Here is a 230686-nt window from a genome sequence, read left to right on the forward strand (position 1 = left end):
ATATCAATAATTTGGTTGTAACGCTCGTTGTTGGTAATGAATCCCATGTTATAGTTATTCCTTACTTCTTCAACTTCAGCAGAAGCTTGTTCCAATAGCGCTTGTTTCTCAACAGGAATGTTTACATCTTGTAAATTAAATGATAAACCTCCTCTGAATGCCATTTGGAAACCTAATTCTTTGATATCATCTAGGAATCTTGCTGCGCGGGACATACCGGTAATTTTCACTACGTGACCAATGATATCTCTAAGAGATTTCTTAGTCAATAGTTCATTGATGTAACCAACTTCTGCCGGAACCATTTGATTAAATAGTACACGACCTACAGTTGTTTCCAACAATTTATTAACGATTGTTCCATCTTCCAATTTCACATTTACCTTCACTTTGATAAACGCGTGAAGATCAATTCTCTTCTCATTGTAAGCAATGATTACTTCTTCAGGAGAATAGAATGAGAAATCTTGTCCGTTAACTACACGTCCTTCGTCTGTTCTACGGCCTTTAGTGATATAGTAAAGACCCAAGACCATATCCTGTGAAGGTACAGTAATTGGAGTTCCGTTTGCAGGGTTTAGAATGTTGTGGGCAGCAAGCATTAATACTTGTGCTTCTAAGATTGCGGCGTGTCCTAATGGCAAGTGTACTGCCATCTGGTCACCGTCAAAATCCGCGTTAAATGCGGTACATACTAATGGGTGTAATTGGATTGCTTTACCTTCCACCAGTTTAGGTTGGAAAGACTGGATACCCAATCTGTGTAGTGTTGGTGCACGATTCAGTAATACCGGGTGACCTTTTAAAACATTCTCCAGAATATCCCAAACTAACGGGTCTTTTCTGTCTACAATTTTCTTTGCAGATTTTACTGTTTTAACGATACCTCTTTCTATCATCTTGCGAATGATAAACGGTTTGAATAGCTCAGCAGCCATATCTTTAGGTAAACCGCATTCATGTAATTTAAGGTTTGGACCTACAACAATTACAGAACGAGCAGAATAATCCACACGTTTACCTAATAAATTCTGACGGAAACGACCTTGTTTACCTTTCAGGATGTCTGAAAGAGATTTTAAAGCACGGTTACCTTCAGTCTTAACTGCATTTACTTTACGTGAGTTATCAAATAACGAATCAACCGCTTCCTGCAACATACGTTTTTCATTACGTAAAATTACTTCTGGCGCTTTGATCTCGATTAAACGTTTCAAACGATTGTTACGGATAATCACACGACGGTATAGATCATTTAAATCTGAAGTCGCAAAACGACCACCTTCCAACGGTACTAAAGGACGTAATTCCGGTGGAATAACAGGAACAATCTTGATGATCATCCACTCTGGATTATTCTCAATACGGGTTCTTGCACCACGGAAAGCTTCCACTACCTGTAAACGTTTCAAAGCTTCGTTTTTACGTTGCTGAGAAGTCTCGTTTGCAGCCTGGTGGCGTAAGTTATAAGATAAAGTATCTAAATCAATACGTTTCAATAAGTCTTCTAATGCTTCAGCACCCATTTTGGCGATGAATTTATTAGGGTCTTTATCGTCTAAATATTGGTTTTCTTTTGGCAACTTATCAAGAATATCAAGATATTCCTCTTCAGTTAAGAAATCCATATATTGAATACCTTCTTCTGCCATGAAACCAGCTTGAATTACTACATAACGCTCGTAGTAAATGATCAAATCTAATCTCTTTGTAGGCAATCCTAACAGGTATCCAATTTTATTTGGTAAAGAGCGGAAATACCAGATATGCGCTACAGGAACCACCAAATTGATGTGTCCCATACGCTCTCTACGTACTTTCTTTTCTGTAACCTCAACACCACAACGGTCACATACAATACCCTTATAACGGATACGTTTGTATTTACCGCAATGACATTCGTAATCTTTAACCGGACCGAAAATACGCTCACAGAACAAACCATCACGCTCAGGTTTGTAAGTACGGTAATTGATCGTCTCAGGTTTTAACACCTCCCCACTAGAGCGCTCTAAAATAGCCTCCGGCGATGCCAAACTAATGGTGATCGAGGTGAAATTGCTTTTTAATTTATTATCCTTTTTGTAAGACATAGCTCTTTTGTTTGAATTTGAAAATTTAAAAAGCCGGAACGGTCACCAGCTTAACTGTGATCCGTTCCAGCATTAAAAAATTCAACATTAGTCTAACGTAATATCTAAACCTAATCCGCGTAACTCATGTACCAATACATTAAATGATTCTGGTACACCTGGCGTAGGAAGGTTTTCGCCTTTTACAATCGCCTCATAAGTTTTGGCCCTACCGATCACATCATCTGACTTAACAGTTAAGATCTCTTGTAGGATATTAGCCGCACCGAATGCCTCTAATGCCCAAACCTCCATCTCACCAAAACGCTGTCCACCGAATTGAGCTTTACCACCCAATGGCTGTTGTGTAATTAATGAGTATGGTCCGATTGAACGAGCGTGCATCTTATCATCAACCATGTGCCCTAATTTCAACATGTAGATAATACCTACAGTTGTTGGCTGGTCAAATTTCTCACCCGTTAAACCGTTATGCAAGTAAGTTCTACCTGAAGCAGGTACACCAGCTTTAGCGATCCAGTCTTCTACCTCGTCATGTTTAGCACCATCAAAGATTGGAGTGGCAAATTTCACACCCAGTTCTTTACCGGCCCATGCCAATACAGTTTCATAGATCTGGCCCAAGTTCATACGTGAAGGTACACCCAGTGGGTTCAACACGATATCAACAGGTGTTCCATCTTCTAAGAATGGCATATCTTCATCACGAACGATACGGGCTACAATACCCTTATTACCGTGACGACCAGCCATCTTATCACCTACTTTTAATTTACGTTTTTTAGCTACATAAACCTTAGCCATTTGTACAATACCTGATGGCAATTCATCACCAACACTGATGGCGAATTTATCACGTTTGTAAGCACCTAGTTCTTCGTTCACACGAATACCATAGTTGTGCAATAGCAATTTAATCTGGTCATTCTTCTCTTCATCAGTAGTCCATTTGTATGGGTTGATGTGAGCATATTCCAGATCAGCAAGACTTTTCTGCGTAAACTTAGCACCTTTAGGGAATAATAATTCCTTGTAAACATTGAATACACCTTGAGATGTTTTACCGTTTACAATCTGGAACAATTTATCTACAAGCTCATTTTTCAGATTAGTTGTTGCAAGGTCATATCTCTTATCTAATTTCTCTATCGCTGCTTTTTCTTCAGCTTTAGTCGTTTTCTTAGCTCTTGAGAATAACTTAGTATCAATTACCACACCTTTAATCGATGGTGGAGTTTTCAAGGATGCATCTTTCACATCACCTGCTTTATCACCAAAGATTGCACGTAGTAATTTCTCTTCCGGCGAAGGATCAGATTCTCCCTTAGGAGTGATCTTACCAATCAGGATGTCTCCTTCTTTGACTTCAGCACCTACACGGATGATACCGTTTTCATCTAAATCTTTAGTAGCTTCTTCAGAAACGTTAGGGATATCTGGTGTTAATTCCTCTTCTCCACGTTTCGTATCACGCACTTCTAATTCAAACTCTTCAATGTGTAATGAAGTAAAGATATCTTCACGAACAATACGTTCGCTAATTACGATCGCATCCTCAAAGTTGTATCCTTGCCAAGGCATGAAAGCAACTTTTAAGTTTCTTCCTAATGCCAATTCACCATTTTCAGTAGCATACCCTTCACAAAGTACTTGTCCTTTTACTACTTTCTGACCTTTCTTAACGATTGGTTTCAAGTTGATACAAGTATTCTGATTGGTTTTCTTGAATTTGATTAATTTATATGTTTTGCTATCACCTTCGAATGAAACCAAACGATCTGCATCGTTTCTAACATACTTAATGGTAATCTCATTTGAATCCACATATTCTACTACACCTTCACCTTCAGCATTGATCAGTGTTCTTGAATCGCGGGCTACGCGACCTTCTAAACCTGTACCAACGATTGGTGCTTCAGGACGTAACAATGGTACGGCCTGACGTTGCATGTTGGATCCCATCAAGGCCCTGTTCGCATCATCATGCTCAAGGAATGGAATCAACGAAGCAGCGATTGATGTAATCTGATTAGGAGCTACGTCCATTAAGTCTAATTTCTCAGGCTCAATAACCGGGAAGTCACCCTCGTAACGTGCTTTAACACGTGCAGTGGTGAAATTACCTTGATCATCATAAGCAGCATTCGCTTGTGCAATAGTTTTACCATCTTCATCTTCTGCAGACAGGTAAATCACATCCTCATCTACCTGAACAATTCCGTCTTTAACTTTTTTGTATGGAGTTTCAATGAAACCTAAGTTATTGATCTTCGCGTGAACGCAAAGAGAAGAGATCAAACCAATGTTTGGACCCTCCGGAGTTTCAATCGTACAAAGACGACCGTAGTGAGTATAGTGAACGTCACGCACCTCGAAACCGGCACGTTCACGTGAAAGACCACCTGGGCCTAGGGCTGAAAGACGACGCTTGTGCGTGATCTCTGCCAGAGGATTCGTCTGGTCCATGAACTGCGACAACTGGTTAGTACCAAAGAATGAATTAATAACCGACGATAAAGTACGGGCATTAATTAAGTCTGTTGGAGTAAACACCTCGTTATCACGAATGTTCATACGCTCACGAATGGTACGAGCCATACGAGCTAAACCAACACCAAATTGAGCGTATAATTGCTCACCTACTGTACGAACACGACGATTCGACAAGTGATCAATATCATCCACTTCTTCTTTAGAGTTGATCAGTTTGATCAAGTATTTAACAATCGCAATAATATCCGCTTTTGTCAATACTTTAACGTGATCAGGAGTATCCATTTTCAACTTACGGTTGATGCGGTATCTACCTACATCTCCTAAGTCATAACGTTTATCCGAGAAGAACAAACGCTCAATGATACCTCTTGCAGTTTCCTCATCAGGTGGTTCTGCATTACGCAAAGCACGATAGATGTTTTCAACAGCCTCTTTTTCAGAGTTTGAAGTATCTTTTTGTAAAGTATTATAGATAATGGTATAATCAGCTTGGCTGGCACCATCATCTTTAGATAAGATGATCGTTTTAACACCTGCATCAATGATCATATCAATGTGCTCATCTTCTAAAACAGTATCTCTGTCTAAGATTACTTCGTTACGATCAATGGAAACTACTTCACCAGTATCTTCATCCACAAAATCTTCAACCCATTTTCTTAGCACTCTTGCTGCAAGTTTACGTCCGATGTACTTCTTTAAACCTGACTTGCTAACTTTTACTTCATCAGCAAGATCAAATAATTCAAGGATGTCTTTATCAGAATCGTAACCGATAGCACGTAATAACGTAGTTACCGGGAATTTTTTCTTACGGTCGATGTAAGCATACATTACGTTGTTCACGTCAGTAGCAAACTCGATCCATGATCCTTTGAAAGGAATCACACGTGCAGAATAAAGCTTAGTACCATTTGTGTGACGGCTCTGGCCGAAGAATACACCTGGCGACCTGTGTAATTGCGAAACAATTACGCGCTCTGCACCGTTGATTACGAAGGTACCTTTAGGGGTCATATATGGAATAGTTCCCAGGTACACATCTTGAATGATGGTTTCAAAATCTTCGTGTTCTGCATCATTACAAGAAAGTTTCAGCTTCGCTTTTAATGGAACACTATACGTTAACCCACGGTCAATACACTCAGGTATATCGTAACGCGGTGGATCAATAAAATAATCTAGGAATTCTAAAACAAAGATATTTCTAGAATCTGTGATTGGGAAGTTTTCAGCAAACACCTTAAACAAACCTTCTGTATGACGGTTATCTGAAGTGGTCTCGATCTGAAAAAATTCTCTGAATGATTGCAACTGTACATCTAGAAAATCCGGGTAATCTATGATGTGCTTACTACGTGCAAAATTTACTCTTTGGTCGACTTTATTTGCCAATGGACTAAAGTTAATTTAGTTTAAGAATAAACTATTTGTTTGGTTTGCCGTTAAACGTTTTCACCAGCCAAACAAGATGAAATGTTTATAAACAGGTATAGACTCCGACTATACAGTCGGAGTCTATGTTTAAAGTTATATTAAAATTAAGTGATTACTTAATCTCAACTACAGCTCCAGCTTCTTCTAATTGAACTTTCAAAGCTTGAGCTTCGTCTTTAGAAACACCAGCTTTTAATTCTTTTGGTGCGCCATCAACTAAATCTTTAGCTTCTTTCAAACCTAAACCAGTTAAGTCTTTTACCAATTTCACAACTGCTAATTTAGAACCACCAGCTTCTTTTAAGATTACATCAAAAGTTGATTTTTCTTCAGCTGCAGGAGCAGCATCACCAGCAGGACCTGCAACAGCAACTGCAGCAGCAGCTGGTTCGATACCATACTCGTCTTTTAAGATTTGAGCTAATTCGTTAACTTCTTTAACTGTTAAGTTTACCAATTGCTCAGCAAACGCTTTTAAATCTGCCATATTTATAGATTTTAAAAAATTTTACGTAAAATAATAATTTATAATTTGAACTTATAAGGTGTTCCTTAACCTTCTCTCTCTTGAAGAGTTTTAACAATTCCTGCAATTTTGTTACCGCTTGACTGTAAAGCTGAAACCACATTTTTAGCTGGTGATTGTAATAATCCAATGATGTCTCCAATAAGCTCTTCTCTTGATTTCAAGCTTACTAAGGTATCTAATTGGTTATCGCCAACGAATACAGTAGAATCGATATAAGCTGCTTTAAGTTGTGGTTTATCAGATCCTTTTCTCAAGGCTTTGATCAGCTTAGCTGGACCGTTACCTACTGTAGAGAATAATAATGCTGATTGACCTTTAAGCGCAACATAGATCTCTGATGCATCGCCTTCTAATCCTTCGATCGCTTTTTTGATCAAAGTATTTTTAGCTACCTGCATTTCAATCCCGCTTTCGAAACATTTGCGACGGATGCTGTTTACTTTCTCAACAGATAAGCTTGATGTATCGGCAATATAAAAGTTACCGAATTCCTGCATCTTCTCTAGAAGTGCTGAAACTACTACGTGTTTTTCTTCTCTGTTCATAATTAAATCCCCGCTACTGATTTAGTTTCGATTGCAATTCCAGGACTCATAGTTGAAGAAACATGAATGCTCTTAAAATAAGTTCCTTTTGCAGCAGATGGTTTTAGCTTAGAAATTACTTGAAGTACTTCTAATGCGTTTTCATATATTTTTTCTGCTGGGAATGATACTTTTCCTATTGAAGCGTGTATAATACCACTTTTGTCAACTTTAAAATCAATCTTACCGCCTTTTACATCAGTTACTGCTTTACCAACTTCGTTAGTTACAGTACCTGACTTAGGGTTTGGCATAAGGTTACGTGGACCTAAAACGCGGCCCAGTTTACCTACTTTTGCCATACAAGCAGGAGTAGTGATAATAATGTCAACATCAGTCCATCCACCTTCAATCTTGGCTACATATTCGTCTAAACCTACAAAATCTGCACCTGCTGCTTTAGCTTCTTCTTCCTTATCAGGATTACAAAGAACTAATACACGTACAGTTTTGCCTGTACCGTGTGGTAAAGTAGCAATACCACGTACCATTTGATTGGCTTTACGTGGATCTACTCCTAAAGCTACATCGATATCAACCGATGCATCAAATTTAGTAGTAGTGATATCTTTTACCAAAGCAGCCGCATCCTGTAAAGAATACGTTTTACCAGATTCTAGTTTAGCATGTGCCTTTTTTTGATTTTTTGTTAATTTAGCCACTGTTGTAAACTGTTTTTTGTTAATTAATTTGTCCAAGGTGCATCACCACTAACGGTGATTCCCATACTGCGTGCTGTACCTGCAACCATACTCATTGCAGATTCGATAGTGAAAGCATTTAAATCAGTCATTTTATCTTCAGCAATTGACTTAACCTGATCCCAAGTCACCGAACCAACTTTCTTACGGTTGGGCTCAGCAGAACCACTCGCTAATTTAGTAGCATCCTTTAACTGGATAGCAACTGGAGGGGTTTTGATGATAAATTCGAAAGACTTGTCAGCATAAACAGTAATTACAACTGGTAATACTTTACCTGGCTTATCTTGGGTACGAGCATTGAATTGCTTGCAAAACTCCATAATGTTCACCCCCTTAGCACCTAAAGCAGGTCCTACTGGTGGTGATGGATTTGCAGCTCCACCCTTGATTTGTAACTTAACAAGTGCACTGACTTCTTTTGCCATTTTCTGTTTTGTTAATTTTAATACTCAATGTTATAATGTTGGAAGCAAGTAACATTTAAGATCTTATATAATATTTCTATTCTTTTTCTACCTGCATATAGTTAAGCTCCAGTGGAGTTTTTCTTCCGAAAATCTTAACCATTACTTTCAGTTTTTTCTTCTCTTCGTTCACCTCTTCGATCACGCCGGTAAAACCATTAAATGGTCCATCCATTACTTTTACGTTCTCTCCAACATAATAAGTTACGTTCATGGTCTCACCTTGCTGGCTCATCTCATCAACTTTACCTAAAATGCGATTAACCTCTGCCTGACGCATAGGTACCGGGTTTCCGCCTTTATCTCCTAGAAAACCAATTACACTATTTACATTCTTAATAATGTGCTCTAGTTCTCCATCCAAATTCGCTTCAATCAAAACATATCCGGGATAGAAGTTACGTTCTTTCGCAATCTTTTTTCCCTCTTTCATTTGATAGTACTTCTCCATTGGGATCAATACCTGAGGAACAAGGTGAGAAAAACCTAAACGGCTAATTTCAGAATCGATATACTGTTTTACCTTCTTCTCTTTACCGCTTACCGCCCTAACTACGTACCATTTCAACTGATCGTCCATTTAGCTATATTAATTAGAAAGTGATTTATAAAAAGTATCTAAAACAAAAGTAGATCCCTTATCCATTGCAAAAACGACTAATGCAATGATAAACGAAGCTACTAGAACCAGCACTGCAGAATTTTGCAATTCTCCCCATGTAGGCCAAGTAACCTTCTGGGTCATTTCTTCATACGATTCTTTAATAAACTGAACTACTTTAGCCATAATCTTTTATTAGCACGGGAACAAGGATTCGAACCCTGATCAAAGGTTTTGGAGACCTCTATTCTACCGTTGAACTATTCCCGTGTATATTATGCTTTATCTCTTCAACTAAGATTTAGCAGCTTTATTAGAAACAAAGTAGTGGGTTTTTAAAGCCCAGCTACTTTGCTTTATTTTTGTTCTTTAAGGCCTATTGGCTTTAAATTACTTTACAATTTCAGTTACCTGACCAGCACCTACTGTTCTACCACCCTCACGGATTGCGAAACGTAGACCTTTTTCCATTGCGATTGCGTTGATCAATTTAACATTGATAGTAACGTTATCACCTGGCATTACCATTTCAGTTCCTTCAACTAAGGTGATTTCACCTGTAACGTCTGTGGTACGGAAATAGAATTGTGGACGGTATTTGTTAAAGAATGGAGTGTGACGTCCACCTTCTGCTTTTGATAATACATAGATCTCAGCTTTGAAATCTGTGTGAGGAGTTACTGAACCTGGTTTACAGATTACCATACCACGACGGATATCAGTTTTCTCAATACCACGTAACAATAAACCTACGTTATCACCAGCTTCACCATAATCAAGGATCTTACGGAACATCTCAACACCTGTTACAGTTGATTTAAGATTTTCAGCACCCATACCTAAGATCTCAACTGGATCTCCAGAGTTGATTACACCACGCTCAATACGACCAGTTGCTACAGTACCACGACCAGTGATCGAGAATACATCTTCAACAGGCATTAAGAATGGAAGCTCAGTTAAACGTGGAGGGATTGGAATGTAGCTATCTACAGCATCCATTAATTCCATGATTTTAGCAACCCAAGTAGGATCTCCGTTCAAGCCACCAAGAGCTGAACCTTGAATTACAGGGATATCATCACCAGGGAATTCATAGAAAGATAACAATTCACGAACTTCCATCTCTACTAATTCTAGTAATTCAGGATCGTCAACCATATCCACTTTATTCATGAATACTACCAATGAAGGAACACCAACCTGACGAGCCAATAGAATGTGCTCACGAGTTTGTGGCATTGGACCATCTGTAGCAGCTACAACGATGATAGCTCCATCCATTTGTGCAGCACCAGTAACCATGTTCTTTACATAATCCGCGTGACCTGGACAGTCAACGTGTGCATAGTGACGGTTAGCTGTTGAATACTCAACGTGTGCTGTATTGATAGTGATACCTCTTTCTTTTTCCTCTGGAGCAGAGTCAATAGAATCAAATGAACGCGCCTCAGATAAACCAGCATCAGATAACACTTTAGTGATAGCTGCTGTTAAGGTTGTTTTACCGTGGTCAACGTGACCGATTGTGCCGATGTTTAAGTGCGGCTTGCTGCGGTCAAACTTTTCTTTTGCCATGTTTTTATACTTATTAGTAGGTTATAACTTTTTTATTTATTAATTGTTTTGATACAAATTCAACACAAAAAACCTTGTTCAACTGCTATAAACGACAGATTCAACAAAGCTTGTTTTTATCTTGAGCCAAAGATGGGACTTGAACCCACGACCTCTTCCTTACCAAGGAAGTGCTCTACCGCTGAGCTACTTCGGCTTTTAATCTCAGCTTCAATCTAAATTAAATCAAGTAGTTCAATTTTGATAATCGAATTGAACTACTCAATTCCTTGCCGATTCTCCAGCTTTTCCAATTTTGAGCGAAAGACGAGGTTCGAACTCGCGACCTATAGCTTGGAAGGCTATCGCTCTACCAACTGAGCTACTTTCGCTTTTTTATTGTGGGGGGAGAAGGATTCGAACCTTCGAAGTCTTGCGACAACAGAGTTACAGTCTGTCCCATTTGGCCACTCTGGTATCCCCCCCTACCTTTAACCTGCCAATACTTTGCAGTATCGAAGTTAAAAGAGCCTCCTATCGGGATCGAACCAATGACCTACTGATTACAAGTCAGTTGCTCTACCAGCTGAGCTAAGGAGGCTAATATGATCATTGCAATGGTTGCACAATGATTTTTCTAAATGTTAATCTTTCACAGAACTAATCCGAATCTTTTAAGAGAAACGCCCTCTCTGATTGGGATTGCAAATGTACACCAATTTTAATATGATCCAAAATTATTTTAAAAAAAAAATGGCAGGACTTCATCCTGCCACCCTTTTTATTAAAAACCTCAAAAATATCAGCCTAATAATCAGATACTTCGTCGGCATTTAAAATTGCTTTATGTTCGCTTAATTTTTCTCGCGTTTTATCTTTGTGCTTAGTAATTTGTTTCCTGAGGGACTCAATTGCCAAATCTGTGGCCTCCTCAAAAGATTTACATTGTTCCTTTGCGAACATCGTAACCCCTGGAACCATCAGTTTGATTTCACTTATCTTGTTTGCTTCATCCTCTACGTTTTCTAATTTTAAATAAACCTCCCCACTAATAATCTGGTCGAAGTACTGATCTAACTTATCTGTTTTCTTCTGAATAAACTCCAACAATTTCTGGTCTGCATTGAAATGGATCGATTGAACTGTAATTTTCATTGTTTCCTCCTTTTTTATGCCTTTGGATGGGCTTGTTTATATATTGATTTTAATCTCTCTATAGAGTTGTGGGTGTATACCTGGGTTGCAGCCAGGCTGGCATGGCCCAATAGCTCTTTTATTGCATTTAAATCTGCTCCCCTGTTCAACAGGCTCGTCGCATAAGAATGACGCAGTACATGGGGGCTTTTTTTATCCTGTGTGGATATATAGGTCAAATAACTGGTCACAATCCTATAAATTAGTTTAGGATAAGCAGCTGCTCCTTTATCTGTAACGAATAAGGTGCCTATTTTGTTATGAAAGTTTTGTAATGTTTTTAAGTCAAGGTAAGCTTTCAGCTGATCTGCAAGAAGTTTGCTGATCGGAATAATTCTTTCTTTGTTTCTTTTTCCCAATACACGGATCGTAGCACCATAAAAATCAATGCTGCCCTCAGAAAGTGAAAGTAATTCTGCCAAACGCATTCCGGTTCCAAACAGCGTTTCTATCACTAATTTATCACGAACAGAGGGAAAGCTATCATTGAAAAATTCGCCAGAGTCCAGTAAAACATCCAGCTTCTGATCTTCAATAAATACAGGAAGTCTTTGGGGGATTTTTGGCGCTCTCAGCAAGGCCATCGGACTTGCACTGATCAAACCTTCACGCAGCAGATATTTATAGAAACTGCGGAGCGTAGATAACTTCCTGCCTATAGAGCGCTCGGAAACCTGCTCTTCTAACAAGGCCACCATATAACTTCTTAACTGCGTATGGCCGGCGCCTACCAATGGCAGCTCAAAAGTATGCTCCAGGTAATCGTTGAACTGCAATAAGTCCGTTTGATAAGATTTTAAGGTATGTGGAGAATAACGTTTCTCGTGCTGGAGATAAAGGAGGAATTGCGCAACAACCATAAGCGTAGTATTTGTAAAACACGATAAGTGAATATACAAAAGATACGATGTGAAATGGTCAGAATTTTCACATTAAAAATAAAAAAGCGCTATCGGGTTCACCAATAGCGCTTTAATATCATAGAAACTTTTTAGAAACTATACAGTTCCTTCAAGTTGCATGTTCTGCTTGTAAATTGCATGTTTAACTAACGTACGACGAGCTACAGATTTTTTCTCATAAGCTTGGCGGCTACGTAATTCTCTTAACACACCTGTTTTTTCAAATTTCTTTTTGAAACGTTTCAACGCCTTATCTAGTGATTCGCCGTCTTTAATATTAATGATAATCATAACGTAAATATACCCCCTCTCGTTGTTTTTAGGATTGCAAAGATAGAGCTTTGTTTTGAGAATCAAAACAATAACTGTATTTTTATTTAAAACAATGCCCAGCTAATTTTGTCTATGACTTAACACTTACTCAAAAACCTATGAAAACAAAAAAAACGCTTTTCATCGTCCTTGGCGTCATTCTACTCATCCTGGCAGGATTTGTCTACTTCCGCTTCTACTTTGTACTTGGAGAGGGTGTAAAAGCCGGAGAGCTCAATTATGTGGTCAAGAAAGGCTACCTGTTTAAAACTTATGAAGGAAAACTGATCCAAACCGGCTTAAAATCAAAACAAACCGGAAACATCCAATCTAATGAGTTTGAGTTCTCCGTGGAAAATTCTGCAATTGCCGAAAAAATGATGCTGAACAGTGGAAAAGTATTTGAATTGCGTTACAAAGAATATATGGGAGCTTTGCCATGGAGAGGCTATAGTAACTATGTCGTCTACGAGATCATTTCGATCCAGTAAAATAAAAAAAATGCGGCGACCCTAAAAGTCGCCGTATCCGTTCTTGTTTATATTTGGTTAGAATATGCTATTATATAATAAGGTAAGGTATCAATTAATCTCTTAAAATCTCCCTTGCAATCACAATTTTTTGTATTTCGGAAGTTCCCTCCCCAATCGTACACAATTTACTGTCTCTGTAAAACTTCTCTACAGGGAAATCTTTCGTGTATCCATAGCCACCAAAAATCTGGACCGACTCTGTAGCACAACGTACCGACACTTCAGAAGCAAAATATTTCGCCATAGCCGACTCCTTGGTCATCGGTAATCCACGATTTTTCAAATCAGCCGCTTGTCTGATCAATAATTCTGCAGCCTCAATCTCTGTAGCCATATCTGCCAGTTTAAAGCTGATGCCCTGAAAACTGGAAATAGGTTGTCCAAACTGATGACGTTCTTTAGAATATGTAACAGCAGCCTCATAAGCCCCTTTGGCAATACCCAATGATAGTGCAGCAATAGAAATTCTACCGCCATCCAATACCTTCATCGCTTGCTTGAATCCTTCACCTACCTTACCCAACAGGTTTTCTTTAGGCACCCTGCAATTGTCGAAGATCATCTCCGTCGTTTCTGAAGCACGCATACCTAGTTTATTCTCCTTTTTACCGGCAGCAAAACCTGGAGTACCTCGCTCAACCACAATTGCTGAAATCCCTTTTGAATCCCCTTTTTCACCAGTACGAACCATCACAACAGCTATATCACCACTTTTACCATGGGTAATCCAGTTTTTAGCACCGTTGATCACGTACTCATCTCCTTCTAAACGTGCGGTAGTCATCATACCCAAAGCATCAGAACCCGTATTTGCTTCTGTAAGTCCCCAGGCACCAATCCATTCTGCACTAGCCAGTTTAGGTAACCACTTATGTTTTTGTTCTTCCGTTCCAAAAGCTAAAATATGTCCGGTGCATAAAGAGTTGTGCGCTGCCAGTGATAAGCCGATTGATCCGCACACCTTAGCCACCTCTACAATTACATCCACATACTCCTGATAGCCGAAACCAGATCCCCCGTAAATTTCAGGAACCAGTACGCCCATCAATCCCAGTCCACCAAGCTTCTTGAAAACTTCTACAGGAAATTGCTGCGTTTCATCCCATTCCATTACATGTGGACGAATATTTTTTTCAGCAAAATCTTTCACCATCTTCCTGATCATCTCCTGATTTTCTGAAATACTAAAGTTATAGCCTACAGAACTATCCATCGTTTCTAACATATCTTATTGTTTGAATTTCAACAATTATAAGGAATAAAAACGCTTCTAACCACAGTTGAAAATTCGCCCCCTGATAGAACGAAACGGTATTCAGTTCATTAACCGTACCCCTTCATTTTTAGAGAAAGCCAGGAAGAAGAATAGTGGTTTATATTTTTTTTAATTTAGTTTTGAAAAGATTAAAAATTAAACGCAATCATGAGATTTATTACCAGAAAAGACATCCTCCAACAATTAAAAAATGACTTAATTGGAAAAGATGCCTACCGTGGAGTAACCCTTACGTACTCCTGGATGGCCAACCAGTTTGGCCACTTCTCACTCGGATTTATTCCAACCTTTATATTATACACCATTCTGACTTCCAAAACCGCAATGTCCAGACCAGAAATCTGGGCACCATTGATCATCTGGGGATGCTGGATTTTATTTGAACTCTATAATTTTCTTGGGCCATTGCTTTTTAATGTCAATTCTAAAAGTCAGGACCTGCAAAATAAGGGCTATATCTTTCACCCGGAATGGGGAAATATCACTTTTGACACGCTCACCGACCTATGTTTTTTTGGCTTGGGCGCATTTGCCTGCAGCTTACTCTGTGCTTATAACTTGCCGGCACTCGTTATTTTTCTGATTTTAGGTGCCCTTGCCCTGTATCCTTCTTATTACTGGTATTCCACCAAAATGCATTTGCAGAATGCCGGCTACCCTTTTCAACTGCGACTCAGCCAATGGAAATTCAATATCCAGGAAGACCACAAGACCGTAATTGCAGATTTTGTAAAAAATCCACAATCTGGAAAACACCTTTTACTTTTTGGATCTAAGGGCAGTGGAAAAACCTCGCTCTCTGTAGCCATAGCCACCGAATTGTCCATTAAAAACAACCGATGCAGTTATGTTACTGCGACAAAATTATTATCCATGTTTTTTGAGAAAGCAGAACGGGTGGCCATTTCACCAGGATCATGGGCATGGCATGATTCTTCTCTCTTGATCATCGATGATATTAATCCAGGCGGACAAATCAAAAAAGACATCCTGCGTGCACCATTATTCTATGAATTACTGAACAATCCGGAGTATGGTCCTTTTAATAAGGAACACCTAAAAAAGATGAATACCATTTGGGTGATGGGAAACGAAGAATCTCTGGAACAGCATGAAGAACGCTGGGAGCATTTATTTCAGCAGATTGGCATCGCCGATTCGAATGTGCTCCGCGTCAATCTTGATCCCCCATTAAGGTAAAATAGAGTTGTCATAAGCAAAACTCACGAGATGAGTGAGGCTTTTTACATTGAAACGCTTGTATAAAGGAATAATCCGTTTTTCTATAGCAGAGTGCGATACCTTTAAATCGTGGGCAATCTCTTTAAAGGAATACCCTTTTGCCACCAATTCCAATGCTTCACGCTCTTTATTAGAAATCGCCAGGTAGCTGAATAAAATCTTGTTCAGCTCCTCTTCAAACTTCTCCTTTTCAGGCCCATAGGCCGCATAACGCATCACTTTCCCAAAAATCAGACTTCTATTTACCTGAAAACGCCCAATAATTGCGGTGATCTTTCCATTTTCTGAACTGTATACCCCCACCCTTACAGCCATTGGAACAGCCGTTCCATCCTTATGGATTTTTTTTAATTCAATGCTGAAACTGTACTTCTCGAGATCTTTAGTTTTTTGGTGGATAAACTGAAGCGCTTTATCATTCAGTTCATGAGAAAAAGGAGCAAATTCTGGGGCCGACATATTTACCAAAGCCAGCATATTGATTTCACTGTCTTTATAACCTAATATCTCTTCCCAGCCACCGGCATAAATCATGCGGTTTTTCTTAAAAGAGTAAATATAAATTGCTTCATCCGGGAATCTGGGTAAAGTCTTATCAAAAAAAATAGCCTGCTCACTTTCCATATCCGCAGGTATATCCGTGATGAATGTTTTAGAATAATCCCCAAAGTTCTCTCTCAGCTGCATTTTCATTGAATCTATTTCTTTTTTAACAATTAGCCTCCCTTTAAAAAGTCATCGATCAAGAGAAATGTCATAAACTGCGTGTTTTCACAGTTGACAATCCTTAAATCTAGGAGTAATTTTACGCCAAATTAAATAAATAAACAAAAAACTATTCCAAGAATATAGAAAACAGACCATTTATCTATATAAATAATAAACCATGTATCTCAAAAACCTCAACAAATCTTATGTCACCCGATACACGATAGTCCTGTTAAAAGTGATCGCCATTATACTATTTATCTTTTGCTTTTATCAAGCCTGTAAAATTACCAGCTAGCATATAACTCCCCCCTTTTATATATATGACTATGCAATCCTATCCTCCATAGGATTGCATTCATAATTCTTTTGAAAAGCTTAATATCCTGCCAGAGAATATACGCTGGCATCGTAAGGTGTTAATCGGTCTTTTCCATTTAAAAAATCTAGGCTGATGATAAAAGAATAAGCCGCTACATTTGCACCCAATTGCATGATCAACTTGGAAGCCGCTACTACTGTACCACCGGTAGCGAGTAAATCGTCATGAATCAACACCCGCTGTCCTGGCAGCAAAGCATCCTCATGAACTTCAATCGTTGCTGTACCATATTCCAGTGCATAAGATTCTTTGATCGTTTTGTAAGGTAATTTTCCTGCCTTACGAATCGGAATAAAAGGCACATTTAACAACTGTGCTAATCCCGGACCAAATAAAAAGCCCCTGCTTTCAATTCCTGCTACCACATCAATTTTTACATCGACTAACTGTGCAGCTAAAGATTTCAGGATCTCCTGACACAATTCAGGATCTTTTAAAATCGGAGTAATGTCTTTAAATACAATTCCAGGTTTTGGAAAATCATTCACATCCCTAACTGTCTTTTTAATTTTTTCTGCTATCATTTCTAAAAAATAAGATAAGGCGCTAATTTTTCAATTAATTCAGGGGTTAAAATAACCACCTTATTTAAGTCTGCAATATTACTATAATTTCCGTGTTGTTTTCTATAAGCAATTACCGCATTGACCTGCTGGTAACTGAGATAAGGGTGGCGGTTGAAATCAGCTGCCGAAGCCGTGTTGATGTGGATCATTCGCAGCAAAGCAGGGTTCACACTGACTTGATCTTTAATTTCCTCATACTTCAGGCTGTCGATACCAAACACCTCCAACAGCTGTTCTTTTTTATAGAAACCACCAATCTTTTCCCGGTAAGCCACAATCCTCCTGGCAAACACTTTTCCTATGCCATAAATGCGATCGAGCTCCAAAGTATCGGCGGTATTCAATGCCACCACCACTTTTTCTTTTACAGGGAAATTTTGCGCAGGGCGATCCCGATGATCTGCTCCCTTTTCTACCGGCACAATTTGAATATAGGGTTCCAGCTGCTGGTACAATTCCGGAGCAATCGTATACATCTTCTTCAAGTCTGAGGGCAGACGAAATACGCCGCCTTTAACGCGATAGTTTAAAATCGCCTGAGCCTGCTTTGGAGATAAACCCAAATCCTGCCAGCCTTCGGAAGGAATGGAATTTGGATCAAAATAAAACAACGTAGATTTTCTTTTTTCCGGAAGCCCGGAATAAGAGCGATGCTTTCCCGACCTGGCTTCTACCCTTTCTGGCTCCTTGGACAACTCCAGTTTTAGCAGCGCGAGCTGCTCCTCCACTGTTGGGCCCTCTAAAGGAACCAAAATCCGATAAACTGTTGGGAATACAGCGATCATACCAATCAGCACAATTAATACCAAAAGCCCATTAAACTCCCTTTTAGAAAATTGAAAGTAGTTATTTAGCCATTTTCTGATCACCTGCACAAGGTAGTTACTGTTATTTAAAAATATAAATCTTATTTTTGAAATTGCTTTATTATTCACAAACAAAATTAGATGAAGATCATAACCACCAAAGAGTTTGCAGAGGCTACAAAAATTGATAAGCTGGGTGTGCCTGGCCTGGCAGCCCTGCTTATGGAGATGATGAAATTGAATGACATCAACAAGGTATTTTCCCAAAACAAACATTATAATGGGTTAGAATTTGTTGACAAAATATTAGAAACCATTGGCGTTACGATAGACTTTGACGAAGACGATCTAAAAAGCATTCCTAAAACCGGAGGTTTTATTGCGATCGCCAACCATCCTTATGGAGGTATCGAAGGTTTAGCACTGGTAAAGTTACTTTGTACCGTTAGACCGGAAGCCAAAGTAATGGTCAACTTCATCCTGAAAAAGATCCCTAACCTGAGTGAATTCTTTGTTGCCGTAAACCCATTCGAAAACGTACAGCATACCTCCAGCATCAGCGGACTTAAAGCCACATTCGACCTGCTGCAAAGCGGCACCCCGATAGGAATTTTCCCTGCCGGTGAGGTATCTACCTTTAGCCTGGACAAACAGGAAATTACCGATCGACTATGGCATCCGGTAGTGGGTAAATTAATTGCCCGTGCTAAAGTTCCTGTAGTGCCGATTTATTTCCATGGCAACAATGGCGTACTATTTAATATTTTAAGTTTTATCCACCCAACTCTAAGAACAGCTAAGCTTCCTTCAGAGTTCCTGAATAAACAAGGCCTTAAAATAAGGGTAAGAATAGGTAAGCCGATTCATATCGAAGACATCTCTTATAGAAACAATACCAATAAGCTCCTTGATTTCCTACGTGCCCGTACCTATGCTTTGGGAACAGGTTTAGAGCAAGAGAAAAAACTATTCAATCCAATCAATCTTTTCAAAATTAAAAAGACACCGGAACCTGTTATTGAGGAAACTGAGCGTTCACTGATTGTTTCAGAGATTGAAGAACTGGAAACCTTCAGGGTATGGCAGGAGAAGGATTATGAGGTGTACATCACCCCGACTTCCAGCATTCCAAATATCCTGAAAGAGATTGGCCGCTTACGCGAGATCACCTTCAGAGAAGTTGGAGAAGGAACCAACAAAAAGATCGACCTGGACAACTACGATATTTATTACCATCACCTATTTATATGGGATAAGGAAAAACAGAATATTGTTGGCGCTTACCGCATTGGTAAAGGTGATGAGATTTTGGATACCATGGGAAGAAGAGGGTTTTACCTTTCTGAGCTCTTCAAAATCAAAGAACCTTTTTACCCAATTCTAAGAAAAGGAATAGAACTAGGCCGCTCCTGGATCCGCAAGGAATACCAGCTAAAACCATTGCCCCTGTTCTTACTTTGGAAAGGTATCTTAAAATACCTCCTGGATAATCCACAGTACCGATATATGTTTGGTCCGGTAAGTATCAGTAATAACTTCTCTAAGTTCTCCAAATCACTAATTGTGGATTACATTACGAAGAACCATTTTGATTACGAACTGGCGGCTTTCGTGAAGCCTAAGAACAAATTTAAAGCAGACTTATCTGCCATCGATAAAAACCTGCTTGTAGAAAGCAGTGAGTCCTTAAAAGACCTGGATAGTTTGATCTCAGATATTGAGAATACACACATTAAGATTCCGGTATTGCTAAGACAATACATGAACCTGAATGCAAAAATCATCTGTTTCAATATTGACCCTAAATTCTCCGACTGCCTGGACGGATTCCTCCTGGTGGACATGCAGAACATTCCTGCAGAAATGCTGGAAAAGGTAGGCAAGAACTTTTAAAAACAAAGAACCCCGATAGTTGCTATCGGGGTTCTTTGTTTTTAAAAGTTCTGGAATGTTATCCCAGGCCAATAAGGTTTATAGTATGAATCTGAATTAATCAATCCAATGATTAAAAACTTCTGAAAAACCAAATTCCAAAGGATTTTCAACAGAAGTAATCTTGTATTGATAAAACTGAGCATTTCCCATTGGTATACTAGTATCCTCAGCTCTAAAAAATTCCCCATCATTTGGGGTAGAGGCAATCAATCTACGATAAAATGTACCATCTCTATTGTACAAATCAACCGAAACATTAGATGCATTAATTTTATCCGCAATCCATCGAAGGAGGAGATTTCCATTTCCTGATCCGGAACTATCGAGTCTGAATATCCAATATACATGTGGATTGATATTTGGGAAATCATTTGGCCAAAGACCTGGATGCTCATTTACAAAGCAAAACAAACCACTTTTTCCAAACTTTTTACCCACAACATCCTCAACTACCATGTAATAACTATAATGAGTATCAAAAGAAATCTTCACATTTAAAGCCCTAAGTTCTGAGGCAGTGATCATATAGCTTCCAGTGTTTGGCATTTGCGTCATTTTCTTAATAGCTAATGTAGAACCAATAGTCGAAAAACCACTTGTACTAACTTCATAAATAGTTATATCTACATTACTTGAAGACAATTTTGATGGGTCCCACTTTAGCTCTATATCCTCAGTTAATTGTGTAAACCCTATTTCATATTTACTCGCTAAGGGATAAGTGAAAAGATCTGCAACACTAACTGGGGGATAACCGGAGGTACATAGTTGACCACTGTACTGCCATAAAACTTATCTTCGGTCAGTATTTTATTCTGATCTGTATTATAATAAGTCACCCTAAGAAATAAGGCACCTCCTTTTGCTCCTACAGGAAGCTCAGCATCAATATGAAAATACATAAAGCCCAGTGCTACTTTATTCTGAACCCAATCCGCATTTAAAATTGATCTTGTTTTTGATACTGCTATCTCTTCTGTTCTGCATCCTGAACAATAACTGTAAGGCTTCATCATTAGCGTTGCACTAAAAGCCCCATCAGCAAAAGACCCGTTACTATCTATAGGACGACTTACTGAAAGGTCAAACTCAAAAGGGGTTTTAACGCTTGGATTTACAACCCTAAGGGAGCCTGATACTAAATACTGAGGATAAATCATATATTCATTAAAACTCACACTCGCTCTTGACGTAAGCATACTTACGAAAAAAAACAAAAATATCATGGATATCTGTTTTCCAGTTTTTAAATACTTCATAGCTATTCTCCGTGTTCAGCACGATAAATATTCGACATCAGATAATGACCCTCTATCTCCGTTCTATTAAATTTGATATTTCTGATCAAATATTAATTGGAATCTTTCAAATAGGAAATTTCCGATATCTGAACACCAAGGGATTCTCATCAATATCAAAAGCTAATCACCAAAAGACCCCATGAGTAAATTACTCATGGGGTCTTTTGGTGATGGAGAAGATGAATGGATATTATTCAATGAACTATATCCATTGTCACCCTTATTTTTAGAATGTTGCACCAGCAGTAGCGGCTGATCCTGATTTTAATACCAAACTTGGAGCTGTCAGACTAAAAGGATTCGCTAATAATCCTGCAGCAGCAGTCGCATCAATCGTGCTGTTGTTATTTTTAGTTAGGTATGCTTTAAGTAAATCCACATTTGCAAAAGAAGGAGTAGTACCATCTGCTACAAACTCCTTGTCGAAAGATTGATAGATGTTGTTCTTGATTAATGAAGTACCATCAGTCAATGCATCACCAGTTTCTTTATCACGAATATCGATACCGTATCTCGATCCGATGAAGATAGAATTGGCTAAGATCATTTTAGAACCTCTTCTCCAAAGGTTAGCATATTCATGTTTTGTATCTACGCCGACATTTCCAGGACCGATGATCGTCATGTTAGAAATCACAGGACGTGTTCTTGGGCTTACTGTGAAATCACCAGCAGAGTTATCAGATTCGATACCATTTGACTGTCCGGCCTGATCGGCTAATTTAGGATCTCTCTGACCAGCTAAGAATTGCAGCTTTCCTGAAAATCCGTTATCAAAGTCAAATATATCATCCACATTTCCGATAGATAGTAAGTGTTTTGCATTTACAGTACCACCAAACCATTCGTAGGAATCATCACCTGAATAAGAAACCTGTACATAGTCAATTGTAGTACCTGAACCTACTGATCCTAATGTTAATCCGTTAATTTCATTATCCTTTACGAATGCGATACCAGGGAACTCGATACGAACAAATTTAAGTACGCCTGAGTTATCAAGAGGATCTGTTCCACCGTGGTTAGCCTCAGGAGTTGAAATACCACCTTCAATAACACCTACACCACCTGGAATATTATTTGTTGATTTACCTAAAAGGATCACGCCACCCCAATCACCTGGATTTCTCGAACCAGCAGCGAAGTTAGAGGTAAATACGATTGGCTTATCGATCGTACCTTGAGCAATCAATTTAGCCCCACGAGTCACGACTAAAGTGCCTTTAGAAACTTTATCACCTCTGATCACAGTACCAGCAGGGATGGTAAGGGTCACCCCTTCTTTAACGTAAACAAAACCAGATAATAAGTAAATTTTATTTGCATCTAAAGTGGTGTTAGTAGAAATTGTTCCTGTTAATACATCTGTTGTTGCTCCATATACTGTAGCATTAGGTGTGTAATTAGCCCAGGTTGCAGTCCAATCAGTAGTGCCAAATGCACCTCTGTAACTCACTTTATCAAAGAATGCATCTGCTAATGATTCATTCGAATCAGGTGCAGTTGGAACTTCAACAGGATTCGAGCTTTTTTTACAACCTGAAATCGCTGTAGCACCCGCAACTAAAATAGCTAGTAAACTTAAATTTAACTTGTTTTTCATTTTCTTTGTCTTATTTACTCAAAGATATACTGACCATATTAACCCACTATTAAGTTGAAATTAAGAATGGTCAGTATATGTATTAATTAATTGTAAATTCTATTTGATTTTGTAAGAGAAACCGATGGAGATATTAGATCCGAAACGGTCCTGGATATTGATGTGATCGGTTTTTGCATCAAATGCTGCATCAGGATCTGCATTTTTTGGTTTCTGATAATAGATCGCTTTATTGTTCAGTATGTCACCGAAATTCAGTTTTACCTCTGCTCTTGATTTAGCGAACTTCTGAGAAAACTGTAAGTCCAATACGTTTCTTGGATTTTCATAAACATCCGGGTCACGTACGTTCCCTACAGCCCAGATGCGTTTTCCGATTCTGTTGTAAAGTAAACTTACACCAGTTGAGTTTTCGGCTTTTGAAGCATATTGCAGACCTGCATTGATCAAGTATGGCGATTGTCCTTGCATCGGTCTTTTTCCACTTGCGTTGACAGTGGTTGGCACTGCTACCTCAGACTTTATGTAAGAAGCATTTGCACTGAAAGTGAAATTACTGAAACGTTCCCCTACAAATCCTAAGGTTTTTCTATACTCAGCTTCAATACCATATAGGGTTGCCGATTCTGCATTAAAATAACCGAACAACCTACCAGAAGCAGAAGCATCTAATTTTTGTTCTATCGGAGATTCAAAATATTTATAGAAAGCGGATACCGTGAAGGCTTCTCCTGAAGCAGGATATAAAGCATATCCAAGATCCACATTGGTAGTTTTAGATTGTTTTAGTTTAGGATCACCTACAACATTCACATTTTTGTTGAAGTCATAGAATGAAAATGGGGCAATCTCTCTGAATTCTGGTCTACCCACCGTTTGAGATCCTGACAAACGAATGCTCGCTTTTTCAGTCAGGTTATAAATTAAGTTTGCAGAAGGAAGCAGGTTCGTATAAGTCGTATCCACTTTTAACGGTCTGGATGAGTTATCCATACTGTTCAGTTTTTGGTTATAGCTTTCCAACCTTGCACCAATTCCTAGCCTTAATTTCTCTGTCAGGTACCCATCAAACATCACATATCCTGCATTCAATAATGAGTTTGCATCGTATTTATCTGTACCATTGGTAATCTCATCAATGATGAATCCATTCGGTCCAATATTCTGTGCACTAAATATCTGATCCTGAGGTTGCGTTAAGATCGCACTATTAAAGTCAGCACCATTTCTGATGAAACCAATATTTCTTGCCGCAAAGTCTCTCTTTCTATATTGTCCGAAATAACCAAACTTCAGTTTGTTCGTATCCTTAAACCATTTCACAGGAATGGTCACATCAAAGGAACCACCATAACTATTTTCATTTAATGCAGAGGAGAAGTTACCCCCTAAGCCGGCAGCAGCACTGCCCGTTGGTACACTTGCACGGAAAATCCCTTCACCACCATCTGCATATTCCATTCTTTTATAACCTGGCTCTTTTCTATCAATATTAGCGAAGTTCAATCCCCAGTCTAATTTGATTTTGCTGGCGGCAGATAAGATGTGATTACCGGTTAGCTGACTAGTTAATAAAGAACGCTGCAATAAATAATCACCTGTCCTAATGAAATCACTACCGCTTTCATCCTGACCAATCCTTTGGGTAAACTGACTTTCAAGCACTCTGTTATACAAGTTTTTTAAAGCAATTTTATTGGTACCCCATGAGTAAGCAAAATTGGCTAAACCACCGATATTAGTATTGTAATTGTAATTGTTGTCATGGAATTTCTCCCCAACATTCTGTCCGACGTAAGCAATCTGATCACTTTCTTTCAAACGCTCATCATATCTATAAGACAAGGACAATACAGTTCCGAATTTACTACCGTCTTTGAAGATTTTGCTGGTGCCATAGTTACCTTGAAAAATAGGTCCTAAAGTTGATTTCACAGTGTGGTATCCCCAATTGTTAGCAAAGTTTTTTGACAAAGCAAAACGATCTGCTTCAGGCTGTGCTAAATAATCTCCTCTTGAAGGGAAGTTTGAAGGAATGTCTCTTCTCTTACTGTAAGCACCAAATACTTCATTTCCACTTTTTTCCGGAGAAAGAAAATTTTTAAAAGTACTTTGGGTATTGTATGAGGTCCCTAATGAAAAGTTGAGGAAAGGATTATCAGGAAAATCTTTTGTGGTGATCTGAACCACCCCTCCAGAAAAGTCACCTGGAATATCTGCTGATGCTGTTTTATTTACTACGATCGCATCGATCAGATTCGAAGGTAGAATATCGAATGAAAATGCTTTTTTATCTACTTCCGTATTTGGCAGTACGGCATTGTTTAACATCGCCGAATTGTATCGGTCTGAAAGACCACGCACGATAATATATTTATTATCCTGGATACTCGCCCCACTGATTCTTTTCAATACCTCAGAGGTATTCTTATCAGGGCTTTTACGAATCAGCTCTGCAGAAATTCCACTGGAAATACTAATACTTGCTTTTTGATTCGCATACAAGTTATTCACAGACTCCTTGCTTACATTAGCAGAAATCACAACCTCGTTTAAGTTGTTCGAAGAAGATTCATCTAATACAAAATCTATACTGGTAGAACCAGTTGCTTTCACTTCAATATCAGTGATTCTTTTTGTCGTGTAACCGATATAAGAAGTTTCGACAATATACTTACCAGCGGCCAGGCCGTTGATGATGTATCTTCCTTCCACATCCGTTGATGATCCTTTTGTGGTACCTGCAATTTTAACAGTCACACCAATCAGTGTTTCCCCTGTTTTTTTATCAGATACTTTACCAGAAATTTTGCCGGTTTGAGCAAACACTGTGCTGCCAATAATTACGAATAAAACGGTAATTAATGCCTTTTTGAGCTGTAGTTGTGATTTCAATTTTCCCTGTTATTTGTTTCAGGCAAAACTATTACCACAATGTTAGGTCTACATTAGCTCACAATTACCATTCGTTTACCACATTGTTAACTTCATGTTAAATGAGGTTTGGCTCAATATTTTAACCCGATTTTTTTGCATATAAAGTGCAATAACCAAATTGGGCCAATTAACAAAAACTTAACATCTTCTAAAAACGAAGGTTTCTTCCCTTCGATCTTATGGCCGATAAATTGGCCGATCCAGGCGCCTACAAAGATCACTGCACACACTAACCAAACTGCCGGTCCGCCGGCCAATTCCCATTTCTCTAACATCACAATAAAGAAAGACATCAGACAGATGAGCATCAGCATCAGGTAAGACATGACCGGAGAAAGCTTATAATAATAATACACAGAGAAAGCGATCAGAAAAGAAGCCCAGTTCACAAAACCATTGTACTTACCCAGAAAGGCCAGGTAAGGAAAAGGAATGGCCCATACCAGACCCAGCAGGCTAAAAACAATCAATGGTACACATATCCAATGGATCATTTCATTGGTATGATTTTGATGGCTTTCTGCATATTTATCAAAAAGAACATCCACTTTGCTTTTCTCTACTGCTTTCGTCTTCATGTGTTTCTTCATTTTTTGTAGCGATCCGATATTAGATTTTTTAAAAATAAAGAAAGCGATGGATAATTCCACCGCTTTCGCTTTAAATATTAGTCAGCTTAGTTGCTTAAGCCTTAATGCTCAACTATTTCGCAAAAGAAACAGATCTGGTTTCCCTGATTACTGTGACTTTAATCTGACCTGGGTAAGTCATTTCTGTTTGAATGCGGTTAGAGATATCGGCGGCCAGCAATTCTGCCTGCTGATCCGTTACTCTTTCACTTTCTACTACTACCCTTAATTCTCTACCTGCCTGAATAGCGAAGGTCTTCTCTACACCAGGGTAAGAAAGAGCCAGTTCTTCCAATTCTTTCAAACGCTTGATGTAACTTTCTACAACCTCACGACGAGCACCTGGACGCGCACCTGAGATGGCATCACAAGCCTGAACAATTGGAGAAATCATAGAAGTCATCTCGATCTCGTCATGGTGAGCACCAATGGCATTACAAATTTCAGGATGTTCTTTATATTTTTCCGCCAATTGCATCCCTAAGATTGCGTGAGGCAATTCCGGATTGTCATCAGGTACTTTACCTATATCATGTAATAATCCTGCACGTTTCGCCATTTTAGCATTTAATCCTAATTCAGCAGCCATCGTTGCACAGAAATTCGCTACCTCACGTGAGTGATGTAATAAGTTCTGTCCGTAAGAAGAACGGTAACGCATACGTCCTACCATTCTGATCAATTCCGGGTGTAAACCATGAATCTGTAAATCGATTACGGTACGTTCACCGATTTCTACGATCTCATCTTCAATTTGTTTCTTTGTTTTAGCCACCACCTCTTCGATACGTGCAGGGTGAATCCTGCCATCCGTTACCAAACGGTGTAAAGCCAAACGGGCGATCTCTCTTCTTACCGGGTCAAAACCAGATAAAATAATCGCCTCCGGGGTATCATCCACGATAATTTCAATTCCTGTAGCGGCTTCCAAAGCACGAATATTACGTCCTTCTCTACCAATTACACGACCTTTAATCTCATCACTTTCAATATGGAAGATCGAAACTGTGTTTTCAATCGCTGCTTCTACTGCAGTACGCTGAATGGTTTGAATCACCACCTTTTTCGCTTCTTTCGTTGCAGTTAGTTTGGCTTCATCCACAATGTCCTTAACCTGAATCATCGCCTGCGTACGGGCTTCCTGCTTCATGTTTTCTACCAATTGGTTTTTCGCCTCTTCCGCGCTTAAACCGGCAATGGTTTCCAGTTGTTTTACATGCTGATTTTTCAGTAAGTCTACTTCTTCCTGTTTTTTAACCGCTACATCAGTCTGTTTTTCAAGGTTCTTCTTTGTATTGTCCAGCTCCTGTTCCTTACGGTTCATGTTTTCCAAACGCTGATTCACAGATTGTTCTTTCTGTTTCATTGCGTTTTCACGCTGGTTGATCTGGTTGTTCTTTGTATTGACTTCCTGCTCATGCTCAGACTTCAACTGTAAAAATTTCTCTTTTGCTTCCAGTAACTTGTCTTTCCTAAGAATTTCAGCCTTACTCTCTGCATCTTTAAGCATCTTTTTAACCTTGGTCTGTGCGGCAATCTCCTGGTTTTTCAGCAAGCTGCGCAGCAAGTATCTGCCTACTAAAACGCCAACAAATAAGCCAGCTAGTACATATCCAATTATTCCTACTATTTCCATTTTAATTCATCTGTATTTATATATTTCCCTTGTCCCGAGGGCAGAACAGCTCTTGGTGTTCATTTCCCATGCGACAACGTAAATTTTTTCTGTAAAAAAAACCGCAACTAAATCTTAAAGTCCCACGTATTAAAAACCTCAACGAGTTATAATTAGAATTTAGGTCATTTTCAGGTACATAAATGCAGATGAAATACACCCTCTTAATTCTATAAATATTGAAGTGTTAAGTTTTTAAAATTGTGAAACTCAAGATCTAGCTGCGGCTATATCGTTGTGCTAATCTTAACTCATATAAAGAACGATCCTATTTGGAGAAAAAATCATTTAATAAACTATCCAGTTCCTCTACCTTTTCGGCGACTACAGTATCCTGATCCTGGACTTTATTTTCTACCCTCAGTACTGCTGTTGCATAATGCAGCACCGCCATAGAAAGCAAATCCTGTTTATCCCTAACCGCATAATTTTCCTGATAGTCTTTTATGCGCTCATTGATAATCTTTGCTGCCCGCCTCACAATTTCTTCCTCTTCGGTATTTACCTTTAAAGGATAGATACGGTCGGAAATAGTTATTTTTATCGAGATTTCTCCCATTTCTTAGCTTTGTTTCACTTTTTTTGTTTTCCTTACTTCTTCAGTAAGACCACGCACTTATCTATTTCACGCACAAAATCGTTAATTTTTTGCTTTATATCAAGTGTCTTTTCACTTGTACCCTCAATACTTTTCGCTAATTTCAGTACACGAAGCTTTTCTTCCAGCTCTGCGCGCTGAGTTTTAGCATTATCCAGTGCCCCTTTTACCGCTTGATTTTCCTGCTTTAATAAATCGTTTTCTTCCTGTAAGGCATTACAGAGCTCGATTACGCGAGCTGTTTTTTGCAATACGGAGTTTAATTGATCGGCAACCGAAGACATGTTATTAAAGTTTTTGTACTAATCTAAAAATTATTTAAAAGCAATAAATTATTTTCTTATTTCCGCTTTTGCTGTTTGCGCTAAGTTAGAAATAATCTTTTGCATCACCGCATCAATTTGCTTGTCGGTTAAGGTCTGCTCTTCATCTTGCAAAGTGAAGTTTAAGGCATAAGACTTCTTCCCTTCCGGCAATCGGTCTCCAACGTACACATCGAACACCTGTACGCTCTTAATCAGCTTCTTCTCTGTTTTAAAGGCAATAGTTTTCAGTTGATCAAAGGTCACATCCAGATCTACCAACATCGATAAATCTCTCCTTACCGCTGGATATTTAGATACTTCCTTATTCACAATTTTATTCTTTTTAATGATCTCCAACAGCAATGCCCAGTCAAAATCTGCGTAAAATACGTCTTTTTCCACATCTGCAGTTTTCTGATCAGCAGCAGTCACCGCACCAAAAGTAACGATCGCTTTATCCCCTCTGAAATACTTCAATCCATAAGCGAAGTTCTCATCATTTACCTCTTCTGATTGGTAATTGGTAATGCCCAGACGTCCGATTACAGCATCTACAGCCGCTTTCAAATGGTAGAAAGTAACTGGTGATGGTTTATGATTCCATTGCTCTGATTGATTCGCTCCAGACAACACGATCAGTAAACGCGGACGTTCAACATATTTCTCATTGATCAAATGATAAGTTTTACCGAATTCATAAAACTTAATATCAGTTGTTTTTCTATTCAGATTATAAGCTACACTTTCCAATGCAGGCATTAATAAACCCTGACGCATCACATTCAAATCTGAACTCAATGGGTTCAAAATATGAACTGCTTCTTCGGGCACTTTAGAATAAGCACCTTTAGTTAAAGAGTTACACCAGATCTCTAGATAGCCGTTTGCAGTTAACATATCTGCAATTACGTGCTGTGTTTGTTCTTTATTCGGCTTAGTACCGTAAGATAAAGAAGCATTCACTTTAGTTGGAATCTCAATATTATTGTAACCATAGATTCTCAATACCTCTTCTGTTACATCGCATTCGCGAGTCACATCTACTTTATAAGTTGGTACTTTTAAAGACAATCCTTCCGCAGTTTCAGCTGCGACTTCCATGTTCAATGAAGTAATGATGGCTTTGATTTCTTCATGAGGGATCTCTACCCCGATCAATCTATTGATGTTGTTGTAATTCACTTCTACCTCAAAAGCAGCGATTGGTACTGGATAAATATCAGAAACAGTAGAAGAAATTTCTCCACCTGCTAATTCCTGAATCAATAAAGCCGCACGTTTTAAAGCATAAACAGTAATATCAGGATCTGTACCACGCTCAAATCTGAAAGAGGCATCAGTCTTTAAACCATGTCTTTTTGAAGTCTTACGCACCGATTTAGCATCAAAATAAGCACTTTCCAGGAAGATATTTCTGGTCGTTTCGCTTACTCCAGAATTTTTACCGCCAAATACACCAGCGATACACATTGGCACTTCTGCATTACAAATCATCAGATCTTCTGCTGAAAGCTTGCGCTCTACCCCATCAAGTGTTACAAAAGGCGTACCTTCTGCACATTTCTTCACGATCACTTTGCCACCAGTCAATTGATCTGCATCGAAAGCATGTAAAGGCTGTCCTAATTCATGCAATACATAATTGGTAATGTCTACTATATTGTTGATCGGACGAATGCCGATTACTTTTAATTTATCCTGCAACCAATCTGGAGAAGTTTTTACCGTTACACCAGAAATAGAAACGCTGCTGTATCTCGGACAAGCTTCCGCATCTTCCACAGTTACCGGGATGGCCAGCTTTTCATTTGCTGTTTTAAAAGCAGCAATATCCGGCATTGTGATCGGCAAACGTAAATAAGCTGCTAAATCTCTTGCTACACCTAAATGAGAAGCTGCATCAGCACGATTAGGCGTCAATCCAATTTCATACAAATAGTCATCTTCCAGATTGAAATAGGCTTTCGCAGTAATCCCAACTTCAGTAGCTTCTGGAAGCACCATAATTCCATCATGAGAAACCCCCAATCCGATTTCATCTTCTGCACAGATCATTCCTTCAGAAACTTCGCCTCTGATCTTAGATTTGTTGATTTTGAAAGGCTCTCCTTCATTCGGATAAACGGTAGTTCCTACAGTAGCAACCACCACTTTCTGGCCTTCGCCAACATTTGGCGCACCGCATACCACTTGAATATTCGTTCCTGTTCCTACATCTACCGTAGTCACACGTAAACGATCGGCATTAGGATGTTGCACACAGCTGATGACGTGTCCAATCACCAATCCTTCTAAACCACCTGCAATCGGTTGTACGGTTTCCAGACTTTCTACTTCCAGCCCGATATTGGTCAGGATTAAGGAAAGTTCTTCAGGAGTTTTATCAGTTGTCAGAAATTGTGTCAGCCACTTGTATGATATCTTCATGTTATATGTTCAGTATAAAATGCAAAGATATAAAATAATGCCGTCGGTGTAAACCTCTTAGAAAGATAAACGGGCAATAATTGGTAAGTGGTCTGATGGATACCTCAAATTTTTACTATCTGATAACACGCCAAACTTTTGCACCTTAAAACCTTTGTTCACAAAGATGTAATCAATCTTATCCTTTAAAGGGCTGTCGAACTTAAAGTTATTGAAAGTTCCTTCCGGTCCATAAGCAGGTTCAACCGAAGCCGTCTTTGCATCAATAAGGAAAGATTTAATGGTAGCAATCGCTTCTGTTTCAGGAGTTACATTTAAATCTCCGGTTAACACCACTGGTAAAGTTGGTGCAATTTCCTGTATTTTTCTTTTGATGAGCTTCGCAGATTCAATCCTTGCCTGCACACCAATATGATCATAGTGGGTGTTGAATACCAGAAATTCCTTTTTATTGAGGCGATCGTATAGCCTTACCCAGGAACAAACCCGGTTCAGCACTGCATCCCATCCTTTAGAAGGCTTATCTGGCGTTTCTGACAACCAGAAAGTACCTCCATCTTTTCTCGTAAACCTGGATTTATCATAATAAATGGCGGAAAATTCTCCTTCACGCTTTCCGTCATCACGCCCTACTCCTTCCATCGCATAGTTCGTGTATTCCAGCAGCTGATCTACCTGTAAAGGTAAGGCTTCCTGCACGCATAAAATATCGGCATCATGAAACCTCACTAAAGCTTTCACTTCATCTTTACGGTTTGGCCAGGCATTTACGCCATCAGAGGCCACATTTAAACGGATGTTATAAGACATCACATGGAACGGTTTTCCCGATTGTGCATAGGCTGTTGCAATCAGCAGCAGACAGGCCATACTGATTTGGATGATTTTCTTCATGGCTGGCTAAATTAAGCCATCATCATTGAAACTAAAGAAGGATTTGTTTGTAATAATTAAGTGATCCAGCACCGGCAGGTCTAATAACTTCCCTGCGGACACTAGTTTTTTGGTGAGGTGCAGATCTTCGGGGCTGGGTTTTAGATTTCCAGAAGGGTGATTGTGCGCCAATACTACATAAGACGCTCCATGTTCCAGTGCAATCTTATAGATGATTTTTGGATCGGCTACTGTTCCTGATAAGCCACCTACGCTAATTTGTAATTTTGCCAATACTTCATTGGCCCTGTTGAGTAATAAGATCCAAAACTCCTCATGAGTTAAGTCTGTCAATACTGGGGAGAGTTCCCGGTGACAATCATGAGAACTGGTAATTTTTGGTAATAGGACTGTACTTGGTTTTCTCCTGCGGCCGAGTTCCAATGCGCTGATGATCGAGATCGCCCTCGCCTCGCCAATTCCACGAAACTTGCATAAATCCTGTACGCTCATTCTACCTAAAGCATCCAGATCCTGATTGCAGGAAGCCAAAATACGCTTGCTTAAATCTACTGCAGACTCTTCCGCGTTACCCGAAACGATAAATATCGCGACCAGTTCCGCATCAGTCAGGTGCCTGCGCCCATGAAGGATGAGTTTCTCCCGGGGCCGGTCCGCTTCTGCCCATTGCTTAATTCCTAATCTCGCTTCGTAAATAGCCATAAACAAAAAAACGGGATATGCAATAAGCACATCCCGTCTATAATATTGTAAAGCTATGCTTATTTTAAGCCATTAACAAATTTAGTCAATTTAGATTTGTTGTTAGCTGCTTTATTCTTGTGAATAACGTTTTTCTTAGCCAAACGATCTAACATAGAGATTACTTTCGGTAATAACTCTTTTCCTGTTTTTTGATCTTCAGCAGCACGTAACCTTTTGATAAAGGTACGAGTAGTTTTTGCCTGATATCTGTTACGTAAACGTTTAGTTGCGTTTGCTCTAATTCTTTTTAACGAAGATTTATGATTTGCCATTTTTCAATATTATAATATTCCTTTTAAAGCTTTCAAGAATATTGGGCACAAACCCAACCGCTACCAGCCTTTTGTTTTTCCTTTTTTTCGGACTGCAAATATAGAATTAATGTTTTTAATATGCAAAATGAACTCGTAAATATTTTCAATAAATCTTAATTATTGATTTATAATACTTTAGAAAGGTCAGCTTGTTTAAAAATTTCAATTCCTGATGAAGCATCCGCTGCGAGCGTACTCAATACCATAAGGTGATTTTGCATGCTGCGACAAAGGTAATAGAAAAAACGACATAAAGAGAAATTATCAGAAAAGGTGGAAATGAAGCACAGAAGTGTTCGGGAAGAGACCTGCCTTTCTATATCCGCAGGAAGGGGTTCCGATAGGGTTCAAATAGCAGAGACTACGGCAACCCTAACTGAACCCTATCGGAACCCCTTCCGAACTCTATTATAAGGCGCTTGTCTTCCCGAACACTACCCAACCACTATCAGGTGAAAATTCACTATATTAAGGGTACGAAAAAACAAATCCCACCTCCCTTCCACTGCAAAAAGACAAAAAGCAACAAAAAGCTTCCAGTAAAGCCTTAAAATACTATTTTTGAAAAATATTATCCGCCTTTTAAACAGGCAGAGCCCGCTTGATTTCTCTTAAACAAAATGCACCTATGAAAAAACGCATCGCTATATTCGCTTCAGGCTCGGGTTCTAATGCCCAGAAATTAATGGAGCATTTTAAACACCACCCGGAAGCAGAAATTGCATTGGTACTGACCAACAATCCTGATGCTTACGTATTACAACGTGCAGATAATTTCGAAATCCCTTCTCATATCTTTGACAGGAACGAATTTTACCATACTGAAAAGATCATTGGCTTATTAAAAAACCTGGAGATCGATTTAATTGTATTGGCTGGATTCCTATGGTTAATTCCAAAAAACCTGATCCAGGAATACCCAGGACGCATTGTCAACATTCACCCTGCAATCCTGCCTAAATTTGGTGGAAAAGGCATGTATGGCGATCATGTACACTATGCAGTGATGGCGGCAAAAGAACCAGAAGGTGGTATTACCATTCATTATGTAGACGAGAACTACGATGAAGGAGAATATATTTACCAGGCGAAATACAAAATAGAGAAAGATGACAACCTGGAAATGATCAAATTTAAAGGGCAGCAGCTGGAACATAACCACTATCCGCGCATTGTAGAATCAATCATCAAAAAGATCAAAAAATAATAGCAGATTTAGCGGGATTTCTTTCTAAACAGCAGCTGAAAAAGAGCCAGATGATTAGAAAGATAATCTTCCTTTAATATACTGCAAATAAGCATTTGACATTAAAAGAAAAATGGGTACTTTTGCGGCTCAAAATTTTTCTCTAATGAGTCAATCGATAAAGATCAAAAACGCTTTAATTTCAGTTTATTACAAGGATGGTTTAGAACCTTTAGTTCGCCTGTTAGCTAAACAGGGTGTCCAGTTATTCTCAACTGGTGGTACCGAACAATTTATTAAAGACCTAAATCTGCCGGTTACAGCAGTGGAAGACCTTACAGGTTATCCTTCTATTCTAGGAGGCAGGGTAAAGACATTACACCCTAAAGTTTTCGGTGGTATCTTAAACAGAAGGGGACTGGCTTCAGATCAGGAGCAGATCAATGAATATGAGATCCCTGAAATCGACCTGGTTATTGTAGATTTATACCCATTTGAAGAAACTTTAAAAGCTGGTGGTTCTGAAGAAGAAATCATTGAGAAAATTGATATTGGTGGCATCTCTCTGATCAGAGCAGCTGCTAAAAACTTCAATGACGTAGTGATTCTTGCTTCAAAAGACGACTACTCCACTTTACAACATCAATTAGAAGCACAAGAAGGAACCACTACGATCGTTCAGCGTAAAGCTTATGCGAAAAAAGCTTTCCACACTTCTTCTCACTACGATACGGCCATCTTCAATTATTTCAATACTGAAGAGCCATTAAATGTATTCAAACAAAGCATCAATACTGCTCAGGTATTGAGATATGGCGAGAACCCGCATCAACAAGGAGTATTTTATGGCGATTTAAATGCCATGTTCACTAAATTGAATGGTAAAGAGCTTTCTTATAACAACCTGGTTGATGTAGATGCTGCTGTTGCTTTAATCGATGAATTCGAAGAGCCAACATTTGCCATCTTAAAACATACCAATGCTTGTGGTGTGGCTTCAAAAGCAACCATTAAAGAAGCATGGGATACCGCATTGGCTTGTGATCCGGTAAGTGCTTTCGGTGGTGTATTGATCGCCAACCGCGAAATCGACCTGGCAACTGCTGAAGAAATCAACAAATTATTCTTCGAAGTATTGATCGCCCCAGCTTATCAGCCGGAAGCTGTTGAACTTTTCCGCGCGAAAAAGAACAGAGTGATCTTACAGAGAAATGAAGTAGAATTGAGCAAAAAGCAATTCAAAACCTTATTGAACGGTGTAATTGAACAAGATAAAGATCTGATCATCGAAAATGCAGATCAGATGACTACAGTAACAGAGAAAGCACCTACTGCTGAAGAACTTAAAGATCTTTTCTTTGCGAATAAAATCGTTAAACATACCAAATCTAATACTATTGTATTTGTAAAAAACAATCAGTTGCTATCGAGTGGTGTAGGTCAGACGTCAAGAGTAGACGCTTTGAAACAAGCCATCGTAAAAGCAAATGCATTCAACTTCCCATTGAAAGGTTCAGTAATGGCATCTGATGCATTCTTCCCTTTCCCTGATTGTGTAGAAATCGCAGCTGAAGCAGGCATTACTGCAGTTTTACAACCAGGTGGTTCAATTAAAGATGCCGACTCCATCAATATGGCGAATGAGAAAGGCATCGCAATGGTTACCACGGGTATTAGACATTTTAAACACTAATTTATTTAACTGCGAATACAATAAAAAGACGTAGTTTTACATTACTATAGTATACAGAATTTTTAATACTTAAATTATCACCTAATAAATGGGTTTATTTAATTGGTTTACACAAGAGGTTGCTATCGATTTAGGTACGGCTAACACTCTAATCATACATAATGACAAGGTAGTAGTGGATGAGCCATCCATTGTTGCTTTCGACAGACAAACAAATAAAATCATCGCTATTGGCCGTCAGGCCATGCAAATGGAGGGGAAAACGCATGATAACATCCGTACGGTAAGACCACTAAAAGATGGTGTTATTGCCGATTTTAATGCCGCAGAAGCGATGATCAAAGGAATGATCCGTATGCTGAATGGTGGTAAAGGATGGATGTTCCCTTCCTTAAGAATGGTCATTTGTATCCCTTCCGGTATCACTGAGGTAGAGAAACGTGCAGTAAGAGATTCAGCGGAAATCGCAGGCGCAAAAGAAGTTTACCTGATTCATGAGCCTATGGCAGCTGCTGTAGGAATCGGAATTGACGTAGAAGAACCGATGGGTAACATGATCATTGATATAGGTGGTGGTACTACTGAAATCGCGGTAATCGCATTATCAGGTATCGTATGTGACCAGTCGATCCGCGTTGCCGGAGATAACTTTGATTCTGACATTGTGAATTATATCCGTCGTCAGCACAACATTATGATCGGAGATCGTACTGCTGAGAAAATCAAGATTGAAGTAGGTGCGGCATTGCCGGAATTAACTGATCCACCTGCAGACTTCGCAGTTCAAGGTAGAGATTTAATGACAGGTGTCCCGAAACAAATCACCGTTTCTTACACTGAAATTGCACATTGCCTGGACAAATCTATTTCGAAAATTGAAGAAGCAATTCTTAAAGCATTAGAGATTACTCCTCCGGAGCTTTCTGCAGATATTTATCAGACTGGTATTTACCTGACAGGTGGTGGCGCCCTATTACGCGGTTTAGATAAACGTGTAGCGGCAAAAACCAAACTTCCAGTACACGTTGCCGAAGATCCACTTCGTGCAGTAGTGCGTGGAACAGGTATCGCCCTGAAAAATATTGGTGGTTATAAATTCTTAATGCAATAAAAGTAGCCTGAGTTTAAGTTTTAAGTTTTTCCTGGCTGATAAGGCCATTTGGCGAGCTTAAAGCTTAAACTCAGTTTACAAAAACTAAAACCCCGAATCGAAAAGTATGCGTAACCTTTGGATTTTTATAAACAGATACAACGCATTTTTCTTTTTTATCATTTTCTTTACTATCGGAATTTATCTGACAGTAAGCAATAACTCCTATCAGCGCAGTGTAACCGTTAACTCCACCAATGAAGTAGTCGGTACCGCTTATAAAAACCTGAATGTATTAAAAAAATACATCAATTTAGGGGATGTAAATGATAGCTTGGCAGTAGAAAATGCGAAGCTAAAAACAGAACTTCTTGCACTCAACAGTATCGACAGTGCGAAAAATGTAGTCGTTAAAGACACGCTCAACAAAACTCAGTACACTTATCTCTCAGCAAGGGTCATCAAGAATTCGATTACGCTCAGGAATAACATCATCACCATCAACCGCGGTACTGCCGACGGTATTGAAAGTGGTATGGCAGTCATTTCTCAGGGAAAAGGTGTAGTGGGCTATATCAGAGATGTTTCAGAACACCTGGCCACTATTGAGTCATTACTGCATAAAGACACCAAAGTGAGTGTCACCTTAAAGAAAAACAATGCCATGGGTACCCTAGTCTGGGGAACCAAGAATTTTGACTATAGAAAAGCGTATATCAAAGATGTACCAAATCACTACAAGATTGCCTTAAAAGACACCGTAGTGACCTCCAGTTATTCTCACTTCCCTCCAGGTATCCTTGTGGGCAGAGTGAGCAATACCGGCATCTCTACTGGGGATAATTTCATGACGATCGAAATCGATCTTTTCAATGATTTTAGTACCTTACAATATGTTTATGTCATTAAAGACAAATTAGCACAGGAACAGAAAGCTTTAGAATCAAAATTGCCAAATGAACAGTAAAATAATATTGGTAAACATCTTCAGATGGTTCTTACTACTTTTTATTCAGATCCTACTCCTTAGAAACCTGAGCTTTTACAGCCTGGCTACTCCCTTTGTTTATATCCTTTTTTTACTGTTACTGCCCTTTAAAACGCCAAACCTGCTGTTATACCTGATCGCTTTTGCAACTGGTTTAACCATGGATGCTTTTTATGATACTTTGGGCGTACATACCACTGCTTGTGTGACCCTGGTATTTGTCAGGATCTCCTTTATCGCGTTGACTGTAAACAAAGACAATTTTGACGAACCGGAGCCTACGCTTGGAAATATGGGCTTCAAATGGTTCAGCATTTATGCCACCCTTTGTACTTTTGCCCATCATCTGGTACTCTTTTTCCTGGAAACATTCCGCTTAACAGAATTCTCTTACACCCTATTGAGGTGTCTTTTGAGCGGTGTATTTACGTTATTTTTAATTATACTCATAGAATTCATGTTCTATAACAGGAAGGCACGCTAATGGACAATCTATTTAACCGTAAATATATTATTCAGGGCTTATTTATATTGGTTGCCTTAATACTGGTCGGTACCCTGTTTTATATCCAGGTAGCCAGCGACAAGTACTTCCTTTCTGCCGAAAGTAATGTTTTGCGTAAGATCTATACCTTCCCAGCCAGAGGGGTAATTCTCGATAGAAATGAAAAAGTGCTGGTTCAGAATGAGCCGGTATATGACCTGATGGTGATCCCAAATCAGGTGAAAGAGTTTGATACGCTATCGCTGATCAACATCATTGGCATTGACATGAAACGCTTTAAGAAAAGTTTCAACAGAGCGACTGTACAGTCCAGGTATCAGCCCAGTATTTTTGAAAAACAACTTTCTGTACAGGTCTATGCTGCTTTATCCGAGCAGCTTGCTCGTTTTCCGGGCTTCTTCGTACAAAGCAGAACGGTGAGGTATTATCCGGATAGTCTCGCAGGCCATTTCTTTGGTTATGTAAAGGAGGTATCCAAGAAAGACATTGAAATGAGCGAGGGCTATTACCGTCCCGGTGATTACATTGGAAAAGCAGGCGTAGAAAAACAATATAACGATGTGCTCCGTGGTGAAAAAGGGATCATCAACATGCTTTATGATGCTCGAAATGTACCGAAAGGAAGTTATGCCGAAGGGAAATTTGATACCCTCGCCAGATCTGGAGAAAAAGTAATTTCTTCACTGGATTTCCGTATTCAGAAGCTTGGAGAAGAGCTGATGAAAAACAAAGTGGGCAGTATAGTAGCCATTGAACCTGCAACAGGAGAAATTCTGGCCTTTGTCAGTAGCCCAGGTTACGACCCCAACCTCATGGTAGGCCGTCAGCAGGGCAACAATTATATGGACCTGATCAATCAGGAGAAAAATCCAAACCGGGTATTTACGGTACGTCCTATTCAGGGCTATTATTCCCCTGGATCTTCGTTTAAGCCGCTGGATGCCTTACTGGGTTTACAGGAAGGCGTCATAGATCCAAATACCACGTTTAACTGTCCTGGTTATTATATGGCCGGAAACCATAAAGTGAAGTGTGAACACGTAGATGGAAATATCAGTCTGCGTAAAGGTTTAGCCAGATCTTGTAATACGTATGCGCTGTATGTGTTCCAAAAACTAATGACGCAGAAGAAATTCAAAAACCAACGGATTGCCTATGATGAATGGCAGAAGCGGGTACAGAAATTTGGCCTTGGTGAAAAATTAGGGGTGGATCTTCCTTCAGAACGCCCGGGAAACTTATACACCTCCGATCATTACAACAAGAAATACGGGAATCGCTGGGGATATACCACGGTGATTTCCCTAGGAATTGGTCAGGGTGAGATGGATGCCACGCCATTACAGATGGCCAACATCATGGCCATCATTGCCAACAGAGGGTATTATGTAAAACCCCACCTGATTAAAGCCATTGGTGAGAATAAAGTGATCAAAAAAGAATATGCCCGCAAAAACTATGTAGATGTAGATGCCAGACACTTTGAGCCCGTAATTGATGGGATGCAGGATGCAGTAAATGCACCATGGGGCACTGCCAGACAATCTGCAATTGAAAACATTGTGATGTGTGGTAAAACAGGAACAGTACAAAATCCACGTGGAAAAAATCACTCCGTATTTATAGGTTTTGCTCCCCGAGACAATCCAAAGATTGCCATCGCAGTAGTCGTAGAAAATGCAGGTTTTGGAAGTACGTATGCCGCTCCGATTGCCAGCTACATCGCAGAGAAATATCTGAAAGATAGTCTTTCAGTAAATAAAAGAGCCGGTGCTGAATGGATGAAGAAACAAGTCATCTTACCTGTTCCGAAAAAACCGAAACTAAAAGCGAAGCCATTGCTGGCCGATTCTTTGAAAAAAGATTCTACTGGAAAGTCTCTGACTCCAGCAAAGATGTTGCCTGCAACAGCATCTGGAGCAGCAACAAGTACAGCACCCGCTAAGGCCACGATCGTACCCGTTAAACCAGCAGGTATACCTGCAAAAACAACAAATAGTAAACCCACCTCACAAACACCATAAATGACAACACAGCAAGGCAACCGTTTCTTTTTCAATGTAGACTGGATTACCATCCTGCTTTACGTAGCCTTGTGTGCCATTGGGTTTGTAAATATTTACGCTTCGATCTTTAATGGATCTGTAGCCAATGAGTTCAGCTTTGCTGCCAAATACGGAAAGCAGCTGATCTACATCATTACCGGGTTGATTCTTGGGTTTTCCATTTTATTACTGGATGCTAAATTTTTCAGTGTCTTCTCGCCCATTGTATATGGGATCACCATGCTGCTGCTCATTGCCGTACTTGTTGTTGGAAGAAAAGTAGCCGGAAACCAGGCCTGGATCCCATTAGGAACCTTTAGGCTCCAACCTTCTGAGCTGGCAAAATTCGGTACTGCCTTGCTCCTTGCCAGATATGTGAGCTCATTTAACCCCAAATTCAGGGACGTAAAGTCTATATTTTTCGCTGTAGTGATTGTGGGGATTCCTTTGTTTTTAATCATGCTTCAACCGGATACAGGCTCAGCATTGGTATTTTTGTCCTTCATGTTTCCATTGTACAGAGAAGGACTGTCGGGATACTTCCTGCTGATCTTTTTAGGAATGATCGTGTTGTTTATCGCCGATTTCCTGGTTCCTGCGGAGATATTAATCCCGCTCATACTCGCCATAGGCGGTCTGTTTATCTATCAGAACAGAAGGAAACACAAGGTCATGATCTCCTGTATCATTGTCACGGTGGTGGCAGTTGGCTACCTGTTTCTGGTGAAATTCGCCTACGAAAAGGTCTTAGAGCCTCATCAGCGCACAAGAATTGAAATTCTGCTGGGCCTTAAGACAGATCCTAAAGGAGCTGGATATAATGTGATTCAATCGAAGATTGCAATTGGTTCCGGACAGTTAACCGGAAGGGGTTTTTTAGAAGGTACACAAACGAAATACGGTTATGTACCTGAGCAAAGTACCGACTTTATTTTCTCCACCATTGGTGAAGAATGGGGATTTGTAGGCTGCTTTACGGTGGTTGCACTGTATATCTTTATGCTCCTGCGGATCATCAATCTCGCCGAGCGACAGCGTTCTACCTTCTCCAGGGTATACGGCTATTGTGTGGCCAGTATTCTCTTTTTCCACGTGTTCATTAACATAGGAATGACGATTGGGATCATTCCCGTAATTGGAATTCCTTTGCCTTTTATCAGCTACGGTGGTTCCTCACTGTGGAGTTTCACCGTATTGCTGTTCATCTTCTTAAAACTGGACTCTAACCGGATGGGCTTTATTTAACAGGAAAACGCTGTTTTAATAATTCATAAAACTTAGTTACCGTTCCTGATTTCGCAGCCCAATTGTTCTTCTCTGCATAGTTGTTTTGCAGGAAAGCGTCCGCAGTTTTAAAATCAGCCATCTTATTTAACAAGTCAATCACTTCTGCATAAGCCAGGTTGTAACCATTAAACAGGTCTTTGATGTACAGCATTTTATCGTTTAGATTGATGCCGTGTTTCAAGTCGGTTAAGGTGTTCTTATTTGGATCAGCATTGGTCGCATTCGAATTTGTTCCCAGCTGACTCGCCAATCGTTCATTTAAAGACATGGGTTTGGCCGGAGCTTCAGGGCTTTCTGTTTTAGTTGCTGTTACTGGGGTATTTTGTACTGCAGGAGTATTTTCCTGTACCGGAGCGGCTCTTGCTACAATTGGAATGACCGGCTCTACGAAAATCGTTTCTGAAACAATCTTTTCTGTAAAGATTGTTTCTGCGATTGGATCCGGCTGTAGTTCGGTATGTGCAGGAGGCACAATGTCTTCTTCTTTAGCCACCAAAAATGGCTCAGGACCAATCTCGTCATTCTGATCAGCGTCTGCAGCCTGCTGCTGTGCTTCCTGTTCTTTTAACTTTTGCTTTTCGGCAATGATACGCGCTTCGTCCTCCGTCAGAGGACGGTCGAAAATAGCATCTACAGATTTCTCTTCGAAATCGAATTTATCGGTAGCACCAAGATCTTTAAGAATAAATTCAAAGCTTGATGGTTCTTTATGCAGCTTGGTGGACTCTTTTTCAGTCGTAGATTCCGTAAATAATTCATTGGAATATGACGGCTTTTCCGCAATTACAGGAGGAACAAATGTTGGCAGCTCCGACGCTGCGATAGGTACTATTTCTTCTTCTTTGTAATAATTTACACCTGCGACTGGAACTTCAGTTGCCGATTCCTGCGCGGAAACCTTAGTCGTATTTTCCAGGATTATATTTTCCGCAGGCGTATCCCAATGCTGCTGAGGTTTTAATGGCTGATCCCAGGTCACCTGATTTTCAGCATTTGCAGTTTCAGAAACAGCATCTGGACTCGTATGTGCTGGAATTTCCTTTAGAATTTTCGCGGAGTTTAATTTCCTGACAATCTGAACATGATCTGATAGAAAGTTGGCATTTGCCATAAACAATTCCAGCTCTAACTCATTCAATTGCTGCTGGTTTCTCGCTAGATAGGCGTATTGATCTTGAAGTTCTTCTAAAATCAATCCTATCTTTCTAAAAATATCTTCTTGGTTCATCATAGGCTTAATAACGACAGATTTGATGTTTTATGTTGGTAACTTGCTACTCAAAAGTACTACAAAATTTCGATATTAGTGGGCTATAAAGATCACAATCATAGATGTTATTCAGCGAACAAAATTACAGAAGAGGAGAGTTTTGCGGGAGTATAGAGGTAATTTGCGGCTCTATGTTTTCAGGTAAAACAGAAGAATTATTAAGAAGATTAAAGCGTGCAACGATCGCTAAATTAAAAGTAGAAATCTTCAAACCCGCTACTGATACCCGATATGATGATCGTGATGTTGTTTCCCACGACAGGAATTCTATTCCTTCTACTCCGGTAGAGAATTCTGCTGCCATTCTATTATTAGATACCGACGTGCAAGTGGTAGGCATCGATGAAGCGCAGTTTTTTGATGAAAATCTTCCTGAAGTCTGCAATATTCTAGCGCAGCGCGGCATCCGTGTCATTGTTGCTGGTCTGGACATGGACTTCAGTGGAAAACCATTTGGGCCAATGCCAAATCTGATGGCCATTGCAGAACTGGTGACCAAAGTTAATGCGATATGCGTACGTTGCGGCAGTCCCGCAGCCTATTCTTACCGTACCGTAGCCGATCAATCAAAAGTCCTTCTGGGAGAGAAAGATAGCTATGAACCAAGATGTCGCCCCTGCTTCCATGCCAAGGACTAATCTGTCTTAAATTGGCTTATCATCATATAATTCCCGACCTTTGCGGTTGGAAAGGAAAAAGATGAATATAGCCATTGACAAAAAAGACATTAAAGAAGTTTATGAGACTTCAATAGTTCAGCAAACTGCATTCTGGTCGGAAGTAAAAACCCAACAAGGCCTCCAATCTAAAGCATTCAATTTTAAAGTCGGCAATGAAGACATTTATCATGATGCTTTAACGAATACTTATACGCATGCTGATTTTCTGGTATTACTTCAGCCCCTGGATAGCGAACATAGCATCGCTTATGTTCCTTATGGGCCGGAGATCGAACCTAATGAAGAATACCAGGGGAAATTCCTCGAAGAATTGTCGGAGAATCTCCGCGCACATCTTCCAAAAAAATGCATTTTGATCAGGTATGACCTGGCCTGGGAATCCCATTGGGCAAAAGAAAATGACAGCTTTGATGAGTCTGGCATCTGGAACGGTCCGCCGGAAAAGAAATACCAGGAGTTCCGATTTAATTTCAATACGACAAACTGGAACCTGAAAAAGGCAAATTCAGATATTCTACCTTCAAACACCATTTTCCTTGATCTGCAAAAAGACGAAAGCACTTTACTGAATTCCATGAAGCCTAAAACGAGGTACAACATCAACCTGTCTCATAGAAAAGGAGTAAATGTGACCAGAGTAGGCATGGAAAACCTCCATGTGTGGTACGCATTATATCAGGAAACTGCCATCAGAAACCGCATACATATCAATGATATTGAATATTTCAGAACGGTACTTTCTGCACGTGCTGAGGATACAGCTTCGCCGGCAGAGGTAGAACTTTTATTAGCCGATAGCGATGGACAACCATTGGCAGCCATGTTTCTTGTGATTGCCGGACAAAGAGGTACCTATCTTTATGGGGCTTCCTCTTCCAGTAACCGGAATTATATGGCCACGTATGCCTTGCAATGGGAAGCAATGAAAATCGCTAAGAACAAAGGATGTCTGGAATACGACTTCTTTGGCGTGGCACCGCAGCCAGATCCCGCTCATCCATTATACGGTTTGTATAAGTTTAAAACTGGATTTGGAGGGGAGTTATACCATAGAATGGGCTGCTGGGATTATCCACTGGATGCAGCGCAATACCACCGTTTTATTGCCACAGAAATGCAAAGCCAGGGCTATCACCTTTAGATGATGGCAATCACTTTTAGAAAGAACAGGTGATCACTTCTAAAACACTGATGATGACAATAAGCAAATAGATCATCAAAAAATGCTAGCAAACTATCTCTAATAACAGCTTAAAAAAAATGTCCTTTGAAAAATTTCAAAGGACATTTTTTTTAAGCTGTTATTCAATTCAGGGAGCCTTCCAGGTCATTACTGAAGTTCCCAAATACAGGTATCTACTAACGTGCTGCCAGCAGATTTCCCTTTTACCAGGATCTCATTTCTCCCTTTATTCAGCTTCACATTTTCCCAGATCACCGTGTTCATCGCATTCTTTTTCTTTTTACCCATGCTTTTCCCATTGATCCAAAGTTCTGCATCTGGTAAATTACTAAAGATTTTTACTGGTGTGACTGCTTTGATACGCATTGTATTTCTTCTGGAAGTAATGTAAACCATCGGCTCCGGGTTCCAGTTTGCTTTATAAAAATAGAAAGCATCCTTTTTAATCTTGCGATCGTAAGTCACCAGTCCTTTATCATTAATGCCATTGTTGTCGCCTTCCGTTCGGATTGCGGAACCAAAATCTGCGAGGACCCAGATAAATTTACCCCAGATATAAGGACGTTTCTTCAGTTCTTCCCAATGTTTTTCATGGAATGCCGTTTGCCATTCTTCCGGATGAAAGCGCCCCTTTGCTTCCGGAGCAGCTAATTCTTCGATGTGTTTGAAGGGACTCGCCCCTGCACCATACTCTGAGATAGAAATGGGCTTAGCAGGTAAGGCTTTATGCGTTTGATCTGCCCATTTGGCCACCTGATCAAAGCTGCCACCATACCAGCCGAAATATTGATTCCAGCCCATCAGGTCTGTCAGGTCAGTGAAATTAGCCGCCCCCAGGTTAGAAGCCAATGTGGTCAATCTTTCCGGATCTTCGGCTTTCGCCAATTCATTCAGTTCTTTAATAAAGGGCTGTGGATCATCGTAATTGAGTTTTAGCTCATTGAATAAGCCCCAAAAACATACCGAAGGGTGGTTGTAATTCTGACGGATCAGTTCTTTCAGCATCTTCTTTGTGTTTTCTTCCAGCTGCAGATCTTTCACATAGCCGGTTCCAGTGTATCCTCCTGGGCCCACAAATGGAATCTCTGACCACAATACCATTCCATTGTGATCACATAAATCGTAGAAATGCTTGCTATGCGGATAATGGGTAAGCCTTGCAGCTGTTGCTCCCATTTCTTTCATCAGCTCCATATCCTGATCATGATCTGCATCGGTTAAGGCAGAACCTTTCCCAGACCAGTCTTCATGCCTTCCTGCACCATATAAATCCAGGTATTTTCCATTCAGGAAAAAACCTTTATCTGGGTCTACGCGGTAGTAGCGAAAACCCAGAGGCTGAGAGACATGATCAATTACTTTTCCATCCTGAAGCAGGTCTACAGCAACATTATACAAATAAGGATCGGCTTTACCATTCCACAAATGTGGATTTAGGAGGTGCATTTGTGTCTTAAATTGAGTGGCAGCTCCAGCACCTTCTCCTGCATTTACAGGATGAGTGATGGAACGTATTTCCTTTCCTGCATGATCAAAAAGGGTAATTTTAAGGCTTAGATTTTTGGCATCGGACAAAGACAATTTTGTCAGGATTTCCAGATCAGCGGAGTTCTCAGAAACGGCCTTTTGCGTCAGGTACACGCCAGAAGAACCATAATCCAGCGGACTGATGCAGTTTTTTTCTGTGACGATCAAAGAGACCGGACGGTGCAGACCACCATAAATATTGAAATCACCATGCAATGGAATCACATCTAAACGGTAAGCATTGCTCACCTGAACGGCGATGGAATTATGACCTGGCTTCACATCATCGGTAATTTCTACTGCAAATCCGGTATAACCACCTTTATGTTCCGCAACTGCTTTGTTGTTTATAAATACCGTGGCCACACTATTGGCACCTTCGAAATAAAGGAATAGTCTTTTAGCGCCCCATTCGTTTGGAACATTCAGACTATTCTCATAAATCGCCGAACTGCGTTTGTATTCTGCCAGCCCTTCCAATACCTCATTGGCATTCCAGGTATGTGGCAGATTGACGGTTTCTTTTTTGATGCCTTGTTCAAAGTTATATGCAAAATAAAATTGCCAGTTGGCATTAAATGGAATGGTTTCCCTCCCATTTAATGCACTAGAAACAGGTTTTGCTGTCGTCACAGCCAGTTGAAATAAAAAGAAAAGGATCGTGGCAATAATTTTTTGTCGATGCATTATGTTAATTTTTATAGAAGCCTAACTCGGCAAATTGTGCGAATTGTTCGCCATCCCAGCTTGATTTCGCCAGGATTTTAAAATATCTGAAGCTCAATGGTGCTTGAAAAGCAAAGTTTTGAATCGACCCTAGTTTAGGGATTTGTAAGGTGGAGGCCAGGCTGAAATTGATGCCGTCTGTACTGTATAAGATATCTACGTCCTTAATCGCGCGTCTATCGCCATTTAAAATAGTAAAGCCATCCAGGGTTTTAAGCTGTCCCAGATCTACCGTAATAAAATGCGGGTAACTTGCTGCCGGTGCTACAGACCATTGGCTATGCCATCCGGTTGATAAGTTGTTGTCGATCACATTTGCTGCAACAGCAGTAGTTTGCTGGGAGCTGAAAGCGGCTATAGACCAGCCTGCTTTACTGATTTCATTTTTAGTACTGAATTCCAGAACTGGTAAAGCGTTCACAAATTTATAGGCATAGCTATTCTGTGTGACTGTTCCATTATCGTGGACTAATTTTAAGCGCAATTCATAAGGACTAGCGTCTTTATATTTAAAATCAGCAATTGGCATTTCTACATAAAAGCTGTCTGTTCCAATCGCTTTAGATTCCCAGGTTACCGCATTATAATCTTTGTTTGCACCTACCCCTTCATTATTTACATTCGGATCATTGTAATACACGATGCTGTTTACTTTCGTATCACTGGTAAATCTACCGGAAAGTACAATAGCTGATTTTGTGGTCGAATAATCCGCGTGAATCCTGGTTACCCTGGCATTCACAGCCCCGTAATAAGTTTTACTCTCGTTGTTAAAAATCTGGTTGACATTTAGAATGGCACAATCTGTAGCAGTCAGGAAGGTATTTGATTTCCCTAGCGTCCCATTTCCTGCCCACATTAAAGCCATACCAAGTGTTGCATTTTCAGAAACTTTCTGGCAATTGTGCGGTAGGTTCAATCCATGGCCCAGCTCATGTACCAATCCGCCGAACCAAACACTGAAACGATTGCCTTCAGTATCAGTTTTTCCAAGATTTTTGATATCTAATCCTTCATAATCTAATGCGAAGCACCATCTTCCCAAACCAAAGAACGGCCCGCCATCAGGCGTTCCATCTGGCCTGAAACTATATCGCGGTAAGATCACCAGTGTATGGTCACTTGTTTTTTCTGTGGGATGCGCGGTAAAGTAGGCGTTAATCTCCGCCTGTACATTTCCAACACCATTAGAATAGGAGTAATCACTTTTTGGTTTTGTACCTCTGATGGTGGTAATTTTTACGCGGTTAATGTTCAGATCGGCAAACATTCCAAATGTTTTATTTGGATATCCGTTGCGCAGCATTTCCTGTTTCATGTAGTTCTGTGTCCATAGCATTAGCTCACTTAAACGCTTTTCATACGCAGGAAGCGTATCAAGGTCGTTGGGCACAAAATAAACAAGGTTCAGATTACGCGACTGCGGACTGGTGTATACCGTGTCTGTGCTAACTTCTAACGCAGTTACGTCTGTTGCCACTTGAGATTTCTTGCACGCAAAGAGGCTAGTTGCCAGTAATAGGCAAAGTGTTAAAGTTTTGGTTCTCATAAAATTGGTTTAGGGATGATTGTTTGATTATCTAAATATCCATATATAGTTTAAATATAATAAATCAGAGCATTTTTTCAAGATTCAACACCTTTATGAAACTCCAGGGAAATTCCTTCAAGTTCTTTTTCTTTATTACAGGCTCTTGTTTAACATTTAGTAGTTGATCTTTTCCAGAAATATTTCCTTTGAACACGTTACCTGTCCAGGTTAGGACGGCATATTGTTTTGCAGATTTGGCGAAAACCCCTGTCGCTAATCCTTGATATGCGAAAATATTACCTTCCAGCACCACGTTTTTAGGGACACCATGTTCGATGTCTATCAGTTCCATTCTCACAGAATCCTGTCCACTATTGTAAAAAATATTATTGCTGATTTGAGTATCATCTGTGACTAAAGCAAAATTGAACAGACGTTTGCGTTTATTGCCATCGTTTATACTCAGGTTATTCCTGATGATGCTATTGGTGGTCATTTTACTTTTCGCATTAATCGCATCCGAAATTACCAGCATAAAGCCACCATCATTGTCATGGCTATAGTTGTTCTGAATAATGGTATTATTGCAATTCCCATCGATGTCAAATGATTGCCCATCATTAGACCAATCCAGGTTTTTCGTAAAAGCGACTTCATTGTATTGAATGATGGTATTATCGCTGCTATGCGGCCAAATACCAACTGCATTGTCTTTAGCACGGGTTCTGATATGAAACAACTTATTGTGCTCTATTAAAGAACCATCAAATGCTTTGACAACAATCCCGTCTCCGCCAATATCTTCCAGGGTACAGCCGCGAATGATTAAATTTTTATTTGGAAACCATTGGTCACGAAAGGCAAAAGTTCCATTCCCACGAATTCCGTTTCTATCCACTTTAACCACTTTACAATTTTCGATCAGCAGGTTTTCAATATTACTCGGTTTTGGTCCCTGACAATCCCAGAAAATTCCGTTTCCTTCATTGCTTCCCTTTTTATTGTCTCCATTAATGTCATGCACATACAGATTAGAAAGTCGGATGTTACTGATCGTCCCAATATTTTCGGCAAGAATACGGACCCCTGTAGGACCTGTTTTCTGCGCTTTGACTGAAGCATCATAATTAGAGATGTCTAAATTTTCCAATGCAATATTGCTGATATTCTTTAACAGTATAGCATCTTTAAACTGACCTTCCGCAGCGATAGCCGGTAGGTCACCTTTCCCATAAGCAGTAAAAACAATCGGGCTTTCCTTCGTTCCGGAACCCTGAGGCAGCAATTGCCCTTTCCATTTGCCACCTCTTTTAAAAGCAACACGATCACCAGGGGTAAACGTTTGTGTATTTACTTTACGTAATGATTTCCAGGCTAATTTTTGTGACTTTCCGGAATAGTCATCATTACCATACTCACTATCCACATAATACTTACTCTTGCTGATCAAATTCTGAGCTTTTGTTGTGGAGCTTACTCCAGCAAAAAAGAACACAGCTATCAAACATGAAAACAGGAATTTATCTCTCATCATCTACTTTGTATAACAGATCACCGATCTCTTTATTTTAAATTAAATTTATTGCCGTTAAAGTACTTAAAAGAGACGAAGAACCTTCGTCTCTTTTGAAGAACGCCTACCAGCCCGGATTTTGCACAAACTTTGGCGACTTGGCCATTTCTGATTCTGGAATTGGGAATAGATAAAATGCAGGTCGGAAAAAATGCGGTTTAATATCTATCACTTCATAAGTCAGCGCATTTCCTGTTTTAGTAATTTTCATTCCTTTAAGCATGACATTATCGGTGACCTCTGCAATTTTCCATCTTCTCACATCCCAAACACGGTGTTCTTCCAATGCCAATTCTACCCTGCGCTCATTCTGAATCACCAGACGCATCTCTGCTTTGCTGATTCCTGATTTAAGGCCATAATTATCATCTAAACCTGGTAAAATCCCTGCACGTTTTCTAATTTGAATCAGGGTAGCATACACCTCGCTGGTTGGCCCTTGATATTCATTCAGTGCTTCTGCATAATTCAACAGAATTTCGGCGTATCTGATCAATGGATAACAACGGTCGGTATTACCACCACCATCTTCTACCATCATCTTTCTCCAGTAGTATCCTGGAATCGCAATTGGTCCTGTTGCTGCCGGACCATCGGGACTGGCGCCTACAAATGTATTTACCGCCACCATTGCATTGCTGCTTGTCAGGAAAAACGTGGCGCCATTGTAAATGATACTGTTTCCAAAGCGAGGGTCACGTTTCACATAAGGATCATTAGGGTTGTATCCGGAAGCAGGATCGGTAATCGGCAATCCATTTTCCATTCCAAAAGCATCTACCAATTGCTGTGTTGGCGCACTGGATTTTCCACTGCCTGCTCTGGAAGTTGGCAACAAGTTATTTTCATATTCTCTGTTGGGAGCTTTCATTGCTCCGAACAAATATTCTCTGTTGTAACGGGTTAAAAACACACTGTAAAAACCATATCCTCTACGCGTAACATTATCTTCTCTTAAAACATAAGTACCAGAATTGATGATTTCTTTAGCGGCCTGTGCTGCTTTATTCCAACGTTCCGGATCTATGTTTGCATAACCAGCAATACTTTTCAATGCTGCATCTGCTGCAATTCCTTCCCCATTAAACAATGGACTTGCTGCGTATAATAACATTCTTGATTTAAGCCCCATGCAGGCACCTTTTGTAGCGCGCCCATAATCTTGCTGCAGCTGCGTATCGAAGTCTGGTAAATCCGCTGCTGCCGCATTACATTCGTTCACGATATAATCGACACAGTCGCTGTAACTGGAGCGTGGCAAATCAATATTATCTGCAATTCCATAATTTACATCACCAATCAAAGGCACGCCTCCATATACTTTTACCAGCTGGAAATAATACCAGGCGCGTAAAAAACGGGTTTCTGCTTTCAGTTTTTTCTTTAAACCGGCACTCAGAGGACTGCGATCTACATTGCTCAGGAATACATTTGCCCTACGGATATTCTCCCATGGCAATTTCCAGTTGTTGAGTACTTCAGCTTGTTTTGATACGTTAGTACTGGAGGGCGAAAGTGCACCACTGGCCATTAGAATGGCATCATTTTGTGGCCCTGTATAGCGAACAGGAATCGCTTCATCTGCCAGCACCGGATGTCCTCCACCTTCCCACCTATTGGCATCAAAGTTAAATCCGACATTCGTGTAAAGTCTGGTTAAAAAAGCAATTGTACGTACACTATCTGTAAAAGTAGTGGTTTCATTGAGGTCGCTGGCCAGTTTTGCATCAAGGAAGCCTCCTTTTTTACAAGCCCCTGCCATCAGCAGAAATACTGCCATCACCAGGTGTATAAATTTTATCTTCATGGTCTTGAGAATTTTTTTCGTTATAATGAGAAAGTAACACCGAAATTATAGATGCGTTGATTTGGATAAGCGGTAATCGCTCCGGTATTGATAATTCCACCAGAGGCATTCACCGATTCTGGATCTGCCTGGTAGAATTTATCCACGTTGGTCCAGGTTAATAGGTTATATCCATTGGTATACACCCTGATTCCTTTAAAGCCAATAGGTTTTACCCATGATGTTGGCAGCTGATAGCCAATTTCCATCGTTTTTAGACGTAGGTAACGTGCATCCACTAACCAGAAGTCTGAAAGGGATACGTTAGCGCGGCTAATTGTGCTGTTGGTGCCTAGCAATGGGAATTTTGCATTATTGCCCAATTCTGGTGTCCATGCTTGCTGATGAATCGGCTGGAAATTAGCACTTAGTCCTTCAATCGCTTCAGAAGCAAAATACATGCTATAATCATAAGCTCCCTGAAGTAACATACTAAAGCTAATGCCTTTGTAAGTAAAACCTAAGGTTAATCCTATGGTGGTACTTGGTAAATTAGGATTACCTACGGCACGCTGATCCAATGCATCAATAATTCCATCCCCATTCAGGTCTTTATATTTTAAATCCCCGGGTTTGATGCTCGTCGTTGGCTTAGGGCTATTGGCAATGTCTTCCAGACTCTGGTAATAGCCATCAAAGATATACCCAAAACCTTGTCCGATTGGCTGGCCGGTTCTTGCTAACCAAGGGTAGCGCGGATTGGCTTCATCTCTAAAAACAATCTTATTTTTCGCATACGAGAAAGTTCCTCTGGCGAAGTACTGCAGGCCTTTAAAGCTATTCCTGTAATTGATCTCTCCGTCCCATCCTTTGTTATTCACTTTCCCCAGGTTCATCGGCGGCAATCCAACCCCCATAATCAAGGGCACACTCGCTCTTGGTGTTAAAATATCATACCTGTTGTTGTTGAAATAATCCACGGTAAAGGAAAGTTTTCCTTCGAACATGGAAACGTCTAAACCGATATCCAGTTTATTCTCTTTTTCCCAGGTCACGTTGTCATTTCCTAACGTACCTTCTTTGATGCCAGCGTAATTGTTGTGCTGCTGTCCGAATGAATAAGAGCCGTCATTGGTATACACCTGTTCATAGACAAACTTACCATCACCAATATTATCTGAACCTACTAAACCATAAGAACCACGGATTTTAAACAAGTTGACAAAAGAAACCTTCTTCTTAAAGAAAGACTCTTCTGCAATGTTCCATCCTCCGGATATAGCCGGGAACCATCCATAGCGTTTCTTTCCTACAAACTTATCCGTTCCATTGTAAGCGGCATTGAACTCCAATAAATACTTTTGTTTATAATCATAACCGGTTCTCATTGTCATCCCTCTAAAATTGGCTGGAATACTGGAATCGGTTACCGCATTGTCATTTTGAATGTAACTGTTTTGATTATACAGTCCGAGGGCATATATCCTATGGTCCCCAAAATTACGGTCATAATTTAAGGAAGCCTGAACGTTGGTAGTTCTGGAAGCACCGCCTGCAGAACGCGTCAGGTTATATGGTGGAATCCGATATACGGTAGCATCTTTTGGCGTGTATACACCAGTTTCCTGATTGTAGTAATACATTGGAAAATTGGTATTGGTTCTTGCCAAACCTCTTTTATTTACTTGGGCACTAGCGTAAGAGATTAAAGCTTTCGCTGACAATCCCTCAGTGAGCATATCCAATTTTTGAACACCACCAAAGGTAATGTTTAAGTCATTGTCGAAACTCCTATTATACCCTTGTGTGGCCAGACGACCCACAATATTGACGCCACCCAGGTTAGAACCAGTCGCGTAACTGCCATCAGGATTATACACTGCATAAGCAAATGGCGGTAAAAAGTTATAACTGTAAATCTCGCCAATCAGACCATTCCCATTCGGGCTATTGGTAATAGGGTCATTTGTTTCTCCAAAACGACCTGTCATATCCAGCTTAAAGCTCAATGTTTTCGTCGCTTGTACATCTAAGTTGGAACGGAAATTATAACGTTTATAGTAATGGGTATTGTTCACTTCACTTTTAGAGCTGAAATCTTTTAAAGCACCATTTTGCCATAAGTAGCCCATCGAAACAAAATATTTTACGCTTTCTGTACCTCCGGAGATGTCCAGGTTGTTTCTAGAGATCAATGCCGTAGGATTCATCAGCGTACTGTACCAATCTACATCTGGATGCCCATAAGGATCGGTACCATCTTTAAAAAGCTGGATGTCCTTATCCGTGAAACGCAAAGACTGATCACTGTTGCGCAATGCCTGATTGGTCAGTATTGCTGCATCATAAGAGCCGAGGAACTTAGGCGTAAAAGTTTTTTGCTGTAAGCCAAGCTCTGTTTTAAAGTTGATCACTGGTGCGCCAGAAACTCCTCTTCTGGTCGTAATCACCATCACCCCATTTGCTCCTTTTACACCATAAATTGCCGTGGTGGAAGCATCTTTCAAAATAGAGATACTTTCAATTTCATTTGGATCCAATTGTGAAACATCCGAATAGCTGTATTCAATATCATCTACAATAATCAATGGGCGCTGAGTACCTGCATAGCTGCTCATCCCACGAATAAAGAAATCTGCTCCATCTTTTCCCGGCTGTCCGGATCTCTGCTGAGAAAAGAAACCTGGTAAACGGCCAGCAAGTGTGTTTTGCACACTGGCGGTAGGATTTTGTCTGATTTCTGCTCCATTAATTGAACTTACTGCACCGGTATTGGTAATTTTCTTTTGTTTACCGTACCCCACTACGATGAGTTCTTCCAGTCCTTTCGCATCTACGGCAAGGGTAACTGTGACTTCTTTCTTATTAGATACGTTTATTTCCTGGCTGATAAAACCAACACTCTTGATCACGATAGTCTGACTACTACCTTTTAAGGTCAGTTGAAAGCGGCCATCGTTGTCGGTTTGGGTACCATTTCCGGCTACCCCTTTCTCCACAACGGTAGCTCCTGGAAGCGGCCCTCCGCTTTCCTTTACCAAGCCTTTGATCACTTTGGTTTGTGCCAAAAGGAGCCCTGGCAGGAAAAAAACCATTGCAAGTGTGATATATATAAATCTTTGCATAACCTGTTTTTGTTTATTTTGTATGAACCGGAAGGGCTTACCAACCTAGGTTTTGGGTTAAATTTGTGTTTTTGGTGATTTCAGAATATGGAATCGGATAACTGTACATCTTTAGGGCATTGAAGCTCACTGTTGATGCTTCAAAAGGGGCATAAGTAAATACTCCCGGAGCAGTTTGCGTGATTTTCATCCCATGCAATTTTCCATTTAGCACCTGCTCGGCGATTTTCCACCTTCTGATATCCCAGAAACGCTGCTCTTCAAAAGCCATTTCCAGCCTTCTCTCATTTCTGATGGCGATGCGCATTTGTTCTTTTGAAAGACCAGTAGGCAGGGCAAAAGGAACAAGACCGGCACGCTGTCTGATGTCTTCCACTGCTTTGATCACTTCTGGGTTGGGTCCGCTGAATTCATTCTGTGCTTCCGCGAAATTCAACAGGGTTTCTGCGTATCTAAAGATCACAGGGTTATGCGTCTGATTGCTATAGGTAGTGGCATTAGAAAAATCAGCCATAAATTTGCGCATGTAATAACCAGTACGTGTTTGGGTCACAATACCTCCCGGTTTGTCTAGTCCACCCTCAAATGTTTGTACTGCACGCTTTACCCACATCATTCCATTATGAAAGATGGTACTATAAAATCTTGGGTCACGATTTAGATAAGGATTGTTCGGATTGTAACCTGAGGTAGGATCGGTAATTGCTTTTCCGTTTTTCATTCCAAAAGCATCAACGAGCTCTTGCGTCGGACTGGTTAATCCATTACTAGCTACTGCATCCGTATAACCAATTGGGGCATTATCCACCTCTACACTTGTTCCTACATTCCGTTGAAAAGCAAGGATCACTTCTTTATTTTTACGGTTTAAAAACATGCTCTGAAAGCTGGCTTCCAATCCTAGGGTTGCAGTCAGGCTCATCAGGTCTTTGGCCGCTATTGCCGCAGCCTGCCATTTTGCAGGGGCATTCCCTGGATTGTATAATGGACTTGCCAGGTACAATAACAGGCGTGACTTTAAAGCTAATGCTGCCGCTTTTGAAGCCCTGCCAATATCCGCATCCTGAATCGGATTAGGTCTAAGCTTGTCCTTAACGGCTTCTATTTCCGAAAGGATATATTGTGCCACTTCATCCTGACTGTTTCTTCTCAAAGAAAGGTCATCATCCAGGTTAAGGATTCTATCTCCCAATAAAGGCACTCCACCGTAACGTTTGAACAATTCAAAGTAGAACATTGCTCTTAAAAAACGACTCTCTGCAATCCAGTAGTTCTTTTCTACCACCATAGACTGTTTAAAAGGCACGATGCCAATGTTTGCCAAAAAGTAATTTACCCTCCTGATTCCAACGTAGTTCTTTGCCCAGGCATCATCTACAGGTGCATTACTGCTGATTCTTCCATTGGTAAACGACTCCACATTGCTGGCATTTCTTGATGAAATGGCATCATCACTAGCTGCATCTAAAATATCATTCGCACTGATGGAACCGAATGTGGTTCCTATGCGGTTAAATCCGGTAGGCAGCTGTACATAAGTATCATTCAGGAAGTTTTTAGCATAATTCCCTAATGAATCCGTAGGGTCAAAAATGACGTCTTTAGTCCATTTCTCCAATGGCGTCTGTTCAATATTGCTTTTCTTACAGGCGGTTAAACACAGGACTCCGCCAAATATGATGTATATAAAATGTTTCATAAGGTTATAGTTTAATGTTAATACCGACATTGATCGTTCTTAGTGCAGGATATGCCGTACCGTAAACCTCAGGATCGATATCCTTGTTATCCGAAATGGTGAACAGGTTCATGCCATTGGCGAAAAATCTTACGGAAGCCAGCTTAATCCTGGCCGCAAATCTTTGTGGAAGTGTATACCCGATTTCCATATTTTTCAGCCTCATGTAATTTCCTGAACGCAGCCAGAAAGAAGATGTCGCCTGGTTGTTTGGATTACTGCCAACCGCAAGTCTTGGATAAGTAGCGGTAGCAGCAGTCTCAGGAGTCCAACGATCCAGATGATGCGCAAATGCCTGTCCTTTTCCATCATTCTGGAATTCCCATTGTGTTGGGCCTGATAGATAGATCATCCGGTTTGTTGCTCCCTGTATGAGCGCACTGAAGTCAAAGCCCTTAAAGTCAAAACCCAGAGAGAATCCATAATAAATAATCGCCTTATTATTTTTTAGACCTTCTATATCGAATTGGTTGATCACACCATCACCATTCAGATCTTTGTACTTAATATCGCCGGGAACAGGGTTATAGCCCTCTGTCTTTGGACTGTTTGCTATATCCGCTGCATTCTGGTAAAAACCATCTGCCTGATAACCATAAACCTGGTCTGTACGCTGTCCGGTACGTTTCATCCAATCATACTCACGGAATACTTCATCCTGATATTTGATGATTTTGTTGTTTGCCGTTAGGTTTCCAGAAACAAAATAATTGAAGTTGTTGAGGTGATTGCGGTAACTTGCCGTAAAATCCAGCCCGGAATAATTGGTGGTTCCAATATTCTCAAGCGGATAAGTATTTCCAATAATCGCCGTATTTTTTCCTCTTACCTGCAGCAAGTCAAAGTATTTATTTCGGTAATATTCGGTCGTTAACGTTAGCTTATCATTAAACAAGCTCAGGTCTATACCCAGGTTCAGCTTATTTGCTTTTTCCCAGGTAATATTAGGATTGGCGAGGGTTTGCTCCCTAACAGAATACACAAACGTTCCTGAGCCAGCCCCAAAATAATAACCATCACCATCTGCGAAATATTGGTTATAGACAAAGTATCCCGCATTTGCATTACCTGTGCGGCCATAAGAAGCACGAAGTTTCAAGGTATTTAACCATTTCACATGGTCAGCGATAAAGCTTTCTTTAGCAATATTCCAGCCTAGACCAGCAGTCGGGAAAAGGCCGAATCTTTTGTTGTCGGGATAACGATTTAAACCGCTATAACTCATAACCACCTCCGCAAGATATTTTTCCTTGTAATCGTAAGCTACCGATCCAGCAAGCGTCTGGTAAGTTAAAGGCAGGTCGCTATAGACAGATATGTTCTGAATATTGGCATTTGCCAGGGCTTTCACATGATGGTTCCCAAAGGTTCTATCGTACCCTGCTGAAAGCTCTGAATAGAAGTTTTTATACTGGTAAGTGTTTAAGCTCGTACCTGCCACAATCGTTCCATCCGTACCAAAACGCTGATAAGTTATTCCAGATGGGCCATTTTGCCCTTGATAAACTGCAAATGTTTTACCTCTGGAGGTCACTTCCGAAAGATTGGTATTAAAAGAAACCAGACCTTTTAACCATAATCCTTTAGTGACATCATCCAATGTTCGCTTAAATGAAACATCTGCCGACATCTCCCTGCCATAGCTTAGCGTATAACCAGATTGTGTGCTCTGTCCATAAATGTTATTCTGAAAGTCTTTATTTCCTCCTAAAGAACCATCTGGGTTCAGCATCGGATAAGCACCATTAGGGGTACTGGCCAGGGAATTGAAAATACTATTTACACCCAGGTTCACATCGCGTCCATTGAAAGAGATTACATTTCTCGCCCCCGGTGAATTTCCATTTTCAATACGCCCAAACAGGTTTAAATTAACCGTCAGGTTCTTTGTCAGGTCCACATCAATATTGGTACGCACGATGTATCTTTTAAAATCAGCGTTTGTATTGTAACTGTTCTTCTCGGAGGTTTTTAGCAAACCCTGTTGATCCAGATAATCGACATCCAGGAAATACCTGGCATTATTTCCCCCACCGGAAGTATTCAGGTTATAACGTGTAAACGGGGCATTGTTCCTTAATATTTCTTTATACCAATCTACATTAGGATGTCCCATCGGATCAGATCCTGTTCTATAGGCTTCCAAATCAGCGGATGAATATACAGGCGCTTTGCCATCATTCAACAAAGCTTCATTATATAAATTCGCGTAGTTGTAAGCATCTAATGTTTTAGGCAGCTTAACCGGACTTTGTAACCCCGTTTGAGCAGTAAATGAGATCTTCTGCTTACCGACCTCTCCTTGCTTGGTGGTGATCAGAATGGCACCACCTGAACCCCTCAGCCCCAGCATACCCGTCGCCAATGCATCTTTAAGCACCGTTACCGATTCTATTTGCTCAAAATCAATGGAAATCAGGTCTCTGGGAATTCCATTTACTATTATAGTTGGATCCTGTCCTCTTAATGCATATCCCGCAGCATCCAAGCCTGGAATTCCAGTAGATTGAAGTGTTGATAAGCCAGAAAGCCTTCCTGACAATGCATTGTTTAATGCCGTTACAGGAGAGCTGAGCAGGTCTTTAGTATATACACTTTCGGTGGATAAGATGCTGGTCGACTTTTTCTGAGTATCATAAAGTCGCTGAACTACGGTTTGTGGTTTTTCAGATTCAGTCAGTACCATGTTCAATTTATTCCCGGTTACGACTTGTTCATGAATAAGGTATCCTTTTAAAGAAAAAACAACCACTTCTCCTGAATCAATCAAAAGCGCATAATCACCATTCTTTCCTGAAATCACGTCCGTTCCAACCGTCTTATTCTTTACGGATACGCCGAAAAGTGGTTCGCCATAAATGCTGGTAATTTTCCCCTTGAGTAAACCAGGGGTTTCAATTGTACTGTTGTTTCCTTTACTGCCCTTATGGTTCTGAGCGGATAAAGAAAGCGGGAAAAACAGGAGCATCATCAGCCACTTAAAAAGAGACTTCCTACCCCCATTCATACCCTTTACTTTTAAGTAAGGTTTCATCATAATTGGTTTTTTGGTTTGTTTGTTGCCTGGGAGACAACAGCTATTTGGTTTCTCGTAAAGTTGTAGGCAATTCAAAAAAAAGTGGGGTGAAAAACGATTGTTTATGGGGGGAAAATCCATTTTACTTACCTGGGGCAGGCAATAAAGCATTAATGGCCAACTTAATGTCAGTTGAAATTGTAATTTTAACAGGGATAAAATTTTACTGAAACAGATTTATTATAGGGGTATGATAAAGCAGACTATTATAGGCATACTCCTGCTACTTATGCAGCTATGCAGCAGTGGACAGGAGTTAAATTTCAATCACATGAAGACAGAGAACGGGCTGTCTCAGAACTCTATATTCGCCATTACTCAGGATGGCCGTGGCTTTATGTGGTTTGGATCCAGATTTGGGCTCAACCGCTATGATGGCAATCAGTTTCAATTGTATAAAAGCAATGCGTCTGACAGCAGCACCCTATCAGATGATTACATTACTGCTTTACAGAGTGACAGAAAAAATGTGCTTTGGGTAGGCACAGCAAATGGGTTAAACCGATTCAATCCGAAAAAAAACACTTTCGAACGGATCTATTTAGATGGCAACAAGGACAACAAGCGATATGCACCAGTCAACGAAATTTATGAAGACCGAAAAGGGAACCTTTGGATTGCAGCCAGAACAGGACTTTACTTATTGACCGACCGCAAAACAAATACCTTTACCCCTGCTCATCAACTAGGCCTTAAAAGCGGCATTGCCAATTCAGAGGTGCTCAGTATTTTTGAAGATCAGCAAGGATACTTATGGCTAGGTACCAATTACGGACTCAGCAAGCTGCTCTTTAATGGAAAGATTAAAGAATTGGCGAACTTCAGTCATGTAGAAGGACAGGAAAATAGCCTAAGCGATAATTCCGTTACCGCCATTACGGAAGACAACCAGCATAATCTATGGGTAGCCACGGAAAGTGCTGGCATTAATCTTTTCCAGCCCAGCACAAATACCTTTAGGAAGTTTGTACATGAAGAGGGTAACAAAAATAGTTTAGTGCACAATTCCATCCGTCGAATGGCAAAGAACAAAGATGGAAAACTAGCTATTGGGACACAGGAAGGGCTGAGTATATTAGATCCACTGAGCAAGCAATTCAAAACCTATCAGCATCTAAAATCGTTTGACCGCAGTTTAAACCAAAATTCTATCTACAGCATATTTGAAGACATCAACGGTTCTCTTTGGATCGGTACTTATTATGGGGGTGTAAATGTGACTTATGCACATGCTACGAATTTCAAAACCATCCAGTACAATGAAAAATTGAAAGGCATCAGTCACAATGTAGTGAGCTCTATTATTGCAGATAAAGATGACCACCTCTGGATAGGAACAGAAGGCGGCGGATTAAACCATCTGGACCAGCGGACGCAGCAGTTTACCACTTATAAGCTAAAAGCCTCCGATCCAAGAAGCCTGGGCTCAGATTTGGTGAAAGTGATTTACAAGGATAAGGCTGGCGACATTTGGGTTGGCACACATGGTGGAGGCTTAAATCGTTTTGACAACCATACCAGCAGCTTCCAACGTTTCTTTATCAGTGGGGATAATGCTAAGATCACGCGCTCTGAAATGGTGGCCCTGCTGGAAGACCATAATGGCGTATTCTGGACAGGCAGTCAGACTGGCATCCGTATTTTCACGAAAGAAGGAGACCTGCTAAAGCCCTATCCGGAAATCCCGGCCTTACAAGACATCAAAAACAATAACGTCAAGGTGTTGTTCGAAGATACGCAGCAAAACATCTGGATAGCGACCACAAAAGGTTTGTTCCTACTCTCTGCAGATCAGCAGCAGCTACAATCCTTCAACCTGCCTAAAGGAAGTAACAGCGTGAACAATAATGCCAACTATATCAATTGCATTCAGGAAGATGATCAGGGAAATATCTGGGTAGGACTTTATTATGGGGGGCTCAGCAAGTACGATTCCAAAAAGAAAGAGTTTGTGAAAACCTATACCACAAAACATGGCCTGCCCAATAACAATGTGGTAGGCATACTGGAAGATGATGCTCATTTCCTTTGGATCAGTACTTCTAATGGCTTAGCGAAGTTTAATCCGCAATCAGGGGTCTTCCTGACTTATACGACAAGTGATGGCCTTGCAGGGGATGAATTCAACTACAATTCCTTTTTTAAAGCTAAAAACGGGGACCTTTATTTTGGTGGTTTTAATGGCCTGAGTTATTTTTCCCCAAAAGAGATAGAGAGAAACAATTATCCTGCCCCATTAATCTTTACTGCGTTAAAACTTTTTAATGAACCTGTAAAAATCAATTCAGCCGATGGGATCCTCCAGCAGGACATCAGTTTTACCGATCAACTCATCTTTCCCTATTATAAAAATATATTTACAATTGAATTTGCGCTACTGAATTACATTAAATCTGAAAAAAACAAATATGCTTACCGCCTGGAGGGCGTTAATGGTGGCTGGGTGGAAAGCAATATCCCCGCAGCAACTTATACCAACCTGGCCTCTGGAACGTATACTTTATGGGTTAAAGGTGCTAATAATGACGGAATCTGGAGCGCCCCTGTCAGCATGAAGATCAAAATCCTTCCACCATTCTGGAAGAGCTGGTGGGCTTACCTCAGCTATGTCAGCATCTTTGGCATCATGCTGTTTTTTATTACCCGATTCTTTTACCTGCGCGGTTTATTACTCAAAGACGAAGAGCTACACCAGATCAAGCTCAACTTCTTTACCAATATCTCTCATGAAATCCGTACACACCTTACCCTAATTATGGCGCCTATAGAGAAACTGCAAGAAGGACAGCAGCAGGATGGGTTAATGAAGCAACAGTTAAATCAAGTAAAAAAAAATGCGGATCGCCTGTTAAAACTGGTAAGTGAACTGATGGATTTCAGGAAAGCAGAAACTAAAAATCTAAAACTAAGAGTGGCTGCTTACGACTTTGTCGCTTTTATAAAGGAGATCTTTGGCAGCTTTGAAGAATTCTCCAGCAAAAAGAATATTGATTTCAGACTTCGCTATGATGAAGGCATCCCCTTGCTTTACTTTGATAAAGAACAATTGGAAAAAGTCTTTTTTAACCTTCTTTCCAATGCCTTTAAATTCACGCCTGAAGGTGGTCGAATTTCCATTGATATCAAACAGCATGCAAGTTCTCTAAATGTCAGCGTTACAGATACCGGCAGAGGAATAGCTGCACAATACTTGGAGCAGCTATTTGAAAATTATTTCCAGGTAGATGACCATAGCATACAGAATACCGGATATGGAATTGGCTTGGCCTTATCGAAACATATCATTGAATTGCATCATGGCCATATTGAGGTCAGCAGTGCTCCAGGAGAAGAAAAGAAAGCAGGGAATACCAGCTTTAGCATCACCCTATTATTAGGAAATACCCATTTTAAGGCACAGCAGTTAAAATCTCAACTGGAGCTTCCAGTACCAGAGCCTATCTTTTCAGCAACCCGCAGCACAATTCCTCTTAAGCCTGCAGAAGGGCCATCTTCTGTTACTGATCTTGAACAGGCTCAGCAGAAGAGAGCATCCGTTCTTGTGGTGGAAGACAATCCAGAGCTGCGCCTGCTGATTAAAGAATCGCTGGAAGCCGATTATCAGGTAATCTTAACGGAAAATGGCAGGTTAGGATGGGAAGCTGCAGTAGAGGAAATCCCAGACCTGATCATCAGCGATGTCATGATGCCCGAGATGGACGGATTAATGCTCTGTCAGCAATTAAAAACTGACGAGCGGACTAGTCACATCCCTGTGGTCTTATTGACTGCTAAAAGCGGCCAAACTGATCAAATCCGCGGACTTACACAGGGTGCAGATCTGTACCTGAGCAAACCTTTCAGTCCTAAGATTTTACAGCTGCAAGTGCGCAACCTTTTAAAGGCAAGAGAACTGATGCGTAAAAAATACAGTAAGGAGTTGGTGCTAGAGCCGAATGAATTGATCGTAGATCCTATAGATGAGCGGTTTTTATCCAGATTGATCGGGATTATTGAGTCTCACATGGAGCAGGAAGATTTTGGGGTAGACCTGATGGCCGAGAAAATAGGCATGAGCCAATCGGTGTTGTATAAAAAACTAAAAGCACTGACTGATTTATCGGTGAATGATTTTGCCAAGTCCATCCGATTGAAAAAGGCAGCCCAGCTACTTTTACAAAAGCAGTATACGGTGTATGAAGTGGGCTACATGGTCGGCTTTGCAGACCGTAAGTATTTCAGCAGGGAGTTTAAGAAGCATTTTTCAAAAACTCCATCTGAATATATTGAAGCAAATAAGGAGGCACCTATTGACTAGGTCATCCTTCCAAAAACAGACATTTTATCCGTTAGGACAATTCTTGCAGCGTTTCCCTCTCAGGTATTTCTCGCAGCATTCCTTTTTCAGCTTGGATTTTTTATCGTGCTTATCCTTTTTCTTATCTTTTCCCTTCTTTGACATCCCCCTGGTTTTAATTGACAACAAAAAAAGCACATGTGATGTTTTAACATCTGCATGTGCTTTATAAATTTATTTTGAAGCTAATCTCTATGGATTATCCTTCGTTGTAAACGATCTGACCAACGTTTTTGTCGATCTGCCATCTTCCAGTTCCTTCTTCACCAATTACGTCGAACAATTCAACTGCACGTCTCGCTTTAAATTCTTCTTCACGTTGTTCTTTGAAGAACCAGTTTAAGAACTCTAGAGTTACATAGTCTTGTTCTTTATGACAACGTGCAGCGATGTTTTTAATCGATTGTGTTACGCTGATTTCCTGCTCTAATGCTTCTTCAAACACTTCACGGAAAGAGTTATATTCTAACTTGATATTGGTTACTTCAGGTGAAACTGCCATTCCGCCCATATCAAGAACGTATTTGTAAAATTTTAACTGGTGCATTCTTTCTTCTTCAGCTTGTTTAAAGAAATAATCAGCTGAATTGTCGTATCCATTACGGGCACACCAAGATGCCATTGAAAGATAAATGGAAGAGGAAAGGGCTTCTTTTTTAATCTGTTGGTTTAAAAGTGTCTCTATATCTGTAGAGATTAGACTTTTTACGCGCATGATATCTTTCATAATATTGTAGATTTAATTCCTATTGTTGAAACAAAAATAAGGCTAAAAATGAACAATACTGCATTTAAAAGCAATATGGAAAGATTCTAATTCTAATTAGATCAGGCAGGTAGCCTAAAAAGACGGTCCTGGATGATGTGGTTCAGTTCCAGCATCACAAAAGTTCCCTGCAGTAATTCCTTTAAAGCAATGATCTGAATTAAGGACAATACATAGCAATGATCACAAGCACAGATGAAGATGATCTCTACGTCTGCAGATTTATCGCTTGTTAATAAGATGTTTTCAATATCGATCTTATAAACTGCTTTTTGTAATTTCAACAGGTTACGGTAATCAAAACGGGCAAGTTTTCCGGCAAAGTCGATATACCAGCAGTTTTCACTGTCTGACTGATAGATGGAACCTTTAGTGGTACTAAATACTTCTTCAAAATGGATTGGAGATGCTATAGCTGTCTTTTGCATGTATTAAACCTTGTTGATATGCAAAGGTTGTTATTATCTAGATTTAATCCAAATGAAAAGACTAAAAAAAATTATGCATTTGTTATAAAGTTCAGTTTTTTGTCGAAACCATGTTTTTGGGCTTTAATCAGGGATTTTACTATTTTGAGACACCTTACACGCTATATACCTCGTCCTCAAATTGTAATCTCAATTCAATAATTTAAATTCCTATTTTCTAAAATTAGAATTATTTCTACATTTGTCCTTGAGAGCGTTAATTTAAACGGGGGTAAGTCGGAGGACTTGCTCCCGTTTTCCTTTTTAAAGGCTTTTTCATAAGGTATTTAAGCGGGTGATAAAGCGCTCCCAGGAGATTGACCAGGGGCTAAAATAAAAAATCCCCGCCGAAGCAGGGGATTTGATTTATTTATTAAAAGAGAGCGTCATTAGTTTATTTATTGCTTATCCCACCATACTCTGGAAGTTAGTACATCTCCTCCAGGAATCGAAGCCACCGCGGCATTATAATTAGCCGTGTTGAAACCAGCCTCATCAATAGGATAAGGGAAGCGTCTTGGAATGGTCCCATTTGTAGAATTTCCAGGATAAACTACTGGTGTCAATACAGGGAAACCTGTTCTTCTCCAGTTAGACCAGGACTCATAGAAATCCAGTTTTGAATTGGTTAGTACCCAATACTGTGTATTGATCATGTTTAATCCATTCACTGAATTGTATGGATTAGCATCTACATAAGCGTTTGCTGTAGCCTCAGGAACACCCGCAGCTGCATCATACTGCGATAGGTAGGTCATTGCAGCCACTACCCCTTTGCGGTAATGATCAGCAGCACTTCCAGCAATTCCGAAACGCTGTGCTGCATCAGCAAGCAGCAACTCAGATTCTGCATAAGTCAATACGAATGTTGGTCCACTTTTCTTAATCAGCGCCGGACTAGGTGATGAGTAAGCCGTGAAAGTCGTAAAACTTGGATCAAAAGAAATCCCCAGATTTGGCACCAGACTTAAATCCTTGCCATTTGGCATTCCTTTTTGTACTGCTGGATCGGCATTCGCTGCTGGATTTTGATCTTTAGTCGCATCATTCACGTATAAATTCGTCACTGCAATTTTACCCAGACGTGGATCATTTGTGCTTTTCAAATAATCAATAAATGTTTTTGACCACCTGGTATAATAGTTCTCCTGTCCACCGCCACCTGTTAAAATCTGGCTGTTTCTATTGATCGTAATCCTATCCCCTTTTTCGTCTCCCATCAGGAAAGCATTGTCGTCATTACTGGTCATGGTATTACCCACCACCTTTTGAACCCAAGTTTGTGCCGTTGCCGGATCAACTTTACTCAAACGCATCGCGATTCTTAACAGCAAAGTATTTCCAAAGCGTTTCCACTTATTAATATCACCGTTGTAATACACGTCACCGCTTGGTCTGTCTTTAGCAGGATCTAAAGCAGCTGTTGCTTCACTCACTTCTTTCAACAAATCGGCATAAATTGCCTGTTGTTTGTCATATACCGGGAAATAGGTTTTATCGTAATAACCAATCCCTGCCTGAGAATAAGGAACATCACCATATAAATCGGTGATTCGCTGAAACACTAAAGCCCTCATGATACGAGCAATCTGGTGTAAATTAGCATATTGAGGTTTGTCTTTCGTAGATTTAACCACATCCACAATCGGCCTTACCTGTTCTGCATAAGCACCGTCACCACCTGTTGGGTTTTCGCCTTTAAAACCCCAGTAAGCGGCAGTATACCCTGCATTCAGGATGTACTTATCTCCTGCCCAGTAACCAATTACAGAAGACATGCCCTGCATCATGGTGGAACAATAGATTAAATTTGCACGCCAGGTATCGTAACTGAAATCTATACTTCCAGAATACCCAAGCTGGGCGCTGGTCAGTACAAAGTTAGGGTCAAAGTTTCCTGGGTTATAGGTAGAAGGATCTGTATTGATCACATCGAAATTCTTTCTGCAACCTACTGAAGTAAGCACACAAACAGCAGCGATTATAGTCAGTTTAAATATCTTTTTCATATCAAATATATTTGATTTCATTATTAAAATTTCACACTTAGATTTAGTCCGTAAGTACGGGTTGGTGGCACACCACCTAACTCCATTCCTTTAGCATTGATGCTATAATCAGACTCAGGATCGATATTGTCTGTATGCTTCTTAAAGAAAAACAGGTTACGTCCTACTAAGCTTAATGTTGCTCCTTTGATCACATTGTTAAACACTTTACCTGGGAAGGTATAGCCCAACATTAACTGACGAAGCTTAATGAAATCTGCATTCTGTACAAATTTGCTAGATATATTATTGGCTACTCCTGTATAATAGGTTGCAGCATTCGCTCCAAGTGCTTCACGGTTTTCCAAGGTTGCTTTGTGCAAACCCAGTACATAACCATAATAATCTGTTGCAGAGAAGATTTTACCACCAAACTTACTATCAATCAAGAAAGACAAGTTTAGGCCTTTGTAAGAAAACTCATTGTTCCAACCTGCTACATATTTTGCATAGGCGGATCCAAAAGGCTTCAATTCGCTGCTTTCAGGGATACCAGCGCTGTTCAGCACCACATTACCATTTGCATCATATTTATAATCAAAAGCTACAATTTGTCCGAAAGGAAGGCCAACGATGTTCTGGGTAAAGCCATTTCCTGAACGTGAGGTTGATCCAGGTAAGATGGTTTGACCATCTGCAAGGGAAAGCACTTTGTTGTTGTTCACAGAACCATTAAATGAGGTCGTCCAACGGAAATCTTCTGTTTGAACAGGAATACCGGAAAGCAATAATTCCACTCCTTTATTCTGTAATTCACCAATATTCAATATTGCGCCAGAATAACCGGAAGTGATGGATGCCGGTGCCCTTACAATCTCATCTTTAGATTTTTTGTTATACCAGGTCAGGTCTAATGTTAAGCGGTTATTAAAGAAACGTGCCTCTGCACCAATTTCAAATTCAGAAGCTATAGAAGCTACTAAATCAGTATTCGGAATATAGAAATTGGAAATCAGTCCCAGTGGTTTTCCATTTAGGGAAGCCGTATTAAAATTATAGGCCAATTGCGTTTGATATGGATCCGTTGCCTGTCCTACCTGTGCAAAACCTGCACGGATTTTACCAAAGCTCAACCAATCATTTTTAACCAGTTCAGAAAACACAAATGAACCGTTTACTGAAGGATAAAGGGCATTTAAAGCATTTGTTTTACCTGGGGTAGCCAATGTAGAATACCAATCATTACGAAGTGATCCGTTCAAATACAGGTAGTTTTTATAGCTCACATCTAAAGTACCATAGATGGCCATTACTTCGCTTTCCGAAGGTTTATATACTGGTGTAGACTGTAATTTGGCATTGGTAATTACATACACATAAGGAACAGCAAATTCATTACCTGTCATGGTAAAGGTTTCCGATTTCGTTCTTCTGTAACTTCCACCAATATTAGGGGTAATTGTAAAATCGTCTATAGTGAATGCCTTTCCTGTTAACACATCGGCATTGATATCCGAGAAATTAGTGCTGGTTTCAGAAATGGTTCCTTTTGGACGATAAGCAGTTCCAGTAGGCACTACCGCTGTATAACGGTCATTATAAGCATCACGACCTACACGTCCCTGAAGAAACGCACCATTGTCGAAATTATAACGAAGGCTTACCGAGGAAATTAATCGCTGTCTTTTGGTATTGTTAATGAAATTATTAGCTGCGAACCATGGATTTGTAGCAAATGTATTTGCAGAATAAGCGTATTCTGATCCATCATCATTTACTGTTTTTTTCAATGTTCTTACGTCTACACTGGTTGGCAATAAGGTCACATTGTAATTGGAGTTACCCGCACCATCACTCAGGAAAGGCCTGTTTTTTGCCTGCTCCAAAATATAGTTTGCACGAGCATCTACTGTTAGATTTTTAGTGATGTTATAGTTCGCGCTTAAGTTAAATGATTGTCTGTTTAGCCCAGATCCCGGAGTAATCGCTCTGTTCGATAAATCACTTGCCGAAAAACGGATAGAACCTCCCTCAAAACCACGGTTAAAAGCGATTGTATTTGTAGCGGTTCCTCCGGTACGGTAAAAATTCTCCAGATTATCCTTTTGTGCGACATAAGGGCGTAAAACACCATCAAACTGCATCACATCGCTGCCATCCAATCTTGCTCCCCAGCTCGACTGTCCTGTTTGAAAAGCACCTGCCTGCGTAGTCGGTTTTATTCCGTTTGCACCATTTCCGTACACATATTGCCAATTTGTTGGATCAACCACTTTTTCAATCACATAGTTAGAATTGAATTCAATAGAATTTCCTTTTCCACTTTTTGTAGTGATCAAAATAACCCCTGCTTTACCACGTGAACCATACAGTGCAGAAGCTGCGGCTCCTTTCAGCACAGAAATGGTTTCAATGTCATCAGGATTCAGGTTACCAACCGCATCTCCAAGATCTGGAGCATTGTCATACTGCTGTCCTGCAGCACCATTTGGTTTGTTCTCCATTGGAATACCATTCACTACGTATAATGGCTGGTTGGTTTGTGAAATACTGGAAACCCCACGAATCGTAACGTTAGTAGAGGCTCCTACCCCACCTGCAATAGAACTTACATTCAAACCGGCAACTTTACCGACTAATGAGTTCATCACGTTATTTTCTCTGGCCTGAGTCAGCTCATCACCTTTTACTTCTGTAACTGAATATCCTAAAGCTTTTCTTTCCTTTTTGATACCTAATGCTGTCACTACAACTTCAGACAGGAGTTTAGAATTTTCATCTAATAAAATATTCAATGCACCAGGTGTAGTAATGGTCACTTGTTTAGTGATATAGCCCAAATAGCTCAACACCAACACATCACCAATATTTGCATCAATCACAAACTGACCGTTTGAATTGGAGCTGGTTCCTACCTGAGTACCTTTTACCTGGATGCTTACGCCAACCAAAGGCTGACCACTCGCATCTCTCACCACCCCATTAATCTTCAAACGATTGCTGTTTGCAACACCGGAAAGACTAAGGTTAGGCATACTGGCTACATTTTCTGCAACGCCAATATAATTTCCCATTAACCTAAATTCCAGACTTGTCTTTTCACGAAGTTTATTGAGCACATCCTGGAGTGGTTCGTTCTTAAAATCCAGGGTCAGATTAGACAGTGCACCAATCACTTCTTCATCATAAACGAAGGTCACATTGGCCTGCTGCTCAATTTTCTTAAAAACTTGTTTGACGCTGGCCTTCACTACTTTAAAGCTCATTGACTGGGCTTTTGTGTGGTTCGCCATCAGTAGGGTGCTAAAACACACCTGTATGCCAATAATAATTGTAGAAATGCGCATGCATTTTCGGAATATAGGCAAGAATTTGCCGTAAAAATTCATCATATTTGTTTTGGTTTAATTTTTAAACTGAAGCCTACTGTCTATGGGTCTCAAGCATGTACACAGTGGCTGATCTTTTTTCCGGGGGCATCTTTGTCCCCGGTTCCTTACTTAGCTGCTAAGGAGGAAGCGCTCTTAATTGTTATACTGTCATCGGCGATTTTATATTTAAAATGTTTTGTAAAGCCTAAAATATCCATGATCACTGATAAATGCTGATCTCCAAGGGTAATCGAGATCTTCTCATCTAACAATGATTTGTCTTCTGCATTGATTTTAACATTGTATTTCTTTTCCAGAACAGAAAAGACATTTCCTAAAGTTTCCTGCTCAAATACCAGCTTGCTCCTGCACCAGGCATTTACCGCGATCTCCGGTGCTTTCGCTTTAATCAGGTTGTTTTTAATCTCACTCAATACCACCTGTTGTTTTGGCAGCAACATAATGGCCGGTTTTTTCTCGGTTCCAGCCATAGTAACGCCTACTTTACCAGTGACTACACTTACTTTAGTACTGCCTTCTTTTTTATAAGCACGAACATCAAATGAGGTACCGAGTACTACTACATTCAGGCTGCTTGTTTTCACTATAAAGGGCTGACCGCTTTTATGTTTTACTTCAAAAAATGCACGTCCATCTACCAGCTCTACCGTGCGGTTCTCTTCATTGAATTTTTTCGGGTATTTAAATACAGAACCGGAACTCAGCCATACTTTGGAACCATCTGGTAAAAGGATTTCCATAATTTTCTTCTCCGGAACATTCACCATTTTCTTGTCTGCCTGAATGAATTGATCTGTCCCCAGCTGCCAGCCAAAAAACACCAGGCCTAATACCGCCGCCGCCCCGGTTATTCTGTAAATCAGGCTGCGAAGTGTAAACTGTTTTTTAACAGGGGTTTCCAAAGGCTCTTTGTTCAGAAATCCTTTGCTTTTCAGGTTCTCAAAAAGTCTTTGTTTCACCTCTTCTTCGCTTTCCGGTGTCTTGGTTTCGACTTTCTCCAGCCATCCCTGCTCAGCAGCATCATCATACCATTGATTCAGCAACGCTTTCTCTTCGGTACTAGCTTCTCCAGCGAGATATTTTTGTGCCAATCGTTTCAGTTCGTTCCTATTCATCTGAATTTAATAACCCTCATTTCTCTTATAGAGTCTGATGGGGGGAAGATACCCTTAGTTTAAAAAAAATATATTTTAAGAGGGGCTGATAATTGGTGTATTTAAGGGAAAAGATGAAAAGGAAAGGATTTCTAAATGAAGGCAAGGTCTATCACATTAAAGTATCGAAAGGTTTTTAAGATAAAAATTGGCTTATTTAAGAAAATAAGGTTAAAGGGACTATTTCGCGGGAAAACAGAATAATAGGCTGCTTACAAGAACATCGTGATCGTATACAGTACGATAAGGAAATGAAGTACATCACCTACATTGGATCTGATAATACGTAAGGCTTTAGTCAGGTGAGCTTCTGCTGTTTTTTGGGAGATGTTCAATTGAGCAGCAACTTCGGCAAGCGATTGGTCCTGCAATTTATTGTACTGAAATACCAGACGGCATTTTTCGGGTAATTTATTCGACAGCTCGGTGATGATCTCTAAAAGTATCTTGTGGTCAATATCGATCTCTGAGGTAGCATTGGCTGTTAAAAGACCAACAATATTTTCCTGTTGTTTTGATTTTTTCTCTTTGGAAAGGTAACGGAATACCGCATAACGGGTCATGGCTGCTAGATAAGAAGGAATACATTCCATATTTAGCCCTGCTCTTTTTTTCCAGATCATCAGAAAAACATCCTGAACAATTCCCTCTGCTGCTTCCTGATCCTTTAAAAGCTTATGGGCAATATAATAGAGTTTGTCCCAATAAAGGTTGTAAATTTCTGTAAAAGCGAGCTCATCACCCTGTTTAAGGCGCAGCATAAGTCCATCGTCCGGAGTTGAATGGTTAGCAATCACAGTTTGGTTAGAAGTTTGGTTAGTAGTTCAAAACGAATCTAACATAAAAATAACAAAAAGTGTATTCAAAAAATAAATATTTTGTGATATGTATAATATATTACAGATCCTGTGTAACTAATTTCGGCGATTATCAATTAAATCGCAGGCTTCCCCGCGATTTAATTCAATGGTGGCTTTCTACCCTTGCTTATTTTTGAAAGGAAAGCACAGTTTTTATTCTTTAAACGATTAAGGTTTCTCTCCTTCTTTCAACTCTTCAGTTCCCTTTTTGAAAACCTGATCGTTCACATTTAAGTCGCCGAATACTTCCAGCAATGCCCCTTTACGTGTACCTATCATGACTGGAACTCTCCTCACTACCTCATCCACCAGTTTCACAATAAACACACCCGATTGCGCCTGAACAACCGCCGAAGCTGGCAGCCAAAAAGTAGGCTGCGGTCTGCGCATGTCCATAATCACTTGTGCATACTCTCCACCCCCCAGTTGTCCGTCTTTATTAGCCACATCAAACTCAGTCGTTACTGCCCGCAGCTTTTGCTGGAGGAAAGCTGCATTTCTTGACAATGAAGCATGAAATACCTGACCTGGCAAAGCGCTCACTGTAAAAGATGCTTTCGTATCTTTTGAAATCGCCCGACTGTGTTTCTCTGGAATCGCCACCGTTAATCTCAAACGGTCGTTTTGAACAATGGAGAACAAAGGAATTGTACTGTTCTCACCCACCAACGCACCAACGGACACATTTTTGTCCATTACTGTACCATCAAAGGGAGCTCTGAGGTTTAAATATTGCTGCAATTGATCGGAGATCCGAGTATTAGATTTGATGGCTGCATACGCTGCGCTATCGCTTCGTAACTTGCTCCATGCCTTATCCAGCTCGATCGCCGCTACCGCTCCGGATTTACTGGCTGCCTTCTTTAGGCGGTCAAAACTCTGGCGACTGTACAAATAATCTTCATAAGATTTCCGCTCATCAGATTTAGCAGATTGGTAACGCTGTGCGATTTCAGGAGCTTCCAGCACTGCCAGCAACTGTCCTTTTTTCACCTTTGCACCTCGATCCACAAATATCTTTTTCACAAAGCCTTTCACTTTTGGATACACTAAAACCTCTTCATAAGGTTTCAATTCTCCAGGTAAAGAAAGCTGGTATATGGGCTGTTCCAAAACAGGTCTTACAAATTGGCCTTCCGCATCTTTTGCAGCATCACCTTTTCTGGCTCCCTCTCCAGAAGAACTGCCTACAGTTTTTTCAGTGCCGGCATTTCCCCCATTCTCCTGCTTTGAGGATCCGGAAGAACATGCTGATAAAACCACTGGAATCAACAGTAATAGGATATAATTATAGTTTTTCAGAAAAATACTTTTCATTGGAATATATTTATTTGTCAATGGTTATGAAGCGATCATCAGCATATTCCTTACTATTTGTAAGCGATAGGCCAATGAGTATAAACGGTCTTATTATGCTGATGATCGTTTCCTATTTGAGAATTATAAAGAAGAAATTAATACGTTTTTATTGAATGGGTCATCAGGATCCAGGCTCAGGCTATCTGTAGTTTTATTTTTCATCACCAGAACAAATAGCTGCGGTAAGACCAGTAAGGCAGTCATGGTAGATAAAATTAAACCACCAATTACTGCTTGTCCCAATGGGGCAATTTGTTCTCCACCTTCTCCCATTCCAATGGCCATTGGTACCATACCGGCAATCATCGCCATTGTAGTCATAATAATCGGGCGTAAACGTGAAGAAGCAGCCAATAATGCCGCCTGTTTCACGGTCATTCCATGTTTAAGCCGGTTTACTTCTGCCTGATTGATCATTAGCACTGCATTAGACACGGACACACCCACTGACATAATGATGCCCATATACGATTGCAGGTTTAATGTACTTCCACAAACGAGTAGCATCAGTAAACTCCCTCCAATCACCGCAGGAACTACTGCAAGGATCAATCCCGACAAAGCGAAAGACTGATAATAGGCAGTCAACATCAGGAAAATCACCACAATCGCAACCGCCAGTCCGGTTTGTAACCCCGATAAAGTTTGCTCCAATAATGGCATCAAACCTTCTGAGCTGACAATTACCCCTCTAGGTGCTTCACCTACCTTCTTTAAAACCTCATCCACTGCTTTAGAAGCAGCTCCTAGGTCTGCACCATGCATATTTGCCAGGACGGTCACATACCTGTTTGGCCCCTGACGGTTCACCTGTGCTGGTAATTTTACCATCTCCATTGTAGCTACATCTTCTAAAACCGGGCGCGATTGTCCGGTTTTAAGTGGTAAAGAACGCAGTTTATCTAAAGATTCCATATCTGGCTCCGGCACCTGAACCTGTACCTGAAACACCAATCCAGACTTCGGATCTATCCAAAGATTCTTATTGGTAAATCTGGTAGAAGAGGTGGCCATGGTTAGAGCTTTACTCACATCATCCATGCTCAGACCAAACTGGGCGGCCAATTCCCGATTTACATTAATCTGTACACTCGGGTAATTGAGCGGTTCGGCAATCCGGACATCCCTTAGAAATGGAATATTTTTCAATTCTTTCTCTATCTTCAGTGCATACTTCTCTGCACCTTTTATTTGTCCGGCAGCTACCTTAATCTGCACAGGATTCATCGCCCCCTGGCTCATAATTTTCTCCACCAGTTCCATCGGCTCGAAACTAATGCGCAGTTCTGGCAATTGTTTGTTCAGCTCATTCCTGATCTGTTCTTTCAATCCTGCGATGGTCTTAGTATACATTTTTTGATCGACAGAAAGCTGTAATACCGCTTCATGTGAAGCACTGGTAAAAAGGAAAATCGGATTAATAGCAGTGGAGGAAGGCTGTAAGCCCACATAAGCAGAGCTAATCTTTACTGCGCCTTCTGGCATTTGCGCTTTGATGATCTTCGTCATCTTTGCCAGGTAATCTTCGGTTATTTCAAGTCTGCTGCCCTCTGGGGCCAGCATACGAATCTGAAGATCTCCGCTATTACTAGCAGGCATAATATCTGTACCTATCTGTTTACCGGAGATACCAATCATCACCAAGACCAATAATGCGTACAAACCAATCACTAAAACCATTCGCTGCTGTCCTCCACGGATCAAGATCAGGTAACGACGTTTAAATTTTTCAAACCTTGTCAATTTCTTTCTATGGAGAGCGATTTTATGGTGCTGAAAAAGCGCTGGCTTCATTAACCAATTGGCCAAAATAGGCACAAAAGTCTGGGAAGCTATAAAAGAAGCAATCATAGCAAAAGCAACGGCCAGCGACAATGGCATAAACATATCTTTTGGAATCCCTGTCATCATGAAAGAGGGGATCAACACCGCCAGAATACAGAAAAGAATCAGGATTTTAGGGACAGAAATTTCTAACAAAGCGTCAAGAATTGCCCTTTGTTTGGGCTTCTCCATCTCAAAATGCTGGTGAATATTCTCTATGGTTACCGTAGCCTCATCCACCAGAATCCCTATGGCGAGGGCCAGCCCACTCAGCGTCATCACATTGATTGTTTGCCCAAACATATAGAGCATAATGACCGCCGAAAGAATTGCGATTGGAATGGTCAGTACCACAATTAAGGCGCCTCTGGAATCCCCAAGGAAAAGAAACACCATCAATCCGGTCAAAATTGCCCCCAAAACCCCTTCATGAATCAGATTTTCTAAAGATCGTTCAATATAACCTGACTGATCAAATACATATCTCACGTCTACATCTTCCGGCAATGCTGCTTTCAACTTCGGAATGGAAGACTTTAGATTTTCTACGACCTTAAGTGTGGAAGCATCTGCTTTTTTAATGACCGGCAGATAAACAGAGCGCTTGCCATTGATCAGGGCATATCCGGTGGTCACATCTGCTGCATCCTCTACACTGGCAATGTCTTTTACAAAAACATTGGTTCCCGAACCGGTTCTAATTGGAATATTCAAAAACTCCTCTGGTCCGGTAGCCATCGTATTGGCTGGACTCATCAGATTATGATCTCCGATTCTGATGTTTCCGGCAGGTGCAGGAAAATTATTTTTGGCAATAGCCATTGTGACTTCCTCTGCAGATAAACCGTAAGAAAGCATGAGTTCCGGATTTACCTTGACTACCATTGTACGGGCATTTCCACCAAAAGGTGCTGGCGCTGTAACGCCTGGGATGGTGACAAACATCGGCCGGATTTTAGTCAGCGCGAGGTTTTGCAATTCCGTAATAGAGCGCTGCGAACTTTCAAACACCAATTGTCCGATGGGCAGGGAACTGCCATCAAAACGGACGACCTGCGGTGGTACTGCGCCCGGAGGTAGAAACCCCATCGCTCTGGCCACTTGTGCGGCCAATTCTCCTGATGCCTGGGCCATATCAGTACCAGGGTAAAAGCTGAGCTTCATCAAGGTGAATCCCTGTACACTTTTGAAGTCAATTCCTTTTACACCTGATACAAAAATGAGGACCTTTTGAAACTCATTGGCCATAAAGCCGTCCATGTAAGCAGGAGTTAGTCCACCATAAGGCATGGCAATATAAATCACCGGTAACTCCACTTTAGGAAAAATATCAACATTGATATTCTTAATGGCTGTAAAGGAAAAATAGGCGATCGCCAGTACGGCAACCATTATTGTTAAAGGTTTTTTCAGCGCAAACCTGATCATATTCATAGTTCTTATTTAAGTTGGTTAAACAGAAAACTGTAGTCGCCGCTCAGCTCTGCCTTGGTATTTAACTGGGTCCAAAGCTCCTGATGAACTTCAATATTGCTTTTCTCTACCTGCTGTAATAAAGATTGAATCTGCAGCAGATCCGTCAGGTTAATCAATCCGGCCTCGTACCTCGACAAATAAAGCGCATAGGCTGCAGTAGTTTTCTGCACTGCAGATTCGGTTTTTGATACCTGTTTCAGCTGTGCTTGTATCCTTGAAGAGACTGCCTGTAAGCTGGTATTCATTTGAAGTTTTTGCAGCTGATACCTGGATTGCACGGCATCAACTTGCTTTTGGGCACGTTTTTTCTCCACCGATCCGGTATAAAGTCCGGTTAAGTTCCAGCTCAATCCCACTCCGACCAGATAATTTTGTGCTCCGTTATTGAATCCTGAAGCATAGCTATTTTGTATAGTACCATCAGAATTAATTCCAGTACCACGGGCGGAAAGCCCTGCCAGCAGCGAAATCGAAGGCCGTTGCTTCCTTCCTATCACTTCCTGTTGTAACTGCTGTACCATCAGCTGTTTGTCTAATGTTTGTAGGAAAGGATGACTAGCCGCAACAGAATCCACATTTTCTACAGCAAAGAGCTTCCCCATATATTGCTGCAATGGAACAAATTGTTCCCCAACCAGTGTGGGTGCCAGTTCCTTGACATTCACTTGTCCGGCCTGATACTTCCCATTCCAATCTTCCTGCTGGGCCTGGGCTTGCAGATACGCCGCCGCTGCCAATGCGGTGTCTGCACCAGGTTTTAATCCCGCTTCAGCCAGACTCACGGATAAATCAAAAATCTCTTTTACCCGAAGCGCATTTTTATCAGCCCAGGTTCTACCCGAGCTGGTGTATAGTAAATCCAGATAACGGTGTGTGGTTTTAGCACAAAGCGCCAGTTTCGAAGCCTCCAAATTATGCTGTGCTTCCTGCACTTCATATCCCGCAGCTTCGATCATCTTCTGCTGCTTGCCAAACTGAGATACTTTCCAGTCCATCAATACAGAGCCAAAGCTGTTCACCGTATTGCTGCCAGATCCTGGCTGACCAGTCCCACCGTTTCCGCTCACATTAAATACACCCGGGACTGGAAAAAAGGCACCATTAGTACCTTCAAAGGTGCCCAATGAGTTTTGTAATTGTAGTTGAACTTGTGGAATCGCCGCATTGCGCAATTCCTTTTTCCGATATTCGGATTCCTCAATCCTCGCCTGCTTTTCAGTAAGCGATGGATAATGATCCGCTGTCAATTCCCATAAACGGGAAAGAGAAAGTTCTTTATGCTGTTGCGAATACCCACTGACACCCGATAGCATCAGCAACATACCCGTCAAATAAAGAGGGGTTTTCTTCATCATCAATAATTAAATTTTAGAAATAAGTAATGAGGGTGAAACTCAGAAAGAGCGACACCTGCTGAATAAAAAGCGGGATTCTATAGCAGTAAAAGCCTGTTTTTGATAAACAGGGGAACCGGGGAGCCGGAAGGAACCAAACCTGAAGTTACACTGGAAAGCTTGTCTTTTTTAAGCGACCATACAGACAGCAGAAAGGTTGGTAACAGAAAAAACAACAGCATGGCCGATGACGACTGCTGCGTAATACTGGATTTAAAAATGGTATTTCCATCTTCGGAAGCTATGGCTGGCGCACAAGAAAGGGCATCATCCATACTCAGTAAATCTCTTGACGACAAGATTTTATTGAGCTTCATAGTCGTATGACTAACAGGACTAACTTCCGTAAAAAAAGATTGAAGACCTTTTCTAACAGCACACGCAGAAAGTAGAAAACAGCCCATCAATACAAATAGCAGCAAAGACTTCGCTCTGCCGGCATTTTGATGGATTTTGGGTTTTATTAGTTTATGCATGTGCTGCAAACATAGCCATTTTTTAGGCTTACAAAAATTTAAGGATGAACAATTGCCCAGCCTTCAGCTTCACGGATGATGATTTCGCCATTGCCAGAAGGTACAAAACTGATGAAATCAAACAGCTCTGATTTATCAATTTTTCGCTCTCTCAATGTGTTTTCACATTGTGCTAAAACCACTCCTTTAGCCTGTAAGGCCTTTAGTGTTGCTTCATAACTACTATTTTTATTATAAACCGCTACGCCATCACCAAACACAATCAGCTCTACTTCTAGTTTACCTTTCAAACGTGGATCTTCTAATGCATTTTTTATGTTACGCAAGCAGCCATTGATTCTTTTTTCTTCTCCATTATTTAAAACATACAATGCTTTGTAATGCTTTTTTGTCGCTTTTGCACCAGTAAACACCGATGTTTCTTGTGCCATTACCGGGCTAAAAAATGCACTACCTACAAATAGGGACAGGATCAGAAGGAAATTTCTCATGTTAAATTTGGTTAAGTATTTAGAGCTGCAATATATGTTTTTTAATGGGGCAGATCAAAATCCAGTCCTAAGGAGATTTCCTATCTTTAGCCAGTTCTAAACGAAATTATTAGGCTATGTCTCATAAAATAAATATCCTTGCCATCTCTGGAAGTACCCGAAAAAATTCCTCCAACGGAAACCTCATCAAGGCAATAGCCGCACTCACTACAGACATTTTTACGATCGAAATTTTTGAAGGAATCGATATGCTTCCTCATTTCAACCCAGATCTGGATTATGGAAAGGTAGAGGAAGATCTACAGGTAGCAAATTTCAGAAGAAAGATAAGTGCTGCGGATGCCATCTTAATTTGTACCCCAGAATATGCAGTTGGTGTGCCGGGATCCTTAAAAAACGCAATCGACTGGACCGTGTCTACGATGAACTTTTCCAAAAAACCTGTCGCCCTCATTACGGCTTCTACTGCAGGGAGCAGAGGTCATCAGTCACTTTTAGGTACATTACTAATTATTGAATCCAGCATTACCACGGACACCCAGGTGTTGATTTCCTCCATTCAAACGAAAATCAATTCAAGTTTAGAAATCACAGATCGAGAAACGCTAAACCTGATCAACAAGCTAATAAATTCATTAGCAGCAATGGTCAATGGAAGTGTTCCTGTGGAAGCACTATTACCAGCCCCTCTTCTGTAAATAATAAAAGCTAATATGTCTCCCAAACTGTCCATAGGTCTTTCTATTCCATTGCTCTTTTTAGGTTGCTGGTCATTGCTTTTCCTCAATTCCTGCAATAATGACAGCAAGCAGGATAAACATCCGGAAATAAAGTACTTTCCTGATTTTAATCCATCTAACCCTAACATTCAACTACAACAGCTGAGTGCTGCTGGAGAAGATGTGCGGAGAGTTTACGTAACCAGAGACAAGAAAAGGCTCATCGTACTGATCAAACCAGCGCAAAAAACTCCTGAAAACAATTACCAATTCAGGCTCTACGATGAGCAGCTTCACCTCGTAAAAGAAATCACAGCCCCTGAACTAGATGGACTATTTGGTCAGGATGACCTGGAAAATATATATGCTGGTAAAGGTTATTTTGAACATCACAGTTTTCAATACCGACCGATTCAACAATTACGGATTACTGATCAACCCGGAAAAGAGGAAAAATTCATAGAAAAAGACATGAACAGCTTCGAGCAGATGCTGAAAATTCAGGATACTTTACTCAGCTTTCAGCGAAAAGACTACAAAGGGAGTTTCTATTTCCTCAAAAGTTCAGGAATAGTTTATCAGATATTTTTCAAAGATTGTGCGTATTGCGAGGGAAAATATAACGCGGCTGAATCTGTTTCAGAGTATCGTGCCGCCGATAACGGGGCCGATCAAGTATTAAAACCCTCGGAAAAAACCTTACGTGGATGGGTTCAAAAAGAGCCCTTATTCTATTATCAACTGAAACCTGAAGGTGGAACGGTCGATTTTAAAATCAATTATCCGAATGAAAATCTATCCACTCAGATTAAGAAAATTGATTTTGCCGGAAAAGCCCTGCTGCTGTATCAGTTGCCAGGAAGATCATTTGCTACGCTTTATTTTTTCAAAAAGGCATAATTAAACGCCCTGATTGACGTATCCTGTTAAAACCTTTATTTTTAGTTGGATAAATACCCAATTGACTGTATGAATGTACAATTGCCATAAACTTCCAATCGGCGGAAACCCAACTAAAAAGAGGATAGGCTAAGACAAGGCCTAGGAGAATTTTAATGCTCCCCTCAGGGGGAGCATTAAAATAGTCCAGCCTTGGAGTAGCTCCTATCCTCTTTTTAGTTGGGTGTAAAAATTCCTTATTTCACCTTGAAAAAACTTACAATTAAATCCCTTTAAAAACTTCCGAAAGCAATTTATAGGACTTTAATCTTGCCTGATGGTCAAAAATATGAGAAGTAGCCATGATCTCATTGACCTGAGTCTGATCTAAAAACTGCTGTAAATCATTAGCAATTGTCGCTTTATTACCTGTAAAAGTACAAGCTAACATCTGCCCAGCCTGTTCTTCTTCATATTCCGTCCAAATCTCATCCATATTATCTACAGGAGGTTGTAAAAGCATTCGTTTTCCGGTTACGATTCCTCTGAACAGCTGGTACAATGAGGTGACTATTTTATTCGCTTCTGCATCAGTATCCGCAGCAACTACATTGACACAAGCCAACACATACGGTTCTTTTAAATGCTCCGAAGGTTTAAAGTTTTGTCTATAAATCTGAATAGCTGCCATGAATTGTGCAGGTGCGAAATGACTTGCAAAGGCATAAGGTAAACCTAAAGCGGCAGCCAAACGTGCACTATCGGTGCTCGAACCCAGGATCCAGATTGGGATAGCTAATCCTTCACCTGGAATAGCCCTGACGCTGCTATTGCTATTCTCGGCAGAGAAATACGCTTGCAGTTTCAATACATCCTGAGGGAAGCTATTGGCAGCATTCATCCTTTCGCCGCGAATCGCCATTGCAGTTACCTGATCAGTACCGGGCGCTCTTCCTAATCCGAGGTCAATTCTTCCCGGGTACAAAGACTCTAGTGTACCGAACTGCTCAGCAATCACCAATGGAGAGTGGTTTGGCAGCATAATACCACCAGATCCTACTCTGATCGTCTTTGTTCCACCAGCAATGTGTCCGATCACGACAGAGGTTGCAGAGCTAGCTACGCTGATCATATTATGATGTTCGGCCAGCCAATATCGATAATAACCCCAGTTTTCCGCATGCTGCGCGAGGTCTAAACTATTTTTAAAAGTATCAGCAGGAGTTTTCCCCTCTATAACAGTAGCCAGATCCAATACAGAATATGGGATGGAAGTCAGTTCTTTCTTCATGTGAATTAAATAAACACAAAAGTACGACCAAATTGCTTCCCATATCCAAGCCCTTACGTGTTATGACTTTCAATTCACAAGTTGGGATTAAGATTCGTTTTTTGCAACCGTTGAGCCTCTTTCTATAAGGTTTGATGCGATCTGCAATTTCGTTGCAGCATTTTCTGGCGTACTCCCCTTCATTTGAGAGAGTAAAATATCAATGCCATATTTTGCAATTTGGTAAACGGGCTGTTGAATCGTCGTAATTCCAGGGGGGTAAACACTGAATATCTCTGTATCGTCAAAGCTAATAAAGGCCAGATCCTGAGGAATGTGCAGTCCCAATTCTTTAACGCAGATGATGCCCATCACCCCGAGATAATTTGTGGTGAACAGAATGGCATCCATTTCGGGATGTGTGTTTATAAATGTTTTAATTTGTTTCAGTCCTTCTGATTTATCCAGGAGATAGGGTAGTTTAAAAATCAACGCTGGATTTTCTTTGATCCCATTGCTGATTAAAGCGCTTTTATAGCCAGACAAACGTTCGTCCAATTGAATCAAATCCAGATCTGAAGTCACAAAACCTATATTTCTATATCCTCCTTCAATAAAACAATTGACTGCTTTAAGCACGCTGTTATAATTGTCGACCAGCACGTGGGAAATGTTAAGACCGGGAAAATATCCATCTACCAGCACCACGGGTTTACCCTGATCAATAAGTTTCAATACTTCTTCTTCCAGCCCTTTAAAAGGTGTAATGATATAGCCGTCTACCAATTGCTGGGTCAGCATACGGATGGCTTCTTTCCCTTTATTAACTTGGTTATCTGTGCTGCAATAGATGATGCGGTAGCCAGATTTTTCTGCCTCTGCCTCGATCACCTTGCTCATCTCCCCGAAAAACGGTCCACCAATATTTTCTACCACCAGACCAATTACTTTAGAAACACCGGTTCGGAGACCAATTGCCATCCTATTGGGTTCATAGCCGATCTCTTTGGCAGTATCCAGAATTTTCTTGCTGATCTCTTTACTGATATGCCCTTTGCCATTTAAAACAAAGGAAACCGTGGTAATCGACGTATTGGTTAATTTTGCGATGTCTTTAATAGAAACCTTCTTGCTCATTTTATTTCTTTAAAAAGCCTTGATTTTTATTTTTCATAATGAATTTCGAGGGATGAAAAGAAAGATAAATCAAAGGTTCCGATAAATAACGCGAAAAAAATCTATAAAACAAGAAAGCTCCAGATTTCTCTGAAGCTTTTGAAGTGGTGTGGGCCGGGATCGAACCGGCGACACAAGGATTTTCAGTCCTTTGCTCTACCGACTGAGCTACCGCACCGTTTTTATTATCTTGTCCCATTGTTTGGGATTGCAAATGTAGGGTCTTTTTTTGAAAAACAAAATATTATTTGAAAATAGTTAAACAATTATGGGTACTGAATTAAAAAAATGAACCTAACTATTTATAAACCAATGAAATCTATCAGGCTATTTTTTTTTAAAAAAAATAGCCATCAAGTGCATTAAACTGTGTTTATCAATTAGCCTAGGTCAGGCTTCCCCTACTCTATCAGCATAAGACCCTTAAATTAAAGTTGGCAATGACCTTTAGTTAAGCGTTGAATTTATTTCATTCCTCCCAAGAATTCGCTTGATTTATTTTTATGGTGTTCTGGAGAGAAATTAAAAGGAAATATAAAAGCTTATAAAACAAGAAAGCTCCAGATTTCTCTGAAGCTTTTGAAGTGGTGTGGGCCGGGATCGAACCGGCGACACAAGGATTTTCAGTCCTTTGCTCTACCGACTGAGCTACCGCACCGTTTTAATAATCTTGTCCCTTATTTGGGATTGCAAATGTAGCATCTTTTTTTGTAATTCAAATATAAATCTTCTTTTTTTATTAAAAAGGCAATAAAGCTTATTTTTATGCTTGCATAGTAATTTGTTTTGCGGGATTTCTTTTAACTTAGCCAGACTATAATCAGAATCAGAAATATGGTGTTACAAATCCTATTTATAGCAATTACACTGGCAGCAGTAGCCTTGTTCAGTTATAATTTAAAGAAAGTGATCCGCAATATCCGTATAGGGAAAGCGGCAGATCGCACTGATCAACCTCAAAAAAGGTTTATGACCATGGTCAAAGTAGCCCTCGGACAAACAAAAATGTTCTTCCGTCCGGTTCCTGCTTTTCTGCACCTGATCGTTTATGCAGGATTTATCATCATCAATATCGAAGTATTAGAGATCATGATTGATGGAATTTTCGGTACACACCGGATTTTTGGTGGCCTTGGGCCAATCTATAACTTTTTAATTGGGTCCTTTGAAATTCTGGCTTTAGGCGTATGGTTAGGCTGTGCAGTATTCCTGATCAGAAGAAATGTGCTCAAATTAAAAAGGTTCAGTGGTGTGGAGATGAAGGGATGGCCTAAGTCTGATGCCAACTATATTTTGATCACAGAGATCTTATTGATGACTGCCTTCTTATTAATGAATGCAGCAGATGCAAAATTACAGGCCATGGCTGCCTCACATTATACAGTAGCGGGATCTTTTCCGGTGAGCCAGTACCTGACGAACTTATTGCCAAACTCGGAAGGCGCACTGATTGCGATAGAAAGAGGCTGCTGGTGGTTCCATATCATTGGAATATTAGCCTTCCTGAATTACCTTCCCTACTCGAAACACTTCCACATTTTATTCGCATTTCCAAATACCTATTTCTCCAACCTGGAGCCTAAAGGGGAATTCAGCAATATGCAGAGTGTGACTAATGAGGTAAAAGCCATGCTGGACCCTTCATTTAGCCCACCGGAGGCAGAACCAGGCAGATTTGGCGCTAAAGATGTGAATGACCTGAGCTGGGTAAACCTGATGAATGCCTACACCTGTACAGAATGTGGCAGATGTACTTCTGTATGTCCGGCAAATATTACCGGAAAGCTATTGTCGCCAAGGAAAATCATGATGGATACCCGTGACCGCCTTGAAGAAGTAGGAAAAAACATTGACAAAACAGGGAATGGATTTGATGATGGAAAGTCGTTAATTGACTCTTACATCAGTAGAGAAGAAATATGGGCCTGTACCAGCTGTAATGCCTGTACAGATGCCTGTCCAATCAACATTGATCCATTGGCCATCATTACCGAACTGAGAAGGTTTGCGGTAATGGAAGAATCTCAGGCTCCGGCCAGCATTAATGCCATGCTGGGTAACATTGAGAATAATGGTGCGCCATGGAAATATTCTCCGGCCGACAGGTTGAACTGGGCCAAGAAAAGTTAATCAAAATATTAAATCTGTTATTTAGCTAAGATGAGCGAGCAACTAAATTTTGAAGTGCCTACAATGGCAGAAATGATAGCGAAAGGCGAAGAACCAGAAATCCTTTTTTGGGTAGGCTGTGCTGGAAGTTATGATGAAAGGGCGCAAAAAACCACTCGTGATATATGTAAGATCCTGCACCATGTAGGCATCAAATATGCCGTTTTGGGAACGGAAGAAAGTTGTACAGGAGATCCGGCAAAACGCGCAGGAAATGAGTTTCTTTTCCAAATGCAGGCCATGACCAATATTGAGGTACTGAATGGCTACAATATTAAAAAGATTGTAACCGGATGTCCTCATTGCTTCAATACCATTAAAAACGAATACCCGGGATTAGGCGGCAGCTACGAAGTGATCCACCATACTCAATTGATACAAGATCTGATCAACGATGGAAAACTTAAAGCGGAAGGCGGAGAGAGTTTCAAAGGTAAAAAGATTACTTATCATGACCCTTGTTATTTAGGCCGCGGAAATGATGTATATGAAGCACCTCGTAAAGCGTTGGAAGTACTTGATGCGCAGTTAGTGGAAATGAAACGCTGCAAATCTAACGGATTATGCTGTGGTGCCGGTGGTGCACAGATGTTCAAAGAGCCTGAAAAAGGGAATAAAGACATCAATATCGAAAGAATTGAAGAAGCATTGGAAACGCAGCCACAAGTGATCGCGGCTTCTTGCCCGTTCTGTATGACCATGCTGAGTGACGGTGTAAAAATGAAAGATCAGGATCAAAACGTACAAGTATTAGACATTGCAGAAATTACCGCCAGAGCGAATGGCCTATAACCCACTTTCTATTGCCTCCTTAAATTCAGGGAGTAATGGCAATTGCTATTACGTCGGCAACGACGAGGATGCGATCCTTGTAGATGCCGGACTGTCTTGCAGGGAGACAGAAAAGAGAATGTCAAGATTGGGTTTGAGCATGGATAAAGTGAGGGCGATTTTCATTTCTCATGAGCACACAGATCACATCAAAGGGCTCTCTGTGCTTTCTAAAAAATTCAACTTACCCGTATACATTAGCCTTGGCACTTTAAAGGGCTGTAAATTTGAGCTTAGGCCTGATTTAATAAGATCTTTACCAAGTCATGAGGCCATTATTGTAGGCAACTTATCCATTAAAGGTTTCCCTAAAATACATGATGCTTCAGAGCCTTATAGTTTTATGGTTTCCTATGGAGAGGTAAATATTGGCATTTTTACTGATCTTGGAGCCGTTTGCGAGCAGCTGACTCATTATTTTAAGCAATGTCATGCTGCTTTTCTGGAAACCAATTACGACGAAGATTTACTAAGTAAAAGTGCTTATCCTTATTTCCTAAAACAAAGGATCAGTGGAGGAAGAGGTCACTTGTCCAATAAGCAAGCTCTGGAACTCTTTACCACACATAAACCTAGTTTTATGAGCCATCTGCTCCTTTCCCATCTTTCGAAAGATAATAATTGTCCGGAGTTGGTGGCCAGTTTATTTAAGGAACATGCGCTCGAAACAGAGATCATTGTAGCCTCCAGGTATGTAGAAACTGCAGTATATACTATTTCTGAACCTGTAGCTGTCCATTCATTTTAATCAGTCGGTCGGAGAGTTCTGATAGGTCTTTTGGTTCCATTTTTTTTGTGGGAATCACCATAAAAGAGGCCATGCTGTCTACATCTCCATCTTTTTTATCATTATAGGTTTGTACGATTACATCCTCACCCCTGGTGAGGAAAAACAACCTACCCGCGGTGTCTGTTCCGGCATAATCTAATCCTTTAAACTTCATGAGGTTAAAGGAGAAGTATTCTACTTTTCCATTAGAGAAAAAACGTTTATACCGACAGAAACCGCTGTTGGTAACATTCAATTCATAACGTGCGACTTCCTGGTTTTCGGCCGTATGGTCATACAACTCCAGCAGCCTTTTCTGAAGATAAACAAGTTCCTCATCCATAAAGGATTGCACTTTAAAAGCCATAAAAATCAGGCATGACAATACCCAGAGGCATATTTTCAAGTTTAATGTAAACTTTTTCATCATGATCACGTTTTAGAGAAATCAATTTAAATAAATTACTAAATTTGAGGTATGTCTTTTTCTCCACAATCAAAAGTTTGGGTATACCAAAGCAACCGTGCATTCACGGAAACTGAAGCCAATGCCATTCAGCAAAAACTGAATGACTTTACGGCAAATTGGAAAGCGCATGGCCATCAATTAGCCGCCAAAGCATCAGTACTATACAACTTCTTTATTGTTCTTACAGTAGACGAAGCGAGTGCTGGCGTAACGGGATGTTCAATAGATGCCTCTGTAAGGGTGATTAAAGAAATTGAACAGGAATACGGTATTGATCTTTTCAACAGGTTTAACATGGCCTATAAGATCGACGATCAGGTGATCGTAACCAACAAAGAAGATTTTGAAACCTTAGTGAGCATTAAAAAGGTAAACCAGGAAACGACTGTATTTAACAATATGGTTCAGACATTGGAAGAATTCCAGACCAAATGGGAAGTTCCTTTTGAGCAAAGCTGGCATAGCAAAGTGTTTGCACACTTACTATAATCCGTAACCATAGTATTAAGCCTGAATGGAGCTATTGAAATTCAATAGTTCCATTCAGGCTTTTTTTTATAGATTTTTTATTTATAGATGAATACCTCTATTTTTCCGTCTGCAGTAACCGTACCACGATACATCCCTGCAGTATTGAAAGGCATAGCCACATGTCCTTGTTGATCCATGGCAATTAAACCTCCATCTCCACCCATTTTACCCACTTTTTCCAGGGCTGCATTTGAGGCCTCTGCCACGGTCATGTTTTTATATTCCATCATGGCTGAAATATCATGGGCAACTACATTTCTTATATAAAACTCTCCCCAGCCAGTGCAGGAAATTCCTGCTGTCGCATTATTTGCATAAGTTCCTGCACCGATAATTGGTGCATCTCCTACCCTGCCGTACTTTTTATTGGTCATGCCACCGGTAGAAGTTCCTGCAGCGAGATTCCCTGCTTTATCTAATGCCACAGTACCCACTGTACCGAATTTATAATCTCTATTTTGGGTTCCCAATTTTTCAGTTTTCTTACTGCCATGATCCAGAACCGCTTTCACAGAATCCTGCTGGATCGCCTTTTGTAAGCCATCCCAACGTTCTTTAGTAAAGAAGTACTTAGGATCCACGATTTCCAGCTTTACCTGTTTAGCAAAAGCTTCAGCACCTGGCCCCACCATCATCACATGCTCAGATTTCTCCATCACTGCCCTTGCGGCACTAATCGGATTTTTGATCAGGGTTACTCCTGCAACAGCTCCGGCCATCAATGTTTTGCCATCCATTACCGCGGCGTCCATTTCATTTCTACCATCATGGGTAAAAACAGCCCCTTTACCTGCATTAAATAAAGGAGAATCTTCCATCACGTGAATCGCTGCTTCTACAGCATCCAGACTTGATTTACCTGCTTTGATCGCGTTGTACCCAGCCTGTAGAGACTTCGTTAAATCAGCAACATAAGCCGCTTCCTTTTCAGGGCTCATGTTCTTTTTCAGGATAGTTCCTGCACCGCCATGAATCACCATTACATATTTCTGTTGTCCGCAAACTGTGCTACAAAAAAAGAGCAGCAAGCAAGATAAAAGATAGTTTATTTTATATTTCATCATCTTTCTTAGCATATGGTAAATGTGTAAATCCCGTTAAAGTTATAGAAATCTAATCATTATATATTAATTGGCTAGAAATCAAGCGGACCTAATCTGCGCATATTCTTCATGATCAGGTATTGTCTGTGGCGAATATAGGGAGTTGCATGTTTCGGTGACCAGCGGATAGGATTTGGAAAACACGCGGCAATTAATGCAGCCTGTGCCCTGCTCAGCTTAGTACAGGATTTTCCATAATAAGCCTGTGAAGCGGCTTCGGCACCATAAATCCCATCTCCCATTTCTATCACATTAAGGTAGACTTCTAATATGCGCTCTTTGCTCCAAAAGATTTCGATGAGCAAAGTAAAATAAGCTTCAAAACCCTTACGGATCCAGGAGCGGCCGGGCCATAGGAATACATTTTTGGCAGTTTGCTGAGAAATCGTACTTCCTCCCTTAATCTTTTTACCTTTTTGATTGGCAGCAAAAGCCTTCTCGATCGCTTTTACGTCGAAGCCGATGTGTTTTAGAAAAAGTTGATCTTCTGCAGATACAGCAGCCCTTTTCATGTTGTCTGAAATCTGATCAAAGTCTACCCATTTCTTTTCCATTTTATAAGGCTTACCATCGGCTTTACGCTCGATATTCCTTTGGACCATCAACAGGGTGATGGGCGGATTCACAAATCGATAAAACAATACCCAGAGCACAGATACCATCAAAAACCAAAGAAATACTTTGGTAACTATGCGGGTGATCTTTTGAAATAAAGGGGATTTAGTTTTACGAGGGTTGCGTTTCTTAGTTGCCATTACTCAAAGGTAAGAAGATTGGGGAATTCCATATCTGTTGTTTGGCAAAAAAGGCAATAAAAAAAGGGCTCTGACAAATCAGAACCCTTTTTTATATCGTGTAGATAAGATTACTCAGCTACAACTTCGAAAGGAACTTTAACTTTCACTTCTTTGTGTAAGTTTAAGTTGGCTACGTATTCACCAACAAATTTAGGTTCAGTTTCGAAAGTGATGCGGCGACGGTCAACATCAAAACCTTGTTGTTTCAATGCATCAGAAATCATAATAGTGTTTACTGCACCAAAAATCTTTCCTGTTTCACCAGCTTTAGCACCGATAGTTAACTTCACATCTACTAGACGTGCAGCGATACCATCAGCATCTTTCTTAATTTTATCTTGTTTAAAAGCAGCTTGTTTCAAGTTTTCTGCTAATACTTTTTTCGCTGAAGGAGTAGCCAACTGACCGAATCCTTGAGGGATTAAGTAGTTACGACCGTATCCTGGCTTTACATTAACGATATCGTCTTTCTCCCCTAGGGATTTGATATCTTGTTTTAAAATAATTTCCATTTCTCAGCTCCTATTTTAATTGGTCAGCAACAAAAGGTAACAAACCAATATGACGTGAGCGTTTTACCGCTTGTGCCACTTTGCGTTGGAATTTCAATGAAGTACCGGTTAAACGGCGAGGTAAAATTTTACCTTGGTCATTGATGAACTTTAACAAAAAGTTTGCGTCTTTGTAATCAATATATTTAATTCCGTTCTTTTTGAAACGGCAATATTTTTTTCTGTTATCGTCCACTTTTGGAGCAGTAACATATTGTATTTGATCTTTAGCCATTATCCTGCAACCTCCTCTTTCTTAGGTTTTTTGTTAAAAGCACCACTGCGTTTCTTCTCATTATACGCAACCGCATGACGATCTAATCTAATGGTAAGGAAACGTAGAACACGCTCATCACGTTTTAGTTCTAATTCCAATTTACTTACTAATTCACCTGAAGATTTGTATTCTGTAAGGTGGAAGAATCCGCTTGCTTTCTTTTCAATCGGATACGCTAATTTTCTCAAACCCCAATTGTCCTCTTGAACAATCTCGGCTCCGCTATCAGTGATGATTTTGCTGAATTTGGCTAATGCCTCTTTAGCAACCTCTTCTGATAACAACGGGGTTAGAACGATAACAGTTTCGTACTGATTCATTGTTATGATTAATTTATGTTTATTTCCCGCATTAAATACGGGGATGCAAATGTAGCAATTATATATTAAAAATCAAATCATCTTAGTGTTTACCAAACAGATAGTTAAGGCCGACACGAAATCTTTGTCGCTCTGCACTATAATAAACGTAGCTAGTCATGGAAGTAGGAATGCTATAACCAGCCAGCAATTCGATTCTTTTATTCAGCACCATTCCTGCATTAATAGGAATGGTTAAGTAAAACTTTTCCAGGTCGAGCGGAACCGCAACTTTTCTTCTATCATCAGTCAGGATCTCCTTTTCATAGCTGAAATTCACCAGATTACTGACTTTTGAATAATTCAAGCCTGCTCCTGCACTCACAAAAACCTTAAGATGATCAGCATTATAAATATGATAAGATATGGAAGGGCTGAATATAAAATTCAACTGATCAAAGGAGTTTCCTCCTGCAGGGCTGGTTACTTCACTGTTACTCTTTACGAAAGCCATTTCTATGCGAAATAACAGCCTTCGGATTGCAGGGTTTACAAATAAATCAACACCACCGCTAAACATTGGTGAGAAAGATGTTTTTGATTTTGCATCTGATGATGCCAGTGGAGTTTCCCCGCGGAACTTGGTATTTGCCATATCCAGACTAAGTCCAGCAAACCACCTGAATTGCTGATACTTAGACTTAATCCTCTCCTGTCCATTAATTAAAGTCGCGACCTTGATGAGCTCATCTTCTTTATATTTTAATGTCGCCAGTCTGCGTTCATTTGGAGGTGATAACTTATCATACTTTTGCATCAGGCTTGATAACTGACGGGCATACCTCAGGTTTGTGAGGAGCTTTCCAGATTCATCATCTCTATAATACAACTGCATCACTAATTCTGTAGGAAGGGTATCACCTTTATCTAAGATATAAAACCTGGTTTTGATGCGATCCACATAGGCATATAGAGTCACATTCGGCCCTGTCTGCAATACTTGTAGAAAGACGGTATCTCTTCTTGATGAAGTATCCACCAGGGATGAAATTTTAGAAATTTCAACTGAACCTAAACTGATGTCTACCAGAAAACGTTGGTAGGATGCCATATCATCAATGTGCCAGGCTGTACAATCGTTTAACGTGTAAGTCTTAGGGGCTGCTGAATTTAATTCAGTTTTAAAAATGAATGTAGTAGGAGTTTTTAATCCTTCTCTATAATCAATATATCCTTTAAGGGTATCTCCCGTATTTGTCACTAAGTACCCTTTTTGGAAATTAGACTGAGCCATTCCAATGGCAGGAATGGCCATCATTAAGAAAAGAAAAAAGCGCTTCATATATTATATATTTTAATCATTAATATTTACCAAAAAGATAGTTCAACCCAACCCTCATTCTTTGTCTGTACATCCCTATATGTACGTAATCTACCATGCTGGTGGGGAAATTATAGCCTGCAAGGAATTCCATCTTTTTATTCATTACTACACCTACATGAACAGGAAAAGAAAGGTGCATCGTTCTTATCGTTAATGAATAATCAACTTTAAATTGATTAAAAGCTCCATCCAGCATCTGATATCCGCTCTGCTTGCTGTAAGCAGAAAAATTGATTCCAAATGCTCCACTCACATAAACCTTAAAATTCTCTTGACTATAAATATGGTATAAAACACCTGGACTCAATGTGGCGGTGACCATGTCAAAAGCATTAAATCCTTTTGGGCTTGAAACTTCGCTATTGGTTTTAACCAGGCTCAGCTCTGTACGGAATACTAGTTTACGGATGGCAGGATTGACGAAAACATCAAACCCGCCGTTAATCATGGGGCTTACAGTTGTCTTTGATTGTGCCTCTTTTGAAGCCAATACAGACTCTCCTTCGAATTTAGTACGCCCCAGGTCCATACTAAGTCCTGCAAACCATCTTGTTTTAGGAAATTGTGGAGGTGCCAGCTGCTGATCATTGATCACTAATACGATCCTAATCAGCTCTTTTCTTTGATAATTTAATATCGAAAGCTTTTTCTCCATAGCCACTGTCCATTTCCCATACTTTCTGACCAGACTCATTAACTGTCGGACGTATTGAACATTGACCATTATTTTACTCGGATCCTTCGCCTGATGAGAAAGTTCTCTGATCAATTCAACCGGAACCGCATTGGTTTTATCCTGAATGTAGAGCCTTTCTTTAATGCGGTCTGTGTAGCTATATAGCGTAACGTTTGATCCTTCCTGTAGTACCTGAAGGAAAACACTGTCTGTTTTAAAGCTCTTATCTATTTTGTCAGAAAGTTCAGAGAATTCAATTGAAGCCGTACTGATGTCTACTAAAAAACGTCTATATGTCGTATTATCATAATTGATATGGAATTCGGCGCAATCTTTTAGTGTGTATACCTTCGTTTCTTTACGGCCATTATCACTAAAACTTACTGAAGTTGGGTTGTGTGACAGTTCCCGATAATCGATCCAACCGTTCAAGGTATCTTTTTTATTAGTGATCAAATATCCTTTTTGGAAATTGGATTGGGCGTAGCTCAGGAATGGAAGAACCATAAAAAGCCCGAAAAGAAAGCGCGTCATAAATGAAGTTTACGTTATTTGCGCAAATATACACAAAATTTACAATTAAGAAAACATAAAAACCAAAACTTCCAAAGCAGATCATTTTATTTTCCAACAAATCCCCTCTGCTCCATAAAAAATTTATAATTTCGTTGGCGAATGGAGAATTTTATAGTTTCAGCCCGTAAATACCGTCCGGCAACGTTTGAAACCGTGGTTGGCCAACATCACATTACAGGTACACTTAAAAATGCCATCAAGAATAATCAATTAGCTCAGGCTTTTTTATTCTGTGGGCCGAGGGGAGTGGGTAAAACAACTTGCGCAAGAATTCTTGCCAAAACGATCAATTGTACCAATCTGACTCCTGAACAGGAAGCTTGCGGTACTTGTGATTCCTGTGTTTCTTTTCAAACCGGTCATTCTTTTAATTTTCACGAATTAGATGCGGCATCCAACAACTCTGTTGACGATATCCGTAGTCTGATTGAACAGGTACGCATTCCTCCTCAAGCAGGAAAATATAAAATCTATATCATTGATGAGGTACACATGCTTTCGGCAAATGCGTTTAATGCCTTTCTGAAAACATTAGAGGAACCGCCATCGTATGCTATATTTATATTAGCCACTACAGAAAAACATAAAATACTTCCAACCATTCTTTCCCGTTGTCAGATTTTTGACTTTAACAGGATTCAGGTGGATGATATTTCCAGCTTACTGAATAAAATTGCAGTACGTGAAAACATCAGTGTAGAAGCAGATGGCCTGCATATTATTGCACAAAAAGCAGACGGTGGATTGAGAGATGCCCTTTCTATGTTTGACCAGATTGTGAGTTATACCAATAAGAACCTAACTTATAAATCAGTAATTGACAACCTGAATATCCTGGATTATGATTACTATTTTAAGCTAACTCAATATTTGCTAAGCGCTGATGTGAGCAATGCCTTGATTCTTTTTGATGAGATCCTGAACAATGGTTTTGATGGAAATAACTTTATCAACGGATTGGCCAGTCACCTAAGAAATTTATTGGTAGCGAAAGATCCGCAGACCACAAAGTTGTTAGAGGTTAGCGAGAATATTAAACAAAAATACATCAGCCAAAGTCAGCAGACACCTGTTTCCTTTGTGTTGACCGCTTTAAACCTTGCCAATCAGTGTGACCTGATTTATAAGAACAGCAAGAACCAACGACTTCAGGTGGAGTTGGCACTGATCAAGATGTGTCATATTCCATCAGTCCTGCAACTTGCCCAGCAACCTGTACAAAACGCCGCAACTGACCAAAATCAGATTAAAAAAAAAACTAATGTAAGTCCGCCGGCAGCGCCAATTTTATCTCAGGTTCCTTCCGAAACACAAGCAGCAACACAAGCGCCTGCACCCGTACCCTATCCAACAACACAGAGTGTACCTGTCCTTGCTGAACCTGCGCCGAAACCTGTTCCCGCAACAGCTCTTAGTGCACCTGTAAAATCTTCTACTGCGCCTACTGCAAAAATTGCTTTAACTCAAAAAATCAGTCTGAATGGCAGCAATGCCACTGGTACGTTCATTCCTTCTTTAACAGATATGAATGCAAAATCTGCCGGGGCTGACAGCGATGAACCTAAATATATTAGTGGGGATTCAAGGGAATCTTTTTCGCAGGAGCAGTTTTTGAGCTTATGGAATCAATATGCGGAAAATGCAAAAACCGCCGGAAAGATTAACATCTATACCTTAATGATTGGTGCTGAACCTCAGTTAGAGGGCACAGAACTAATCATAGCCAAGGTTGAACATAAACTTCAGGAAGGACTTTTACAGGAAGAAATGGTAGATCTGATGAACTTCCTCAGACCACGATTGAAAAACTTCAGCATCTCTGTGAAAACTATTCAGGCAGCACGTGAAGTCGTAAACCGACTATATACCAGTACAGAGAAGTATCAGTTCTTACTGGATAAAAACCCGAAATTAGAGGAACTCCGTCGTAAGTTTAACCTTGACGTAAACCCTTAGTTTTTCTACTTGGCTCTGGAGTATCATTGATGGGATAACCTTCTTCATCCAGATCTTTGCGTTCATCTTCTGCTGTTCTTGCCAGTAATTCATCTTCTGGAGCAAGAACTACAATTTCTCCGTTATCGATATGCATACCCGCTTCTTCAAGGTTTTCGCCAATTTGTTCTTCATCATTATATTCACTGCCGATGTAAGGATTGGCTTCATCATAAGAAGAACTGCTATCTTCCCCATTGGGTGCCGAAGTATCGTAAGGTAAAGGGTGATCGTAATCTTTTTCTTCTCCTTTTACATCAAATACAAAGCTATTTTTGTCTTTATCATAAGATAAATTGTCAAAATCTTTCGTTTCTCCAAGGTCTGTCGGATGAAGTTTATCCTTTTTTTCGGTACTCATAATGATCAAGTTATACCATCATAACGTTATAAAATCTTGAATTGTTTTTTGTTATTCCCACAAAATGCGGTTATACTGCTGTTATCAGCTGATAAAAGAAGTTTTAAGTTTTCTTAACTGAGATTTATACTTCTTTGGGTATAAATTTTAGCTTTGTTTGTGATGAGAATATTTATAGTGACTTCATTGTTGTTACTTTCTTTTTCCGCAGCGGCGCAGCAGCAGGATACCACAAAAAGATTAAAAGAGGTAGAAATCAAACCTTATTTTTCTACACAGCCTTTATTAAGAGCTACGGGTGCCATCGGTTTGGTTGATCGCTCTTTACTTGACAAGCAAGCTGGAGGTTCTTTGGTAGCTGCCTTGAATACTATCCCTGGAATACGCATGGAAGAACGCTCTCCAGGCAGCTATCGTTTGTCCATCCGTGGGAGCTTGCTCCGTTCTCCTTTTGGAGTCAGAAATGTGAAAATCTATTTTGACGATTTTCCATTGACAGATGCCGGAGGGAACAGCTACCTGAATGCACTAGAAATGAGTGCCCTAAACCGCATTCAAATTCTAAAGGGTCCGCAAAGTAGCCTCTTTGGTGCAAACTCCGGAGGAGTTGTATTGATACAACCGCTACAGCTTAGCGCAGACAGTATTGTCGCCATGTTAAAACTGGAAACAGGTGCTTATGGTACCTTTCTTCAGAGTTTATCTGCCGGACAGCAATTCAAAAAATACAGCATTAACATCACCCAGGCTTACCAGCGCAGTGACGGTTATCGCGACCATAGTGCTATGGACCGCAAATATTTCCAGATTTCACAACAATTCGACTACAGTAAGAAAAACAAGCTGAAAGCCTTGATTTTCTATTCTGATCTACATTACAATACTCCAGGAGGATTGGATATCACACAATATATGGATCGTCCCCAGGCTTCCAGGCCAGCTGCTGGTGCATTGAAAAGTGCTATTGAGCAAAAGGCAGGGATTTACAGCAATACCCTTTTCGGTGGCCTCTCCAATGACTGGATTATCAACGATCATTTTAAGCATGTGATTTCCCTGTTTTCTTCTTATACCGATTTCAAAAACCCTTTTATCACCAATTATGAGAAGAGGAAAGAACTGACTTTAGGACTGCGCTCCTATCTGGAATACCAAAAACAAACAACCAGTTTCAATTATAGGTTCAATATTGGACTGGAAAGCACACAAACTTCCTCTGATATTGTCAATTATAACAATAACATGGGTCAACCTGCTGCATTGAAAGCTAGTGACCAGTTAAAAGCAGCATCAAACTTTGCTTTTGCACATTTAAATATTGATTTCCTAAACAAATGGCTCCTGGAATTATCTGCAAGCGGGAATTTATACCAATACACTTATCAAAGTATTGCTCCTATAGCCAGTGATCAAAGAACCAACCGCTTTGATTTTCAGCTGATGCCAAGAATTGCCCTATCCTATTTACTTGTGCCAGAACTTGCATTGCGTACTACAGTGAGCAAGGGCTATTCACCGCCCACAATAGCAGAAATCAGAGCTTCAGACCAGGTCATAAACGTGGACTTACAACCAGAATTCGGCTGGAATCATGAAATCGGTGTTCTTTACCAAAGCGCTGACCGCAGGTTCAATATTGACCTGACAGGATTTTATTACCGTTTGCAAAGTGCCATTGTTCGACGTTTAAACGAGAATGAAAATGAATATTTCATCAATGCTGGCGGCACCAAACAATGGGGTCTGGAAAGCGCCTTCTCTTTATGGCTGGTTCCAGTTAATCACTCTAAATTCTTACGTGGCTTACAACTTTATAATGCCATTACCTTAAGTAATTTTAAATTCGACCATTATGCAGACAATACCGCTGATTATTCTGGAAATCAACTGACGGGTGTTCCAAAGCAGGTCATCATCAGCAGCATTGATTGTTATTTTCCAGGGCAATGGTCTATATTTGCACAGCACAATTACACTTCCAGCCTACCTTTAAATGATGCCAATACTGTTTATGCCAGGAAATACCACCTTGTCCAGGCCAGACTAAGCTGGAAGGGCTTAAAAATTGGTAAATCTGACCTGTCGCTCTTTACCGGAGCAGATAACCTGCTGAACGAGAAATATAGCCTTGGCAACGACCTGAATGCTGTTGGCAGGCGTTATTATAATGCTGCAGCCGGGAGAAACTTCTATGCCGGCTTATCCTTGCAACTGAAAAGAAATTAAACATTTCGGCTGTTGGTTCATCCTCATCCGAAATGCTTTTGTTTATTTTATGATTCAGTTGCTGTAATCAGCTCCAGCTGGTTGACAAAAATCTCTGTACTGGAGCGTTGTTCCCCTAGCTTATCAGTATAAGCCTGTACTTTTAAGCTGCCTTCAATACTGATCCCCACCCCTTTTTTAATCAGTAATTCCGCAAGATCTGCTTTCTTATTCCAGAAAACCAGGTTGATCCATTGGGTTTGACAAACAGCCTCCCCGGTTTGGGTCTTATAAAACTCATTAATGGCCAGACTTACTCTTGCTACCTTCTTTTCCTCGGAAAAATTAACCACTGTAGGATCTCCACCGGCGAGACCTGTGAGATAAACACTATTTCTAAAATTCTTCATATACTAAAGACTCATCAAGGTTCATAAACAGTAACCGCTCTGATTACCGATAAGACTAACTACTGCATTATTTAGAAGATTACCAAGTTTATTCTACTAAAAATTAAATCATTATTAATATTATTTCCTTAAAAAAAACAGTCAAACACTAAAAATATAAGTAAAAGATGGCTACTTAAGTGTTTATGCCTTAAAATCCTTCCCTAATGGCTCAGGTATTATAAAGTATAAATGATATATTAGTCTTCAAGCTCCTTAATTATGTATAGACACCTCAGTTTCGTCGTTTTGATTATTTTTGCCTTTAGCAGTAACTCCAGTGCCTTTGCTAAGAAAACAAAGATCCTGATCTTCTCTAAAACATCAGGTTTTCACCACTCTTCCATTAGAGAAGGAGTTACAGCTTTACAAGCGATGTCCATAGCCCACGACTTTACAGCGGATACGACTACGGATGCTCAAAAATTCAATCCCCAGAACTTAAAACAATATGCCGCGGTTGTATTTCTGAATACCACCGGTGATATATTGAATTCGCAGCAGGAAAAAGCATTTGAAGCCTATATCCGTTCGGGCGGCGGTTTTGTTGGAGTGCATGCGGCTACAGATACGGAATACGACTGGCCATGGTATGGGAAGTTAGTTGGCGCTTATTTTGTAAATCATCCTGCACAGCAGTTCGCAAACTTAGATGTAATCGATAAGAAGACCATTGCTACGGCACATTTACCAGAAGTATGGAACAGAAAAGACGAATGGTATAATTTTAAAGATATTTCTCCGGCTATAAATGTATTAATCAACCTTCAGGAAAGCAGTTATCAGGGGGGCAGCAATGGACAGCAGCATCCTATGGCCTGGTACCATGATTTTGAGGGAGGAAGGGTTTTCTATACAGGACTAGGCCATACTGCAGAATCCTATACTGACCCTTTATTCTTACAGCATTTATGGGGCGGAATGCAATACGTAATGGGTATCAAAAAAATGAAATGATGTTTTCAGGATGATTTTTGCAAGACCATCACCAATTCAAGATCATACCTAATTCAAAATCCAGCTTTATTTTAACAATAGCATCTATTCTTGTTTTGGATGCTTCCTCTTCCTAAAGATTGGTTTAGTCGGATAATGACGATGTCTCATATTATTGAATACCAGTGCCACTAGAAATAGAATCATAACCCCTGTAAATACAGGACTGAAAACATATAGATAACCCATTTCCTTAATTTTCGCACCACCAGTTACCGCGATCAATGCAGTTGCACCACCTGGTGGATGCAACGTTTTGGTGATTTGCATGGCTACGATAGAAATAGAAACGGCTAAAGCGCCTGCAATCCAGACTTCATTTGGGATAATTTTCAACATCGTTACTCCAATAATTGCAGAAATCACGTGACCACCAATTAGGTTTCTAGGCTGTGCCAGGGGACTATTGATAATTCCGTAAATCAATACAGAAGAAGCGCCGAATGAACCAATCATAAATAAATTGTCATTGGCTACCAGGTACTGGCTATTCAATAGTCCGATCAAACCAATTCCAATAAAGGAACCAATAAAAGTCAGGACATGCTCTTTGGCATCAATTAAAGTCTCCCGATACAAGACGTACCTTGCTCTTCGATAATGTTTTCTTATAATCTGTTTGGGCATTCGTTATATATTCTTTGCAAAAATACCACAATATCAGTTGAAAATCCAGTAACTGAAGGGTCATTATTTCAATCCACACCTGTACTTTCTATAAACCTATTTTACCTAGAAAGACGAAAAGGAACGCGCTTAAAGTTTGAAGGAATTCCTTAAAAGAACAAAAGTAATTTTCAAAAACCTTTCCCCTGGTTCAGCGGGCGCATTACCTGGAGAAAGGTCTCAACGTTTCTATTTTTTAAAACGCTATTATCGACTGGGAAACTTGAGCTCATCAGCTGACTAATAGCCCGCAGTAAATCTCTGTTTTATATACTGAGGTTTCTCCAGTTCATCAACTATGGCAACTGACAAATCCTGTACAGAAAGTGAGCTTCTTCCAGCTTCATCAAACACTGGGCTTTCTGTCCCTACACGATATTGACCAGTACGTCCGGTAGTAATTCCTGGGTGCATTTCTATTGCCGGACTAAAAAACGTCCAATCAATTGCTTCTTCGTTTTTAAGGATAGTCAGGTAATCTCTTGCAGCAGTAGCTCCAGCCTTATAATCCGCAGGAAAATCAGGCCCGTCTACCAGTTGAGCGTCGTTAATAAATAAACTTCCAGCACCACCGATTACAATCAGACGAGGTACACCTGCATCTTTCACTGCTTTTTGAATGGCTTCTGAACCCGCTAGAAAATCATCGTAAAGATTTGGGTTGGTCCAACCTGCATTAAAAGCACTGATCACTGCATCAGATCCTTTGATGGCTTCTGCTAATTCAACCGTATTCAGGACATCTACTGCCTTCACTGTAAGTTGTACATTTTTTTCCTTGACATGAGCTGCATTTCTTACAATCCCTGTTACCTGGTGACCACGATTTAATAATTCTGTTAATAAGTGTGCCCCTACAAAGCCACTTGCTCCAATTAATGATACTTTCATCTTTTCTATTTTAATTAATATATATTGTAATATTATTTGTTACAGTTATAGGTAAAAAAATCAAATGAACTGCTTGCTAAAATCAGCCAAAGTTTTCTTAGACAACTCCTGGATTAAAACCTGTTCAGTACTGTCATATAAAGAATTCAAATGCTGATTAATTTGTTTGCCTACCGGGCATTGTGGATTAGGCTCATTTTTAGAAGTTCCTAATAGGTTATTTTGCCTTACAGCGCTATAAATCTGATCTAAGGTAATACTATCTGCTGATTTTGACAAGAAACTACCTCCATTTTTACCTTCTTTACTTTCCACAAAACCTTGATTCCTAAGATTGATCAATTCTTTTCTAACCAGAACAGGATTGATATTGATGCTTCCAGCAATATAGTCAGAAGACAGTAAGTCCCCTTTTGCTTTTTCCAGCAAAGTCAGGATATGTAAAGAAATGGCGAATCTTGCGTTGTTCATTCTGTAATTATTTTTATTACAGTACAAAGGTAGATGAATAATTGTTATTTCCAAAAAATATTTTGGATCCATACATAAGTTTACCTTTGCGACATCTACCATAATGAACCATGAAATACTCCTTTTTCCTTTTACGCCTGTGCCTGCTCCTTAGCTTTGCCTTTTTAACCTCCTGCTCCCCTTCTGGCAAGGCCGATACTGCTTTCTACTATTGGAAGCAAAGTTTTTCCTTAGCGCAACCGCAGCAAGAAGTTCTGGAAAAAGTGGCAGCGCATAAATTGTATCTCCGCTTTTTTGACATTAAATGGAATACAAAAGAAAACCGGGCTTACCCGGAAGCAGTCATTAATTTCACTCAAAAAATAAGTGCATGGCAGGTGACTCCGGTCATTTTTATCACCAACCAGACTTTTGAAAAATTAACCCTGCAGGGAATAGATAGTCTGGCAGAACATACGCAGCGCTTATTATCCAAACTTAGCACTGATCAACAGCTCAATTACCAACAAGTGCAATTCGACTGCGATTGGAGCCTGGGCACAAAAGATAAATACTTTCATTTCCTAAAAACTTTCAAAGCCATTAGCAACAAAAGCCTGGAGGCCACCATTAGGTTACACCAGATCAAATACCAAATCCGAACTGGCGTTCCTCCTGTGGATCGCGGCATTTTGATGTTCTATAATATGGGTAAGATTTCGGCTAAACCGGACGATCCGAATTCCATTTATAATTCGAATGATGCAGCAAACTATATCAGTCACCTCCCTAAATATCTTTTACCACTAGATATTGCCTTACCCTTGTTCTCCTGGTCTATACATATTAGACATGGTCAGGTAATTCAGGTATATGGAAAAATTGGCAAATCAATTGTGTCTGACGTCAATAATTTCGAAGTTACTACCAACAAAGATGTATTTAAGGCCAGAAGAAGTTTCTTTATAGAAGGTGTTTATATCAAAGCCGGCGATCTTTTCAAACTTGAAGAAACTGATAAAACACTTTTAGTTCAGGCAGCAGAGCAATTGGCTAAACATTTGAGCAAAGATGAAAAAAGAACCATCATCTATTATGAAATTGGCAACTTCGATCCAAATATCTTTAAAGCAAAAGACCTATTAGAAGTTTCTGCCAGATTTTAAGGAATGGATTATCATCATTCGTACCTTTATCGCTGTCAAACGAAAAACCATCATTGCATTACTAAAATAACGAAACGATATGACTACCAAGGCCAACAAAACGGGATGATGAACCGCAGTATCCCTTCATAAAAACATCTTAAAACACAATAGCATACCATTTCTACTACCCAGCTTCTATGAAAACATTAAATTCAGCTACCAAATTATTAAAGCAGTACCTACCAAAAAAGTTTTTGACCTTACTCTGTTTATCGACACTATCTCTTGCCGGAGTAGTTTGGGCATGTGCAGACTATGGTTATGACGACGATTATTCCAGTTTCAGTCCGGAATCTTTTGTTGCCAAAGAGTATACTCCATTTTTCTATTCGGATTTCTCTGCTTACTACGGACAAGACTACAATTATAACGACGACAACTCCAATACCCGTTTCAATCAACAAATTGTGAACGAATGGTATGACTATTTCGGACAGAAATTAAGCAAAGCTGACCTTCAGTATCTGTTGCTGCGCGCCAGCGAAAAAGGTATTGATTCTGTATATCAAAATTACAAAGGTAAAATTGAGCTCCTTCCCGATAGTATGCCACAATTAAAAAAGCTGAAAATAAATAAAAAGCAGTTAACTGCTTTCTTTGATTACCTGGATCTAGCTAAGAAAAGTGAGACCTATGCAGCCAGCTATAAAAGTTATTATTACTGGGATGAGAAACAGGAGTTCAGTGTACCTAAAGCATTTGAAATGGAATTGTTACTTGCTTTAAAAAAGGCTAAGGATCCCTTTATTAAGCAACGACTGTGGTTTCAATTGGTTCGCTATTATTATTTTGCAGAAAGAAGCGAAGGTATAAAACCGCTAAAAGATGCAGCCACCATACAGGCCTTTAACCTCTACAAGGATGTTTTTCCTAAAAACATGATGTATTATAGGACTTTGGGGTATGTAGCGGGCAGGCATTATTATGCTGGTGATTATGCAACTTCCAACTATCTGTTCAGCCTTTGCTATAACTACAGCACTGAAATGAAGATTCCAGCAAAATGGTCTTTCCGTCCAAATGCTGATTCTGATTGGAAACAGAGTTTAGAAATGGCAAAGACAACCGAAGAAAAAATCACGCTTTGGCATTTAATGGGCATTTACTACGATACAGAAAGGGCAATTCCAGAAATCATCGCTCTAGATCCTAAATCAGAAAAGTTGGACTTACTGCTGAGCAGGGCCATCAATATTACAGAATCTGCCTTCCGTAATTATTACGGTGGAAAAGAAGATTCAACCTCTACGTTAAAGAAAAACACAGCTTTAATTAGTGGGATTGCTTTAAAAAACAACACCGCAAAACCTTATATCTGGAACCTTGCTGCAGGATACCTAAACTTCATGACCAAAGATTATGAAACCGCAGCAAAATTCTACAAAACAGCAAAAACACAGCTCCCAGCGGACAATGAACTGTTAATGGCCCAGTATAAAATCCTCGATTGGGGATTATATCTGAGACAATTGAAAAAGATTGATGCAGCCGCAGAGGCTAAAATGGTAGAACCTCTAAACTGGTTCGCAAACCTCAGAGATGGAAAAGAGAAAGTAAAAGACCTTAGATTTTATCAATCGCTAAATGAAAGTATGGGCGTTATTTCCGATCTGTATAAAAAACAAGGGGATTTTATTAAAGCCAATATCTTCAGAAGTTATCATGAGTTTTACACCAATAATCGACGTATTGAGCAGTTAAAAGCACTCATGCTCAACGAAAAGCAAACTGCCTTTGAAAAAGCGATGCTCCGTTATTATCCATATAAAGTGGAAGATCTTTATTTCTATCAGGCTACTGTACTTGTTTTTCAAGATCAGCCAGAAGCAGCAATTCCATTTTTAGAGAAAAGCGGCCATCAAACAGATACCCTTCAGGCCAATCCATTCAATATGCGCTTAAATGATTGTCATGATTGCGACCAACAAATGGCACAATCTAAGAAGTTCAAATCACTGGAGCTCTTAAGGATGATGAAAAGTATGAAGGCGGAGATTAAAGCCGGTAGAAATGTATACAACAACGCCTATTTATTAGCTAATGCCTATTACAATATTAGCTATTATGGCAATAACCGTGGCTTTTATATTTCTAGTCTAACAGATACTTATGGCAGCAGCGCATTCAGTGTTCCTGCACCCTTCAGGCCAATCTATCTTTCCGGAAAAATAGCCGAAAAGTATTACTTAATGGCAAGAATGGCTACGAAAAACAAAGAACAGCAGGCACGCTGTACCTTTATGGCCAGCAAAATTGAACGCAATGAAAGTTACAACAGATCTTTCGATCTTCCAGAGAATAAGGATGCCAATTCCTGGAGTGTAGAAACCAAAGCACTTTATTTTGGGCAAAACTTCGCGATGCTGGCAAGACAATATGCTGACACCAGATTCTACCAGGAAGCAATAGAAGAATGCGGTTATTTCCGTCAGTATTTAAACTCGCTGCACTAATTACAGCAGATTAATTGAGGACTATGAAACCAATTGTAGAACTGATTACGGCATGGGCCGATTATGAAAGCAAGAATCCCGCTGCCAATGCAGCGGAATTCTGCAGTCATTTCTTGATGGATCATAAAGGACCCGCAGCACCCGATCAAATGCCTGCTACGCTAGCGGATAAAGATGCCGATCAGGAATTAGCTACTCTGATCGGCCAATTAAACGCCATTCATGTAGTGTATGCAAAATCCGTACTCAAATCATTCCCAGGAATTGAACTGGAATGGTTTTACTTCATGAAGTCCATCGCCCTCCATCCTGAAGCGAAGAAATCAGATGTGGTTGCTGCAGTATTCTTTGAACCATCTACTGGTATCGATATTCTCAACAGAATCAAAAAAGCAGGGCTATTGATAGAAAGAAGCGACCCGGCTGATAAAAGAGCGAAACTGGTTAAATTGAGTACAAAAGGAGAAAAACTGCTACAGCTGTTACACCGAAGTTTATTCAAAGCTGATCAATTGTTATTCCATGACCTTTCAGCATCGAACAAGAAATTATTGATCAATCTGCTGACAGATACGCAACAAAAACACCAAACCTTAATCGCTGAAAACAAGCACAAACAATTGGAAGAACTGAACCTTACTATTTCAGACCAGGAAAGTAAGTTGTAAAGCTACGCTGATCTATAACCAGGCGTGTAAATAGGATAAAGTAAATATGGAATATTATCTGTAAACAGCGCAAGTTTCGGGTTTTCACAGCGCTGTACATGCCTTAATTTTAGGTATAAATTTCAAATCATGGAAACATCAGATCAAATCGACTATCAGAGAATTGAAAAAGCGATTGAATATTTAAGAATGAATTTCAAACAGCAACCCCCATTAGAAGATATCGCTGCACATGTTCATCTAAGTCCCTTTCATTTTCAGCGTATGTTTAAGGAATGGGCCGGTGTGAGTCCTAAACAATTTCTTCAATACCTAAGCATAGAGTATGCAAAAGGGATCTTAAAAAAACAAAATGGCAAATTGGCTGAGGCCGCTTATGAAACCGGCTTATCAGGCACCAGCAGGCTACACGATCTTTTCATCAAGATAGAAGGAATGACACCCGGAGAATTTAAAAATGGTGGACAGCAGTTACAAATCAATTATAGCTTCGCAGAAAGCCCTTTTGGGCGGTTATTGGTGGCTTCTACTGCCAAAGGCATTTGCTATATGGCTTTTTCTGATGATTCAAATCAGGCATTTAATGAACTCCAGCAACTATTTCCGAATGCAAAGTACCAGCAGTTGCTTGATCAGCTGCAACAGCATGCGCTTTATATATTTAGCACAGATTGGAGCAGGTTATCGGAAGTAAAACTTCATTTAAAAGGAACGGATTTCCAGATCAAAGTTTGGGAAATGCTATTAAAAATCCCCTCTGGAGATCTGGCAACCTATGCTGACATTGCCAATGAACTGCAAAACCCTAAAGCCAATCGTGCAGTAGGCAGTGCAGTAGGGAAAAACCCGGTAGCCTTTTTAATTCCTTGCCACAGAGTGATTAAATCCACAGGAGAATTGGGGCAATACCATTGGGGAGCAGTGAGAAAAACAGCAATGATCGGTTGGGAAGCATCAAAAAATGATACACCAACAGGGGAGCAGGTATAATTACACTCGTTTAGAAAGCGTTCTCCAGAGGTAAAAAACAAGGTAACTTTCCCAGCCCTCATATCCAGAAAAAAAGGCTTCGATTTCAGCAACTTCCTTTTTATCCTTGATGATATCTAGATTAACCAATGCATTTAACAATCCAGCATCACCATGAGGGATACAAGAGCGTTCCTTCAAACTTTTCATCAGCGCATAATTTGCGGTCCAAACTCCTACTCCTTTCACATTGACCAAAGCCTTTTGACGGGAGGCCAAATCTGGCATTGCGCGTAATCCTGATTTACTAAGCGTCTGAGTAGCGAAAGCGGCGGCGATCTCTAAAACATACGCCGCTTTACTTCTTGAAAATTGCATGCCCTGCAATTCTTCCTGTATTGCATTTGCCAAAACTTCTGGCTTTGGAAAAAGAAAGTACTGTTGCCCTTCAAAATCCAATGTTTCTCCGAAGCGTTCTACCAGTTTTCTTTTGAGTTTATAGGCAAAAGTTAAATTAATCTGCTGTCCGATGATTGCCCAGCAGATGGCTTCAAACAAATCGGGGATTCCGATCAGCCGAAGACCAAAATAGTCTGCCTTCATAAAAGACAAACGGGGATCTCTAAGCATCAATTCATAGAATGGCTTAAGATCGAGGTCCAGGTCAAACCATTCATTCACAAAAGCCCTCACTTCAACGGTTTCTTCGGGAGTTAAAGTCCGATTTAAAACGGAAACCTTTAACGTTTCACCTTCGTTTTCGATACGAACTAATGCGGCCCCATTTGTCAGCTGCAGTACTCTGGTCACCCTATTTTTAGCTATGCTATATAGGCAGTCATCAAAGCCACGGTCTAAAAACCATAGACATTCTCCAAAGTTGAAATCAGCAGGAAGAGTAATAAAGAAACACGTTGGCACCATCCTGTAAAAATAGTCATTTGACTATAAAATTAAATCTGATTCTTGCTAAATACCTGCCCTATTGCTAAGTACGACAGGGCCAATGTTGTGCATTAAGATTTTTAACCCGACCTTCGCGCCATTATTTAATTTGCTGTGTACCATTATGTCTTCAAAATTCTTATTTCTATATAAAGCAATTTTCCTGATTATCCTACTTTCCTTTTCTACAGGTAAAGATTTAAGGGCACAGGAAGTTGTAGAAATAAAGGACAACATAGACCAGCATATCTTTTCCTTTAAACAGATTGAGGTGCTTTCGGATACTTCCGGGAAGCTTACTTTCGACCAGATTCGAAGTAAAACCATCTCTCAGCAGTTTAAACCCAGTAAAACAAGTACCCCTCAAACCACTAAATTAAATAAGGTGTATTGGTTCAGGATCAATATTAAAAATAACAGTAAGGCAGAGAAGTACTTCTTGCTGGAATTTTTTGATCAGACATTAGACCATGTCACCGCTTATATACCCCAGGCAGATGGCAGTTATAAAGTAAAAGAATTTGGCGATCAGTTCCCTTTCTACAGCAGGAAATTGCAGCATAAAAACTTCGAATTCTATCTGGACAACGATAATAATGAGGTACAAACCTATTATTTTAAGATTCAGTCGTCACAAATTGGTGACGCTATTATTGTACTACGTTCCGTTGACTGGTTTATCTCTTACGCTTTAGATGAATACTTTTACTTTGGTATTTTCTATGGAATGATTCTCGTGTTCAGTTTTTACAACCTGATCATGTTTATCGCCATGCGGCAGAAACAATATCTATACTATGTGCTTTACAACCTGAGTGTGGGTTTCTTTGAGATGAGTACCGATGGTATTGCTTATCAGTATCTATGGCCCAATCAGCCTGTATGGAATCAGACCGCTTATGCTGTAGCCTTATATGCGGTCAGTATTTTTGCCTTACTTTTTACCCGCGAACTATTATTTGTCAAGTCTAAAGCACCGAAATTAAATCGTCTGATTTTAGGTGTGATTGCCCTACGAACGTTATGGTTTTTATACTGCCTGATATTTAACCAAAACCTATTTAGCTATAAATTTCTCGACGCCATTCCTTTGTCTGTGGCCTTTTTTACCGGTATATATATCTACCGACAAGGTTATCTCCCGGCTCGATTCTTCGTATTAGGGTATAGCTTTCTTTTTTTAGGCTTCCTGCTGAAGTTCTTCATCATGCTCCATTTTTCTTTTTTAAACTTCGGAGCCATTAGTTATTACAGCCTCAGCTTCTGCTTTATCCTGGAAATGGTATTTCTATCTTTTGCCATTGGCGATAAAGTGAGCATTCTGAGAAAGAAAAAAGACATTGTGCACCGTCAGATGATCCGTTCTATGGCGGAGAATGTGAAGCTAAAAGACACCTTAAATCAGGAGCTGGAAAGTCAGGTAGAAGAACGGACCAGAGAAGTATACCACAAATCGCTGATCATTGAGGCTAAAAACGCAGAACTGCTGGACGCCAACGACCGGCTAAAACAACAGGCGGAGGAGATTTCCAGAATGAATACTTTGCTGGAACAGGACAATCAGGAGCTGCAAACCAATGTAGAAAAGGTAACCCGAGACAGGGTAATGTCTACAGATGTAGACTTTGATGAATTCAGCAAGATCTATCCGGATAAGGAAAGCTGTAACCTATTTCTTTCTGAACTGAAATGGAAAAACGGCTACCACTGCAGGAAATGTAAGAACGACCATTATTACAGCGGACACATCGCCTATAGTAGGAGATGCAGTAAATGCGGTTATGAAGAATCCGTGACTAGCTTTACCATTTTCCACAATACCCGCATCCCAATTGTGAAGGCCTTCTATATGGTATTCCTAGTATACTCTTCTAAGGGAAAAATCTCTTCCCACAAATTATCTGAGATCCTGGGCATCCGTCAAAGCACTTGCTGGACCTACGGAGCAGGGATTAAACAGGTGATGGAAGAGCGAAAAGCTCAGCTCAAAAAAACCAGCAAAAACGGCTGGAGTCAGCTGGTTTTAGACTAAAAAAACCTTGATAATTCTCATTTTTAACGCTTCCGCAGGATACAATCCGGTGATTTGACATTTTTTTTACCTGTTTAAGACAAGGGTACTTAAGCGTATCAGATCAGGTAATGTCCTAAGTCCTCACAGTAGCGCTACACACTGTCTATCAGTACTTAAGCCTATTTTCAACCTAGGGTACTAAAGCGTATCAAAACACACGCAACAATCTAATTATCAGTTATTTAGCAAAAATAAAACGTTTCAATCACTAGGAATTAACATAAAATCAACGTTAACTTTATCACATCAAATTCATTAAACAAAAGCAAAAATTATGAGAAAAAAGTTTACTCTTTTTATCCTTAGCTTACTCTGTACCATCTCTGTGAGTATGGCCCAGGAGCTTAACGTTAAGGGAGAGGTGAAAGACGAAAAAGGTCTGCCGCTTCCAGGTGTTTCTGTTAAAATTAAAGGAACAGCTAAAGGTGCAATGACCGGCAATAATGGAAAGTATGCGTTGACTGCCCCAGGCAATGCGACGTTGGTTTTTTCCTTTATTGGTTATAAAACTATTGAACAAGCAGTGAACAGCAACACCACTGTGAACGTAAATCTATCTGAAGACAATAATGAATTAAACGAGGTAGTCGTAATTGGTTACGGTACTGCCACCAAGAAGGACCTGACCACAGCCGTGACTACGGTATCTTCTAAAGACCTGAAAAATCAGCCGATCACCAACCCTTTACAAGCAGTACAAGGTAGAGCGGCAGGTGTACAGGTTACCGCACAATCCGGTAAACCAGGTGCAGAGATTGCGATCAGCATCCGTGGAAATACTTCCATCACTGCTTCAAACAGTCCGCTATATGTAATTGACGGGGTAACTTCCAGAAATGCAGGTTTCCTAAACCCGAATGATATAGAATCTTTAACTATTTTAAAAGATGCAGCAGCAGCAGCCATTTATGGATCAAGCGGTGCGAATGGAGTGGTTTTAATCACTACTAAAAAAGGTGTTTCTGGCAAAGTGAAAGTAGAATTCAATGCTTTTACTGGTATTTCGAATTTCTGGCGCAAACAAGATGTGCTGAATGCAGATCAATACATCGATTTGATGAAAGAAATGGGCTATACTTCTTATGGCGATGGCAGCAATACGGACTGGCAAAAAGAAACTTTTGGCACAGGTAAACAAAACCAATATCAGGTATCCCTATCTGGGGGTGGCAATGGCGGCAATTTTTACCTTTCAACTGGTTACCAGCAAGACAAAGGTATTGTAGCCCCAGCACAGCTAGACCGATACACGGTTAACTTTAATGGGTCACAAGCAGCTACACCATGGTTAAAATTCACTGGAACCGCAGCTTTAACCGCAAGAAACTCTATTGATGTAGCCGACAATGCAGGTGTTGCACGTGGTGGTACCATTTTAGCGGCTTTAACTACGCCTTCAACCATTGGTATTTACAATCCGAATGGCTCTTATACGACCATTCCAAACTCTGGTGGATGGGACAATCCAATTGCCCAGGCCTACGGTGCGAAAAATAAAAGCAGAAACTTCCGTTTTATCGGATCATTCGGTGGAGAGATCAAATTCACTAAAGATTTGATTTTCAAATCAACGATCAGTACCAATGTGAATCAGAACTACTACGATTACAACCTTGATGCTTTCAAGACTACTTATGGTCGTGCAGAAGGTGGTATCTATAGAAACAATAAAACCAATGACAATGTATGGCTAAATGAAAACATTTTGACCTATACTAAAAACGTTGGTAAAAATGCATTTTCAGCAACTGGTGGTTATACCTTACAATCTTCAGATTATAACTACGTAGAATATGAAGAAAACAGGTTCTACAAGCCACAAACAGATCAGAAAAATGACAAGCCAGTTATCGTTCCTAAAGTTCCTCAAAGAGCACAATGGGCGAAGCAGTCTTACCTAACCAGAGTAACTTATGCTTACGATAGCAAATACTTATTGAGTGCAAACTTCAGAGCCGATGGTTCTTCACGATTCAGTGATGAGCAACGTTTCGGTTATTTCCCTTCTGCATCTGCGGGATGGAGAATCTCTGGGGAGAACTTCCTGAAAGACAGCAAAACCATTAATGATTTAAAAATCAGAGGTAGCTGGGGTAAAGTAGGTAACGATGAAGGAATCGGAGACTATGCCTGGATGAAATTGTATGAAGAAAATGCACAGGGTGATTATAACTTGACCAATCTAAAAAATACAGGTCTATCCTGGGAAACCACTACCCAGAGCAATATTGGTTTAGATTTAACCATGTTCAACAACAGGGTAACTTTCACGGCTGACGCTTATTTGAAAAAAACCAATGATTTATTGATCAAAGTACAATTAGCACCATCGGCAGGTTTTGCTGAGCAAGCCTATAATGTAGGTTCTATGGAAAACAAAGGGATGGAGTTTACACTATCCACTAAAAACGTAGAAAAAGAGAAATTCAGCTGGTCTACAGATATGAACATCTCTTTCAATAAAAACAAAGTAACTAGTTTAGGTACTTCTACCCCATCACTAGATTTCGGTGGTATTTCTGCCCGTACTTCAGCTGTGCGTGTGGTTCCAGGCAAACCATTGGGCAGTTTCTATGGTCTTAAATATACAGGCGTGGATCCAGCAACCGGTAAGGCAACTTATGAAGACCTAAACAACGATGGTAAAATTGATGTAAAGGATGACAGAACTTTTATCGGTTCAGCACAACCTGATTTCATCTATGGAATGACCAATAACTTCCGTTATGGTAATTTCGGACTAAACATCTTCTTCCAGGGTGTTCAGGGCAACCAGATGTTCAATGCTTCCAGAATTGATTTAGAAGGTCTTAATGACTCTAAAAACCAGTCTGCGACTGTATTAGACCGCTGGACTCCACAAAACACGAATGGAAGTATTCCAGGATCAGAAAAAGGAAAAACCGAGAACTCACTTACTTCCAGCAGATTCGTAGAAAATGCTTCCTACCTGCGTCTAAAAACCGCTACCCTGTCTTACAATTTCGGTGATGCTTTCTTAGCCCGTATGAACATGAGCAGACTTACTGTATTTGTGACTGGCTACAACATCCTAACCTTCACAAAATACAAAGGCCTGGATCCTGAAGTAAGTCAGTATGGCGCAAACGGCCCAAGTATGGGTGTGGATTATGGTACCTACCCACAAAGCAGAAGCTTCCTGTTAGGTGTAAACGTTGGATTTTAATAACAATAGACATGAGAATTAAATTATATTCAATTTTAGCAGTTGCAGCCCTGACTATCGGGCTACAAACCAGCTGTAAAAAAGATTTTTTAGATAAGAACCCATTCAACCAGAAAACGCCAGAAGAGGCTTTCGTCAACCTTGCAGGGGCTGAAAAGCTGCTTGGAGGCGCTTATGGAGGAATGTATAACAATACCCACATCTGGGATTTCATGCTCAATGGTGATGTCATTGCTGATAACGCTTATGCCGGCGGTGATAACCCTGCAATGTTCCAAATGGATGAGTTTCGCGTCAACTCTACCAATGAAGTGCTGGAAAGAGATTGGTCAGAACTGTATTCACAGATTAAAAATGCGAATGAGGTATTAGAAAATGTACCGCTTATTCAAGATCCTGAATTGGATAAAGGCAATAGAAGATCTCAAATCCTGGGGGAAGCAGCCGGAATCAGGGCTTATCTATACCTGTACCTGGTACGTTTATGGGGTCCAGTACCGATTGTACTAAAAACACCAGCCAATCAGGCAGAAATGCAGGTTCCAAGATCTAGTGTAGCAGTGGTTTATGAGCAGATCATTAAAGACCTGGAATATGCGCTTGCCAACACCAGAACGACAGCTCCTAATAAAGGAATTTTCACTAAAGGCGTAGCCAATGCATTATTGGCTAAAGTATATGCCACAAAAGCCAACCCAGACTGGGCAAAAGTAAACCAGTATGCAGATGCTGTTATTGGCGGCGGATACGCTTTATTTGGCAGCTATGATGGTTTATTTACAGGTACTAACAAGAACAATTCAGAGTCGATTTGGGAAATGCAGTTTGATGGTGGCAATGGTGCCAACAAAAGAGGTAACTGGATGCCAAGTGTGATTGTTGGTGGAGGATGGAAAAAATTCTGTACCCCAACCAACGACCTTGCTGCAGCGTTTGATGCAGAAGGTGATCAGATCCGTAAAAACTCTAGCATCAAATTCCTGAATACTACTTCGGAAGGCTGGAGCGATAGCTTCTGGCCAAAAGCACAATATCCTTACATCAATAAATACAGAAATGATGACCAGACGAATATCTATTTCCTTCGCTTGGCAGATATTATTTTGTTAAAAGCAGAAGCCCTGAATGAACAATCAGCAGGTGGCTGGGCACAAGCAAAGCCATTGGTAGATCAGATCAGAAACCGTGTGAACCTTGGTGCTACTCCAGCAGCAGATCAGGCGGCAATGCGTTTGGCAATTGAAAAAGAACGTCGTCTGGAGCTTGCTTTTGAGGGACAACGCTGGTATGACCTGGTACGCACCAATCGTGCCATCCAGGTGATGAACACACAAAAAGACGGAAATGGCGCATCGCTAGGCTACAACCTTACTGCCGACAAAATCTTATTGCCGATGTCGCAGAAAGAACAAGATAGAAATACGGCCATCAACAAATAATTTTTACCGGGAGCAATATCAATTGCTCCCTTTTTAAATACACAAATGACACTAAAAACAACCCTATCCTTATTGTTGCTTTCCAGCACTTTTGGTACGGCTATCGCTCAGAATAACAACCAGGCAAAAGCAGAAGCCTTGTTAAAAAAGATGACGATTGAAGAGAAAGTCGGACAAATGGCGCAAATTACGCTGGATGTCGTTGGAAAAGGAAAAGGACGCTATGAAAGCGATGAACCTTTCGGTTTAGACGAGAAAGAATTGCAAAGAGTATTGGTAAAATACCATGTTGGTTCTATATTGAACACTTCAAACAACAGAGCAAGAACCCCACAGGTTTGGTATAACATCATCAGCAAAATTCAAAATGTGGCGACGAAACAAACGCCAAATAAAATACCTGTAATTTATGGTGTGGATGAAATCCATGGTGCTACCTATACGGTTGGTGCAACGATGTTCCCACAGCAAATTGGTCAGGCGGCTACATTTAACCGTTCATTGGTAAAAAATGGTGCCTCGATTACTGCTTATGAAACCCGTGCAAGCTCTATTCCATGGAACTTTGCCCCACTATTAGACGTAGGCTCTGATCCCCGCTTCCCTCGTCAGTGGGAAAGTTTTGGAGAAGATCCTTACCTGATCAAAGAACTGGGTGTAGCCGCAGTAAAAGGTTACGAAGGTGAAGATGGCAAAGTATCACATCCGGAAAAAGTAGCTTCTTCGATCAAGCACTTCCTGGGTTACCAAGTATCCGTTTCAGGAAAAGACAGAACTCCTGCTTTTATTTCTGATCAAGCTTTAAGAGAGTACCATTTACCTCCTTTTAAAGCGGCAATTGATGCAGGTGCTAAAACCATTATGATCAATTCCGGAATCATTAACGGTGTTCCGGTTCATGCCAATTACCATATCCTAACGGAATTATTAAAAGAAGAATTGAACTTCAAAGGTTTAGTAGTGACCGATTGGGGTGATATTGAGAACCTTTACAAAAGAGATCGCATTGCGAAAGACGACAAAGAAGCGATTATGCTGGCTATTAACGCCGGTATCGACATGTCGATGATCGCTTATAACTATGAAACTTTCTGCGATAACCTTTTGGCTTTAGTCAAAGAAGGAAAAGTTAAAGAATCTCGCATTGATGATGCAGTAAGAAGAATCTTATGGGTAAAATATGAATTGAACCTATTTGAAAAACCAACTACAAATCCTAAAGACTACCCAAAATTTGGCAGCAAGGAATTTGAAAATGCAGCTTATCAAACCGCAGCAGAATCGATCACTTTATTGAAAAATACAGATCAGATCCTACCATTGGCGAAAGGAACAAAAATCCTGGTTGCTGGTCCGAATGCCAATTCTATGAGAACTTTAAATGGAGCATGGACTTACTCCTGGCAGGGAGAAAAAGTGGAAGAATTTGCCGCTAAATACAACACCATCCTGAAAGCTTTACAAAATAAAGCAGGAAAAGAAAATGTAACTTACTTCCCGGGGGTGAGCTATAAAATGGATGGCAAATATTATGAGGATTACGCCGATAAAATGGACGAAACTATTGCTGCGGCAAAGGATGCAGACCTGATCGTGCTATGTCTTGGAGAAAACTCTTATACAGAATCTCCAGGTAATATGAATGACTTATACTTGTCGGACTTACAAACAGAACTGGCGCAGAAATTAGCGGCAACCGGTAAAAAAGTAATCCTGGTATTGAATGAAGGCCGCCCACGTGTGATTAGCAAATTTGAAAAGAAAATGAGTGCTGTAGTGCAGACTTACCTTCCAGGTAACTTTGGTGGTGATGCGCTTGCAGATGTATTGTATGGTGTAGTTAATCCTTCAGGAAAACTGCCTTATACGTATCCACAATTCCCTAATGCCTTGTTTACCTATTACCATAAACCATCAGAAAATAAAGGCACCACAGAAGGTGTTTACAATTATGATGCGGATTATAACCCTCAATACGTGTTTGGTGCTGGTTTGAGTTATACAACCTTCAAATATGATCAATTGAAATTGAGCAGCAATACCCTTAAAAAAGGAGAAATGCTGACTGTTACGGTAAACGTAAGCAACACTGGTAAAGTAGCTGGTAAAGAAAGTGTATTACTATTTACTTCAGATTTATATGCAACCTTAATCACTCCAGATGTGAAACGTTTGAGAGGATTTGAAAAAATCGACCTAAAAGCTGGAGAAACAAAAACGGTTACTTTTAAGATTCAGCCGGAAGACCTCGCGTTCATCAATACAGAAAGCAAAGCGATCACTGAAGAAGGAGAATTTACCCTTCAGATTGCGGATCAAAAAATCAATTTTAACTACATTCCTTAATTAGCCATATTATCTATGAGATTATTAAATTTAAGCGTGATTGCTGCCCTGGCATTGAGCTCATGTGCCAGCAAAAAAGAGACACCAGTAACTACTGGCGTGGAATCATGGATCACCAGCGGCGACCGTTCTGCCCTATTGCAAAAGCAAAAAACACCTTTACATTTTTCTACAGCGATGAATAACCACCTCAATATTGTAGTAGATGAACAGCAGACTTTCCAAACTATGGATGGCTTTGGCTATACCTTAACCGGTGGTAGTGCTACCTTGATGAACGGACTTCCTGCCGCAGAGAAAAAGGCAATGTTAAAAGAGATCTTCTCTACAGATGGTAATGGTATTGGCATTAGTTACCTGCGCTTGAGCGTGGGTGCTTCAGATTTAAGTGCAGAAACCTTCACTTATAATGAAATGCCAAAAGGACAAACCGATCCGGAACTAAAAAACTTCTCTATTGCAAAAGAGATGACCGACCTGGTTCCAATGTTAAAAGAAATCATTGCCATCAATCCAAAAATCAAAATCATGGGTTCTCCATGGACGGCGCCTACCTGGATGAAAGACAATCAAGCTTACCGTGGTGGTAGTTTAAAACCGGAATATTATCAGGTTTATGCCAAATATTTCGTGAAATATATTGAGGCAATGAAAGCACAAGGTATCGTCATTGATGCGGTAACGATCCAAAACGAGCCATTACATCCGGGCAACAACCCAAGTATGTACATGACGCCGCAAGATCAGGCCAACTTCGTGAAGACTGCTTTAGGTCCGGTATTTAAAGCCGCAGGCATCAAAACTAAAATTATCATTTATGATCATAATGCGGATCGTCCGGATTATCCAATCACTATTTTAAAAGATCCGGAAGCTAACCAGTATATCGATGGTTCTGCTTTCCATTTATATGGTGGACAAATCTCTGCTTTATCACAAGTGCATGAAGCCTTCCCTAATAAAAACATCTATTTTACAGAGCAATGGGTAGGTGGCCCTGGTGATTTCGCCAAGGACTTAAAATGGCATGTTGCAACCTTAATGATTGGTGCACCAAGAAACTGGAGTAAAACCGTATTGGAATGGAACCTGGCAGCAGATCCACAGTACCGCCCATTTACACCAGATGGGGGTTGTACCAGCTGTTTAGGTGCAATTACGGTAGATGGTAAGAGCTGGAGCAAGAACATCGCCTTTTACTCTATCGGTCAGACTTCTAAATTTGTACCAACTGGTTCTGTACGTATTGCTTCAAATCAAAACGATAAAATTCAGAATGTTGCTTATAAAACACCAGCAGGACAACTAGTATTAGTGACAGTGAACAACAGTGATGAGACACAAACCTTCAACATTAAATACAATGGCCAGGTCGTAAATACTACACTTGCTGCAGGTTCTGCTGGAACTTACCTCTGGAACAGCAAGCCAAGAACTAAATAATATTTGGTCATCAGCTTATTTTTATAAGCTATACCATCATCCAATCAGTTTAGGGGGGTGCATCATTTAATTATGGTCACCCTCTTTCTGTATCTTCATGTTATGATCCATGATTCAAGTCTTTTAAAGCTTGTGTTTTTTGGCAGGCCAATTGCAGTAGAGACAGAAATCAAATCATAAAACAATGAACAAACATCTCTTATTATTTGCAGGACTAGCCGCCATGATGGCCTCTTGTACCAGTAATCAGGCAGATAAAAAATTGACGGATTCTTCTGCAATGATCGCAGTGGACACCACTTTTACCGCAACAAACGATAAGCCTGAACATTCCATCAACTGCTATCAGTATATTAAGAACAAAGATACCGCATCGATGCAGCTGCGAACCAATGGTGAGGAAATCACTGGTTTTCTGGACTACCACATCTGGGAAAAAGACGCCAATAAAGGCACGCTTTCCGGAGAAATGAAAGGGGATACCTTAATTGCAGAATATACTTTTGACTCGGAAGGTTTAAGATCTGTAAGAGAAGTTGTGTTGCTTAAAAAGGATGGTAAATTCTACGAAGGTTATGGCCCGGTTAAAGAAGACAAAGGAAAATATAGGTTTGAGAACCGTGCACAGCTGAAGTTCGACAATAACGTGGTCTTTAGCCCTAAACCTTGCAACTAGTCTTAAAAGGCTTTAAAAGGCATAAAAAACCCCAATAAGCTGATGCTCCTATAGCGCATCAGCTTATTGGGGTTTACAGCAGTAGAACTGCTTAAATATTACATATTTTCAAATTTTTCCCAAAAGCCATCCACCGGAAGCTTTGCGAAAATGTTGACCGGTTCTTTTTTTACCGGATGAACAAACTGCAGTCTGCGGGCATGGAGGCAAATGCTGCCTTTTCTACTTCCTCTTGGGTAACCATACTTATTATCCCCTACAATCGGACATCCTAACGTAGAAAGCTGTACCCTGATCTGGTGCGACCTTCCTGTTAGCGGATCTACCTCAATCAGGTAATAACCGTTCAGTTCTCCAATCAGACGATAGCTCAATTCCGCGCGCTGACTGCCGGGTACTTCAACATTATGCGGCGTTACCACATTTTTTTGTGGATTCTTTACCAACCAATGTACTAAAGTACCAGAAATCTGCGCTGGCTTGTTTCTCACCACTGCCCAATAAGTTTTCTTTACCTCTCTGTTTTTGAAAATCGCATTCATCCGCTCCAAGGCTTTGCTTGTCTTTGCAAACAAGATCACGCCACTTACCGGACGGTCTAAACGATGTACCACACCAAGGAAAGCACTATTTGGCTTATTATAAGTTTTGGCCAGGTACTTTTTTACCTTTTCATCCAGGGGCTCATCCCCTGTTTCATCCACCTGTACAATATCACCTGCGCGTTTACTAATCGCAATCAGGTGGTTGTCTTCATAAAGTATATCTTTTGCTGTTATTGGCATCTGTAGGTCTGGAGCTGATTAAAGCCCTGCTTATAAAACTTAATACTGCTCTTTTTCGTTCGGGAAATCACTTGATTTCACATCTTTAATATAAGACTGTGCGGCATTTAAAATACCATCGTAAAGGTTTACATATTGGCGTAAGAAACGAGGTTTGAACCCTTTTGTTAAACCAATCATATCATTTACCACCAATACTTGTCCGTCGCAATCCGTTCCTGCACCAATTCCTATTGTAGGGATAATTAAAGATTCTGATACTTCTTTACCCAATTTCGCAGGAATTTTTTCCAGTACTACGGCAAAACATCCCGCTTCCTGAAGCGCAAGCGCATCCGTTTTCAATTTCAAAGCTTCCGCTTCATCTTTCGCCCTTACCGTGTAAGTACCGAACTTATATATAGACTGAGGAGTTAAACCCAAATGCCCCATCACAGGAATTCCTGCAGTAATGATTCTTTGTACAGATTCTACGATTTCCGTTCCTCCTTCCAGTTTCACCGCATGAGCACCGGATTCTTTCATAATTCTGATGGCAGAAACTAGTGCTTCTTTGGAATTGCCCTGGTAAGATCCAAAAGGAAGATCTACTACTACTAAAGCACGAGAAGCACCTCTCACCACCGATTGCGCGTGATAGATCATCTGATCTAAGGTAATCGGCAAGGTAGTTTCATGACCTGCCATTACGTTGGAAGCTGAATCTCCAACCAATAAAACATCTAAACCAGCATCATCAAGGATGGTTGCCATCGAGTAGTCGTAAGCAGTTAACATCGCAATCTTTTCACCATTTTGCTTCATTGCTTGCAAAATATGGGTCGTGATCCGTTTTACTTCTTTATTTACAGACATCTTTTTTATATTTTAGTTTGGGCAAAATTACTTTTTACATCCGAAATAAAGCGAGTTTAATTGCTTTTGTGACAGAATGTGAAAAAAATCCTTGATTTAAAACCTCAAAAATGTATCTTTGTATCCCGAAATGAAGGGGTTACTTAACAGCACATTTGTTAACTACAGAAGTGATATCAAAATCACGCATGATCCATCGTTTTTCTCTTTTTTCACCATAATTTCTCATTTTTATACACACAATGACTAACTACACCAAGTTACCTGCAATCTTGTTATTGGCTGATGGCACCGTTTACTACGGAAAAGCTGCGGGAAAAATCGGCACAACGACCGGAGAAATCTGTTTCAATACAGGAATGACTGGATATCAGGAAATTTTTACTGATCCTTCTTACTTCGGACAGATCATGGTTACCACCAATGCACATATTGGGAATTATGGAATCCACAGAGAAGAAATTGAGTCTGACAGCATCAAAATCGCAGGTTTGGTTTGTAAAAACTACAACATCGGATTTAGCCGCAAAGAAGCATCAGAATCTATTCAGGACTATTTCCAGAATGAAAACATTGTAGGAATTTCAGATATTGACACTCGTGCTTTGGTACGTCACATCAGAAATAAAGGAGCAATGAACGGCATCATCTCTTCAGAGATCACTGACCTTGAAGAATTGAAAGCTAAATTAGCAGCAGTTCCATCTATGGACGGTCTGGAATTGTCTTCTCAGGTATCTACAAAAGAACCTTATTTCTATGGCAACCCAGATGCAACCTATAAAATTGCAGCACTAGACCTTGGAATTAAAAAGAATATCCTTCGCAACTTTGATGAAAGAGACATTTTTATTCAAGTATTCCCAGCTAAAACCAGCTTTGAAGAAATGAATAAATGGGGTGCAGACGGATACTTTATCTCTAATGGCCCAGGTGATCCATCGGCAATGCCTTATGCAATTGAAACTGTAAAAGAAATTCTTGCGGCCGATAAACCATTGTTCGGAATCTGCTTAGGTCACCAGTTATTAGCAGAAGCTAATGGTATTGGTACCATGAAAATGTTTAACGGACACAGAGGATTGAACCACCCAGTTAAAAATATCATCAAAAACCACTGTGAAGTAACTTCTCAGAACCATGGTTTCGGTGTAATTGCTGAAGAGGTGAAAAAATCTGATAAAGTTGAGATTACCCACTTGAACCTGAATGATCAAAGTATCGAAGGTATTCGTGTGAAGGGTAAGAAAGCATTCTCTGTACAATATCACCCGGAGTCTTCTCCAGGTCCACATGACTCTCGTTACTTATTTGATGATTTCATTGATATGATCAAAGGCGAATTGGCCTGGTAACTAGAGGAATTCTCTTCAAAACATCATTTTACCGTTATATTCGAAGGTTTAGTAGGATTAGGTTTTCTATTCTTCTAAACCTTCTTACATTTATAGTATGGACAACACCAATGCCATCATTAGTGTAAAGAACCTCGTAAAAAAATACGATGACTTTACCGCAGTACAAGGCATCAGCTTTGATGTGTATGAAAACGAAATCTTTGGACTATTAGGTCCGAATGGAGCCGGAAAAACGACCACTTTAGAAATCATAGAAACCCTTCGCGAGAAAACTTCAGGAGAGATCCTGGTAGATGGTTATGATGTCGATAAAGAAGCCAGTAAGATCAAAAGAATCATTGGTGTACAGTTACAGGCTGCCGGATACTACCCGAACCTAAACCTGGTAGAATTGATGGAGCTATTTTCCGGACTATATGGTGTAGACATCAATCCGATGGAAATGCTGGAAAAGGTGAATCTTCAAGACAAGGCAAAAGCCAAATATAAAGCGCTTTCCGGTGGACAAAAACAACGTTTTTCCATTGCTACCACCTTAATTAATGCCCCAAAAATCATCTTCCTGGACGAGCCAACCACTGGTTTGGATCCACAGGCCAGACGTAACCTTTGGGACCTGATCATTGAGATCAGAAAAAATGGCACTACCGTAGTCATCACCACCCATTATATGGATGAAGCAGAGCAATTGTGCGACCGTGTTGCCTTTGTAGAACGTGGAGAAATCATTGCATTAGACACGCCAGACAACCTGATAGACCAGTTGATCAATACTGGTTTTGAAAGAAAAAAAGAAGTTAAGAAAGCCAATCTGGAAGATGTTTTCATCCAACTAACCGGCAAAGAATGGCGTGAAGACAATTAATAAGAACATGAGCAAACCTTACAATCATACTAAAGCTACCATGGCACTTGCGAAAGCAAGTTTCCGTTCGATCATGCGTAGCCCATCAGCGGTAGTATTTACGCTGGCATTCCCATTGGTTTTTATCCTGGTATTTGGATTTCTTGGCAAAGGGGGCATAAAAGTAGACCTGGCCATTGCACCAGGTTCTGACCTACACAATCCCATCATTGTGGCACTGGAAGAAAATCCAGTAGTGCACCTGATCAGGGATAAAGATGCCGCAGAAATTAAAACAGATCTGGAGAAGGGCAGCATTGATGGCCTCATTCATGTAGAAAAAAATGCAGCGGAGAAACCTGCTTATAAAGCCAAGGTAGAATATACCTCTGCTTCGATAGATAAAGGAAATGTCCTGAAATCAGTGATTCATAACCTGATGTACAACTTAAATTCCAAAGATATGATGCCAACCGTGGCGGAATTGAACGAGAGCACTGTACAGGGCCGTATTTACCGCACCATCGACTTTATTCTACCCGGACAGCTTGGCTTCTCTTTATTGAGTACAGGTGTATTCGGAACTGCATTTGTATTTTTCAATTTACGTCAGACTCTGGTGATCAAACGTTTTTTCGCCACACCGGTGAGAAAATCAAGCATTGTTTTCGGTGAAGGAATTGCCAGAATCGGATTCGCTTTATTGGGTGCTGTATTTATTATCATGATTGGCCATTTCTTTTTCCATTTTACCCTGGTCCATGGCGCAATTACCGTCATCAATATGTTAATCCTGGCCATCATCGGCCTGATTGTATTTATGGGTTTTGGATTCGTCGTCTCTGGAATTGCTAAAAGTGAGAGTACCATCCCTCCTATTTCCAATATCATCACCTTACCGCAATTCTTATTGTCGGGCACATTCTTCTCTATTGACGCTTTTCCTGAATGGTTGCAGCCCATCAGCAGAGCATTACCGCTGACTTATTTAAACGATGCCATGAGAAAAGTTGCTTTTGAAGGTGCAGGATTATGGGATGTAAAACACCAGATTCTGATCATGATTGTATGGGGCATTGGGATTTATGCCGTAGCCGTCAAGGTATTTAAATGGGAATAATCAACTTTTACAAGTTGATTTCAGATTTTCAAATCTTCTCAAAATAAAACATACTCAGCGTTCTTTCGAAAGGAAGAACGCTTTTTTCTGAGTAAACCTGTCGGAGCAAGGCAAAAACATACTATAATTTCAGGCTGAATCTTCTTCAATCCATTGCCAAACTGAGCTCAAAAAATTAAAAAAAGGGCCTTAGAATAATGAAAAACCAACACCACAGTCCACTGGCCCTCAGCCTTATACCACTAAAATATCACATTAGGAATATTAAAAACATGTTAGTAAATTCCAGTATAAATTAACGAACAACAAAAACCTTTAGAAAAATGAAAAAACTAGCTGCAGAATTTATTGGAACCTTTTGGTTGGTTCTTGGCGGTTGCGGAAGCGCCGTACTGGCCTGCAATTTTCCTGGCGCCGGCATCGGCTTCCTGGGCGTTGCGCTCGCTTTTGGCTTAACGGTAGTGACCATGGCCTATGCTGTTGGACACATTTCCGGCGCGCATTTTAATCCAGCAGTTACTGTTGGATTATGGATGGGCGGCCGCTTTGATGGCAAAGACCTGGCCCCATATATTATTTCCCAGGTTTTAGGAGGTATTTTAGCCGCTGCTGTGCTTTATGTGATCGCCACTGGCAATGGCAGCGAAATCGGAAGTTTTGCAACCAACGGCTACGGAGAACATTCTCCCGGCAAGTACAGCATGGTTGCGGCACTGGTTTGCGAAGTAGTCATGACCTTTATCTTTTTACTGGTTATTCTGGGTGCTACAGACGACAGGGCTCCTAAAGGATTTGCCGGCTTAGCTATTGGATTGAGCTTAACGCTGATCCATTTAATCAGCATTCCAGTAACCAATACTTCTGTAAATCCCGCTAGAAGCACCAGTCAGGCGTTATTTGTAGGTGGAGAAGCAATGGGTCAATTGTGGTTGTTTTGGGTAGCCCCTATTGCTGGTGCAATACTCGCCGGATTGGTCTATAAAGCTATTTTTGCCTCAAAACCATAGCTAGTCCATTTTTTAAGTCGCTATAAACTAATTATATAACATTTTAAAAGCCGTAATTAAATTAATTACGGCTTTTTTGTGTTTAATTTTTAACTTTGGATATCGCCATAGTAATTGTAAGATTTACACTAAGGCTGACTAACAAAATAAAATCCAATAAAAATGAGTTTAATAATTGATGTTCATGCCAGACAAATCCTCGATTCAAGAGGGAACCCTACTATTGAAGTAGATGTAATGACCGAAAATGGCGTCCTTGGTCGTGCTGCAGTACCTTCTGGTGCTTCAACAGGTATGCATGAAGCGGTAGAGCTTCGTGATAACGACAAGTCTGTGTACTTGGGTAAAGGTGTTTTAAAAGCCGTTGCCAATGTAAATGATAAAATCGCTGATGAATTAAGAGGTGTTGATGTATTTGAACAAAATGCAATTGACAACTTAATGATCAAACTTGACGGAACAGACAACAAAGCAAACTTAGGCGCAAATGCGATTTTAGGTGTTTCTTTAGCGGTTGCTAAAGCAGCAGCTCAAGAGAGCCGTCAGCCTTTATACCGTTATATCGGTGGTGTGAATGCAAACATTTTACCTATCCCGATGATGAACATCGTGAATGGTGGTTCTCACTCTGATGCGCCTATCGCGTTCCAGGAATTCATGATCATGCCAGTAGGCGCATCATCTTTCTCTGAAGCATTAAGATGGGGAACAGAAGTTTTCCATAACTTAAAAGCAATCTTACATAGCCGTGGTCTTTCTACTGCTGTAGGTGATGAAGGTGGTTTTGCACCAACATTCGACAGTACAGAAGATGCAGTTGAAACGATCATTCAGGCAATTGAAAAAGCAGGTTACAAAGCAGGAGAGCAAATCTTCTTAGCATTTGACTGTGCTGCTTCTGAGTTCTTCGTGAACGGTAAATACGACTATACTAAATTTGAAGGTGAAAAAGGTGCGATCCGTACAAGTGCTGAGCAAGCAGAATACCTTGCACAGTTAACGGAAAAATACCCAATTATCTCTATTGAAGATGGTATGGATGAGAATGACTGGGATGGGTGGAAAATGTTAACAGACAGAGTTGGCGATAAGGTTCAGTTGGTTGGTGATGATTTATTCGTTACGAATGTAACTCGTTTACAAGACGGTATTGACAAGAAAACTGCAAACTCTATCTTAGTAAAAGTAAACCAAATCGGTACTTTAACAGAGACGATCAATGCAGTTAGCCTGGCACAAACCAATGGTTATACTTCTGTAATGTCTCATAGAAGTGGAGAAACTGAAGATACTACGATTGCAGATTTAGCCGTAGCTTTAAACTGTGGTCAGATCAAAACAGGTTCTGCTTCACGTTCAGACAGGATTGCAAAATACAACCAATTGTTACGTATTGAGGAAGAACTAGGTTCTGCAGCACGTTTCATTGGTAAAGACTTCAAATATTTCAAAAAATAGTTTAACGGAATCCTTAGCCTTAGGGCTGAATTATATTAAATTATTCAGGCAGGATTGCTTAACAAAATAAAGTCTTTTTCGTCCCCAAATCTTTAGAAGAAAAGATTTACAAGTACTCAAATGACATTTATTTTGTACGTATGTAAAAAACCTGCAAATCATACAAAGAGAACATCCGGAGCGTTAAACCTTCGGATGTTTTTTTGTTTTTAAGTATGCCGGTTTTTGTTTTTAAGGGTTTATCACATTCTTATACACATTGTGTTCATATTTTCATAGGTTTGTACTTTCATATCTTTATATCTTTGTATCATGGAACGTTTGCTGGAACTTATACGTAATAAATACTTCCTGTCTGTGGCGGCCTTCATCGTATGGATGTTGTTTTTCGACAGGAATGACATGGTATCTCAATACGAATTCCGTTCTGAGGTGCACAAACTTCAGGAAGAAAAGGATTTCTATGAAAAGGAAACTGCGCAGGTTAAGAAAGATCTGAGCGAGTTGAGCACCAATCTAAACATGGCGGAGAAATTTGCACGTGAGAAATACTTCATGAAGAAAGACAATGAGGATGTTTTTGTGATTGTAAACGAAGCGCCTAAAAACTAATACCCGAATTTAGGAAGTGTGAGTCTATATTTGACCACTACCACTCTAAATATAAAGATAAAGGCTATCACGGAGATATTGGCCATATCATCTTCCATTTTAAAATGCTTGAGTCCAAAATAGAGAGAGCCACCCAAAATACAGGCAGTGGCGTAGATCTCCTTTCGGAAAATCAATGGGATCGTATTTAAGAACGTATCTCTAATCACCCCACCGAAACATCCGGTAATTGTCCCTAATGCGATACAGATCCCTGGGCTCAGTCCAAATGCAATCCCTTTTTGAATACCCAGCATAGTAAATAAGCCTAGTCCGAGGGAGTCAAACAGGAACAGTGTAATTTTAAATTTTCTGATGTGCGTTTTAAAGAAAATAGTGGCCAGTGAGGTGAACAGAATCAGCAGACAATAGTTGATATCTCTCATCCAGGCTACCGGCGTATCACCGAGCAGCATATCCCTTACCGTACCACCTCCAATGGAAGTCACAAATGCGATGATCAGCACGCCAAAAGGATCGAGTCTTCGCTGCATAGCCGCAAAAGAGCCCGAGATCGCAAAGGCAACCGTACCCAATACTTCAATGGTTTCCATTGTACCAATCTGCATATCCTGTGGAAATTAAATTTCTCCGTTTCTCTTTCTGAAAAACCACTCCAAGCTAAGCAATAAGATGATCATCGCAAACAACCATTTAAAATTTATCAGCGCTTCATATTTCAGGTCTTCATAACTCAGCGTTTTAATGTTTTCATTCTTTTCAATATCCTGTTTGATTTTGAGAAGATCTGAAGGCATATATAGCTTGCCATTGGTCTGAATTGCCATACTATTCAGCAATTGGTGGTTGGCAATCGTTTGCTGATATTCCGCAATCATGGCATTCACATAGAAAGCACCCTGAACCTGGTATTTTTTGTCCCCCAATGTAGTGCTTGCTGCAAACGTATAATTCCCGGCAGGTAACATCCCCGCATCCAGCTGATAAGTGGCCGCTGTTCTTGAAAAAAGAAAGTTAAACACCTTTCCCTCTTCATTTTTCAACTGCAGACTCACATCTGGTGTATTTACTGCCACATAGCTATCATTATACAGCAGGGCATTGATCAATACCTGCTCATTTTCCTCGAAAATATTTTTTGAAGGATAGACCTTGAACTTACGCTTGTCGTCTTTCACCGCCAGATATTGCACCGTTTTAGCAATCAAATCATTCAATACCGGATGAGTCAGGCCATCTTTTGCTTCGGATAATTTCCAGCGCCATAGCCCTTCCCCTATCAGGTAACCGGCTTTACTCCCGTTGTCATTTACGAAAAACAATTGTGGCGCATCTGTTTTAATCTTTCCTATGCGCTGTTTCAAAGCTACAAAGGCAGTCCCATTGACTATCACTTTTCCAAAGGGAGCCAGTAATGGATCAAAATTATGGATTACCTTGACCGTAGCGGCATCCATATTGAAAGTCGTAAAATCTGTATTTACAGTAGAAAAAGCTTCCTGAATTGCGCTGTTTGCCTCATTAATGCTGACTAGTTTTTGCAGCGCATTAAAGCGGTTAATGTCGGATTGTGCCCCAACAATATACCAGGAAGGTACATTACTTTGCTGCAATTTTCCCATAAAGGCAGCCCCTGTCCGCTGTACATCTGGCAATTGATATAAGATCAATAAACCATAATCATTCGGATTCAGTACGTTTAGATCCTCCCCTACAACCACTTTTATCTCGTAATTTTTATTGGCACTGAGTGCCTGTCTGATCACGGTGAGATCTGGATGCACCCCGCCAGCCGCAATCAATACCTTCTGACGTGCATCAATCACTTCTATAAAAATCTGTTGGGTATTGTTTTTCTCTGATACCTCGTTGGCCAATGGGCTCAGCTGCACGGTATATTTTTGCAGACCCAATTTATTGGCCTTCAGTTTTACAGGAATCGCAGCGGCAAAAGCATTGCTGTTGATCGCCACCGGCTGCTCAGCTACTTGTTTCCCATTTTCAAATACTTTCAATTTTGCCAGCTCGCCCTTACTTTCAAAAGCCTCAACCTGCACTTCTATCGTAAAGTCATTGTTAAGATAAACCAGGTTATTATGATTTACATTAGCTATTCTCAGGTCCCGCTTGGGAATCGTATCGCCCAAAGCAATGGTATATACTGGCGCCTTTAGTTTGTTTAAATCATATAACGGACTCCCACCACGGTTAAAGATGCCATCTGAGGCCATAATTACCGCCCCGACGTTCCTGTTCAAGTACTCATCATTTAAGCGGTTAAACAACGCCGTAGCGTTACTCAGCTTGCCTTTATTACCAAAATCAAAGCCTTTTTTTATACTATCACTAAAATGATAAACTTTTACCTCATAATTTCCTGAAAGCTGATCCCTTAATTTTTGTAAATCCGCTTCATACTGCCTTTTGTTAAAACCGGCAGGCACGACATGGCCTACGGAAAGCGAATTGTCCTGCGCAATAATGATCAATGGTTTCTCCAGCTGATAACTTATTCGCTTCATCAATGGCAAAAACAGCAGGGCGCAGATTACCGCAACCACAACCGCTCTTAACGAAGCCAGAAACCATCGCAACCTGGGATTCAAATGCGCAGTTTTACGATAAGCGACATAAGCAAACAGCAGTCCTAATAAGAGACAAGCAATCAAAGTCAGTACCGTATAAAAATTAAAGGAATTGCTCATAAGTATAGGGCTAAGATGCTAAATTTTAAAAAATAAAATCAAATTATTTCTATAAAACCAGCAAAAGAAAGAATGGTAAAATAGCTGGAGCCTCCTAATACAAAATCAACGCCATTCGGTTTTTTACGCATAAAAAAGGAGTATCTGTGTGAAGGCCTAGGAAATTTTGCCCCTTCAGGCAAAAGGTTCCAGCCAGAACACAGATACTCCTTTTTAAAATTCTTTAAACGCTAAAAACTCCTTAATAAATAGTTTTATAACATTCCTCCGCAAACCGACAATACCTGTCCTGTCACGTAAGCACTCATATCAGAAGCTAAAAACACGCAAACATTTGCAACATCTTCCGGTTCTCCTGCTCTTTTCAAAGGAATTCCTTCTTCCCATCCTTTTACTACTTTCGGGTCTAATACATCCGTCATTTCTGTACGGATAAAACCTGGTGCAACCACATTCGTACGAATGTTACGTGAGCCCAATTCTTTCGCTAAAGATTTAGAAAAACCGATGATACCAGCTTTAGAAGCCGCATAATTCGCTTGTCCGGCATTTCCTTGAACACCTACTACAGAGCTCATATTGATGATAGAACCTTTACGGGCTTTCATCATCACTTTAGAAGCAGCTTTAGAAATGTTAAACACAGATTTGAGGTTCACATTGATCACATCATCCCAGTTTTCTTCGCTCATGCGCATTAGTAAACCGTCTTTAGTAATCCCTGCGTTATTCACTACAATATCTAAAGCACCAAAATCGGCAACAATATCATTGATCAATTGATCTGCTTCAGCAAATTTCGAAGCATCTGAGCGGTAGCCTTTCACTTTGGTACCGAAGCTTTGCAGCTCTTGCTCTAATGCTTCACCCTTTTCTACGGAAGACAGGTAAGTAAAAGCAACGTTTGCACCTTGCTCCGCAAATTTCTCCGCAATCTTACGGCCGATTCCTTTTGAAGCACCGGTGATCAATGCTGTTTTTCCTTCTAATAATTTCATTATAAATATGTTTGGTTAATATGATTGTAACAATTAAACTGCCGGCTCCTGCTGACTTAAGCAATGGAAACTTCCCAATCCCCAGATAATATCTGTAGAATCAATGCCTACTACCTTTCTATCCAGGAAAACCTCTTGAATGATTTTCAGTGCTTTTTCATCGTTCACATCCCTGAAAGTAGGAACGATCACTGCTGCATTGGCAATATAGAAATTTGCGTAAGAAGCTGGCAAGCGCGTATCCTCATGGATTACTGGCGAAGGCATTGGCAATTTCACAATATTCAAAGGCCTGCCGTCCAATAAGCGCATTTCTTTCAATGCTTTCAGGTTTTCCTGTAAAAGAATATAGTTTTCATCCAATGGATTGCTTTCCACTACCGTTAATACGGTATCTTCATTTACAAAACGGGTGATGTCGTCGATATGACCATCTGTATCATCACCAACAATACCATCACCTAGCCAAAGGATTTGCTCAGCACCATAGAACTCCAATAAATATTGTTCTATCTGTTCCTTTGTCAAATGGGGGTTTCTGTTTTCATTTAACAGGCAAGCGGTGGTGGTTAAAATTGTTCCTGCACCATTAAATTCTACCGAACCACCTTCCATTACAATTTCAGGAAGGTATAGCGGCAAGTCAAAATGCTGGGCAATTTTGGTTGGGATTACGTCATCCAGATCGTATGGTGGATATTTACCACCCCAGGCATTATAACCCCAATCTACAACTGCTTTTTGATCTTTTCCTGCGTTCAATAAAAATGCCGGACCGTGGTCTCTGCACCAGGCATCATTGGTTGGGTTCATAAAAAACTCCACCTGACTTAAATCAGCACCAACTTTTTCCAGTTCTGCAGTGGCAAAAGCTTTAGTTTCTTCATCGTTGATGTTGATTCTTACCTTTTCGCCTGTGGCTACAATTTTGATGAACTCGCAGTAAGGGCCATAAATTGTGTCCAGTTTCCCTGGCCAGGAGGCTTCTTTATGTGGCCAGCTCAGCCATGTTGCTTCGTGTTTTGCCCATTCGGCAGGGAAGCTGTATCCTGCTTTTTTGGGACTATCATTAAATAGATTCGTCATCTATATATCTTTTGGTGATTTGTGAATAACTATCGATACGTCTGTCGCGTAAAAACGGCCAGTGCGTCCTGTAGCTGTCAGATTTTGACAAGTCCAGTTCTACTACTTTCAATTCTTCTTTGCTATGGTCTGCCTGATACAATAACGTTCCGAAAGGATTGGAAACGAATGATCCTCCCCAGAAAGCAACGCCAGCTTCTTCTCCTACGCGGTTGATGCTCACTACAGGAACACCGTTTGCGATCGCATGAGAGCGCTGAATCATTTGCCATGCATTGTATTGTTCTACATTGGTGGCTTCATCCTGAGTAGTTGCCCATCCAATTGCCGTAGGATACACCAAAAAGTCTGCACCCATTAATGCGGTTAAGCGGGCAGCTTCCGGATACCACTGATCCCAGCAGATCAATACCCCAATTTTAGCGAATTTAGTTTTGAATACTTTATAGCCTAAATCACCAGGGGTGAAATAGAACTTCTCATAAAATCCTGGATCATCAGGGATGTGCATTTTACGATATTTACCCAGATAGGCACCATCAGCATCTAATACGGCTGTGGTATTGTGGTAAAGGCCTTCTGCTCTTTTCTCGAATAAAGAAGCTACGATCACTACGTTCAGCTCTGCAGCAACTTTCGACAGCACATCTGTTGATGGGCCTGGAATTGACTCTGCGAGTTTAAAGTTTTCATAATTCTCTTCATCGCAGAAATACAATGAAGTAAATAATTCCTGCAGACACACGACCTGTGCGCCCATAGCGGCGATTTCTCTGATCTTAACGATCGCCTTATCTAGATTATCTTGTTTATTACCGGTACAACTCATCTGCACCAATCCAACCTGTACTTTAGCCATTCTATGAAATTTTGTGATACAAAGTTAGCAGAAAATAATTTCCACTCTAATTGTTATTTGAAAGATGTGTGAGCCATGAAATTAAGCGGATACCAGCTCTCTATATTCCTGTTGAAGTTCGAACAGACATTTCGCACAGAGACAGCTTTCATAATGTTCGCTGATGTACTGTACTTCATTCAGGTTTAGCTGGACTGCACTGCACTGACATTTCGTGTAGGAGTTGGCCTTACACTCTATAGGTGCACCGCAACGTTCGCATGGAATAATTTCGTGTTTGGCCATTATTTCACAAAGATACGAGATCCCAGATTAAGCTGTATAAACGTTAATAAATATGACAAAAGCCTTATTTACAACTAAAAAGCATGTGGATAACCCTGTGTAGAACCTGTGGGTAACGCGTTAGCAACCTGTTGGCAGTCGGTGGACAACCTGTTTGTAACCTATACCCTGCTGTGGAAAACGGGTGAGTAACTATTCAGCTATGTGGATAATCCTGTGCAAAACCTGTTGGCAAGCTGTGGGTAACACGTTAGTAACGTGTTGGAAATTCTACAGAAATCGTGGATAACAGTGGAAAAAGAGCATTCAATTGTGCAAAAGCCAAGTATAACCTGTGGACAAGCTGTGTAAAACCAAAAATAAAAATGTGGATAACCTCAGTATGAGCAGCAGTATCTGACCATAAAAAAGGGGCAAGCTTTGAAACTTACCCCTGATGGTTTATGCGTTTAGATTGGAATTAACCAGAGCAACTAATGCAGCCTTCTTCCATTGAACAAACCGGGCCGTCAGTAATTTCTTCTACAACCTGATCAATATGCTCAGGAATGACTGGTTCCATGTTTTTACCGGCTTGGTTCTCTACTGTAAACTTAACCGCTTGTGAAGCCGCTTGTGTACGCAGATAATACATACCAGTTTTCAATCCTTTTTTCCATGCGTAGAAGTGCATTGAAGTTAGCTTCGAAGTGTTTGGTGCATTGATAAACAAGTTTAGTGATTGCGACTGGCAAATGTAAACACCTCTGTCGGCAGCCATATCAATAATGCTGCGCATTTTGATTTCCCAAACTGTTTTGTACAATTCTTTAATATAATCAGGAATCTCAGCGATGTCCTGTATCGAACCATTCGCTAAAATAATTCTGTCTTTCATTGCTGGAGTCCAAAGGCCTAAAGCAACAAGATCCTTTAATAAGTGTTTGTTAACAACTACGAATTCACCACTCAATACCCTTCTGGTATAGATGTTAGAAGTATAAGGCTCGAAGCACTCATTATTTCCTAAGATCTGAGAAGTAGAAGCAGTAGGCATTGGCGCTACTAATAACGAGTTATACACTCCGTTTTTAACTACGTTTTTGCGCAATGATTCCCAATCCCAACGGTTACTATCCGGCTGTACATTCCAAAGGTCGAACTGGAACTTACCTTTAGACAAAGGAGAACCTTTAAAGGTTTCGTAAGGACCATTCACAACTGCAAGGTCATGAGAAGCAGTCATTGCCGCGAAATAAATCGTTTCGAAGATTTCTTTATTCAACTGACGTGCACCTTCACTTTCGAAAGGCAAACGCATCAAAATAAAGGCATCTGCTAATCCTTGTACACCCAATCCGATTGGTCTGTGACGCATATTAGAGTTTTGCGCCTCAATTACCGGGTAATAGTTGTAATCGATGATCTTGTTCAGGTTTAAAGTAGCCTGATACGTCACATCATATAATTTTTGGTGATCAAATTCACCGTTAATCACATATCTAGGTAATGCCAATGAAGCTAAGTTACATACCGCAACTTCGTCTTTAGAAGTATACTCGATAATCTCTGTACACAGGTTAGAACTTTTGATTGTACCCAGGTTTTGCTGGTTAGATTTGCTGTTTGCAGCATCTTTATACAATAAATAAGGGGTACCGGTTTCGATTTGTGAATCCAGGATGGCGAACCATAATTCCTGAGCTTTGATCGTTTTACGGGCTTTTCCTTCTCTCTCATAACGCTCATAAAGTGCGTCAAATTCTTCACCGAAGCAATCCGCTAATCCTGGTGCTTCATGTGGACAGAATAAACTCCAATCCCCGTTTTCTTCTACACGTCTCATGAATAAATCGCACACCCATAGTGCATAGAATAAGTCACGTGCACGCAATTCTTCTTTACCATGGTTTTTACGCAGGTCAAGGAAACTGAATACATCTGCATGCCAAGGCTCTAAGTAAATCGCAAAGGCTCCTTTACGCTTACCTCCACCCTGATCTACATAACGTGCCGTATCATTGAATACTTTTAACATTGGAACAATACCATTACTTGTACCATTGGTACCACCGATATAAGAACCTGTAGCGCGGATATTGTGAATACTCAATCCAATACCACCAGCACTTTGAGAAATTTTTGCCGTTTGTTTCAACGTATCATAAATTCCTTCAATACTATCATCCTGCATCGTCAATAAGAAACAAGAAGACATCTGAGGTTTTGGTGTAGCGGCATTAAATAAGGTTGGTGTAGCATGTGTAAACCAACGCTCACTCATCAGGTTGTAAGTTTTAATCACACTGTCGATATCTCCTTTGTGAATACCTACAGAAACCCTCATGAACAAATGCTGAGGGCGTTCTACAATCTGACCTTCGATTTTCAGCAGGTACGACTTCTCCAGTGTTTTAAAACCGAAGTAATCGAAACCAAAATCTCTGTCGTATATAATGGTACTATCCAGAATATCTGCATTTTCTTTAATCACTTCCCAGACATCATCTGCGATCAGTGAAGCTGATTTTCCAGTCTTCGCATCGATGTACAAATACAGGCTTTCCATCGTTTTTGAGAACGATTTTGTCGTGTTTTTGTGCAAGTTGGATACCGCGATACGGGAAGCCAGCAAAGCGTAATCAGGATGTTTCGTAGTTAAAGAGGCGGCGGTTTCTGCTGCAAGATTATCCAGTTCAGAGGTTGTTACCCCATCATATAAACCTTCAATTACTTTCTTGGCAACATCAATCGGATCTACCAGTTCGACATTAAAACCATAACATAACTTCTCAATGCGAGCCGTTATCTTATCAAACCTAACCGCTTCTTTACGGCCATCTCTTTTTATTACAAACATATTTTTCAGCTTTTTAGAGGTGCTGATCGGGAGGTGGTAAAGATCCCGGCAAAGGCACCGAATTTCAATTATTTATTTTAGGTTACTGTCCTTGAAAAGGAGCAGTAGTTTAAAAGTCGTCATCTAAAGAGAAAGCTGCTGCTTTATCTTCTGCTGAAGTCAGGACACCGCTCTTCTGGTAATCACCTACTCTTTTCTCAAAGAAGTTGGTTTTTCCCTGCAGAGAGATCATCTCCATGAAATCGAATGGGTTAGTGGCATTGTAGATTTTGGTATAACCCAATTCCTGCAGCCATCTATCCGCAACAAATTCAATGTATTGAGACATCAGTTTGGCGTTCATTCCGATTAGTGCTACCGGTAAAGCATCCGTTACGAATTCTTTCTCGATTTCTACTGCATCACGAATAATTCCATGAACCTGCTCTTCGCTTAATCTGTTTTTCAACATGCCATATAGTAAACATGCGAATTCACAGTGTGAACCTTCATCTCTGGAAATCAACTCATTACTAAAGGTCAATCCTGGCATCAGCCCACGTTTTTTCAACCAGAAAATCGAGCAGAAACTACCACTGAAGAAAATTCCTTCTACAGCAGCAAAGGCGACTAAACGTTCAGCAAAGCTACCATTTTCAATCCATCTCAATGCCCATTCTGCTTTTTTCTTCACACAAGGAACGGTATCAATGGCATGGAATAACCTGTCTTTTTCATCAGGATCCTTGATATAGGTATCTATTAATAAAGCATAAGTTTCGGAGTGAATATTTTCCATCATGATCTGGAAACCATAGAAGCAGCGTGCTTCCGGAAGTTGGACTTCGCTCATGAAGTTTACAGCAAGGTTTTCATTTACGATACCATCACTTGCCGAGAAGAAGGCAAGAATATGAGAAATGAAATGTCTTTCGCCATCATTCAAGTTATCCCAGTGTTTCTGATCATCGGAAAGATCAATTTCTTCCGCAGTCCAGAAGCTGGCTTCACTCTTTTTATACATTTCCCAGATTTCAGGATATTTAATTGGCAAAAGAACAAAACGATCTTTGTTTTCTCTTAATAATACTTCTTCTTCTTGCATAAGCATCTTTTTAATAAGGATAAATGTATAGAATAATTTAAAAGCGTCTTAGAATCCAGCGGACAAGCTATCCATACTCAGTTTTTAAATTGGATTGGAAGAAAATTCACCATCAATCTTAAATCACTAAATACTAAAGCTTTAACTAAAAATCCTGATGTGGTTTACTAAAGAACTTTACTATAACAAATATAAAGTCTGGCGCTCTGATTCCTCTATAATAGTTGTTAACAAGCGGTCATATTTATCAACACGCTGAAAAGAAATTGACACACTAATTACCTTGAATTTTGGTATTCATTTCTTTTTATCGATTACAATAGTTTATAATCGATGTTAGTAAATAGAGAATAAACCGGAATATTTAAGGAATGTTATTCTGATTCAAGCTGGTAGCTGATTTCAACTTTTGAATGACCTTTGCTGTAGAAGCCTAGTTTTTTTGCGGCACCAGCGGAAAGATCAATGATGTATTTTTTACTGTGGGGACCTCTGTCGTTCACTTTAACGTGGACTGTTTTGCCGTTGGAAAGGTTGGTCACTTTAACCATGGTTCCGAAAGGTAGACTGAGGTGAGCTGCGGTCATTTTACTGGCCCGGTAGCGGTGACCGCTGGTGGTCCGGCGTCCTTCAAATTTCCTGGCGTAATAAGTAGCATAACCTGTTTTTGTGCGTACCGTTGTATCCGCTTCTATTGTTCCGTTGGTATTGTCGACTCCGGCAGAAATGCCTGTGAAAGACAACATCAAACATAAAAATAAGCAATACTTCATATTTACAATTGTTGGTGAAGGGACAAACATAAGCAAAGTAAATCCGGATAAACAAGAAATGCCCAGCGAATTATCACTGAGCACTATGGTAATTTCCAAAAAAATTCGATTATTTCTTATCAGGAACAAAGGCCATGGAAACTGAGTTCACACAGTTCCTTGTATTCTTGTTGGTGAAGCCTTCGCCAATAAATACGTGCCCCAGATGTGCTTTACAATTTGCGCATACAATTTCGGTACGCATGCCATCTGCATCAGGAATTCTCAATACCGCTCCTTTGATCTCATCATCGAAGCTAGGCCATCCGCATTCGGACTCAAATTTATTCTCTGAGCGGAACAATGGAGCATTACAGCGGCGACAGATATAAGTTCCTTTTTCTTTATTATTCAACAGCTTTCCGGTTCCAGGATATTCTGTTCCTTTACCAACGATTACGTCTTCTTCAGCTTTGGTTAATTTATTCCATTCCATAGGATTCTTGCTTGTTTTTTGGACTTGTTCTTTTTTCTCTTTTTGCGCACAGGCCGTTAGACTAGTGACTACCAGTAAACCGGCCAATATAAATGCTTTATTCATCAGGGCTTTCATCTGCATCTCCTTTATTTAATACAATATACGGCTAAATGGTTTTTAAAGTTTTCCAAAACTGCCATAATACCGTCATCCTTAAATAAAAAAAGCTCCGATGAAAAATTCACCAGAGCTTTTGATTTATACAAGAAGATCTTATTATTTCTTCAATAAAGCAGCCATTGCTTCTCCGATTTCAGCAGGACTTTCTACTACACGGATACCACATTCAGCCATAATTTTCATTTTTGCAGCAGCAGTATCATCTTCGCCACCAACGATTGCACCAGCATGACCCATTCTACGTCCCGGAGGCGCAGTCTGGCCAGCGATGAAACCAACAACAGGCTTAGTACCATGTTCTTTGATCCAAAGCGCAGCTTCAGCTTCCATACCACCACCAATTTCACCAATCATGATGATACCTTCAGTTTCTGGATCGTTCATTAACAATTCAACCGCCTCTTTAGTAGTTGTTCCAATGATTGGATCACCACCGATACCGATTGCAGTAGTAATACCTAAACCTGCTTTCACTACCTGATCAACTGCTTCATAAGTTAAAGTACCGGATTTTGAAACCACACCTACTGTACCTTTTTTGAAGATAAAGCCTGGCATGATACCGATTTTTGCCTCATCAGCAGTAATGATACCAGGACAGTTTGGACCGATTAAACGGCAATCTCTGTCCGAAATATATTCTTTTACTTGAATCATATCCTTTGTTGGGATACCTTCAGTAATACAAACAATCACTTTAATACCTGCTTCAGCAGCTTCCATAATGGCATCTGCAGCAAAAGCTGGCGGAACAAAAATGATAGATACATTGGCACCGGCTTGATCAACCGCATCTTTTACCGTATTAAATACGGGCCTTTCCAAATGAGTCTGGCCACCTTTGCCTGGGGTTACACCACCAACAACGTTAGTTCCGTAATCTATCATTTGAGAGGCATGATAAGTACCCTCATTTCCAGTAAAACCCTGAACAATAACTTTTGAATCCTTATTTACTAAAACACTCATGTATCTATTTTTTTTTGTGCAAATCTAAGCTAATTGGAATGGATTGTCAAATTCATTACCATTTTTATTACAATCCATTTTTATTTTTGATGGCGATCCATTTTCATTTTTGATCAGGAGTCTTTTTCCGTCCTTTTGGATCATCCAAAAAACACGTATTTCCACTATAAAGCAATCATTGTCACAAATTTTTTGATAATTCTGACAAATACCACTTTCTTTACAAAAAAACTTCCTGCCATGAGCCCCCTTAGTATCGTATTCAAAATCACTAACATAGGAAACGGAAAATTCCTAACGACCAAAAACGAAGTGAACAACCTGATTGTAGACGTCATCAATAGAAATCCAACACAGCCTTCTAATATTTTAAGAGCACTTACGATTAAAGAATTCCAGGAAGCTCCGGCCGCAAAGAACGTACTAATCAGCAATGAATATTTTTTCATCAGCGAGATCACAGATGTGGAAATCGCCATTACTTACCTTCCTAAGGAGAAAGTGCTTTCAGATCAGTTCTATACTCAATGGAGATTTGTACAGCTGTCTGAGCCCTATAAACTCATTCAATACCTGGATGAAAATAAAGTAGTCGTTTACAGCGAAAGAACAAAAGTGATTCATACGATTAAACTGGACAAAACGATTAGTGTAGTAGTGAAGGACTAAAGGGGAACTGTCTTCCTCCAATAATGTCCTACCACAGGGCTGGCTAAACCTTTTCAGGCAAACTGGCCCTAGCAGGGCCCTACCTCCCCAGTACCAGCCCCCTACTTAGGCCCAACAAGTATACCGGACTGCAAGGTCATAATTTTGAATATTTATTTATTTTTTTAGGCTGATACTATTCCGCCAGAATTGAATTGAAGATCATATAATCGCTTATAGTAGCCATCCAGTTTCAACAATTCCTGGTGCGTTCCCATTTCCTTAATCTCCCCTTTATCCAGCACCAGAATCTGGTCTGCTTTCTGAATGGTAGACAAGCGGTGCGCGATTACGATAGAAGTTCTTCCTTTCATCAGGTTTTCAATGGCCCGCTGGATCAGCATTTCTGTTTCCGTATCGACCGATGATGTGGCTTCATCCAGCACTAAAATAGATGGATTATACACCAATGCGCGGATAAATGAAATCAGCTGTGCTTGTCCGGCAGAAAGCGTAGCACCGCGTTCCATCACATTATATTGATAACCGCCCGGCAATCGCTCTATGAAATCATGAGCTCCTACCTTTTTAGCTGCATCCACTACTTCTTCCATTCCAATTTCCGGATTGTTCAGGGTAATGTTGTTAAATATAGTATCCGAAAACAGGAACACATCCTGCAGTACTGTCGCAATGCTTTTTCTAAGAAAATCCAGTTTATAATCCTGAATCGGCACCCCATCAATTTTAATCTCTCCTTTCTGAATTTCATAGAACCTGTTCAGAATATTAATGGTAGAAGATTTACCGGCACCGGTAGCGCCTACCAGGGCAATGGTTTTACCTGCCTGCACCTCAAAAGAGATATTTTTCAATACATAATTTTCATCAATATAGGCGAACCATACCTGATCGAAAGTAATAGAACCAGCCATTTTTGCAGGTGCATAAGTACCTTTATCCTCAGTATGTTCATCGGTATCCAATACTTTAAATACCCTTTCAGCACCAACCATCCCCATTTGCAGGGTATTGAACTTATCAGCAAGTTCCCTGATCGGACGAAACAGCATACTAATGTACAGGATGAACTCGGCAATGGTTCCGGGTGTCACATCCATTGGCTTAGCCAGGATGCTTTTAGAGCCATACCAAACCAGTAAGCCCAAAGACATTGCAGAAATGATCTCTACTACCGGAAAAAATATAGAATAATACCAGTTAGAGCGGATATTGGCGTCGCGGTAACGGGCATTGATTTGGACAAACTTTTTATATTCCTGTTGTTCTCTGGCAAAATACTGGATGATAGAAACACCGGAAATGTGCTCCTGCAGATACGTATTCAGGTTAGAAACTTCAGTTCTGATTTCCTGAAAGGCAGATTTGATCGCTTTTTGAAAAACAGAAGTTGCAATCATGAGCAAAGGCATGGGCAGCAATACCACAAAAGTTAAAGCCCAGTCTCTGTAAATCATGACGCCAATGATGACAATCACCATCAGAATATCTCCGATGATGACAATTAGTCCTTCGGAAAAGATCTCTGCAATGGTTTCCAGATCGGAAACGGTGCGGGTGATCAATTGTCCGATTGGCGTATTGTCGAAATATTTTAAGCGTAGTTTGGTGATGTGATTGAACACATTGATCCTGAGGTCACGAATGGCTGATTGCCCGAGGGTATTAGTCAGCAGGGTTTGGCTAAATTGAATTCCTGCTTGAACTACCAGCAGCAGCAGCATCAGGATGGTCATGTTGAACAATCCGCTGTACTCCCCTTTCATGATATAATGATCCAGTGTATATTGAATCAAGAAAGGTCTTGCAGGCGCAATTAAGGCCAGCAATATCGTCAATACGATTGCCCATATAAAGATAGTACGGTAAGGTTTTACGTATTGAAAAACTCTTTTCAACAGGCCAACATTTAACGCATCACCACTTATTTTAGACATATCAATAGGTTACATAAGGATAAACAACACTTACTAAATAGAGTCCGCAAGCAGGAACTGATTGTCCGGCATTACTTCTGTTTTTTTGCTCCATAATCTCCTGAAAATCATTTTTAGTGATTTCCTTTTTACCCACACGGATTAAGGTACCCACAACTGCACGCACCATATTCCTCAGAAAACGGTCTGCGGAAATCGTAAATTTCAATCCGCCTTCTATTTCTTCAAAATAAGCGGCTGTCACTTTACAGTTATTGGTAAAAGTTTGCGTATTTGATTTACTGAAGCAGGAAAAATCAGTATGTTCCAGTATCAGCTTTGCGGCGTCATTCATGGCCGGCACATCCAAATCTCCTTTAAACAACCAGGAGCGATCCAGTTTAAAAGGATCTTTATGAAAATGGAGGTAATAATTATAAGCTCTTTGCGTGGCATGAAAACGGGCATGTGCATCATCTGCGACCGGAAAAACTCTTTTCACTGCAATCTGGTAAGGCAACAGGGAATTGATTCCGGCAATGGATCGTGCCACCTCAACTGGCTTCTCCGGTAGGATTTCCAGGTCGAAATGCGCAAAAAACTGGGTCGCATGAACTCCTGCATCGGTACGTCCGCAACCTAAAGAAGCTACTGGCTGACGGAAATAAACGGACAAAGCTTTGTCCAGGCACTCCTGTACGGTGACTGCATTCGGCTGAATTTGCCAGCCGTGGTAAGCCGTCCCGTTATAGGACAATTCCACAAAATATCGTTGTATGTTCGGTTTCAATAGGGCAAATTTAAACTTTTGGATCAAGATATTGATTGCTTAGTATGGCCCTTTTAATATATTTGTTGAAATTATTGAAAGATATGATACAAAGAGTACAATCAATTTGGCTGCTATTGGCGGGCCTGACTATATTACTTTTATTATTTGTTCCGATTGTGAGCAGCCAGTCTAATGGCTCAGAATATTGGATTCTTGCCACAGGTTTATACCAGAAAACGAATGGTGTTGCGGGAAAAATCGAGTACTTCAAGCCGTTATTCATGAACACGGTAGCGGTAAGTATGCTGTGTTTGGCTACGATTTTCACATTTAAAAATCGAGTCGGACAAAAACGTTTAATTATTTTTGCGATGGTTTCTACACTTTTTTTGGGCTTTTGGGTCTATGATGCGGCACAAAATATGCCTGGTGGAATCGCTTCAGTAAAGCTAGGTATTGGCGCTTTCTTACCCCTTATCAGCCTAATATTTTGCGCATTAGCGATCCGGGGAATCCGAAAAGACGAGCAATTATTGAAGTCGGCAGATAGGCTCCGATAATTAATTACCTCATTTTTATTTAGTTACGTACAAGTGAAATGCCAATAATTAACTGTATCTTTGCGGCTTAATTATAATAAATACATGATAAACCCATTTAAATTATTGGGGATAAGTGATGACGTTGTTAATGCTGTAAAGGATTTAGGTTTCGAAAATCCAACACCTATTCAGGAACAAAGTATTCCTGTACTGTTAGAGGGCAATAACGATTTTGTTGGTTTGGCCCAAACAGGAACAGGGAAAACAGCCGCATTTGGCTTGCCGCTGTTAGAATTGATAGACTTTAAAAGCAATAAGCCTCAGGCATTGATTTTATGCCCTACGAGAGAGCTTTGCTTGCAGATTACTAATGACATCAAGAATTTCTCAAAAAACATCTCTGGTGCTAGTGTAGTTGCCGTTTACGGTGGCGCTAACATTATGCAACAGTTGCGTGAGATTAGAAACGGTGTACAAATTGTTGTGGCTACACCTGGTCGTATGTTGGATATTATTGGCAGAAAAGCTATTGATTTCACGAATGTGAAATACGTAGTTTTAGATGAAGCTGATGAGATGCTGAACATGGGCTTCCAGGAAGACATTAACGACATTTTGTCTACCACTCCTGACGACAAAAAAACTTGGTTATTCTCCGCTACTATGCCTCCAGAGGTTAGAAGAATAGCGAAAAACTACATGGACTCTCCGGTAGAGTTAACCATGGGTACCAAAAACACTGGTAACGTAAATATTGAGCATGAGTACTATATTGTACGTGCTAGAGATAAATACGCTGCTTTAAAACGTATCGTAGATTTTAACCCAGAGATCTTTGCGGTAGTGTTCTGTAAAACCAAAATGGATACACAGGACGTTGCTGAGCACTTGATCAAAGACGGTTATAATGCAGATGCTTTACACGGAGATTTATCTCAGCAACAACGTGATAAAGTAATGCAGCGTTTCCGTGAGCGTAACATGCAATTGTTAATTGCTACTGATGTTGCGGCACGTGGTATTGACGTTCAGAACGTAACACACGTTGTGAATTATTCATTACCTGACGAAATTGAAAGTTATACCCACCGTTCTGGTCGTACTGGCCGTGCTGGTAAAACGGGTATTTCTATCTGTATCGTTAACTCTAAAGAACTTGGAAAAATCCGTCAGATTGAAAGAATCATTGGTAAACCATTTACCAAAGCTACTTTACCTACAGGTTTTGACGTTTGTGAGAAGCAATTATTTGCTTTGGTACACAAGGTTCACAATGTAGAAGTTAACGAATCTCAAATTGAGCAATACATCCCTAGAATTATGGATGAGTTTGCTGAATTGAGCAAAGAAGAAGTGATCAAACGTTTTGCATCTTTAGAGTTTAACCGCTTTTTAGAGTATTACAAAAACGCTCCTGATTTGAATTCTTCGGCTGATGATCGCGGTGAGAGAGGTGAACGTGGAGAGCGCGGTGAAAGAGGTCCAAGAAACAGTGAAGGTTACACACGTTTGTTTATCAACTTAGGTTCGGTAGATGACTTTACAAGAGGTGATTTATTATCTTTTGTTTGTAACAACGGTAAAATCAGTGGAAAAAGCATTGGCAAAATCGACTTAAAAGGTGTGTATTCATTCTTTGAAGTAGAAGATGCAACTGTAGAATCTTTATTCAATAATTTCAAGGGTGTTGAATTCAACAACCGTGGGGTTAGAATTGAGAAAACTGCTGATGGAGACGGTGGCGGCGAACGTCGTGGTGGCGGTGAGCGTCGTGGCGGATTCGGTGGCGGTGGCAGACGCGAAGGCGGAAGTTACGGTGGCGGAAGAAGCGGCGGTGGCGATAGAAGAAGCAGCGGTGGTGGCGGCAGACGCGAAGGCGGAAGCGGCGGCGGTGGTTTCAGAGATTTCTCTGGAAGAAGCCGTGAAGATCGTGGCGGAAACGCTGGTGGTGCAGGCAGACGCGAAGGCGGAAGCGGTGCTGGTAGCGGCGACAGAAGACGTAGATCTTAATCCCATATCATACAAAAAAGCCGGTTTCCTTATGGAGACCGGCTTTTTTAGTAAATCAGGTTTTTCAACCTGTATCTTTAGGCTATTAACTTTTCTTTTCTGGTCTGTTTTTAATCTGAGATTCTTTCAGATAAACCCTGTTTCCTTTTTTATTGATATAATACTTCTTGTTTTTACCGTTGATGTATACATCAGAACCATCAGGTGCCATTTTTCCTTTATAAGTTTTATCTGCAACTTTTGAAGCTCCTTTTACAGCTACTTCTGCAGTTTTATTCCCTACTTTGGTAGCGGTTTTACCGATGGCCTGGCCAACGGATTCTTTTTTCTCCTGCGCATTGGCATTAAAAGCGAATGCCGTAAAGCATGCCAATGCCAGTCCGGCAACTAAAATTTGTTTTCTCATAGCACGATGTTATTTTTTATGATCTGATAACAAGTGATTTGAGAAATTGTTTTTAATTGAGCTGTTCGGTGAGCAGCTGCATTTCCTGCTGTGGTGCATGCTGTTCATAAAGAATCGCGTATACAGCTCTGCTGATGGGCATATCAACCTTATACTTCAGGTTGATGTGGTGCATACATTTTACCGCATAATAGCCTTCGGCCACCATATTCATTTCCAGCTGTGCTGATTTCACGGTATAACCCTTCCCTACCATGTTTCCAAAAGTACGGTTCCTGCTAAACTGAGAATAAGCAGTCACGAGTAAATCTCCCAGATAGGCAGACTCTTTAATGTCTCGGTCTATGGGGTGTACGACATCCACAAATCTTTTGATCTCACGAATGGCATTGGAGATCAATACGGCCTGGAAATTATCACCATAGCCTACACCATGGCATATTCCACTGGCTACAGCATAAATATTTTTCAATACCGCAGCGTATTCCGTTCCGAAAATATCGTCGGAAACATTGGTTTTAATGTATCTGTTGCGGAGAAATCCGGCAAAAACTCCGGCAAACTCCTCGTCTAAAGAGGCAATAGTAAGGTAAGATAGTTTTTCCAGTGCCACTTCTTCTGCATGACATGGGCCACTAATCACCACAATGTCTTTCAGGGGTACCTGGTATTTTTGCTGCAGGAATTCGCCGATAATCTGGTTTTCATCCGGGACGATCCCTTTGATGGCGGAGATGATTTTCTTGCCCTTTAACAGTTCCGGTGTGACTTCTTTCAGCGTTTCTTTTAAAAACGCAGCAGGAACATTTAAAATGATGTAATCCGACTGCTGAATGATACGCACGATGTTACTGGAGATATGGGTATCAGGAAGCCTGATTTCTACAGAACTCAGGTAATTTGGATTGTGTTTGTATTTTTGAAGGTGATCGATGGCGATTTCATTGCGCATCCACCAATAGATTTCTTTTGGTGTTTCATTGTCTGAAAGCATTTTTACAATAGCAGTAGCCCAACTACCCCCACCAATCATTGCAACTTTAGGTATCATACAGTATTAAATAAAAAAACCCCGGTTATTGTTTTAACCGGGGCAATTTACTCATTTAAATAGGATTGAAAAAGTTTACTTTTTGTCTGGGTTGACAAACAATTGATCTTTAGTAGTTTTCTCTACTTTCATTCCATCTTTCAATTTATTCTGAATGGCGGAGTATGGACCCGATACTACTTCTTGTCCGGCTTTCACACCACTTTTAATAATGATATACTGATCGTCCTGAATGCCAGTAGTTACTTCTACTTTTTTAACTGTTCCGGCATTAAAAATATAGACGAATTGTTTCACCGTTTTATCGGTTAGTTTCGTTTTTTGCTTGTCTGCATTCTGGTCATCACCTTGTGGCTTATCATCCGCTTTTTTACTTTCTGTAAATACCGATTGGATTGGAATGGCCAGGCCTTTTTCCGACTGACTCATGATGTCTACCGTTGCCGACAAACCTGGTCTGAATGGAGAAGGAAGGTCTTTAGCGCCACCTTTAACGCCTTCATATGAATCTGCCAGAATCCTGATTTTCACTACGAAATTGGTCACTTGATCCACAGAAGTGGTTGTAGAACCAATGTCTTTAGAAGAACTCGCAATTTCTGTCACTATCCCTTTGAATTTTTTATCTGCAAAAGCATCTACTTCGATTTTAGCACTGTCGCCAACGTTTACCCTGTTGATGTCATTCTCATTTACATCCACGTTTACTTCCATTGTAGTCAGGTTAGAGATCCTCATGATTTCCGTTCCTGCCATCTGTGCAGTACCTAAAATACGGTCACCTAATTCTACAGATAGTTTAGAGATCACCCCATTCACTGGAGCGTAAATTGTTGCTTTTGCTAAGTTCGCATTCGCTTCCTGAACATTTGCTCCGGATTGCTCCAATTGGAATTTAGCCGCTGTATAATCTTCTTTAGATCTGGCAAGGTTTGTTTTTGCGGTCAGATAAGCTGCTTTAGCGGCATCAAACTCCGAAGCAGAAATCACTTTCTTATTGAACAGTTCTACATTACGTTTGTAAGTCGCTTCTGCATTCACAAAATTACCTTCGTTTTGTTTCATCACCTGTAAGGCAGAAGCCACACTTGCTCTTTGTGAGCTGTAAGAGGCTACGGCTCTGTCATAACCCGATTTCAATACATCCGGACGAACTTTAATCAGCAGCTGGCCTTTTTTAACCACATCGCCTTCTTTTACTAAAAGTTCCGTCACCTCACCGGAAACCTCAGAACTTAATTTCACTTCGGTTTCAGGCTGCACTTTTCCACTGGCAGTTACCGTTTCTGTTACGACACGTTCCGCAGCTTTTTCAATCGTCACTTTTTCAATCTTCTCACCACCAATAACGCCCGTAAGCTTTAAAGTAACGACTACAGCAATGAGAATGCCTAGTGTAATGAGTATCGGTTTTAGTTTCATTTGTTTTTGTTTATATATTTATATCAATCGGATCTTGTGAAGGCTTAAAAAACGATCTGTTTGCCCAGGTAGTAATCAATTACTTTAGCCCTGAATATTAAATCGTATTTCGCCTGTATCATGTCGACCTCTGCTTTATTCATGTTGGACTGTGAAGTACTGAAATCTAAAGAATTAACCAATCCAACTGCATAACGCTGCTCAATTACGTGGAAAGCATCTTTTTGTGCGATAAAAGTATTGGTAGTTGCGCTTAAACGGCCTTCTGCAGCTTTTAAATCGGCAACTGCCTGATAAATCACTTTATTTAAATTGTTTTTTGTCAGCTGTTCTTCAGCCAGGCTTTGCAGGTGGTTAATTTTTGCTTTTCTTACCGTTGATCTAGCCTGGAAGCCATTAAAGATTGGAATTTGCAGGGAAAGACCTACATATTGACCAAAGTTATCACGAATCTGATCATCGAAATGATATTTCTCACTAAGCGTTCTAAAGATAGGGGTATTTACAATCGCACCAGAACCTTCTACAACTCCTACTGGTGACACACCAATCACTTCATTAGTACGTGTAATTTGGTTTCTGCCACTCGACCAGTTCGTGCTTAAACCTGCACCAAAAGATAAAGTAGGGTAATAATTTCCTTTCGCTACTTCAATGCCTCTTTTTGCTGCTTCAGCGCGCAAACCCGCCAGTTTGATATCCGGGAACAGCTTCATAGAAGACTCGTAAATTTCCTCGGCATTACCGCTGGAAGCGGCAGGTGTAACAAGATTGGACAATGGGGCCTGAACTTCATACTGTGTAGCAGAAGGTACGTCCATCAATTGCGCCAGCGTCAGGTAAGAAATACTCAATGCATTGACTGCGTTGGTCACTGTCAGATCAGCGGTTGCCAGCTGGGATTTTGCCTGAGAAAGATCTGCCAGCGTTTTATTACCTACATCTAACAGCTGCTGTTCTCTATCCAATTGTGATTTAGCCACAGCCTGTTGTTCTTTCGCTGCTTTTAGCAGGTCTTTATTGTAAAGAATCTGCAAGTAGCTGGTTACGACTTGTAGAACAAGATCGTTTTTAATTTTTTCGGTATTGGTCTTATCGGCACTCAGTAACAGCATGTTCTGCTTGATCTGATTGACCTTCTGAAAGCCCTGAAAAACATTCACTCCTGCGGATAATCCAGCATTCAGGGAGGAGAATTTGGAGCTGTTAAAGGCATTGGTGGATGGATCCACACTACGTCCGAAGTTAATATTGTAACTGCTGTTACTATTTAAAGTAGGCAGTAACGCATTTTTAGATTGTTTTAAATTTTCGTCAGATAGACTCTCACTGAATTTAGATTGTTTTACCTGAAGGTTATTGTTCAAGGTTTTATCAATCGCATCCTGAATGGTAATCACTTCTTGTGCGTTGGAGCGCTGCACAGAACCTGTAATCAATGCTAATGACAAAACTAAGCTGAGCTTGGGTAACGCATTAAAACTGGTAAACTTTCTCATAATTTTAATTTCACAATAATAATATAAACAACTAACTGATTTTGCAAATTTCGCAGGTACACCAAGTGTATTTTGTTACATTTGGGGATGTATCTGGTTAAATCTCCGTTATTATTGAAATGGTATTACCCATCTCTGGTTTGGCACAAAACCCGAGCTCAACGCGTCATTTATTTAACCTTTGACGACGGACCTATACCGGATGTTACAGACTTTGCACTAAAAACATTAAAAAGCTTTAATGCGAAAGCCACCTTTTTTTGTATTGGCGATAATATTCAAAAGCACCCTGCGATCTTCGACCAGTTGAAAGCGGATGGGCATGCGATCGGCAATCATACCTTTAACCACTTAAAGGGCTGGAAAACGGCTGATAAAACCTACCTTGAAAACTTCAGGGCTTGTCAGCAGCTCACCAATACCAATTTATTTCGCCCGCCTTATGGCAGGATTAAAAAGTCACAGATTGCTGGCCTTCGGGCGGAGTTCCCTGAGCTTCAGATCGTGATGTGGGATGTGCTGAGCGGCGATTTCGACGTACAGCTTGCCCCTGAAAAATGTTATGAGAATGTGATCAGACATACCCGCAACGGCGCCATTATTGTTTTTCATGATAGTCTGAAGGCTTTCGACCGGTTAAAATACACTTTACCTCGTGCTTTACAATATTTCAGCGATCAGGGCTATCAGTTTGCCACCTTATAATTTCAAAATGCCATAAGCCAAGCTTAGGCCAAGAATAAAATCCCCGATATTTTACTGTTTTCCTGCACCTTAGGCCTGGATTGTATTTTTTTACTGTTCATTACTGAACAGTGCTGTTCGTAAATGACCAGTATCTGCTATTACTGGTATCACTTTGCTTTATTTAGAATATGTATAAATAATATAATGATCCACAGATGATGGCCTGCACCTGTTTTTTTTCGTAAATTCGCTACAAATAATAAAAATACTTACCCTTTTAACACATATTATCAATGGCTTTTGATATAGAAATGATCAAAAAGGTGTATGCAAACTTTGGCCCCCGTGTAGAGGCGGCTCGTAAATTAGTAGGCAGACCTTTAACACTTTCAGAAAAAATTCTTTACACCCACCTTTGGGATGGTAATACAAATACTTCTTATGTAAGAGGTACTGATTATGTAGATTTTGCTCCTGACCGTGTGGCCATGCAAGATGCTACTGCACAAATGGCTTTATTGCAATTTATGCAAGCGGGAAGACCAAGAGTAGCTGTTCCATCAACAGTTCATTGCGATCACTTAATTACTGCAAAATATGGTGCTGAAGTAGATTTACCAGCAGCAAATACAGAAAGTAAAGAAGTATTTGACTTCCTTGCTTCGGTTTCAAATAAATATGGTATTGGCTTCTGGAAACCAGGTGCAGGTATTATTCACCAGGTAGTATTAGAAAACTATGCTTTCCCAGGTGGTATGATGATCGGTACTGACTCTCACACTGTGAATGCAGGTGGATTAGGGATGGTAGCGATTGGTGTAGGTGGTGCTGATGCATGTGATGTAATGGCAGGCTTACCATGGGAGCTTAAATTCCCTAAATTAATCGGTATTAAATTGACTGGTAAATTGAGTGGATGGGTTTCTGCGAAAGATGTAATCCTTAAAGTTGCGGGTATCCTTACTGTAAAAGGTGGTACTGGTGCAATTGTAGAATATTTTGGTGAAGGTGCCAGCAGCATGAGCTGTACTGGTAAAGGAACCATTTGTAATATGGGTGCTGAAATTGGCGCAACTACCTCTACATTCGGTTACGATGAGAGCATGGAGCGTTATTTACGTGCAACTGACAGAGCAGATGTTGCGGATGCAGCAAATGAAATTAAAGAACATTTAACAGGTGATGCAGAAGTTTATGCAGAGCCGGAAAAATATTTTGACCAGATTATTGAGATCAACTTATCAGAGCTTGAGCCTTATTTGAACGGTCCTTTCACTCCGGATTTGGCTACGCCAATCTCTAAAATGAAAGAGGTAGCTGCAGCAAACGGATGGCCAATGAAAATTGATGTTGGTTTGATCGGTTCTTGTACGAACTCTTCTTATGAAGACATTTCGCGTGCAGTAAGTATTGCGAAACAAGTAGATGAAAAAGGCTTAACTGCTAAAGCAGAATACTGTATCAACCCAGGATCTGAGCAGATTCGTTTCACCATTCAACGTGACGGTTTCTTAGACGTATTCGAGAAAATCGGTGCTAAAGTATTCACGAATGCCTGCGGACCATGTATTGGTATGTGGGACAGAGTTGGTGCGGAGAAACAAGAGAAAAACACGATTGTTCACTCTTTCAACAGAAACTTTGCGAAACGTGCGGATGGTAACCCAAACACTTTTGCTTTTGTAGGTTCTCCAGAATTGGTAACTGCATTGGCTATTGCTGGTGATTTGAGCTTTAACCCACTAACAGATACCTTAACAAATGCAAATGGTGAGCAGGTAAAACTGGATCCACCACAAGGATTTGAATTACCTCCAAGAGGTTTTGACGTGGATGATGCAGGTTATCAGGAGCCAGCGGCTGATGGCAGCGCGGTACAAGTATTGGTTTCTCCAACTTCGCACAGGCTGCAATTGCTTGATCCATTCAAAGCATGGGAAGGTACAGACCTTAAAGGTTTGAAATTACTGATCAAAGCAAAAGGAAAATGTACTACGGATCATATATCTATGGCTGGTCCATGGTTGAAATTCCGTGGTCACTTAGACAATATCTCTAACAATATGTTGATCGGTGCGGTGAACTACTTCAATGAGAAAACTGACAACGTTAAGAATGAACTGACAGGCGAATACGGTCCTGTTCCAGCAACTCAACGTGCTTATAAAGCAGCAGGTATCGGTACTATTGTAGTTGGTGATGAAAACTATGGTGAAGGATCTAGTCGTGAGCACGCGGCAATGGAGCCTCGTCACTTAGGTGTTCGCGCGGTATTGGTAAAATCTTTTGCCCGTATCCATGAAACTAACTTGAAAAAACAAGGGATGCTTGGTTTGACATTTGCAAACAAAGAGGATTATGATAAAATTCAGGAAGATGATACCATTGATATCGTTGGCCTGACAACTTTCAGCCCTAACGTTCCATTAACATTGGTATTAAACCATGCTGACGGCACTAAAGAGGAGATCGTTGTAAACCATAGTTACAATGCTCAGCAAATCGAATGGTTCAAAGCAGGTGGTGCGTTAAACATCATCCGTAGAGAAGCAGCAGAGAAAAACGCATAGCCGTTCATTCAGAGCTTTGATATAGAACGGGCTGGTCATTTCAAATGATCAGCCCGTTTTTTTATAAGTACTCTTAAGAGCTGAGTATATCTGGTCATCCTGTTATTTTTCAAACTCATGTTCGCAGTCGAAACAATGGTAGGTTTTATTGACATGAAATGGATAGACGAACAGGATAAAGGAAATAAAGACAGTCAGCATGCCAAAACGTTTTTTAGTAGCTTGTACATAGCCGACGTGGTTTGATCCGCAATTTGGACATTCCATGCCGGTGGTTGCTGCTTCTTTTACCGGTACCTCTTCTTCCCCCCCATCTGAAGTCATGCTAAAGCCAGGAGAAAATCCTTCCTCCTGAAGAAGTGCAGTGGCTTGCTCCAGGTCTCTTTCAAAAATATGCAGCTTGATTCCTCCTAAGGCCTGTGTATAGAGCGGATTCATACCTATCGTATGTTCATCTGTCAGGAAACACTGCATTCCGCTGTCCAATAGCCTTGATTTTACAATATTTGCTTCAATCGGGTTGTAAAAAGTCTCAAATACAATGATCTTATCCATCTAAATAAGATAAGAAAAATTAAGGGCTTTAGCAAGACAAAAACTGCTGCCACCAGTAACCGGAGTTTTTTATCGTTCTGGCTTGTGTTTTAAAATCATTATGTATCAGGCCAAAGCGGGCGTTGAAACCTTCTGCCCATTCAAAATTATCCAGCAGAGTCCAGGCCATATAACCGGTGATGTTTAGTCCTTCATTTTTGGCTTTCAACAAGGCAGTCAGGTATTCCTGAAAATAGGCAATCCTTTCCTGATCATGTATCGCCCCATTTACGACTTTATCCGCATAAGCAGCGCCATTTTCTGTGATCATCAGGCTTTTTACCTTAGGATAAGCGGCAAATTGCTTGATGATGTTATAAAAGCCATTCCCATTTACCTCCCAGCCCATTGCTGTATGTGGCATTTTACGACTTTTCGCCTTTACTTCCCAGGCCTGGATCACTGGAATAAAAGCATTGTATTTAATCGTCAGGGGAAAGTAGTTCTGAATACCGATAAAATCAAAGTCGAAGCTGAGGCGCTCAGTATGGCGCCAGGTAGAATGCTGAATAGAGAATTTTTCCATCACCTCCCAATCTGTGCCAGGGTAGCCCATTCCTAAGGTAGGTTCGATAAACAAACGGTTCATCAGGCAATCTACGCGCTGCGCGGCCAGCAGATCAGATTCGCTTTGAGTATAAGGAATCACTTCACAGCAGGAGAAACTGGTACCGATATTGGCATTACTGACTTCTGCGCGTAATATTCGTCCGCCATCTGCTTGTGCAATGGCGGCATGATGCACCGCAGAGAAGAAATTGGTGAGTCCGGTTTTGCCTGGCGCATGAATGCCCAGCATGTAACCTAAAGAAGTGAATCCGAATGGCTCATTGAGCACAATCCAGTTTTTCACTTTGTCTCCGTAAGTTTTCGCACAGATGCCGACAAAAGCATTAAAGGCACTGTTGATGCCAAAGGCCGTCCAGCCTCCTTCCGCTTCCAGTGCTTCAGGCAGATCCCAATGGTATAGGGTGATGTAAGGTATGATGCCCTTACGCAGGCATTCATCAATCACTTCATGGTAGAAACGAATGCCTTCTTCATTGACGATTCCTTCTCCATAAGGTAAAATCCTTGGCCAGGAGATAGAAAAGCGAAATATAGAAAAGCCCAGCAATTTAACCAGTTCAATGTCTGCTTTGTAATGGTGATAAAAATCACAGGCGATGGCCGGGGTGTGTCCTTTTTTGATCTTTCCTGAACGTAGAGAATAGGTATCCCAGATCGATGGGCCTTTGCCATATCCATCTGCAGCACCTTCTATCTGCGCCGCAGCAGTAGCGACTCCCCAGGAAAAATCAGTTCCGAAATCTGATGCTTTTATCATAATTCTCCTTTAAGGTGCTGTATTTCTAATGAAATCAGGGTTAAAATAAGGATTTCAATTTCCCCCTGAGCTTCCTCAGAAATTACGTTCAATTGAAATCCTTATCTGAATAAAGGCTAATATGGGGATAAGCTATTAATTTAATGTTAAGCCTATCTCCTTTAATAGTAAAGCCGCGTTGAAAGTAGTACAAGGGCCATATTTTAATTTATAATCGAAATTCATTTCCCCTTCATTGATCTGAATGTCAAAATGATAGTTTCTCACTTGTTTTGGATAATCAGCGATCATTTCGGACAGCTGCAGATCATGAGTTGCAAATAGAGCAGGTGTTTTTTGTTCGATTAACTTTTCAATAAACACTTTAGAGCCGAGAAATTTGTCGCGGCTATTGGTTCCTCTCAGCATCTCATCAATTAATACCAGTGAATTTGAAGCATTACTAATGGCATCCAATATCATCTTTAAGCGGTTCAGTTCTGCTTTAAAGGTAGAGGTCTGGTCATTTAAAGAATCTTTAATGCGCATATAAGACAGGAGATGAAAAATAGAAACGGACATTTTATTCGCGCAAACTGGTGTTCCGGCAAAAGCCAGGACCATATTGATGCCTACAGTTCTTAAGAAAGTGCTTTTTCCTGCCATATTAGAGCCTGTTACAATGTCTACAGTAGGTTTTTCCATCAATTGAAAATCGTTCAGTACACGTACGCTTTGAGGAATCAATGGATGTCCTAATCCGAACACCTGTAAATGAAAATCATCTTCCAGTTCCGGGTATGTCCATTCTGGTTGGTTATAGGCTAGTGTGGCGCAGGAAATCAATTCTTCAAATGCAGTTACACGGGTTAATCCACCCATAACCGGCTTAGCATATTGGTTATGCCATTTCACCAGGTACATGCAGCATTTCAAGTCCCATAGAAAGAATAGATTGAGAAAACCTCCAAGAATCACATTTAAACGTGCGTCAAAGGCCTGAATAATTTTCGCAAGTTGTTTGATCTGTGCACTTACAGCCAGTCCCTCTTCTTTTTCGGCAAACAGATTTCTAATATAAGGGCTGTTCCATGCCACGTCTTCTGTCCATTTGATGATTCCGGAGAAGGAGGTTAATAGGTTTGCCCCCCCTGTAAAGCCATAATAAACTTTATTGATGTGGTGTAAATTCAAAAAGGTAAGTCCAGCATGGAAAGCGGCAAATAAGCCGAGGATCTGCCATAATACGCCACCAAAAATCAGGGCGGCAGCAAAAAGTACCATGGAAAAGTAAGGGACAATTTTCACATAGAACTTTAGCCATGGTTTATCTGTAAAACGCAATTGTTCCGGTAAATCATGAACCAGTTTGCGTTGAATGGTCCGCAAGTGTTCAGGTTGGTGGCTTTGCAATTCTGCACGGAAATGAAAAGTTTGATCGATATGACCGGTCAATTCTTTGATGGCTTCCTGACGTGCTAGTATAGTGTCTTTATCATTCGGTTTACCCAGGTTTTCTGCCAGTAAATTCATACCTCTTTCGGTTTTGCAGCGGTTACTGAAAGCGTATAACGAACCAGGCCCGTAAATATCAAGGTCTGAGGCATAAGGATGCAGTTCATCTTCGTATTGTACCCCACTATTGTAACCATTTTTCCCTGTCAGTATTTGGTTGACTTCATTCTGATAAACCCATAAAAGTTGTCCGGCATAAGTTAACTCTACCTGAACCGCACTTTGCTTTTTTACCAGTATCAAAAACAACACAAATGGAATGACCAATAAGCCTGTTAATATCGGATGAAAGCCCATATTGATGATGGCTGCAAGGATCAGAATTTCCGCAACAAACAACCCTAATCTGGAAAAAGAGATGTTATTGAGTTTCTTTTTAAGGGCAGAAATCCGTGCTTCCTGCGCCGCAATATTATTTTGGTAGTCCTTTAAAATACTATCTTTTGTTTTTACCATTATCTTTGGATGTTCTCTAATTGGATAAATATAGCGATTAGAACTATAGACTAAGGAAAGCAGGATCAGTTTAGCGTGTTTATTCACGATTTCAAGCCTTCATCCCCTATTGACAAAAACAAAATCACAACTCATGAATATATGGCTGCTGTACTGAAAATCAAGAAGAGCGACTATTGTATTTAGAGTAGATAAACAATATCAAACGAATGAAAATTACATTATTGGTTGTAGGAAAAACCGAAGATAAATACCTGATTGAGGGGATTGACAAATATTTGAAAAGGTTGAAACACTATATCAACTTCAACCTGGTGGTGATTCCTGATGTAAAAAACACGAAAAACCTGACTGAAGCACAGCAGAAAAGCAAAGAAGCAGAACTGATTTTAAAACAGATCAGTAATCAGGATACGGTCATTCTGATGGATGAGAAAGGGAAGAAATATACTTCGATATTATTCTCCAATTACCTGAATAAACAGATGATTGGCAGTGTGCAACACTTAATTTTCATCATTGGTGGTCCTTATGGCTTTGATGAAAGTGTGTACCAACGTGCCAATGGCAGTATGTCTTTATCAGACATGACGTTTTCTCACCAGATGGTGCGCCTGTTCTTTGTTGAGCAGCTTTACCGCGCTTTTAGTATTTTAAAGGGAGAACCTTATCACCACGAATAAATCTATCGCTTTGTGTTGTGGAAAACCAGTACATTGATCATCATTTATAAAAAGGAGTTATTATGCAATTGCCAAGTGATTTTAAAAGAAAATACAAATACAGGAGCAATCCAAGAAGAGACCGCCTGAATTACATCATTGCGATTGTCATTTCAGCAATCGCTTTTCTATTGATCTGGTTTTACCTGTAATTTGGTTTGGACTAGAGTATTTTATTCCCGCGGGGACCGCTGATCAGATGCTTTCATCTGCATGATTTGTTGTCACTTATTTCAGGAAGGGACAGGGATTATAAAAAAAGCCGGATCTGTTAAAGATCCGGCTTTTGTATAACCTATATTGTCCAATATAAGGACTAAACGCCTTTTTTGCTAGTCATGCTCGCTTTTTTAGCTGGCTGAGCTGCTTTACTTGGTGCTTTTGTATTAGATGGTTTCGGGCTTGCTTTCACTTTCTTGTCCGATTTATCTTCAATTTTAACACCATCCTGGTCTACAACTGCTTCAGGAGCTGCTTCACTGAAAAGTGGCAATTCCTTTAACAAATGGTACCAAGAAACAATTTTCTTCATGTCAGAAGTATAAACTTTCTCCTGGTCATGACCTGGAGCAACTTCTAAAAAGAATGCTTTTAAATCTTTTGCATCTGCTTTTGCATCTGGAACATTTCCTTTAGCGGCAACGATATTTGCAAAAACATCTAATAACTTCAAATCGTCATCTTCGCCGTATACGGTAATGTCTTCTAATGACGCTAGTTTAGTTGTAGTAATGTTCGCTACAATTTTAACTTTCTGTGCATCCAGACTTTCTAAAACGTATCCGCCTTTATTTTGTCCTACCAGTTTAAATAGACCTGGTCTTCCAGATACTGCAACGATTCCTCTTAAATTCATAATATTTTGTTTTTGAGAAGTAAGAACTAGTCTTCAATTACTTCTATCCCTATAATCTTATCTCCTTGTTTGATATCGTCAACAATATCAACATTTTCTATTACTTTTCCGAAACAAGTATGTACTCTGTCTAAATGAGCAGTATTGTCTCTGCTGTGACATACGAAGAATTGAGAACCTCCAGTATTTCTTCCAGCGTGTGCCATAGATAATACACCACGATCATGGTATTGATTTTCGCCAGTTAACTCACAATCAATTTTGTAACCTGGGCCACCAGTACCTGCTAAATGTGCTTTAGACGGGTCTTTAGAGTTTGGACAACCACCTTGAATCACGAAATTAGGAATTACCCTGTGAAAAGTAACGCCATCATAGAATCCTTCTGAAGCTAATTTCTTAAAGTTAGCAACGGCATTCGGTGCATCCTGATCATAAAACTGAACAGTCATGTTACCTTTATCTGTTTTTATTATTGCTTTGCTCATGATAATTTTGTGTAAATGCCAAATTTAGTAAATTGAAATGACTCCTGAATATTAATTACAGTTAAAAAAGCCATGGATACTGATTATCGTCTATAAACGTTTATTCAGTACAATAATTTTATTATAGGTTTATAAAAAATTACATTCGCATATACCCCGATAAAGTATGTCCCTTAAAAAAGTATACCTGCTGTTGTGTTTAATGGTTTTTAGCCTCGGCTTAAAGGCCTCATCTATTCTTGTTTATATGGACGAAGACCAGAAGAACCACCTTAAAGCTTATGGTATTGCGTACTGGAGCATCCAGCAAAAGGCAGAAGTGAGCTGGTTACTGAATTATAGAGGAGGGAGTTTTCTGCTCCAGTATCACAAAAACATCGAAGATGAATGTAAAACCCGCGGCGTTTCTTATCAGGTACTGGCAGATGGAAAGGTAACGGCCATCCTCAATGAAATCAGTGATCCGGAAGTAAACATGGAGGTGGTAAAACTAGAAAAATCACCAAAAATTGCGGTTTATTCACCAAAAAGCAAGCTTCCCTGGGATGATGCAGTTACAATGGTGCTGAGGTATGCAGAAATCCCTTACGATGTGGTGTATGATGATGAGGTTTTAAAAGACAAACTTGCGGGCTATGATTGGCTGCATTTGCACCATGAGGATTTTACAGGGCAATACGGTCGTTTCTGGAGTTCTTTCCGCAATGCGGGATGGTACCGGGAAGATGTCAAAAACCAAGAGGCAACCGCGAAAAGAAATGGCTTCAATAAGGTATCGGAAATGAAGCTGGCAGTAGCCAAAAGAATTAAAGAATTTTGTGCTGGCGGAGGCTTCTTATTTGCCATGTGTTCCGCTACAGATAGCTACGACATTGCATTGAGCGCTGAAGGAGTAGACATTTGTGAAAGTATGTTCGATGGCGATGGTGCAGATCCACAGGCACAATCAAAAATAGACTATAAGAAAACCTTTGCTTTTCAAAATTTTAAACTCGATACTAATCCAAATAATTATGAATTTTCAGATATTGATGCTACTCAAACCAGAACGTTGGTTCAGAGCAATGATTTTTTCACCTTATTTGAGTTTTCTGCAAAATGGGACCTGGTACCAACGATGTTAACTCAGAATCATGAAAAGGTGATCAAAGGATTTATGGGGCAGACTACTGCTTTCCGAAAATCTGTAGTAAAACCAAACATCACGGTATTGGGAGAAAATAAAGGTGCGGAAGAGGTGCGGTACCTGAATGGAGAAATTGGTAAAGGGCAGTTTACCTTTTATGGTGGTCATGATCCGGAAGATTATCAGCATGCGGTAGGTGATCCGCCGACAGATTTGAACCTGCACCCCAACTCAGCGGGTTACAGGCTCATTCTGAACAATGTTTTATTTCCTGCCGCTAAAAAGAAACCACAGAAAACATAATATTTATCTGGCTTAATCGTAGAAGCTCCAGCTTACCCCAAATTTAATCAGGACTCTGTCCATCATTGGATAACGGTTCACGGAATAATATCCTTTAGATATTAATCCCTGATTGGCATAATCTGTTTTCACAAAGATATTGGCCTTTCTCAAACTCGCCTTTACCCAGACATCCAGAATTGGTGTGGAATCAAATGTAGTGGCTTGTCCTACGTAAAACTGGCCTGCTGGTGCAGAATAAGAATAGTTTTTATAAGGTGTATTGTAACGGATATCAAATCCTACATTCGTTTTTAATGCTTTAAAGAAGGTATGGTCCAGGAAGAAGCTGGCAAAAGCATACAGTTCCGGAGTTCTCAAGATATTAGGATTGTCAGTTTTTTGATAAACCAGGTAACTATCCAGGTTGAATTTACCGAATTTCAGTTTTTTACCCAGGGTAATTTTCAACAGGTTAATGCTGTTGAGCTGCGCAGGTATGATATTATTTGCATTCTTTGCAAAAAAGACACTATCTAATGCCTCACCATCTTTTGGAGGAGGATTGGTGAAATACAGGTAATCGCTGATCCTAAAATATTCTGCACTGGCTTCAAAATTCAGTCGGTCGTTCAGGTATTTAAAAGACAGATTAATGGTTTTTGTACGGTTGAAATCTTCTTTCCAGTTGTAATGGTTACCAAAATATCTGATATAGACTTCTTCTGGTGACTTATTCTGAAAATATCCTCCCAATACGATACGCCCTACCGACTTGCTCAACAGGACATTACTTTTCGCTTCATATAGAAAATCACCGCTGTTTCTTCCCTGAAATATTTGCTGCAAATCTACATTCAGGTCAATACGGTTACTGAATCTATAACCTGCGGAACCTAAAAGTGTGATGTTCTGAAAAGTAGAGTTGTAATTGTAATAGGTAGAAATTTTATCTGGATAAAATACGCCTTGATAGTACTTATAGAAATCATGTCTGATCCCCGCGTCTACTTTCAGCTCATTTTTGATAATAGAATTACCTTTTCCACGAAGGAAAAAACTGTACATAAATTCATTCTGTACATTCATATAGCGCGTACTATCATAAGTAACCGAAAGATCTGCTATCCCGGTAGGGATGGCGGTATGATCATCTAAAGAGCTTTTATGAAAAGTGTAAGAATTCTGATTGTACTTAAAAGTATAAGCTATCTTATTGGTGGGTAAGATCTTATCTGAGATCTCCTGTGCCAGACTGTCTATCCTTCCTACAAAATAAGTTTGCTTGATCATGAAGGAATTAGAGCGGTAAATATGACCTGCATCGACAAGTCTAACTGGTTCAGAAAGGTGGTCTAAACCAAAGGATTTATTGTTGCTCCCATAAATATTGTTATTGACAATGGAACCATTTTCGCGTGCTTTCAGGGTATTAAATATCGCCGCAATCCATAAGTTATATCGTTTATTCGGACTTTGATACCAGGTAAAAAGATCTGCGTTTAAGTGGTCACCTCTTTGTCGAGGGTAATAACCATTGGCACCAATCCTATTGTAATTCGCTCCGATATTCCAGTTTTTTTTGATATTCTGGGAATGGGTAACTTTGAAAATGGCTTCTGTTTCGCCGGCAGAAATAAAGTATAAATTGGTATACGGCGTTCTGGCTTGATAATATTTGATATCATCCTGACCGATGGCATAAAAATCCAGGGAGTGAAAGCCTGCATCAAAACCAATGGTTTTTGAAGGTTCAAACAACATCGGCATGGCTGCCAGACCAAGATTTCCCGTACCGACGGTTGGTCTTCGAGGCTGTGCAATCATACTGAAATTCTGAAATCCTGCAAGCGTGGTATCCAATGGCAAAGTTTGAATGCTGTCTTTCGTCAGCTTCAAGGTCGTATACCTGATAAAGCGGGAAGTAAAAATCACCGAGTCTGTTCCTGATTCTTCTTTCTTTCTCAAGGAATCCAGTAATTTATTGTCGTTGACCGTCGTTTTTAAATCCTGAGCAAATAAAGCCCCAGTCCCTAACAGGAAAAAGCAAAAAACAAATAAAGCAATGCTTTTATACATTATAAGGTAGAGATTAATTGGCTCAGTATTTTTGTCATTCTTGGTTCTGCAACTCTTGCAGTTTCAATGATTTCTTCCAAACTTACTGGTTGTAGTTCTTCTGGAAAACCTTCATCAGTTAACACAGAAATCGCAAATACCGGGATGCTCATGTGTCTGGCCACGATCACCTCTGGAACAGTACTCATGCCTACAGCATCACCACCGATAATACGTAAATATTTATATTCTGCTTTGGTTTCCAAATTTGGTCCGGTTACTGAAACATACACGCCCTGATGGCAAACAATATCATTGTCTTTTGCGATTTGCAGCGCTGATTTAATTAATGACCTTTCGTATGGCTGACTCATATCCGGGAAACGGGGTCCCATATCACTGTCGTTTCTTCCACGAAGCGGGCTTTCTGGCTGCAGATTGATATGGTCATTGATGATCATCAGATCGCCTTTTTTATAGTCAGGATTTAAGGATCCTGCAGCGTTAGACACAAAAAGATGTGCAATTCCTAAGGCTTTCATCACACGGATTGGAAAAGTAATCTGCTGCATGCTATAGCCTTCATAATAATGGAGTCTACCTTGCATGGCCACAACTCTTTTCCCGTTTAATGTACCGAATATCAATTTACCGGAATGAAATTCCAGCGTAGAGATCGGGAAATTAGGGATATTGGAATACATCAATTGATGTGCGACTTCTATTTCGCCTACCAATCCACCCAGACCAGTTCCTAAAACGATGCCAATTTCTGGTTGGAAATCATTCGTTTTACGTTTTAGATATTCAACGGTTTCGTGTATGACTTGAAACATAAGCTATAATTTTTTGATCAAATATAATTTTATCTTTTGCGCTTAGCCCGATTTTGACAGGCAAATAAAAGATTGGTAAATTTAGCAGTAATTCTTTTAAAGTACCACCTAATAAACGCTGCGCATCCTTTTCTGTTGTGATGATGATTTTTTCCGTTGCGGGTTCACTATTAAAGGCAGCAACCAGGTCATTGATATTTCCCTCGGTAAAGCGATAATGGTCCGGATAATCGTGGTGCCTGATCTTGGCGGTATACTTCCCTAAATACTGCAGTAATGGCTTTGGATTGGCGATTCCAGTCAGCAAAAACACGGTAGTTTCCTGAGTTATTGATTTACAGATCTGATTTTCACCTGAGATTAACGGTACCAGATCCTGGTAAATTAAAGACGAAAAAACAGCTTCCTTTTGCCAGTGATCTTCAAATTTATCCAAGCATTTTGAGGTCTCATCAGGCTTTATATTGTCCGGAGATTTGGTGATCAGGATGGATTGTGCTCTTTTATAACCGGAAAAACTTTCCCTCAGGTTTCCGGTAGGCAGCAGAAACTGTGGTTTCAGCAGCTTTTCAAATTCAAATAGCAGGATGTTAAAGCCGGCAGAAATGGCACGGTGCTGATAGGCATCGTCCAGAATAATCAGGTCATGATGTTGTTGTAATCGCCCTGCGCCAAGCACCCGATCTTCACAAACGGCCACTGTCACCTGCGGAAATTTTCGATAAAACTGCATGGGCTCGTCACCTATCGTTTCGGCTGTTGCCTGATCATCCGCGAGGATAAAACCTTTGGTTTTACGGCCATATCCCCTGCTTAAAATGGCAATTTTACGGTTTGGAAAAAGGCGCACCAGGTATTCTGTGACCGGGCTTTTACCGGATCCGCCAACCACCAGGTTTCCCACGCAAATCACCGGAATATCAAAGCCAGTAGCTTTAAACACACCGATATCATAGAGCTTGTTTCTCACAAAAACTACGATGCCATATAGGATGGAAAAAGGAAATAACAGGTAGCGTAAGTATTTTATCATGCTGCGCTTCAAAAATAAGAATTATAGCGCGTATTGCATGAAGTTTATACATATTGAGCGTTACCGGGCAACAAAATAAAAGGCTATCTTTGTACAAACAATATTTTATATCATGCTTAAAGGATTTTTTAACGTACCAACTCCGGTTAACGAGCCTATTTTAGGTTACGCCCCGGGAAGTAAAGAACGTGAACTTTTGAAGGCCGCAATTGCCGAAGCCCGCTCTAAAAAAATTGACATCCCGATGTACATTAACGGAAAGGAAGTCCATACTGACCATAAAGGAACTGCGACTCCTCCACACGATCATCAGCATATTCTTGCTGAGTACAGCAAAGGAACAAAGGAACATGTAAGTCAGGCGATTGATGCTGCCCTTGCAGCTAAATCAAAATGGGAAAATTTAGCATGGGAACATCGTGCAGCGATCTTCCTGAAAGCAGCTGATCTTATTGCTGGTCCATACCGCTATAAATTAAACGCAGCCACCATGCTGGGTCAATCAAAAAATGCTTACCAGGCAGAGATTGATGCCGCTTGTGAGCTGATCGACTTCCTTCGTTTTAACGTAAGTTATATGTCGGAAATCTATAAACAACAACCTCCGGTTTCTCCAAAAGGATCATGGAACAGAGTGGAACAACGCCCGTTAGAAGGTTTTGTATTCGCTTTGACACCATTTAACTTCACTGCGATTGCTGGTAACTTACCTACTTCAGCAGCAATGATGGGGAACGTAATCGTTTGGAAACCTGCAAATACTCAGATTTATTCTGCAAATGTATTGATGCAGATTTTCAAAGAAGCAGGTTTGCCTGATGGCGTAATCAACCTGGTATATGTTTCCGGACCGGAAGCAGGTGAAGTGATCTTTAACCACCCTGATTTCGCAGGTATCCACTTTACAGGATCTACAGGCGTATTCCAGGACATTTGGAAAACGATCGGAAATAACATTCATAAATTCAAAACTTACCCACGTATTGTTGGGGAAACAGGTGGCAAAGATTTTATCCTTGTTCATGGTTCGGCAGAGGCAGAATCTTCCAGCACAGCGATCATCCGTGGCGCATTCGAATACCAGGGACAAAAATGTTCTGCTGCTTCACGTGTTTACGTAGCAAAGAGCATCTGGCCTAAAGTAAAAGAATACATGCTTCGCGATCTTGCTGAGTTCAAAATGGGTGGAACTGAGGATTTCGGCAACTTTATCAATGCAGTAATTGACGGAAATTCTTTCGACAAATTAGCGAAATACATTGACGAAGCTAAAAAAGACAGCAGTGTAGAAATTATTGCTGGTGGTAACTACGACAAATCTAAAGGATACTTTATTGAACCAACAGTATTGGTGGTTCAAGATCCTAAGTATGTTACCATGAGTGAAGAATTATTCGGCCCGGTATTGACTTTATTTGTATATGATGATGATAAATTCGATGAGATTTTAGACATCGTTGACAGCACTTCCATCTACGCCTTAACAGGTGCTGTGATTGCTCAGGATCGCTATGCGATTGAAAAAGCAACGCATCGTTTGAGAAATGCAGCAGGTAACTTCTACATCAATGATAAATGTACAGGTGCCGTTGTTGGACAGCAGCCATTTGGTGGTGCCAGAGGTTCCGGTACAAACGATAAAGCGGGTTCAATGATCAATCTTTTACGTTGGGTTTCTCCACGTACGATCAAAGAAACTTTTGATCCGCCTAAAGATTTCCGTTATCCATTCTTGTCTAACGATTAGTGTCTTTGATTGGATCTTTTGATCCATCATTTTCTATATAAAAAAACGGAGGATCCATTCAGGACCTCCGTTTTTTTATGAAATAGCGCCACTGATCGCAGCGCTTCCATTACCTATTTTAATTTTTCAATTCCATCCATTCTAAAGACAGAATTCAAAGTACTATTGTTTTCACAAGTAACTCCCAGATCTGAAATGAAGCCATTTTCAAGGCTATAAGCCCAACCATGCAAGCTTAATTTCTTACCATTAGCCCATCTGTTCTGAACGATAGAGGTTTTAGTCAGATTAAATACACCTTCAATTACATTCAGCTCCACTAATCTTTCACTTCTTTTCTTTTTATCAGTGATCATGTCCAATTCATGGTAATGCAATCTGTAAGTATCTTTAATATTTCTCAACCAGTTATCGATAATACCATATTGTTTATTACCCATGGCGGCTTCTACCCCACCACAGCCATAGTGACCACATACAATTACGTGTTCTACTTCTAATACGTTGACCGCATAATCCAATACACTCAACATGTTCATATCGGTATGAACTACCACATTGGCAATGTTACGGTGAACAAAGATATCTCCAGGATTGGTATTCGTGATCTGGTTTGCAGGAACACGACTATCAGAACAGCCAATCCAAAGGATCGGTGGTTTTTGTCCGGCAGATAAACGCTCGAAGTACTTAGGATCTTCTGCTAAAGTGGCAGCTACCCAGTCCTTATTTCCTTGTAATAATCCTTCGTATGTAATTTGGTCTGTATCTTGTTTTTCTAATTTTGCGCACATAATAATTTAATTATTAATTTTTTCTATGATTTTACTGTCCAATTTTGGCACAGTATATTGTTTCTTAATGTTCTCTAATATCACTATTGTTCCTTTCGTATAAGCGTTGTGCTTAAAGTTGAAAATTGTTTCCAACACATCTGGATCAATATATCGGGAATTTGTTCCATCGATAGTGACATTTGTTTCTTTTGGGATATTGTTCAGCATCACCTGAATGGCTGCTTTATTTAAAAATGAAACCTCTTCGGCTAATTTAATGCGGAGATTTTTCTTATTTCCTTCTTCCTGAATTTTGTAGAAAAAAGGATTACGCATGTTCGTACGCAACAGGTAGAAGATGGAGAATAACATCCCTACAGCCACACCTTTTAGCAGGTCGGTCAATAACACGGCAATAATCGTGATTACAAACGGTACAAACTGGTCCCAGCCTTTATGGTACATATGTTGGAATAAGGCAATACGTGTTAACTTATAACCGGTTACCAATAGAATTGCTGCCAAACAGGCCAGTGGAATCATATTGATCACACCCGGGATAAATAAGAAAGACAAAAGTAACCATCCTCCGTGAAAAATCGCAGACATTTTAGTTCTTCCTCCAGCATTTACGTTTGCGGAACTCCTTACAATTACGGAAGTTAGCGGTAAACCACCCAGCATACCACTGGTCATATTACCTACACCCTGAGCTAATAACTCTCTATTTGTTGGAGTTGTTCTTTTGATCGGGTCGATTTTATCAACCGCTTCAATACTTAATAACGTTTCTAAACTGGCTACTACAGCAATTGTTGCGGCAACCACCCATACTTTACTATCGGTAATGGCTGAGAAATTAGGCAAGGTAAATAAGGAAGTCAGATCTGACCATCCGTTCACCACTGGAATTTCTACCATTTGCGAGGTATTCAAGGCGTAGCCTGTTCCCTGGAAAGCGATACTTAATATAATTCCTAAAGCAACCACGACCAATGGTGCAGGAATTACATTTACTTTTTTCAGCTTCGGCCAGTATATTAATACGGCAATAGACAATCCACTGATGATAATCGCAGCCAATGTAAAATGACTAAACGCATTTCCTAAAGCGGAAAATGTGTTTTGGTTGTCTCCCTGAAAAAAGCTTTCATCACCAAAGAAATCAGAATCTACGCCTAAAGCATGAGGAAGCTGTTTCAGGATTAAGGTAACCCCAATCGCTGCCAGCATTCCTTCAATAACGCTGGACGGGAAATAATTACCGATCATCCCGCCTTTCAGCAAGCCTAATACGATCTGCATCGCCCCTGCCAATACAACTGCCAGTAAAAATGTTTGATACCCCCCCAGTTGACCAATCGCGCCAAGCACGATTGCCGTAAGCCCTGCAGCAGGACCACTTACGCTCAATTGAGAACCACTAAGACTTGCAACTATAATACCTCCCACAACACCAGTAATTAAACCGGCGAATAATGGTGCTCCTGAGGCCAGGGCCACACCCAAACATAAAGGCAAGGCCACCAAAAACACCACAATACTAGCTGGCAAGTCACGCTTTAAGTTCTTTTTTAATATATACTTCTTCACTTCCAATCTTGAAAAGATCGAGTTACTATTTTGCATAAAACAAAGTTTTAATTCTTGTAAACTAATTTAAAAAATTGCACAGCTATCCTGATAACAGGTTAGTTATACGAGTAAATTAGGCCAAGTTAGGAGGAGGGGTCGGTACAGAGGGATGGAAAGGATCCACATGTCGTTTAAAATGATCGATGTAGCTGTTGCTGATACCGAAATGGCTAAGAACGGCATTGAAGTCCATTGTATAATGGTTATCGATCATTTTATAATCCATCAGGTTCACTTTAGCTTTACCGCTCTCACCGTCGGCACTATGCTCAACTTCGATCTGCATGATCACCAGTTGAATGCTTTCCTTTTGAATATCGTTGAAAAATACGGGCGCCCCAGAAATCATCATCTTTACGCAAAAGATGCCTAGAAAGGTAATAATGATTAAAAGACGGTATTTCCGTAATGACATTTTGATTATTTAGTTCATGCTTAACTGTTCAAAAATAGCTCCAAAAAAGCCGAACTAGCAAATTGTCATGTAAAAAAAATGTAATTTCCTGCATATTTCACTCAAAAACAGGAGATTAAATTTTAAAAGGGACCTTTTCTATAGATAAATGAAGCATTAAGCGTAATTTAGGCAGCTCAAAATACGTTTATCTTATTCATGAGAAAATTATTACTATTCATTGTCATGCTAGTGCCTTTCTCTGTACTTGCACAAAGCAATAACGCCCCTTCCTCTTACGCCCCGCATGAAATAAACATCACCGGGTATTTACAAACACAATTCCAAAAAGCACAATCTTCTGGAATAAATTCCTTTTCCGGAGGAGACTTTTCCAAGAATTCAGATTCTCGTTTCATGATCAGAAGGGGCAGGTTAAAGATCGACCGTGCCGATAAATATTCCAGCATCGTTTTTCAGATTGATGCCACTCAAAATGGTGTGCAGCTGATGGATGCCTTTATTCAGTTTCACCAGGAAGAGACCAAACAGTTTCTTTTTACGGCAGGTTTATTCAACCGTCCCTTTGGCTATTCTATCGTATATTCATCAGGATACAGAGATTTCCCGGAACGTGCAAGGGTGTTTCAGACACTGATGCCCAGAGAACGTGACCTTGGTGCCATGATCAGTTTCAAGCCTGACTACAAACCTTTAAGCTTTCTGTCTGCTGATCTTGCAGTGATCAATGGAAGTGGATTAACCGCCAGAGATTATGACTCAAAAAAGGATATTGTGGCAAACATAGATTTTACTTTTGATAGCCTTGCCAATAAAAAGTTAAAGCTCGGTTTCGGAGCTTCTTACTATAAAGGCTATGTAAGGAGTGACACAGAGACGTTTTTTGTCAGAAATGGCAGTACTTATGTGAAAGACACCAACCCAAGTCATGTAAATTCTTATGCCAACCGTGATTATTATGGCGCAAACTTACAGGTAGCCTATGACAATTCTTTCGGTACCACTTCATTTAAAGCAGAGTATGTAGCCGGAAAACAACCTGGAGTAGCGGCTGCCGCCGACATTACCGGCCCTTTGGCCAGCACCAGTTTCTCCGCTCAGCCAAAAACAGACCTTTACCTGCGTGAATTTAACGGATATTATTTCTGGTTAACTCAGCGAATTGGCAAATCTAAATTTAACGCCTTACTTGGCTATGATGTTTACGACCCTAATATTCATGTATCAGAAAAGGAAATCGGTGCGCCAAACAGCAATACCACTGCCGGAGATATTAAGTTCAGTACACTGGGTTATGGCCTTACTTATATGATGAACGGCCGCTTAAAACTAACATTATATAATGAGCATGTGGTAAACGACGATACACAGCTGCCTCAATACACCAAAGACCTTAAAGATGATGTATTTACTGCCAGACTACAGTACCGCTGGTAATGACCAGCTATTTAATAAATATTGCTATTTTACGAAATCATCATAGCAGATCCATAATCTCAGTTAAATGATGGCCTTAAAATCTCCATTTAACTGAGATTGTGGTTTAGGGACAAACCAAAAAGATATCAACCATAAGAAAAACCAAAAAATATTCTAATGAAAACCAAAATTGAGTTACTTCAGGATAAAGTTAAACAAGCCCATACCGGCGGTGGAGCAGCAAGAATTGAAAGCCAGCATAAAAAAGGGAAACTGACCGCAAGAGAAAGAATTCATTTCCTAATGGACGAAAACTCTTTTGAAGAAATCGGCATGATGGTCACCCATAGAAGTACCGATTTTGGTATGGAAAAGGAAATATATCTTGGCGATGGTGTGGTGACAGGATATGGAAATATCAACGGCCGATTGGTCTATGTATTTTCACAGGATTTCACCGTTTTTGGCGGTTCACTTTCCGAGACTCATGCCGAAAAAATCTGTAAGATTATGGACATGGCCATGAAAAATGGTGCTCCGGTTATCGGTTTAAACGATAGCGGTGGTGCACGTATTCAGGAAGGTGTGGTTTCCCTGGGTGGTTATGCCGATATCTTTTACAGGAATGTACAGGCATCGGGAGTGATCCCACAATTATCGGCAATTATGGGCCCATGTGCTGGTGGAGCAGTCTACTCTCCTGCCATCACCGACTTTATTTTAATGGTAGAAAACACTTCTTACATGTTTGTAACCGGCCCTAACGTAGTGAAAACGGTAACACATGAGGTAGTTACTTCCGAAGAATTAGGCGGCGCATCTACCCATGCCACTAAATCAGGTGTCACTCATTTTGCCTGTTCAAATGAACTGGATGCCATCAACCATGTGAAAAGATTGCTGAGTTATATGCCTCAGAATTGTGAAGAAACACCTGCCACCCTTCCTTATGAAGCGACGAATGAAGAACGTATTTCTTTAAATAGCCTGATGCCTGTCAATGCAAACCAGCCCTACGATGTCAGAACTGTGATTGATGAAGTGGCAGATGCAGATAGCTTTTTAGAAGTACATAGAGAATATGCAGAAAATATAGTGGTAGGTTTTGCACGTCTGGCAGGAAGAAGCATCGGTATTGTAGCCAATCAACCAGCTTATCTCGCCGGTGTATTAGATAACCATGCTTCCACGAAAGCAGCCCGTTTTGTTCGCTTTTGCGACTGCTTCAATATTCCATTATTGGTATTTGAAGATGTTCCAGGCTTCCTTCCAGGCACCGATCAGGAATGGAATGGCATCATCAATAACGGTGCAAAATTATTATATGCCTTTAGTGAGGCCACAGTTCCCCGCATTACAGTGATCACCAGAAAAGCTTATGGTGGTGCCTATGATGTGATGAACTCCAAACATATTGGTGCAGATATGAACTATGCCTGGCCAACGGCCGAAATCGCCGTAATGGGTGCTAAAGGAGCTGCAGAGATCATTTTCAAGAGAGAAATCTCTACTGCAGAAAACCCGGAAGAAAAATGGCTGGAAAAAGAGAAGCTTTATTCTGATACTTTTGCCAATCCTTACCGCGCTGCAGAACGTGGCTTTGTAGATGAAGTGATCGAGCCCGCGCAAACCAGAATAAAGCTCATCAAAGCATTTAAAATGTTAGAAAATAAAGTGGTCAATGCTCCACGTAGAAAACACGGAAATATCCCCCTATAAATGAAATTGAGTCGTACAGATGTGATGCTCATGGCTTTTTGTACCGGCCTGATTGTCGCTAACATCTATTATTGTCAGCCATTAGTGATCCTGGTGGCGCAGGAATTTAAAGTAACGGAAAGTCATGCCGGTATGATCACTTACCTGACGCAGGCTGGCTATGCCCTGGGTTTATTTTTGGTGGTACCGCTTGGCGATATGTTTGAACGCCGAAAACAGATCTTAATCATTACTGGACTGGCAGTGGCTTCCTTACTCCTTGCCGCTATGTCCCACAGCTTTTTGCTCCTGCAAATTGCCAGTGTGCTGATTGGTGCAAGTTCTGTCGTTCCCCAATTGATCTTACCTATGGCAGCCAATTTAAGTTCCAACGAAAAACGCGGGGAAACTATTGGCATTATTACCAGTGGCTTGCTCATCGGAATCCTGGCTTCCAGGTCCATCAGCGGTAGTGTGGGCTTTTTATGGGGATGGAGAACTATGTATTTTATCGCCGCCGGCATCTGTGCCTTATTGATGGTGCTGATGGCGAAACGTTTTCCTTTAAGCCTGCCTTCTTTTAAAGGAACTTACCGGGAATTGATGGCTTCCATGTGGCATTATGTGAAAACAGAGCCCGTTTTAAGGGAAGCTTCTATCATCAATTTCCTGGCTTTCGGAGTGCTCAGTGCATTCTGGACCACGATGGTACTGTTTTTAGCCAATCCTCCTTTCAATTTTCAAACCATGCAAATCGGCTTGTTCGGCATAGCCGGAGCTGCTGGTGCACTCGCTGCCCCTTTAGTAGGTAAACTAAGCAGTGGCCACAATCCACGCAGAAACATATTCATAGGCCTGATTTTACAACTCATCAGCATTGTTGCTTTTTACTTTACCGGCAGCCATTTATACCTATTCATTACCGGGATTATTTTAATTGACATCGGCCAGCAGGCGATTCATGTGACCAATCAAACCCGCATTTATGCCTTAATTCCCGAAGCCCGCAATCGCCTCAATACCGTATTTATGTCGGTGAGTTTTGTTGGTGCTGCTGTAGGTTCTGCAATTGGATTATGGCTATGGGACAAGGGACAATGGCCTTTGTTCTGCTTTGGAACCACCGCAATCATCCTGCTCAATATTTGCATCTATAAATCCAACAAGGTCAGAAGCTAATGGAAAATACGCATATAGAACAAATCAGAGCGGATCTTACCTGGCGCATCAGGCATATCGCAATGTATCCAGACCAGCCTTACGACACCATAAAACTAGAAAATGATCGGGATGGCCTGCATTTCGGTTTATTTGCTGGCGATCAGCTCGTGTCTGTGGTTTCTCTCTTTAATGAAGGCACAGTTTATCAGTTCAGAAAGTTTGCCACTGTTCCCGAATATCAGGGGAAAGGTTATGGTAGTTTTTTACTCCAGCATCTGATCGATTATGTGCGCCCTTTGGGAGCGACGATGCTCTGGTGTAATGCCAGGATAACAGCCGCGCCGTTTTACGCTAAATTTGGCTTTTTGGAAACCGATGAATGCTTCGCCAAACAGGGATTAGAATTTGTCATCATGCAGTTACAACTCAACAATTAACTTGTTGCTTACGCCCTAGTTTATATATTTGTTCGGGTAAAGCACAATACAGCTTATTATACGTTTTAAAGAAACATCAAATGGCAAAAAAGAAAGACGATAAACAGAAACACGTTTCTGTAGTTACTAAAAAGTCACTCCAATTTTTTGAAGAATATATCAATAATCCATCGCCAACTGGCTTTGAATATCCTGGTCAGAAGCTATGGTTAGACTACCTGAAGCCTTATATCGATGAAAGTTTCATCGATAATTACGGAACAGCAGTAGGTGTAATCAACCCTAAAGCAGAATATAGAGTAGTAATTGAAGCACATGCTGATGAGATTTCCTGGTTTGTAAATTACATTACTGCAGAAGGATTGATCTATGTGATTCGCAATGGTGGTTCTGATCACCAGATCGCTCCCTCAAAAAGAGTGAACATCCATACCGATAACGGAATGGTGAAAGCAGTATTCGGATGGCCGGCAATTCATACCAGAAGCGGCGAGAAAGAAGAAGCTCCCGCATTAAAAAACATCTTCCTGGACTGTGGATGTACTTCTAAAGATGAAGTAGAAGCTTTAGGTATCCATGTAGGTTGTGTGATCACTTATGAAGACGAATTTATGGTATTGAACGACCGTTATTACGTTGGAAGGGCACTAGACAACAGGGCTGGTGGTTTCATGATTGCCGAAGTTGCTCGTCTGTTAAAAGAAAACAAACAAAAACTTCCTTTCGCGTTATACATCGTAAACTCGGTACAGGAGGAGATCGGCTTGCGCGGTGCCGAAATGATCGCTCACCGGATTAAACCTCATGTAGCCATTGTTACAGACGTTACACATGACACCAGCACTCCGATGATTAATAAAATTACACAGGGTGATTTAGCTTGTGGTAAAGGACCAGTAGTTTCTTATGCTCCGGCAGTACAAACCAACCTGAACAAATTACTGATTAAAACAGCAGAAAAGAATGACATCCCATTCCAGCGTCAAGCTTCATCGAGGTCTACAGGCACCGATACAGATGCATTTGCCTATTCAAATGGCGGCGTTCCTTCCGCTTTGATCTCCCTGCCACTGCGCTACATGCACACTACGGTAGAAATGATCCATAAAGAAGATGTAGACAATGTGATCAGCTTGATTTACCACTCTTTATTAAACATCGAGAAAGATCAGGATTTCAGGTATACAAAATAATTCAGCGTAAACATGTACGACAATAGGGAGGGTATCTGCTAAAACAGATACCCTTTTCTTTTGCTTTTAATTTCCTATTTTTAGAAAAGTATCTGAGCCTATCCAGCTCATAAACCTATAAATTTTCCTTATGAGTGATCAAACCCAAAGCTTTATAGAAAAAGTGAAAGCAGCATATCCACCTAAAGGTGCCTATATTTATCTGGGTGGCGGAATATTGGATGGAGAAGTCCTGGCAGATGCCGAAGTAAACCTCTATTTACACATGATGAATCGTCATGGGCTAGTGGCAGGTGCTACTGGAACCGGAAAAACCAGAACCCTGCAGTTACTGGCAGAACAGCTGTCAGATGCCGGGGTTCCCGTCTTTATGCTGGATGTTAAAGGCGACCTTTCGGGTTTATACCAGGCTGGAGAAAGCAATGCTAAAATTGAAGAAAGGGCAAAAATGCTGAATAAACCTTTCGTGCCAACTGCTTACCCTATAGAACCTTATTCGCTTTCCGGGAAATTAGGTGCACAAATGCGGGCAACCATCCTGGAGTTCGGCCCTACCCTGCTCGCTAAAATCTTAGACCTCAACGATACACAAACAGGAGTATTATCTGTGATTTTTAAATATGCAGACGATAATAAGCTCCCCCTTATCGATCTTAATGATCTTAAAAAGCTAATTTCCTATCTTTCTGACGGCCCGGGAAAAGAAGAAATAAAAGCAGATTATGGCAGTATTTCTTCTTCCACTTCAGGAACTATTCTAAGAAAAATCGTTACGATAGAACAGCAGGGATTGAGTCCGATGTTTGGGGAGCCCTCTTTTGAAATTGAAGATTTAATGCTCAGAACTGATGGAAAAGGGAGAATTTCTCTTTTGAACATATCAGATGTACAAAATCAGCCGAAGCTATATTCTACATTTTTACTCAGTTTACTGGCCGAACTTTTTTATAACCTGCCGGAAGTAGGAGATCTGGATAAACCAAAACTAGTGTTCTTTATAGATGAGGCGCACTTGCTTTTTAAAGACTCCTCAAAAGCATTCCTGGAACAGATTGAAACGATCATCAGACTAATCAGGTCTAAAGGAGTAGGCGTCTTCTTCTGCACGCAATCGCCCACAGATATCCCTGAAAGCGTACTTTCCCAATTAGGAAACCGAATCCAGCATGCTTTAAGAGTATTTACACCGAATGATGCCGATGCCTTAAAGAAAACAGTCAACACCTACCCAACTTCGAGCTTTTACAAAATCGATAAGGTATTGACCTCCCTGGGGACCGGTCAGGCGCTGATCACGGTGTTAAACGAAAAAGGAATTCCTACAGAAGTTACCGCCACCATGCTCACTCCTCCTAAAGCAGTAATGGGCCCTTTAAGTGCCCTGGAGTATGATAAATTAGTACAATCCAGTCCGATGAACAAAAAATACGGAACCACAATTGATCCGGAAAGTGCCTATGAAATCCTGACCAAACGACTGAATGATCAACTCAATGGGGAAAGCACTGGAACTGAACCTACTGCTATTCAAAGTAAAAAGCAAGAAAAGAGCATTATGGAACAAGTGATGGGAGCCACCATCACCCGTCAGATTGGCAAGGAAATTGTACGGGGGCTCTTCGGAATGTTAACTGGCAAGAAAACGCGAAATACTGGCGGAAAAGGAATATTTGGGTTTTAAATCCGGAGTCTTCTACCTATTATTCGGGATATTGCTGTTTATATTGCAAAAAACACCCATTATTTTACCTTGAATTTAAACATATTAATTATTTTAGTCCCATGAAACCAACCTTATTAATCTTAGCAGCTGGGATGGCAAGTCGCTACGGCAGCATGAAACAAATTGACGGGTTCGGCCCGAACAACGAAACTATTATTGATTATTCTATATATGATGCCATTAAAGCCGGATTCGGTAAGGTTGTATTTATTATTAAAGAAGAGTTTCTAAAGGATTTCAAAGAAATTTTCGAAGCAAAGTTAAACGGTAAAATCGAGACCGATTACGTTTTCCAAAACTTCGACATTAAACAATTCGGTGTAGATATCGATATTGAGAGATCAAAACCATGGGGAACTGCACATGCAATTCTTTCAGGCAGAACAGCTATCAACGAACCTTTCTGCGTCATCAATGCGGATGATTTCTACGGCTTAGATGCTTACCAGAAAATGGTTAAGTTCTTAACTACAGAAGTGAGCGACAGTAACTACTCTATGATCGGATACGAAATCGGTAAAACATTATCTGAATACGGATCTGTTTCCAGAGGTGTTTGTCAGGTGGATGAAAACGGTGTCCTACTAGAAGTAGTAGAACGCACAAAGGTATTAAAGAACGGTGACGCGATTGTTTTCGAAGAAGGCGACACTCAGTATCCATTAACACCAGATACACGCGTATCGATGAACTTCTGGGGCTTTACACCTGCTGTATTCCAAATCACAGAACAACTATTCAGAGATTTCGCTGTACAGAATAAGGAGAATCCTAAATCAGAGTTTTTCATTCCATTGGTAGCTGAATACCTGGTAAAATCCAGAATTGCTGACTTCCAGGTAATTCCTACAGACAGCCAATGGTTCGGTGTAACTTATAAAGAAGATAAACCTATCGTTCAAGCCAGCATTGATCAATTGATCAAAGATGGTGCTTACCCAGAAAATCTTTGGAAATAAGCTAACAGAATAATATAAACAAGAAAGGGATTCACATTGTGGATCCCTTTCTTGTTTATCAGCCAATTTAAAGCCTAGATAAGCTTATCTAACAGACTTAAACAAGAGAAACATGGCTGCATAAAAAAAGGTGCTCTGAATGAACAGAACACCTTTTTTATTTTCAAATGAGCTTTCGCTTATTTTTTATCATCTTTTACTTCTTCGAAGTCTACATCGGTAACATCGTCACCACCTGCAGGCTGAGCATCTTGAGGAGCACCAGCATTACCTTCTGGTTGTGCACCATCTTGTCCTGCTTTGTACATCTCTTCAGAAGCTTCATTCCATGCATTCTGTAATTCAGCTTGAGCTGCATCGATATCAGCGAAACTTCTAGCTGCATGCGCATCTTTCAGTTTTTGCAAACCTGCTTCAATTGGCGCTTTTTTATCAGCTGAAATTTTATCACCGAATTCTTTTAATTGTTTCTCAGTTGAGAAGATTAAAGCATCAGCACCGTTGATTTTTTCCGCTTCTTCTTTAGCAATTCTATCAGCATCTGCATTTTGTTCTGCTTCTTCTTTCATCCTTTTGATTTCTTCGTCAGTTAAGCCTGAAGAAGCTTCAATGCGGATTTTTTGCTCTTTACCAGTAGCTTTATCTTTCGCACTTACGTGTAAGATACCATTTGCATCAATATCAAATGCTACTTCTACCTGAGGAACTCCGCGTGGAGCTGGTGGAATACCATCTAAGATGAAACGACCAATCGTACGGTTTTGAGCAGCCATTGGACGCTCTCCTTGTAGGATATGGATCTCTACTGAAGGCTGGTTGTCAGCTGCTGTAGAGAAAGTCTCTGCTTTTTTAGAAGGAATAGTTGTATTGGCTTCAATTAATTTAGTCATTACACCACCCATAGTCTCAATACCTAATGAAAGAGGAGTAACATCTAATAACAATACATCTTTAACTTCACCTGTTAATACACCACCTTGGATTGCAGCACCAATTGCTACTACCTCATCTGGGTTAACACCCTTCGAAGGTTCTTTACCGAAGAAAGCTTTAACTGCTTCCTGGATAGCAGGCATACGAGTTGAACCACCAACTAAGATAATCTCATCGATATCGCTAGTTTTCAAACCTGCATTTTTCAATGCTGATTTACATGGATCAATAGTACGTTTGATTAGATCAGCAGCCAATTGCTCAAATTTAGCACGGCTTAAGTTTCTAACTAAGTGTTTAGGACCAGTTGCATCAGCAGTGATGTAAGGCAAGTTGATCTCAGTAGAAGTAGTGCTTGAAAGCTCAATTTTAGCTTTCTCAGCTGCTTCTTTCAAACGTTGTAAAGCCATTGGATCTTGATTCAAGTCCATGCCATACTCGTTTTTGAATTCAGCTGCTAACCAGTCAATGATCACGTGATCAAAGTCATCACCACCTAAGTGAGTATCACCGTCAGTTGATTTTACTTCGAATACACCATCACCTAATTCCAATACTGAAACGTCATGAGTACCACCACCACAGTCAAACACAACGATTTTCATGTCTCTTTGTGCTTTATCCAAACCGTAAGCTAATGCAGCTGCAGTTGGTTCGTTGATGATACGTTTCACTGTTAAACCAGCGATTTCACCAGCTTCTTTAGTAGCTTGACGTTGAGCATCATTGAAATAAGCAGGAACAGTAATAACTGCTTCAGTTACCTCATGACCCAAAAAGTCTTCAGCTGTTTTTTTCATTTTCTGCAAAATCATTGCAGAAATTTCTTGTGGAGTGTATTTACGGTCGTCAATTTCTACACGTGGTGTATTATTGTCACCCTTAACTACTTTATAAGGTACACGACCAACTTCTTTAGAAACCTCAGCAAAGCTGCTGCCCATGAAGCGTTTGATCGAATAAATTGTTTTTGTTGGGTTTGTAATTGCCTGGCGTTTTGCCGGCTCACCTACCTTGCGCTCACCATTCTCTGCAAAAGCAACAATGGATGGCGTAGTACGCTTACCCTCACTGTTGGCTATAACTACAGGTTCGTTACCTTCCATTACGGATACGCAAGAGTTTGTTGTTCCTAAGTCTATACCAATAATTTTTGACATGCTATTTATCTCTGTTTATGTTTATGAATCTTATTATTTATTTCTATTATTTCTTGTTTAACAAGCAATGTGCCAATTGAGTTTTGGCAGAAAATCATGTTATTTTAGCGGAAGAAAGTAATCTTCTGTCCGAATCTTGTTACAAAAATGTGACAGGATGACAGAATTGTGATACCTTCTATTGATCCAGCTTCAACAAACGCTCTAAATGATGGTAACCAATTCCAAAATAAGTCTTTGTCTCCGCCAACTTTTGTTTAATCTCAGCTTGTTTTACTTCCAGGGCCTTACCAGAAAGCTTACCAGTCTTCACACCTACCACCAATACATTCTTAGGTGTATGCGCATCTGAGATAAATTCAAACACTTTAGTCTTATAACCATAGTATTCCAAAATTAAGGCGCGCATGGCATCAGTGACCATCTCTGCCTGACGTTCCATGAAAATACCATACCTAGTAAGCACGGAAACTTCATTCTTCACCTTAGCCTTTTCCATCTCGCGTCTGATTTGTTTATGGCAGCAAGGAGCCACTACAATTAGACTGGCATTCGCTTTTATCCCTTTGAAAATTGCATCATCAGTTGCCGTATCACAAGCATGCAGGGCGATCAATAAATCAATAGCTTCCACCTGATAATCCTGAATCGTGCCTGGTACAAAATCCAGTCCATCGAAACCCGAACTCTTGGCAATACCATTACATAACGACACCAGATCATCCCGAAACTCTACCCCGGTTACTTTTGTATCCAGTTTCAATACCTGATGCAGGTAATCATATAAAGCAAAAGTCAAGTATCCTTTTCCAGACCCCATATCTACTACTTTCTTAATGCTATTGTCCGGCAATTCCTTAATTAGGGAACTTAAGATCTCTACATATTGATTGATCTGTTTGTATTTATCCTGTGCATTTTTGAAAACATTACCTTCGGCATCTGTAATCTTCAGCTCCTGTAAATAAGGTTTTCCAGCAGGCTGAATCAAACGTTTCTTTTCCTTATTGTGTGCCAAACTAGGTGCGGTCTTACCATCACCGTTCAAAATCCTTTCGCGTATCGAGATGACATGATTTTTAGCATGCTCCAAAATCACTTCCTTATCAGTAGTGAACAAAGTACAGGCTTTAAAATCATTACTGATAAAATGACCCACCATAGTGATACCTTCAGGAATAGGAAAGTTCTTTACAATATCTCTGGTTTTGTTGCGATAGGTAAAAGAAAGCATATCTGCTCTTTTGATCTTCACCTTGCGGACATAAACGTTTTTTAATTCTTTATCATTTCCCTGATAATTACCCAGGGAAACTTTTAGAAAAGTATTCGAAGAAATACTTTCAGCGAGTTGTTCTTGAAAACGCTGTAACTGGAGTTGATTTGACATGAAATTGGATTACGATGCAAAGATACCCTTTTGAAAAAGGAATAGTAAATTAGCTTTATGAAACAGCGTTATTTAATTGCCATTCTTCCACCATCGGCGCTGACTGAGGCAATCGATCAAATCAGAAGAGCGTGTTCTCAGAAGTTCAAAGTCTATAAAGCGTTAAGACCTCCAGTCCACATTACCCTCCAATTTATCAGAAGCCTGGAAGAAAGCTATGAAGAGCAATTAATCAATAGCCTTTCCGGAGCTAGAAATTTCAAACCATTCGTCCAGCAATTAGATAATTTTTCTGGTTTTCAAAATGCGAAGGCCGTTTATATAGCAGGAATAAAAAACAAAGAGCTTGATAATTTATACAAACAAATAAAAGTGTATACAGAAGCATTTAGTAAGGATTCATTTGGAAGCTTAATCCCACACCTGACTATTGCTTACAGAGATGTCAGTTCTGTTCTTTACCAAGAGATATTAGCCTATTATAAAAATGAAAGCTTTCATGCGGAATTTGTAGTCAATCATTTCAGTTTGTTAAAGCACGACGGCAGTCGCTGGAATATCTTAAAACATTATGAAAGCCAACCAAGACCAGGGCAATTAGAAATGCTTATATAAAGAAAAAACCCCATCCGAAACGGACAGGGTTTTCCTTATAATGATGAGGGAATAAATTATTCGCCTTTATCTTCAGTTTTAGTTTCAACTGGAGCTTCTTCAGTAACTGGAGCAGCTGCAACTGTAGTATCATCAGCTTTCTTAGCTTTAGTTCTACCACGACGTGTAGTTTTCTTCTCAGCAGATTCCACTTCTTTACCGTAAACTTCATTGTAATCAACCAATTCGATTAAAGCCATCTCAGCGTTATCACCTAGACGATTGTTTAATTTAATGATCCTTGTGTAACCACCTGGACGGTTTGCAATTTTAGCTGCAACATCACGGAACAATTCAGTAACGATTTCTTTATCTTGTAAATAACTGAAAACAATACGACGTGAGTGCGTAGTATCAGTTTTAGATTTAGTCAAAAGAGGCTCAACATACATACGCAAAGCTTTTGCTTTAGCTAAAGTAGTTTGAATTCTTTTGTGCTTAATTAACGATGAAGCCATGTTAGCCAACATCGCTTTACGATGTGAATCTGTTCTTCCTAAGTGGTTATTTTTTTTACCGTGTCTCATTTTGATTTTATTCAGTGTATACCGTCTCTTTGATGTTTATCTGAGGGAATTATACACGATTAACAATATTGTTATTTAAGGGTAGTATTGATTACTCTTCGTCAAGTTTGAATTTCGATAAGTTCATACCGAAAGATAAGCTTTTAGATTTCACCAATTCCTGAATCTCAGTTAGTGATTTTTTACCGAAGTTTCTGAATTTTAACATGTCAGCAACATCATAAGAAACCAGGTCAGCTAAAGTACGGATGTCAGCTGCTTTAAGGCAGTTTAATGCACGTACAGAAAGATCTAAATCAACCAATTCAGTTTTAAGGATTTTACGCATATGTAAAATTTCCTCATCTACTTCTTTAGTTTCTTCTTTAGCTTGAGATTCTAATACTAAATTCTCATCAGAGAACAACATAAAGTGCTGGATTAAAATTTTCGCAGCTTCTTTTAGTGCTTCTTCAGGATGGATGGATCCATCTGTAGAGATATCTAATATTAATTTTTCATAATCTGTCTTTTGTTCAACACGATAATTTTCAATCGAGTATTTTACATTTTTCATTGGGGTAAAAATCGAATCGATTGCGATTACACCAACTACAGCATCATTGATTTTATTTTCTTCAGCTGGAACATAACCGCGTCCTTTATTGATAGTTAATTCTACCTCTAAAGTCACTGTTTTTTCCATGTTACAAATAACGAAATCAGGGTTAAGAACCTCGAAGTTGTTAGAGAATTTTGTAATATCTCCAGCGGTAAACTGATCTTGCCCGTTTACTAAAATGAAAACTTTTTCAGAATCACCAGAATCACCAACTTTCTTAAAACGTACTTGTTTCAAGTTAAGGATGATTTCCGTCAAATCTTCTACAACACCTTTCATTGTAGAAAACTCGTGAGATACGCCAGAAAAACGAATACTTGTAATGGCATAACCTTCTAAAGAAGAAAGTAAAATTCTTCTTAGGGCGTTACCAATTGTTACACCGAAACCGGGCTCTAAAGGACGAAATTCAAATATACCATCGAAATCTGTTGATTTCTGCATGATTACCTTATCGGGTTTCTGAAATGCTAAAATTGCCATTTATAATGTTTTTAGATCGTTATTAAAATTATGTAATGAAATAAAGTGAATTGCCCAGAAGGCAATTCACTAAATATATTACTTAGAGTATAACTCTATTATAAGGTTCTCTTTGATATTTTCTGGGATCTCATCACGGTTAGGATAAGTTAAGAACTTACCTGACAATTCACTTGCATTCCAGTCTAACCAATTGAATTTATTGATTACTCTGCCTGCTACTGAATTAGTAATCGCTTCTAAAGTCTTAGACTTTTCGCGAACTGCAACAACATCACCAGCTTTTAATTGATATGAAGGAATATTTACTACTTCACCGTTAACTGTTACGTGTTTATGGCTAACTAACTGACGGGCAGCTGAACGTGTTGTAGCAATACCTAATCTGTATACTGTGTTATCTAAACGAGCTTCTAATAATTGCAATAAGTTATCACCTGTGATACCTTCACGAGAAGATGCTTTGGTGAATAAGTTACGGAACTGACGTTCTAATACACCATAAGTATATTTAACTTTCTGTTTTTCCATTAACTGTACTGCGTACTCGGATTGTTTTCCTCTTCTTTTGGAAGCACCGTGCTGTCCAGGAGGATAATTTTTTCTATCTAATACCTTATCAGGGCCGAAAATTGGCTCTCTGAATTTACGGGCGATTTTGGACTTTGGTCCTGTATATCTTGCCATTGTTTTTTGTTTAAAGTATCGTGTAGCCTTAAGCTACAGACTCTTAGCTTTAAAATTAATTATTATACTCTTCTCTTTTTAGGAGGACGACATCCGTTGTGCGGAAGCGGAGTGATATCTTTGATAGAGGTTACTTCGATACCTGAAATCTGCAATGTTCTAATTGCTGACTCACGACCTGAACCTGGACCTTTAACAAAAACTTCTACTTTACGAAGACCTAAGTCAAATGCTACTTTACCGCAATCAGATGCTGCTTGACCTGCTGCATAAGGAGTGTTCTTTTTAGAACCCTTGAATCCCATTTTACCTGCAGAAGACCATGAAATAGTTTGACCGTTGTTATTTGTTAAAGTAACAATGATATTGTTAAAAGTAGCATTGATGTGCGCCTGACCAACAGGCTCAATTACAACAATACGCTTTTTGGTAACTTTTTTACTCTTAGCCATAATTCTTATTCAGTACTAATTTTATTTAGTAGCTTTTTTCTTGTTAGCAACTGTTTTTCTCTTGCCTTTACGTGTACGAGAGTTGTTCTTAGTACGTTGTCCACGTACCGGCAAACCTTTTCTGTGACGTAATCCACGGTAACAACCGATATCCATTAAACGTTTAATGTTCAACTGAACTTCTGAACGTAAAGCACCTTCTACTTTTACGCCGTCGTTGATGATGGTACGGATAGCCGATAACTCATCGTCAGACCAATCCTGTACTTTCTTGTTAAAATCGATACCTGCTTCCGTTAAAATACGTTGAGCAGTTGATCTACCTACTCCGAAGATGTACGTTAGACCAATTTCGCCTCTTTTGTTTCTTGGTAAATCAATACCTGATATCCTTGCCATATTTGTACTAAATGTTTGATTAACTGAATGAACGAGATTGAGTATCCTGTACATTCAATCTTCATCACAATCAATAATTTCTTAACCTTGACGTTGCTTATATTTTGGATTTTTCTTGTTAATCACGAAAAGTTTACCTTTACGACGAATAATCTTGCAATCAGCGCTACGTTTTTTAATTGATGACCTAACTTTCATTTTATTTATATCTATAAGTAATCCTGCCTTTTGATAAATCGTAAGGCGACATCTCTAATTTGACTTTGTCTCCAGGTAAAATTTTGATGTAGTGCATCCTCATTTTACCCGAAATATGAGCTATTATCTCATGACCATTCTCTAGTTCCACTCGGAACATGGCATTGGATAGTGCTTCTCTTATTACACCGTCTTGTTCAATTGAGGCTTGTTTAGCCATATAATATTGATATTTACTTAATTAGCTGCTACTAAACAGGGTTGCAAAATTAAATAAAAAAATTTAATAAATTACTTTTTTTTATTTAAAACTTCTTCAATAACTGAAAAAGTCGATAAAACGTCTGCTTTACCCTTTTTAACTGCCACCGTATGCTCAAAATGAGCGGATGGCCTATTGTCCTTACTGGTTACTGTCCAGCCGTCTGACCAGAACTTAACTCCTGCTGTACCTGCATTGATCATAGGCTCTATAGCGATCACCATTCCTTCTTCCAATTTAATTCCAATCCCGCGTTTACCATAATTTGGTACCTCAGGTTTTTCATGCAATTGAACTCCGACTCCGTGACCTACTAATTCCTTCACTACACCAAATCCATTCGCCTCCGCATGCGCCTGTACAGCATAGCCTACATCTCCGATCCTTGATCCTACGACAGCCTTCTCTATGGCAAGTCTTAAACATTCTTTAGTCACCTCTACTAACTTCTGTTTTTCTGGGTCTATTTCCCCAATGGAGAAAGTATAAGCTGAATCACCAAAGTATCTATTTAGAATGACCCCACAGTCGACAGAGATCAAGTCTCCCTCCTGTATCACATATTCACCAGGAAAGCCATGAACAACCTGCTCATTTGGCGAAATACATAGTGAATACGGGAAGCCGTTATAGTTTAAAAAAGCAGGAATTGCTCCATGATCTTTAATAAACGTTTCAGCCAGGTCATTCAATTTTTTTGTAGTAATGCCCGGACCAATCACCTTAGCTACTTCAGCTAAAGTTTTAGATACAAGTAAAGAACTCTCTCTTATTAACTCGATCTCCTCTGGAGATTTGTAATAGATCTTAGACATACTATATTTTAGATCACTGCGTTGCTACCAGTTGTTGCAGCAGGAATTCCTGTGCGACCGGTAACTCTACCTGTTTTCATTAAACCATCATAATGACGCATTAACAAATAACTTTCAATTTGTTGCAATGTATCTAATACCACACCTACCAGGATCAACAAAGAAGTTCCGCCATAGAAATGGGCAAATTCTGACTTGATACCGAATTTAACGGCTACTGAAGGAAGTACAGCAATGATGGCTAAGAAAACTGCACCTGGGAAGGTGATCTTCGAAATTACATCATCTATGAAGCTTGAGGTAGCCAGACCTGGTTTGATACCAGGAATGAATCCACCGTTCTTCTTCATGTCGTCCGACATTTGAGTAGGGTTAACGGTAATTGCAGTATAAAAGAATGTGAATGCAATAATTAAAAATCCAAAAGTTAAGCTATACGCTAATGAAGTATAGTCACTGAACTGAATCAACCAGGTGTTCTGTAAAGAAGGAAAGAACTGAGGAATGAATCCAGGGATAAACATCAATGCTTGAGCAAAGATAATCGGCATTACACCGGCAGCATTCACTTTTAAAGGAATGTACTGTCTTACCCCACCAAACTGTCTGTTACCAACTATCCTTTTTGCATATTGAACCGGTACTTTACGTACACCCTGAACAATCATGATGGTAAACATCACTACTGCAAATAAAGCCACAATTTCAAGAACAAGAGCGATTAAGCCACCGTCCCCAACGAACCTAGAAGTGATCTCCTGGTATAAAGCAATTGGCAATCTGGCAATAATACCAACCATAATGATTAGTGAAATACCATTTCCAATACCTTTATCGGTGATTTTCTCACCCAACCACATCACAAACAATGTACCAGCAGCCAACACGAATGTTGCCATTACATAGAACAAAGCATGATCAATAACGATTGCTTCAACAGGAACTTGTGTTTTAACATAACCAACGGCCTGAACAGCAGTAATGGCTACGGTTAGATAACGCGTAATCTGATTTAGTTTCTTCCTGCCACTTTCACCCTCCTTTTGCATTTTCTGGAATGAAGGAACAGCAATACCTAATAGCTGAACTACAATTGAGGCAGAAATATAAGGCATAACACCCAAGGCAAGGATAGATACCCGTGAAAACGAACCTCCGGCAAACATATCCAAGAGACCTAAAAGACCAGACTTTTCATTATTGCCTAAAAGAGTTGCGTCAACACCTGGTAGCACCACATGAGATACAAATCTATAAACCAAAAGAATCATGAGCGTAAATACAATACGCTCTTTCAATTCTTGAATTTTCCAAATATTACTTAAAGTAGTAAACAGCTTCTTCATTAATTACAATTAATTACAATTTTTCGATTGAGCCTCCAACAGCCTCAATAGCTTGTTGTGCGGTAGCAGAAAAAGCATGAGCTTTAACTTCTAACTTAGATTTAACTTCACCACGGCCTAGTACTTTTACCAGGTCATTTTTGTGAGCTAAACCATGGTCTTGCAATGTAGCAAAATCAATTGTAGTTAGATTAAATTTCTCAGCTAATGCTTGAATTACGTCTAAGTTTACACTTACGTACTCTACGCGGTTAATAGGTTTGAAACCAACCTTAGGTACGCGACGTTGCAATGGCATTTGACCACCTTCAAAACCGATTTTGGTTTTGTGACCAGAACGAGATCCAGCACCTTTGTGACCACGTGTCGATGTTCCGCCACGTCCAGAACCGGTACCACGACCAATTCTCTTAACATTCTTTGTAGAACCTTTTGCAGGTTTCAGATTACTTAAGTTCATTTTTTGAAACTTATGTTGCCCTTCGCTTTCACTAATCAGGGACAACGGTTAAACATATTTAAAGGTTGCAAATGTAATTATATAAACCACATTTACAACCTTTAAAAATTTATATACTCTCTATAGCAACTAAGTGATTCACTTTTCTCACCATTCCGATGATGGCAGCGTTAGCTTCCACTTCTACACTTTGGTTCATTTTAGTTAAACCTAATGCTTTCATCGTTCTTTTTTGGCGTTCGCTTCTATCGATAATGCTTTTTACCTGGGTTATTTTGATCTTAGCCATAATATTATCCGTTAAAAACTTTATTTAAATCAATACCACGTTGCTGAGCGATGGTATAAGCATCACGCATCTTAGTTAAAGCATCTACTGTTGCTTTTACCACGTTGTGAGGATTTGATGAACCTTTAGACTTTGCCAATACGTTGTGTACACCGGCACTCTCTAATACTGCACGCATTGCACCACCTGCAATAACACCTGTACCTACTGCTGCTGGTTTGATTAATACAAAACCACCTGAGAATTTACCGATTTGCTCATGAGGAACAGTACCGTTTAATAGAGGAACTTTTACCAAGTTCTTTTTAGCATCATCGATACCTTTAGCAATCGCTTCAGTCACCTCTTTTGCTTTACCTAATCCGTAACCTACGATTCCGTTTTCATCTCCAACAACCACGATGGCTGAGAAGCTGAAAGTACGTCCACCTTTGGTTACTTTGGCAACACGTTGTATGCTAACTAAACGATCTTTTAATTCGATCTCGCTAGTCTTTACTCTTTTTATATTGATAGTTGACATTCTTACCTATTTTCAGATTAAAATACTAAACCAGCTTCGCGAGCACCTTCTGCCAACGATTTAACACGTCCATGGTACAAATAACCATTTCTGTCGAAAACTACTTCTTTAATCCCAGCTGCAATAGCTTTTTCAGCTACTAATTTACCAACAGCTACTGATTGCTCAGATTTGTTTCCAGTTCCAGAAAAGTCTTTTGATAAAGACGAAGCTGATACAATTGTATTACCGGTTACGTCGTTAATGATTTGAGCATAAATTCCTTTATTGCTTCTATATACCGATAGACGTGGACGGCTTTCAGAACCTGTTAATCTTTTTCTGATTCCCTTTTTTATACGATCTCTACGAGATAATTTTTTTCCTGCCATTTTGATTATTTTTTAGAAGCTGATTTACCTGCTTTTCTTCTTAACACTTCACCTACAAACTTGATACCTTTACCTTTATATGGCTCAGGAGTACGTAACGAGCGGATTTTTGCTGCTACTTGACCGATCAATTGTTTGTCAATACTTTCTAAAATGATTTTAGGAGTCTGACCTTTTTCCGAGGTAGTTGTTACTTTAATTTCTTCCGGCAATTGGAATACATAGTGGTGAGAATAACCCAGAACTAAGTCTAAAGTGTTTCCTGTGTTTGTAGCACGGTAACCAACACCTACTAATTCCTGAGAAATTTTATATCCTTCTGTAACACCAACAACCATATTGTTTAGCAATGAACGGTATAAACCGTGTAAAGCTTTGTGTCTTTTCTGCTCTGAGGGACGAGTTACAGTAACTACGCCATCTTCCTGACTTACAGTGATATCAGAATCAACTGCTTGAGTCAATTCTCCTTTTGGTCCTTTAACAGTTACTACGTTATCGTTAGATACAGTAATTGTTACACCTGAAGGTACATTAATTGGGGCTTTTCCTATTCTTGACATTTTGTTATCCTCCTTTAATTAATAAACGTGACACAAAACTTCGCCACCAATGTTCAGTTTGGCTGCTTCTTTATCTGTCATTACACCTTTAGATGTAGACAAGATGGCGATACCTAAACCGTTTAATACTCTTGGCATATTTTCTACGCCGGCATATTGCCTTAAACCTGGTTTGCTGATACGGGTTAATGTACGGATTGCAGGAATTTTAGTGATCGCATTGTATTTCAAAGCGATTTTAATTGTTCCTTGAACCGTAGTATCTTCAAATTTGTAGTTAGCAATGTAACCTTTGTCAAAAAGAACTTTAGTAATTTCTTTTTTAAGATTTGATGCAGGAATTTCTACAATTCTGTGATTTGCCTTGATGGCATTTCTTACTCTTGTAAGGTAATCTGCTATTGGATCTGTATTCATTTTTATTTAATTGTGACGGTGGTTTCCTTCCTATTTCATTCGGGACGACCTTCCATCGGTTAATTTTTTTGTTTCTAGCCGCAGGTCTGAGCCCTTAGCATAAAGAAAGCTGTTTTACCAGCTTGCTTTCCTTACTCCAGGGATTTTACCTGCTAATGCCATATCACGGAACAATACCCTTGATATACCGAAAGTACGCATGTAACCACGAGGACGTCCAGTTAATTTACAACGATTGTGTAAACGTACTGCAGATGAGTTTTTTGGTAACTTATCTAATCCTTCATAATCACCAGCAGCTTTAAGTTCTGCACGTTTGTCAGCATACTTAGCTACCAATTTTTGGCGCTTAATTTCGCGAGCTTTTACACCTTCTTTTGCCATTATGGATTTGTGTTATTTTGGTTTTTAAATGGTAATCCGAATTGTTTTAAAAGTTCTAATGCTTCAACATCAGTAGATGCACTAGTAACAAATGTAATATCCATACCTAAAATCTTGCTGATTTTGTCGATGTTGATCTCTGGGAAGATGATTTGCTCAGTAACTCCTAATGTGTAGTTACCTTTTCCATCAAAACCTTTATCATTGATACCTTTGAAATCACGGATACGAGGTAAAGCTACAGAAATTAAACGGTCTAAAAACTCATACATGTTATTGTCACGTAAAGTAACACGTACACCTACTGGCATACCTTTACGTAATTTAAAGTTTGAGATATCTTTTTTAGACTTAGCGCCTACTGCTTGCTGACCAGCGATTGTGCTCATCTCTAAAATAGAGGAGTCCATGATCTTCTTGTCAGTTACAGAGAAACGTCCAACACCTTGGTTGATCGCGATTTTCTCTAACTTAGGAACTTGCATTACGCTTTTATAGTTGAACTTATCTTTAAGTGCAGCTACGATTTCCTCTTTATATTTACTTTTTAATCTTGGTACGTAAGTCATTATTTGATCTCCTCTCCTGATTTTTTACTAACCCTAACTAATTTCCCATCAGCATTAAGCTTTCTGCCAACGCGAGTAGTTGCACCTGTTTTAGGATCAACTAATGCTACGTTAGAAATATGAAGAGCAGCCTCTTTTTTAATGATACCTCCGTTTGGATTAGCAGCATTTGGTTTTGTATGTTTTGATACAAGGTTCACACCTTCTACAAGAATTCTGCTTTTAGTAATTAATACAGAAAGCACTGTGCCTTGTTGGCCTCTTGAATCGCCAGCGATTACCTTTACTAAATCTCCTTTACGGATTTTAATCTTTGGTGTAGTTACTTTATTTTTCATTTTATAATACCTCCGGTGCTAATGACACAATTTTCATGAATTGTTTTTCACGCAGTTCTCTTGCTACCGGGCCGAAAATACGTGTACCACGCGGCTCATCTTGTGCATTTAATAATACTGCTGCATTGTCGTCGAAACGGATGTAAGAACCATCTTTACGTCTGATCTCTTTTCTCGTTCTTACAACTACTGCTTTAGAAACTGTTCCTTTCTTGATGTTACCAGAAGGCAACGCGCTTTTAACGGTTACAACGATTTTGTCACCAATAGAAGCGTATCTCTTTCCAGTACCACCAAGCACACGGATAACCAATACTTCTTTAGCGCCGCTATTGTCGGCTACGTTTAATCTTGATTCCTGTTGTACCATGTTATTTAGCTCTTTCTAAAATTTCCACTAATCTCCAGTTCTTATTCTTACTCAGCGGACGAGTCTCCATGATCAGTACTGTATCACCAATACCGCAATCGTTTTTCTCGTCATGAGCCATAAATTTGGTAGTTTTTTTAACAAACTTACCATAGATCGGGTGTTTCACTTTACGTTCAACCGCTACAACAACAGACTTATCCATTTTGTTGCTTACTACCAACCCGGTTCTTGTTTTTCTTAATTGTCTTTCCATTTCGACTCTAAAGTTATTTTGTTTCAGTAGCAGACTCCGCTAATTTGCGCTTCGTCACTTCAGTGTTTAATCGGGCGATATCTCTTCTTACCTTTTTAATACGGGTAGGATTCTCGATAGCCGAAATTGTATGTGCAAATTTCAACTTTACTAAATTTTCAGTTTCTTCTGCAATCCTGGCTACTAGTTCTTCTTTTGAAAGCCCTGTGATTTCTGAGTTCTTCATTTTATTAATTTTAATGCCTTGGGTCTAGCGGTTGTAATAACAAGTTACTTACAACATTGAACCCAAGAACTTTTTTTATGCTTCTACGTAATCTCTACGTACTACAAATTTTGTTTGAATCGGCAATTTTTGAGCCGCTAATCTCATGGCTTCTTTAGCAATTGCTAATGGAACACCTTCGGCTTCAAAAATAATACGTCCAGGTCTAACAACGGCAACCCAGTATTCTGGAGCACCCTTACCTTTACCCATACGAACTTCAGCTGGTTTCTTAGTTACCGGTTTGTCCGGGAAAATTCTAATCCACACCTGGCCTTCACGTTTCATGAAACGAGTTACCGCAATACGGGCTGCCTCTATCTGGCGACTTGTAATCCAAGTCGACTCTAAAGATTTGATCCCGAAAGACCCGAATGATAATTCAGCACCACGTGTTGCTAAACCCTTCATTCTGCCTTTTTGCATCTTTCTGAACTTCGTTCTTTTTGGCTGTAACATCTTATTCTAATATTATCGTTAAACGATCTGTTAACTAATTATTTACGAGGACCTCTGTTAGGAGTATTTCCGCCTCTATTATCTCTTCCTGCACCAGGAGCACCTTGACCTGGACCTCTTCCGCCACGACCTTTATTGTCGTTTCTTCTGTCGCCACCGCCACGGTTATCTCTGTCTCTTCCACCACCGAAAGCACCTTCTGGTCTGCCACCTTTACCTGGAGCATTGCTCACAGAACCGATGTTTGGAGAAAGATCACGTTTACCGTAAACTTCACCTTTACAGATCCATACTTTAACACCTATTTTACCATAAGTAGTTAAAGCTTCTGCTAATGCATAGTCAATGTCAGCACGGAAAGTATGCAAAGGAATTCTTCCTTCTTTATACTGTTCGCTACGAGCCATCTCAGCACCACCTAAACGACCAGAAGTCATAATTTTGATACCTTCAGCACCCATACGCATCGTTGATGCAATAGTAGATTTCATTGCTCTACGGAATGAGATCCTTGCTTCTAATTGTTTTGCAACACCTTCTGCAACTAGTTGTGCATCAAGCTCAGGACGTTTGATCTCAAAAATGTTGATTTGAATTTCCTTTTTAGTCAATTTCTTCAACTCTTCTTTGATCTTGTCAACCTCAGCTCCTGCTTTTCCGATCACAATACCTGGACGTGCAGTGTGGATAGTTACCGTGATACGCTTTAACGTACGCTCGATTACTACTTTCGCTACACCGCCTTTTGCGATACGTACAGAAAGGTATTTTCTTATTTTTTCGTCCTCAACTAATTTATCAGCATAGTTGTTGCCACCGAACCAGTTAGAATCCCAACCTTTGATGATTCCTAACCTGTTTCCTATTGGATGTGCTTTTTGTCCCATTTCTGTTAATTAGTTTGAGTTTCAACGTTTTTACTATCTACTACCAAAGTTACATGGTTAGAACGCTTACGGATTCTGTAACCACGTCCTTGAGGTGCTGGTCTAAGTCTTTTTAATTGACGACCACCGCCTACCATTATCGTTTTCACGTATAACTGGTTTTCTTCAGGGCGAGAACCTTCATTTTTAGTTTCCCAGTTTTTGATAGCTGACAATAAAAGTTTCTCAACTCTAATCGCTGCTTCTTTGTTGGTAAACTTTAAAATACTTAAAGCTTTCTCTACACGCTCACCTCTGATAAGATCTACAACCAAACGCATTTTACGTGGTGAGGTTGGACAATTGTTTAATTTCGCTACTGCTTCCATCTCTTAATTATTTTTTCTTTTCAGAGTGACCCCTAAATGTTCTGGTTGGAGCAAACTCTCCCAGCTTGTGACCAACCATGTTTTCTGTTACGTATACCGGAATAAATTTATTTCCGTTATGCACTGCAAATGTATGATTCACAAAATCTGGTGAAATCATTGATCTGCGAGACCAAGTTTTAATTACAGACCTTTTGCCTGAATCATTCATAGATACTACTTTCTTCTCTACGTTATGGTCAATATAAGGTCCTTTTTTTATCGAACGAGCCATTATTTCTTCCTTTTCTCTATGATGAAACGATTTGAGTATTTTTTAAGTGAACGAGTTTTGAATCCTTTCGAATACAATCCGTTTCTTGAACGAGGTTGACCTCCTGATGAGCGACCCTCACCACCACCCATTGGGTGATCGACAGGATTCATCGCTACCGGACGTGTTCTAGGACGACGTCCTAACCAACGTTTACGACCTGCTTTACCTAATACTTCATTTGCATGATCCGAGTTCGAAACAGCTCCGATTGTTGCTAAACAAGTTACTAAGATTGCTCTTACTTCACCTGATGGCATTTTAACAGTTGCATATTTACCATCACGTGCTGCTAATTGAGCATAAGCACCTGCGCTACGTGCCATTTGAGCACCACGACCTGGTTGAATTTCAATGTTATGTACAATCGATCCCAATGGGATTCTTGAAAGTGTCAATGCATTTCCAACTTCTGGAGATGCGGTATCACCCGAAACTACTGTTTGTCCTACTTGCAATCCTTCCGGTGCAATAATGTAACGCTTCTCTCCATCTGCGTAATGCAATAATGCAATACGAGCGGTACGGTTTGGATCGTATTCAACAGTAGCTACTGTTGCAGGAATGTTAAACTTATCACGTTTAAAGTCAATTAAACGGTAAGATTTTTTGTGACCACCACCCATGTAGCGCATAGTCATCTTTCCTGTATTGTTACGTCCTCCTGATTTCTTAGAAGATACAACCAATGATTTTTCGGGCTTGGTTGCTGTAATCTCCGAAAAGCTGGCACCTACTCTAAAGCGGGTTCCCGGAGTGACTGGTTTAAATTTTCTTAAGCCCATAGTTATAAATTATTCACTTTATTAAATATTCGCGTAATAATCAATTGTTTCGCCTGCTGCCAGGGTTACAATCGCTTTTTTGTATTTTGGGCTACGACCCGTAACTAATCCACCTTTAGTGTTTCTGGACTTCACTTTACCATTTACAACCATTGTATTAATGGCTAAAATGTTAACGTTGTACATTTTCTCTATGGCTTGCTTAATCTGCAATTTATTTGCTTTGTGTTCTACTTTAAAAGTAAAGCGATTAGACTTTTCTGTTAATGCAGAAGCTTTTTCGGTTAATATTGGTTTCTTTAAAAATTCCATATTACTTGGCAAATGCCTCCTCGATTGTTTTAAGAGAATCAGCAGTGAACAAAAGTTTGCCACAGTTTAATACATCATACGTATTCAACTGATCTGCAGTAATTACTTTCGCTTTCTGAATGTTTCTGCTTGATAAATAGATATTGTTATTTTGTGAAGGTAAAACCAACAATGTCTTTTCGCCAGCGATGTTTAATGCGCTAACTAAATCTAGGTAGTTTTTAGTTTTGATTGAATCAAAAGTAAAGTCTTCTAAAACAACAACGTTGTTATCAGTTGCTTTGTAGCTCAATGCTGATCTACGTGCAAGTTGCTTTAACTTTTTGTTCAATTTGAAACTATAATCACGTGGTTGAGGACCAAACACACGACCACCACCATTAAACAATGGAGATTTAATACTTCCGGCACGAGCACCACCAGTACCTTTTTGTTTGTAAAGTTTGCGGGTTGAACCTGCAATTTCATTACGTTGCTTAGACTTGTGAGTACCTTGACGTTGATTAGCCAAATACTGTTTTACATCTAAATAGATCGCGTGGTCAACAGGCGTAATGCCAAATACTGACTCAGGAAGTTGCACCTTGGCACCTGTCTCTTTTCCTGAAATGTTTAATACTTTAACTTCCATCTGCTTACTTATCTAAGATTACGTAAGAACCCTTAGCTCCTGGAATGGAACCACTAACTACAACAAGGTTTTGATCAGCATAAACTTTCAAAACTTGTAAGTTCTGAACTTTTACTCTGTCACCACCCATTCTACCCGCCATACGCATACCTTTAAATACACGAGCTGGATAAGAAGCAGCACCCAATGAACCTGGTGCACGCATTCTGTTATGCTGTCCGTGAGTTTGTCCACCAACACCAGCGAAACCATGACGTTTTACAACACCCTGGAAACCTTTACCTTTAGAAGTACCAACAACATCCACGAAATCGCCTTCGTTGAAAATACTTACAGTCACAGTGTCTCCTAATGTAAGAGTTTCTGCGAATGGTTCGAATTCAACCAATTTACGTTTTGGGGTTGTGCTTGCTTTCGCAAAGTGGCCTTTAAGAGGCTTGGTAGTGTTCTTTTCTTTGGCTTCGTCGAAACCTAACTGAACGGAAACATAACCGTCTTTCTCTTCGGTCTTTACCTGTGTAACAACACAAGGTCCAGCTTCAATCACCGTACATGGAATGTTCTTTCCATCGGCGTCGAATATGCTGGTCATTCCTACTTTTTTTCCAATAATACCTGACATTTTCTTTTTTAATTTAACACCCATCGAAGCAGTAGGGCTTCGTTCAAGGTGGATACAATTCCCTTTAAGGGAGGGCAAAAATACGAAAGAAATCTTAATTTTCAAATAGTTAGCTAATTATTTTTTCAAATAACCGCTATTTAGTTTTTATCCAACCAACTTGTCACTCAGACTGTACATGATCACGAGCAAAACAAAAGATCCGATCAAAACATATAGGTAATCGCGCTCAATCAGAAAGCTGAAGATCGAGAAAACGACCCTTGCAACAGGGGTGAAAATCAATAATAAAGTTCCAAACTGGATGATCGCCTTAGGATCCAGTTCTCGTAATCCGACAAAAACAGACGCAATAGAAGATAATTCAGACTTATTTGGGTTAAAAGTCTGGTAATCGATCGGCGCAGCATGATAAGCCCGCAAATAAAGGAAGCCTCCTACCAGTACTACAGACATAGATGCGATCACACCCACTCGGAGCAAAGTCCCTAAAATGACCTGAATATCGCGATCCGCAAAGAAGTTTTTTCCTGTTCCGCTCATAGCTTTCCTGATAAACCATTATAAATCATTTGCAGGGCGAGGAAGGTCACCACCACCGCAAATACTACTTTCAACTTGTCGGTATTGGTACGAACCAGAATTTTTGAACCTATAGTTGCCCCCATCAGCACCCCTATTGTAACCGGCATCGCAATCCCAGGGTCAATCTGACCGCGGTGTAAGTACACGATTGCACTCGCAGCAGCGGTTACCCCCATCATGAAATTGCTCGTCGTAGTGGACACCTTAAAGGGTATCCGCATGATGTTGTCCATCGCGATCACTTTTAATGCACCTGAACCAATCCCCAGTAAACCAGAAATGATCCCTGCAAAAAACATCATTACAAAACCTCCTGCTACCCGGTGAACCGCATAGTTTTTCGGGCCATTTTCTGTAGGATAAGTCCCATTCAGCTTAAAAAACACGGCGAGTTTTCCAGAAGTATCATTGTCTGATCGATCTACCTTCTTAATCACCATCATCGCTGCAGAAAATAGCAGAATAAGGCCAAAAACAACGGCAATAAAACCAGGGTTCAGATAAACGGTGACTACAGCGCCAATTACCGCACTAATGGTGGTCGCTACTTCCAGGAACATTCCAATACGGATATTGGTAATCCCCTCCTTTACATAAGCAGCGGCAGAACCGGAAGAAGTGGCAATTACAGATACGATAGAGGCACCAATCGCGTAATGAATATCAACGCCTAAAGCTAAGGTAAGTAGTGGAATAATGATCACTCCACCCCCTAAACCAGTCAGCGAACCAACCAATCCAGCTAAAAAAGCACCTGCTAAAACTATAATTGTAAATAGTAATACCGACATTGCTGCAAATATAGGATCTATACTTAGAACACAATAAAATTACTAAATGAATGTTAAATTAAACAGGCTTCGCTGATCAGTACCATTACTGTACGGCAATCACACTTTAAATGCAAACAATCCTTAACTAATTATATACCTTACCTAAAGACTATTTTTAAAACCATTCATTTATGAAAAAACTGATATTCGCAATTATAGCTGTACTCTTCTTCCAACTCCACACGCAAGCACAATTACCAGCAGACAGTACGAAGGCTGATCCAAGTTTAAGAGGACAATATGAGTTCATGTTAGCCAAATCAAAAACCATCAATGGTTACAAACTAATCAATCCGGCCAGGTTAGGCGGATTTTGGAAAAGTGTTTCGGATTCTATCAATCAAAACCGCAAACAGTTGAGAGAGGTTAAAGTTAAACTTGCAGAACAGGAAAAAGCAGTTGCTGCGCTAAAAGCACAGATCTCCGGCGCAGAGAATTCCCTGGCCAGTTCTAATGCGAAACTAGATGAAATTAGCTTTTTAGGAATCTCCTTTACGAAGGGTAAATACAATACCATCGTTTGGACGTTGATCCTCGTATTGGCCGCGGCATTAGCCATTGTGATCCTGCGTTCTGCAAAGTTCATTCATGAAGCCAAATACAGAAGTTCTTTATATGAAGAGATTGCTCAGGAATACCAGAGCTACAAGACTAAAGCAAATGATAAAGAGAAGAAACTAGCCCGAGAATTGCAAGACGAACGCAATAAACTGGATGAGTATAAGAACAAGGGGAATTAATCCTTCCCTTTTCTATCCTGGGTATAAAACAAAAAGGCCTTCCGAAATAAATTCGGAAGGCCTTTTTGTTAATCGTCTAAAAAGTTAAACTTTGATTTCAACTTCAACACCACTAGGTAGTTCAAGTTTCATTAAAGCGTCAACCGTTTTAGAGTTAGAGCTATAAATGTCTAACAAACGTTTGTAAGCGCACAATTGAAACTGCTCACGTGCTTTTTTGTTAACGTGTGGAGAACGCAAAACAGTGAAGATTTTCTTTTCTGTAGGCAATGGAATTGGACCACTAACTACTGCACCCGTAGGTTTAACAGTCTTAACGATTTTCTCAGCAGATTTATCTACCAAGTTGTAATCGTAAGATTTTAATTTGATTCTGATTCTTTGGCTCATCTTATTTATGTATTAAGGCTGCCGGTTAGAGCTATTAATAACCGGCTGCCGATGTATTATTATTCTGCAGATTTAATTCTACCTTTTGATTTAGCAACTACTTCATCCTGTACGTTTTTCGGTGCTGGTGCGTAGTGATCAAACTCCATAGTTGAAGTTGCACGACCAGAAGTGATGGTACGTAACTGAGTTACATAACCAAACATCTCAGAAAGAGGTACAGTAGCTTTAATTACTTGAGAACCATTACGCGTGTCCATACCTAAAAGCTGACCACGACGACGGTTCATGTCTCCGATTACATCACCCATGTTTTCTTCAGGGGTTAAGATTTCGATTTTCATGATTGGCTCCATCAATACTGGACTACATTTTGGTAATGCTTCACGGTAAGCCATTTTAGCTGCAAGTTCAAAAGATAAAGCATCTGAATCGACTGCGTGGAACGAACCATCAATTAAGCGAACTTTCATGTCTGGTAGTGGGTAACCAGCCAATACTCCGTTAGACATAGATGCTGCGAAACCTTTCTCAACTGAAGGAATAAACTCACGAGGGATTGAACCACCTGTGATTTCATTCACAAATTGTAAACCGCCTTTTTCGTAATCCGCATCGATTGGAGAAATAACAACTTGGATATCCGCGAATTTACCACGACCACCTGATTGTTTTTTGTAAGTCTCACGGTGTTGAACCGTACCATTAATTGCTTCTTTGTAAGCAACTTGTGGCGCACCTTGGTTAACCTCTACTTTAAACTCACGTCTTAAGCGGTCAATCAAGATATCTAAGTGAAGCTCACCCATACCAGAAATTACAGTTTGGCCAGTTTCCTGATCAGTCTGAACTCTAAATGTAGGATCTTCTTCCGCTAATTTAGATAAACCAATACCTAATTTATCAATGTCAGCCTGAGTTTTAGGCTCAATTGCTAAACCGATAACTGGCTCTGGGAAATCCATTGATTCTAAAATAATTGGATTTTTCTCATCACAAAGTGTATCACCTGTTTTGATATCTTTAAAGCCTACTACTGCAGCAATATCACCAGCACCTACATTAGGAATTGGGTTTTGCTTGTTCGCATGCATTTGGAAGATACGAGAGATACGCTCTTTGTTCTCAGAACGTGCGTTGTAAACGTATGAACCAGCGTCTAAGTTACCTGAGTATACACGGATAAAGCACAAACGACCTACGAAAGGATCGGTTGCAATTTTAAACGCTAATGCTGCAAATGGCTCATTAACATCTGGTTGACGAGTTACTTCTTCACCTGTTTCTGGGTTGGTACCAGTGATACCATCCACATCCATTGGCGAAGGCAATAATTCCATTACCAAATCCAACATGGTTTGAACACCTTTGTTTTTGAAAGATGAACCACAAACCATAGGAACGATTTTAGCATCTAAAGTCGCTTTACGTAATGCATCAAGAATCTCACGCTCAGTGATTGAATTTGGATCCTCAAAGAATTTCTCCATTAGGGACTCATCATAATCAGCAACCGCTTCTAATAAATTCTCTCTCCATTCCGCAACTTCTTCTAGCATATCTTCTGGAATTGGAACTTCAGTAAAGGTCATCCCTTTATCTTCTTCATTCCAAACGATACCACGGTTGTTGATTAAATCAACTACACCTTTAAAGCTATCTTCACCACCAATTGGCAATTGCAAAGGAACTGCATGGCTACCCAGCATTTCTCTTACTTGTTTCACAACTTTTAAGAAGTCAGCTCCTGAACGGTCCATTTTGTTAACGAAACCAATACGTGGAACTGCGTAATTATTAGCTAAACGCCAGTTAGTTTCAGATTGAGGCTCAACACCATCAACTGCTGAAAATAAGAATACCAATCCGTCCAAAACACGAAGTGAACGGTTTACCTCTACGGTAAAATCCACGTGTCCTGGAGTATCGATAACGTTTACCTGATATTTATTGCCACGGTAAGGCCAGAATACAGTTGTAGCTGCAGACGTAATAGTAATACCACGTTCTGCCTCTTGTATCATCCAGTCCATCGTAGATGCACCTTCGTGTACCTCACCAATTTTGTGATTTACTCCGGCGTAATAAAGGATACGCTCAGTTGTTGTGGTTTTACCCGCATCAATGTGAGCCGCGATTCCAATATTTCTTGTAAATTTTAAATCTCTTGACATTTTATAATCTTCTATAAATTAGAAACGGAAGTGAGAGAACGCTTTGTTAGCCTCAGCCATTTTATGCGTGTCTTCTTTTTTCTTAACTGCTGCACCTTCACCTTTAGCTGCTGAAACGATTTCACCTGCTAATTTTTCTTTCATGGTTTTTTCACCACGTTTACGAGCGTAAGAAATTAACCATTTCATGCCTAAAGCAATCTTACGGTCAGGTCTTACCTCTGTAGGTACCTGGAAATTTGCACCACCTACACGACGAGATTTAACCTCTACTGCAGGCATTACATTTGTTAAAGCACGTTTCCACACTTCTAGACCGTTCTCACCAGCTTTTTTCTCAGCAAGTTCAACAGCATCATAAAAAATACTATATGCGATAGATTTTTTTCCATCGTACATCATATTGTTTACAAATCTGGTCACCTGAACATCGTTAAATTTTGGATCAGGAAGGATAATTCTCTTTTTTGGTTTTGACTTTCTCATTTTTGTTCCTCCTAATTATTTCTTTTTACCTTTTTTTGGTGCTGCAGCTGCTGCTACTTGTCCTGGCTTAGGACGTTTAGTACCATATTTTGAACGACGTTGGTTACGACCAGCAACTCCTGAAGTATCTAAAGCTCCACGGATAATGTGATAACGTACTCCTGGTAAATCTTTAACACGACCACCACGGATCAATACAATGGAGTGCTCCTGTAAATTGTGACCTTCACCTGGAATATAGGCATTCACCTCTTTACCATTGGTTAAACGTACACGGGCAACTTTACGCATTGCTGAGTTTGGTTTTTTAGGGGTAGTGGTATATACACGTGTACATACACCTCTTCGCTGTGGACAGCTGTCCAACGCAGGAGACTTACTCTTGAACTCCAGTGCTACTCTACCTTTTCTAACTAATTGTTGAATGGTTGGCATTGTTCTTTTTGTTTTCTATTAATATTTAAAAACTTTACCCCTATAATAAGGGACTGCAAAGGTAGGATAATAGAATTTATAAATCAAGGGCTTAACACAAAAATAATTCTAAGTTCAGATTGCCTAAAATCAATAGGATCAGAAGGGTTAGCCACAAGAGAACTCCCCTTAGAATTTGCGATGTACACTGGCCGTAATCGGGGTGTAGTGCGGATTGCCATAGGGTTGAAGACGCCAATAGCAATCCTATAAACCTGCTTATATTAATGGAAAGTATCTAAGTAAAGCTGCTCTACTTTCTTCCTCGCCCAGTCTGTTTTACGTAGAAATTTCAAACTGGACTTTAAACTCGGATTATTTAAAAAACAATCAATACGGATCAATCTGCCCATTTCCGGCCAATCGTAATGCCACACCAATTGTTTCACAATAAACTCCAGTGTTTTACCATGTAAAGGATTATTCGGCTGTCCTGATTCTGTCATGCTGCAAAAATAATAAGAATTTCCGGCTCCTAAATATCATCCGGATAAAAAGACTCTAATTAGTAATGACTAAATTTGTCCTATTCATTTTTACTTAATTCCTGCCTCATGAAATTTAAATTAGGAGAGTTTGTTCGTTTCGTTGACGAAAATATAGAAGGTTATATTACCAGAATCATTGACAAAGATACCATTGGCGTAACCGATTCCAATGATTTTGAAATTCCAGTGCTCGCTTCAAAAGTGACTTTAGTTCATGACGAAATCCCTGAAAGTGACATTGTTTCCAACCGTCCCGCCATCGTGATTCCGGAAGCACAGTTCATTAAAGATGGCGTGTACCTAGGGCTAATCACCGATCAGCACAGTACCTCTGTAGCCCATTTTCATCTGGTGAACGAAACCTCATTCCAATTGTTAGCCAGCTTAACCACAGAAAAAGGCGACCATTATAAAGGAGAATTTGCAGCTGTGATCCCTGCCCACTCTACCAAAAAGATTTACTCTGCACAATTAGCAGACATTCAGATCTGGCCGAAATTTAAACTGGAAATCTTATTCCATACACCTGCAAATGTGGAACCTAAAGCCCCTATCGTTTACCATGAACGCATCAAAGGCAAAGACCTTTCTGTAGCCAAAACAGACATCGCCCTACTGAAACAAAAAGGATGGCTGATTCGATTAGACGCTGCTGAAGCGCTGATTGACGCTGAAAAACTAAAAGAAAGCTTCTTTAAAGCAAGATAAAACACTGCATTAGGTCGCTAAACTATATAAATACCAAACAATTACGGGAATTCAGGCGTTATTCATACTCACCATTCCCTGATCAGATGAGATACTTATTCCCTGTTTTCGGCCTAATGCTATGCATTCCACTATTGGCAGTTACCTGTAACCGCCCGATGGAAAAACTAGATGAACCCAGACTTCATGACATCAAGCTTCCTGAAGGTTTCAAAATTGAAGTTTTTGCAAAAGTAGACAATCCAAGATCCATGGCCCTGGGCGCCAACGGAACCGTATTTGTAGGCAATCGCAATGGCGATAAAGTCTATGCCCTCGTAGATGAAAATAAAGACGGTATCGCCGATAAAACCTATATCATTGCACAAGGTTTAAAAGACATGCCCAATGGTGTCGCCTTCAAAGATGGGAGCTTATATGTAGCAGAAATCAGTAAAATATGGCGTTATGATCATATTGAAGACCATTTGGCCAATCCACCAAAACCCGTTCTTGTATACGATAAGCTGCCAGCAGATACCCATCATGGCTGGAAATACATTGCCTTTGGCCCTGATGGAAAACTATATGTACCCGTTGGTGCACCCTGCAATATTTGCGATAATACAGATAAAGATAAAAGATATGCCTCCATTACCAGGATGAATCCTGATGGAACCGGCTTCGAAATTTTTGCCAATGGTGTTAGGAATTCTGTGGGTTTCGACTGGAATCCCCTCACTAAAGACCTTTGGTTTACCGATAATGGAAGGGACATGCTCGGAGAAGACATCCCTGCAGATGAACTCAACCGTGCAGAAAAATCTGGAATGCATTTCGGCTACCCTTTTGTTCATGCCGGAGATATTTTAGATCCTGAGTTTGGCAAAGGTAAAAACCCTCAAGACTATACCCCCCCTCAGGCAAAACTTGCTGCACACACCGCTTCATTGGGTATGAAATTCTATACCGGTGATCAATTTCCTAAAACGTATAAAAATCAGATCTTCATTGCTGAACATGGTTCATGGAACAGAAAAGAACCAATGGGTTACCGAATTACCCTGGTGAAACTCGATGGCAATAAAGTGATCAGCTATGAACCATTCGCAACCGGCTGGCTTAAAAACGGAAAAGCATGGGGAAGGCCTGTAGATGTATTGCAATTAAAAGATGGCTCACTACTAGTTTCAGATGACTTTGCCAATCTCGTTTACCGGATTTCCTATGACAAATAATTTTAGCAGCCCCGATTATTGTCTTTCCGATATATTTTTTGTAACCTGCCAGAATCAGTAAAAACATCGGAAATGAGCTTTAAAGATTACGAATTTGACCTGGATGATATTAGCCGCAGTACCTACAAGATTCTTGTAAAATGGGGCGTCCCCGAAAGTCTTGCAACTTTTGTGAACCTATTTGCCCTGCTCACCGTGCTGATCATTGCAGTATATTTATTACATAACGTACTCAGGCGCTTACTGAGGATTGCATTAATACGGATCGTAAAAACCACTAGAATTGACTTTTTCCTGCACCTGCTGGAAAATAGATTTGCACATTTTATTGCTTTACTCGCTGCCGTTTCATTGATCAGGAATACCCTGGAAGCGATCTTCCATTCTTTTCCTACCATCACAAAGGTCTTGATCAAACTGACTGATGCTTACCTGGTGATACTGATCATTTGGGTGATCATGACACTGATCAAATCCGGTGCGGAGTCGCTAAGAAAAAGAGCCACTTTCCGCTCTAAACCTATAGAAAGTTATCTACAGGTGATCCGGATTATATTCTACCTGATTGCCACCGTTATTATATTTTCTATTCTGACGGGACAAAACCCTACGGTTGCTTTTACTGCCATGGGTGCCGCCTCTGCCGTCCTGCTGCTGATGTTTAAGGATACCATTATGGGATTTGTTGCCAGCATACAAGTGAGCACAAATGATACGGTTCGGATTGGCGACTGGATTACGATGCCTAAATATGGCGCCGATGGGGATGTGATGGAAATCAACCTGACCACCGTAAAAGTCCAGAACTTTGACAAGACCATCACCACCATTCCTACTTATTCTCTAGTCTCCGATTCTTTTCAAAATTGGCGGGGCATGAGTGAATCCGGAGGAAGAAGGATCAAACGTGCGATTTTTATCCGACAATCAACCATCCGCTTCATCACTCCTGATGAATTGGATGAATTCAGAAAAATACAATCGCTGACGGCTTACATTGACCACCGTCAGAAAGACATCAATAAAAACAATGAACGCATTGGTGCCGACAAAACTTTACTCATCAACGGAAGGAACCTGACCAATGCAGGGCTTTATAGAAAGTATATTGACAACTACATTTCCAATCATAGCGGTATCCATAAAAAGATGACCATGATGGTGCGGCAGCTTGCTCCCACTACAACCGGGCTGCCTATAGAAATTTATGCCTTTACCGGAACCACAAAATGGATTGATTACGAATACATCATGGCAGATATATTTGATCATCTACTGGCTTCCGCCAGGTTCTTTGACCTGGAGATTTATGAAATGGAAATGTTACCCCAAGAAAAGATATAAAAAAGGCTGCTGGTTTAAAACCAAAAAACTTATATAAAAAAAGGGTGCCTATAAAGACACCCTTTTCTCCTATTTAATAGCCTTATTTTAAAGCTTGTTTGATTTGCTTAACACAGAATTATTTCTTCCAGCTATTGTTATCGGGGTTGAAATCAGGCAGCACCTGTTCTGGATCTAAAGTTACCGAGACTACTTCTTCTGTAGTTGGATAGTTCACCGTCCAACTGGTATTTCTCATCCAAATATCCACAGGTAACCTAATGATATCTGTCTTTCCACTTTTCGTTTTCACTTCCAGAATGATCGGCATTGGCATCTTTTCAAGGTTCGTAATCTGAATGTTGTATCCAGTAATTGCGCCATCTTTGGTTATCTCTTTCACATCAGCAATCGCCTGATCTGTTTTCCAGTTTTCCAGGAACCAGCCTCTCCAGAACCAGGAAAGATCTTCTCCTGCTCCGTTTTCCATTGAACGGAAAAAGTCGAATGGTGTAGGGTGTTTGAAAGCCCAGTTCTCAATGTATTTCTTAAAGGCATAATCAAAACGATCTGCACCTAAAATCTGATTTCTTAAGATGTTTAAACCGTAACCCGGCTTATAATATAGATTGATGCCGATATTCGCTTCTTTCATCGCATCTGGTGTGAGCATCACATATTCCAATTTGTCGTTGGCCAGAGATTTACCAACTGCCTGCATATTGTCTGGCTTGCGTTTATATTCACCGTTGTTAAACTCAGCAGCAGATAATCCGTTGATAAAGGTATTGAAACCTTCATCCATCCAACCGTATTTACGTTCGTTGCTGCCCACAATCATTGGGAACCAGGTATGGCCAAATTCATGGTCGATTACCCCCCATGCACTTCCGTTTTTAGCTTTCCAGCCGCAAAAAACAATTCCAGGATATTCCATACCACCTACATTACTGGCCACATTTATCGCCATTGGATAAGGGTATTCAAACCATTTTTTAGAGTAGTATTCGATAGAAGCTTTTACATATTCAGCACCACGGCCATAACCATCTTTTCCATTGCTTTCTACAGGATGTGCAGAAACCGCCAAAGATTTTTTACCGCTTGGCAGGTTAATTCTGGCCGCATCCAATACAAATGCTTTCGAAGAAGCCCAGGCCACATCGCGTGTATTCTTGATTTTGAATTTCCAGGTTAATTTTCCGGTTGCCGGGCGCGACTTCGGATTGGTTACCTCTTCTTCTGAACGTACAGTCACCGTTTTATCGCTTAGTTTTGCAGCATTCCAGCGAGATAATTCCGTAGGTGTAAATACTTCCTGAGGGTTTAATAATTCCCCAGAACCCATCACAATATGACTTGCAGGAGCAGTAACGGCGAAATCAACATCGCCATACTCACAGTAAAACTCTCCAGCACCCCAATAAGGAAGGGTATTCCATCCAATCACGTCATCATAAACCGCCATTCTTGGAAACCATTGTGCGATCGCAAATATCTCCCCGTTCTTAGTGGTTAAATGACCCATACGGTCAGATCCATTGATAGGAATGATAAACGAGAAGTTCATTTTGATAGTCACCTGATCTCCGTTTGCAGCCAATGGCTGATCTAAACGGATCTGCATTCTGGTATCTTCAGTGATCGAACTGAATTTTACCGGCTTCAATTTCTGACTTACGCTAAGTCCGTCAATTTTATAACCTCCTTCTACTTTTTCGCCCCTGGCACCATATCGGCTGCCTGCAGCAATCAGCGAATTTCCTCTGGAGTTTTCCGCGAAAAGATTTTGGTCCAATTGCAGCCATAGGTAAGGCAGTTTATCCGGGCTGTTATTCTTATAAGTAATGGTAACGGTTCCCGTTACCAGATTTTTAGTTTCATCAAGATTTGCTGTGATCTGGTAATCCGCACGGTTCTGCCAGTATTTAGGACCTGGATAGCCGATTGCAGAACGGAACTCATTTCCATTCTGAGTGTAAAACAGCGGGTTAAATGCAGCATGAGGGTCGTAGTTACCAGTGGCTTGCTGCGCCATGGAACTGAAACCAAATGCGCATAACAATACCCCTAAAAAGGTAAACTTATTCATCATCGTATTTATTGGTTATAGATTCGAACTAAAGATATAAAATGAATGTTTATACCAAACCATTGTAACGGTTTTATTAGTTCGACTATAACTTCGGCATCGGCGGTAATTTCCGCTGATCTGCAGGAAGTTTTTTCCAGCTATTGTAGGCTTTTGCGATATAGTATTTATAATTGAATGGGCGTTCGCTCATTACAAGGGCTACATTCGGACGATACATGACCATAAAATCTTTCAACTCCTGCCCATCCAGTTTTACTAAATCAGTGATGGTTTTTTCATTAAAATTATCTCTGATTTCCGTCTCGAAAGCATCCCTCTCTTCCAGAAAGCGAACTTTCTCTCTATCTCTTTTCATTTTACCATAACCCAGGTTCAGCACCACCCCTCCAGCTCTGTCGGTATTCTTTTTACCCTCCAGACCATCAGTCATGACCCTTTTGATTGGTTTACCTGTTCCATCTACCATGACAGATGGATTTACCTTAGCACTCGTAATCTCCACTCCTTTTAAGTCTGTAGATTTTACAGGCAGATACACCATTTTTGGCTTCAGGTCAATCAGGTATAAAGTATCAGTATGGTATCCTGGATGAGAGAATTCGATTAAATCACCCACTTTGGCAGGCAGACTAAACTGCCCGGAAGCTTTTGTTTTTATAGACTTCTTACTGTCCAGGTTTCTAACGAGCACATCCTGCATCGGAAAAGACTTATTATCAAAGTCGTAAACCGCACCGGTCACTGTTGTTGTTTGTGCCCATAAACCTAAAGGAGCAATACTCACGAAGAATAAAAATAAATATTTAACCATACCCAAATGTAACACTGTTTCTTTCTTTATAAAACTGTTTAACAAAAATTAACCTTAAAAGATTTAACTATTTTAACATAGTTTCGTAAGCAGCTTCGTCAAAACCAATCAGTATTGATTTACCATCCAATTCTACGACTGGTCTTTTGATGGCGCTGGTATTGTTCAATAAGATCTGAACCGCACTGTCCTGATCTACCACACTGCTTTGCTGCTCAGGGCTAAGCTTTTTCCAGGTAGTTCCTTTTTTATTCAACACCTTCTCCCATCCAAAAATAGTACACCATTCCTGCAGTTTCTCTGCAGTTATGCCTTGTTTTTTGAAATCGTGGAAGCTGGGATTAAATCCCTGATCTGCCAACCAGGTTCTTGCCTTTTTTACTGTGTTACAATTTGGTATTCCGTATATGATCATAAGCACAAAAATAAAATTTATTATCGTTAATATTGTGTTGATTTTGTCTAGCTCTGTGGGGGAGCTAAATGATTTTGCAAAAAAAATAACAGCATGCCGAACTATGGTCTTATTTCTTTGAAATACAGCCCGTAAAAGGACGGGTTATGGACAGTTTGTAATTCTACCTTCCCCCATTGTTGCGGATATTTTCCCTATACTTAATAGTTCGCATTTATGTTTAAACTTACTTTCAAACAACAGGTATTAACAGGATTCGCTGTTTCCTTATTGTTTGTGCTGGTCTCTGCCATTACTTCCTACCTGAGCGTTGAGAAATTAAAGGACGATACACAATGGCAAAGTCACACTTACGAAGTCATCAATCTGCTCAAAAATGCAGAAATACAGGTGTTGAATTCAGAAAGTTCTTTAAGAGGCTTTATTTTATCTCAGAAAAGTGATTACCTGCGCCCTTATAATAAAAATGCGCCATTGATCCTGGAAACTGTACAGGATTTAAAAAGATTAATTTCCGACAATCCCGATCAGATCGAGCGGGCAGACTCTCTGGATTTCTATGCCCATAAAAAAGTAGCGGAGATGCAGGAAGTGATCCGTATTTATGATAAAGAAAGTGCAGCAGCAGCCGCTAAACGTGTATTGGATGGCGGCGGACAATTCTATAAAGACAAAATATTAGCTTTCAGCAGAAAGATGATTGATGAAGAATTTAAGCTTCTGGCCAAACGCAAAGCCAACACTTTGATGAGCAGTCAAAGGAGTACCGTAATCATTTCATTGAGTGCCCTGATTATTTTCGCTTTAATCCTATTCCTATTCGGCTATATCAAAAAGACCTTTGACCAGCAAAAAGAAACAGAGGGCAAAATCAGGGAGTCTAATCAGCAACTGGAAAAAATATCAGGGGAAAATGAGCAAAAGAACTGGCTACTTTCCGGAGCTTCCGAGGTGAATGATGCCATGCGTGGCGAACAAGAGGTAGAGGAGCTTTCTGCGAATATTGTGAGTAGGATCAGCAACTATATTGGTGCACCGGTGGGCGCATTCTTCTTACTCAGCAAGTCTAGAAATTTATTCCGCTATACCGGAGGTTACGCTTATCAACCTAAAAAAGGAGACAGCAATCAATACCACTATGGAGAAGGCCTGGTGGGACAAACCGCTTCAGAGCAGCAGCCTAAATTATTTAAGAATGTACCTTTAGACTACCTGAAGATCCGTTCGGGACTGGGCAGCACATTGCCTCATTGTATTTACCTGGTGCCGATCGTATTTGAAGATGAATCATTAGCTGTGATTGAACTGGGCTTACAGGAGGAACCAGACGAAAAAACTGTGCTTTTCTTAAGTACCATCAGTGAAAGTATAGGTTTAGCTGTCAATAGTGCAGTAGCCAGGGTAAAACTAAGGGCTTTATTTGAGCAAACACAGCAGCAGGCAGAAGAATTGGAAAGTCAGCAGGAAGAATTAAGGACTACCAATGAGGAGCTGATGTACAAAACTGATCAGCTGCAATCTTCAGAGGAAGAACTGAGGGTACAGCAGGAAGAGCTGCGTCAAACCAATGCAGAGCTGGAAGAAAAGGCACAGCAGCTGGAAGAACGCAATATTTCTATCAACCAGGCCAGAGAGGCCATCAGTCTGAAGGCCGAAGAGCTGGAAGTTTCCAGTAAATATAAATCGGAGTTTCTGGCAAATATGAGTCATGAGCTTCGTACTCCTTTAAATAGTATCCTGATCCTGGCCAGAATATTAAAAGAAAACAGACCTGAAAACTTAAATGAAGATCAGGTAAAATATGCCGGAGTGATCCACAATGCGGGAAATGATCTATTGAGCCTGATTAATGACATCCTTGATTTATCCAAAATTGAATCTGGAAAAGTAGACCTGAATATAGAAAAGGTAAAACCAATCGCCATTAGTCAGCACATGGAATCATTGTTTATGGAACTCGCCAGAAGCAAAAAGATCGATTTCCAAACCATTCTGGCGGATGACTTGCCAGAGGACCTGGTAAGTGACCAGTCCAGGATAGAGCAAATTGTGAAAAACCTATTGTCTAACGCTTTCAAATTTACACCGGAATACGGGCACATTACTTTAAACATCAGCAGACCAGGGAAGGGTACCTCATTTTTCTCTGAACGTCTCAGAAACACAAAAGAAGAAATCATCGGCATTACCGTTAAAGATTCTGGGATTGGTATTCCGGAAGACAAGCAGAAGCTCATCTTTGAAGCTTTCCAGCAAGCCGATGGTTCTACCAGCAGAAAATTTGGCGGCACCGGCCTTGGCTTATCCATCAGTAAAGAACTGGCCTACCTGCTTGGCGGAGAAATCCAGGTGAGCAGCAGACCTAATGAAGGCAGTACCTTTACTTTATATATTCCAAGAATCAATGAATTTCAGCTGCCAGAGCAGGTAGCGACTGTCCAACAGAAAACTTATACCTCCGCTCCTGCTGCTTTTGAGTTTAACGAAGAGCCAGTAAGACAAGGGAATGAATCACAAAGAATCCTGATTATCGAAGATGATGAGGTATTTGCTGATGTATTGAACGATTATGCGATAGAAAAAGGCTTTCAACCCCTGCTTGCTCATAGTGGAGATACTGGCCTAGCCATGGCATTTGAAGAACTACCTGATGCCATTGTACTGGACATCATGCTGCCAGTAATGGACGGATGGACGATTCTTAAAAAGCTAAAAGCAGATCCAAGGACAAAACATATCCCAGTACACATGATGTCGGCAGGAAATGAAAAAGCCAGTAAAGCTAAAAAGAAGGTGCTATTGGCTTCCTGAAAAAGCCGGTAGAGAAAGAACAGCTCGATGAAGCCTTTAATTTATTAAGTGCCGCCTATCTCAAATATAACTTCAGAAGCGTGCTGGTGATCGAAGATCAGGAATTACAAAGCAGAGAACTAACCGAACAGCTGAGAGATAAAGGAGTAGCTGTGAAACAGGCATATACTGGTAAAGAAGCGCTGGACCTTTTAGACGATCAGGTGTTCGACTGCATCATTCTTGATCTAAAACTTCCGGATATTTCAGGCTTCGATTTATTGGACCAGATCAAGTCGCAGGCAAAACATGCACACATTCCAGTGATCATCAATACCGCTATGGAATTGGATCAGGAAAAAATGGCGCACATTATGAGGTATACAGATGCAATGGTTTTAAAATCAAACAAATCCAACGACCGTCTGATTGATGAGGTCAGCTTGTTTATCAATAAACTGAAACAAGACGGACCAGCAAAGCCTAGTACCTCAAAAGGAAAAAGTGTGTCTACCATGGAAAAGGTATTGAAGGATAAAACCATCCTCATTACTGATGACGACATGCGTAATATTTTCGCACTTTCCAGCGCCTTGCAAGTATACGACCTGAAAATCGTGATTGCCACCAACGGCCGGGAAGCCTTAGAAAAGCTTGAAGAGTCTGACCAGATTGACCTGGTATTGATGGACATTATGATGCCAGAAATGGACGGCTATGAGGCCATGAAAGCCATCAGACTAGAGAAGCGCTTTGCCAAACTTCCAATCATTGCTTTAACCGCAAAAGCAATGAAAAATGACCGGGAGCGTTGTATTGAAGCCGGAGCAAACGACTACATTTCTAAACCTGTTGACATGGATAAGTTATTATCGATGTTAAGAGTCTGGTTAAGTTAATATGAATGCAGAAGAAGACTACATCAGTTACGATCAGTTGGCAGAACTAATTGATTTTATAAAAAACATACATGGCTTTGATTTCGGCGATTATTCCCCGGCCTCTCTAAAAAGAAGAGTCACCAGAATCATGCAGCTGCAAAAACTAAGTCTTTTTGACTTACGTACTTTATTGACCAACGACCATGATTATTTTGAGTCTTTCCTCATTGAAATTACGGTTAACGTCACTGAAATGTTTAGAGATCCTTCGTTTTACCGTTCCGTTAAGGAGAACATCATCCCTTATCTGCGCTCCTATCAGCGCATCAAGGTATGGAATGCAGGCTGCTCTACCGGCGAAGAAGTCTATTCTTATGCCATACTTTTTTCAGATGAGGAGCTGTACGACCGGAGTTTCTTTTATGGAACGGACATCAATAATGATGTACTGGATTTCGCCAAAGACGGCATTTATGATTTAAAGAAGATGAAGCTGTTTTCTGAGAACTACCAGAAAACCGGCGCAATCCATACCCTTTCTGATTATTACACAGCCAGATATGAAGCGGCATCCATCAATCATTCTTTAAAAAAGAACCTGCTGTTTTCTGCGCATAATCTGGCTTCAGACGGCGTCTTTAATGAGTTTCAGTTGATCTCCTGCCGAAATGTCCTGATCTATTTCAATACAGATTTACAGAAGAAAGTAATCGAATTATTTTACAACAGTCTGGCGAATTTTGGTTTCCTATGCCTGGGGGCCAAAGAAACACTGAGGAGCACCGAAACCGGCCGCTTCAAAATCATCGATAAGAAAAATAACATTTACCAAAAAAAAGCTTAAGGGCCTTTATCATCTATAATCACCCCCGCAGAAAGACCTAATATGGAAAAGATTAACATACTAATTGTTGATGACCGACCGGAGAACATCATTGCACTGGAGGCATTGCTGCAGCGGAAAGACATCAACATCATTACCACCACTAACCCAAATGAGGCATTGAGAATATCCTGGGAAATGGATATTGCAATTGCAATGGTAGATGTTCAAATGCCAGAAATGGATGGCTTTGAGCTGGTAGAAATCTTAAAAAGCAATCCCCGCACCAAGGAGATCCTGATCATATTCGTAACCGCTATATCGAAGGAAACCAAATATGCAGTCAAAGGATTGAATACCGGTGCAGTAGATTATTTATATAAACCATTGGATCCTTATGTCACTTCTGCAAAAGTGGATTCTTTTATCCACCTGGTTCGAACAGAAAGGGAGATCAAAAGAAAAAATAAAGAGCTACTGGAATACCAAAAGGAACTGATCAAAGCGAAAGAACAGGCGGAACAAGGCAAGCGCATTAAAGAGAACTTCCTCGCCAATATGAGCCATGAAATCCGTACCCCAATTAATGGGATCATCGGGCTGGCCAACTTGCTGGGAAAAACATACCTGACTCCTGAGCAAAAAGAAATGGTGAGCCTGCTGGAAATTTCCTCAGACTCTCTTTTAGGGGTGATCAATGACATTCTTGACCTGTCGAAAATTGAGTCCGGTAAATTCAAAATCAACCGTTCTGAAACTGATATAGCAAAGATCTGCCATGCTGTAGTGAACCTGCTGCGCATTCGTGCCATGGAAAAAGAACTGGACCTGACGATTGAATTAGACCCGGATCTGCCTACTTTTATTTTGGCAGATTCCCTGCGCCTGAATCAGATCCTGATGAACCTGATTGGAAATGCGATTAAATTCACCGTTCAGGGAAGCGTACATTTAAAAACAGAAATCATTGACAGAAAAGGAAACAATTTACTGCTCAAGTTTTCTGTGAAAGATACCGGTATCGGCATTGCCAAAAACAACATCGATAAGATCTTTGAAACCTTTGAACAGGCAGATGAGCAAACGACCGTAAAATTTGGAGGCACGGGATTGGGCTTATCAATTGTGAAAAACCTGGCAAAACTAAAAGGTGGTACCCTGGAAGTTTCCAGTGAAGAAGGAGTTGGCAGTACTTTCGCTTTTAGCAACTGGTATGAAATCGTAAAAGAAACGGTAGTGATTAAATCCGTCAGCAAACCAACTTTAGATCATTTCCCAGGATTAAGAGTCCTCGTGGCAGAAGATAACCCAATCAATAAGTTCCTGATCATAAAAATATTGAAAGACTGGCAGATATTTCCAGAGGTGGTAGAGAATGGAAAAGAGGCCCTGGACAAATTAAAAGAATCCGATTACGACCTGATTTTGATGGATACATTCATGCCAGTCATGAATGGATTGGATGCTATAAAACTGATCCGTGAAGGCTTTGTACCCGGAAAAGAAACGATTCCGATCATCACCTTCTCGGCAGCGGTATTGGAAACCGACAAGCAGACTGCCATTGATGCCGGTGCAAATGATGTGGTGAGCAAGCCGTTTGAACTGGATGTGCTGCACCAGAAAATCATGAAATACGCAGTTAAAGAGGCCTGAACTATTTGTTAAAGGCAGTCATTGTTAAAGCTGGACCGATGGTCACGAAACTTTTGATCAGGTCCACGCTTTTACTAATCAGTGCTGGAAGTTCCAGTTGTTCGTCTTTATCAAAATGGCCTAATACATAGTCTGCCTGTCTGCCTTTAGAGAAATTGTCGCTGATGCCGAAACGCAGTCTCGGGTAAGCTTGTCCGCCGCAAAGTTCTTCAATGCTTTTCAAGCCGTTATGGCCTGCACTGCTGCCCTGCATTTTCAACCTGAGTTTACCTAATGGCAAAGCAAGATCATCCACGATCACCAATACATTTTCCAATGGGATTCTCAATTCCCTCATATAGTAATTCACTGCCTTTCCACTCAGGTTCATATACGTAGTGGGTTTGATGACGTGCAATTTTTTCCCTTTGAAAGAAAGCTCCGCATAATAGGCCAGACGGACATTAGAAAAAGAGCCATCAAGCTCCTTTACCAGCTCATCAGCGATATCAAAACCAATATTATGACGGGTATGCGCATATTCAGGACCTATATTCCCTAAACCAACAATTAAGTATTTCATCTGCTGCAAATATAATAGTTTAGCTGAGAACAGCCATTGAATCATTTTATTCCATAAAAAAAGCAGTACCGTTGCCGATACTGCTTTTCTAGATTGGACTAAAAAGAAATTATTTCTTGTTAGCTTCGTTCTCAGCTTGTTTTAAAGCTCTTGACATACCAACTGATACGATAGTATCTTCTGGAGTGTTAGTGATCGTGTAATCAGCTTTCGCGATATCACGTACACGGAACAAGTTGCCAACTTCTAATTTCGAAATGCTCACTTCAACTGTTTGAGGCATATCTTTTGGAAGTGATCTCACACGAAGTTTACGTAATTTTTGAACTAATTTACCACCCATTTTAACACCTGGAGAAGTACCGGTTAATTTAACTGGGATTTCCATTAAGATTTCTTTGTCATCAAATAACTGAAGAAAATCTACGTGTAACAATAGGTCAGTTAATGGGTGAAATTGTAATTCTTTAATGATAGCTTTAGTTTTAGTACCATTAATGTCAATTTCAACGAAGTTTGCTTCTGGAGTGTAAATAGCATCCTTTAATTCGGTTGTAATTACAGCAAAGTGTTTTTGCTCTGTACCACCATACAATACTGCAGGAACTTTACCTTCATAGCGAAGCTCTTTAGCATCGCGTTTCCCTACGTTCTCTCTTGGAGAACCGCTAATTGCGATTGTTTTCATTTTATATATATTTATTATTAATATTAAACTCTAAATAGGTCACTGATAGAACCGTGCTCATTTACATTGGCAATTGCTTTTGCAAATAATTCAGCAGTACTCAATACCCTGATTTTGTCACTCTGACGTTTCAATGGAATGGTGTCTGTCACGATTAACTCTGCTAACATAGAGTTTTCTACCGTTTCATAAGCCTTACCTGATAACACCGGGTGTGTACAAACTGCACGCACACTTTTCGCTCCTTTTTCCATGATCAGCGCTGCTGCTTTGGACAAAGTACCTGCGGTGTCGCAAATATCGTCAATTAAAACCACATCTAAACCAACTACATCACCGATGATCGACATCGATTCAATTTCATTGGCACGTTTCCGTCTCTTATCACAAATCACCACCTCTGCATTGAAGAACTTTGCAAAAGTACGCGCTCTGTAAGAACCACCCATATCCGGTGAAGCAATCGTTAGATTCTCCAGGCCTAAGCTTTTGATATAAGGCACGAAAATTACTGAACCATCTAAATGGTCTACAGGAATATCGAAGAAACCTTGGATCTGAGCAGCATGAAGGTCCATTGTCATGATTCTATGGATACCTGCTGATTTTAACAAGTTCGCTACCAATTTGGCACCAATCGCAACACGTGGCTTATCTTTTCTATCCTGTCTTGCCAAACCATAATAAGGAACTACTGCAGTGATGTAATGAGCAGATGCGCGTTTAGCGGCATCAATCATTAACAGCAACTCCATTAAGTTATCATTTGGCTGGTAAGTAGAATTGATGATGAAGACATCGCAACCGCGTACTGTTTCATCGTAAGAAGGTTGAAATTCGCCGTCGCTAAACCTATTCAAGGTGACATCACCTAAAGGTTTGCCGTAGCTCTCGGCAATTTGGATTGCTAATTCTTTTGTACCTGTTCCGGCAAAAAGTTTAACTGGATTAAACTGCAATGGCATGATTAGAGGTGTATCAATGCTGGTTAAAAAAAATCGGATTGTGAAACAAACCACAATCCGAATATGTTTTGTTGCCCGACCAGGATTCGAACCTAGACAAACGGTACCAAAAACCGTTGTACTACCTTTATACTATCGGGCAATCTTTCAATTTTAATTTCGAAGCGGATAATTGTTGCTCTGAAATCTGATGCAAATGTACGCACATTTTTGATATCTGCAAATCCTGTCGCAAAAAAAGTTTAAAAAATATTACCTTTATGTTTCCGAAAGGAAATAATCAATTTAAAATGAGGAAGTTGCTTCAGATAAAAAAAAACACTTTTTTTTTAATAAAAATTGAAGCTTTGCAATGAAACTGAAAAAGCACCCGCATTTATACCTCAGGCAAGATTAAAATATTTTAAAATAATATAAAACAGGACAAAATTTAAGGATTCTGAAGAACAGAAAAGTGCAGGATATCCTCCTCCTGAAATCAAACCACAGAAAAGATACCTTAATATTGATTGTTAAATATGTTAAACTCCCCTTACTTTATGAGTTTATCAATCTTATTCTTTATTTTCGGCTGCATTTTATTAGCGCGAATCAATAACTATTTTACTTAAGAAATGAATTATTCAAAAATCAACAACCTTACCGGCTGGCTTTGTTTTCTGATTGCTACTGTAACGTACATTCTAACACTAGAACCCTCTGTCAGCTTTTGGGATTGCGGTGAGTTTATCGCCTCAGCCTTAAAAATGCAGGTAGTTCACCAACCGGGAGCGCCATTATTCTTAATGATACAGCGGTTCTTCTCACTTTTTGCTTTTGGTGACCTAACTAAAATCGCTTACTTTATGAACGTAGGTTCCGCTATTGCCAGTGGTGCCACCATCTTATTCCTATTCTGGACCATCACCGCATTGGCGAAAAAAGCGCTGATTAAAGAAAAAGAAGAAGTGAGTCAAGCCAACCTTATCACCATTATGGGTGCAGGTGTGGTAGGTGCTTTAGCTTATACCTTCTCAGACAGTTTCTGGTTTTCAGCAGTAGAATCCGAAGTATACGCGCTTTCTTCTCTATTTACCGCCATCGTATTCTGGGGGATTTTAAAATGGGAAGCCGTTGCCGATGAGCCGCGCGCAGATCGCTGGTTGTTGTTTATCGCTTATATCATGGGTCTATCCATCGGGATTCACTTATTGAACTTATTGACCATCCCAGCAATTGCCTTTGTTTATTACTTCAAGAAAGTTAAAAATCCAACTACTGCCGGTATCATCAAAGCAGGTATTGTAGGGATTCTGATTCTTGCCGTAGTTCAGTATGGTATCATTCAATACGTAGTTTCATTTGGCGCTTACTTCGATTTATTCTTTGTGAATACTTTAGGAATGGGCTTCGGTACCGGAGTAATGGTCTTTGCCATCTTATTGATTGGCGGTTTCGTATGGGGTATCAGGTACTCTATTAAACATGAGAAAAAAATCCTGAACCTTTCTTTACTTTCAGTAGTACTGATCCTTTTTGGATACAGCTCATTCTCGATGATCATCATCCGTGCAAAAGCAAATCCTAACTTAAACAACAGTGCTCCAGACAATGTATTCTCTTTCTTAGGTTACCTGAACAGGGAGCAATATGGCGACAGGCCTTTATTATTCGGTCCTAACTATAACTCGCAGGCCATAAATTCTGTAGAAGGAAAAACATTATATAGAAAAGGTGCAGAGAAATATGAAGTAGCCGGTAAAAAGTCCGACTATGAATACGATAGAATTACGCCTTTCCCACGTATGTACAGTGATGATGCTGGCCACGTGGCATACTATAAAGACATGATGGGCTTTAGTGATGATCACTTCCCAAGCTTAATTGATAACATCGGATTCCTGCTGTCGTACCAAACCGGACAAATGTACATGAGGTATTTCTTATGGAACTTTGTCGGCAGACAAAACGACGACCAGGGACAAGGTAGTTTATACGAAGGTCAGTGGTTGAGCGGGATTAAGCCAATTGATGCACTTCACCTGGGAAGTCAGAAAAACCTCCCTCCTTCTATTACAGAAAGTAATGCTTACAACCGTTTCTTCTTCCTCCCACTAATCCTGGGCTTATTGGGTGCAATCTGGCATTTCAAAAGAAATCAGAAAGATGCAGGAATTGTAGCCTTATTGTTCTTCTTTACCGGTATGGCGATTGTTTTATACCTGAATCAGAAACCAATGGAACCAAGGGAACGTGATTACGCTTATGTGGGGTCATTCTATGCCTTTGCCATCTGGATCGGATTTGGTGTCCTCGCCCTCCGTGAATGGTTATTCAAAAAATTAACTCCTGCTACCGGCGGTATTCTAGCGACAGTTATCGGTTTATTTGCCGCACCAGTGATTATGGCTGCTCAGGGATGGGATGATCATGACCGTTCTACTAAAATGGTAGCGCATGATATTGCCCTGGATTACCTGCAGTCCTGTGCGCCTAATGCAATCCTGTTCACCTATGGTGATAATGATACCTATCCATTATGGTATGCACAAGAGGTTGAAAACATCAGACCTGACATTAGGTTAGTCAACCTGAGTTTGTTTGATACCGATTGGTACATTAATGGTATGAAACGTAAAATGAACGAATCTGAGCCACTCCCAATCTCAATGAACGAGTCACAGTATGTTCAGGGCGTTAGAGATGTGATGTATTATCAAAACGCGGATATCGCAGGAAATATTGAACTGAAGAATATCTTAGAATTGCTGCTTTCTGAAAACAGCGAAGATAAACTGCCATTAAATGACGGTAGAAAAGTAAATTTCATCCCTACCAAAAACTTTAAGATCACAGTAGATAAAGAAGCCGTACTTAAAAACGGCGTGGTCAGCCCTGCGGATTCTGCCAAAATCGTTCCTGCAATAGAATGGACATTCAACAAAAACTACGTGACTAAAGGAACTTTAGCGATGTTTGACATTCTAGTGCATAACAACTGGAAAAGACCGATCTATTTCGCGAGCACAGTTCCTTCAGAGCAGTATAATGGTTTAGACAAGTATCTTTATAATGAAGGTCTGGCTTTACATTTAATGCCTTTAAAAGTGGATACCGCAGCTTCTAGAAACGAACTGATCAATACGCCTGTACTATACAATAATGTGATGAACAAATTTGTATGGGGTAATGTGAAGAACGCTAAATATCTGGATCCACAATCTTCTGATGACATTTCCATCTTTACCAATGTATTCAACAATACCATCAGCGGATTATTGAAAGAAGGCAAGAAAGAAGATGCACAGAAAGTAGTGAACCGTTATTTTGAAGTGATGCCAGAGAAATTCTACGGCATGCGTTCTATGATGGGTGCTTACTTTATGGCAGAAAACTTATACCAATTAGGTGATAGCAAAAGAGCAAATGCACTGATTGAGAAATCAGCTGACTATATTATGAAAGAGCTGACTTACCTGGCTGATGTTTCTGAAAGCAAGAAAAGGTTTGTAGGTGGACAAAATGTACAGTTAGGACTATCCTTCCTGAACTCTATGGCCAGAACTACTGCCGAAAACAAGCAAGATAAACTAAGCAAAGAGCTCGCTGAGAAGTTCAACCTATTAGAAGCAAGGTTCTCTCCTTTCTTCCCGGCACAATAATTAGTTCCGGTCACTAAAAAGGAGCATTCGTTTTACGGATGCTCCTTTTTTTATGAACTCCGCTTATTCCAGGATCTGATCGTAAAGCAAAAGGGCTGCAATTTATAAATTGCAGCCCTTTTGCTTTATGTAGGTTGTTTTATTACTCGTTTACCACACCCATTGCACAGAATTTATCAATTCTCTTGGTGATCATGGCATCCGTTTTTAATTTCTTAATCTCTTTAAGGTCACTCATGATCTGTTCTTTAATAGTTTCAGCCATTAATTCAGGATTCTGGTGTGCACCTCCCAGCGGTTCTTTAATGATGCCATCAATCAATTGATTTTTGTACATGTCATCAGAAGTTAGTTTAAGACATTCTGCTGCTCTTTCTTTAAAGTCCCAGCTGCGCCATAAGATAGAAGAGCAGGATTCAGGAGAAATTACAGAATACCAGGTATGCTCTAACATGTATACACGATCGCCGATGCCGATACCCAATGCACCACCTGATGCACCTTCACCAATCACAAAACAAAGGATAGGTACTTTTAGAACAGACATTTCTAACAGGTTACGCGCAATCGCCTCCCCTTGTCCGCGTTCTTCTGCTTCCAATCCGGGATAAGCACCCATCGTGTCAATAAAAGAAATCACTGGTTTATTGAATTTTTCCGCTAGACGCATTAAGCGCAATGCTTTTCTATAACCTTCAGGATTCGCCATACCGAAATTACGATATTGACGCTCTTTAGTGTTTTTACCTTTCTGGTGTCCGATCACCATTACCGTTTGACCAGCAATCGTAGCGAAACCACCAATAATGGCTTTATCGTCTTTTACAGTTCTGTCGCCATGCATCTCGATGAAATCATCACAGATCATACTGATGTAATCCAAGGTTTGTGGCCTTTCCGGATGACGGGACATCTGAACTTTCTGCCATCCTGTGAGATGAGTATAAAGCGTCTGCTGAGTATCAGCTAACTTCTCTTCCAGTTCAGTCAAGGTAGCAGACATATCTACTTTCGTTTTATCGGCAACCTGTTTAACCTTTTCAATCTGCTGAGCTAATTCAACTAAAGGTTTTTCGAAATCAAATGATGTTTTTATCTGTTCCATAAGTGGGCTGTAAAAATAGGCATTTTATTTAAAACTTTGCAGACCGCCCGGCTTTAGGCAAAAATTTTAATACGAATTCTCTAATATCGCCGTATTTCTGCCGTTTAAGCAGAATTTCCAGCTGATTATTACCCTACATTTTCTTTATTGCTCTGGATATAAAGCACCGAAATCGCACCGAGAATCATGAAAATTCCTGCCAGTACAATCGCATAAATCGCCTTTCCATCGTAGAATTTCTCTACAATCATGCCTCCAAAAAAGCCGTTTATAATTTGAGGCATGGTGATGAAGAAATTAAAAATGCCCATGTATACGCCCATTTTTCTTGCAGGAATAGAGCTTGATAAGATAGCATAAGGCATAGATAGGATACTTCCCCAGGCCAGCCCTACCCCAATCATAGAGAAAATGAGGTGCTGTGGATCTGTGATAAAATAAATGGACAATAAGCCCAATCCGCCCGCAGTTAACGAGAAAGCATGGGCTATTTTCCTGCTCGTAGCCCTGGCAATAGCCGGTAATAGCAATGCGTAAATTGCGGAAACACCATTGTAAATCCCGAAAAGAATACCTACCCAGTTTCCTGCATCCGCAAACTGTACAGAGGAAGTATCCCCAGGCAATACCTTATAGATATGCTGGGCAATCGCTGGCGTAGTAAATACCCACATAGAGAACAAAGCGAACCAGGAGAAAAACTGCACCAATCCCAATTGACGCATGGTGATCGGCATATTAGAAAAATCAGTAAAGATAGACATGATGCCTTTCGTTTCTTCTTCCGGAGCACCGTCATGGTACTTTTCCATTTCTTCCGGTGGATACTCACTGGTAGTGATCACCGTCCAAAGGATGGTACCTACCAATACCGCAGCTCCCACATAAAAGGAATAAATCACATTGAGCGGAACATGTCCGGCAGCAGCAACTTTAGAGACACCCATATATTCTGAAAGGATATAAGGTAACCAGGAACCAGTAATGGCTCCCGCCCCAATCAGGAAGGTCTGCATGGAAAAGCCGAAACTCCTTTGGCTTTCGGGCAGCTTATCAGCCACCAGTGCGCGGAAAGGTTCCATCGCCACATTAATCGAAGCGTCCATGATCATCAGCATACCAGCACCAATAATAATCGGCGGCAGCAGACTGGCCATTGCCGCAGAATTCGGCATCAAGATCAACGCAATCGCAGTTAATACGGCACCGATTAGGAAATATGGCCGTCTCCGGCCAAACTTGTTCCAGGTTTTATCACTATAATAACCAATGATGGGTTGAACAATCATCCCTGTTAATGGGGCTGCTAACCAAAAAAGCGATAGATGCTCCACATCTGCACCATAAGTTTGCAGTATCCGGGAAGCATTTCCATTTTGTAGTGCAAATCCAAACTGAATTCCGAAAAAACCGGCACTCATGTTAAAGATCTGCAGGGACGATAATCTTGGTTTACTAAGCGCGATTTTCTTTTCCATCAGGTATTAATAATTAAAATTGAATGATTTGAGCAGTCCCGGGCAGCACTTTTAAATATAGGGATTGCGGGGTATTTTCTACTTTCTGCTTAGACAATAAATCTATACTTTCTTTAATTTCCCGGTTTTTCAATAGCAGGCCTGGGATTTCAAGGTTTTTCTCCAGCGTTTGTGTCCGGTCGAAATTGGCTACAATCAATAACCGCTGACCTTCGGTATACCTCAAAAAGGCATACATACGCTGTTCTCCAAGCGGAACATCCAGGATGTCGCCCTTAGTGATCGCCGCTGAATTGGCAGCGATGTGCAGGAGCGCCTTATAAAAACGACGTAAATTTTGCTGTTTTGAATCTAATAACGCACCGTCAAAAGCACCATTATTCATCCATTTCTGATGCTCAGGAACACCCCAGTAATCAAAAATTGTAGTCCTGCTGTCTTCTTTTCCAAAACCTTCCGTTCCTTTTCCTGGCTCTCCTACTTCCTGTCCGAAATATAGCATCACAGGCCCAGCAGATAGGGTGGCAGAAACAACCATCGCAGGGATGGCATGAACCGCATCGCCCGCAAAACCTGCAGAGGCAATCCGCTCTTCGTCATGGTTCTCCAGAAAGCTCAGCATCCTTTCTCCAAATCCAGCAGTTTGTACCTGCCATACTTTTGAAATGTCTTGTACATTCACCTCCTGCTCATTTCTGATCAGCTTTTTTAAACCATCATATAAACCGACTTTATCATATAGGTAATCAAAATGCCCCCGGCTTAGATAAGTATAATAGACTGCCGGGTTATAAGCTTCACCGATAAAGATCAATCCCGGATGTTTCTTTTTCAGTTCCGGAATCACCCATTCCCAAAATTCTACAGGCACCATTTCCGCCATGTCACAACGGAAACCGTCCACACCTTTTGTCGCCCAATAACTCAAAATATCTTTCATTTTAAGCCATACCCCAGGGATTGGGCTAAAATGCTGCTGCTCCCCATTGGCATAATCCAATCCATAGTTCAATTTCACCGTTTCATACCAATCGTCTTTTGAAGGACTCGCAGAAAACACGTTATTTCCCGTCGCTTTGGCCGGACTTTCCTTAAATGTCTGTTTTTCCAGTGGAACTAAAGCATTTGCGGCTGAACTGCTGCTGCCCTTTATAGCGGAGCTTTCTGTAACGATGACTTCCGATACCGGAACTACAAAGTCCTTTCCTGGCGTATAATAGTAATCATTAGCTGGACTGAAACTTTTAGTGTGGTCGTCCTTCGCGCCAAAATCGACTACTCCTTTCGGCTTTGCCAGAGAATGGTAAGAACGGGCCACATGATTGGGTACAAAATCAATGATCACCTTCATTCCTTTCTGATGTGTTCTTGCGATTAAGTTTTCAAACTCTTTCATTCGGTTCTTCACATCAACTGCCAGATCAGGATCTACATCATAGTAATCACGAATCGCATACGGAGAGCCCGCGCGCCCTTTAACCACCTCTGCATTATCCATGGGGATACCAAAATCACTGTAATCAGTTAGACTGGCATGGGCAATGACACCGGTATACCAGACATGGCTCACGCCTAATTCTTTAATTCCATCCAGCGCCTTGTTGTTGATATCGGCAAACTTACCGGAACCATTCTGCTGAATAGTTCCGTAAGGGAGGTTCTGACTTTGTTTATTCCCAAATAACCGGGGCAATAATTGATAAATAATAGGTTTACTCTGGGCCATACTATGACTTGAAAATCCGACAATCGTGCATCCTGTTAAAATAATACCAAGGAACATTCCTCTTTTAACCCTCAGCTCCTGTTTCTTACTACCGAATGTTCTTATCATACCAATGAGGTCTTGTAAGCAATTGTTTTTTCTCCCGGTGGCACAGCGTATTCCTGTTCGAATACCCTTAATGTTAAGCTTTCCTCCGAATGGTTTGTAATGATCAGTTCCGATTCATTGATCTGAACCTTCAGCTGTAATCCTCTGAAACCAATAGTAAAAGAGAAAGCAGCCCAGTTTTTCGGCAAGAAAGGTTGGAAAGCCAATTTATCCTCCTTCACACGCATTCCTGCAAAACCTTCTACCACACTCATCCAGGTACCTGCCATTGAAGTAATGTGCAAGCCATCTTCAGTATCGTTGTTATAGTCGTCCAGGTCTAAACGTGCGGTGCGCAGGTAAAATTCGTATGCTTTTTCCTCGTCGTTCAGCTTTGCCGCAAGGATACTATGTACACATGGTGATAAAGAGCTTTCATGAACAGTTCTGCTTTCATAGAAATTGAAATTCCTTCTCAGGGTTTCCAGGTCAAATTCTTCCTCAAAGAAGTACATACCCTGCAATACGTCAGCTTGTTTGATATAGCAAGAACGTAAAATGCGATCCCAGCTCCATTTCTGGTTCAGCGGACGCTGATCAGCAGGTAAATCTTTTACCAGAATCTGCTCTTTGTCCATAAAACCATCTTGCTGCAAGAAGACTTCTTCGCCCTCATGATAAGGATAATACATCTGAGTAGCTACCGAATTCCAATCTTTAAACTCAGACATTTCCTGCAATTTTGTCTTCTCAACAATTTTCAAATATTGTTCCGGATCCAGCGACTTTACTTTCTCCGCAGCTTCCGTCGCATAGGTTAAACACCAGGCGGCTAATTTATTTGTGTACCAGTTGTTGTTGATGTTGTTCTCATATTCATTAGGACCAGTTACGCCAAGCATCACAAATTTGTTTCGCTCTGCGCTCCAGTTTACTCTTTGTTTCCAGAATCTGGCAATACCTATCAATACTTCCAGACCATAATCTGCCAGGTATCGCTCATCACCAGTATAACGGATATAGTTGAAAATCGCAAAGGCAATTGCTCCGTTTCTATGGATCTCTTCGAAAGTAATTTCCCATTCATTGTGGCATTCTTCCCCATTCATAGTCACCATCGGATACAGGGCCGCACCATTGTTAAAGCCTAATTTAGTGGCATTTTCTATCGCTTTATCCAGGTGCTTATAGCGGTAAACCAATAGGTTTTTAGCTACTTCCTGAGGCGCTACCGAAAGGTAGAAAGGAATGCAGTAAGCTTCGGTATCCCAATAGGTAGAACCTCCATATTTCTCTCCTGTGAAACCTTTAGGTCCGATATTTAAACGGGCATCTTTGCCAGTATAGGTTTGGTTTAGCTGAAAAATATTGAATCGGATCGCTTGCTGAGCGGCCACATCACCTTCAATCACGATGTCGCCTTCTTCCCATTTTTGGGCCCATGCAATGGCCTGTTCTTGTTTCAATTGCTCAAAACCTTTCTCCGCAGCCTTCAAAATGGTTGCTTTTGCAGCACTCAATAAATCCGATTTATCATAATTCTGAGAAGATAAATTGGCTGCGATCTTATACAAATCAATCACCTCATTTTGAACCACTGCAAAAGAAGCCTGCTGTCCAAGGTATTTATCTTTCGTCACCGGACTTAAAGTTTGCAGTTCAGCATTCTTGAAAATGCTGGTCTGACTTACCGTACAAACGTCAAATTCTGTTTTCTTAGTTCTGAGTACCAGGTAATCAGTATTCTTTTCCTGCTGCTGTGCCACTTCTTCCCAGAATTTCTCGTCATAATTAGAGTCCTGGTTTTTCACATCACCATCAATAAATGAAGTGATGCTGATCTGGCCTTTAAAATTTAGGGCTTTAATGCGGTAATGTAAAGCGGCGACTTCATCGTCTACGATACTGCAAAAACGAATCGACTCCACCTGCACCATTTTACCACTTTTCAATTTGGCAGTAAAGTGGCGGCTCAGCGTTCCTTCTTTCATATTCAGTACCCTTTTAAAATCGCCGACTGTGGCAGTATTCAGGTCTAATGTTTCTCCGTCAATCTGGATGTTTAAACCAATCCAGTTTGTGGCATTCAATACTTTGGCAAAATACTCCGGATAACCGTTTTTCCACCAGCCCACACGGGTTTTATCAGGATAATAAACCCCTGCTACGTAATTTCCCTGCAAAGTTTCTCCAGTATAGTCTTCTTCAAAATTGGCACGCTGTCCCATTCTACCGTTTCCAATACTGAATAAACTCTCTGATATTTTATTTAAATGAGGGTCAAAACCTTCCTCAACAATGTTCCACTCGTCTGCTTTTATATAATTTTTCATGGTCTATGCTGCTCTGATATTCCGGAGGTTGATGTAACCGGAACACGTTTTCATTTATTTTTATCTTCGAATCGCCTGTTACGCGTTTTCGATTCATGGTTTTCATTTCTGCTAATTCGGCTTAGCTATTCAGGCAATCTGCGCTACTGATATCTCAATGCTTCAATCTCGTTGATCGTAATTTCCGAAAGGTTATTGATGACTACTTGTGCACCGGGTAAATGCTCGGCTCTACCGACCCCTACCACCATCATATCTGCCGCCAATGCCGCCTGTACACCAGCTAATGCATCTTCAAATACCACACAATTTTCTTTAGCGGTCTTCAGCAATTCTGCGGCCTTCAAAAACACTTCCGGGTCTGGCTTTGAAGTCGTCACGGAATTTCCGTCTACGATGGCATCAAAAAAATGAGCCAGTTCTGTCCGTTCCAAAATCAGGGAAGAATTCTTGCTGGCAGAGCCAAGGGCAATTTTAATCCCTGCTGCTTTCAAAGCGGTCAGCAGTTCCAATGAACCCGGCAATACTTCCTGCACTGTCATTTTACTAATCATGCCCACATATTGTTCATTCTTCTTTGCGGCTAATGCTTCCTTTTCTGAAGCGGATTGCGTTACACCGCCCCATTGCAGGATCATGTCCAGAGAGCGCATTCTGTTCACGCCTTTCAGCTGCTCATTCTGTAACTCCGTAAAGTCAAAGCCTAAGGAATTGGCCAGCGCTTTCCATGCTTTATAATGATAAACAGCGGTATCTACCAATACGCCATCCAGGTCGAAAATACAGGCGATAGGTTCTGTAGTATGTTGCATCTATGTATTTATGGTCTTAATTTAATTCTAACACCAATGTGGTCTTCGCAGGCACAGCAATGTTTTTTAAAGTGTTTATTTTTTCTTTTGTGATCACGTTAGTGGCGGAACTGGCCTGGCCAATACGCTCTTCAAACCTGGAAGTCTCCAGACTTTTCGCCTGATCCTCAATATTGACAATCACCATCACGGTCTTTCCACCTTCCGGCAGGTACCTGAAATAAGTATAGATGCCATTTTCCGGCACATACTGCATCATTTTCCCACCTTGTAAAGCCGGACTATTTTTTCTGTAATTGGCTAGTGTTTTCACAAAATTCCAGGCTTCATTTTCCTGTGCAGTACGACCTGCGGCAGTAAACTTGTCTGCTTTATCACCTGGCCATCCACCAGGAAAGTCAGAACGCACCAAACCATCAGG

At 40.2% G+C, this 230686-nt stretch carries 207 protein-coding genes and 8 tRNA genes (2 of these 215 running past the window's edge); 64 read left to right on the top strand and 151 right to left on the bottom strand.

Going from position 1 to position 230686, the window contains the following annotated elements; translation table 11 throughout:
• The 17 genes from rpoC to rpsU all read right to left on the bottom strand — a co-directional run.
• A protein-coding gene (gene rpoC, locus AQ505_RS22725; RefSeq protein WP_062550287.1) for a DNA-directed RNA polymerase subunit beta' crosses the window boundary here: on the bottom strand, positions 1 to 2093 show its beginning. Its footprint begins 2194 nt before the window's first position; the window shows 2093 of its 4287 coding nt (coding positions 1–2093); it begins with the start codon at positions 2091 to 2093; its stop codon lies off the left edge, out of view.
• An 87-nt stretch (positions 2094 to 2180) separates the two neighbouring features.
• Positions 2181 to 5984 carry a DNA-directed RNA polymerase subunit beta gene (gene rpoB, locus AQ505_RS22730; protein ID WP_062550288.1) on the bottom strand — a complete coding sequence of 1268 codons (3804 nt, stop codon included), beginning with the start codon at positions 5982 to 5984 and terminating at the stop codon, positions 2181 to 2183.
• A 154-nt stretch (positions 5985 to 6138) separates the two neighbouring features.
• Positions 6139 to 6513 (bottom strand): 50S ribosomal protein L7/L12, encoded by a 375-nt coding sequence (rplL, locus tag AQ505_RS22735; protein WP_062550289.1) that lies wholly within the window; start codon positions 6511 to 6513, stop codon positions 6139 to 6141.
• A 65-nt stretch (positions 6514 to 6578) separates the two neighbouring features.
• Positions 6579 to 7100 (bottom strand): 50S ribosomal protein L10, encoded by a 522-nt coding sequence (gene rplJ / locus AQ505_RS22740; RefSeq protein ID WP_062550290.1) that lies wholly within the window; start codon positions 7098 to 7100, stop codon positions 6579 to 6581.
• 2 nt (positions 7101 to 7102) lie between these two features.
• Positions 7103 to 7801, bottom strand: coding sequence for a 50S ribosomal protein L1 (rplA, locus tag AQ505_RS22745; protein WP_062551168.1), 699 nt, complete (start codon positions 7799 to 7801; stop codon positions 7103 to 7105).
• 23 nt (positions 7802 to 7824) lie between these two features.
• Positions 7825 to 8268 carry a 50S ribosomal protein L11 gene (gene rplK / locus AQ505_RS22750; RefSeq protein ID WP_037443979.1) on the bottom strand — a complete coding sequence of 148 codons (444 nt, stop codon included), beginning with the start codon at positions 8266 to 8268 and terminating at the stop codon, positions 7825 to 7827.
• Positions 8269 to 8344: 76 nt separating this feature from the next.
• The gene (gene nusG / locus AQ505_RS22755; protein ID WP_062550291.1) at positions 8345 to 8887 is read right to left on the bottom strand and encodes a transcription termination/antitermination protein NusG; all 543 of its coding nucleotides are present in this window, start codon (positions 8885 to 8887) and stop codon (positions 8345 to 8347) included.
• Positions 8888 to 8896: 9 nt separating this feature from the next.
• Positions 8897 to 9094, bottom strand: coding sequence for a preprotein translocase subunit SecE (gene secE / locus AQ505_RS22760; RefSeq protein ID WP_062550292.1), 198 nt, complete (start codon positions 9092 to 9094; stop codon positions 8897 to 8899).
• A 13-nt stretch (positions 9095 to 9107) separates the two neighbouring features.
• A tRNA-Trp gene (locus AQ505_RS22765) sits at positions 9108 to 9178 on the bottom strand.
• Between the two features lie 120 nt (positions 9179 to 9298).
• The gene (gene tuf, locus AQ505_RS22770; RefSeq protein WP_062550293.1) at positions 9299 to 10486 is read right to left on the bottom strand and encodes an elongation factor Tu; all 1188 of its coding nucleotides are present in this window, start codon (positions 10484 to 10486) and stop codon (positions 9299 to 9301) included.
• 124 nt (positions 10487 to 10610) lie between these two features.
• Positions 10611 to 10682, bottom strand: a tRNA-Thr gene (locus tag AQ505_RS22775).
• A gap of 102 nt (positions 10683 to 10784) precedes the next feature.
• Positions 10785 to 10857: transfer RNA gene (locus AQ505_RS22780), tRNA-Gly, on the bottom strand.
• Positions 10858 to 10867: 10 nt separating this feature from the next.
• Positions 10868 to 10950: transfer RNA gene (locus AQ505_RS22785), tRNA-Tyr, on the bottom strand.
• 43 nt (positions 10951 to 10993) lie between these two features.
• Positions 10994 to 11066, bottom strand: a tRNA-Thr gene (locus tag AQ505_RS22790).
• A 206-nt stretch (positions 11067 to 11272) separates the two neighbouring features.
• Positions 11273 to 11620, bottom strand: coding sequence for a ribosome hibernation-promoting factor, HPF/YfiA family (gene hpf, locus AQ505_RS22795; protein WP_062550294.1), 348 nt, complete (start codon positions 11618 to 11620; stop codon positions 11273 to 11275).
• A gap of 14 nt (positions 11621 to 11634) precedes the next feature.
• A complete protein-coding gene (locus tag AQ505_RS22800; protein WP_062550295.1) occupies positions 11635 to 12519 on the bottom strand; it encodes a tyrosine-type recombinase/integrase in 885 nt (294 codons plus the stop codon).
• Positions 12520 to 12657: 138 nt separating this feature from the next.
• Entirely contained in the window at positions 12658 to 12852 is a 195-nt protein-coding gene (rpsU, locus tag AQ505_RS22805) for a 30S ribosomal protein S21 (protein ID WP_062551169.1), read from the bottom strand.
• A 140-nt stretch (positions 12853 to 12992) separates the two neighbouring features.
• Here rpsU and AQ505_RS22810 point away from each other — a divergent pair, with 140 nt between their 5' ends.
• A complete protein-coding gene (locus AQ505_RS22810; RefSeq protein WP_062550296.1) occupies positions 12993 to 13364 on the top strand; it encodes a hypothetical protein in 372 nt (123 codons plus the stop codon).
• 94 nt (positions 13365 to 13458) lie between these two features.
• Here the strand turns inward: AQ505_RS22810 and AQ505_RS22815 are convergent, their stop codons facing one another.
• On the bottom strand, positions 13459 to 14631 hold the full coding sequence (locus AQ505_RS22815; protein WP_062550297.1) for an acyl-CoA dehydrogenase family protein: 1173 nt from the start codon (positions 14629 to 14631) through the stop codon (positions 13459 to 13461).
• A 198-nt stretch (positions 14632 to 14829) separates the two neighbouring features.
• On the opposite strand from AQ505_RS22815, the gene AQ505_RS22820 reads away from it, so the two are divergent.
• The gene (locus AQ505_RS22820) at positions 14830 to 15882 is read left to right on the top strand and encodes an ATP-binding protein (protein ID WP_197286256.1); all 1053 of its coding nucleotides are present in this window, start codon (positions 14830 to 14832) and stop codon (positions 15880 to 15882) included.
• Here the strand turns inward: AQ505_RS22820 and AQ505_RS22825 are convergent.
• The 3 genes from AQ505_RS22825 to AQ505_RS22835 all read right to left on the bottom strand — a co-directional run bounded on the left by AQ505_RS22825 (position 15874) and on the right by AQ505_RS22835 (position 18515).
• The gene (locus AQ505_RS22825; protein WP_231634964.1) at positions 15874 to 16617 is read right to left on the bottom strand and encodes a LuxR C-terminal-related transcriptional regulator; all 744 of its coding nucleotides are present in this window, start codon (positions 16615 to 16617) and stop codon (positions 15874 to 15876) included. The genes AQ505_RS22820 and AQ505_RS22825 overlap by 9 nt on opposite strands.
• A gap of 393 nt (positions 16618 to 17010) precedes the next feature.
• Positions 17011 to 17538, bottom strand: a complete 528-nt coding sequence (locus tag AQ505_RS22830) for an adenine phosphoribosyltransferase (protein WP_062550299.1) — start codon at positions 17536 to 17538, stop codon at positions 17011 to 17013.
• Positions 17539 to 17540: 2 nt separating this feature from the next.
• Positions 17541 to 18515 (bottom strand): ComEA family DNA-binding protein, encoded by a 975-nt coding sequence (locus AQ505_RS22835; protein WP_157262533.1) that lies wholly within the window; start codon positions 18513 to 18515, stop codon positions 17541 to 17543.
• A 12-nt stretch (positions 18516 to 18527) separates the two neighbouring features.
• Between AQ505_RS22835 and AQ505_RS22840 the strand changes: the two genes are divergently transcribed.
• The gene (locus tag AQ505_RS22840; protein WP_062550301.1) at positions 18528 to 20279 is read left to right on the top strand and encodes a lysophospholipid acyltransferase family protein; all 1752 of its coding nucleotides are present in this window, start codon (positions 18528 to 18530) and stop codon (positions 20277 to 20279) included.
• A gap of 96 nt (positions 20280 to 20375) precedes the next feature.
• Here the strand turns inward: AQ505_RS22840 and AQ505_RS22845 are convergent, their stop codons facing one another.
• From AQ505_RS22845 to rpsT, 12 genes are all read right to left on the bottom strand, one after another.
• The gene (locus tag AQ505_RS22845) at positions 20376 to 20963 is read right to left on the bottom strand and encodes a hypothetical protein (RefSeq protein ID WP_157262535.1); all 588 of its coding nucleotides are present in this window, start codon (positions 20961 to 20963) and stop codon (positions 20376 to 20378) included.
• 68 nt (positions 20964 to 21031) lie between these two features.
• Complete coding sequence (locus tag AQ505_RS22850; RefSeq protein ID WP_157262537.1) at positions 21032 to 21520, bottom strand: hypothetical protein; 489 nt, start codon at positions 21518 to 21520, stop codon at positions 21032 to 21034.
• Positions 21521 to 21848: 328 nt separating this feature from the next.
• Positions 21849 to 23225 (bottom strand): hypothetical protein, encoded by a 1377-nt coding sequence (locus AQ505_RS22855; RefSeq protein WP_062550304.1) that lies wholly within the window; start codon positions 23223 to 23225, stop codon positions 21849 to 21851.
• A gap of 99 nt (positions 23226 to 23324) precedes the next feature.
• Positions 23325 to 26120: a TonB-dependent receptor gene (locus AQ505_RS22860; protein ID WP_062550305.1), complete on the bottom strand. Its 2796-nt coding sequence runs from the start codon at positions 26118 to 26120 to the stop codon at positions 23325 to 23327.
• 113 nt (positions 26121 to 26233) lie between these two features.
• Positions 26234 to 26740, bottom strand: a complete 507-nt coding sequence (locus tag AQ505_RS22865) for an Mpo1 family 2-hydroxy fatty acid dioxygenase (protein ID WP_062551171.1) — start codon at positions 26738 to 26740, stop codon at positions 26234 to 26236.
• 124 nt (positions 26741 to 26864) lie between these two features.
• Positions 26865 to 28427, bottom strand: a complete 1563-nt coding sequence (gene rny, locus AQ505_RS22870; protein WP_062550306.1) for a ribonuclease Y — start codon at positions 28425 to 28427, stop codon at positions 26865 to 26867.
• A 307-nt stretch (positions 28428 to 28734) separates the two neighbouring features.
• A complete protein-coding gene (locus AQ505_RS22875; RefSeq protein ID WP_062550307.1) occupies positions 28735 to 29025 on the bottom strand; it encodes a cell division protein ZapA in 291 nt (96 codons plus the stop codon).
• Positions 29026 to 29057: 32 nt separating this feature from the next.
• Positions 29058 to 29348, bottom strand: a complete 291-nt coding sequence (locus tag AQ505_RS22880) for a hypothetical protein (RefSeq protein WP_062550308.1) — start codon at positions 29346 to 29348, stop codon at positions 29058 to 29060.
• A gap of 48 nt (positions 29349 to 29396) precedes the next feature.
• Positions 29397 to 31796 carry a phenylalanine--tRNA ligase subunit beta gene (gene pheT / locus AQ505_RS22885; RefSeq protein ID WP_062550309.1) on the bottom strand — a complete coding sequence of 800 codons (2400 nt, stop codon included), beginning with the start codon at positions 31794 to 31796 and terminating at the stop codon, positions 29397 to 29399.
• Between the two features lie 57 nt (positions 31797 to 31853).
• On the bottom strand, positions 31854 to 32690 hold the full coding sequence (locus AQ505_RS22890) for an endonuclease/exonuclease/phosphatase family protein (protein ID WP_062550310.1): 837 nt from the start codon (positions 32688 to 32690) through the stop codon (positions 31854 to 31856).
• A 6-nt stretch (positions 32691 to 32696) separates the two neighbouring features.
• Positions 32697 to 33392 carry a RadC family protein gene (gene radC, locus AQ505_RS22895; RefSeq protein WP_062550311.1) on the bottom strand — a complete coding sequence of 232 codons (696 nt, stop codon included), beginning with the start codon at positions 33390 to 33392 and terminating at the stop codon, positions 32697 to 32699.
• Between the two features lie 59 nt (positions 33393 to 33451).
• Complete coding sequence (gene rpsT, locus AQ505_RS22900) at positions 33452 to 33706, bottom strand: 30S ribosomal protein S20 (protein WP_062550312.1); 255 nt, start codon at positions 33704 to 33706, stop codon at positions 33452 to 33454.
• A gap of 670 nt (positions 33707 to 34376) precedes the next feature.
• Here rpsT and purN point away from each other — a divergent pair.
• The 7 genes from purN to rodA all read left to right on the top strand — a co-directional run bounded on the left by purN (position 34377) and on the right by rodA (position 42500).
• Positions 34377 to 34955 (top strand): phosphoribosylglycinamide formyltransferase, encoded by a 579-nt coding sequence (gene purN, locus AQ505_RS22905; protein WP_062550313.1) that lies wholly within the window; start codon positions 34377 to 34379, stop codon positions 34953 to 34955.
• A gap of 145 nt (positions 34956 to 35100) precedes the next feature.
• A complete protein-coding gene (gene purH / locus AQ505_RS22910; RefSeq protein WP_062551172.1) occupies positions 35101 to 36627 on the top strand; it encodes a bifunctional phosphoribosylaminoimidazolecarboxamide formyltransferase/IMP cyclohydrolase in 1527 nt (508 codons plus the stop codon).
• An 88-nt stretch (positions 36628 to 36715) separates the two neighbouring features.
• Positions 36716 to 37738: a rod shape-determining protein gene (locus tag AQ505_RS22915; protein WP_008246482.1), complete on the top strand. Its 1023-nt coding sequence runs from the start codon at positions 36716 to 36718 to the stop codon at positions 37736 to 37738.
• A 106-nt stretch (positions 37739 to 37844) separates the two neighbouring features.
• The gene (mreC, locus tag AQ505_RS22920) at positions 37845 to 38684 is read left to right on the top strand and encodes a rod shape-determining protein MreC (RefSeq protein ID WP_062550314.1); all 840 of its coding nucleotides are present in this window, start codon (positions 37845 to 37847) and stop codon (positions 38682 to 38684) included.
• Complete coding sequence (locus AQ505_RS22925; RefSeq protein ID WP_062550315.1) at positions 38674 to 39189, top strand: hypothetical protein; 516 nt, start codon at positions 38674 to 38676, stop codon at positions 39187 to 39189. Before mreC ends, AQ505_RS22925 begins: the two co-directional genes overlap by 11 nt.
• The gene (gene mrdA / locus AQ505_RS22930; protein WP_082461685.1) at positions 39189 to 41234 is read left to right on the top strand and encodes a penicillin-binding protein 2; all 2046 of its coding nucleotides are present in this window, start codon (positions 39189 to 39191) and stop codon (positions 41232 to 41234) included. The genes AQ505_RS22925 and mrdA overlap by 1 nt, the downstream gene beginning before the upstream one ends.
• Entirely contained in the window at positions 41235 to 42500 is a 1266-nt protein-coding gene (rodA, locus tag AQ505_RS22935; protein ID WP_062550316.1) for a rod shape-determining protein RodA, read from the top strand.
• Here the strand turns inward: rodA and AQ505_RS22940 are convergent.
• On the bottom strand, positions 42493 to 43773 hold the full coding sequence (locus AQ505_RS22940; protein WP_062550317.1) for a hypothetical protein: 1281 nt from the start codon (positions 43771 to 43773) through the stop codon (positions 42493 to 42495). The two genes, rodA and AQ505_RS22940, sit on opposite strands and share 8 nt — an antisense overlap.
• Positions 43774 to 43874: 101 nt before the next feature.
• Between AQ505_RS22940 and AQ505_RS22945 the strand changes: the two genes are divergently transcribed.
• Together AQ505_RS22945 and AQ505_RS22950 are read left to right on the top strand one after the other, a co-directional pair.
• Entirely contained in the window at positions 43875 to 44450 is a 576-nt protein-coding gene (locus tag AQ505_RS22945) for a thymidine kinase (RefSeq protein ID WP_062550318.1), read from the top strand.
• Positions 44451 to 44511: 61 nt separating this feature from the next.
• Entirely contained in the window at positions 44512 to 45633 is a 1122-nt protein-coding gene (locus AQ505_RS22950; protein ID WP_062550319.1) for a lipid II:glycine glycyltransferase FemX, read from the top strand.
• A 189-nt stretch (positions 45634 to 45822) separates the two neighbouring features.
• Here AQ505_RS22950 and AQ505_RS22955 read toward each other — a convergent pair whose 3' ends face one another.
• The 7 genes from AQ505_RS22955 to AQ505_RS22985 all read right to left on the bottom strand — a co-directional run bounded on the left by AQ505_RS22955 (position 45823) and on the right by AQ505_RS22985 (position 60868).
• Entirely contained in the window at positions 45823 to 47889 is a 2067-nt protein-coding gene (locus AQ505_RS22955; RefSeq protein ID WP_082461686.1) for a glycoside hydrolase family 2 protein, read from the bottom strand.
• Between the two features lie 4 nt (positions 47890 to 47893).
• Positions 47894 to 49477 carry a discoidin domain-containing protein gene (locus AQ505_RS22960; protein WP_082461688.1) on the bottom strand — a complete coding sequence of 528 codons (1584 nt, stop codon included), beginning with the start codon at positions 49475 to 49477 and terminating at the stop codon, positions 47894 to 47896.
• 64 nt (positions 49478 to 49541) lie between these two features.
• Positions 49542 to 50993, bottom strand: coding sequence for a right-handed parallel beta-helix repeat-containing protein (locus AQ505_RS22965; RefSeq protein WP_062550321.1), 1452 nt, complete (start codon positions 50991 to 50993; stop codon positions 49542 to 49544).
• A gap of 103 nt (positions 50994 to 51096) precedes the next feature.
• Positions 51097 to 52839 (bottom strand): RagB/SusD family nutrient uptake outer membrane protein, encoded by a 1743-nt coding sequence (locus tag AQ505_RS22970; protein WP_062550322.1) that lies wholly within the window; start codon positions 52837 to 52839, stop codon positions 51097 to 51099.
• 20 nt (positions 52840 to 52859) lie between these two features.
• A complete protein-coding gene (locus tag AQ505_RS22975; RefSeq protein WP_062550323.1) occupies positions 52860 to 55943 on the bottom strand; it encodes a SusC/RagA family TonB-linked outer membrane protein in 3084 nt (1027 codons plus the stop codon).
• A gap of 37 nt (positions 55944 to 55980) precedes the next feature.
• On the bottom strand, positions 55981 to 57642 hold the full coding sequence (locus AQ505_RS22980) for a RagB/SusD family nutrient uptake outer membrane protein (RefSeq protein WP_082461911.1): 1662 nt from the start codon (positions 57640 to 57642) through the stop codon (positions 55981 to 55983).
• A gap of 4 nt (positions 57643 to 57646) precedes the next feature.
• Positions 57647 to 60868 carry a SusC/RagA family TonB-linked outer membrane protein gene (locus AQ505_RS22985; protein WP_082461689.1) on the bottom strand — a complete coding sequence of 1074 codons (3222 nt, stop codon included), beginning with the start codon at positions 60866 to 60868 and terminating at the stop codon, positions 57647 to 57649.
• 160 nt (positions 60869 to 61028) lie between these two features.
• Here AQ505_RS22985 and AQ505_RS22990 point away from each other — a divergent pair, with 160 nt between their 5' ends.
• Positions 61029 to 65054 (top strand): hybrid sensor histidine kinase/response regulator transcription factor, encoded by a 4026-nt coding sequence (locus tag AQ505_RS22990; protein WP_197286258.1) that lies wholly within the window; start codon positions 61029 to 61031, stop codon positions 65052 to 65054.
• A 238-nt stretch (positions 65055 to 65292) separates the two neighbouring features.
• Here the strand turns inward: AQ505_RS22990 and AQ505_RS22995 are convergent, their stop codons facing one another.
• The 11 genes from AQ505_RS22995 to AQ505_RS23045 form a co-directional block, all read right to left on the bottom strand.
• Positions 65293 to 65820 carry a ferritin gene (locus AQ505_RS22995; protein ID WP_062550327.1) on the bottom strand — a complete coding sequence of 176 codons (528 nt, stop codon included), beginning with the start codon at positions 65818 to 65820 and terminating at the stop codon, positions 65293 to 65295.
• Between the two features lie 101 nt (positions 65821 to 65921).
• Positions 65922 to 66287 carry a hypothetical protein gene (locus AQ505_RS23000; RefSeq protein WP_062550328.1) on the bottom strand — a complete coding sequence of 122 codons (366 nt, stop codon included), beginning with the start codon at positions 66285 to 66287 and terminating at the stop codon, positions 65922 to 65924.
• A 437-nt stretch (positions 66288 to 66724) separates the two neighbouring features.
• The gene (locus AQ505_RS23005; RefSeq protein WP_157262539.1) at positions 66725 to 68335 is read right to left on the bottom strand and encodes a SusD/RagB family nutrient-binding outer membrane lipoprotein; all 1611 of its coding nucleotides are present in this window, start codon (positions 68333 to 68335) and stop codon (positions 66725 to 66727) included.
• A 23-nt stretch (positions 68336 to 68358) separates the two neighbouring features.
• Complete coding sequence (locus AQ505_RS23010; protein WP_062550330.1) at positions 68359 to 71706, bottom strand: SusC/RagA family TonB-linked outer membrane protein; 3348 nt, start codon at positions 71704 to 71706, stop codon at positions 68359 to 68361.
• Positions 71707 to 71810: 104 nt separating this feature from the next.
• Entirely contained in the window at positions 71811 to 72821 is a 1011-nt protein-coding gene (locus AQ505_RS23015; protein WP_062550331.1) for a FecR family protein, read from the bottom strand.
• A 251-nt stretch (positions 72822 to 73072) separates the two neighbouring features.
• Entirely contained in the window at positions 73073 to 73621 is a 549-nt protein-coding gene (locus AQ505_RS23020; protein WP_082461691.1) for a sigma-70 family RNA polymerase sigma factor, read from the bottom strand.
• A gap of 267 nt (positions 73622 to 73888) precedes the next feature.
• Positions 73889 to 75037, bottom strand: coding sequence for an efflux RND transporter periplasmic adaptor subunit (locus AQ505_RS23025; protein ID WP_062550333.1), 1149 nt, complete (start codon positions 75035 to 75037; stop codon positions 73889 to 73891).
• Positions 75038 to 75160: 123 nt separating this feature from the next.
• A complete protein-coding gene (locus AQ505_RS23030) occupies positions 75161 to 78337 on the bottom strand; it encodes an efflux RND transporter permease subunit (RefSeq protein ID WP_062550334.1) in 3177 nt (1058 codons plus the stop codon).
• A 5-nt stretch (positions 78338 to 78342) separates the two neighbouring features.
• Positions 78343 to 79734 (bottom strand): TolC family protein, encoded by a 1392-nt coding sequence (locus AQ505_RS23035; protein ID WP_082461693.1) that lies wholly within the window; start codon positions 79732 to 79734, stop codon positions 78343 to 78345.
• Positions 79735 to 79811: 77 nt separating this feature from the next.
• Entirely contained in the window at positions 79812 to 80249 is a 438-nt protein-coding gene (locus AQ505_RS26530; RefSeq protein ID WP_157262541.1) for a hypothetical protein, read from the bottom strand.
• Between the two features lie 38 nt (positions 80250 to 80287).
• Positions 80288 to 80740 (bottom strand): DsrE family protein, encoded by a 453-nt coding sequence (locus AQ505_RS23045; protein ID WP_062550337.1) that lies wholly within the window; start codon positions 80738 to 80740, stop codon positions 80288 to 80290.
• 116 nt (positions 80741 to 80856) lie between these two features.
• Between AQ505_RS23045 and AQ505_RS23050 the strand changes: the two genes are divergently transcribed.
• Both AQ505_RS23050 and AQ505_RS23055 read left to right on the top strand, forming a co-directional pair.
• On the top strand, positions 80857 to 81438 hold the full coding sequence (locus tag AQ505_RS23050) for an NADPH-dependent FMN reductase (protein ID WP_062550338.1): 582 nt from the start codon (positions 80857 to 80859) through the stop codon (positions 81436 to 81438).
• 15 nt (positions 81439 to 81453) lie between these two features.
• A complete protein-coding gene (locus tag AQ505_RS23055) occupies positions 81454 to 82359 on the top strand; it encodes a hypothetical protein (protein WP_157262543.1) in 906 nt (301 codons plus the stop codon).
• Between the two features lie 262 nt (positions 82360 to 82621).
• Here the strand turns inward: AQ505_RS23055 and AQ505_RS23060 are convergent, their stop codons facing one another.
• From AQ505_RS23060 to AQ505_RS23075, 4 genes are all read right to left on the bottom strand, one after another.
• Entirely contained in the window at positions 82622 to 83629 is a 1008-nt protein-coding gene (locus tag AQ505_RS23060) for an LLM class flavin-dependent oxidoreductase (protein WP_062550340.1), read from the bottom strand.
• A gap of 87 nt (positions 83630 to 83716) precedes the next feature.
• Positions 83717 to 84745: a LacI family DNA-binding transcriptional regulator gene (locus AQ505_RS23065; protein ID WP_062550341.1), complete on the bottom strand. Its 1029-nt coding sequence runs from the start codon at positions 84743 to 84745 to the stop codon at positions 83717 to 83719.
• A gap of 144 nt (positions 84746 to 84889) precedes the next feature.
• Positions 84890 to 84962, bottom strand: a tRNA-Phe gene (locus tag AQ505_RS23070).
• A gap of 407 nt (positions 84963 to 85369) precedes the next feature.
• Positions 85370 to 85442: transfer RNA gene (locus tag AQ505_RS23075), tRNA-Phe, on the bottom strand.
• Positions 85443 to 85618: 176 nt separating this feature from the next.
• On the opposite strand from AQ505_RS23075, the gene AQ505_RS23080 reads away from it, so the two are divergent.
• From AQ505_RS23080 to AQ505_RS23090, 3 genes are read left to right on the top strand one after another with little or no spacing between them, the layout of a single operon-like run.
• Positions 85619 to 86914 carry a 4Fe-4S dicluster domain-containing protein gene (locus AQ505_RS23080; RefSeq protein WP_062550342.1) on the top strand — a complete coding sequence of 432 codons (1296 nt, stop codon included), beginning with the start codon at positions 85619 to 85621 and terminating at the stop codon, positions 86912 to 86914.
• A 30-nt stretch (positions 86915 to 86944) separates the two neighbouring features.
• Positions 86945 to 87745 (top strand): (Fe-S)-binding protein, encoded by an 801-nt coding sequence (locus AQ505_RS23085; RefSeq protein WP_062550343.1) that lies wholly within the window; start codon positions 86945 to 86947, stop codon positions 87743 to 87745.
• Complete coding sequence (locus AQ505_RS23090; protein ID WP_062550344.1) at positions 87735 to 88532, top strand: MBL fold metallo-hydrolase; 798 nt, start codon at positions 87735 to 87737, stop codon at positions 88530 to 88532. The genes AQ505_RS23085 and AQ505_RS23090 overlap by 11 nt, the downstream gene beginning before the upstream one ends.
• Here AQ505_RS23090 and AQ505_RS23095 read toward each other — a convergent pair.
• Positions 88498 to 88983, bottom strand: a complete 486-nt coding sequence (locus AQ505_RS23095; protein WP_231634965.1) for a hypothetical protein — start codon at positions 88981 to 88983, stop codon at positions 88498 to 88500. The two genes, AQ505_RS23090 and AQ505_RS23095, sit on opposite strands and share 35 nt — an antisense overlap.
• A gap of 48 nt (positions 88984 to 89031) precedes the next feature.
• On the opposite strand from AQ505_RS23095, the gene AQ505_RS23100 reads away from it, so the two are divergent.
• Entirely contained in the window at positions 89032 to 89511 is a 480-nt protein-coding gene (locus AQ505_RS23100) for a hypothetical protein (protein WP_062550345.1), read from the top strand.
• A gap of 77 nt (positions 89512 to 89588) precedes the next feature.
• Here AQ505_RS23100 and AQ505_RS23105 read toward each other — a convergent pair whose 3' ends face one another.
• The 7 genes from AQ505_RS23105 to AQ505_RS23135 form a co-directional block, all read right to left on the bottom strand.
• A complete protein-coding gene (locus AQ505_RS23105; protein WP_197286259.1) occupies positions 89589 to 90617 on the bottom strand; it encodes an isoaspartyl peptidase/L-asparaginase family protein in 1029 nt (342 codons plus the stop codon).
• Positions 90618 to 90688: 71 nt separating this feature from the next.
• Positions 90689 to 91411: a monofunctional biosynthetic peptidoglycan transglycosylase gene (mtgA, locus tag AQ505_RS23110; protein ID WP_062550346.1), complete on the bottom strand. Its 723-nt coding sequence runs from the start codon at positions 91409 to 91411 to the stop codon at positions 90689 to 90691.
• Between the two features lie 110 nt (positions 91412 to 91521).
• Positions 91522 to 91965, bottom strand: coding sequence for a 50S ribosomal protein L9 (gene rplI / locus AQ505_RS23115; RefSeq protein WP_062550347.1), 444 nt, complete (start codon positions 91963 to 91965; stop codon positions 91522 to 91524).
• Between the two features lie 10 nt (positions 91966 to 91975).
• A complete protein-coding gene (gene rpsR / locus AQ505_RS23120; RefSeq protein ID WP_008244392.1) occupies positions 91976 to 92239 on the bottom strand; it encodes a 30S ribosomal protein S18 in 264 nt (87 codons plus the stop codon).
• Positions 92239 to 92601, bottom strand: a complete 363-nt coding sequence (gene rpsF, locus AQ505_RS23125) for a 30S ribosomal protein S6 (RefSeq protein WP_062550348.1) — start codon at positions 92599 to 92601, stop codon at positions 92239 to 92241. The genes rpsR and rpsF overlap by 1 nt, the downstream gene beginning before the upstream one ends.
• Positions 92602 to 92683: 82 nt before the next feature.
• Positions 92684 to 93922 carry an outer membrane beta-barrel protein gene (locus AQ505_RS23130; RefSeq protein WP_062550349.1) on the bottom strand — a complete coding sequence of 413 codons (1239 nt, stop codon included), beginning with the start codon at positions 93920 to 93922 and terminating at the stop codon, positions 92684 to 92686.
• Between the two features lie 19 nt (positions 93923 to 93941).
• Positions 93942 to 95174, bottom strand: coding sequence for a hypothetical protein (locus AQ505_RS23135; protein WP_157262545.1), 1233 nt, complete (start codon positions 95172 to 95174; stop codon positions 93942 to 93944).
• 141 nt (positions 95175 to 95315) lie between these two features.
• Here AQ505_RS23135 and AQ505_RS23140 point away from each other — a divergent pair, with 141 nt between their 5' ends.
• Entirely contained in the window at positions 95316 to 97172 is a 1857-nt protein-coding gene (locus tag AQ505_RS23140; RefSeq protein WP_062550351.1) for a DNA polymerase III subunit gamma/tau, read from the top strand.
• On the opposite strand, the gene AQ505_RS23145 is transcribed toward AQ505_RS23140, so the two are convergent.
• Entirely contained in the window at positions 97150 to 97572 is a 423-nt protein-coding gene (locus tag AQ505_RS23145; RefSeq protein WP_062550352.1) for a hypothetical protein, read from the bottom strand. The two genes, AQ505_RS23140 and AQ505_RS23145, sit on opposite strands and share 23 nt — an antisense overlap.
• A gap of 162 nt (positions 97573 to 97734) precedes the next feature.
• Between AQ505_RS23145 and AQ505_RS23150 the strand changes: the two genes are divergently transcribed.
• On the top strand, positions 97735 to 99798 hold the full coding sequence (locus tag AQ505_RS23150; protein ID WP_062550353.1) for a TonB-dependent receptor: 2064 nt from the start codon (positions 97735 to 97737) through the stop codon (positions 99796 to 99798).
• A gap of 47 nt (positions 99799 to 99845) precedes the next feature.
• Here AQ505_RS23150 and AQ505_RS23155 read toward each other — a convergent pair whose 3' ends face one another.
• Entirely contained in the window at positions 99846 to 100187 is a 342-nt protein-coding gene (locus tag AQ505_RS23155) for a single-stranded DNA-binding protein (RefSeq protein ID WP_062550354.1), read from the bottom strand.
• Between the two features lie 261 nt (positions 100188 to 100448).
• On the opposite strand from AQ505_RS23155, the gene AQ505_RS23160 reads away from it, so the two are divergent.
• A complete protein-coding gene (locus tag AQ505_RS23160) occupies positions 100449 to 101183 on the top strand; it encodes a ThuA domain-containing protein (RefSeq protein WP_062550355.1) in 735 nt (244 codons plus the stop codon).
• Between the two features lie 84 nt (positions 101184 to 101267).
• Here AQ505_RS23160 and AQ505_RS23165 read toward each other — a convergent pair whose 3' ends face one another.
• From AQ505_RS23165 to AQ505_RS23175, 3 genes are all read right to left on the bottom strand, one after another.
• Positions 101268 to 101849, bottom strand: coding sequence for an HPP family protein (locus tag AQ505_RS23165; RefSeq protein ID WP_062550356.1), 582 nt, complete (start codon positions 101847 to 101849; stop codon positions 101268 to 101270).
• A gap of 279 nt (positions 101850 to 102128) precedes the next feature.
• A complete protein-coding gene (locus AQ505_RS23170; protein ID WP_062550357.1) occupies positions 102129 to 102779 on the bottom strand; it encodes an NAD(P)-dependent oxidoreductase in 651 nt (216 codons plus the stop codon).
• Between the two features lie 60 nt (positions 102780 to 102839).
• Positions 102840 to 103250 (bottom strand): RrF2 family transcriptional regulator, encoded by a 411-nt coding sequence (locus tag AQ505_RS23175; RefSeq protein ID WP_062551176.1) that lies wholly within the window; start codon positions 103248 to 103250, stop codon positions 102840 to 102842.
• Between the two features lie 110 nt (positions 103251 to 103360).
• On the opposite strand from AQ505_RS23175, the gene AQ505_RS23180 reads away from it, so the two are divergent.
• From AQ505_RS23180 to AQ505_RS23195, 4 genes are all read left to right on the top strand, one after another.
• Entirely contained in the window at positions 103361 to 104395 is a 1035-nt protein-coding gene (locus tag AQ505_RS23180; RefSeq protein ID WP_062550358.1) for a hypothetical protein, read from the top strand.
• A gap of 179 nt (positions 104396 to 104574) precedes the next feature.
• On the top strand, positions 104575 to 106890 hold the full coding sequence (locus tag AQ505_RS23185; protein WP_062550359.1) for a hypothetical protein: 2316 nt from the start codon (positions 104575 to 104577) through the stop codon (positions 106888 to 106890).
• Between the two features lie 23 nt (positions 106891 to 106913).
• Positions 106914 to 107558, top strand: coding sequence for a MarR family winged helix-turn-helix transcriptional regulator (locus AQ505_RS23190; protein ID WP_062550360.1), 645 nt, complete (start codon positions 106914 to 106916; stop codon positions 107556 to 107558).
• Between the two features lie 129 nt (positions 107559 to 107687).
• A complete protein-coding gene (locus AQ505_RS23195) occupies positions 107688 to 108548 on the top strand; it encodes a bifunctional helix-turn-helix domain-containing protein/methylated-DNA--[protein]-cysteine S-methyltransferase (RefSeq protein WP_062550361.1) in 861 nt (286 codons plus the stop codon).
• Here AQ505_RS23195 and AQ505_RS23200 read toward each other — a convergent pair whose 3' ends face one another.
• Positions 108549 to 109451 carry a DNA-3-methyladenine glycosylase family protein gene (locus AQ505_RS23200; protein WP_062550362.1) on the bottom strand — a complete coding sequence of 301 codons (903 nt, stop codon included), beginning with the start codon at positions 109449 to 109451 and terminating at the stop codon, positions 108549 to 108551.
• Positions 109452 to 109596: 145 nt separating this feature from the next.
• Here AQ505_RS23200 and AQ505_RS23205 point away from each other — a divergent pair, with 145 nt between their 5' ends.
• The 6 genes from AQ505_RS23205 (at position 109597) to AQ505_RS23230 (ending at position 120637) form a co-directional block, all read left to right on the top strand.
• Positions 109597 to 111504 (top strand): 7TM diverse intracellular signaling domain-containing protein, encoded by a 1908-nt coding sequence (locus AQ505_RS23205; RefSeq protein ID WP_062550363.1) that lies wholly within the window; start codon positions 109597 to 109599, stop codon positions 111502 to 111504.
• 316 nt (positions 111505 to 111820) lie between these two features.
• Positions 111821 to 114733: a SusC/RagA family TonB-linked outer membrane protein gene (locus tag AQ505_RS23210; RefSeq protein WP_062550364.1), complete on the top strand. Its 2913-nt coding sequence runs from the start codon at positions 111821 to 111823 to the stop codon at positions 114731 to 114733.
• A gap of 11 nt (positions 114734 to 114744) precedes the next feature.
• A complete protein-coding gene (locus AQ505_RS23215) occupies positions 114745 to 116172 on the top strand; it encodes a RagB/SusD family nutrient uptake outer membrane protein (RefSeq protein ID WP_062550365.1) in 1428 nt (475 codons plus the stop codon).
• A gap of 45 nt (positions 116173 to 116217) precedes the next feature.
• On the top strand, positions 116218 to 118518 hold the full coding sequence (locus AQ505_RS23220; RefSeq protein WP_062550366.1) for a glycoside hydrolase family 3 N-terminal domain-containing protein: 2301 nt from the start codon (positions 116218 to 116220) through the stop codon (positions 118516 to 118518).
• Positions 118519 to 118533: 15 nt separating this feature from the next.
• On the top strand, positions 118534 to 119961 hold the full coding sequence (locus AQ505_RS23225) for a glycoside hydrolase family 30 protein (protein WP_062550367.1): 1428 nt from the start codon (positions 118534 to 118536) through the stop codon (positions 119959 to 119961).
• A 184-nt stretch (positions 119962 to 120145) separates the two neighbouring features.
• The gene (locus tag AQ505_RS23230) at positions 120146 to 120637 is read left to right on the top strand and encodes a hypothetical protein (protein ID WP_062550368.1); all 492 of its coding nucleotides are present in this window, start codon (positions 120146 to 120148) and stop codon (positions 120635 to 120637) included.
• A 98-nt stretch (positions 120638 to 120735) separates the two neighbouring features.
• Here AQ505_RS23230 and AQ505_RS23235 read toward each other — a convergent pair whose 3' ends face one another.
• Together AQ505_RS23235 and panB are read right to left on the bottom strand one after the other, a co-directional pair.
• Positions 120736 to 121422 (bottom strand): RluA family pseudouridine synthase, encoded by a 687-nt coding sequence (locus AQ505_RS23235; protein ID WP_062550369.1) that lies wholly within the window; start codon positions 121420 to 121422, stop codon positions 120736 to 120738.
• A gap of 39 nt (positions 121423 to 121461) precedes the next feature.
• The gene (gene panB / locus AQ505_RS23240) at positions 121462 to 122277 is read right to left on the bottom strand and encodes a 3-methyl-2-oxobutanoate hydroxymethyltransferase (protein WP_062550370.1); all 816 of its coding nucleotides are present in this window, start codon (positions 122275 to 122277) and stop codon (positions 121462 to 121464) included.
• A 242-nt stretch (positions 122278 to 122519) separates the two neighbouring features.
• Here panB and carA point away from each other — a divergent pair, with 242 nt between their 5' ends.
• The 6 genes from carA (at position 122520) to AQ505_RS23270 (ending at position 128676) form a co-directional block, all read left to right on the top strand.
• Positions 122520 to 123632, top strand: coding sequence for a glutamine-hydrolyzing carbamoyl-phosphate synthase small subunit (carA, locus tag AQ505_RS23245; RefSeq protein ID WP_062550371.1), 1113 nt, complete (start codon positions 122520 to 122522; stop codon positions 123630 to 123632).
• Positions 123633 to 123729: 97 nt separating this feature from the next.
• Positions 123730 to 124500, top strand: coding sequence for an ABC transporter ATP-binding protein (locus AQ505_RS23250; protein WP_062550372.1), 771 nt, complete (start codon positions 123730 to 123732; stop codon positions 124498 to 124500).
• Positions 124501 to 124507: 7 nt separating this feature from the next.
• On the top strand, positions 124508 to 125599 hold the full coding sequence (locus tag AQ505_RS23255) for an ABC transporter permease (RefSeq protein ID WP_062550373.1): 1092 nt from the start codon (positions 124508 to 124510) through the stop codon (positions 125597 to 125599).
• 323 nt (positions 125600 to 125922) lie between these two features.
• On the top strand, positions 125923 to 126606 hold the full coding sequence (gene aqpZ / locus AQ505_RS23260) for an aquaporin Z (protein ID WP_062550374.1): 684 nt from the start codon (positions 125923 to 125925) through the stop codon (positions 126604 to 126606).
• A gap of 162 nt (positions 126607 to 126768) precedes the next feature.
• Complete coding sequence (gene eno, locus AQ505_RS23265) at positions 126769 to 128064, top strand: phosphopyruvate hydratase (RefSeq protein WP_062550375.1); 1296 nt, start codon at positions 126769 to 126771, stop codon at positions 128062 to 128064.
• A gap of 312 nt (positions 128065 to 128376) precedes the next feature.
• Positions 128377 to 128676 carry an FtsB family cell division protein gene (locus AQ505_RS23270; RefSeq protein WP_062550376.1) on the top strand — a complete coding sequence of 100 codons (300 nt, stop codon included), beginning with the start codon at positions 128377 to 128379 and terminating at the stop codon, positions 128674 to 128676.
• Here AQ505_RS23270 and AQ505_RS23275 read toward each other — a convergent pair.
• The 11 genes from AQ505_RS23275 to sucD all read right to left on the bottom strand — a co-directional run bounded on the left by AQ505_RS23275 (position 128673) and on the right by sucD (position 140911).
• The gene (locus tag AQ505_RS23275) at positions 128673 to 129284 is read right to left on the bottom strand and encodes a trimeric intracellular cation channel family protein (RefSeq protein ID WP_062550377.1); all 612 of its coding nucleotides are present in this window, start codon (positions 129282 to 129284) and stop codon (positions 128673 to 128675) included. The genes AQ505_RS23270 and AQ505_RS23275 overlap by 4 nt on opposite strands.
• 12 nt (positions 129285 to 129296) lie before the next feature.
• Positions 129297 to 131381, bottom strand: a complete 2085-nt coding sequence (locus AQ505_RS23280; RefSeq protein WP_062550378.1) for a hypothetical protein — start codon at positions 131379 to 131381, stop codon at positions 129297 to 129299.
• Positions 131382 to 131635: 254 nt separating this feature from the next.
• Positions 131636 to 132379 carry a 3-oxoacyl-[acyl-carrier-protein] reductase gene (fabG, locus tag AQ505_RS23285; protein WP_062550379.1) on the bottom strand — a complete coding sequence of 248 codons (744 nt, stop codon included), beginning with the start codon at positions 132377 to 132379 and terminating at the stop codon, positions 131636 to 131638.
• A gap of 33 nt (positions 132380 to 132412) precedes the next feature.
• Positions 132413 to 133465: an agmatine deiminase family protein gene (locus AQ505_RS23290; RefSeq protein WP_062550380.1), complete on the bottom strand. Its 1053-nt coding sequence runs from the start codon at positions 133463 to 133465 to the stop codon at positions 132413 to 132415.
• On the bottom strand, positions 133449 to 134324 hold the full coding sequence (locus tag AQ505_RS23295) for a carbon-nitrogen hydrolase (RefSeq protein ID WP_062550381.1): 876 nt from the start codon (positions 134322 to 134324) through the stop codon (positions 133449 to 133451). The genes AQ505_RS23290 and AQ505_RS23295 overlap by 17 nt, the downstream gene beginning before the upstream one ends.
• Positions 134325 to 134405: 81 nt before the next feature.
• On the bottom strand, positions 134406 to 134609 hold the full coding sequence (locus tag AQ505_RS26255) for a cysteine-rich CWC family protein (protein ID WP_082461694.1): 204 nt from the start codon (positions 134607 to 134609) through the stop codon (positions 134406 to 134408).
• 460 nt (positions 134610 to 135069) lie between these two features.
• A complete protein-coding gene (locus AQ505_RS23300; protein ID WP_062550382.1) occupies positions 135070 to 137448 on the bottom strand; it encodes a ribonucleoside-diphosphate reductase subunit alpha in 2379 nt (792 codons plus the stop codon).
• A 109-nt stretch (positions 137449 to 137557) separates the two neighbouring features.
• Positions 137558 to 138532, bottom strand: a complete 975-nt coding sequence (locus AQ505_RS23305; RefSeq protein ID WP_062551177.1) for a ribonucleoside-diphosphate reductase small subunit — start codon at positions 138530 to 138532, stop codon at positions 137558 to 137560.
• A 374-nt stretch (positions 138533 to 138906) separates the two neighbouring features.
• The gene (locus AQ505_RS23310) at positions 138907 to 139278 is read right to left on the bottom strand and encodes a septal ring lytic transglycosylase RlpA family protein (protein WP_231634966.1); all 372 of its coding nucleotides are present in this window, start codon (positions 139276 to 139278) and stop codon (positions 138907 to 138909) included.
• 136 nt (positions 139279 to 139414) lie between these two features.
• A complete protein-coding gene (locus tag AQ505_RS23315) occupies positions 139415 to 139897 on the bottom strand; it encodes a methionine-R-sulfoxide reductase (protein ID WP_062551178.1) in 483 nt (160 codons plus the stop codon).
• Positions 139898 to 140038: 141 nt separating this feature from the next.
• Positions 140039 to 140911, bottom strand: coding sequence for a succinate--CoA ligase subunit alpha (gene sucD / locus AQ505_RS23320; RefSeq protein WP_062550384.1), 873 nt, complete (start codon positions 140909 to 140911; stop codon positions 140039 to 140041).
• Between the two features lie 240 nt (positions 140912 to 141151).
• On the opposite strand from sucD, the gene AQ505_RS23325 reads away from it, so the two are divergent.
• Complete coding sequence (locus tag AQ505_RS23325; protein ID WP_062550385.1) at positions 141152 to 141580, top strand: hypothetical protein; 429 nt, start codon at positions 141152 to 141154, stop codon at positions 141578 to 141580.
• Between the two features lie 164 nt (positions 141581 to 141744).
• On the opposite strand, the gene AQ505_RS23330 is transcribed toward AQ505_RS23325, so the two are convergent.
• Entirely contained in the window at positions 141745 to 143517 is a 1773-nt protein-coding gene (locus AQ505_RS23330) for an ABC transporter ATP-binding protein (protein ID WP_062550386.1), read from the bottom strand.
• 1 nt (position 143518) lies between these two features.
• On the bottom strand, positions 143519 to 144286 hold the full coding sequence (gene truA, locus AQ505_RS23335; protein ID WP_062551179.1) for a tRNA pseudouridine(38-40) synthase TruA: 768 nt from the start codon (positions 144284 to 144286) through the stop codon (positions 143519 to 143521).
• A gap of 83 nt (positions 144287 to 144369) precedes the next feature.
• On the opposite strand from truA, the gene AQ505_RS23340 reads away from it, so the two are divergent.
• Positions 144370 to 144828: a DUF4293 domain-containing protein gene (locus AQ505_RS23340; RefSeq protein WP_197286260.1), complete on the top strand. Its 459-nt coding sequence runs from the start codon at positions 144370 to 144372 to the stop codon at positions 144826 to 144828.
• An 84-nt stretch (positions 144829 to 144912) separates the two neighbouring features.
• A complete protein-coding gene (locus AQ505_RS23345; protein ID WP_187665873.1) occupies positions 144913 to 146820 on the top strand; it encodes a DEAD/DEAH box helicase in 1908 nt (635 codons plus the stop codon).
• A gap of 85 nt (positions 146821 to 146905) precedes the next feature.
• On the opposite strand, the gene AQ505_RS23350 is transcribed toward AQ505_RS23345, so the two are convergent.
• The 4 genes from AQ505_RS23350 to AQ505_RS23365 all read right to left on the bottom strand — a co-directional run bounded on the left by AQ505_RS23350 (position 146906) and on the right by AQ505_RS23365 (position 151198).
• On the bottom strand, positions 146906 to 147226 hold the full coding sequence (locus tag AQ505_RS23350) for a hypothetical protein (protein ID WP_062550388.1): 321 nt from the start codon (positions 147224 to 147226) through the stop codon (positions 146906 to 146908).
• 52 nt (positions 147227 to 147278) lie between these two features.
• Positions 147279 to 148277, bottom strand: a complete 999-nt coding sequence (locus AQ505_RS23355) for an NAD(P)H-dependent glycerol-3-phosphate dehydrogenase (protein WP_062550389.1) — start codon at positions 148275 to 148277, stop codon at positions 147279 to 147281.
• Between the two features lie 75 nt (positions 148278 to 148352).
• On the bottom strand, positions 148353 to 149699 hold the full coding sequence (locus AQ505_RS23360) for an efflux RND transporter periplasmic adaptor subunit (protein ID WP_062550390.1): 1347 nt from the start codon (positions 149697 to 149699) through the stop codon (positions 148353 to 148355).
• Positions 149700 to 149743: 44 nt separating this feature from the next.
• Positions 149744 to 151198, bottom strand: a complete 1455-nt coding sequence (locus tag AQ505_RS23365) for a TolC family protein (protein ID WP_062550391.1) — start codon at positions 151196 to 151198, stop codon at positions 149744 to 149746.
• A gap of 87 nt (positions 151199 to 151285) precedes the next feature.
• On the opposite strand from AQ505_RS23365, the gene AQ505_RS23370 reads away from it, so the two are divergent.
• Both AQ505_RS23370 and AQ505_RS23375 read left to right on the top strand, forming a co-directional pair.
• Positions 151286 to 151903, top strand: a complete 618-nt coding sequence (locus tag AQ505_RS23370) for a polysaccharide deacetylase family protein (RefSeq protein WP_062550392.1) — start codon at positions 151286 to 151288, stop codon at positions 151901 to 151903.
• Between the two features lie 275 nt (positions 151904 to 152178).
• Complete coding sequence (locus AQ505_RS23375) at positions 152179 to 154455, top strand: aconitate hydratase (RefSeq protein WP_062550393.1); 2277 nt, start codon at positions 152179 to 152181, stop codon at positions 154453 to 154455.
• A gap of 102 nt (positions 154456 to 154557) precedes the next feature.
• Here AQ505_RS23375 and AQ505_RS23380 read toward each other — a convergent pair whose 3' ends face one another.
• The 3 genes from AQ505_RS23380 to AQ505_RS23390 form a co-directional block, all read right to left on the bottom strand.
• The gene (locus AQ505_RS23380; RefSeq protein WP_062550394.1) at positions 154558 to 155010 is read right to left on the bottom strand and encodes a putative signal transducing protein; all 453 of its coding nucleotides are present in this window, start codon (positions 155008 to 155010) and stop codon (positions 154558 to 154560) included.
• A gap of 28 nt (positions 155011 to 155038) precedes the next feature.
• A complete protein-coding gene (locus tag AQ505_RS23385; protein ID WP_062550395.1) occupies positions 155039 to 156376 on the bottom strand; it encodes a GH1 family beta-glucosidase in 1338 nt (445 codons plus the stop codon).
• Between the two features lie 135 nt (positions 156377 to 156511).
• A complete protein-coding gene (locus tag AQ505_RS23390) occupies positions 156512 to 158326 on the bottom strand; it encodes a MutS-related protein (protein ID WP_062550396.1) in 1815 nt (604 codons plus the stop codon).
• A 209-nt stretch (positions 158327 to 158535) separates the two neighbouring features.
• Between AQ505_RS23390 and rlmH the strand changes: the two genes are divergently transcribed.
• On the top strand, positions 158536 to 159009 hold the full coding sequence (gene rlmH / locus AQ505_RS23395; protein WP_062550397.1) for a 23S rRNA (pseudouridine(1915)-N(3))-methyltransferase RlmH: 474 nt from the start codon (positions 158536 to 158538) through the stop codon (positions 159007 to 159009).
• Between the two features lie 62 nt (positions 159010 to 159071).
• Positions 159072 to 159200: a hypothetical protein gene (locus AQ505_RS27155; RefSeq protein WP_257720569.1), complete on the top strand. Its 129-nt coding sequence runs from the start codon at positions 159072 to 159074 to the stop codon at positions 159198 to 159200.
• A gap of 164 nt (positions 159201 to 159364) precedes the next feature.
• Here AQ505_RS27155 and AQ505_RS23400 read toward each other — a convergent pair whose 3' ends face one another.
• Together AQ505_RS23400 and AQ505_RS23405 are read right to left on the bottom strand one after the other, a co-directional pair.
• Positions 159365 to 159904 (bottom strand): DUF5606 family protein, encoded by a 540-nt coding sequence (locus tag AQ505_RS23400; protein ID WP_062550398.1) that lies wholly within the window; start codon positions 159902 to 159904, stop codon positions 159365 to 159367.
• A gap of 26 nt (positions 159905 to 159930) precedes the next feature.
• Entirely contained in the window at positions 159931 to 160392 is a 462-nt protein-coding gene (locus AQ505_RS23405; protein WP_062550399.1) for a peptidylprolyl isomerase, read from the bottom strand.
• Between the two features lie 166 nt (positions 160393 to 160558).
• On the opposite strand from AQ505_RS23405, the gene AQ505_RS23410 reads away from it, so the two are divergent.
• Positions 160559 to 161821, top strand: a complete 1263-nt coding sequence (locus tag AQ505_RS23410) for a hypothetical protein (protein WP_062550400.1) — start codon at positions 160559 to 160561, stop codon at positions 161819 to 161821.
• Positions 161822 to 161833: 12 nt separating this feature from the next.
• Here AQ505_RS23410 and AQ505_RS23415 read toward each other — a convergent pair whose 3' ends face one another.
• Genes AQ505_RS23415 through lpxK form a run of 3 tightly spaced genes read right to left on the bottom strand, consistent with a single transcriptional unit; the run spans position 161834 to position 165727 of the window.
• A complete protein-coding gene (locus AQ505_RS23415; protein WP_062550401.1) occupies positions 161834 to 163879 on the bottom strand; it encodes a putative porin in 2046 nt (681 codons plus the stop codon).
• Positions 163879 to 164694, bottom strand: coding sequence for a purine-nucleoside phosphorylase (locus tag AQ505_RS23420; protein ID WP_062550402.1), 816 nt, complete (start codon positions 164692 to 164694; stop codon positions 163879 to 163881). The genes AQ505_RS23415 and AQ505_RS23420 overlap by 1 nt, the downstream gene beginning before the upstream one ends.
• Complete coding sequence (gene lpxK / locus AQ505_RS23425; RefSeq protein ID WP_062550403.1) at positions 164666 to 165727, bottom strand: tetraacyldisaccharide 4'-kinase; 1062 nt, start codon at positions 165725 to 165727, stop codon at positions 164666 to 164668. The genes AQ505_RS23420 and lpxK overlap by 29 nt, the downstream gene beginning before the upstream one ends.
• Positions 165728 to 165839: 112 nt before the next feature.
• Here lpxK and pruA point away from each other — a divergent pair, with 112 nt between their 5' ends.
• Entirely contained in the window at positions 165840 to 167474 is a 1635-nt protein-coding gene (gene pruA / locus AQ505_RS23430) for an L-glutamate gamma-semialdehyde dehydrogenase (protein ID WP_062550404.1), read from the top strand.
• Between the two features lie 113 nt (positions 167475 to 167587).
• Here pruA and can read toward each other — a convergent pair whose 3' ends face one another.
• From can to AQ505_RS23445, 3 genes are all read right to left on the bottom strand, one after another.
• On the bottom strand, positions 167588 to 168268 hold the full coding sequence (can, locus tag AQ505_RS23435; protein ID WP_062550405.1) for a carbonate dehydratase: 681 nt from the start codon (positions 168266 to 168268) through the stop codon (positions 167588 to 167590).
• Positions 168269 to 168274: 6 nt separating this feature from the next.
• Positions 168275 to 169879 (bottom strand): SulP family inorganic anion transporter, encoded by a 1605-nt coding sequence (locus AQ505_RS23440; protein ID WP_062550406.1) that lies wholly within the window; start codon positions 169877 to 169879, stop codon positions 168275 to 168277.
• Between the two features lie 79 nt (positions 169880 to 169958).
• Positions 169959 to 170300, bottom strand: coding sequence for a hypothetical protein (locus AQ505_RS23445; protein ID WP_062550407.1), 342 nt, complete (start codon positions 170298 to 170300; stop codon positions 169959 to 169961).
• A 198-nt stretch (positions 170301 to 170498) separates the two neighbouring features.
• Between AQ505_RS23445 and AQ505_RS23450 the strand changes: the two genes are divergently transcribed.
• The 7 genes from AQ505_RS23450 to AQ505_RS23480 all read left to right on the top strand — a co-directional run bounded on the left by AQ505_RS23450 (position 170499) and on the right by AQ505_RS23480 (position 178890).
• Positions 170499 to 171737: a porin gene (locus tag AQ505_RS23450; RefSeq protein ID WP_062550408.1), complete on the top strand. Its 1239-nt coding sequence runs from the start codon at positions 170499 to 170501 to the stop codon at positions 171735 to 171737.
• A 159-nt stretch (positions 171738 to 171896) separates the two neighbouring features.
• Complete coding sequence (locus AQ505_RS23455) at positions 171897 to 173438, top strand: acyl-CoA carboxylase subunit beta (RefSeq protein WP_062550409.1); 1542 nt, start codon at positions 171897 to 171899, stop codon at positions 173436 to 173438.
• On the top strand, positions 173439 to 174596 hold the full coding sequence (locus tag AQ505_RS23460; RefSeq protein ID WP_062550410.1) for an MFS transporter: 1158 nt from the start codon (positions 173439 to 173441) through the stop codon (positions 174594 to 174596).
• Positions 174596 to 175015, top strand: a complete 420-nt coding sequence (locus AQ505_RS23465) for a GNAT family N-acetyltransferase (RefSeq protein WP_062550411.1) — start codon at positions 174596 to 174598, stop codon at positions 175013 to 175015. The genes AQ505_RS23460 and AQ505_RS23465 overlap by 1 nt, the downstream gene beginning before the upstream one ends.
• Positions 175016 to 175095: 80 nt before the next feature.
• Positions 175096 to 176208, top strand: a complete 1113-nt coding sequence (locus AQ505_RS23470) for a M42 family metallopeptidase (RefSeq protein ID WP_062550412.1) — start codon at positions 175096 to 175098, stop codon at positions 176206 to 176208.
• 130 nt (positions 176209 to 176338) lie between these two features.
• On the top strand, positions 176339 to 177889 hold the full coding sequence (locus AQ505_RS23475; protein WP_062550413.1) for a helicase HerA-like domain-containing protein: 1551 nt from the start codon (positions 176339 to 176341) through the stop codon (positions 177887 to 177889).
• A gap of 101 nt (positions 177890 to 177990) precedes the next feature.
• Positions 177991 to 178890: a nucleotidyltransferase family protein gene (locus AQ505_RS23480; protein WP_062550414.1), complete on the top strand. Its 900-nt coding sequence runs from the start codon at positions 177991 to 177993 to the stop codon at positions 178888 to 178890.
• A 179-nt stretch (positions 178891 to 179069) separates the two neighbouring features.
• Here AQ505_RS23480 and dnaK read toward each other — a convergent pair whose 3' ends face one another.
• Entirely contained in the window at positions 179070 to 180983 is a 1914-nt protein-coding gene (dnaK, locus tag AQ505_RS23485) for a molecular chaperone DnaK (RefSeq protein ID WP_062550415.1), read from the bottom strand.
• A 178-nt stretch (positions 180984 to 181161) separates the two neighbouring features.
• Positions 181162 to 182373, bottom strand: a complete 1212-nt coding sequence (locus tag AQ505_RS23490) for a class I SAM-dependent methyltransferase (RefSeq protein WP_062550416.1) — start codon at positions 182371 to 182373, stop codon at positions 181162 to 181164.
• Positions 182374 to 182430: 57 nt separating this feature from the next.
• Between AQ505_RS23490 and AQ505_RS23495 the strand changes: the two genes are divergently transcribed.
• Positions 182431 to 182988, top strand: coding sequence for a 2'-5' RNA ligase family protein (locus tag AQ505_RS23495; protein WP_062550417.1), 558 nt, complete (start codon positions 182431 to 182433; stop codon positions 182986 to 182988).
• Positions 182989 to 183044: 56 nt separating this feature from the next.
• Here the strand turns inward: AQ505_RS23495 and rplQ are convergent, their stop codons facing one another.
• The 31 genes from rplQ to AQ505_RS23645 form a co-directional block, all read right to left on the bottom strand.
• Positions 183045 to 183554: a 50S ribosomal protein L17 gene (gene rplQ, locus AQ505_RS23500; protein ID WP_062550418.1), complete on the bottom strand. Its 510-nt coding sequence runs from the start codon at positions 183552 to 183554 to the stop codon at positions 183045 to 183047.
• A gap of 91 nt (positions 183555 to 183645) precedes the next feature.
• Positions 183646 to 184638: a DNA-directed RNA polymerase subunit alpha gene (locus AQ505_RS23505; RefSeq protein WP_062550419.1), complete on the bottom strand. Its 993-nt coding sequence runs from the start codon at positions 184636 to 184638 to the stop codon at positions 183646 to 183648.
• 78 nt (positions 184639 to 184716) lie between these two features.
• Positions 184717 to 185325 (bottom strand): 30S ribosomal protein S4, encoded by a 609-nt coding sequence (rpsD, locus tag AQ505_RS23510; RefSeq protein ID WP_062550420.1) that lies wholly within the window; start codon positions 185323 to 185325, stop codon positions 184717 to 184719.
• Between the two features lie 62 nt (positions 185326 to 185387).
• The gene (rpsK, locus tag AQ505_RS23515) at positions 185388 to 185777 is read right to left on the bottom strand and encodes a 30S ribosomal protein S11 (protein ID WP_041878538.1); all 390 of its coding nucleotides are present in this window, start codon (positions 185775 to 185777) and stop codon (positions 185388 to 185390) included.
• 21 nt (positions 185778 to 185798) lie between these two features.
• On the bottom strand, positions 185799 to 186176 hold the full coding sequence (rpsM, locus tag AQ505_RS23520; RefSeq protein WP_062550421.1) for a 30S ribosomal protein S13: 378 nt from the start codon (positions 186174 to 186176) through the stop codon (positions 185799 to 185801).
• Positions 186177 to 186257: 81 nt separating this feature from the next.
• Positions 186258 to 186374 (bottom strand): 50S ribosomal protein L36, encoded by a 117-nt coding sequence (rpmJ, locus tag AQ505_RS26260; RefSeq protein WP_073232286.1) that lies wholly within the window; start codon positions 186372 to 186374, stop codon positions 186258 to 186260.
• Position 186375: 1 nt separating this feature from the next.
• Positions 186376 to 186594 carry a translation initiation factor IF-1 gene (infA, locus tag AQ505_RS23525; RefSeq protein WP_008244555.1) on the bottom strand — a complete coding sequence of 73 codons (219 nt, stop codon included), beginning with the start codon at positions 186592 to 186594 and terminating at the stop codon, positions 186376 to 186378.
• A 71-nt stretch (positions 186595 to 186665) separates the two neighbouring features.
• The gene (gene map / locus AQ505_RS23530; RefSeq protein ID WP_062550422.1) at positions 186666 to 187451 is read right to left on the bottom strand and encodes a type I methionyl aminopeptidase; all 786 of its coding nucleotides are present in this window, start codon (positions 187449 to 187451) and stop codon (positions 186666 to 186668) included.
• 8 nt (positions 187452 to 187459) lie between these two features.
• Positions 187460 to 188797 (bottom strand): preprotein translocase subunit SecY, encoded by a 1338-nt coding sequence (gene secY / locus AQ505_RS23535; RefSeq protein ID WP_062550423.1) that lies wholly within the window; start codon positions 188795 to 188797, stop codon positions 187460 to 187462.
• 13 nt (positions 188798 to 188810) lie between these two features.
• Positions 188811 to 189257 carry a 50S ribosomal protein L15 gene (gene rplO, locus AQ505_RS23540; protein ID WP_062551181.1) on the bottom strand — a complete coding sequence of 149 codons (447 nt, stop codon included), beginning with the start codon at positions 189255 to 189257 and terminating at the stop codon, positions 188811 to 188813.
• A gap of 109 nt (positions 189258 to 189366) precedes the next feature.
• A complete protein-coding gene (rpmD, locus tag AQ505_RS23545; protein ID WP_062550424.1) occupies positions 189367 to 189546 on the bottom strand; it encodes a 50S ribosomal protein L30 in 180 nt (59 codons plus the stop codon).
• A gap of 4 nt (positions 189547 to 189550) precedes the next feature.
• Complete coding sequence (gene rpsE / locus AQ505_RS23550) at positions 189551 to 190069, bottom strand: 30S ribosomal protein S5 (RefSeq protein ID WP_062550425.1); 519 nt, start codon at positions 190067 to 190069, stop codon at positions 189551 to 189553.
• 17 nt (positions 190070 to 190086) lie between these two features.
• Positions 190087 to 190440 (bottom strand): 50S ribosomal protein L18, encoded by a 354-nt coding sequence (gene rplR / locus AQ505_RS23555; RefSeq protein ID WP_062550426.1) that lies wholly within the window; start codon positions 190438 to 190440, stop codon positions 190087 to 190089.
• A 5-nt stretch (positions 190441 to 190445) separates the two neighbouring features.
• Entirely contained in the window at positions 190446 to 191003 is a 558-nt protein-coding gene (gene rplF / locus AQ505_RS23560; protein ID WP_062550427.1) for a 50S ribosomal protein L6, read from the bottom strand.
• An 18-nt stretch (positions 191004 to 191021) separates the two neighbouring features.
• Entirely contained in the window at positions 191022 to 191420 is a 399-nt protein-coding gene (gene rpsH, locus AQ505_RS23565) for a 30S ribosomal protein S8 (protein WP_062550428.1), read from the bottom strand.
• Positions 191421 to 191534: 114 nt separating this feature from the next.
• A complete protein-coding gene (rpsN, locus tag AQ505_RS23570; RefSeq protein ID WP_055130472.1) occupies positions 191535 to 191804 on the bottom strand; it encodes a 30S ribosomal protein S14 in 270 nt (89 codons plus the stop codon).
• Positions 191804 to 192373: a 50S ribosomal protein L5 gene (gene rplE, locus AQ505_RS23575; protein ID WP_062550429.1), complete on the bottom strand. Its 570-nt coding sequence runs from the start codon at positions 192371 to 192373 to the stop codon at positions 191804 to 191806. Before rplE ends, rpsN begins: the two co-directional genes overlap by 1 nt.
• Positions 192373 to 192711, bottom strand: coding sequence for a 50S ribosomal protein L24 (gene rplX, locus AQ505_RS23580; protein ID WP_062550430.1), 339 nt, complete (start codon positions 192709 to 192711; stop codon positions 192373 to 192375). Before rplX ends, rplE begins: the two co-directional genes overlap by 1 nt.
• 1 nt (position 192712) lies before the next feature.
• Positions 192713 to 193081: a 50S ribosomal protein L14 gene (gene rplN / locus AQ505_RS23585; RefSeq protein WP_062550431.1), complete on the bottom strand. Its 369-nt coding sequence runs from the start codon at positions 193079 to 193081 to the stop codon at positions 192713 to 192715.
• A 1-nt stretch (position 193082) separates the two neighbouring features.
• Positions 193083 to 193337, bottom strand: coding sequence for a 30S ribosomal protein S17 (rpsQ, locus tag AQ505_RS23590; protein WP_037442595.1), 255 nt, complete (start codon positions 193335 to 193337; stop codon positions 193083 to 193085).
• Positions 193338 to 193350: 13 nt separating this feature from the next.
• A complete protein-coding gene (gene rpmC / locus AQ505_RS23595) occupies positions 193351 to 193563 on the bottom strand; it encodes a 50S ribosomal protein L29 (protein WP_062550432.1) in 213 nt (70 codons plus the stop codon).
• A 75-nt stretch (positions 193564 to 193638) separates the two neighbouring features.
• Entirely contained in the window at positions 193639 to 194061 is a 423-nt protein-coding gene (rplP, locus tag AQ505_RS23600; protein ID WP_062550433.1) for a 50S ribosomal protein L16, read from the bottom strand.
• Positions 194062 to 194099: 38 nt separating this feature from the next.
• Positions 194100 to 194948, bottom strand: a complete 849-nt coding sequence (gene rpsC / locus AQ505_RS23605; RefSeq protein ID WP_062550434.1) for a 30S ribosomal protein S3 — start codon at positions 194946 to 194948, stop codon at positions 194100 to 194102.
• A 5-nt stretch (positions 194949 to 194953) separates the two neighbouring features.
• Positions 194954 to 195316, bottom strand: a complete 363-nt coding sequence (rplV, locus tag AQ505_RS23610; RefSeq protein WP_062550435.1) for a 50S ribosomal protein L22 — start codon at positions 195314 to 195316, stop codon at positions 194954 to 194956.
• A 7-nt stretch (positions 195317 to 195323) separates the two neighbouring features.
• Positions 195324 to 195590: a 30S ribosomal protein S19 gene (rpsS, locus tag AQ505_RS23615; protein ID WP_062550436.1), complete on the bottom strand. Its 267-nt coding sequence runs from the start codon at positions 195588 to 195590 to the stop codon at positions 195324 to 195326.
• Positions 195590 to 196414, bottom strand: a complete 825-nt coding sequence (rplB, locus tag AQ505_RS23620) for a 50S ribosomal protein L2 (protein ID WP_062550437.1) — start codon at positions 196412 to 196414, stop codon at positions 195590 to 195592. The genes rpsS and rplB overlap by 1 nt, the downstream gene beginning before the upstream one ends.
• A 21-nt stretch (positions 196415 to 196435) precedes the next feature.
• The gene (gene rplW, locus AQ505_RS23625) at positions 196436 to 196726 is read right to left on the bottom strand and encodes a 50S ribosomal protein L23 (protein ID WP_062550438.1); all 291 of its coding nucleotides are present in this window, start codon (positions 196724 to 196726) and stop codon (positions 196436 to 196438) included.
• Between the two features lies 1 nt (position 196727).
• Positions 196728 to 197357, bottom strand: a complete 630-nt coding sequence (gene rplD, locus AQ505_RS23630; RefSeq protein WP_062550439.1) for a 50S ribosomal protein L4 — start codon at positions 197355 to 197357, stop codon at positions 196728 to 196730.
• A 4-nt stretch (positions 197358 to 197361) separates the two neighbouring features.
• Positions 197362 to 197979, bottom strand: a complete 618-nt coding sequence (gene rplC, locus AQ505_RS23635) for a 50S ribosomal protein L3 (RefSeq protein ID WP_062551182.1) — start codon at positions 197977 to 197979, stop codon at positions 197362 to 197364.
• Between the two features lie 147 nt (positions 197980 to 198126).
• Complete coding sequence (locus AQ505_RS23640; RefSeq protein ID WP_062550440.1) at positions 198127 to 198522, bottom strand: DUF1634 domain-containing protein; 396 nt, start codon at positions 198520 to 198522, stop codon at positions 198127 to 198129.
• Complete coding sequence (locus AQ505_RS23645) at positions 198519 to 199355, bottom strand: sulfite exporter TauE/SafE family protein (protein WP_062550441.1); 837 nt, start codon at positions 199353 to 199355, stop codon at positions 198519 to 198521. Before AQ505_RS23645 ends, AQ505_RS23640 begins: the two co-directional genes overlap by 4 nt.
• Before the next feature lie 173 nt (positions 199356 to 199528).
• On the opposite strand from AQ505_RS23645, the gene AQ505_RS23650 reads away from it, so the two are divergent.
• Positions 199529 to 200137: a hypothetical protein gene (locus AQ505_RS23650; protein WP_062550442.1), complete on the top strand. Its 609-nt coding sequence runs from the start codon at positions 199529 to 199531 to the stop codon at positions 200135 to 200137.
• An 84-nt stretch (positions 200138 to 200221) separates the two neighbouring features.
• Here AQ505_RS23650 and rpsJ read toward each other — a convergent pair whose 3' ends face one another.
• The 5 genes from rpsJ to AQ505_RS23675 all read right to left on the bottom strand — a co-directional run bounded on the left by rpsJ (position 200222) and on the right by AQ505_RS23675 (position 204107).
• Entirely contained in the window at positions 200222 to 200527 is a 306-nt protein-coding gene (gene rpsJ / locus AQ505_RS23655) for a 30S ribosomal protein S10 (protein WP_008244591.1), read from the bottom strand.
• Positions 200528 to 200586: 59 nt separating this feature from the next.
• The gene (gene fusA, locus AQ505_RS23660; RefSeq protein ID WP_062550443.1) at positions 200587 to 202701 is read right to left on the bottom strand and encodes an elongation factor G; all 2115 of its coding nucleotides are present in this window, start codon (positions 202699 to 202701) and stop codon (positions 200587 to 200589) included.
• An 18-nt stretch (positions 202702 to 202719) separates the two neighbouring features.
• Positions 202720 to 203187, bottom strand: a complete 468-nt coding sequence (rpsG, locus tag AQ505_RS23665) for a 30S ribosomal protein S7 (RefSeq protein ID WP_062550444.1) — start codon at positions 203185 to 203187, stop codon at positions 202720 to 202722.
• Positions 203188 to 203202: 15 nt separating this feature from the next.
• Entirely contained in the window at positions 203203 to 203622 is a 420-nt protein-coding gene (gene rpsL, locus AQ505_RS23670) for a 30S ribosomal protein S12 (RefSeq protein ID WP_062550445.1), read from the bottom strand.
• Between the two features lie 263 nt (positions 203623 to 203885).
• The gene (locus AQ505_RS23675; protein WP_062550446.1) at positions 203886 to 204107 is read right to left on the bottom strand and encodes a VF530 family DNA-binding protein; all 222 of its coding nucleotides are present in this window, start codon (positions 204105 to 204107) and stop codon (positions 203886 to 203888) included.
• Between the two features lie 108 nt (positions 204108 to 204215).
• Here AQ505_RS23675 and AQ505_RS23680 point away from each other — a divergent pair, with 108 nt between their 5' ends.
• The 3 genes from AQ505_RS23680 (at position 204216) to AQ505_RS23690 (ending at position 207418) form a co-directional block, all read left to right on the top strand.
• On the top strand, positions 204216 to 204857 hold the full coding sequence (locus AQ505_RS23680; protein WP_062550447.1) for a hypothetical protein: 642 nt from the start codon (positions 204216 to 204218) through the stop codon (positions 204855 to 204857).
• An 86-nt stretch (positions 204858 to 204943) separates the two neighbouring features.
• Complete coding sequence (locus AQ505_RS23685; RefSeq protein WP_062550448.1) at positions 204944 to 206074, top strand: PQQ-dependent sugar dehydrogenase; 1131 nt, start codon at positions 204944 to 204946, stop codon at positions 206072 to 206074.
• 72 nt (positions 206075 to 206146) lie between these two features.
• Positions 206147 to 207418 (top strand): mechanosensitive ion channel family protein, encoded by a 1272-nt coding sequence (locus AQ505_RS23690; protein ID WP_231634967.1) that lies wholly within the window; start codon positions 206147 to 206149, stop codon positions 207416 to 207418.
• Positions 207419 to 207536: 118 nt separating this feature from the next.
• Here AQ505_RS23690 and AQ505_RS23695 read toward each other — a convergent pair whose 3' ends face one another.
• The 3 genes from AQ505_RS23695 to AQ505_RS23705 all read right to left on the bottom strand — a co-directional run bounded on the left by AQ505_RS23695 (position 207537) and on the right by AQ505_RS23705 (position 210718).
• Positions 207537 to 209492 (bottom strand): M1 family metallopeptidase, encoded by a 1956-nt coding sequence (locus AQ505_RS23695; RefSeq protein ID WP_231634968.1) that lies wholly within the window; start codon positions 209490 to 209492, stop codon positions 207537 to 207539.
• 82 nt (positions 209493 to 209574) lie between these two features.
• Positions 209575 to 210303, bottom strand: a complete 729-nt coding sequence (locus AQ505_RS23700) for a hypothetical protein (protein WP_062550449.1) — start codon at positions 210301 to 210303, stop codon at positions 209575 to 209577.
• A 67-nt stretch (positions 210304 to 210370) separates the two neighbouring features.
• Positions 210371 to 210718, bottom strand: a complete 348-nt coding sequence (locus AQ505_RS23705) for an arsenate reductase (RefSeq protein ID WP_062550450.1) — start codon at positions 210716 to 210718, stop codon at positions 210371 to 210373.
• A 216-nt stretch (positions 210719 to 210934) separates the two neighbouring features.
• Here AQ505_RS23705 and AQ505_RS23710 point away from each other — a divergent pair, with 216 nt between their 5' ends.
• The 4 genes from AQ505_RS23710 to AQ505_RS23720 all read left to right on the top strand — a co-directional run bounded on the left by AQ505_RS23710 (position 210935) and on the right by AQ505_RS23720 (position 216868).
• On the top strand, positions 210935 to 213529 hold the full coding sequence (locus tag AQ505_RS23710) for an ATP-binding protein (protein WP_231634969.1): 2595 nt from the start codon (positions 210935 to 210937) through the stop codon (positions 213527 to 213529).
• An 80-nt stretch (positions 213530 to 213609) separates the two neighbouring features.
• The gene (locus AQ505_RS27015; RefSeq protein ID WP_231634970.1) at positions 213610 to 214407 is read left to right on the top strand and encodes a response regulator; all 798 of its coding nucleotides are present in this window, start codon (positions 213610 to 213612) and stop codon (positions 214405 to 214407) included.
• Between the two features lies 1 nt (position 214408).
• Positions 214409 to 215233, top strand: a complete 825-nt coding sequence (locus AQ505_RS23715; RefSeq protein WP_062550451.1) for a CheR family methyltransferase — start codon at positions 214409 to 214411, stop codon at positions 215231 to 215233.
• A 42-nt stretch (positions 215234 to 215275) separates the two neighbouring features.
• Positions 215276 to 216868, top strand: a complete 1593-nt coding sequence (locus AQ505_RS23720; protein WP_062550452.1) for a response regulator — start codon at positions 215276 to 215278, stop codon at positions 216866 to 216868.
• A gap of 1 nt (position 216869) precedes the next feature.
• Here the strand turns inward: AQ505_RS23720 and pth are convergent, their stop codons facing one another.
• The 4 genes from pth to AQ505_RS23740 form a co-directional block, all read right to left on the bottom strand.
• Entirely contained in the window at positions 216870 to 217430 is a 561-nt protein-coding gene (gene pth, locus AQ505_RS23725) for an aminoacyl-tRNA hydrolase (protein WP_062551185.1), read from the bottom strand.
• 109 nt (positions 217431 to 217539) lie between these two features.
• Complete coding sequence (locus AQ505_RS23730; RefSeq protein ID WP_062550453.1) at positions 217540 to 218118, bottom strand: 50S ribosomal protein L25/general stress protein Ctc; 579 nt, start codon at positions 218116 to 218118, stop codon at positions 217540 to 217542.
• A gap of 23 nt (positions 218119 to 218141) precedes the next feature.
• Positions 218142 to 219083, bottom strand: coding sequence for a ribose-phosphate pyrophosphokinase (locus AQ505_RS23735; protein ID WP_062550454.1), 942 nt, complete (start codon positions 219081 to 219083; stop codon positions 218142 to 218144).
• 71 nt (positions 219084 to 219154) lie between these two features.
• Positions 219155 to 219225 (bottom strand) — tRNA-Gln (locus tag AQ505_RS23740).
• Between the two features lie 472 nt (positions 219226 to 219697).
• On the opposite strand from AQ505_RS23740, the gene AQ505_RS23745 reads away from it, so the two are divergent.
• Entirely contained in the window at positions 219698 to 222724 is a 3027-nt protein-coding gene (locus AQ505_RS23745) for a glycosyltransferase family 117 protein (RefSeq protein WP_062550455.1), read from the top strand.
• A gap of 142 nt (positions 222725 to 222866) precedes the next feature.
• Here AQ505_RS23745 and AQ505_RS23750 read toward each other — a convergent pair whose 3' ends face one another.
• The 6 genes from AQ505_RS23750 to AQ505_RS23775 form a co-directional block, all read right to left on the bottom strand.
• Positions 222867 to 223829: an acetyl-CoA carboxylase carboxyltransferase subunit alpha gene (locus tag AQ505_RS23750; protein ID WP_062550456.1), complete on the bottom strand. Its 963-nt coding sequence runs from the start codon at positions 223827 to 223829 to the stop codon at positions 222867 to 222869.
• Positions 223830 to 223957: 128 nt separating this feature from the next.
• A complete protein-coding gene (locus tag AQ505_RS23755) occupies positions 223958 to 225307 on the bottom strand; it encodes an MFS transporter (protein ID WP_062550457.1) in 1350 nt (449 codons plus the stop codon).
• 13 nt (positions 225308 to 225320) lie between these two features.
• Positions 225321 to 227141 carry an alpha-amylase family protein gene (locus AQ505_RS23760; RefSeq protein ID WP_062550458.1) on the bottom strand — a complete coding sequence of 607 codons (1821 nt, stop codon included), beginning with the start codon at positions 227139 to 227141 and terminating at the stop codon, positions 225321 to 225323.
• Positions 227138 to 229453 carry a glycoside hydrolase family 65 protein gene (locus tag AQ505_RS23765; protein WP_062550459.1) on the bottom strand — a complete coding sequence of 772 codons (2316 nt, stop codon included), beginning with the start codon at positions 229451 to 229453 and terminating at the stop codon, positions 227138 to 227140. Before AQ505_RS23765 ends, AQ505_RS23760 begins: the two co-directional genes overlap by 4 nt.
• Positions 229454 to 229596: 143 nt before the next feature.
• The gene (pgmB, locus tag AQ505_RS23770) at positions 229597 to 230265 is read right to left on the bottom strand and encodes a beta-phosphoglucomutase (RefSeq protein WP_062550460.1); all 669 of its coding nucleotides are present in this window, start codon (positions 230263 to 230265) and stop codon (positions 229597 to 229599) included.
• 16 nt (positions 230266 to 230281) lie between these two features.
• Positions 230282 to 230686, bottom strand: partial view of a glycoside hydrolase family 13 protein gene (locus tag AQ505_RS23775; RefSeq protein WP_062550461.1) — the 3' portion only. 1437 nt of this gene lie beyond the right edge of the window; 405 of the gene's 1842 nt are visible here — the last part of the coding sequence; its start codon lies off the right edge, out of view — the gene reads right to left on this strand; its stop codon occupies positions 230282 to 230284.

The sequence above is a fragment of the Pedobacter sp. PACM 27299 genome (genome assembly GCF_001412655.1).
GTDB lineage: Bacteria > Bacteroidota > Bacteroidia > Sphingobacteriales > Sphingobacteriaceae > Pedobacter.

What these genes read in the sequence shown, in the direction of transcription:
- purH (WP_062551172.1), top strand. Translation starts at nt 35,101, where the DNA reads ATGAGTCAATCGATAAAGATCAAAAACGCTTTAATTTCAGTTTATTAC.
- AQ505_RS23330 (WP_062550386.1), bottom strand. Translation starts at nt 143,517, where the DNA reads ATGTCTAAAATAAGTGGTGATGCGTTAAATGTTGGCCTGTTGAAAAGA.
- AQ505_RS23465 (WP_062550411.1), top strand. Translation starts at nt 174,596, where the DNA reads ATGGAAAATACGCATATAGAACAAATCAGAGCGGATCTTACCTGGCGC.
- AQ505_RS23045 (WP_062550337.1), bottom strand. Translation starts at nt 80,740, where the DNA reads ATGAGAAATTTCCTTCTGATCCTGTCCCTATTTGTAGGTAGTGCATTT.
- rpsE (WP_062550425.1), bottom strand. Translation starts at nt 190,069, where the DNA reads ATGTCAACTATCAATATAAAAAGAGTAAAGACTAGCGAGATCGAATTA.
- AQ505_RS23190 (WP_062550360.1), top strand. Translation starts at nt 106,914, where the DNA reads ATGAAACCAATTGTAGAACTGATTACGGCATGGGCCGATTATGAAAGC.
- rpsT (WP_062550312.1), bottom strand. Translation starts at nt 33,706, where the DNA reads ATGGCAAATCATAAATCTTCGTTAAAAAGAATTAGAGCAAACGCAACT.
- rplW (WP_062550438.1), bottom strand. Translation starts at nt 196,726, where the DNA reads ATGGAATTTTTAAAGAAACCAATATTAACCGAAAAAGCTTCTGCATTA.
- rpsQ (WP_037442595.1), bottom strand. Translation starts at nt 193,337, where the DNA reads ATGGAAAGACAATTAAGAAAAACAAGAACCGGGTTGGTAGTAAGCAAC.
- AQ505_RS23085 (WP_062550343.1), top strand. Translation starts at nt 86,945, where the DNA reads ATGAGCGAGCAACTAAATTTTGAAGTGCCTACAATGGCAGAAATGATA.
- AQ505_RS22875 (WP_062550307.1), bottom strand. Translation starts at nt 29,025, where the DNA reads ATGGGAGAAATCTCGATAAAAATAACTATTTCCGACCGTATCTATCCT.
- rpsD (WP_062550420.1), bottom strand. Translation starts at nt 185,325, where the DNA reads ATGGCAAGATATACAGGACCAAAGTCCAAAATCGCCCGTAAATTCAGA.
- rplK (WP_037443979.1), bottom strand. Translation starts at nt 8,268, where the DNA reads ATGGCAAAAGAAGTCAGTGCACTTGTTAAGTTACAAATCAAGGGTGGA.
- AQ505_RS23650 (WP_062550442.1), top strand. Translation starts at nt 199,529, where the DNA reads ATGAAAAAACTGATATTCGCAATTATAGCTGTACTCTTCTTCCAACTC.
- can (WP_062550405.1), bottom strand. Translation starts at nt 168,268, where the DNA reads ATGTGCGCAAAATTAGAAAAACAAGATACAGACCAAATTACATACGAA.
- AQ505_RS26530 (WP_157262541.1), bottom strand. Translation starts at nt 80,249, where the DNA reads ATGCATAAACTAATAAAACCCAAAATCCATCAAAATGCCGGCAGAGCG.
- AQ505_RS23365 (WP_062550391.1), bottom strand. Translation starts at nt 151,198, where the DNA reads ATGAGAAAGTTTACCAGTTTTAATGCGTTACCCAAGCTCAGCTTAGTT.
- AQ505_RS23135 (WP_157262545.1), bottom strand. Translation starts at nt 95,174, where the DNA reads ATGACGCGCTTTCTTTTCGGGCTTTTTATGGTTCTTCCATTCCTGAGC.
- AQ505_RS23345 (WP_187665873.1), top strand. Translation starts at nt 144,913, where the DNA reads ATGATAAACCCATTTAAATTATTGGGGATAAGTGATGACGTTGTTAAT.
- AQ505_RS23450 (WP_062550408.1), top strand. Translation starts at nt 170,499, where the DNA reads ATGAGAAAATTATTACTATTCATTGTCATGCTAGTGCCTTTCTCTGTA.
- AQ505_RS23215 (WP_062550365.1), top strand. Translation starts at nt 114,745, where the DNA reads ATGAGAATTAAATTATATTCAATTTTAGCAGTTGCAGCCCTGACTATC.
- AQ505_RS22970 (WP_062550322.1), bottom strand. Translation starts at nt 52,839, where the DNA reads ATGAAGATAAAATTTATACACCTGGTGATGGCAGTATTTCTGCTGATG.
- AQ505_RS23205 (WP_062550363.1), top strand. Translation starts at nt 109,597, where the DNA reads ATGTCTTCAAAATTCTTATTTCTATATAAAGCAATTTTCCTGATTATC.
- AQ505_RS23710 (WP_231634969.1), top strand. Translation starts at nt 210,935, where the DNA reads ATGTTTAAACTTACTTTCAAACAACAGGTATTAACAGGATTCGCTGTT.
- map (WP_062550422.1), bottom strand. Translation starts at nt 187,451, where the DNA reads ATGTCTAAGATCTATTACAAATCTCCAGAGGAGATCGAGTTAATAAGA.
- AQ505_RS23505 (WP_062550419.1), bottom strand. Translation starts at nt 184,638, where the DNA reads ATGGCAATTTTAGCATTTCAGAAACCCGATAAGGTAATCATGCAGAAA.
- rpsK (WP_041878538.1), bottom strand. Translation starts at nt 185,777, where the DNA reads ATGGCTAAGAGTAAAAAAGTTACCAAAAAGCGTATTGTTGTAATTGAG.
- AQ505_RS23400 (WP_062550398.1), bottom strand. Translation starts at nt 159,904, where the DNA reads ATGAATTTAAGAGGAATCGTTGCAGTATCTGGAAGACCAGGTCTATTT.
- AQ505_RS23750 (WP_062550456.1), bottom strand. Translation starts at nt 223,829, where the DNA reads ATGGAACAGATAAAAACATCATTTGATTTCGAAAAACCTTTAGTTGAA.
- radC (WP_062550311.1), bottom strand. Translation starts at nt 33,392, where the DNA reads ATGGCTATTTACGAAGCGAGATTAGGAATTAAGCAATGGGCAGAAGCG.
- AQ505_RS22995 (WP_062550327.1), bottom strand. Translation starts at nt 65,820, where the DNA reads ATGAAAGATATCATGCGCGTAAAAAGTCTAATCTCTACAGATATAGAG.
- rpsM (WP_062550421.1), bottom strand. Translation starts at nt 186,176, where the DNA reads ATGGCAAGGATATCAGGTATTGATTTACCAAGAAACAAAAGAGGCGAA.
- rplR (WP_062550426.1), bottom strand. Translation starts at nt 190,440, where the DNA reads ATGGCAGGAAAAAAATTATCTCGTAGAGATCGTATAAAAAAGGGAATC.
- mreC (WP_062550314.1), top strand. Translation starts at nt 37,845, where the DNA reads ATGCGTAACCTTTGGATTTTTATAAACAGATACAACGCATTTTTCTTT.
- secE (WP_062550292.1), bottom strand. Translation starts at nt 9,094, where the DNA reads ATGGCTAAAGTAGTTCAGTTTATTAAAGAATCGTATGAAGAAATGACC.
- AQ505_RS23440 (WP_062550406.1), bottom strand. Translation starts at nt 169,879, where the DNA reads ATGCAAAATAGTAACTCGATCTTTTCAAGATTGGAAGTGAAGAAGTAT.
- AQ505_RS23720 (WP_062550452.1), top strand. Translation starts at nt 215,276, where the DNA reads ATGGAAAAGATTAACATACTAATTGTTGATGACCGACCGGAGAACATC.
- AQ505_RS23695 (WP_231634968.1), bottom strand. Translation starts at nt 209,492, where the DNA reads ATGATGAATAAGTTTACCTTTTTAGGGGTATTGTTATGCGCATTTGGT.
- secY (WP_062550423.1), bottom strand. Translation starts at nt 188,797, where the DNA reads ATGAAGAAGCTGTTTACTACTTTAAGTAATATTTGGAAAATTCAAGAA.
- AQ505_RS22810 (WP_062550296.1), top strand. Translation starts at nt 12,993, where the DNA reads ATGAAAACAAAAAAAACGCTTTTCATCGTCCTTGGCGTCATTCTACTC.
- AQ505_RS23280 (WP_062550378.1), bottom strand. Translation starts at nt 131,381, where the DNA reads ATGAGCAATTCCTTTAATTTTTATACGGTACTGACTTTGATTGCTTGT.
- AQ505_RS23360 (WP_062550390.1), bottom strand. Translation starts at nt 149,699, where the DNA reads ATGAAACTAAAACCGATACTCATTACACTAGGCATTCTCATTGCTGTA.
- AQ505_RS23100 (WP_062550345.1), top strand. Translation starts at nt 89,032, where the DNA reads ATGTCTTTTTCTCCACAATCAAAAGTTTGGGTATACCAAAGCAACCGT.
- rplI (WP_062550347.1), bottom strand. Translation starts at nt 91,965, where the DNA reads ATGGAAATTATTTTAAAACAAGATATCAAATCCCTAGGGGAGAAAGAC.
- AQ505_RS23185 (WP_062550359.1), top strand. Translation starts at nt 104,575, where the DNA reads ATGAAAACATTAAATTCAGCTACCAAATTATTAAAGCAGTACCTACCA.
- AQ505_RS22855 (WP_062550304.1), bottom strand. Translation starts at nt 23,225, where the DNA reads ATGAAAAACAAGTTAAATTTAAGTTTACTAGCTATTTTAGTTGCGGGT.
- AQ505_RS23095 (WP_231634965.1), bottom strand. Translation starts at nt 88,983, where the DNA reads ATGATGAAAAAGTTTACATTAAACTTGAAAATATGCCTCTGGGTATTG.
- AQ505_RS23385 (WP_062550395.1), bottom strand. Translation starts at nt 156,376, where the DNA reads ATGATAAAAGCATCAGATTTCGGAACTGATTTTTCCTGGGGAGTCGCT.
- AQ505_RS23755 (WP_062550457.1), bottom strand. Translation starts at nt 225,307, where the DNA reads ATGGAAAAGAAAATCGCGCTTAGTAAACCAAGATTATCGTCCCTGCAG.
- AQ505_RS23235 (WP_062550369.1), bottom strand. Translation starts at nt 121,422, where the DNA reads ATGCCAATAACAGCAAAAGATATACTTTATGAAGACAACCACCTGATT.
- AQ505_RS23200 (WP_062550362.1), bottom strand. Translation starts at nt 109,451, where the DNA reads ATGGTGCCAACGTGTTTCTTTATTACTCTTCCTGCTGATTTCAACTTT.
- AQ505_RS22975 (WP_062550323.1), bottom strand. Translation starts at nt 55,943, where the DNA reads ATGCAAAGATTTATATATATCACACTTGCAATGGTTTTTTTCCTGCCA.
- AQ505_RS23065 (WP_062550341.1), bottom strand. Translation starts at nt 84,745, where the DNA reads ATGAGCAAGAAGGTTTCTATTAAAGACATCGCAAAATTAACCAATACG.
- AQ505_RS22950 (WP_062550319.1), top strand. Translation starts at nt 44,512, where the DNA reads ATGAATATAGCCATTGACAAAAAAGACATTAAAGAAGTTTATGAGACT.
- rpsU (WP_062551169.1), bottom strand. Translation starts at nt 12,852, where the DNA reads ATGATTATCATTAATATTAAAGACGGCGAATCACTAGATAAGGCGTTG.
- AQ505_RS22965 (WP_062550321.1), bottom strand. Translation starts at nt 50,993, where the DNA reads ATGATGAGAGATAAATTCCTGTTTTCATGTTTGATAGCTGTGTTCTTT.
- AQ505_RS22980 (WP_082461911.1), bottom strand. Translation starts at nt 57,642, where the DNA reads ATGAAACATTTTATATACATCATATTTGGCGGAGTCCTGTGTTTAACC.
- mtgA (WP_062550346.1), bottom strand. Translation starts at nt 91,411, where the DNA reads ATGGCAACTAAGAAACGCAACCCTCGTAAAACTAAATCCCCTTTATTT.
- rpsF (WP_062550348.1), bottom strand. Translation starts at nt 92,601, where the DNA reads ATGAATCAGTACGAAACTGTTATCGTTCTAACCCCGTTGTTATCAGAA.
- AQ505_RS22865 (WP_062551171.1), bottom strand. Translation starts at nt 26,740, where the DNA reads ATGAAGACGAAAGCAGTAGAGAAAAGCAAAGTGGATGTTCTTTTTGAT.
- AQ505_RS23675 (WP_062550446.1), bottom strand. Translation starts at nt 204,107, where the DNA reads ATGACAGAATCAGGACAGCCGAATAATCCTTTACATGGTAAAACACTG.
- rplQ (WP_062550418.1), bottom strand. Translation starts at nt 183,554, where the DNA reads ATGAGACACGGTAAAAAAAATAACCACTTAGGAAGAACAGATTCACAT.
- rpmJ (WP_073232286.1), bottom strand. Translation starts at nt 186,374, where the DNA reads ATGAAAGTTAGGTCATCAATTAAAAAACGTAGCGCTGATTGCAAGATT.
- AQ505_RS22815 (WP_062550297.1), bottom strand. Translation starts at nt 14,631, where the DNA reads ATGTTAGAAACGATGGATAGTTCTGTAGGCTATAACTTTAGTATTTCA.
- mrdA (WP_082461685.1), top strand. Translation starts at nt 39,189, where the DNA reads ATGGACAATCTATTTAACCGTAAATATATTATTCAGGGCTTATTTATA.
- AQ505_RS23105 (WP_197286259.1), bottom strand. Translation starts at nt 90,617, where the DNA reads ATGATGAAATATAAAATAAACTATCTTTTATCTTGCTTGCTGCTCTTT.
- AQ505_RS23680 (WP_062550447.1), top strand. Translation starts at nt 204,216, where the DNA reads ATGAAATTTAAATTAGGAGAGTTTGTTCGTTTCGTTGACGAAAATATA.
- AQ505_RS26255 (WP_082461694.1), bottom strand. Translation starts at nt 134,609, where the DNA reads ATGGCCAAACACGAAATTATTCCATGCGAACGTTGCGGTGCACCTATA.
- AQ505_RS23445 (WP_062550407.1), bottom strand. Translation starts at nt 170,300, where the DNA reads ATGTCATTACGGAAATACCGTCTTTTAATCATTATTACCTTTCTAGGC.
- AQ505_RS22915 (WP_008246482.1), top strand. Translation starts at nt 36,716, where the DNA reads ATGGGTTTATTTAATTGGTTTACACAAGAGGTTGCTATCGATTTAGGT.
- rplD (WP_062550439.1), bottom strand. Translation starts at nt 197,357, where the DNA reads ATGGAAGTTAAAGTATTAAACATTTCAGGAAAAGAGACAGGTGCCAAG.
- AQ505_RS23735 (WP_062550454.1), bottom strand. Translation starts at nt 219,083, where the DNA reads ATGCCATTGCAGTTTAATCCAGTTAAACTTTTTGCCGGAACAGGTACA.
- AQ505_RS23690 (WP_231634967.1), top strand. Translation starts at nt 206,147, where the DNA reads ATGAGCTTTAAAGATTACGAATTTGACCTGGATGATATTAGCCGCAGT.
- AQ505_RS23640 (WP_062550440.1), bottom strand. Translation starts at nt 198,522, where the DNA reads ATGAGCGGAACAGGAAAAAACTTCTTTGCGGATCGCGATATTCAGGTC.
- AQ505_RS22960 (WP_082461688.1), bottom strand. Translation starts at nt 49,477, where the DNA reads ATGAGAACCAAAACTTTAACACTTTGCCTATTACTGGCAACTAGCCTC.
- pruA (WP_062550404.1), top strand. Translation starts at nt 165,840, where the DNA reads ATGCTTAAAGGATTTTTTAACGTACCAACTCCGGTTAACGAGCCTATT.
- AQ505_RS27155 (WP_257720569.1), top strand. Translation starts at nt 159,072, where the DNA reads ATGCAATTGCCAAGTGATTTTAAAAGAAAATACAAATACAGGAGCAAT.
- dnaK (WP_062550415.1), bottom strand. Translation starts at nt 180,983, where the DNA reads ATGTCAAAAATTATTGGTATAGACTTAGGAACAACAAACTCTTGCGTA.
- rplB (WP_062550437.1), bottom strand. Translation starts at nt 196,414, where the DNA reads ATGGGCTTAAGAAAATTTAAACCAGTCACTCCGGGAACCCGCTTTAGA.
- AQ505_RS23255 (WP_062550373.1), top strand. Translation starts at nt 124,508, where the DNA reads ATGAGCAAACCTTACAATCATACTAAAGCTACCATGGCACTTGCGAAA.
- rplC (WP_062551182.1), bottom strand. Translation starts at nt 197,979, where the DNA reads ATGTCAGGTATTATTGGAAAAAAAGTAGGAATGACCAGCATATTCGAC.
- AQ505_RS23405 (WP_062550399.1), bottom strand. Translation starts at nt 160,392, where the DNA reads ATGAGCAAAGCAATAATAAAAACAGATAAAGGTAACATGACTGTTCAG.
- AQ505_RS23700 (WP_062550449.1), bottom strand. Translation starts at nt 210,303, where the DNA reads ATGGTTAAATATTTATTTTTATTCTTCGTGAGTATTGCTCCTTTAGGT.
- rodA (WP_062550316.1), top strand. Translation starts at nt 41,235, where the DNA reads ATGACAACACAGCAAGGCAACCGTTTCTTTTTCAATGTAGACTGGATT.
- AQ505_RS22990 (WP_197286258.1), top strand. Translation starts at nt 61,029, where the DNA reads ATGAAGACAGAGAACGGGCTGTCTCAGAACTCTATATTCGCCATTACT.
- AQ505_RS23060 (WP_062550340.1), bottom strand. Translation starts at nt 83,629, where the DNA reads ATGAAGAAAGAACTGACTTCCATCCCATATTCTGTATTGGATCTGGCT.
- rpsL (WP_062550445.1), bottom strand. Translation starts at nt 203,622, where the DNA reads ATGCCAACCATTCAACAATTAGTTAGAAAAGGTAGAGTAGCACTGGAG.
- AQ505_RS23765 (WP_062550459.1), bottom strand. Translation starts at nt 229,453, where the DNA reads ATGAAAAATTATATAAAAGCAGACGAGTGGAACATTGTTGAGGAAGGT.
- AQ505_RS23090 (WP_062550344.1), top strand. Translation starts at nt 87,735, where the DNA reads ATGGCCTATAACCCACTTTCTATTGCCTCCTTAAATTCAGGGAGTAAT.
- hpf (WP_062550294.1), bottom strand. Translation starts at nt 11,620, where the DNA reads ATGAAAATTACAGTTCAATCGATCCATTTCAATGCAGACCAGAAATTG.
- AQ505_RS23645 (WP_062550441.1), bottom strand. Translation starts at nt 199,355, where the DNA reads ATGTCGGTATTACTATTTACAATTATAGTTTTAGCAGGTGCTTTTTTA.
- AQ505_RS23175 (WP_062551176.1), bottom strand. Translation starts at nt 103,250, where the DNA reads ATGAACAACGCAAGATTCGCCATTTCTTTACATATCCTGACTTTGCTG.
- AQ505_RS23325 (WP_062550385.1), top strand. Translation starts at nt 141,152, where the DNA reads ATGAGCCCCCTTAGTATCGTATTCAAAATCACTAACATAGGAAACGGA.
- AQ505_RS23225 (WP_062550367.1), top strand. Translation starts at nt 118,534, where the DNA reads ATGAGATTATTAAATTTAAGCGTGATTGCTGCCCTGGCATTGAGCTCA.
- rplO (WP_062551181.1), bottom strand. Translation starts at nt 189,257, where the DNA reads ATGAACTTAAGTAATCTGAAACCTGCAAAAGGTTCTACAAAGAATGTT.
- rpsS (WP_062550436.1), bottom strand. Translation starts at nt 195,590, where the DNA reads ATGGCTCGTTCGATAAAAAAAGGACCTTATATTGACCATAACGTAGAG.
- rny (WP_062550306.1), bottom strand. Translation starts at nt 28,427, where the DNA reads ATGGAAATAGTAGGAATAATTGGATATGTACTAGCTGGCTTATTTGTT.
- AQ505_RS23480 (WP_062550414.1), top strand. Translation starts at nt 177,991, where the DNA reads ATGAAACCAACCTTATTAATCTTAGCAGCTGGGATGGCAAGTCGCTAC.
- AQ505_RS23410 (WP_062550400.1), top strand. Translation starts at nt 160,559, where the DNA reads ATGTCCCTTAAAAAAGTATACCTGCTGTTGTGTTTAATGGTTTTTAGC.
- AQ505_RS23005 (WP_157262539.1), bottom strand. Translation starts at nt 68,335, where the DNA reads ATGAAAAAGATATTTAAACTGACTATAATCGCTGCTGTTTGTGTGCTT.
- AQ505_RS22985 (WP_082461689.1), bottom strand. Translation starts at nt 60,868, where the DNA reads ATGCTTTATTGCCTGCCCCAGGTAAGTAAAATGGATTTTCCCCCCATA.
- rplE (WP_062550429.1), bottom strand. Translation starts at nt 192,373, where the DNA reads ATGACTTACGTACCAAGATTAAAAAGTAAATATAAAGAGGAAATCGTA.
- AQ505_RS23035 (WP_082461693.1), bottom strand. Translation starts at nt 79,734, where the DNA reads ATGATGAAGAAAACCCCTCTTTATTTGACGGGTATGTTGCTGATGCTA.
- AQ505_RS23050 (WP_062550338.1), top strand. Translation starts at nt 80,857, where the DNA reads ATGTCTCATAAAATAAATATCCTTGCCATCTCTGGAAGTACCCGAAAA.
- AQ505_RS23170 (WP_062550357.1), bottom strand. Translation starts at nt 102,779, where the DNA reads ATGAAAGTATCATTAATTGGAGCAAGTGGCTTTGTAGGGGCACACTTA.
- AQ505_RS23490 (WP_062550416.1), bottom strand. Translation starts at nt 182,373, where the DNA reads ATGTCAAATCAACTCCAGTTACAGCGTTTTCAAGAACAACTCGCTGAA.
- AQ505_RS23270 (WP_062550376.1), top strand. Translation starts at nt 128,377, where the DNA reads ATGGAACGTTTGCTGGAACTTATACGTAATAAATACTTCCTGTCTGTG.
- rpmC (WP_062550432.1), bottom strand. Translation starts at nt 193,563, where the DNA reads ATGAAGAACTCAGAAATCACAGGGCTTTCAAAAGAAGAACTAGTAGCC.
- rplP (WP_062550433.1), bottom strand. Translation starts at nt 194,061, where the DNA reads ATGTTACAGCCAAAAAGAACGAAGTTCAGAAAGATGCAAAAAGGCAGA.
- rplJ (WP_062550290.1), bottom strand. Translation starts at nt 7,100, where the DNA reads ATGAACAGAGAAGAAAAACACGTAGTAGTTTCAGCACTTCTAGAGAAG.
- rpmD (WP_062550424.1), bottom strand. Translation starts at nt 189,546, where the DNA reads ATGGCTAAGATCAAAATAACCCAGGTAAAAAGCATTATCGATAGAAGC.
- AQ505_RS23475 (WP_062550413.1), top strand. Translation starts at nt 176,339, where the DNA reads ATGAGTGATCAAACCCAAAGCTTTATAGAAAAAGTGAAAGCAGCATAT.
- AQ505_RS22850 (WP_157262537.1), bottom strand. Translation starts at nt 21,520, where the DNA reads ATGCTTACGTCAAGAGCGAGTGTGAGTTTTAATGAATATATGATTTAT.
- AQ505_RS23370 (WP_062550392.1), top strand. Translation starts at nt 151,286, where the DNA reads ATGTATCTGGTTAAATCTCCGTTATTATTGAAATGGTATTACCCATCT.
- AQ505_RS23760 (WP_062550458.1), bottom strand. Translation starts at nt 227,141, where the DNA reads ATGATAAGAACATTCGGTAGTAAGAAACAGGAGCTGAGGGTTAAAAGA.
- AQ505_RS22840 (WP_062550301.1), top strand. Translation starts at nt 18,528, where the DNA reads ATGAAGATCATAACCACCAAAGAGTTTGCAGAGGCTACAAAAATTGAT.
- AQ505_RS23180 (WP_062550358.1), top strand. Translation starts at nt 103,361, where the DNA reads ATGAAATACTCCTTTTTCCTTTTACGCCTGTGCCTGCTCCTTAGCTTT.
- aqpZ (WP_062550374.1), top strand. Translation starts at nt 125,923, where the DNA reads ATGAAAAAACTAGCTGCAGAATTTATTGGAACCTTTTGGTTGGTTCTT.
- carA (WP_062550371.1), top strand. Translation starts at nt 122,520, where the DNA reads ATGACTAACTACACCAAGTTACCTGCAATCTTGTTATTGGCTGATGGC.
- AQ505_RS23375 (WP_062550393.1), top strand. Translation starts at nt 152,179, where the DNA reads ATGGCTTTTGATATAGAAATGATCAAAAAGGTGTATGCAAACTTTGGC.
- fabG (WP_062550379.1), bottom strand. Translation starts at nt 132,379, where the DNA reads ATGAAATTATTAGAAGGAAAAACAGCATTGATCACCGGTGCTTCAAAA.
- rpsN (WP_055130472.1), bottom strand. Translation starts at nt 191,804, where the DNA reads ATGGCAAAAGAAGGTGTAAAAGCTCGCGAAATTAAGCGCCAAAAATTG.
- panB (WP_062550370.1), bottom strand. Translation starts at nt 122,277, where the DNA reads ATGTCTGTAAATAAAGAAGTAAAACGGATCACGACCCATATTTTGCAA.
- AQ505_RS22830 (WP_062550299.1), bottom strand. Translation starts at nt 17,538, where the DNA reads ATGATAGCAGAAAAAATTAAAAAGACAGTTAGGGATGTGAATGATTTT.
- purN (WP_062550313.1), top strand. Translation starts at nt 34,377, where the DNA reads ATGAAAAAACGCATCGCTATATTCGCTTCAGGCTCGGGTTCTAATGCC.
- AQ505_RS23355 (WP_062550389.1), bottom strand. Translation starts at nt 148,277, where the DNA reads ATGATACCTAAAGTTGCAATGATTGGTGGGGGTAGTTGGGCTACTGCT.
- AQ505_RS23495 (WP_062550417.1), top strand. Translation starts at nt 182,431, where the DNA reads ATGAAACAGCGTTATTTAATTGCCATTCTTCCACCATCGGCGCTGACT.
- rpsH (WP_062550428.1), bottom strand. Translation starts at nt 191,420, where the DNA reads ATGAATACAGATCCAATAGCAGATTACCTTACAAGAGTAAGAAATGCC.
- AQ505_RS23295 (WP_062550381.1), bottom strand. Translation starts at nt 134,324, where the DNA reads ATGGCTAAAGTACAGGTTGGATTGGTGCAGATGAGTTGTACCGGTAAT.
- rplN (WP_062550431.1), bottom strand. Translation starts at nt 193,081, where the DNA reads ATGGTACAACAGGAATCAAGATTAAACGTAGCCGACAATAGCGGCGCT.
- pheT (WP_062550309.1), bottom strand. Translation starts at nt 31,796, where the DNA reads ATGAAGATATCATACAAGTGGCTGACACAATTTCTGACAACTGATAAA.
- AQ505_RS23025 (WP_062550333.1), bottom strand. Translation starts at nt 75,037, where the DNA reads ATGAAAAGTATTTTTCTGAAAAACTATAATTATATCCTATTACTGTTG.
- AQ505_RS22825 (WP_231634964.1), bottom strand. Translation starts at nt 16,617, where the DNA reads ATGAAAATGCAGCTGAGAGAGAACTTTGGGGATTATTCTAAAACATTC.
- rplL (WP_062550289.1), bottom strand. Translation starts at nt 6,513, where the DNA reads ATGGCAGATTTAAAAGCGTTTGCTGAGCAATTGGTAAACTTAACAGTT.
- AQ505_RS23030 (WP_062550334.1), bottom strand. Translation starts at nt 78,337, where the DNA reads ATGAATATGATCAGGTTTGCGCTGAAAAAACCTTTAACAATAATGGTT.
- rplV (WP_062550435.1), bottom strand. Translation starts at nt 195,316, where the DNA reads ATGGAAGCAGTAGCGAAATTAAACAATTGTCCAACCTCACCACGTAAA.
- AQ505_RS23715 (WP_062550451.1), top strand. Translation starts at nt 214,409, where the DNA reads ATGAATGCAGAAGAAGACTACATCAGTTACGATCAGTTGGCAGAACTA.
- AQ505_RS23230 (WP_062550368.1), top strand. Translation starts at nt 120,146, where the DNA reads ATGAACAAACATCTCTTATTATTTGCAGGACTAGCCGCCATGATGGCC.
- fusA (WP_062550443.1), bottom strand. Translation starts at nt 202,701, where the DNA reads ATGTCAAGAGATTTAAAATTTACAAGAAATATTGGAATCGCGGCTCAC.
- AQ505_RS22800 (WP_062550295.1), bottom strand. Translation starts at nt 12,519, where the DNA reads ATGGTTGTTGCGCAATTCCTCCTTTATCTCCAGCACGAGAAACGTTAT.
- AQ505_RS23210 (WP_062550364.1), top strand. Translation starts at nt 111,821, where the DNA reads ATGAGAAAAAAGTTTACTCTTTTTATCCTTAGCTTACTCTGTACCATC.
- AQ505_RS23340 (WP_197286260.1), top strand. Translation starts at nt 144,370, where the DNA reads ATGATACAAAGAGTACAATCAATTTGGCTGCTATTGGCGGGCCTGACT.
- AQ505_RS23730 (WP_062550453.1), bottom strand. Translation starts at nt 218,118, where the DNA reads ATGAAAACAATCGCAATTAGCGGTTCTCCAAGAGAGAACGTAGGGAAA.
- rplF (WP_062550427.1), bottom strand. Translation starts at nt 191,003, where the DNA reads ATGTCAAGAATAGGAAAAGCCCCAATTAATGTACCTTCAGGTGTAACA.
- AQ505_RS23685 (WP_062550448.1), top strand. Translation starts at nt 204,944, where the DNA reads ATGAGATACTTATTCCCTGTTTTCGGCCTAATGCTATGCATTCCACTA.
- AQ505_RS22945 (WP_062550318.1), top strand. Translation starts at nt 43,875, where the DNA reads ATGTTATTCAGCGAACAAAATTACAGAAGAGGAGAGTTTTGCGGGAGT.
- AQ505_RS23305 (WP_062551177.1), bottom strand. Translation starts at nt 138,532, where the DNA reads ATGCAAGAAGAAGAAGTATTATTAAGAGAAAACAAAGATCGTTTTGTT.
- AQ505_RS23455 (WP_062550409.1), top strand. Translation starts at nt 171,897, where the DNA reads ATGAAAACCAAAATTGAGTTACTTCAGGATAAAGTTAAACAAGCCCAT.
- AQ505_RS23390 (WP_062550396.1), bottom strand. Translation starts at nt 158,326, where the DNA reads ATGGTAAAAACAAAAGATAGTATTTTAAAGGACTACCAAAATAATATT.
- AQ505_RS23310 (WP_231634966.1), bottom strand. Translation starts at nt 139,278, where the DNA reads ATGTTGTCTTTCACAGGCATTTCTGCCGGAGTCGACAATACCAACGGA.
- AQ505_RS23745 (WP_062550455.1), top strand. Translation starts at nt 219,698, where the DNA reads ATGAATTATTCAAAAATCAACAACCTTACCGGCTGGCTTTGTTTTCTG.
- rpsJ (WP_008244591.1), bottom strand. Translation starts at nt 200,527, where the DNA reads ATGAGCCAAAGAATCAGAATCAAATTAAAATCTTACGATTACAACTTG.
- tuf (WP_062550293.1), bottom strand. Translation starts at nt 10,486, where the DNA reads ATGGCAAAAGAAAAGTTTGACCGCAGCAAGCCGCACTTAAACATCGGC.
- pgmB (WP_062550460.1), bottom strand. Translation starts at nt 230,265, where the DNA reads ATGCAACATACTACAGAACCTATCGCCTGTATTTTCGACCTGGATGGC.
- AQ505_RS23315 (WP_062551178.1), bottom strand. Translation starts at nt 139,897, where the DNA reads ATGAAAGCCCTGATGAATAAAGCATTTATATTGGCCGGTTTACTGGTA.
- AQ505_RS23165 (WP_062550356.1), bottom strand. Translation starts at nt 101,849, where the DNA reads ATGCCCAAACAGATTATAAGAAAACATTATCGAAGAGCAAGGTACGTC.
- AQ505_RS22890 (WP_062550310.1), bottom strand. Translation starts at nt 32,690, where the DNA reads ATGAAGAAAATCATCCAAATCAGTATGGCCTGTCTGCTGCTGATTGCA.
- AQ505_RS22925 (WP_062550315.1), top strand. Translation starts at nt 38,674, where the DNA reads ATGAACAGTAAAATAATATTGGTAAACATCTTCAGATGGTTCTTACTA.
- AQ505_RS23155 (WP_062550354.1), bottom strand. Translation starts at nt 100,187, where the DNA reads ATGAAGAATTTTAGAAATAGTGTTTATCTCACAGGTCTCGCCGGTGGA.
- AQ505_RS23020 (WP_082461691.1), bottom strand. Translation starts at nt 73,621, where the DNA reads ATGCTGCGCCTTAAACAGGGTGATGAGCTCGCTTTTACAGAAATTTAC.
- AQ505_RS23150 (WP_062550353.1), top strand. Translation starts at nt 97,735, where the DNA reads ATGAGAATATTTATAGTGACTTCATTGTTGTTACTTTCTTTTTCCGCA.
- rpsR (WP_008244392.1), bottom strand. Translation starts at nt 92,239, where the DNA reads ATGGCTAAAGATCAAATACAATATGTTACTGCTCCAAAAGTGGACGAT.
- AQ505_RS23275 (WP_062550377.1), bottom strand. Translation starts at nt 129,284, where the DNA reads ATGCAGATTGGTACAATGGAAACCATTGAAGTATTGGGTACGGTTGCC.
- rpsC (WP_062550434.1), bottom strand. Translation starts at nt 194,948, where the DNA reads ATGGGACAAAAAGCACATCCAATAGGAAACAGGTTAGGAATCATCAAA.
- AQ505_RS23380 (WP_062550394.1), bottom strand. Translation starts at nt 155,010, where the DNA reads ATGGATAAGATCATTGTATTTGAGACTTTTTACAACCCGATTGAAGCA.
- AQ505_RS23160 (WP_062550355.1), top strand. Translation starts at nt 100,449, where the DNA reads ATGTATAGACACCTCAGTTTCGTCGTTTTGATTATTTTTGCCTTTAGC.
- AQ505_RS23705 (WP_062550450.1), bottom strand. Translation starts at nt 210,718, where the DNA reads ATGATCATATACGGAATACCAAATTGTAACACAGTAAAAAAGGCAAGA.
- AQ505_RS23300 (WP_062550382.1), bottom strand. Translation starts at nt 137,448, where the DNA reads ATGTTTGTAATAAAAAGAGATGGCCGTAAAGAAGCGGTTAGGTTTGAT.
- infA (WP_008244555.1), bottom strand. Translation starts at nt 186,594, where the DNA reads ATGGCTAAACAAGCCTCAATTGAACAAGACGGTGTAATAAGAGAAGCA.
- nusG (WP_062550291.1), bottom strand. Translation starts at nt 8,887, where the DNA reads ATGGACGATCAGTTGAAATGGTACGTAGTTAGGGCGGTAAGCGGTAAA.
- AQ505_RS23460 (WP_062550410.1), top strand. Translation starts at nt 173,439, where the DNA reads ATGAAATTGAGTCGTACAGATGTGATGCTCATGGCTTTTTGTACCGGC.
- AQ505_RS23220 (WP_062550366.1), top strand. Translation starts at nt 116,218, where the DNA reads ATGACACTAAAAACAACCCTATCCTTATTGTTGCTTTCCAGCACTTTT.
- sucD (WP_062550384.1), bottom strand. Translation starts at nt 140,911, where the DNA reads ATGAGTGTTTTAGTAAATAAGGATTCAAAAGTTATTGTTCAGGGTTTT.
- AQ505_RS23080 (WP_062550342.1), top strand. Translation starts at nt 85,619, where the DNA reads ATGGTGTTACAAATCCTATTTATAGCAATTACACTGGCAGCAGTAGCC.
- AQ505_RS23195 (WP_062550361.1), top strand. Translation starts at nt 107,688, where the DNA reads ATGGAAACATCAGATCAAATCGACTATCAGAGAATTGAAAAAGCGATT.
- AQ505_RS22820 (WP_197286256.1), top strand. Translation starts at nt 14,830, where the DNA reads ATGAGATTTATTACCAGAAAAGACATCCTCCAACAATTAAAAAATGAC.
- AQ505_RS23250 (WP_062550372.1), top strand. Translation starts at nt 123,730, where the DNA reads ATGGACAACACCAATGCCATCATTAGTGTAAAGAACCTCGTAAAAAAA.
- AQ505_RS23055 (WP_157262543.1), top strand. Translation starts at nt 81,454, where the DNA reads ATGTCTCCCAAACTGTCCATAGGTCTTTCTATTCCATTGCTCTTTTTA.
- AQ505_RS22955 (WP_082461686.1), bottom strand. Translation starts at nt 47,889, where the DNA reads ATGCATCGACAAAAAATTATTGCCACGATCCTTTTCTTTTTATTTCAA.
- AQ505_RS23000 (WP_062550328.1), bottom strand. Translation starts at nt 66,287, where the DNA reads ATGCAAAAGACAGCTATAGCATCTCCAATCCATTTTGAAGAAGTATTT.
- AQ505_RS23130 (WP_062550349.1), bottom strand. Translation starts at nt 93,922, where the DNA reads ATGAAGCGCTTTTTTCTTTTCTTAATGATGGCCATTCCTGCCATTGGA.
- rpsG (WP_062550444.1), bottom strand. Translation starts at nt 203,187, where the DNA reads ATGAGAAAGTCAAAACCAAAAAAGAGAATTATCCTTCCTGATCCAAAA.
- AQ505_RS23015 (WP_062550331.1), bottom strand. Translation starts at nt 72,821, where the DNA reads ATGAATAGGAACGAACTGAAACGATTGGCACAAAAATATCTCGCTGGA.
- rlmH (WP_062550397.1), top strand. Translation starts at nt 158,536, where the DNA reads ATGAAAATTACATTATTGGTTGTAGGAAAAACCGAAGATAAATACCTG.
- AQ505_RS22880 (WP_062550308.1), bottom strand. Translation starts at nt 29,348, where the DNA reads ATGTCTTCGGTTGCCGATCAATTAAACTCCGTATTGCAAAAAACAGCT.
- AQ505_RS23350 (WP_062550388.1), bottom strand. Translation starts at nt 147,226, where the DNA reads ATGAGAAAACAAATTTTAGTTGCCGGACTGGCATTGGCATGCTTTACG.
- AQ505_RS23010 (WP_062550330.1), bottom strand. Translation starts at nt 71,706, where the DNA reads ATGATGAATTTTTACGGCAAATTCTTGCCTATATTCCGAAAATGCATG.
- AQ505_RS23145 (WP_062550352.1), bottom strand. Translation starts at nt 97,572, where the DNA reads ATGAGTACCGAAAAAAAGGATAAACTTCATCCGACAGACCTTGGAGAA.
- AQ505_RS22940 (WP_062550317.1), bottom strand. Translation starts at nt 43,773, where the DNA reads ATGATGAACCAAGAAGATATTTTTAGAAAGATAGGATTGATTTTAGAA.
- AQ505_RS23420 (WP_062550402.1), bottom strand. Translation starts at nt 164,694, where the DNA reads ATGTTTCAAGTCATACACGAAACCGTTGAATATCTAAAACGTAAAACG.
- AQ505_RS23470 (WP_062550412.1), top strand. Translation starts at nt 175,096, where the DNA reads ATGGCAAAAAAGAAAGACGATAAACAGAAACACGTTTCTGTAGTTACT.
- AQ505_RS23415 (WP_062550401.1), bottom strand. Translation starts at nt 163,879, where the DNA reads ATGTATAAAAGCATTGCTTTATTTGTTTTTTGCTTTTTCCTGTTAGGG.
- rplX (WP_062550430.1), bottom strand. Translation starts at nt 192,711, where the DNA reads ATGAAAAATAAAGTAACTACACCAAAGATTAAAATCCGTAAAGGAGAT.
- AQ505_RS23140 (WP_062550351.1), top strand. Translation starts at nt 95,316, where the DNA reads ATGGAGAATTTTATAGTTTCAGCCCGTAAATACCGTCCGGCAACGTTT.
- AQ505_RS23290 (WP_062550380.1), bottom strand. Translation starts at nt 133,465, where the DNA reads ATGACGAATCTATTTAATGATAGTCCCAAAAAAGCAGGATACAGCTTC.
- lpxK (WP_062550403.1), bottom strand. Translation starts at nt 165,727, where the DNA reads ATGATAAAATACTTACGCTACCTGTTATTTCCTTTTTCCATCCTATAT.
- pth (WP_062551185.1), bottom strand. Translation starts at nt 217,430, where the DNA reads ATGAAATACTTAATTGTTGGTTTAGGGAATATAGGTCCTGAATATGCG.
- eno (WP_062550375.1), top strand. Translation starts at nt 126,769, where the DNA reads ATGAGTTTAATAATTGATGTTCATGCCAGACAAATCCTCGATTCAAGA.